Origin of the sequence: Paenibacillus sp. UNC217MF (assembly GCF_000686865.1) — a bacterium.
Taxonomy (GTDB): domain Bacteria; phylum Bacillota; class Bacilli; order Paenibacillales; family Paenibacillaceae; genus Paenibacillus_B; species Paenibacillus_B suaedae.
The window spans coordinates 1-230,686 of sequence record NZ_KK366028.1 but is presented as its reverse complement, the minus strand read 5'-3'; the positions used below and the strand labels follow the sequence as shown (position 1 = coordinate 230,686).

The 230,686-nt window shown below is 46.4% G+C and carries 202 protein-coding genes, 1 tRNA gene, 1 rRNA gene, 5 pseudogenes and 1 riboswitch (1 of these 210 cut by a window edge); of the genes and pseudogenes, 76 read left to right on the top strand and 133 right to left on the bottom strand.

The genetic code is table 11. The features are described from left to right. A protein-coding gene (locus tag BP95_RS0122685; RefSeq protein WP_028533318.1) for a carboxymuconolactone decarboxylase family protein crosses the window boundary here: on the bottom strand, window positions 1–50 show its start. 400 nt of this gene lie to the left of the window's left edge; 50 of the gene's 450 nt are visible here — the first part of the coding sequence; the start codon lies at window positions 48–50; its stop codon lies off the left edge, out of view. Between the two features lie 511 nt (window positions 51–561). On the opposite strand from BP95_RS0122685, the gene yedE reads away from it, so the two are divergent. Together yedE and yedF are read left to right on the top strand one after the other, a co-directional pair. Beyond that, window positions 562–1,764 (top strand): selenium metabolism membrane protein YedE/FdhT, encoded by a 1,203-nt coding sequence (gene yedE, locus BP95_RS0122680; protein WP_028533317.1) that lies wholly within the window; start codon window positions 562–564, stop codon window positions 1,762–1,764. Then, window positions 1,761–1,988 (top strand): sulfurtransferase-like selenium metabolism protein YedF, encoded by a 228-nt coding sequence (gene yedF / locus BP95_RS0122675; RefSeq protein WP_021257372.1) that lies wholly within the window; start codon window positions 1,761–1,763, stop codon window positions 1,986–1,988. Before yedE ends, yedF begins: the two co-directional genes overlap by 4 nt. Window positions 1,989–2,676: 688 nt before the next feature. Here yedF and BP95_RS0122665 read toward each other — a convergent pair. Then, on the bottom strand, window positions 2,677–4,461 hold the full coding sequence (locus tag BP95_RS0122665; protein WP_028533316.1) for a helix-turn-helix transcriptional regulator: 1,785 nt from the start codon (window positions 4,459–4,461) through the stop codon (window positions 2,677–2,679). Window positions 4,462–4,663: 202 nt separating this feature from the next. On the opposite strand from BP95_RS0122665, the gene BP95_RS0122660 reads away from it, so the two are divergent. The 3 genes from BP95_RS0122660 (at window position 4,664) to BP95_RS0122650 (ending at window position 7,323) form a co-directional block, all read left to right on the top strand. Continuing rightward, window positions 4,664–5,575: an ABC transporter ATP-binding protein gene (locus BP95_RS0122660; protein ID WP_021257375.1), complete on the top strand. Its 912-nt coding sequence runs from the start codon at window positions 4,664–4,666 to the stop codon at window positions 5,573–5,575. Continuing rightward, window positions 5,572–6,507, top strand: coding sequence for an ABC transporter permease (locus BP95_RS0122655; protein WP_021257376.1), 936 nt, complete (start codon window positions 5,572–5,574; stop codon window positions 6,505–6,507). The genes BP95_RS0122660 and BP95_RS0122655 overlap by 4 nt, the downstream gene beginning before the upstream one ends. A gap of 108 nt (window positions 6,508–6,615) precedes the next feature. Further along, window positions 6,616–7,323: a DUF4097 family beta strand repeat-containing protein gene (locus BP95_RS0122650; RefSeq protein ID WP_051614172.1), complete on the top strand. Its 708-nt coding sequence runs from the start codon at window positions 6,616–6,618 to the stop codon at window positions 7,321–7,323. 114 nt (window positions 7,324–7,437) lie between these two features. Here BP95_RS0122650 and BP95_RS0122645 read toward each other — a convergent pair whose 3' ends face one another. The 4 genes from BP95_RS0122645 to BP95_RS0122625 form a co-directional block, all read right to left on the bottom strand. Then, a complete protein-coding gene (locus BP95_RS0122645; protein WP_021257378.1) occupies window positions 7,438–8,817 on the bottom strand; it encodes a sugar porter family MFS transporter in 1,380 nt (459 codons plus the stop codon). Window positions 8,818–9,028: 211 nt separating this feature from the next. Further along, a complete protein-coding gene (locus BP95_RS0122635; protein WP_028533313.1) occupies window positions 9,029–10,399 on the bottom strand; it encodes an AraC family transcriptional regulator in 1,371 nt (456 codons plus the stop codon). Between the two features lie 45 nt (window positions 10,400–10,444). After that, window positions 10,445–11,920 (bottom strand): sensor histidine kinase, encoded by a 1,476-nt coding sequence (locus BP95_RS0122630; protein WP_231515175.1) that lies wholly within the window; start codon window positions 11,918–11,920, stop codon window positions 10,445–10,447. Next, window positions 11,917–12,882, bottom strand: a complete 966-nt coding sequence (locus tag BP95_RS0122625; RefSeq protein WP_021257381.1) for a substrate-binding domain-containing protein — start codon at window positions 12,880–12,882, stop codon at window positions 11,917–11,919. The genes BP95_RS0122630 and BP95_RS0122625 overlap by 4 nt, the downstream gene beginning before the upstream one ends. Before the next feature lie 287 nt (window positions 12,883–13,169). Between BP95_RS0122625 and BP95_RS0122620 the strand changes: the two genes are divergently transcribed. The 3 genes from BP95_RS0122620 to BP95_RS0122610 are packed head-to-tail and all read left to right on the top strand — an operon-like array spanning window position 13,170 to window position 16,388. Beyond that, a complete protein-coding gene (locus BP95_RS0122620; RefSeq protein WP_028533311.1) occupies window positions 13,170–14,480 on the top strand; it encodes an efflux RND transporter periplasmic adaptor subunit in 1,311 nt (436 codons plus the stop codon). Next, a complete protein-coding gene (locus BP95_RS0122615; RefSeq protein ID WP_269321459.1) occupies window positions 14,477–15,262 on the top strand; it encodes an ABC transporter ATP-binding protein in 786 nt (261 codons plus the stop codon). Before BP95_RS0122620 ends, BP95_RS0122615 begins: the two co-directional genes overlap by 4 nt. Next, the gene (locus BP95_RS0122610) at window positions 15,204–16,388 is read left to right on the top strand and encodes an ABC transporter permease (RefSeq protein ID WP_036592662.1); all 1,185 of its coding nucleotides are present in this window, start codon (window positions 15,204–15,206) and stop codon (window positions 16,386–16,388) included. The genes BP95_RS0122615 and BP95_RS0122610 overlap by 59 nt, the downstream gene beginning before the upstream one ends. 136 nt (window positions 16,389–16,524) lie before the next feature. Here BP95_RS0122610 and BP95_RS0122605 read toward each other — a convergent pair whose 3' ends face one another. After that, complete coding sequence (locus BP95_RS0122605) at window positions 16,525–17,163, bottom strand: class I SAM-dependent methyltransferase (RefSeq protein WP_231515174.1); 639 nt, start codon at window positions 17,161–17,163, stop codon at window positions 16,525–16,527. A gap of 66 nt (window positions 17,164–17,229) precedes the next feature. Next, complete coding sequence (locus BP95_RS0122600) at window positions 17,230–17,952, bottom strand: GGDEF domain-containing protein (protein ID WP_028533308.1); 723 nt, start codon at window positions 17,950–17,952, stop codon at window positions 17,230–17,232. A gap of 182 nt (window positions 17,953–18,134) precedes the next feature. Here BP95_RS0122600 and BP95_RS0122595 point away from each other — a divergent pair, with 182 nt between their 5' ends. Continuing rightward, window positions 18,135–19,160, top strand: coding sequence for a phosphotransferase (locus BP95_RS0122595; RefSeq protein WP_028533307.1), 1,026 nt, complete (start codon window positions 18,135–18,137; stop codon window positions 19,158–19,160). 75 nt (window positions 19,161–19,235) lie between these two features. Here the strand turns inward: BP95_RS0122595 and BP95_RS0122590 are convergent, their stop codons facing one another. The 5 genes from BP95_RS0122590 to wsfD all read right to left on the bottom strand — a co-directional run bounded on the left by BP95_RS0122590 (window position 19,236) and on the right by wsfD (window position 26,821). After that, window positions 19,236–20,090 carry a diguanylate cyclase domain-containing protein gene (locus tag BP95_RS0122590; protein ID WP_021257388.1) on the bottom strand — a complete coding sequence of 285 codons (855 nt, stop codon included), beginning with the start codon at window positions 20,088–20,090 and terminating at the stop codon, window positions 19,236–19,238. Continuing rightward, window positions 20,071–22,179 carry a cellulose biosynthesis cyclic di-GMP-binding regulatory protein BcsB gene (locus tag BP95_RS0122585; RefSeq protein ID WP_021257389.1) on the bottom strand — a complete coding sequence of 703 codons (2,109 nt, stop codon included), beginning with the start codon at window positions 22,177–22,179 and terminating at the stop codon, window positions 20,071–20,073. Before BP95_RS0122585 ends, BP95_RS0122590 begins: the two co-directional genes overlap by 20 nt. A 290-nt stretch (window positions 22,180–22,469) precedes the next feature. After that, window positions 22,470–23,720 carry a glycosyltransferase family 2 protein gene (locus tag BP95_RS0122580; protein WP_021257390.1) on the bottom strand — a complete coding sequence of 417 codons (1,251 nt, stop codon included), beginning with the start codon at window positions 23,718–23,720 and terminating at the stop codon, window positions 22,470–22,472. Between the two features lie 10 nt (window positions 23,721–23,730). Then, a complete protein-coding gene (locus BP95_RS0122575; protein WP_028533306.1) occupies window positions 23,731–25,275 on the bottom strand; it encodes a hypothetical protein in 1,545 nt (514 codons plus the stop codon). Between the two features lies 1 nt (window position 25,276). Then, window positions 25,277–26,821 carry a glycan biosynthesis hexose transferase WsfD gene (gene wsfD, locus BP95_RS31160; RefSeq protein ID WP_021257392.1) on the bottom strand — a complete coding sequence of 515 codons (1,545 nt, stop codon included), beginning with the start codon at window positions 26,819–26,821 and terminating at the stop codon, window positions 25,277–25,279. 460 nt (window positions 26,822–27,281) lie between these two features. Between wsfD and BP95_RS0122560 the strand changes: the two genes are divergently transcribed. Continuing rightward, on the top strand, window positions 27,282–30,209 hold the full coding sequence (locus BP95_RS0122560) for a DEAD/DEAH box helicase (RefSeq protein WP_028533305.1): 2,928 nt from the start codon (window positions 27,282–27,284) through the stop codon (window positions 30,207–30,209). A gap of 158 nt (window positions 30,210–30,367) precedes the next feature. On the opposite strand, the gene BP95_RS0122555 is transcribed toward BP95_RS0122560, so the two are convergent. The 11 genes from BP95_RS0122555 to rlmN form a co-directional block, all read right to left on the bottom strand. After that, the gene (locus tag BP95_RS0122555; RefSeq protein ID WP_028533304.1) at window positions 30,368–31,108 is read right to left on the bottom strand and encodes a MerR family transcriptional regulator; all 741 of its coding nucleotides are present in this window, start codon (window positions 31,106–31,108) and stop codon (window positions 30,368–30,370) included. Between the two features lie 339 nt (window positions 31,109–31,447). Next, entirely contained in the window at window positions 31,448–31,672 is a 225-nt protein-coding gene (locus tag BP95_RS0122550; RefSeq protein WP_021257395.1) for a sulfurtransferase TusA family protein, read from the bottom strand. A 12-nt stretch (window positions 31,673–31,684) separates the two neighbouring features. Further along, window positions 31,685–32,752, bottom strand: a complete 1,068-nt coding sequence (locus tag BP95_RS0122545; protein WP_028533303.1) for a YeeE/YedE family protein — start codon at window positions 32,750–32,752, stop codon at window positions 31,685–31,687. Window positions 32,753–32,928: 176 nt separating this feature from the next. Beyond that, window positions 32,929–33,684 (bottom strand): class I SAM-dependent methyltransferase, encoded by a 756-nt coding sequence (locus tag BP95_RS0122540; protein WP_028533302.1) that lies wholly within the window; start codon window positions 33,682–33,684, stop codon window positions 32,929–32,931. 215 nt (window positions 33,685–33,899) lie between these two features. Beyond that, entirely contained in the window at window positions 33,900–34,574 is a 675-nt protein-coding gene (locus BP95_RS0122535) for a TerC family protein (protein ID WP_021257398.1), read from the bottom strand. A gap of 364 nt (window positions 34,575–34,938) precedes the next feature. Continuing rightward, window positions 34,939–35,598 carry an ECF transporter S component gene (locus BP95_RS0122530; protein WP_051614179.1) on the bottom strand — a complete coding sequence of 220 codons (660 nt, stop codon included), beginning with the start codon at window positions 35,596–35,598 and terminating at the stop codon, window positions 34,939–34,941. Between the two features lie 23 nt (window positions 35,599–35,621). Next, the gene (locus BP95_RS0122525; protein ID WP_028533300.1) at window positions 35,622–37,295 is read right to left on the bottom strand and encodes an ABC transporter ATP-binding protein; all 1,674 of its coding nucleotides are present in this window, start codon (window positions 37,293–37,295) and stop codon (window positions 35,622–35,624) included. Next, window positions 37,268–38,155 (bottom strand): energy-coupling factor transporter transmembrane component T, encoded by an 888-nt coding sequence (locus BP95_RS0122520; protein WP_021257401.1) that lies wholly within the window; start codon window positions 38,153–38,155, stop codon window positions 37,268–37,270. Before BP95_RS0122520 ends, BP95_RS0122525 begins: the two co-directional genes overlap by 28 nt. Further along, a complete protein-coding gene (locus BP95_RS32110) occupies window positions 38,156–39,154 on the bottom strand; it encodes a DUF4430 domain-containing protein (protein WP_021257402.1) in 999 nt (332 codons plus the stop codon). Window positions 39,155–39,263: 109 nt separating this feature from the next. Then, the gene (locus BP95_RS32105) at window positions 39,264–44,675 is read right to left on the bottom strand and encodes a DUF4430 domain-containing protein (protein WP_155987343.1); all 5,412 of its coding nucleotides are present in this window, start codon (window positions 44,673–44,675) and stop codon (window positions 39,264–39,266) included. Window positions 44,676–44,834: 159 nt separating this feature from the next. Next, window positions 44,835–45,027: riboswitch (cobalamin riboswitch) on the bottom strand. Between the two features lie 134 nt (window positions 45,028–45,161). Continuing rightward, complete coding sequence (gene rlmN, locus BP95_RS0122505) at window positions 45,162–46,259, bottom strand: dual-specificity RNA methyltransferase RlmN (protein WP_028533299.1); 1,098 nt, start codon at window positions 46,257–46,259, stop codon at window positions 45,162–45,164. A gap of 320 nt (window positions 46,260–46,579) precedes the next feature. On the opposite strand from rlmN, the gene BP95_RS31145 reads away from it, so the two are divergent. The 3 genes from BP95_RS31145 (at window position 46,580) to BP95_RS0122495 (ending at window position 47,946) form a co-directional block, all read left to right on the top strand. After that, on the top strand, window positions 46,580–47,176 hold the full coding sequence (locus BP95_RS31145) for a helix-turn-helix domain-containing protein (RefSeq protein ID WP_231515173.1): 597 nt from the start codon (window positions 46,580–46,582) through the stop codon (window positions 47,174–47,176). Next, on the top strand, window positions 47,101–47,460 hold the full coding sequence (locus BP95_RS34100; RefSeq protein WP_331281229.1) for a GyrI-like domain-containing protein: 360 nt from the start codon (window positions 47,101–47,103) through the stop codon (window positions 47,458–47,460). Before BP95_RS31145 ends, BP95_RS34100 begins: the two co-directional genes overlap by 76 nt. Window positions 47,461–47,616: 156 nt before the next feature. Continuing rightward, the gene (locus BP95_RS0122495; protein WP_021257405.1) at window positions 47,617–47,946 is read left to right on the top strand and encodes a hypothetical protein; all 330 of its coding nucleotides are present in this window, start codon (window positions 47,617–47,619) and stop codon (window positions 47,944–47,946) included. Between the two features lie 48 nt (window positions 47,947–47,994). Here the strand turns inward: BP95_RS0122495 and pyrH are convergent, their stop codons facing one another. Next, the gene (gene pyrH, locus BP95_RS0122490; RefSeq protein WP_028533298.1) at window positions 47,995–48,732 is read right to left on the bottom strand and encodes a UMP kinase; all 738 of its coding nucleotides are present in this window, start codon (window positions 48,730–48,732) and stop codon (window positions 47,995–47,997) included. A 272-nt stretch (window positions 48,733–49,004) separates the two neighbouring features. Then, complete coding sequence (locus BP95_RS0122485) at window positions 49,005–49,391, bottom strand: winged helix-turn-helix transcriptional regulator (RefSeq protein ID WP_021257407.1); 387 nt, start codon at window positions 49,389–49,391, stop codon at window positions 49,005–49,007. Window positions 49,392–49,614: 223 nt separating this feature from the next. Between BP95_RS0122485 and BP95_RS0122480 the strand changes: the two genes are divergently transcribed. Beyond that, window positions 49,615–50,133, top strand: a complete 519-nt coding sequence (locus tag BP95_RS0122480; protein ID WP_028533297.1) for a DJ-1/PfpI family protein — start codon at window positions 49,615–49,617, stop codon at window positions 50,131–50,133. A 122-nt stretch (window positions 50,134–50,255) separates the two neighbouring features. Here the strand turns inward: BP95_RS0122480 and BP95_RS0122475 are convergent, their stop codons facing one another. Continuing rightward, entirely contained in the window at window positions 50,256–51,314 is a 1,059-nt protein-coding gene (locus BP95_RS0122475; RefSeq protein ID WP_021257409.1) for an NAD(P)/FAD-dependent oxidoreductase, read from the bottom strand. A 200-nt stretch (window positions 51,315–51,514) separates the two neighbouring features. Here BP95_RS0122475 and BP95_RS0122470 point away from each other — a divergent pair, with 200 nt between their 5' ends. The 4 genes from BP95_RS0122470 to BP95_RS0122455 all read left to right on the top strand — a co-directional run bounded on the left by BP95_RS0122470 (window position 51,515) and on the right by BP95_RS0122455 (window position 55,335). Further along, window positions 51,515–52,315 carry an ABC transporter ATP-binding protein gene (locus tag BP95_RS0122470; RefSeq protein WP_021257410.1) on the top strand — a complete coding sequence of 267 codons (801 nt, stop codon included), beginning with the start codon at window positions 51,515–51,517 and terminating at the stop codon, window positions 52,313–52,315. Continuing rightward, window positions 52,312–53,241: an iron-hydroxamate ABC transporter substrate-binding protein gene (locus BP95_RS0122465; protein ID WP_028533296.1), complete on the top strand. Its 930-nt coding sequence runs from the start codon at window positions 52,312–52,314 to the stop codon at window positions 53,239–53,241. Before BP95_RS0122470 ends, BP95_RS0122465 begins: the two co-directional genes overlap by 4 nt. Window positions 53,242–53,320: 79 nt before the next feature. Beyond that, window positions 53,321–54,331 carry a FecCD family ABC transporter permease gene (locus BP95_RS0122460; protein ID WP_028533295.1) on the top strand — a complete coding sequence of 337 codons (1,011 nt, stop codon included), beginning with the start codon at window positions 53,321–53,323 and terminating at the stop codon, window positions 54,329–54,331. Continuing rightward, the gene (locus tag BP95_RS0122455) at window positions 54,328–55,335 is read left to right on the top strand and encodes a FecCD family ABC transporter permease (RefSeq protein ID WP_028533294.1); all 1,008 of its coding nucleotides are present in this window, start codon (window positions 54,328–54,330) and stop codon (window positions 55,333–55,335) included. Before BP95_RS0122460 ends, BP95_RS0122455 begins: the two co-directional genes overlap by 4 nt. A 147-nt stretch (window positions 55,336–55,482) precedes the next feature. Here BP95_RS0122455 and BP95_RS0122450 read toward each other — a convergent pair whose 3' ends face one another. Beyond that, complete coding sequence (locus tag BP95_RS0122450; RefSeq protein WP_021257414.1) at window positions 55,483–56,289, bottom strand: helix-turn-helix domain-containing protein; 807 nt, start codon at window positions 56,287–56,289, stop codon at window positions 55,483–55,485. A gap of 254 nt (window positions 56,290–56,543) precedes the next feature. Here BP95_RS0122450 and BP95_RS0122445 point away from each other — a divergent pair, with 254 nt between their 5' ends. From BP95_RS0122445 to BP95_RS0122425, 5 genes are all read left to right on the top strand, one after another. Then, the gene (locus tag BP95_RS0122445; protein WP_028533293.1) at window positions 56,544–57,395 is read left to right on the top strand and encodes a transporter substrate-binding domain-containing protein; all 852 of its coding nucleotides are present in this window, start codon (window positions 56,544–56,546) and stop codon (window positions 57,393–57,395) included. A gap of 43 nt (window positions 57,396–57,438) precedes the next feature. Then, a complete protein-coding gene (locus tag BP95_RS0122440; protein ID WP_021257416.1) occupies window positions 57,439–58,191 on the top strand; it encodes an amino acid ABC transporter permease in 753 nt (250 codons plus the stop codon). Further along, a complete protein-coding gene (locus BP95_RS0122435) occupies window positions 58,154–58,906 on the top strand; it encodes an amino acid ABC transporter ATP-binding protein (RefSeq protein ID WP_028533292.1) in 753 nt (250 codons plus the stop codon). Before BP95_RS0122440 ends, BP95_RS0122435 begins: the two co-directional genes overlap by 38 nt. 35 nt (window positions 58,907–58,941) lie before the next feature. Further along, window positions 58,942–59,730 (top strand): DODA-type extradiol aromatic ring-opening family dioxygenase, encoded by a 789-nt coding sequence (locus BP95_RS0122430; RefSeq protein WP_028533291.1) that lies wholly within the window; start codon window positions 58,942–58,944, stop codon window positions 59,728–59,730. 88 nt (window positions 59,731–59,818) lie between these two features. Continuing rightward, window positions 59,819–60,142, top strand: a complete 324-nt coding sequence (locus tag BP95_RS0122425; RefSeq protein ID WP_028533290.1) for a hypothetical protein — start codon at window positions 59,819–59,821, stop codon at window positions 60,140–60,142. Window positions 60,143–60,396: 254 nt separating this feature from the next. On the opposite strand, the gene BP95_RS0122415 is transcribed toward BP95_RS0122425, so the two are convergent. The 5 genes from BP95_RS0122415 to BP95_RS31140 all read right to left on the bottom strand — a co-directional run bounded on the left by BP95_RS0122415 (window position 60,397) and on the right by BP95_RS31140 (window position 66,514). Beyond that, entirely contained in the window at window positions 60,397–61,227 is an 831-nt protein-coding gene (locus BP95_RS0122415) for a carbohydrate ABC transporter permease (protein WP_028533289.1), read from the bottom strand. Beyond that, on the bottom strand, window positions 61,227–62,114 hold the full coding sequence (locus tag BP95_RS0122410) for a carbohydrate ABC transporter permease (RefSeq protein ID WP_021257421.1): 888 nt from the start codon (window positions 62,112–62,114) through the stop codon (window positions 61,227–61,229). The genes BP95_RS0122415 and BP95_RS0122410 overlap by 1 nt, the downstream gene beginning before the upstream one ends. 231 nt (window positions 62,115–62,345) lie before the next feature. After that, window positions 62,346–63,731, bottom strand: a complete 1,386-nt coding sequence (locus BP95_RS0122405) for an extracellular solute-binding protein (protein WP_028533288.1) — start codon at window positions 63,729–63,731, stop codon at window positions 62,346–62,348. Window positions 63,732–64,429: 698 nt separating this feature from the next. Beyond that, complete coding sequence (locus BP95_RS0122400; protein WP_028533287.1) at window positions 64,430–65,170, bottom strand: Bax inhibitor-1/YccA family protein; 741 nt, start codon at window positions 65,168–65,170, stop codon at window positions 64,430–64,432. A gap of 204 nt (window positions 65,171–65,374) precedes the next feature. After that, window positions 65,375–66,514, bottom strand: a complete 1,140-nt coding sequence (locus BP95_RS31140; protein WP_036667498.1) for a DNA cytosine methyltransferase — start codon at window positions 66,512–66,514, stop codon at window positions 65,375–65,377. Between the two features lie 310 nt (window positions 66,515–66,824). Between BP95_RS31140 and BP95_RS0122390 the strand changes: the two genes are divergently transcribed. After that, entirely contained in the window at window positions 66,825–67,724 is a 900-nt protein-coding gene (locus BP95_RS0122390; RefSeq protein ID WP_028533286.1) for an SDR family oxidoreductase, read from the top strand. A 141-nt stretch (window positions 67,725–67,865) separates the two neighbouring features. Here BP95_RS0122390 and BP95_RS0122385 read toward each other — a convergent pair whose 3' ends face one another. Next, window positions 67,866–68,207, bottom strand: coding sequence for a zinc ribbon domain-containing protein YjdM (locus BP95_RS0122385; RefSeq protein WP_021257426.1), 342 nt, complete (start codon window positions 68,205–68,207; stop codon window positions 67,866–67,868). 311 nt (window positions 68,208–68,518) lie between these two features. Here BP95_RS0122385 and BP95_RS0122380 point away from each other — a divergent pair, with 311 nt between their 5' ends. The 3 genes from BP95_RS0122380 (at window position 68,519) to BP95_RS0122370 (ending at window position 72,079) form a co-directional block, all read left to right on the top strand. After that, window positions 68,519–69,598, top strand: coding sequence for a Gfo/Idh/MocA family protein (locus tag BP95_RS0122380; protein ID WP_021257427.1), 1,080 nt, complete (start codon window positions 68,519–68,521; stop codon window positions 69,596–69,598). Continuing rightward, the gene (locus BP95_RS0122375) at window positions 69,595–70,449 is read left to right on the top strand and encodes a Gfo/Idh/MocA family oxidoreductase (protein ID WP_028533285.1); all 855 of its coding nucleotides are present in this window, start codon (window positions 69,595–69,597) and stop codon (window positions 70,447–70,449) included. Before BP95_RS0122380 ends, BP95_RS0122375 begins: the two co-directional genes overlap by 4 nt. A 145-nt stretch (window positions 70,450–70,594) precedes the next feature. Then, window positions 70,595–72,079, top strand: a complete 1,485-nt coding sequence (locus BP95_RS0122370; RefSeq protein ID WP_152522002.1) for an N-acyl-D-glucosamine 2-epimerase — start codon at window positions 70,595–70,597, stop codon at window positions 72,077–72,079. 103 nt (window positions 72,080–72,182) lie between these two features. Here the strand turns inward: BP95_RS0122370 and BP95_RS0122365 are convergent, their stop codons facing one another. From BP95_RS0122365 to BP95_RS0122355, 3 genes are all read right to left on the bottom strand, one after another. After that, a complete protein-coding gene (locus tag BP95_RS0122365; RefSeq protein WP_021257430.1) occupies window positions 72,183–72,419 on the bottom strand; it encodes a helix-turn-helix domain-containing protein in 237 nt (78 codons plus the stop codon). A gap of 15 nt (window positions 72,420–72,434) precedes the next feature. Then, complete coding sequence (locus BP95_RS0122360) at window positions 72,435–72,923, bottom strand: DUF2975 domain-containing protein (RefSeq protein WP_021257431.1); 489 nt, start codon at window positions 72,921–72,923, stop codon at window positions 72,435–72,437. Between the two features lie 143 nt (window positions 72,924–73,066). Further along, window positions 73,067–73,951, bottom strand: coding sequence for a LysR family transcriptional regulator (locus tag BP95_RS0122355; RefSeq protein WP_021257432.1), 885 nt, complete (start codon window positions 73,949–73,951; stop codon window positions 73,067–73,069). 119 nt (window positions 73,952–74,070) lie between these two features. Between BP95_RS0122355 and BP95_RS0122350 the strand changes: the two genes are divergently transcribed. The 5 genes from BP95_RS0122350 to BP95_RS0122330 all read left to right on the top strand — a co-directional run bounded on the left by BP95_RS0122350 (window position 74,071) and on the right by BP95_RS0122330 (window position 79,326). Then, window positions 74,071–74,811, top strand: coding sequence for an SDR family NAD(P)-dependent oxidoreductase (locus BP95_RS0122350; RefSeq protein WP_021257433.1), 741 nt, complete (start codon window positions 74,071–74,073; stop codon window positions 74,809–74,811). Between the two features lie 182 nt (window positions 74,812–74,993). After that, the gene (locus BP95_RS0122345) at window positions 74,994–75,953 is read left to right on the top strand and encodes a helix-turn-helix domain-containing protein (RefSeq protein ID WP_036667494.1); all 960 of its coding nucleotides are present in this window, start codon (window positions 74,994–74,996) and stop codon (window positions 75,951–75,953) included. A gap of 200 nt (window positions 75,954–76,153) precedes the next feature. Next, window positions 76,154–77,452: an ABC transporter substrate-binding protein gene (locus tag BP95_RS0122340; protein ID WP_028533282.1), complete on the top strand. Its 1,299-nt coding sequence runs from the start codon at window positions 76,154–76,156 to the stop codon at window positions 77,450–77,452. 91 nt (window positions 77,453–77,543) lie between these two features. Then, window positions 77,544–78,497, top strand: coding sequence for a carbohydrate ABC transporter permease (locus tag BP95_RS0122335; protein ID WP_021257436.1), 954 nt, complete (start codon window positions 77,544–77,546; stop codon window positions 78,495–78,497). A gap of 1 nt (window position 78,498) precedes the next feature. After that, on the top strand, window positions 78,499–79,326 hold the full coding sequence (locus BP95_RS0122330) for a carbohydrate ABC transporter permease (RefSeq protein WP_021257437.1): 828 nt from the start codon (window positions 78,499–78,501) through the stop codon (window positions 79,324–79,326). A 233-nt stretch (window positions 79,327–79,559) separates the two neighbouring features. On the opposite strand, the gene BP95_RS0122320 is transcribed toward BP95_RS0122330, so the two are convergent. Then, window positions 79,560–80,120 (bottom strand): NADAR family protein, encoded by a 561-nt coding sequence (locus tag BP95_RS0122320; protein WP_028533281.1) that lies wholly within the window; start codon window positions 80,118–80,120, stop codon window positions 79,560–79,562. Window positions 80,121–80,354: 234 nt separating this feature from the next. Here BP95_RS0122320 and BP95_RS0122315 point away from each other — a divergent pair, with 234 nt between their 5' ends. After that, on the top strand, window positions 80,355–81,047 hold the full coding sequence (locus BP95_RS0122315; RefSeq protein WP_028533280.1) for a Dph6-related ATP pyrophosphatase: 693 nt from the start codon (window positions 80,355–80,357) through the stop codon (window positions 81,045–81,047). Window positions 81,048–81,118: 71 nt separating this feature from the next. On the opposite strand, the gene BP95_RS0122310 is transcribed toward BP95_RS0122315, so the two are convergent. Both BP95_RS0122310 and BP95_RS0122305 read right to left on the bottom strand, forming a co-directional pair. Further along, the gene (locus tag BP95_RS0122310; RefSeq protein ID WP_021257440.1) at window positions 81,119–81,448 is read right to left on the bottom strand and encodes a carboxymuconolactone decarboxylase family protein; all 330 of its coding nucleotides are present in this window, start codon (window positions 81,446–81,448) and stop codon (window positions 81,119–81,121) included. Beyond that, window positions 81,429–81,857, bottom strand: coding sequence for a tautomerase family protein (locus BP95_RS0122305; RefSeq protein ID WP_028533279.1), 429 nt, complete (start codon window positions 81,855–81,857; stop codon window positions 81,429–81,431). Before BP95_RS0122305 ends, BP95_RS0122310 begins: the two co-directional genes overlap by 20 nt. Window positions 81,858–81,972: 115 nt before the next feature. Between BP95_RS0122305 and BP95_RS0122300 the strand changes: the two genes are divergently transcribed. Further along, on the top strand, window positions 81,973–82,875 hold the full coding sequence (locus tag BP95_RS0122300) for a LysR family transcriptional regulator (protein ID WP_021257442.1): 903 nt from the start codon (window positions 81,973–81,975) through the stop codon (window positions 82,873–82,875). 71 nt (window positions 82,876–82,946) lie between these two features. On the opposite strand, the gene BP95_RS0122295 is transcribed toward BP95_RS0122300, so the two are convergent. Then, the gene (locus tag BP95_RS0122295; protein ID WP_021257443.1) at window positions 82,947–83,435 is read right to left on the bottom strand and encodes a cation:proton antiporter regulatory subunit; all 489 of its coding nucleotides are present in this window, start codon (window positions 83,433–83,435) and stop codon (window positions 82,947–82,949) included. Window positions 83,436–83,459: 24 nt separating this feature from the next. Further along, complete coding sequence (locus BP95_RS0122290; protein WP_021257444.1) at window positions 83,460–84,680, bottom strand: cation:proton antiporter; 1,221 nt, start codon at window positions 84,678–84,680, stop codon at window positions 83,460–83,462. A 185-nt stretch (window positions 84,681–84,865) separates the two neighbouring features. On the opposite strand from BP95_RS0122290, the gene BP95_RS0122285 reads away from it, so the two are divergent. Genes BP95_RS0122285 through BP95_RS0122275 form a run of 3 tightly spaced genes read left to right on the top strand, consistent with a single transcriptional unit; the run spans window position 84,866 to window position 87,732 of the window. Next, complete coding sequence (locus BP95_RS0122285; RefSeq protein ID WP_021257445.1) at window positions 84,866–85,999, top strand: DUF418 domain-containing protein; 1,134 nt, start codon at window positions 84,866–84,868, stop codon at window positions 85,997–85,999. 15 nt (window positions 86,000–86,014) lie between these two features. After that, window positions 86,015–87,130 carry a sensor histidine kinase gene (locus BP95_RS0122280; protein WP_021257446.1) on the top strand — a complete coding sequence of 372 codons (1,116 nt, stop codon included), beginning with the start codon at window positions 86,015–86,017 and terminating at the stop codon, window positions 87,128–87,130. After that, a complete protein-coding gene (locus tag BP95_RS0122275; protein WP_021257447.1) occupies window positions 87,127–87,732 on the top strand; it encodes a response regulator transcription factor in 606 nt (201 codons plus the stop codon). Before BP95_RS0122280 ends, BP95_RS0122275 begins: the two co-directional genes overlap by 4 nt. A 7-nt stretch (window positions 87,733–87,739) precedes the next feature. Here BP95_RS0122275 and BP95_RS0122270 read toward each other — a convergent pair whose 3' ends face one another. From BP95_RS0122270 to BP95_RS31135, 4 genes are all read right to left on the bottom strand, one after another. Beyond that, complete coding sequence (locus BP95_RS0122270; protein ID WP_021257448.1) at window positions 87,740–88,324, bottom strand: GNAT family N-acetyltransferase; 585 nt, start codon at window positions 88,322–88,324, stop codon at window positions 87,740–87,742. Between the two features lie 116 nt (window positions 88,325–88,440). Continuing rightward, window positions 88,441–90,084: a glycoside hydrolase family 13 protein gene (locus BP95_RS0122265; RefSeq protein ID WP_021257449.1), complete on the bottom strand. Its 1,644-nt coding sequence runs from the start codon at window positions 90,082–90,084 to the stop codon at window positions 88,441–88,443. A 121-nt stretch (window positions 90,085–90,205) separates the two neighbouring features. Beyond that, a complete protein-coding gene (locus BP95_RS0122260; RefSeq protein ID WP_028533277.1) occupies window positions 90,206–91,216 on the bottom strand; it encodes a LacI family DNA-binding transcriptional regulator in 1,011 nt (336 codons plus the stop codon). Window positions 91,217–91,383: 167 nt separating this feature from the next. Further along, window positions 91,384–92,337: a LysR family transcriptional regulator gene (locus BP95_RS31135; RefSeq protein ID WP_081819955.1), complete on the bottom strand. Its 954-nt coding sequence runs from the start codon at window positions 92,335–92,337 to the stop codon at window positions 91,384–91,386. Window positions 92,338–92,462: 125 nt separating this feature from the next. On the opposite strand from BP95_RS31135, the gene BP95_RS31130 reads away from it, so the two are divergent. After that, entirely contained in the window at window positions 92,463–93,668 is a 1,206-nt protein-coding gene (locus BP95_RS31130) for an MFS transporter (RefSeq protein ID WP_051614170.1), read from the top strand. A 35-nt stretch (window positions 93,669–93,703) separates the two neighbouring features. Here BP95_RS31130 and BP95_RS0122245 read toward each other — a convergent pair whose 3' ends face one another. From BP95_RS0122245 to BP95_RS0122230, 4 genes are all read right to left on the bottom strand, one after another. Further along, window positions 93,704–94,291, bottom strand: a complete 588-nt coding sequence (locus BP95_RS0122245; RefSeq protein WP_028533276.1) for a chloramphenicol phosphotransferase CPT family protein — start codon at window positions 94,289–94,291, stop codon at window positions 93,704–93,706. A gap of 390 nt (window positions 94,292–94,681) precedes the next feature. After that, a complete protein-coding gene (locus tag BP95_RS0122240; protein ID WP_021257454.1) occupies window positions 94,682–96,781 on the bottom strand; it encodes a TerD family protein in 2,100 nt (699 codons plus the stop codon). A 369-nt stretch (window positions 96,782–97,150) separates the two neighbouring features. After that, complete coding sequence (locus BP95_RS0122235) at window positions 97,151–97,903, bottom strand: suppressor of fused domain protein (RefSeq protein ID WP_021257455.1); 753 nt, start codon at window positions 97,901–97,903, stop codon at window positions 97,151–97,153. Window positions 97,904–98,047: 144 nt separating this feature from the next. Beyond that, a complete protein-coding gene (locus tag BP95_RS0122230; protein ID WP_021257456.1) occupies window positions 98,048–98,935 on the bottom strand; it encodes a LysR family transcriptional regulator in 888 nt (295 codons plus the stop codon). 126 nt (window positions 98,936–99,061) lie between these two features. Here BP95_RS0122230 and BP95_RS0122225 point away from each other — a divergent pair, with 126 nt between their 5' ends. From BP95_RS0122225 to BP95_RS0122215, 3 genes are all read left to right on the top strand, one after another. Next, a complete protein-coding gene (locus tag BP95_RS0122225) occupies window positions 99,062–100,252 on the top strand; it encodes a coenzyme F420-0:L-glutamate ligase (protein ID WP_021257457.1) in 1,191 nt (396 codons plus the stop codon). A gap of 226 nt (window positions 100,253–100,478) precedes the next feature. After that, window positions 100,479–101,234 (top strand): spr1630 family ClpXP-sensitive toxin, encoded by a 756-nt coding sequence (locus BP95_RS0122220; protein WP_021257458.1) that lies wholly within the window; start codon window positions 100,479–100,481, stop codon window positions 101,232–101,234. Window positions 101,235–101,274: 40 nt separating this feature from the next. Then, on the top strand, window positions 101,275–102,489 hold the full coding sequence (locus BP95_RS0122215) for a spr1629 family repressor/antitoxin (RefSeq protein ID WP_021257459.1): 1,215 nt from the start codon (window positions 101,275–101,277) through the stop codon (window positions 102,487–102,489). Window positions 102,490–102,630: 141 nt separating this feature from the next. On the opposite strand, the gene BP95_RS0122210 is transcribed toward BP95_RS0122215, so the two are convergent. Beyond that, entirely contained in the window at window positions 102,631–103,890 is a 1,260-nt protein-coding gene (locus BP95_RS0122210; RefSeq protein WP_155987341.1) for an MFS transporter, read from the bottom strand. A gap of 121 nt (window positions 103,891–104,011) precedes the next feature. Between BP95_RS0122210 and BP95_RS0122205 the strand changes: the two genes are divergently transcribed. Beyond that, window positions 104,012–104,590 carry a TetR/AcrR family transcriptional regulator gene (locus BP95_RS0122205; protein ID WP_021257461.1) on the top strand — a complete coding sequence of 193 codons (579 nt, stop codon included), beginning with the start codon at window positions 104,012–104,014 and terminating at the stop codon, window positions 104,588–104,590. A gap of 267 nt (window positions 104,591–104,857) precedes the next feature. Further along, the gene (locus tag BP95_RS0122200) at window positions 104,858–105,580 is read left to right on the top strand and encodes a DUF4386 domain-containing protein (protein WP_021257462.1); all 723 of its coding nucleotides are present in this window, start codon (window positions 104,858–104,860) and stop codon (window positions 105,578–105,580) included. 7 nt (window positions 105,581–105,587) lie between these two features. Here the strand turns inward: BP95_RS0122200 and BP95_RS0122195 are convergent, their stop codons facing one another. From BP95_RS0122195 to BP95_RS0122180, 4 genes are all read right to left on the bottom strand, one after another. After that, entirely contained in the window at window positions 105,588–106,172 is a 585-nt protein-coding gene (locus BP95_RS0122195) for a Crp/Fnr family transcriptional regulator (protein WP_028533274.1), read from the bottom strand. Window positions 106,173–106,273: 101 nt separating this feature from the next. Further along, the gene (locus BP95_RS0122190; protein WP_021257464.1) at window positions 106,274–107,050 is read right to left on the bottom strand and encodes a CPBP family intramembrane glutamic endopeptidase; all 777 of its coding nucleotides are present in this window, start codon (window positions 107,048–107,050) and stop codon (window positions 106,274–106,276) included. A gap of 129 nt (window positions 107,051–107,179) precedes the next feature. Further along, the gene (locus BP95_RS0122185; protein ID WP_021257465.1) at window positions 107,180–107,989 is read right to left on the bottom strand and encodes a MerR family transcriptional regulator; all 810 of its coding nucleotides are present in this window, start codon (window positions 107,987–107,989) and stop codon (window positions 107,180–107,182) included. Between the two features lie 36 nt (window positions 107,990–108,025). Then, complete coding sequence (locus tag BP95_RS0122180; RefSeq protein ID WP_021257466.1) at window positions 108,026–108,460, bottom strand: Lrp/AsnC family transcriptional regulator; 435 nt, start codon at window positions 108,458–108,460, stop codon at window positions 108,026–108,028. A 160-nt stretch (window positions 108,461–108,620) separates the two neighbouring features. Here BP95_RS0122180 and BP95_RS31125 point away from each other — a divergent pair, with 160 nt between their 5' ends. Continuing rightward, on the top strand, window positions 108,621–109,124 hold the full coding sequence (locus BP95_RS31125; protein WP_021257467.1) for a VOC family protein: 504 nt from the start codon (window positions 108,621–108,623) through the stop codon (window positions 109,122–109,124). A 43-nt stretch (window positions 109,125–109,167) separates the two neighbouring features. Here BP95_RS31125 and BP95_RS32730 read toward each other — a convergent pair. Next, window positions 109,168–109,284 (bottom strand): annotated as a pseudogene (locus BP95_RS32730) (BBE domain-containing protein); the annotation flags it as partial. Between the two features lie 2 nt (window positions 109,285–109,286). Next, entirely contained in the window at window positions 109,287–111,848 is a 2,562-nt protein-coding gene (locus BP95_RS32100; protein WP_021257468.1) for a discoidin domain-containing protein, read from the bottom strand. A 306-nt stretch (window positions 111,849–112,154) separates the two neighbouring features. Between BP95_RS32100 and BP95_RS0122165 the strand changes: the two genes are divergently transcribed. The 7 genes from BP95_RS0122165 (at window position 112,155) to BP95_RS0122135 (ending at window position 118,657) form a co-directional block, all read left to right on the top strand. Then, the gene (locus BP95_RS0122165) at window positions 112,155–112,757 is read left to right on the top strand and encodes a DUF4062 domain-containing protein (protein WP_028533272.1); all 603 of its coding nucleotides are present in this window, start codon (window positions 112,155–112,157) and stop codon (window positions 112,755–112,757) included. Window positions 112,758–112,891: 134 nt separating this feature from the next. Beyond that, window positions 112,892–113,404: a GNAT family N-acetyltransferase gene (locus BP95_RS0122160; protein ID WP_021257470.1), complete on the top strand. Its 513-nt coding sequence runs from the start codon at window positions 112,892–112,894 to the stop codon at window positions 113,402–113,404. A 16-nt stretch (window positions 113,405–113,420) separates the two neighbouring features. Further along, window positions 113,421–114,146 (top strand): response regulator transcription factor, encoded by a 726-nt coding sequence (locus BP95_RS0122155; RefSeq protein ID WP_021257471.1) that lies wholly within the window; start codon window positions 113,421–113,423, stop codon window positions 114,144–114,146. Between the two features lie 19 nt (window positions 114,147–114,165). After that, window positions 114,166–115,269 carry a sensor histidine kinase gene (locus BP95_RS0122150; protein WP_021257472.1) on the top strand — a complete coding sequence of 368 codons (1,104 nt, stop codon included), beginning with the start codon at window positions 114,166–114,168 and terminating at the stop codon, window positions 115,267–115,269. Window positions 115,270–115,416: 147 nt separating this feature from the next. Then, window positions 115,417–116,352, top strand: a complete 936-nt coding sequence (locus BP95_RS0122145; RefSeq protein WP_021257473.1) for an ABC transporter ATP-binding protein — start codon at window positions 115,417–115,419, stop codon at window positions 116,350–116,352. 27 nt (window positions 116,353–116,379) lie between these two features. Further along, window positions 116,380–117,504, top strand: a complete 1,125-nt coding sequence (locus BP95_RS0122140) for an ABC transporter permease (protein ID WP_021257474.1) — start codon at window positions 116,380–116,382, stop codon at window positions 117,502–117,504. A gap of 1 nt (window position 117,505) precedes the next feature. Further along, window positions 117,506–118,657 carry an ABC transporter permease gene (locus BP95_RS0122135; protein ID WP_028533270.1) on the top strand — a complete coding sequence of 384 codons (1,152 nt, stop codon included), beginning with the start codon at window positions 117,506–117,508 and terminating at the stop codon, window positions 118,655–118,657. Between the two features lie 3 nt (window positions 118,658–118,660). Here the strand turns inward: BP95_RS0122135 and BP95_RS34650 are convergent, their stop codons facing one another. From BP95_RS34650 to BP95_RS0122115, 5 genes are all read right to left on the bottom strand, one after another. Continuing rightward, window positions 118,661–118,804: a BBE domain-containing protein gene (locus tag BP95_RS34650; protein ID WP_139070685.1), complete on the bottom strand. Its 144-nt coding sequence runs from the start codon at window positions 118,802–118,804 to the stop codon at window positions 118,661–118,663. Window positions 118,805–118,819: 15 nt separating this feature from the next. Further along, window positions 118,820–119,446 carry a type 1 glutamine amidotransferase family protein gene (locus BP95_RS0122130; protein WP_028533269.1) on the bottom strand — a complete coding sequence of 209 codons (627 nt, stop codon included), beginning with the start codon at window positions 119,444–119,446 and terminating at the stop codon, window positions 118,820–118,822. A 110-nt stretch (window positions 119,447–119,556) separates the two neighbouring features. Next, complete coding sequence (locus BP95_RS0122125; RefSeq protein WP_028533268.1) at window positions 119,557–120,522, bottom strand: helix-turn-helix transcriptional regulator; 966 nt, start codon at window positions 120,520–120,522, stop codon at window positions 119,557–119,559. Window positions 120,523–120,558: 36 nt separating this feature from the next. Then, on the bottom strand, window positions 120,559–121,266 hold the full coding sequence (locus tag BP95_RS0122120) for a DNA alkylation repair protein (RefSeq protein WP_021257478.1): 708 nt from the start codon (window positions 121,264–121,266) through the stop codon (window positions 120,559–120,561). A 156-nt stretch (window positions 121,267–121,422) separates the two neighbouring features. Next, the gene (locus BP95_RS0122115; protein WP_021257479.1) at window positions 121,423–122,259 is read right to left on the bottom strand and encodes an AraC family transcriptional regulator; all 837 of its coding nucleotides are present in this window, start codon (window positions 122,257–122,259) and stop codon (window positions 121,423–121,425) included. Between the two features lie 131 nt (window positions 122,260–122,390). On the opposite strand from BP95_RS0122115, the gene BP95_RS0122110 reads away from it, so the two are divergent. Both BP95_RS0122110 and BP95_RS0122105 read left to right on the top strand, forming a co-directional pair. After that, window positions 122,391–123,368 (top strand): Gfo/Idh/MocA family protein, encoded by a 978-nt coding sequence (locus tag BP95_RS0122110; RefSeq protein ID WP_028533266.1) that lies wholly within the window; start codon window positions 122,391–122,393, stop codon window positions 123,366–123,368. 18 nt (window positions 123,369–123,386) lie between these two features. After that, complete coding sequence (locus BP95_RS0122105; protein WP_028533265.1) at window positions 123,387–124,169, top strand: TIM barrel protein; 783 nt, start codon at window positions 123,387–123,389, stop codon at window positions 124,167–124,169. Between the two features lie 161 nt (window positions 124,170–124,330). On the opposite strand, the gene BP95_RS0122100 is transcribed toward BP95_RS0122105, so the two are convergent. After that, on the bottom strand, window positions 124,331–125,389 hold the full coding sequence (locus tag BP95_RS0122100; RefSeq protein WP_028533264.1) for an ATP synthase beta subunit C-terminal domain-containing protein: 1,059 nt from the start codon (window positions 125,387–125,389) through the stop codon (window positions 124,331–124,333). A gap of 293 nt (window positions 125,390–125,682) precedes the next feature. Here BP95_RS0122100 and BP95_RS32725 point away from each other — a divergent pair. Continuing rightward, window positions 125,683–125,850: pseudogene (locus BP95_RS32725) on the top strand (agmatine deiminase family protein); the annotation flags it as partial. An 82-nt stretch (window positions 125,851–125,932) separates the two neighbouring features. Here BP95_RS32725 and BP95_RS0122090 read toward each other — a convergent pair. The 8 genes from BP95_RS0122090 to BP95_RS0122055 all read right to left on the bottom strand — a co-directional run bounded on the left by BP95_RS0122090 (window position 125,933) and on the right by BP95_RS0122055 (window position 134,360). Beyond that, on the bottom strand, window positions 125,933–126,247 hold the full coding sequence (locus BP95_RS0122090) for a cupin domain-containing protein (RefSeq protein ID WP_028533263.1): 315 nt from the start codon (window positions 126,245–126,247) through the stop codon (window positions 125,933–125,935). 39 nt (window positions 126,248–126,286) lie between these two features. Beyond that, window positions 126,287–127,270: an ABC transporter substrate-binding protein gene (locus BP95_RS0122085; protein ID WP_028533262.1), complete on the bottom strand. Its 984-nt coding sequence runs from the start codon at window positions 127,268–127,270 to the stop codon at window positions 126,287–126,289. A gap of 86 nt (window positions 127,271–127,356) precedes the next feature. Beyond that, window positions 127,357–128,184: a helix-turn-helix transcriptional regulator gene (locus tag BP95_RS0122080; protein WP_028533261.1), complete on the bottom strand. Its 828-nt coding sequence runs from the start codon at window positions 128,182–128,184 to the stop codon at window positions 127,357–127,359. Between the two features lie 191 nt (window positions 128,185–128,375). After that, window positions 128,376–129,932, bottom strand: coding sequence for a hypothetical protein (locus BP95_RS0122075; protein ID WP_028533260.1), 1,557 nt, complete (start codon window positions 129,930–129,932; stop codon window positions 128,376–128,378). A 238-nt stretch (window positions 129,933–130,170) separates the two neighbouring features. Beyond that, window positions 130,171–130,860, bottom strand: coding sequence for a lysoplasmalogenase (locus tag BP95_RS31115; RefSeq protein WP_036667487.1), 690 nt, complete (start codon window positions 130,858–130,860; stop codon window positions 130,171–130,173). 372 nt (window positions 130,861–131,232) lie between these two features. After that, the gene (locus BP95_RS0122065; RefSeq protein WP_028533259.1) at window positions 131,233–132,501 is read right to left on the bottom strand and encodes a cytosine deaminase; all 1,269 of its coding nucleotides are present in this window, start codon (window positions 132,499–132,501) and stop codon (window positions 131,233–131,235) included. Continuing rightward, window positions 132,476–133,756 (bottom strand): cytosine permease, encoded by a 1,281-nt coding sequence (gene codB, locus BP95_RS0122060; protein ID WP_021260738.1) that lies wholly within the window; start codon window positions 133,754–133,756, stop codon window positions 132,476–132,478. Before codB ends, BP95_RS0122065 begins: the two co-directional genes overlap by 26 nt. A 334-nt stretch (window positions 133,757–134,090) precedes the next feature. Further along, a complete protein-coding gene (locus BP95_RS0122055; protein WP_442952338.1) occupies window positions 134,091–134,360 on the bottom strand; it encodes a thioredoxin family protein in 270 nt (89 codons plus the stop codon). Window positions 134,361–134,924: 564 nt separating this feature from the next. Between BP95_RS0122055 and BP95_RS0122050 the strand changes: the two genes are divergently transcribed. After that, entirely contained in the window at window positions 134,925–135,416 is a 492-nt protein-coding gene (locus tag BP95_RS0122050; protein WP_021257490.1) for a hypothetical protein, read from the top strand. Between the two features lie 554 nt (window positions 135,417–135,970). Here the strand turns inward: BP95_RS0122050 and BP95_RS34330 are convergent. After that, window positions 135,971–136,102 carry a helix-turn-helix domain-containing protein gene (locus tag BP95_RS34330; protein WP_268631839.1) on the bottom strand — a complete coding sequence of 44 codons (132 nt, stop codon included), beginning with the start codon at window positions 136,100–136,102 and terminating at the stop codon, window positions 135,971–135,973. Between the two features lie 333 nt (window positions 136,103–136,435). Here BP95_RS34330 and BP95_RS0122035 point away from each other — a divergent pair, with 333 nt between their 5' ends. Continuing rightward, window positions 136,436–138,181, top strand: coding sequence for a methyl-accepting chemotaxis protein (locus BP95_RS0122035; protein WP_028533256.1), 1,746 nt, complete (start codon window positions 136,436–136,438; stop codon window positions 138,179–138,181). A gap of 192 nt (window positions 138,182–138,373) precedes the next feature. Here the strand turns inward: BP95_RS0122035 and BP95_RS0122030 are convergent, their stop codons facing one another. The 11 genes and pseudogenes from BP95_RS0122030 to BP95_RS31110 form a co-directional block, all read right to left on the bottom strand. Next, window positions 138,374–139,576, bottom strand: coding sequence for a hypothetical protein (locus BP95_RS0122030; protein WP_028533255.1), 1,203 nt, complete (start codon window positions 139,574–139,576; stop codon window positions 138,374–138,376). 199 nt (window positions 139,577–139,775) lie between these two features. After that, window positions 139,776–141,830, bottom strand: coding sequence for a serine hydrolase domain-containing protein (locus BP95_RS0122025; RefSeq protein ID WP_028533254.1), 2,055 nt, complete (start codon window positions 141,828–141,830; stop codon window positions 139,776–139,778). A gap of 138 nt (window positions 141,831–141,968) precedes the next feature. Next, window positions 141,969–143,240 (bottom strand): ATP-binding protein, encoded by a 1,272-nt coding sequence (locus BP95_RS0122020; RefSeq protein ID WP_028533253.1) that lies wholly within the window; start codon window positions 143,238–143,240, stop codon window positions 141,969–141,971. 1 nt (window position 143,241) lies between these two features. After that, window positions 143,242–143,982: a LytR/AlgR family response regulator transcription factor gene (locus tag BP95_RS0122015; RefSeq protein ID WP_028533252.1), complete on the bottom strand. Its 741-nt coding sequence runs from the start codon at window positions 143,980–143,982 to the stop codon at window positions 143,242–143,244. 217 nt (window positions 143,983–144,199) lie between these two features. Then, window positions 144,200–144,643 carry a cell wall hydrolase gene (locus BP95_RS0122010; RefSeq protein ID WP_021257498.1) on the bottom strand — a complete coding sequence of 148 codons (444 nt, stop codon included), beginning with the start codon at window positions 144,641–144,643 and terminating at the stop codon, window positions 144,200–144,202. 87 nt (window positions 144,644–144,730) lie between these two features. Next, window positions 144,731–144,931, bottom strand: coding sequence for a hypothetical protein (locus BP95_RS33305; RefSeq protein WP_152522003.1), 201 nt, complete (start codon window positions 144,929–144,931; stop codon window positions 144,731–144,733). Window positions 144,932–144,993: 62 nt separating this feature from the next. After that, window positions 144,994–145,251 carry a hypothetical protein gene (locus BP95_RS33300; RefSeq protein ID WP_021257500.1) on the bottom strand — a complete coding sequence of 86 codons (258 nt, stop codon included), beginning with the start codon at window positions 145,249–145,251 and terminating at the stop codon, window positions 144,994–144,996. 71 nt (window positions 145,252–145,322) lie between these two features. Continuing rightward, a complete protein-coding gene (locus BP95_RS0122000; protein WP_005545368.1) occupies window positions 145,323–145,940 on the bottom strand; it encodes a VanZ family protein in 618 nt (205 codons plus the stop codon). A 53-nt stretch (window positions 145,941–145,993) separates the two neighbouring features. After that, entirely contained in the window at window positions 145,994–146,857 is an 864-nt protein-coding gene (gene vanY / locus BP95_RS0121995) for a VanY-A/VanY-F/VanY-M family D-Ala-D-Ala carboxypeptidase (RefSeq protein WP_021257501.1), read from the bottom strand. A gap of 103 nt (window positions 146,858–146,960) precedes the next feature. Continuing rightward, window positions 146,961–147,314: pseudogene (locus BP95_RS0121990) on the bottom strand (sensor histidine kinase); the annotation flags it as partial. A gap of 112 nt (window positions 147,315–147,426) precedes the next feature. Continuing rightward, a pseudogene (locus BP95_RS31110) lies at window positions 147,427–147,822 on the bottom strand (TetR/AcrR family transcriptional regulator); the annotation flags it as partial. Between the two features lie 151 nt (window positions 147,823–147,973). Here BP95_RS31110 and BP95_RS0121980 point away from each other — a divergent pair. Both BP95_RS0121980 and BP95_RS0121975 read left to right on the top strand, forming a co-directional pair. Further along, window positions 147,974–148,927 carry a DsbA family protein gene (locus BP95_RS0121980; RefSeq protein ID WP_028533250.1) on the top strand — a complete coding sequence of 318 codons (954 nt, stop codon included), beginning with the start codon at window positions 147,974–147,976 and terminating at the stop codon, window positions 148,925–148,927. A 304-nt stretch (window positions 148,928–149,231) separates the two neighbouring features. Further along, the gene (locus tag BP95_RS0121975; RefSeq protein WP_021257505.1) at window positions 149,232–150,677 is read left to right on the top strand and encodes an alpha/beta hydrolase family protein; all 1,446 of its coding nucleotides are present in this window, start codon (window positions 149,232–149,234) and stop codon (window positions 150,675–150,677) included. 203 nt (window positions 150,678–150,880) lie between these two features. Here BP95_RS0121975 and BP95_RS0121970 read toward each other — a convergent pair whose 3' ends face one another. The 5 genes from BP95_RS0121970 to BP95_RS0121950 all read right to left on the bottom strand — a co-directional run bounded on the left by BP95_RS0121970 (window position 150,881) and on the right by BP95_RS0121950 (window position 155,533). Then, entirely contained in the window at window positions 150,881–151,237 is a 357-nt protein-coding gene (locus tag BP95_RS0121970; RefSeq protein WP_028533249.1) for a nucleotide excision repair endonuclease, read from the bottom strand. 236 nt (window positions 151,238–151,473) lie between these two features. Beyond that, window positions 151,474–153,213 carry an ABC-F family ATP-binding cassette domain-containing protein gene (locus BP95_RS0121965; RefSeq protein WP_021257507.1) on the bottom strand — a complete coding sequence of 580 codons (1,740 nt, stop codon included), beginning with the start codon at window positions 153,211–153,213 and terminating at the stop codon, window positions 151,474–151,476. A gap of 491 nt (window positions 153,214–153,704) precedes the next feature. Continuing rightward, entirely contained in the window at window positions 153,705–154,193 is a 489-nt protein-coding gene (locus tag BP95_RS0121960; RefSeq protein WP_036667482.1) for a hypothetical protein, read from the bottom strand. Window positions 154,194–154,234: 41 nt separating this feature from the next. Further along, window positions 154,235–154,687, bottom strand: coding sequence for a hypothetical protein (locus tag BP95_RS33295; RefSeq protein WP_152522004.1), 453 nt, complete (start codon window positions 154,685–154,687; stop codon window positions 154,235–154,237). 159 nt (window positions 154,688–154,846) lie between these two features. Next, window positions 154,847–155,533, bottom strand: a complete 687-nt coding sequence (locus tag BP95_RS0121950) for a hypothetical protein (protein WP_139170736.1) — start codon at window positions 155,531–155,533, stop codon at window positions 154,847–154,849. A gap of 237 nt (window positions 155,534–155,770) precedes the next feature. Between BP95_RS0121950 and BP95_RS34645 the strand changes: the two are divergent. After that, window positions 155,771–155,989: pseudogene (locus BP95_RS34645) on the top strand (helix-turn-helix domain-containing protein); the annotation flags it as partial. Between the two features lie 457 nt (window positions 155,990–156,446). Here BP95_RS34645 and rlmH read toward each other — a convergent pair. From rlmH to BP95_RS0121930, 3 genes are all read right to left on the bottom strand, one after another. After that, complete coding sequence (rlmH, locus tag BP95_RS0121940; protein WP_028533247.1) at window positions 156,447–156,926, bottom strand: 23S rRNA (pseudouridine(1915)-N(3))-methyltransferase RlmH; 480 nt, start codon at window positions 156,924–156,926, stop codon at window positions 156,447–156,449. Window positions 156,927–157,118: 192 nt separating this feature from the next. Beyond that, a complete protein-coding gene (locus BP95_RS0121935; protein ID WP_028533246.1) occupies window positions 157,119–159,479 on the bottom strand; it encodes a PEP/pyruvate-binding domain-containing protein in 2,361 nt (786 codons plus the stop codon). 108 nt (window positions 159,480–159,587) lie between these two features. Then, window positions 159,588–160,211, bottom strand: a complete 624-nt coding sequence (locus tag BP95_RS0121930) for a TetR/AcrR family transcriptional regulator (protein WP_021257513.1) — start codon at window positions 160,209–160,211, stop codon at window positions 159,588–159,590. A gap of 220 nt (window positions 160,212–160,431) precedes the next feature. Between BP95_RS0121930 and BP95_RS33290 the strand changes: the two genes are divergently transcribed. Continuing rightward, window positions 160,432–160,599: a hypothetical protein gene (locus BP95_RS33290; RefSeq protein ID WP_155987339.1), complete on the top strand. Its 168-nt coding sequence runs from the start codon at window positions 160,432–160,434 to the stop codon at window positions 160,597–160,599. Between the two features lie 94 nt (window positions 160,600–160,693). Here the strand turns inward: BP95_RS33290 and BP95_RS0121920 are convergent, their stop codons facing one another. Together BP95_RS0121920 and BP95_RS32095 are read right to left on the bottom strand one after the other, a co-directional pair. After that, a complete protein-coding gene (locus BP95_RS0121920) occupies window positions 160,694–166,870 on the bottom strand; it encodes a phosphodiester glycosidase family protein (protein WP_028533245.1) in 6,177 nt (2,058 codons plus the stop codon). A gap of 149 nt (window positions 166,871–167,019) precedes the next feature. Continuing rightward, the gene (locus BP95_RS32095) at window positions 167,020–168,021 is read right to left on the bottom strand and encodes a helix-turn-helix domain-containing protein (protein ID WP_028533244.1); all 1,002 of its coding nucleotides are present in this window, start codon (window positions 168,019–168,021) and stop codon (window positions 167,020–167,022) included. Between the two features lie 374 nt (window positions 168,022–168,395). On the opposite strand from BP95_RS32095, the gene BP95_RS0121910 reads away from it, so the two are divergent. Next, window positions 168,396–170,546, top strand: coding sequence for a YhgE/Pip domain-containing protein (locus BP95_RS0121910; protein ID WP_028533243.1), 2,151 nt, complete (start codon window positions 168,396–168,398; stop codon window positions 170,544–170,546). Between the two features lie 187 nt (window positions 170,547–170,733). Beyond that, a complete protein-coding gene (locus tag BP95_RS0121905; protein ID WP_028533242.1) occupies window positions 170,734–172,059 on the top strand; it encodes an MFS transporter in 1,326 nt (441 codons plus the stop codon). A 191-nt stretch (window positions 172,060–172,250) separates the two neighbouring features. Here BP95_RS0121905 and BP95_RS0121900 read toward each other — a convergent pair whose 3' ends face one another. The 3 genes from BP95_RS0121900 to BP95_RS0121890 form a co-directional block, all read right to left on the bottom strand. Further along, a complete protein-coding gene (locus tag BP95_RS0121900) occupies window positions 172,251–175,250 on the bottom strand; it encodes a YhgE/Pip domain-containing protein (RefSeq protein WP_028533241.1) in 3,000 nt (999 codons plus the stop codon). Between the two features lie 39 nt (window positions 175,251–175,289). Continuing rightward, window positions 175,290–175,883, bottom strand: coding sequence for a TetR/AcrR family transcriptional regulator (locus BP95_RS0121895; RefSeq protein ID WP_021257519.1), 594 nt, complete (start codon window positions 175,881–175,883; stop codon window positions 175,290–175,292). Window positions 175,884–176,190: 307 nt separating this feature from the next. Beyond that, window positions 176,191–176,934, bottom strand: a complete 744-nt coding sequence (locus tag BP95_RS0121890; protein ID WP_028533240.1) for an MBL fold metallo-hydrolase — start codon at window positions 176,932–176,934, stop codon at window positions 176,191–176,193. Window positions 176,935–177,355: 421 nt separating this feature from the next. Between BP95_RS0121890 and BP95_RS0121885 the strand changes: the two genes are divergently transcribed. Further along, window positions 177,356–177,682: a YxeA family protein gene (locus BP95_RS0121885; RefSeq protein WP_021257521.1), complete on the top strand. Its 327-nt coding sequence runs from the start codon at window positions 177,356–177,358 to the stop codon at window positions 177,680–177,682. A gap of 159 nt (window positions 177,683–177,841) precedes the next feature. Here BP95_RS0121885 and BP95_RS32715 read toward each other — a convergent pair whose 3' ends face one another. Further along, on the bottom strand, window positions 177,842–178,012 hold the full coding sequence (locus tag BP95_RS32715; protein WP_005545397.1) for a CxxH/CxxC protein: 171 nt from the start codon (window positions 178,010–178,012) through the stop codon (window positions 177,842–177,844). A 111-nt stretch (window positions 178,013–178,123) separates the two neighbouring features. Continuing rightward, complete coding sequence (locus BP95_RS0121875; RefSeq protein WP_021257523.1) at window positions 178,124–179,368, bottom strand: S1C family serine protease; 1,245 nt, start codon at window positions 179,366–179,368, stop codon at window positions 178,124–178,126. A 243-nt stretch (window positions 179,369–179,611) separates the two neighbouring features. Here BP95_RS0121875 and BP95_RS32710 point away from each other — a divergent pair, with 243 nt between their 5' ends. Then, window positions 179,612–179,836, top strand: a complete 225-nt coding sequence (locus tag BP95_RS32710; RefSeq protein WP_036592674.1) for a hypothetical protein — start codon at window positions 179,612–179,614, stop codon at window positions 179,834–179,836. Here BP95_RS32710 and BP95_RS0121870 read toward each other — a convergent pair. The 18 genes from BP95_RS0121870 to rpsF form a co-directional block, all read right to left on the bottom strand. Beyond that, the gene (locus tag BP95_RS0121870; protein WP_021257524.1) at window positions 179,790–180,611 is read right to left on the bottom strand and encodes an MBL fold metallo-hydrolase; all 822 of its coding nucleotides are present in this window, start codon (window positions 180,609–180,611) and stop codon (window positions 179,790–179,792) included. The two genes, BP95_RS32710 and BP95_RS0121870, sit on opposite strands and share 47 nt — an antisense overlap. Continuing rightward, on the bottom strand, window positions 180,608–181,357 hold the full coding sequence (gene yycI, locus BP95_RS0121865; RefSeq protein ID WP_028533239.1) for a two-component system regulatory protein YycI: 750 nt from the start codon (window positions 181,355–181,357) through the stop codon (window positions 180,608–180,610). Before yycI ends, BP95_RS0121870 begins: the two co-directional genes overlap by 4 nt. Window positions 181,358–181,390: 33 nt before the next feature. Beyond that, window positions 181,391–182,710: a YycH family regulatory protein gene (locus BP95_RS0121860; protein WP_021257525.1), complete on the bottom strand. Its 1,320-nt coding sequence runs from the start codon at window positions 182,708–182,710 to the stop codon at window positions 181,391–181,393. Continuing rightward, window positions 182,704–184,494 carry a cell wall metabolism sensor histidine kinase WalK gene (gene walK, locus BP95_RS0121855; RefSeq protein WP_414813129.1) on the bottom strand — a complete coding sequence of 597 codons (1,791 nt, stop codon included), beginning with the start codon at window positions 184,492–184,494 and terminating at the stop codon, window positions 182,704–182,706. Before walK ends, BP95_RS0121860 begins: the two co-directional genes overlap by 7 nt. A gap of 80 nt (window positions 184,495–184,574) precedes the next feature. Continuing rightward, complete coding sequence (gene yycF / locus BP95_RS0121850; protein WP_021257527.1) at window positions 184,575–185,309, bottom strand: response regulator YycF; 735 nt, start codon at window positions 185,307–185,309, stop codon at window positions 184,575–184,577. A gap of 209 nt (window positions 185,310–185,518) precedes the next feature. Then, window positions 185,519–187,054, bottom strand: coding sequence for a peptidoglycan DD-metalloendopeptidase family protein (locus tag BP95_RS0121845; RefSeq protein ID WP_028533238.1), 1,536 nt, complete (start codon window positions 187,052–187,054; stop codon window positions 185,519–185,521). Window positions 187,055–187,368: 314 nt separating this feature from the next. Beyond that, entirely contained in the window at window positions 187,369–188,163 is a 795-nt protein-coding gene (locus BP95_RS34095; protein ID WP_028533237.1) for a hypothetical protein, read from the bottom strand. 242 nt (window positions 188,164–188,405) lie between these two features. Then, window positions 188,406–189,689 carry an adenylosuccinate synthase gene (locus BP95_RS0121835; protein ID WP_028533236.1) on the bottom strand — a complete coding sequence of 428 codons (1,284 nt, stop codon included), beginning with the start codon at window positions 189,687–189,689 and terminating at the stop codon, window positions 188,406–188,408. A gap of 174 nt (window positions 189,690–189,863) precedes the next feature. Next, window positions 189,864–191,222, bottom strand: coding sequence for a replicative DNA helicase (gene dnaB, locus BP95_RS0121830; protein ID WP_021257531.1), 1,359 nt, complete (start codon window positions 191,220–191,222; stop codon window positions 189,864–189,866). A gap of 1 nt (window position 191,223) precedes the next feature. Further along, a complete protein-coding gene (gene rplI / locus BP95_RS0121825) occupies window positions 191,224–191,667 on the bottom strand; it encodes a 50S ribosomal protein L9 (protein ID WP_028533235.1) in 444 nt (147 codons plus the stop codon). Beyond that, complete coding sequence (locus tag BP95_RS0121820) at window positions 191,664–193,622, bottom strand: DHH family phosphoesterase (RefSeq protein ID WP_028533234.1); 1,959 nt, start codon at window positions 193,620–193,622, stop codon at window positions 191,664–191,666. Before BP95_RS0121820 ends, rplI begins: the two co-directional genes overlap by 4 nt. An 11-nt stretch (window positions 193,623–193,633) precedes the next feature. Further along, window positions 193,634–194,587 carry a YybS family protein gene (locus tag BP95_RS0121815; protein WP_231515172.1) on the bottom strand — a complete coding sequence of 318 codons (954 nt, stop codon included), beginning with the start codon at window positions 194,585–194,587 and terminating at the stop codon, window positions 193,634–193,636. 101 nt (window positions 194,588–194,688) lie between these two features. Next, window positions 194,689–195,111, bottom strand: coding sequence for a CBS domain-containing protein (locus BP95_RS0121810; RefSeq protein WP_021257535.1), 423 nt, complete (start codon window positions 195,109–195,111; stop codon window positions 194,689–194,691). A 135-nt stretch (window positions 195,112–195,246) separates the two neighbouring features. Continuing rightward, window positions 195,247–196,230 carry an LCP family protein gene (locus BP95_RS0121805; protein ID WP_021257536.1) on the bottom strand — a complete coding sequence of 328 codons (984 nt, stop codon included), beginning with the start codon at window positions 196,228–196,230 and terminating at the stop codon, window positions 195,247–195,249. Window positions 196,231–197,080: 850 nt separating this feature from the next. Continuing rightward, window positions 197,081–197,572, bottom strand: coding sequence for a hypothetical protein (locus BP95_RS0121800; RefSeq protein WP_021257537.1), 492 nt, complete (start codon window positions 197,570–197,572; stop codon window positions 197,081–197,083). Between the two features lie 598 nt (window positions 197,573–198,170). Next, window positions 198,171–198,446, bottom strand: coding sequence for a 30S ribosomal protein S18 (rpsR, locus tag BP95_RS0121790; RefSeq protein WP_021257538.1), 276 nt, complete (start codon window positions 198,444–198,446; stop codon window positions 198,171–198,173). A gap of 20 nt (window positions 198,447–198,466) precedes the next feature. Next, window positions 198,467–198,964 carry a single-stranded DNA-binding protein gene (gene ssb, locus BP95_RS0121785; RefSeq protein WP_021257539.1) on the bottom strand — a complete coding sequence of 166 codons (498 nt, stop codon included), beginning with the start codon at window positions 198,962–198,964 and terminating at the stop codon, window positions 198,467–198,469. A 51-nt stretch (window positions 198,965–199,015) separates the two neighbouring features. Then, entirely contained in the window at window positions 199,016–199,303 is a 288-nt protein-coding gene (gene rpsF, locus BP95_RS0121780; RefSeq protein ID WP_021257540.1) for a 30S ribosomal protein S6, read from the bottom strand. Between the two features lie 235 nt (window positions 199,304–199,538). Here rpsF and BP95_RS0121775 point away from each other — a divergent pair, with 235 nt between their 5' ends. After that, a complete protein-coding gene (locus tag BP95_RS0121775) occupies window positions 199,539–199,733 on the top strand; it encodes a YjzC family protein (RefSeq protein WP_021257541.1) in 195 nt (64 codons plus the stop codon). Window positions 199,734–200,504: 771 nt separating this feature from the next. Here the strand turns inward: BP95_RS0121775 and BP95_RS0121770 are convergent. The 3 genes from BP95_RS0121770 to BP95_RS0121760 all read right to left on the bottom strand — a co-directional run bounded on the left by BP95_RS0121770 (window position 200,505) and on the right by BP95_RS0121760 (window position 201,799). Then, window positions 200,505–200,595 (bottom strand) — tRNA-Ser (locus tag BP95_RS0121770). Between the two features lie 62 nt (window positions 200,596–200,657). Beyond that, window positions 200,658–200,864 carry a DUF951 domain-containing protein gene (locus BP95_RS0121765; protein ID WP_028533231.1) on the bottom strand — a complete coding sequence of 69 codons (207 nt, stop codon included), beginning with the start codon at window positions 200,862–200,864 and terminating at the stop codon, window positions 200,658–200,660. Continuing rightward, window positions 200,864–201,799, bottom strand: coding sequence for a mechanosensitive ion channel family protein (locus BP95_RS0121760; RefSeq protein ID WP_028533230.1), 936 nt, complete (start codon window positions 201,797–201,799; stop codon window positions 200,864–200,866). The genes BP95_RS0121765 and BP95_RS0121760 overlap by 1 nt, the downstream gene beginning before the upstream one ends. A gap of 146 nt (window positions 201,800–201,945) precedes the next feature. Between BP95_RS0121760 and yyaC the strand changes: the two genes are divergently transcribed. Next, entirely contained in the window at window positions 201,946–202,530 is a 585-nt protein-coding gene (gene yyaC / locus BP95_RS0121755) for a spore protease YyaC (protein ID WP_028533229.1), read from the top strand. A gap of 9 nt (window positions 202,531–202,539) precedes the next feature. On the opposite strand, the gene BP95_RS0121750 is transcribed toward yyaC, so the two are convergent. The 6 genes from BP95_RS0121750 to BP95_RS0121725 all read right to left on the bottom strand — a co-directional run bounded on the left by BP95_RS0121750 (window position 202,540) and on the right by BP95_RS0121725 (window position 210,419). Continuing rightward, window positions 202,540–203,040, bottom strand: a complete 501-nt coding sequence (locus BP95_RS0121750; RefSeq protein WP_021258404.1) for a DUF4446 family protein — start codon at window positions 203,038–203,040, stop codon at window positions 202,540–202,542. A gap of 561 nt (window positions 203,041–203,601) precedes the next feature. Continuing rightward, window positions 203,602–204,456: a ParB/RepB/Spo0J family partition protein gene (locus BP95_RS0121745; RefSeq protein WP_021257545.1), complete on the bottom strand. Its 855-nt coding sequence runs from the start codon at window positions 204,454–204,456 to the stop codon at window positions 203,602–203,604. Next, the gene (locus tag BP95_RS0121740; RefSeq protein ID WP_005545445.1) at window positions 204,449–205,210 is read right to left on the bottom strand and encodes a ParA family protein; all 762 of its coding nucleotides are present in this window, start codon (window positions 205,208–205,210) and stop codon (window positions 204,449–204,451) included. Before BP95_RS0121740 ends, BP95_RS0121745 begins: the two co-directional genes overlap by 8 nt. A gap of 398 nt (window positions 205,211–205,608) precedes the next feature. Continuing rightward, window positions 205,609–206,424, bottom strand: a complete 816-nt coding sequence (gene noc, locus BP95_RS0121735) for a nucleoid occlusion protein (protein ID WP_028533228.1) — start codon at window positions 206,422–206,424, stop codon at window positions 205,609–205,611. A 545-nt stretch (window positions 206,425–206,969) separates the two neighbouring features. Further along, entirely contained in the window at window positions 206,970–209,321 is a 2,352-nt protein-coding gene (locus tag BP95_RS0121730; RefSeq protein WP_028533227.1) for a S8 family serine peptidase, read from the bottom strand. Window positions 209,322–209,474: 153 nt separating this feature from the next. Further along, window positions 209,475–210,419 (bottom strand): helix-turn-helix transcriptional regulator, encoded by a 945-nt coding sequence (locus tag BP95_RS0121725; protein WP_028533226.1) that lies wholly within the window; start codon window positions 210,417–210,419, stop codon window positions 209,475–209,477. 123 nt (window positions 210,420–210,542) lie between these two features. Here BP95_RS0121725 and BP95_RS0121720 point away from each other — a divergent pair, with 123 nt between their 5' ends. Continuing rightward, window positions 210,543–210,995: a VOC family protein gene (locus BP95_RS0121720; protein WP_021257549.1), complete on the top strand. Its 453-nt coding sequence runs from the start codon at window positions 210,543–210,545 to the stop codon at window positions 210,993–210,995. A gap of 94 nt (window positions 210,996–211,089) precedes the next feature. On the opposite strand, the gene rsmG is transcribed toward BP95_RS0121720, so the two are convergent. From rsmG to rpmH, 7 genes are all read right to left on the bottom strand, one after another. Then, the gene (gene rsmG / locus BP95_RS0121715) at window positions 211,090–211,815 is read right to left on the bottom strand and encodes a 16S rRNA (guanine(527)-N(7))-methyltransferase RsmG (RefSeq protein ID WP_021257550.1); all 726 of its coding nucleotides are present in this window, start codon (window positions 211,813–211,815) and stop codon (window positions 211,090–211,092) included. Window positions 211,816–211,884: 69 nt separating this feature from the next. After that, on the bottom strand, window positions 211,885–213,783 hold the full coding sequence (gene mnmG / locus BP95_RS0121710; protein WP_021257551.1) for a tRNA uridine-5-carboxymethylaminomethyl(34) synthesis enzyme MnmG: 1,899 nt from the start codon (window positions 213,781–213,783) through the stop codon (window positions 211,885–211,887). Between the two features lie 80 nt (window positions 213,784–213,863). Continuing rightward, window positions 213,864–215,240, bottom strand: a complete 1,377-nt coding sequence (mnmE, locus tag BP95_RS0121705; RefSeq protein ID WP_028533225.1) for a tRNA uridine-5-carboxymethylaminomethyl(34) synthesis GTPase MnmE — start codon at window positions 215,238–215,240, stop codon at window positions 213,864–213,866. Window positions 215,241–215,435: 195 nt separating this feature from the next. Continuing rightward, entirely contained in the window at window positions 215,436–216,200 is a 765-nt protein-coding gene (gene jag, locus BP95_RS0121700; protein ID WP_021257553.1) for an RNA-binding cell elongation regulator Jag/EloR, read from the bottom strand. Next, window positions 216,197–216,976 (bottom strand): YidC/Oxa1 family membrane protein insertase, encoded by a 780-nt coding sequence (locus BP95_RS0121695; RefSeq protein WP_021257554.1) that lies wholly within the window; start codon window positions 216,974–216,976, stop codon window positions 216,197–216,199. Before BP95_RS0121695 ends, jag begins: the two co-directional genes overlap by 4 nt. A gap of 106 nt (window positions 216,977–217,082) precedes the next feature. After that, entirely contained in the window at window positions 217,083–217,421 is a 339-nt protein-coding gene (rnpA, locus tag BP95_RS0121690) for a ribonuclease P protein component (RefSeq protein ID WP_021257555.1), read from the bottom strand. Between the two features lie 205 nt (window positions 217,422–217,626). After that, a complete protein-coding gene (gene rpmH, locus BP95_RS0121685; RefSeq protein ID WP_009223341.1) occupies window positions 217,627–217,761 on the bottom strand; it encodes a 50S ribosomal protein L34 in 135 nt (44 codons plus the stop codon). 878 nt (window positions 217,762–218,639) lie between these two features. On the opposite strand from rpmH, the gene dnaA reads away from it, so the two are divergent. The 6 genes from dnaA to gyrB all read left to right on the top strand — a co-directional run bounded on the left by dnaA (window position 218,640) and on the right by gyrB (window position 225,090). Continuing rightward, complete coding sequence (gene dnaA, locus BP95_RS0121680; protein WP_021257556.1) at window positions 218,640–219,995, top strand: chromosomal replication initiator protein DnaA; 1,356 nt, start codon at window positions 218,640–218,642, stop codon at window positions 219,993–219,995. A 245-nt stretch (window positions 219,996–220,240) separates the two neighbouring features. Next, window positions 220,241–221,383, top strand: coding sequence for a DNA polymerase III subunit beta (dnaN, locus tag BP95_RS0121675; protein WP_021257557.1), 1,143 nt, complete (start codon window positions 220,241–220,243; stop codon window positions 221,381–221,383). A 39-nt stretch (window positions 221,384–221,422) separates the two neighbouring features. Continuing rightward, a complete protein-coding gene (gene yaaA / locus BP95_RS0121670) occupies window positions 221,423–221,647 on the top strand; it encodes a S4 domain-containing protein YaaA (protein WP_021257558.1) in 225 nt (74 codons plus the stop codon). Between the two features lie 4 nt (window positions 221,648–221,651). Further along, a complete protein-coding gene (recF, locus tag BP95_RS0121665; protein ID WP_021257559.1) occupies window positions 221,652–222,764 on the top strand; it encodes a DNA replication/repair protein RecF in 1,113 nt (370 codons plus the stop codon). A gap of 27 nt (window positions 222,765–222,791) precedes the next feature. Then, on the top strand, window positions 222,792–223,037 hold the full coding sequence (gene remB, locus BP95_RS0121660; RefSeq protein WP_021257560.1) for an extracellular matrix regulator RemB: 246 nt from the start codon (window positions 222,792–222,794) through the stop codon (window positions 223,035–223,037). Window positions 223,038–223,179: 142 nt separating this feature from the next. After that, entirely contained in the window at window positions 223,180–225,090 is a 1,911-nt protein-coding gene (gene gyrB, locus BP95_RS0121655; protein ID WP_021257561.1) for a DNA topoisomerase (ATP-hydrolyzing) subunit B, read from the top strand. Between the two features lie 143 nt (window positions 225,091–225,233). On the opposite strand, the gene BP95_RS0121650 is transcribed toward gyrB, so the two are convergent. Then, window positions 225,234–225,977 carry a YheC/YheD family protein gene (locus BP95_RS0121650; RefSeq protein ID WP_028533223.1) on the bottom strand — a complete coding sequence of 248 codons (744 nt, stop codon included), beginning with the start codon at window positions 225,975–225,977 and terminating at the stop codon, window positions 225,234–225,236. Between the two features lie 477 nt (window positions 225,978–226,454). Between BP95_RS0121650 and gyrA the strand changes: the two genes are divergently transcribed. From gyrA to BP95_RS0121635, 3 genes are all read left to right on the top strand, one after another. Further along, a complete protein-coding gene (gene gyrA / locus BP95_RS0121645) occupies window positions 226,455–228,983 on the top strand; it encodes a DNA gyrase subunit A (protein ID WP_021257563.1) in 2,529 nt (842 codons plus the stop codon). A gap of 156 nt (window positions 228,984–229,139) precedes the next feature. Next, window positions 229,140–230,273, top strand: coding sequence for an HD-GYP domain-containing protein (locus BP95_RS0121640; protein ID WP_021257564.1), 1,134 nt, complete (start codon window positions 229,140–229,142; stop codon window positions 230,271–230,273). Between the two features lie 338 nt (window positions 230,274–230,611). Beyond that, window positions 230,612–230,686 (top strand): 16S ribosomal RNA (locus BP95_RS0121635); the annotation flags it as partial.

Below are 230,686 nucleotides of genomic sequence, written 5' to 3'. Positions count from 1 at the left end.
GCCTGAAATGCCGGAGTGTTCTCTTTTCGATAATTAAAACGCAATTTCATTCCATTCACCTCATCTTGGATTTGGTTACATAAGCTAAGACAGATAAGGTGCTCATTTTGTGACACGTCATAATCAATTTCTTCAATTTCCATATGAGGTAAAAAAGTATCATCCCGAATTCCCCCCGCTAGTAAGCAGTTTGTAGTAAAATGGAGAATGGTTTTATTTGCATCTCATCTCGTGATCGGATGTGAATTGCCGCACACAAACAAATCATAGTTCGATCGTGTTCAAAAATTCGGTTTTCAACACCGAGAAGGTTATAAGAACTCGAAGCATATGCTTCCGAAGCGAGTTTTACTTCGCAAAACTTGTAAAGAGCAACGGAGTGTAGGCAGGACTACATGAGTAGCTACAATGTTTCCGTCAGGAAACATACATCGAAAGCATACGCTTTTCAAGAGTGAATATAAGATTCGATGTCGAGTTACTATCTTTATAACTTCGTGATCAAAATTGGATTTTTGAACTCCCTCTTACTAAGATTGGATTGAAGGGGTAAGGGAAAAGATGAAAGATTCGTTACGCAAGCTGTTCACCAACTACTGGAGCCCTTACGTTGCCATCGGCATCGCAGGCGTACTCAGCGCGCTGTACTTCGGCATTACCAACACGGTATGGGCCGTCACCGGCGAGTTTACGCGTTTTGGAGGACATATCCTGGAGCTGTTCGGGGTCGATATTTCCGATTGGGCTTACTTCAAATTGATACAAATGAAGGGTTCGACATTCGAGCGCACGGACGGCTGGATCGTCTGGGGCATGTTCATCGGCGCGCTCATCATGATTCTGTTCAGCAACAACTTCAAGATCCGCATGCCGAAGCAGAAGCGCCGCTTAGTACAGGGCCTGATCGGCGGCATTATCGCAGGTGCGGGCGCACGGCTCGCGCTTGGCTGCAACTTGGCTGCCTTCTTCACAGGAGTGCCGCAATTCTCGTTCCATGCTTGGATCTTCATGGTGGCAACGGCTATCGGTACCTATGTAGGGGTGAAAATTGTTAGCACCAAGTGGTGGAAAGGCAAGCCGATCCTGCAAAAAGGGAATGCCGCGCCTACGATTCAACAAACAAGAAAAGTTCAGCCTTATATCGGCGGGCTTGTTGCACTGGCTTATACAGGACTTATCGTGTACTTCTTCCTAGCAGGCAAGACGATGCTCGGCGTAGCCGCCATCTTCGGAGCTGCCTTCGGCATCTTGATCGAAAGAGGACAGATCTGCTTCACCTCCGCTTTCCGCGATCTGTGGATTAGCGGACGCGCAACAATGACCAAGGCGATTATCGGCGGGATGGCAATCAGCTCTGTCCTAACGCTCATCGTTATTCTCGTGAATGGCGTCGATCCGATTACGAAAATGGCAGCACCAAGCACATTCGTCGGCGGCATCCTGTTCGGCATTGGCATCGTGCTTGCAGGCGGCTGCGAGACAGGGATGATGTACCGCCTTATGGAAGGACAAGTGATCTTCCTGCCTGTATTCATCGGCAACATTATTGGCGCTACTGCACTTGCGTACGCTTGGGATCATCTTGGCGTATTCGACCTGCTCGTGAAGAGTGGCGCGAAAATTAATCTTATTTCTGTAATGGGCCCAGCTTGGGCGTTAATTGTCACACTTGTATTGCTTGCAATCGGTTATGCTGTAGCTAGCTACTGGCAAAAAAATTACCGCTTCGGCGTTGGATTCAAAAAAGGAGATGCAAAATCATGACGATTGATTTCACATTGGATCTTAGAGGAGAACCTTGCCCATATCCCGTTATCTACACGTTAGAGACATTGCAAGATATGGAGAAAGGACAAGTGTTGCAAGTGATTGCTGACTGTCCAGCCGCCTTCAAGAACGTACCGGAAGAAGTGGTGAAGCACGGCTATACACTGGTGCAAGAGCCTGTGAAGAATGGACAAGAGCTTATTTTCCATATTCAAAAATAATGCAGTAATAATAAGGAGCTGTCCTGCAAGTAGCTCGTCTACTCGCTGGGGCAGCTCCCTATAATTTTTTAACTCATTAGAGGATCCAACGGAACCTCAGGCTCTTAAACTAGCAACGGTTTCCGTAAAGCGGTGTCATCCCCCCATTAGCAGCTTCGGCAGCGCGACAAAGTTCCTACTTTTATAGCTTTTCAAACTCCACTCCATATTTCCCGAAAATATCTTCATATTTCTTTTCGAATATGATCCATCTATTTTCTGACCCATATTTTACTTGTAGTCCCCTCAAATAATGTTTAGCTGCTAAGATATCATTAGATTGCAATAATAGATGAAATATCTCTTCGCTCAAATGTAGCGATGACTTGGAAATATATTGATCAGCAATTGATCTAGGACTTGTCATTGTTTCAAAGAAATCTATGACCTCCCCTAAAAATTGCAGAAGTTCTTTCTTGAACTGATCCATTTTCGTATCAAGGGTTATTGAAAATCTATCTGGAGCAGCTGTAGAGATCTCTTCTATTCTGGATCTGTAACGGCACTCGTCTTCGTAAAGCCGTGACTTGAAAGAAACGGTTTTACATCTTTTTTCATCATTTCATTAAAAAGCTCCTGCAAAATGAATCCCTCCTAAGAAATCGCTGTTTCCACCAGTTCAATTCTAACTTCAAATTCTCACATACCGTTAAGTCAGACACTCAACCATTGCCTTCTCTACCGCTTCTTCACGGCCGCTTACTTGCAGCTTCAGATAAATGGATGAGATATAATTGCGTATCGTTCCTTCCGACAGATGCAGCCTCTGCGCAATTCCCTTGTTGCGCAGCCCTTCCGTCAAGCACCGGAGAACATCGATTTCCCGTTCGGTCAGCTCGTATGGATTCAGTGCCTTACCCCCAGTCTGGTATTGGAACAATTGATGAGCCACATCCTGCGATATCATTGTTCCCCCACCATATATGAGCCGAATCGTTGCGGCTAATTCCTTGGGGTGTATCGATTTCAACAGGTAGCCCTCCGCTCCAATACGCAGCGCCTCAGACGCTAGAGAGACATCCTCTATGGTCGTAATCATGATGATCCGAATGTCAGGCCACGTCTCCTTCAATGACTTTGTAGCCGCGATCCCATCCATTTCCGGCATGTTGATGTCCATTAATACAATGTCGGGACGATCCTTCTCGCATTGCTCGATCGCTTGCTTGCCGTCTCCAGCAACCGCTACTTCAAAATCCTGTTCTTCTCCTAACAACAATCTCAGACTCTCACGGATCAAAGGTTGATCGTCCGCCAATAAAATTTTGATTTTCTGTCCACCTTCATGAGATGGATTCGGGAGCGTACACGTTACCATCGTGCCCGCATCCGCTTGCGAATGGATATAGAGCTTGCCTTGCAATGGGGCCAGTCGCTCCTTCATGCCTGTCAGACCGAAACCATATTGGAGATGATCATCGCCCTTGCCGTTATCCTGCACCTGTAGCATCACCTGCGCCTGATCATATTGGAGCAGAACTTGAATCGTACTGGCCTGCCCATGCCGGCTGGCGTTGGTTAGCGCCTCCTGTAGACAGCGATACAAGGCAAGCTTGGCCTGCTTCATCACAGGGTACGGCTCGCCCATCGTACGGAATATAACTCGAGTCCCAGTGTTCGTCTTGAATTCATCCATTATCTGAAGCAGCGATCGATCCAGAGGCAGCGCCTCCTCGATTGGATCCATCTGATGAACCTGACGGCGAATGTCGTCCAGACCCGATCGTGCCAGCTTGAGCATGCCCTGCAGCTTGGCCTCTCCCTCACTCGAGTGAATATGGGACTTCAATGTCTCCATCCCCAGAATCATGGAAGTGAAGGTATGACCGATCGTATCATGCAGTTCGCGAGCCATACGGTAACGTTCCTCCAATAGTGTCATTCTTTCAATTTGCGAGGAATACTGCTCCAAAATCGTATACTGCTCTTTGATCAGCGCAAGCTTCTGCTTGATGGCATTGATCGCTTGGGCTCCTTTTTGTAGCGCATAGCTTGCCACGTAGAAGATAAGCGCATCGAATAAGCTTTGCCATATGACAGGGTGTGACAACGACGCGTTGACGGAATTCCCTGCGCTCAACGCGAACAGCGTCGCTGCGACGGGCAGCGAGCACCAGTGGAACCGGCTCTTACTATAGAACGCGATCGTAAAGAGAGCCGGTGGGAATAGTCTTGTTAAGCCAAGATCGTAAGCAAGAAATAAAGATACTCCGCCAGCAAACAAGCACTCTGCGATCAAATATCGATAGTAACGACCTTTTACCAATAAAAAGGGAACAAGATTGCACAGCAAAAGAGGAACAAACACCAGCCAAAAAGGAAAGGCAGGCTGATCCTGATACATCAATATGATAACGGCGACGACCCAGAGGCTGCGAATGGCGAGCATAGTCCAGTCCTGCCATGACCACCGATTTTTGATAAGAAAATTCATATGTACAACTCCGTTCAACCTTATTGAAATGAGTGACAAACTGCCTGAACAAGCTCGGCTTCCCTTGTCATACAAGGTTATTACCCCTTGTCACTCGGCTTTATGACAACCGTTCTGTTAGGGTGAGGTTGGCTGAGATGGATCCGCTAGATTACGGAAAATTATATCTCATTCCAATTGCTAATAAAAGGAGTGGTAGGCATTGTCGCTGCTGCAAATTCGTGATCTCACGAAAAAAATAGGAAACAAGACGATTGTCGATCAAGTGACGCTGAATATGGAAAAAGGAGAAATCTTAGGGCTTCTCGGTCCGAACGGCGCAGGGAAAACGACGACGATTCGAATGATCGTCGGTCTCATGTCCAAATCAGGAGGCCAAGTGCTGATTGACGGTATGGACGCTCATGCACACTTTGAACAAGCCATGAAGCATGTAGGCGTAATCGTGGAACATCCGGATTTGTACAACTATTTATCCGGCTATGACAATTTGGTTCACTTCTCCCGTATGACGCCCGGCGTGACAGAAGCAAGAATCCGCGAAGTCATTGCACTCGTCGGATTGGAGCACAGCATCAACGATAAAGTAGCCACCTACTCTTTGGGTATGCGGCAGCGCCTAGGTCTTGCTGTCGTGCTCGTCCACAAGCCTTCCCTACTTGTGCTCGATGAACCGACGAACGGACTCGATCCAGCTGGTATCCGCGAGCTAAGAGGCCATTTGAAGCATTTGGCGCAAAAAGAAGGCGTGGGCATTATGATCTCCAGCCACCTTATGTCCGAAATGGAGATGATGTGCGACCGCGTTGTGATCTTACAAAAAGGGAAGCTGGTAGGCATTCAAAAGATATCGGATATGGTAGATGACGAACGAACGCAGGTCAGATTTGAAATCGACCGACCGGATTTAGCGGTACAGATCCTGCAATCGATCATGTCCGGCGATGAAATCACGACCGATCAACGGCACATACAAGTTCGTATCGCCAAGACGCGTATCCCGGAGATTAGCCGCAAGCTCATGGCATCCGGAATTAATGTGTACGGCGTGCACACGGTCAAGAAGACGCTGGAAGACAAGTTCATGGAGATAACGGGAGGGGAAGAACATTGATTCCATTCATTCGCAATGAAAACATGAAGATTTATAAACGGAGACGTACGTGGGTAATGATTGCTATCGTTCTGCTGTACGTGCTCCTACAAATTGTGAATTTAAAAACTTCTGGAAGTGCTGCTGCAAACGATAACTGGAGAGCGCAGCTCGAACAAGAGAACGTGCAATTCCGCAAGGAAGCTGCCAAGCCGAACGCGCTGAAAATTGAAATCAAGCAGGCCGAGCAACATATCGTGCTGAATCAATATTATTTGGAACATGACATTCCGCCTAGCCCTAATGCATGGAGCTTTGCAGTGAGCATGGTACGAAATATCATATTTGCGGCGTCGCTCATTTCCGTCATTATCGCCGGTGAGATCGTGGCTGTCGAATTTGTATCTGGTACGATCAGGCTGCTGCTGACCCGTTCGGCCAGCCGAACCAAGATTTATTTGTCCAAGTACATCGCCGCCATCCTGTTCGGACTACTGTTATCCGCAGCCGGCATACTCGTTTCCCTCCTCCTTGGAGGCTTTATATTCGGCTTCGATGGATTAGTGGACAGCTATTTCTATGTCAAAGATCAAACCGTAGGAGAAGTTCCGATGCTGCAGGCTTTATTGGCGCAATATGTGCTCAATATTCCCTTCTTGCTGATCGCAATTACGCTTGCTTTCATGATTTCCGCCGCTTTTCGAAGCACGACCTTCTCTGTCGTGATTTCCCTGCTCGTATCGCTAACCGGATTTATTATCGCGATCGCGATGGACGGCTGGGCCTGGACGAAATACTTCATCTTCTCCCACACTGACCTTACGCCGTTCGTATATGGGAACCCTTCTGTAGATGGGGTGACGTTAGGCTTCTCCCTCGTGTTGATCGGGCTCCATCTCGCGATCATGCATTTAATCTCGTACCCCTTGTTCGTTAAGCGCGATGTGGTCTGAAATGTGAATTTCGAGAATAACCACATCATCCGATGCGGGGTTAACTCCACTTCATGATGACAAATCAATATGTTTGGAACATTTCCTATACGGAAAAGGAGGGTAACTATGAACAAAATAAAGATAATACGAAGCATTGTCCTGCTAGCGTTATTGTTAGTAATTACAGCCTGCGGAGCGAAAGAAGAAACCTCGACAAAGAAACTGGAATTGCCAGCAAGCGGTCTGGCTAAGCTTATCATTGACCACCGAAATGGGGAAATCCAGATCTCCGGGAGCACCGATTCGGATAAGATCGAAGTCGTAGCTTTAGCTATAGCCAACGGAATCAGCATGGACAAATTGGAGCTTGCGCTGGAAGCGCGCAACGAGAATGCTTACTTGGATGCGAGATTCGGGGGCCAATTCCTTGCTATGGGATCGGGAGCAGTGAACTTAGACATCAAAGTACCGAAGCAGCTTCAACTAGACATTACGGCTCATCGGGACGGCAGTATCCACATCTCAGATGTATCGTCCAGCGCCAAGATTGACAATATCAACGGTGAGATTCAAGTATCAAACCTATCCGGCTCGCTTGAAATCGACAATCGGGACGGTGACATCACGGTTCGCAACATCGGTTCGGATATATCCATAAATAATATCAATGGGCATATTGCGGTCGATCAAATAGATGGCTCAGCGGATATACATGTCGGAGACGGCAGCCTAGATATTAACTACGTGGGAAAAGATGCGTCGATTACACAGTCCGGAAACGGAGAAGTAAAAATTGGCGAGGTAAAAGGAAACGTAATCCGAAATAAGAAGTAGCAAAAGATAGACTAACGCGTCTCTTTTATACATGGACAAATAACAAATAAACCACCCTGTTGACCGCCTTAGCGGAAAACAGAGTGGTTCTATAAGATGCAACAATCTCTACGATTAAGCCTTGGACTGCGTCCACATGTTCTCGATCTCCTCCAGCGATTTCCCCTTTGTCTCGGGGACGACACGCCAACTAAAGAGGACGGTGAACACCGCCAGTATGCCGAATATCCAGAAGGTAATGGCTGGCCCTGCGGAACTAAGCAGCGGCGGGAACGACTGGGACACGATATAATCTGCTACCCACAGCATCATGGATGCAATCGCCGTAGCCTTGCCACGAATATGGTTCGGGAAGATTTCAGACATCACGACCCAGACTACTGGACCAAGCGATATCGCAAAGGCAGCAACGTACACCAGAATACAGATAAGCACCAGCATTCCAGAGGTATGACCTGTATGGAACGCAAACCCGATCACAAGCAAGCATATCGCCATCAGGGATGATCCGACGATCAATAATGCCTTACGGCCGACCTTGTCGATCAACCACAATGCCAGAATCGTGAACACGAAGTTGATGAAACCGACGAGAATCGTTTGAATCAATGCACCATTCGTTCCAGCACCTGCTTGCTTGAAGATTTCCGGTGCATAATACATAACTGCGTTAATACCTGTTACCTGCTGAAGCACGGCCAGCACGACACCAACAATGAGTGCCAAACGAAGACCTGGCTTGAATAGATCCGAGAGCGAACCCTTTTCATGCTTGAACGTTTCCTTAATGTCCAATACTTCTTTGCGTGCCAGCTCATCGCCGTGGATTTTGCATAGGATTGGCAGAGACTCGGCTGCCCGCCCCTGGGTAATCAACCATCTTGGACTCTCTGGTACGAAGAACAGGAGAACCAAGAACAGTACGCCCGGAATAACTCCTACACCGAACATCCAGCGCCATGCATTCTCCACGCCCCAAGCGTGATCACCTGCGCCAGCGATGCCCAAGTTAACAAAATAGACGAGGAAAATACCTGTTACAACCGCTAGCTGATTCAAAGCAACGAGTCGGCCTCGATACTTCGCAGGCGCGATCTCCGCATTATAGAGCGGGCAGAGTGTAGATGTAATACCAATTCCGAGACCACCAACAATGCGAGCACTGATATAACCCGAGAATGTTGCTGGAATTGCAGAACCTGCTGTACCAACAATGAACAGCAGTGCAGCTGCGATAAGCACCTTTTTTCGGCCGAACTTGTCAGCCAGTATGCCTGTGCTTGCCGCCCCGACGATACATCCTACAATTAAGCTGGATACTGCCCAGCCGACTTGAAATTCGGACAGACCGAACTTCTCTTTCATGAAACCGATTGCACCAGAGACAACAGCAGTGTCAAATCCAAACAGCAAGCCTCCGAGTGCGGCTACAATCGATACGAGCGTAACATACTTCATATTTATTTGATTGTGTTCGCCTTGTTGCGTACTCATAATTTTATACCCCTTTGAGTAAAATCAATGAAGACTGGAGCTTCATTATAACATTCAGCTTGTCCGATCATGACGATGAAACCCTTCACTTCTTTGCGGATCATCAGCATAATATCGTTCCCTGCTCGCACGGATTCCAAACATTGGCCACAAACTAGCACATTCTTGTCTTGGAGGACAAAAAAGTCCATGCCGACATATGGGCATGGACTTAGTTCTCCGTACTTCGATATTCGGTTGGCGTTACGCCCGTTACCTTCTTGAACACACGGCTGAAGTAGTTCGGATCTTTGTAGCCGACCATATAGCACACTTCCTTCAGGCTGAATTGCCCATCCAAGATGAGTGCCTTCGCTTTATCAATCCGCAGCCGCGTGACATAATCAATGAACGTTTCTCCTGTCTGCTGCTTGAATACTTTGCTGAAATAATGCGGATTCAAGTGGACATGGTCCGCTACTTCCTCCAAAGACAATTCTTCCTGATATCGCTCTACGATGTATGCAGCAGCACGATCGACTACATTCCATGTCTGCTGTTCACGTTCCTCCCGGATACGCTTAATTGCATGCTCTACATACGCTCCCTCAGCAGATGTTCCTCGTTCAACCCGATCATCAGGCAGCCAAGAAGCATTACTTGCAGGCAGTTGCAGTTCCTCGAATCGGCATAGACTCCCCCACGAACTTGGATACGTCGAGGCAAACACTGCTTCATAATAGGAACGCCGTATTCCTTCAACGTGCCGCTGAAGCGTCCCAACTCCGACCGTAACTTCAAGACCGCATTGTCTGCGCAAAGCTGCGATAAGCTCTGATCCGATGCCCTGCACTTCCTCTTGCATAGAACCAGCCTCTGCCGTTCCCTTGCCCAAAATAAAAACAGCCATATGTTCATGCACAATCGGACTGACGATCCAGCTGTGTCTCTCCTTTACCTGCTCCTTCAATATACTCTTCGATACGTCGACCGCGAGCTGCTTCTCGTCTTCGTATGATTGGCCCGCAGCAGACTTCATTCCATTCATCGCAACCACTAGCGCATACCCTCGATCGAGCGACAGCTCCAAAATATCAGCAAGCTGCAAGGCGTCTGCCTTATGAACTTGATCCGCCATTAAGGCAAGGGCAAGCTCCGTCTCAGCCATGGGAAGCAGTTGATAAAATTTATCCCGAATGGCAAGTTGCTCGTCACGCTTCCTGCACTCATCCCGAATCTCGTCAACTAGACGCTGTAGTACAGCTACAATTTGATCTCGCTTTGCGGGCTTCACCAAGTATTCCTTCACTCCAAGAGAAAGTGCCTGCTGCGCGTAATCGAAATATTCATACGCAGTAACGAGCACCATTTTGACGAGTGGATGGCGTTCCTTAATCTCCTTCAGGGCATCCAATCCCTGTATGCCTGGCATTCGGACATCCATCATGACGATATGAGGGCGATGCTCGTCAGCCTTCTGAATTGCTGTACGACCATTGTCTGCATGAATAACTTCGAAGGTATCCGGCATCATTTTCGTAATAATCCACTCCAAGCCCTCCCGCTCTAATGCCTCATCATCAGCAATTAGCAATCGATACATGTTCTCCCTCCTTTCTGATTCACATGTTAGTAAGGATACCTCCAATTATCGAGGATTCATTATCCTGCCAATATCCTGTTGCCCCTTGTGATTCTCCTTGTCCGGTATTCGAATCAATACGGTTGTGCCCCCTCCGGGCTCGCTCTGAATATCCACCAGATCGGTTCTGCCATAGTACAGTTCTAATCGTCTAAATACATTGTACGTTCCAAGTCCTGTAGATTGTCCCCCTGATCGGGAATCTGCTGGTTCTGCATCCATGCGAAGCAGGGCGCTGCGCGTCTCTTCCGTCATGCCGCTGCCATTGTCTGCAATCGAGATTCGCACCTCGCTCGGTACACGTTCAATGGACAAGGTTACAACCGCTCCTATTTCCATGCCTTCAATGCCATGAACAAATACATTTTCCAAAATCGGCTGCAGGGTAAGCACAGGAACGAGCACGTCCAAGGCTGCTTCATCAATGTGGGTAACAAACTGGATTCGATCACGGAATCTAGCCTGCTGAATCGTGAAATACTCCTTTGCTTGCTCCACTTCATCTCGGAGCGGTACAGGCTGATCCAGCTTGCGCAGATTATAGCGGAGCAAGTTAGACATCGACACAGTTAAATCGCTAGTTCGTTCCGCACCTTCTAACAAGGCAAGCTTGGCAAGCACATTAAGAGAGTTGAACAGAAAGTGCGGGTTCATTTGATTTTGCAGCGCCTTGAGCTCCAATTCCTTCACGAGCCGATCCTTCTCCAAGTTCGCCTTATCCTTCTCAATCAACTGCAGAAGATCATCCTGCATGCGCCCGAACGCTTCAGACAGCATACGAATTTCACTGCTGCCCTCCACTTGTGGAGGCTTCGTCTGCAAGTTGCCGCGGGAAATTGCTCTCGCTGCATGAACCAGCTTCTTAATTGGCTCGGTAATGCCTAGCGATAGCCAATAGGCAAGCATGATACTTAGCAGCGTATTGATAATAAAAAGTCCGATTCCCCATCGATTCATCGCTTCTGTGTGCGTGAAGATCTGCCGGTAGAAGGGCTGATAATAACGAAGCTCCGCATCAATCAATTGATGCCCTTCTTCTCGGATGAACCCTGCCGTCGCTTCCAGTTCCTCATACAGCGGCACATAACGCAGAGAGCTCGGTTCCCCCCACGCCTTTAGCACACCTGCTTCCTCTTCGATATACGTGTTCAGCAGATTGCGATAATTACGCACGTCCGCTCCGGCGGATGGAGCATTCGTTTTTTGCTCCGTCAATTGATCTCTCATCAACTTCAGACTATGAGCCTCACGAAGATACTCTTCGCGCGATCGATCGCTTTGATCTAACAAATAGATGTTCAAGGCACGCAGATTGCTGTCGGTTTGGGTTGCAATTTGCCTGTACATCAATACCCGCTCCAGCATGACATTATAGCTTTGCTGTACGGTTCTTCCACTCTGGAAGACGAAAAAGGAGACGCCATTGCTCAAGACGAGCAGCGCCGGAATGAAAATCAATAGCTTTTTCCGTATATTCATCATTGTTCCAAAACCTTAGTACTTGTATATTGAGTTGCTGCGTACGGCTCGCCCGCAAAAATTTGCTGCAGAATGGATACTGCTTCGGCGCCAATCTCCCTTGGCTGCTGCACGAGCGTTGCTACGATGTCTCCGTGAGCAATCGCACGCCTAGTTGCCTCTACATCATCGAAGCCAAATACGTTAATCTTCCCCTTATTCGCAGCTTGCAATCCCTCTACAATCCCTGCGGCATCCCACGCACTAAACCCGATAATCGTTCGTATATCCGGATGCTCGCTCAGCATAAGCTTCGTCTGCTTCGCTGCCTCGATGCGAGATATATTCGATGAACGCACGTCTACGATCTCATAGCCTGAAGCCTTATCGATGATGGATCTGAATCCCTCCAGCCGCTTCCGTTGATTGTCAGCCAGTTCGCTGCCTAAGATGATGCCTATTTTCCCTTTGTATGCTGAGCCATGAACGACCAATTCACCCATTTGTACACCAGCCGCCCGATTATCTGTTCCGACATAAGCGAACCGTCTGCTGTCCGGTGCATCGGAATCCACCGTTATAACCGGAATGCCTTGATCCATTGCTCTGCCTACGAGTTCATCGTATCGTGGCTCATTGATTCCCTGTGTCAAAATGGCATCCGGCTTGGAGGCAATGGCCTTGGCCAGCAACCTCATCTGCTCCGACGGGTTAATGCGTATGGGTCCGGTATATTCGATTTCCATATCCCGCTGTGCAGCTGCTTCCTTCGCCCCCTGCTCCACCGTGCTCCAGAAGGGATTATCCAGCTCTTGGGCAATGAGCACCACATGCTTAAGCGATTGCTGCTGCCCTGCGTCTGTACCCGTCTCCAGCTGCCCAACTAGACGTTCGATTGCAAGTGTGGAAGACAAGAATCGAACAATCACATAACCGAATATAGCTGCAAGGACGATCAGGCCTATGATCCACTTTCGTTTTGCCATGATGCCCCCTCGATGTCTGCATTGAAATATAGGCTCTATTATACTGATCTCACTGTGAAAATGAAAATGAGGCTCATCACTACATTACCCCCTGCTTTATTGGCAGCTTCTAGCCGCTCCACTTCCTCCACAATGTAGTCTGTTATTCCACTTTCAGCGTTTATTCAGCTAATGCTCAGTTTTTACTCAGTGTGCTTTAATGGACCATTCATCTATGGTAAGTACCCTAAGTTCAGCGGGCACAACGATTGAATGCCCAACAGAACCGGTAAAGGTGGATAGAGACGATGAAGAAATGGGTGTATGTGGCAGGGATTCTGCTTGTAGCAGGTGCAGCCACCGCTGTGTATTTGACCCAGCGGCCGGCAGAACAGCCTTCAGCTGCTAATTTGCCAACAAGAACCGTACAAGCAAGTAAGGGGAACATGGAAACAAAGGTATCCGGATCTGGAGCCGTTAGCGTGTCGGAGGTGAACAACGTCAAGGCTGGCTATAAAGGTACGATCAGCAAAATCAACTTCAAAGTAGGTGATCAAGTAAAAAAAGGCCAGACGCTTGTTGTATTCAAAAAGACAGACAACTCAGAGCGAATCAAGCAAACGGAGTTGTCGCTTAAAAAGCAGCAATTGCAAATGCAGCAGCTTCAGAAGCAGTACAAGGAGGCACCTGAGGAGAACCGGGAGTCCATTCAGGTGAACATGGAATCCCTCGACTTGGAAATCGAGCAAAATGAATCTACACTCGCCAGCCTCCAGGCCGAAGAAGCAGAGAATCACGATGTAGTTGCTCCAACTGCAGGGACAATTAAGGAGAGCCAGATTGAAACAGGCAATGATGTGAATGAAAATACCGTAGTCGCGGTCATCGCCGACTATACCAAACTCGAATTTATCATGTCAGCTGACGAGCTCGATATTCCATCGATTCAATCCGGACAGTCAGCGCAAGTTACACTCAATGCCTTCCCCAACCAACAATTTACTGGAAAAATCACTTCAATTGGAAAAGAGGGCAACAGCAACAATGGTGTCGCTACTTATGAGGTCGGCATCAGCCTAACCAAGCCGGATGGCGTCCTCGCCGGCATGTCCGGTCAAGCGGAAATCGTTACCCAGTCTAAGAAGGATGTCGTGCTCGTTCCCGTCGACGCTGTTATCGCGATGGGCAGCAAGCATTTTGTGCGTGTGCCTAGCGATGCTGAGAGTCCCCCCACCACGACGAACGATGGCAAGGATACTACTCGCGGACAAGACAACGCCGAAGGAGCAGATAAGCAAGATAGCAAGGCGATCAATCAGCGGAATGCAGGCAATGGGAATACAAGAAACAATGGACGTGTGGGTATGGGACAAGCAATGGGCGGCACACTTAAGGAAGTCGTCGTTGGGATTAGCAACGACACTTATGCCGAAATCACATCCGGGCTTCAAGCTGGTGATGCTGTCTTAATTGCCACCCCACAAGGCAAGGCAGGCAGCGGTAGCAGTACCACCGAGCAAAGACAGCGCCAGAATGGAATGGGCTTTGGCGGTGGTGGGTTCCCTGGGGGAGCGAGCTTCCAGGGCGGCTCGATGGGAAGCAGAGGCGGTCGCCAATGAAGCAGCTTGCCAATACTGCCAATGTCATGGCAAACATGTCTAATAATCAAAGCATCATCTCCATTTGTAACGTTAAGAAGTCATATCGAATGGGATCGGAAGAGGTCAATATTCTCCAAGGCGTCAATCTCGATATTCAGTATGGCGATTTTGTAGCCATTATTGGCCCTTCTGGATCAGGGAAGTCGACGTTGATGAACGTCATTGGCTGTCTGGATACGCCAAGTGAAGGAAGTTATACGCTGGATGGAGTAGAAGTAAGCCGCCTGAGCGACAACAAGCTTGCAGACATTCGCAATCATAAGATCGGATTTATCTTTCAAAGTTTCCACCTGCTCCCTAAGCTGACTGCCATTGAAAATGTTGAGCTGCCTCTCATCTACCGTGGATTAAGCAATAAAGAGAGACGGGAAGCAGCACTGCAGGCACTGCAGCAGGTGGGCTTGGAGGATAGGATTGGGCATCGGCCAAGCGAGCTATCCGGCGGGCAGCAGCAGCGAGTAGCCATCGCTCGCGCATTGGCCGCACACCCTCCCATCCTGCTTGCAGATGAACCAACTGGGGCATTGGATACGAAGACGGGACACGAGGTGCTCGAACTGATCGATAAGCTCAATCAAGAAGGACATACGATCGTGCTCATCACTCACGACATGGAGGTCGCTGCTCGAGCGAAGAGGGTTGTCTTCATGAATGACGGCATCCTGACCGAAGAAAGGGGGAATGGGCGTGAAGCTGTCGCAAGGATTCAAAATGTCATGGCACAGTATCCGTTCCAATAAGCTGCGCACCTTCCTATCTATGCTGGGGATATTAATTGGTGTAGCTACCGTTATTTCCTTAATGGCCATGGGCCAAGGCTCTTCCAATGCAGTCGAGCAATCCCTGCAAAGCCTGGGAACGAATCAGTTGTCCGTGAACATTATGGGTCGAGGCAGCCAAACGACATTAACTTTGGAGGATGCCATCCATCTCGCAGATGATATACCGGATATCGAGGGCTTGGCTCCTATCGTATCTGGGAGTGCGACCGTCAAGAACGGGACGACCGAATCTGCATCCGTGACTGTAGAAGGCATTACACCAGAATATGAGCAGGTGAAGGACTTCAAAAATCAGAGCGGACGCTATATCGTGCCGCTTGACGTCACAGGCTATTCCCGAGTGGCCCTGCTTGGCGTAGATACGGCAGATGAATTATTCAAGGGAGCAGATCCCATCGGGCAAACGATACTGCTCGATGGCGCTCGATTCAAAGTCGTGGGCGTGCTGGAGTCTAAGGGAAGCTCGCTCGGCGGATCGAATGACGAGAAGGTTCTCATCCCTATTACAACGGCGCAGCGAATGTTTCAATCGGCCGGCGTTCGCTCCGTCAACATTAAGGTTGCTCAGGAAGAACGCATGAGCGTGGTCGTCGACCAGCTGAATGAGAAGCTGACGAAGCTGTTCCGCGGCAATACGAACAGCTTCAATATTTTCAACCAGCAGGATGTCAAGGAGACGATGAGCTCGATCACGAAGACGCTGTCAACAATGATGGCAGGTGTCGCTGGCATCTCCCTCATTATCGGGGGAATTGGGATAATGAATATCATGCTGGTATCTGTCACGGAGCGTACGCGGGAAATCGGCATTCGCAAATCGCTCGGTGCCAAGAAACGCGATATTTTACTGCAATTTCTCATTGAATCGGTTGTTCTTAGTGGACTGGGCGGATTGACTGGGATTGGGCTCGCCTATGGCGCCTGTTTTGCCATGACCCATTTCTTGTCCGTTGCTACCGCCATCCAAGTCGATATCGTCATCTACGCATTTGCTTTCTCCGCGATCATCGGCATCGTGTTCGGCATATTCCCTGCCAACAAAGCAGCTTCCTTGAAGCCTGTAGAAGCTTTGCGGCATGATTGAATTAATACTGAAATGATGGACAGCATAGCTTGCAGTCCGATCAACAAGAAAGACAGCCTGATCCCTTTAAGGATAACAGGCTGTCTCTATTTTAAGGTTAAGAAGTATCACGAATCAAGACCACCCCTCGATGCTGCTACGGTCTCGCCCACACAACGTGCAACATATCGAGCCAGTAACTCTCTTCCCGTTCAATCTTGATGTCCGCGCCGCGAATCATATCCATGATGCTGCGTGTATGATGGCAGCCCGTAAAGCGATATAGCAGTGGATTGAGCGTCTTCTGCACCGCAGATACAGCCGCCTTCGAGCTGATCCCATGCTCCATTAGCAGCAGCTTGCCGTCGGGTTTGCACCAGCGACGCATGTTGCGCAGCACCATCATCGGATTCTGGTAGCTGCACATGGATAGCGTGGAGATAACCGTATCGAAAGATTGCTCAGGGAAATTCAATTCTTCCGTATCCGAGCATATGAAATTGACATTCAACCGGTAATGTTCCGCCGCCTTCCTCGCCTTATCCAGCATACCCTCACTGAAGTCAGTAGCGGTAATACTCACACCTGAAGGGTAGTATGGGAAGTTGGCTCCTGCTCCAACTGCAATTTCAAGCACTTCCCCTGCTGCGCTGCCGATTAGTTTCTCTCTCCATTTCCGCTGCTTCGGATCTTCGCGGCGCTTATCGTATTGAGCCGCCTGCTTATCAAAGATACGGACTAGTTTTGTCTTCTCCAACTGATTGCCCCTCCATTGCTCCGTATCGCTTGTGAACATGCTTGCCCACCAAGCGAGGTCGATGTCGTGTAGAAGACAATACGAGGAACACCGTCTGTTGTTTCACTATTTTTCCATTACACATCGGCGTGATGACGCCTCTTCGCAATGTCCATTTGATAGAGTCGCAGTTCGCTTCCGATGGGCATCCGACTTGCTCTGGCGCTTATTCCATAGCATCTGCTGATCCGCAATGTCCACCAGTTCATTCAGACTTATGCCTTGACTTGGGAATGTTGAGCAGCCTATGGAGATAGACAACGGTGTCTGCTGGTAACTCGTCGGAAGCTGAATGTGGGATAGCAAGGTATGCTGAACATTATGCACTTCCTTATCATCCTCACAAGGAACCATAATAACGAACTCATCTCCGCCCCAGCGCGCAACCCGCTTGCCGCGGATTTTCATTTGCAGCAGCTGACTGCTTACTTTCTTCAACATCGTGTCACCAACATGATGACCATAACTATCGTTAATCGTCTTAAAGTTATCGATGTCGATGAAATAGACAGCCACTTTGTGATTGGCTTTAATTGATTTCTTAGACATGGCACGGAACAGGCGCAATGCTGCTGGTCGGGTGTGTGTCCTCGTTAACGGATCCGTATCACGTTCGTATCGTAATCGATCGATGTACTTGCCAACTTGCCACGAGAATAACAGGGCCAAAGCTGACATGACCACGACCAAATAATGATTTAGACCATTTAGCGACAAATACATATGCAGCGACAATGCCGCTAGCAAAGTCACCGCAGTCAATAACATTCTGCCTTTTCGTGTCTCCATACTCCACCTCGGAATCTCATTATCCAACATTATATTCCAGCTTGCTGAACATTTACTGAACAATCTTCAAGAGAGCGCCAATCGCAAGGCACACTCGCCTGTGTCCACTCCTATTTCCTTGAATACACTGACGATAGACATTCCTTGCGTGAAATGTATAAGGACAGGGGGACATCGAAGAAGTGGCTCGTCGGTTATCTAAGTTTCAATTTCATACGATTACGAGGCAGTATGGGTTGCATCTAAGGAGAGTTAAACCATATCGTTCCCTGTATAAATCCACGGCAGCATACCGGGCTTCTACAGAGGAAGGGATATTCGCCATTAAACCCTTTTATAAATCCAAGGTGATAACCAAGCTGACGACGAAGCAGCAAATGATCCGAATTTCGGCTTATGTGAAGATGCTTCAGGAACAGAGCTATCCTCATCTCCCCCGTTGGCTGTACACATCGACCGGGAGAATGTGGGTGAGCCGCCGTGGCAGGCCGTACTACATGATGGAATGGGTAGAGGGGAATCGACCACAGCATGCTCAGGACTTCGAGCAGTTGGGCAGGGCCTTAGCTGTACTTCATACTTGCTGCCAAGGAATTCTCCCTCCAACACCTCTAGTTACGCATAAGGTAATTCAGCATCTATTCCAGCAAGACGCTGCATTTCGCCGCCAGCTTCCGGCACTGCGCAGGAGCAGAAACAGAGCATCCTGGTTCAGGACATACGGCACGCAATGTACAGAGCTTGCTGCTGAAGCGCAAGGCATCATCAACAACATGGAAGTACAACAGCTCCTTAACGAGGAAACCTATCATCCCACATTAATTCATGGTGATATCACTTCGCCGAATGTCATTATGAGCCCGAACGGACTTTATCTCATCGACTGGGATCAAGTAAGAATCGATTCTGCTTATTATGAGATTACGAAAACATTGTTCAACACCACTCATTTCAACCTTGCCCACATAGAGGCCCTATTGCAGGGATATGGGCAAGTGAAGCCTTGGACACCACCTGAACGATTGTTACTGAGCGCCCTATACCGTTGCCCGCTTGAAGCATGGATCGCAGCAAGGACAGTATCGGCAAGCCGTTCAATTCTTTTGCAGCGCATATTGACGCGAACCTGGAAGGAGCGGATGGCTGCCATTCAATGGATAGATGAATGGGCTAGAAACACTGACAACGAGGGACAGAACGGAGAATAATAAAAAATCCATCCACCTGACTACGGTGGATGGATTTGATCCAAGGCCGGATGCCCCTATGGCTTTCTGATCCCTTTATACATCGTACTCCATCTGCTTTCTTGCTTGCGTTATGAATTCCAGCGGCGTGGATACCGTCTCAGGAGAATATTCCAAGGCTCCCACGGTAAGATTCAGCTCGATCTTGTATTTGCCAGCCAATTCTACGTCATTGAAGGAGGCAACTTTCTCCTTCAACCGCTCGATGACCACATTGGCGCCGTCACGGTCGGTAAACAACAGCAGGCCCCATGTCGGATTATCCGTATTCAGCATGTATAGCGAGTCATTCATACGTATGCTTGTCTCACTAAGCTTGGACACACCATAGATCATTTCCGACATTTGCTCCTCGCTTACCATTCGCTTCAGCTCGTCCCAATATCTCACTTGCACGACAAGCAGCGTCAGCGGAATATGATAACGCGTAGAGAGAGCCATAAATACCTTGGCATCTTTTTGGAACGAGCGGCTATTTTTCAAGTCCGTGCTTTCGTCCATCGTCGCCAGAGATGCATTTATCCGTTTCAGCTGTTCGTTCTCCGTCTGCAATCTTCGATTGCCGAGTGTAAGCATGGCACTAACTACGGTAAAGGCTGGCGTCATGATAAGCCAGAAATAATTATGAGCCCCAACGACCCCACCTTCCACGACAGTCTGATACAACGTAAACGTCCCGTATCCGAACAGGAACACAATATTCAGAACTAACCCCGTTGTCACACTCGTAAAGTACGTAACGATCGCGATAAGAAAGGCCACATTCAGCAAAATTATGTTCAGGATGTAGCGATTCGGCTCACCCACCGTAAATGCAATGCATACGAAGCTCAGCAAAAACCATAGCAAGAAGGCGCCGTCCGACAGGAGACTACTTTGATTCCGTTTCATCGCCAGCCCCCCGTTTCTTGCGGTATTTGCGAATCATGAAAATGAGGGATACGAGCACGAGCAAGCCGATAAGCATTGCGGCCACCATGAAGCCCAGAACGTCCCCACGCTGCAGAACCTGCTCCACAATCGAGGAAGATTGCTGTTCCGCCTGCTTCTTGAAGCGGAAGGCGTGGATGTCGCCGTCCTTGTTCGTGGCTACGCCATCTCCATATATTCTCCACTTCGCATTATCACTGGCGAGCAGTTTGGAGGCCAAATAATCATATTCGGTGCTCGGTCCACTAATAGCAAGCAAGCCTCGGCCTGCTTCAAACGGAGATTCGATGATCTGAAGCGTACCTAAACGTTTGCCGTAATCCGCGTCCACGCTCATCTTTTCATTGGAGGTAAACCCTTCTCCGTTTGCTCCATATTTAAAATACAATTTATCATTATTATCCCGAATGACTTTATTATTGTTATAGCTGCCAATTGCGATCACGTTATGGGCCTTCAAGTCAGAAGCAGCTGCGCTATCCTCAAAGAACCGGACTTCGCCTGCATTGCCCTCCGCATATTGGCCAAGAAGATTGAACACATTCGCCAGCGACTGATACGTATACATATCTGGATTTTTCGGCATCACAACCGCAACTTGATTGAAGCTGCCGTCACGAAGGAATGGGTTCGGATAGCTGTCGAACAGCAGCTCTGTCTTATCTTTCGTTTTCAGCTGCAGTACCGAATCCTTCGTAATGAATGCCCAGGGCATCTCATCCTGCGGCTCCATGCACACAACATTCCGAAGCTCCAAATCAAATGCAACCGTGACTGTAAAGTTACCCGTTACATCTAAATTTTTCGGAATCGGCAGGGTTAATGTATCCTTGTTGGCTAAATCCATATTCAGCTTCTTGCTGCCGATTGGCGTGTTGTTAATGAGCACCGTAACCATGGAGCGATCAAAATCAAGATTGGTCGCATACCGCATGTCCAGGTGGATTTTGCTCGCCTCGGCAATCGTGCGGTTGGCCGGAAGCGATATGAAGTATGATTTCTCTTGATGCATCCAGCCTTTCAGCTTATCGCCATTGTCCGTAAGCTTCATGTCCCTGCTAATGGTGACTTCAGGTGTCGTAACATCCGTATCGCCCGATACCATTTTCGTATCCCCGTCCAACTGCTTGACCAGCTCTTGATTTGCCAGCAATCGTCCTGCCTTCACCAGCATGGCAGGATCCTGAGAAGTAACGACAAGAGTAGGCTGTGTACCCGTCCGAATCACGCGGATCACCGCAGCTTGCGCGACATCTACATTGCCCAGCTCACTCTTCCAAGCCTCCGGCAGTTGATCGTACAATGCCACAGCCACAACTGCTGTTTTCCCCTTCAAGGCATCAGCATCGAATGCATACATCGGAATTTGTTTTTGCTTCAGTCGATTTTGCTTCGCGAATCCTGATAATGCATATACGGCAGCCTCCAGTTCAGCTGGCTTGCTATTCTTCGGGATCGCTATCGCGTTACGTTCATCACTAACCGTATCCATGCCTATAAAATGACGGTTAAAATCGCGAATGCTCGGCTTAATCGCCTCACTCGTATATCGAATGGAGGCGCCTGACGTCGCAAACAGCTGCAGCCAGTTGTCACGCTTCTCCGACGGCATACAAATTTGATTTGCATCCGTAGTGACAATATAACCTTCGATCGTCAGCGTGTTATTCCCTTTCACCAGCAGTTCCTTCGGAACGGATACCGTAAGGCGACGCTTTGGATCATTGCTGACGTCAGGACGAAAGGAATGAAACTTTTTCCCGTTCAATGACAGCGTCACGCTTGACCGTTCTCTTTTCGTCAAAGGCGACGCCTTATAATCTACATGAATCTTAACTTCATCAACCTTCCAATACTCCTCAGTCTGGAAGTTGAACTGTCTGGAGGACATAATCCCGGACAAAGATGTGTCCGCACTTGAAAATGTCTCTTCATACGTACTCAGTTGAGCAGAGCCCAATGCGGGAGCCACAGCTGCCGAGGCCTGTCCAAGCTGTCCGAATAACAAGGACAAGCAAGTCATGCCGACTACGATCCACCGTTTATTCACAAGCTTCTCTCCTGTCTTTTCTTATAAATGAGTATTCCGTAATCGAACGAGTTCCTATATAAATGCCTGATCAAATGGTCGAAATACTGCGTGATCAAAATGGTCGATTTTCAGCACCGAGAAGGTTGCTTGAACTCGAAGCCGATGCTTCCGAAGAGAGTTTTGCTTTGCAAAACTTGTAAGGAGCAGCGGAATGTAGGGCGAACTACATGAGCAGCGGACTTCGAGAGTGAATGCAAGATTCGATGCCGAGTTACTTCCTGAGATACTGCGTGATCAAAATCGACCTTCTAAAAACGTTCAGTTTTGTACCATTTGACTTCTCGCTTGAATAATAAATCCTTCACATAGTTATAGAGCCCATAAGCGGCTACGACCATCCACATCTGGCAATACGATACATACATCAGCATAATGATCCACAGATTGGAGAGCACCATCTCCCCTTTTTCCGTGATCAACGTAATATAGGTACCTAAGATGAACAGCGTGATGGCCAGCAGCCATAAGAAGGAACTGAAGCCAGCTATCGTCGTATGTACGTAGCCTAAAGCATGTAAGATGAGCAAGATGTCGGACATGACCAATGAGGTAAGCAGCAAAAAGTAAATCGATAAAAAATATAGGATATCAAAACGGATATTTCTTGCCTTGCGGTCAAAAAGCAGCGGGATGTTTTTGATGATGACGTAAATATTCCCCTTCGCCCAGCGTGTTCGCTGCTTGAACCATACCTTTACCGTCTGCGGCTCTTGCTCCCATGTTACAGATTTCGGCTGGAACTTAATTCGATAACCCATCATGTAAATGCGAAAGCTAATTTCCGTATCCTCCGCAATCGCCTTCACGTCCCAGCCGCCTATGCTCTCCACGATACTCCGCCGCATAATGAAGTTCGTCCCCGGAATCGTGCACAGCTTGAATAGCTTCCATCGTCCTGCCTGAGCCATCCATTGGAATGACAGCGTCTCGATGTTAATAAAGCGCGTAAGCAGGTTCGTGTTGCGGTTGCGGGTACGGAACTTGCCGATAACCGCACCGAGTGTATCGTCGTTCGTAATCTCTGCTACCAGATAGCGTAGAGCCGTCTTCTCTGGCGTATTGTCTGCGTCGTAGATGGCAATCAATTCGCCTCGGCTCTGCTTGAATCCGATATTAAGCGCGTTAGATTTGCCTTTCCCACCTGTCACCGCATCCGTGTTGATGATAATCAGATTGCGGCCGTCATGCTTGCGCTGCAAATTGCCCAGCAGCTCGCTGCTGTTATCCGATGAATTATCATTGATAACGATAATCTCGTATCGATCATGAGGATAATCCAGCGCCAATAGCGACTCCACCGTCTTCGTGATGACCTTCCCTTCATTATGGGCGGGCACCATGATGGAGACGAATGGCGCCTCGCCCTTAATTTCCGGCACTTCCTCGTTCTCGATCTTGATGTAGTACAAGTATCCTGCAATGATCAGGACGACGTTGACGAGCAAGAGCGACCAAATACAGATAACCGCTATGAGCATTAAAATATCTGCAGTCGTCATGGCTATCTCCTTATTTGTAATATTTGCGCTTGTACAGTCGTTTACCCACGATGAGAAACCCTGTGAATGCAATAAGCGTCAGTACGATAATGACAATAAAAATTTTGTTCTGTACATTGAACAACGTCTCGAAGCTCTTCACTTCTTTTTCCTTATATACATAATCCGAGCTTACCTTCTTGATCACGACATCCAAGTTTACACCCTGTCCGTTAATGGTCACACTACCGCTCCGAGACATAATGATGCTGTTGGGGGTACGAACGGTATGGGAGGCGTGTTTATAATCAGAAAATGTTATCCAGCTGCTCTGCAATTGCTCTATGATGTCGTCCAGCTTCTCTTCTGTATCGGGAAAGTCAAAGGTTAATGCGGTATTCATAGGCATTGCAGGCATGAAAGTTCCGGAATGACCGAATTGCTCTAAAAATCCAGGCTGCATGCTGAATGCGGAGAACGGGAATGCCTTGGACTCATTCGTCTGAATTCTGTACTTCAACGTCTTATTTGGAAACAACACGACCGAGTCCGTAAAGCTCATGCCCTCTTCCGCATATCTTTGGTCATAGGTCCAATAGAAGTCCGCTCCAAGTCCCAATGGTGCAATCCCATAGTCTGCAAGCACGTCAATGAACCCTTCCATCTTCCCCTTTAATGTCGTATCGCTTAGATTGACCGTTGAGGCTACGACTGGAGCATTTGCAATAATGCTTCCATTGCGGGATTGAACATATTTCAGTGTTTCCATATATCGCTTCATTGCCGGATAATCGGTATTCATGAATACCGGCTGCACACTTGCGATGAACGGAATTCCCGCCTCGTACATCCGGTCGGCAAGCCGCTCCAGCAGCTGCAGGTCGGAGAACGGATATACTTCCTTGAAAATAACGTAGCTGCGCGCCTCTTCTGCATTGCCCAGCCAGTCCTTCAACAAATGCGACATTGCCAGTTCACTGATATTGCCCCGCTCGAAATAAGCTGCATAACCGTAGCGGCCGTTTCGCACTCCATAAGGGAACTCGGACGGAGCGCCTGCTGGGCTCAGGCTCCCGTAATGAGTACCCGCTGCATGCTCGATAATGGTCACTTGCTCGGTACGAATTGCATCTTGAACCAGGCGATTAATAGCGATTCGAATTGGGCCAGGCACTCCACTGTGAACGCGAAGCTCTAAGCTTGCGGTCACCGCTGCAGGGACTCTCGTACCAATGTGCAAGTAGTCCCCTCGATACTGTTCGACATCCTGAAGAAAATCCTGATTCGATTCATTCAGATCAGTCAGATTGTGAATCCCTATCACCTTCGCATAAGCGTCCATCTGCCCCCGCTGATAATGGTCAGAACGAACGAGCGTAACCTGCACGCCATAGGATGCCAGCAGGCGCTGCATTGCCTCGACATTTCCCTCTCTCGTTGTCCCTTTGTCCAAGCTATCGTAGATGAGCAGCACCTTAGAGGCCGCTTGCTCTGCTGCGTGAATGGTCATAGGCATCCCACACCCAAGCAGTAGCAGCAATGCAAGCATGTATACAAATAATTTCCTTTGGATCACGTTACATCACCACCTTGGCCCCCTCATGTGCATGAGTGCCGGTATCAGAAGTAAGCAGTGCAGAATCTTCATCCTGCCTGCTCCATAAGCGTCTGCGTATGGCGTCAGACACCGTTACAAACGTGACAAGGTCGAACACCGCCGTAAACACAAATTCATGCTTCGCCAAATCGGCATCCCCCGCACCAATAATGGACACCGCAATTCCCGACAATCCCATCAAAATCATGATAAAGATAAAGGAGAATCGGATCATGCGCCGTATTTGCTTGGCCCTTGCAGCCGCAACAAAGGAAGGCATGTACAATCCGGCAATAAGCACAATCCACAAAATCACAAAGCCGAATGTTTTCGGTGCCATTTTTGCCTTCAGGATACTGTAGCCGGAGAAAAACGTCGTCTGCGCACGGAATGGCTTTCCAACCGATATTTCATAATTCCCCATTGCCGGAGGACGAATTTTGAATGCGCTCTTGGCCGCCAAATCCAGCATGTCGATAGCTTTAGAAGGATGAGTTACATAATAGCCAAGAATCGATACAAATCCGTATTTGTTGTAGAACTGATTCTCTAGAATTTCAGAATCTACATCTACTGTTGTGTACAGCTCGTAATAAATACTTTTGTTCAGTATGGCGTACTGCTTGTCCATATTGAATTGTTCCAATGTAGATTCCGGATCATCGGATCCCATCAATATCCCCCGCGTCATCGCATGATATTGGTTGATGTTCACGAACTCCTTCGGTATAAGCGTGTAGGTGCCAATACCAGCCAGAAGCAAAAGCACGAGCGTTGAAGACATCAATACCCGGAATGTTCTTCCTTTCCGAATAAAGATGAGGAAGATGCCAAATATGCCGAGAATGATGCCGAGAGGCGCATTCTGTTGTTTACTTGTCGTCAACAGCAGTCCGCTGGCCAACAGCACACCCATCATGACATAGTCATTGTATCGATTGCGATAGATGAGCAGCCCTGAGGCGAACACAAAGATCAGCATAATAAACACGATGCTCTCCCCAAAGAAGGAGTTAAAGTAAGCGGTATATGCGGTATCACCGAATAGAAATATCGCGATTATCGAAATCGGGTATGCGTACTTGGAAGGAACCTTCCACGTTAAGCTCTCCACGAGCAAATATACGGCAACGATATACAGCACCACGAATATGGCAGCTTGGAAGCGGATATCGAATACATCTGGATTAAATAATTGATTGAGCCAAATAGCTGCTTTGATAAATATGGACTGGGAAGAGAATAAGGTTGCCGCATTCTCGTTGTAGTATTGGAATATTCCATATTCCTTAATAAAATATCCAAAATACTGACTGTAGTAATCGGGTGCGTTGAAGTACAGGCCATTGCTGTAGAGAATTCGGAAATAGTCGCCGTTATCTGCCATTCCGATATAAGGGGGAACAAATAATGCAATACAAGTAATGATGAATACTCCCGCGGCAGCAAGCAGTGCCGGCGAGACATATCGGCGCAGGGACTCGAGCCTCTGACCGATTTTCAGCTTCAACCATGTGCCCGCCATCGGGTCGGCCTCCTTTTCCTATATTCAACTCAAAAAAATGAGTCTATAGCCTTATAATTAAACTGCGTGAGATGAGTCTCAAGAAAGTATAATCGCTATTACATTCGACAGGTGACATCCATATCCCTAGGTGATTTGAGGGATATTTTGTATTTTCTGAAAACAATATTTTCACCGTAGCCCCTATTATACATGCCTACAGACATCCTGTCAGTGGTGTCAACTTTCCATAATTGGCTCTATTACGCCTTTAACGTAATTACTGACCATAATATATACCCTAACTCCCATCTTACCAATCGGCACTGAATATATTCTTAATTTCGACTACAATCGCATAGTTCCAAAGTCCTGTTGTTTCTTTTTTATTGCTTTCTGTTATCATATAGCTATCGACATACACGAACATGCGTTCACTTTATATATACTCATCTCACATATAGAAAGGAGAGCAGTGACTATGAATATGGAGTCGGGGAATGATCAGCTAGCCCAGCGAATACTCGGTTTATTTGACGATACTCCACTGAAATCAAGCCGTGTCCGCCCCTTATTCGATACCAGACAGCCGCTTGACGTAGAAATCACCTGCTTCCCGGTTTCATCAGGCAACGAGCAAGCCTTTTTGGCCGTTGAAATGAGGGTCGGGCCGCAGCGACGATATATCGTAAAGCATATTCGCGAATTGCTGCGGTGCATCGACCGCGGAGAATGCTATGTATTTTCAAGGCATTTCTCCTATGATCCGTCACTGCACTGCTTTCGTCCCGAGCATTTTGCCGTTATCCAACAGTTGATCGCGATTTACCGCAACGAAAATGTCTACCGGCACATGCCGCATTCCGCCATTCTTGCCAGGCAGGGCAACGATGAACGGATGCTGCTCATCCCCCCTTATTCGTGGGACGCCCTACTACCTGCCCTTCAACAAGCTCCTTCTGTGCTCCTTGCGCATGACGGATCAACATTTGAGGGACTTTCAGTTATAGATGAGCCTCTTCCAATACAGTTCAGGCTAGATGAGGCGGAAAAAGATGCCTACTGCATTGATGTACAAGGATTAGAACAAGTGACAGTGCTGGAGAGCTACGGAGCTGTCATCGCCAACGGGGCCTTTATTCCAACCCCGATTGAGCAATGCAAGCGGCTCTCCGACCTTAAGAAGACATTGGGCAGCGGTCGCCAGCAACGGATTCTTATATCACCTAATCAGATCGGTCCAATTATGGACAAGGTGGTTCCGGGCTTGCAAAAGCTCGGCAGCGTACGCGTAGCGCAAGCGATAGCAGATCGAGTCGTGCAGCCGGAACTGCAGGCGAAGCTGTATCTTGATCGCATTCGAGATCGCCTGCTTGCGGGGTTGGAATTCCACTACGGAGATATCTCCATTAATCCACTGGATCCGAATCGACACAAGCATACAGAGAATCGGATTCTGATGCGGAATACGGAAAAAGAGCAGCGAATACTAGAAATTATGGAGCAATCGCCCTTTGTAAAGACGGAAGGCGGATACTTCTTGGATGATGAGGATGCCGAATATAATTTCATGTATCATGTCGTTCCCCAACTGCAGCGAATCCTGCACATCTATGCAACATCAGCCGTAAAGGAGAGATTGTTCATCCCGAACGCTCCTCCCAAAATCTCAGTCAATGTGGACGAACGTATCGATTGGCTTGAATTCAAGTTTGAGATGGATGGAATATCAGAAGCAGAAATACGAAGGCTGCTCAAAGCAATCGAGGAAAAACGGCGCTACTATCGAATGGCAAACGGCGCGCTCATGCCGCTTGAAAGCGAACAGTTCCAAGAGATCATTCGCTTCATGAATGAGGTGGGCCTTCGTCAGGGGGAGGCTTCAGGAGCAGAGTTCCGTATCCCTGTTATGCGCGGGCTGCATCTTATCGACTCTCAGGGAGAGCGGCAAGCCGTACGATTCGGCAGATCCTTCCGAAAGCTGCTGGAGAATTTGCGCAACCCGGATCATTTGGAATTCCCCGTCCCGGACAGTCTGGTTCATGTGCTTCGGGAATATCAGGCATATGGGTTCCAGTGGCTGAAGACACTTGCCCACTATCACTTCGGCGGTATTCTGGCGGATGATATGGGCCTTGGCAAGACCTTGCAAAGCATCGCCTTCATGGTGTCTGTTCTACCGGACATTCAAAAGCGGCAGCTTCCTGCGCTCGTCGTCTGCCCAGCGTCGCTCATGTATAATTGGCGCAACGAATTCACGCGCTTCGCGCCATCGGTTCGCACCATCATTGCTGACGGGAACAGGGCGGAACGCATTCGCAAGCTGAATCATCTTGAGCGAGTCGATGTTATCATTACGTCCTACCCGCTGCTGCGCAGAGATATTGAATGGTATGCTAAGCACTCTTTCCACACGCTCATTCTGGATGAAGCGCAAGCGTTCAAAAATTACGCGACTCAGACGGCCCAGTCTGTTAAGGCTCTCCAGGCCGAGTACTGCTTCGCGCTTACCGGAACGCCAGTAGAGAATTCGCTAGAGGAGCTATGGTCCATTTACGATACTGTGTTTCCCGGATTGTTCCCTGGGAGAAAGGAGTTCACCGACCTTCCGCGTGACGTCGTAGCGAAGCGCTCCCGCCCATTCCTGCTGCGGAGATTGAAGACAGATGTATTGCAGGAACTGCCAGAGAAGATCGAATCCCTTCAGGCATCAGAGCTGCTGCCTGAGCAGAAGAAGTTGTATATCGCTTACTTAGCCAAGCTGCAGAAGGATGCCTTGAAGCATCTGGATGAAGATGGGTTCCAGAAGAGTCGAATCAAGATTTTGGCTGGGATTACACGGCTTCGCCAGCTCTGCTGCCACCCTGGCTTGTTCATGGAAGACTATACTGGAAGCTCTGCAAAGTTCGAACAGCTGCTGGAGATTATCGCAGAAGCAAGAGAGGCAGGCAGAAGACCGCTTATCTTCTCCCAGTTCACAGAGATGCTCGCACTGATCAAGCGAGAGCTGGCGGAACAAGGAGTGTCCTACTTCTACTTGGACGGACAGACGCCGAGCGCTGAGCGAGTGGAGCTGTGCAGCCGATTCAATGCAGGTGAGCGCGACTTATTCTTGGCTTCCTTGAAGGCAGGAGGCACAGGATTGAACTTGACCGGGGCAGATACCGTTATTCTGTATGATCTCTGGTGGAATCCTGCCGTGGAGCAGCAAGCAGCCGATCGCGCCCATCGGATTGGGCAGAAGCAGGTTGTGCAGGTCATCCGCCTTGTTGCACAAGGAACGGTTGAGGACAAGATGTATGAGATTCAACAGCGGAAGAAGAACTTAATCGAAGAGGTCATCCAGCCGGGAGAAGAAGCGATATCTGCCCTAACCGAGCAGGATATCCGTGATATCTTGAATCTATAGAGGCAGCTGCTCAAAAATCTATAGAGCCATCAGTTCGATTATATAAAAGCACCCGCTACTGATATAAACGAATTAGCCCCTAGCTGCGTACAGCAACTAGGGGCAATCTTTCGCTCATTCTTGCTCTTTCCCTCGTATTTCGTACAAAGCTGCAATGACTATTCGTTTATTCGATCTGCGAAGATTGCCATTGCATCGCGCATGAACACGGCAAGGCCCTCACCGAACTTGTCGATATTTTTGGTGAATCGAGCGTCATCTACATACATTTGCCCCAGTCCCTTGAAGGCTTCAGGAGAGTAGTTGCTCATTGTATTCAAGAAGTCATACCATTGTTTGATCCCTGCCTGCGCTTCTTCTGAATCCGGCGCAGTTCCATGCAGTTCTGCCAGATGGAAGTATATCGCATTCATCTTCTCTCCCATGGAGGTCTGCTCCTCTTTCGTCATATTCCCAACCTTGGCATTGGACGCGTCAACAGTCTTATCTCCCCACCGCTTGCGTGCTTCTTGCTCATATGGATTATGACTGAAGTCGAAGCCTTGAAACTTCTCTTTGTTCGTCATGTGAATTTCTCCTTTTCGATGTAGTATCGTCTTATCCAGCGTCTCCAGCATGACATCCAGGCGCTTGCGCTTCTCTTGCAGCATACTGCGGTGCAGTTCGAGCGCTTCTGTCTGATCGAATGTTGGGCTGTGAATAATGTCTTTAATCTTTTTCAATGGGAAGCCCAGCTCTCGAAAGAACAAGATTTGCTGAAGCATAGCCAGCTCCTCATCTGAATACTGTCTGTAACCCGCATCCGTAACTTGAGCTGGGGACAGAAGTCCGATTTCGTCATAATGGTGCAAGGTACGCACGCTAATGCCGACAATGTCCGCCACTTCTTTTACTCTCATGATTGCCATGTAACCTCCCTTCAACAACTACTATAAAGTATCACGTAACGTGAGAGTCAATTTATATTTATTGTTTTTCAAGCTTAATTTCCTCCTATTTTTCGTTCCAACCATGGATCTGGAAGTTTAGAGTGCTTGAAGTGGATACATACCCAAAATGCCCAGATTAAGATATGTACAAGCTTTCCTAGAGCCATCAAAAATCGGGAATCAATAAAAGGTCGAGTCAGGACTCTCTTTGTCCCCAACTCGACCTTTTTGCTTTATGTCAACTCTCTTTAGTTCGCTGCATGAAGCGGCATCGTAAAGCTCTCCGCTACGGTTCGTCGATGTTCCCGGTTATTTTTTACGTACCGTAATCGTCCATGATGCATCGTCAATTTGTTCGTAGTTCGTTATCGTATGCCCGGCTTCGGCGGCCCAACGAGGAATGCTCTCCGTAGCTTGCGTGCAGTCGAAATCAATGACCAGCTCATCGCCACTGTTCAGTGATTGGATCGCCTCCTTCGCCTCGATTAACGGAAATGGACATACCATGCCCAGTACGGCTAATTTCGTTTTCATGTCATTCTCCTCCTATACGGTCTTTGCATGATAAGAAGCGCCTTGCTTACGACTTGCCTTGGTACGCGGCCGTACATATACGAAATACGAAGCCGTCCATGTACCCAAAATCATGAAAATGAGCGATATCCATCCTTGCCAAGTCATCATAGCCGTCATAACGAGCCCATTGCCAATTGAGCATCCTCCTGCCCAACTCGCTCCAAAGCCCATGAGAAGTCCCCCGCCGAAGCTGGATATAGCCGTCTTTGCATCCGGTGCCCGGAAGCGAAACTCGCGGCTTCCCTTCGCTGCCAGGAAAGAACCTGCAAAGATGCCAAGCACCAAGAAAACGCCCCAATTCACATACTTGGTACTATCGCCCGTCACCAGGTATTGCAACAGATTGGCTGATGGAGTCGTTATGCCAAGACCTGACATCCGTCCTGTCGCTTCGCTCAGCGGCCATGCGAGCAGCGCAATGATTCCTACAAGAGCAGCTGTAGCAAACGGATGCCAGCGCTTTTCGAACAATAGATGATTGATTCCTTTCCGTTTCGCTGGCAAGGTTGGAATCGCAACAGCAGGTTTACGCAGCTGCTTGCTAACAAGCCATAATGTCACGAGAGCGAGCACGACGATGAACGGCCATACGGACAATCCGAATGTATCCGGGATAGAATTATTCGGGGCGGCATACGCCTTTAGGCCATTGTTGACAGGCAGCAGCGCACCTGACTTCATAATGGCGCTCATCGCCATATATCCGAATAAGGCAATCCAACTTCCGATCAAGCCTTCCCCGGCACGATACCATGTTCCTGTCGCACAGCCTCCCGCCAAAATAATGCCGATGCCGAATATGAATGAGCCTACGATCGTGCTCAGCCATTGTAACGAGCCTGCCTTGAACTCCACCAAGCCAAGCTGGATGAGCGCAAATACGCCGATGCTCTGAACCGTGATGGCAATGAGCAGCGCATAGAACATCCGATTATCCTTCGCTAAATACATATCACGAAATCCACCTGTCAGGCAGAATCGGCCGCGCTGCATGACAAACCCGAGCAGTATCCCGCATAACAATCCAGTAATGATCATTTGTGCCAAATCGTATATCCCCCTTATTTATACCTAGTAATACAATAGGATTTATAAGTGATAATGATTCTATCATAATGTATGGCAGAGTCAATACCAAATATGACACAGACGCAAAAAAAGAGAGGTATTTCTCCTCTCTTATCTGAAGCAATATGCTATTCTTGGCTATTTCTCTACACTTCGCCCCAGAAGATTTCCGTCTCATAATCAAAGGATACAACGCCATTCTGCTGATTGCGTTCGAATATGCGGGCGAGCTCAGCCTTCATGGGTTCATAGTTCGGGTGGCCAGGCTCTGGTGCATACGAGGAGGACAGCAGTCTACCGGCGAGCTCCTCTTCGTTGAGCAATTGACTCATCGTGTACCTTGCCACCGTCATTTGATTCGGAGCGAAGAAGGCTGACAGCGCTTCTTCTGAAATGTTCTTGTGCTGCACCTTCTCATAATCCGTGCCATACCGCTGCAGCAGCTGCTCGTATTCCTCCAGAAATGGAGTCCCTTGTTGCAATCGTGAATTCCAAATCAGGACAACCTTACCGCCAGGCTTCAGGATGCGATGAAATTCAGCCCTGGCTGCGGCGCGATCGAACCAGTGAAATGCCTGCGCACATACGATATGATCGACGGAGTGATCGGGCAGTCCGGTCTCCTCTGCTGCCCCATCGGCTGCACGATAGTTCGCGATGCCGCCAAGCTCCTGCACAGCTGCCTCCCGCATCGGCTCATTCGGCTCAACTGCTACAACGCGACTTCCTTGGGCGAGCAGCAGCTTCGAAAACTTCCCTGTTCCTGCCCCAATATCCGCAATCTCGTCACCCGCTTGGAACCCCACTGTATCATACAAATACGACACAGCCTCCGCTGGATAACTTGGTCGGTATTTCACATACGCATCGACTCGAGTTGAAAATCGTTCCTTATTATCCATAACGATCACTCTCCTGTAGATATGAAATAAGAACATAAGCAAAGTCCATTGCGTTCCATCCAGTGGAATTAAGTTCCATTTTATTGTGTGGTTTTATTATACCGCAAAAGGTATCAGTCTGCATCACCCATTTACATCTGATTCCAGTAATAAGAAGAGCACCCCTGCTAGGGTGCTCAGATCGTCGTTTTCAGCTATGCAGTTGTTCGTTTTTATTAAGCGGCCTGCTTCACTTGCTTCTGCTTCTTCATTCTTCCTGCAGCCAATACACCGCCAATGATGACAACGATGAGGCCCCATTTCAGAACGGGGTTTTCTGTAAAGAATCCCTTCACTAATGGCTCATCTACAATCATTTTCGCTGCTGTCCAAGCCAAGACGCCTGCGCCGATATAGATGATAATCGGGAATCGCTCCACCCATTTAATAATAAGCGTGCTCCCCCATACCACGATAGGAACACTAATGAGCAAACCGAGTACGACAAGAATAAAATCACCATGCGCAGCACCCGCTACCGCGAGCACGTTATCCAGTCCCATAACCGTGTCTGCAATAATGATCGTCTTAATGGCTGCCCACAAGCTTCCAGCAGACCCGACATCATGGCTCTTCTCTTCCACAAGCAGCTTATACGCAATCCAGACGAGCAACACGCCGCCGGCTAAGAGCAGACCTGGTATTTTCAACAGCCATACTACAGCAAGCGTCAACAAGGAACGAAGCGCAATCGCTCCAAAAGTACCCCAGAATATGACCTTCTTCTGCTGTTCCTTCGGCAAGTTCCGAGCGGTTAACCCAATAACAATTGCATTATCCCCGGCCAGTACTAAATCAATAACCACAATCGCCATCAACGCGGACCAAAACTCTGGCGTAAAGAAATCCATAGTACCCTCTCCTCTTATCATGTCATGTATATCTTTTCTTCAATTGCGCACAATTATGAGAAATTTCCCTGGACAACCCCCCTAAAAAACAAAAATGGCCTTTACCGATCACGGTAAAGGCCATAAATAAAGACCTTTACCCTGTCGGTAAAGGTCTCGCTAACAATCGAAGTTGCCAACAAAGCCGGAGGATTATCCTCGTAATGACGACTTTATTGTAACAGCTACTCCCCTTTATAGATCCTATGTTAATCGAAGAAGGTGCAAGGGGTCAAGGTGTAAAATTACTAAATTTATGTATCGAACTGACTCTCAAAACATTGATTTAGGCTATAAGATGTGGATATCTCTGATCGCTCCCCATTTACTTGTCGTTCGAGGGCAATAATCCGTATTTCGTTTTCACCCGCAGCAGTATCTTGATCCATATCGCTGAGAAAATCGTAATGAAAAATACATTCGACAGCGCATGTGCTAAATCAAAATAAAAGCTAGCGACATAAGCGGATACGAATACCTTCCAGTTCAAATGATCATACATGCCGATCAAAAACCATAGATTCATAATCCAACCGAACAGGAATCCCCATGAGAACCCGAATATGTTCTTGCCCCACAAGCTCTTCATGAATCGTGTATTTCGCAGCAGGCCTGCCGTAAATCCAATCATCCCCCAACAGAACATCTGCCAAGGCGTCCAAGGCCCTTGTCCAAGGAACATGTTCGATACCACTGCGGCGATACTGCCTACGAGGAACCCTACCTCCGGTCCAAATACGAGCGCAGACATCATAATGACGAAGGATGTCGGCTGCACACTAGGCAGTGGCGCGAACGGCACGCGGCTCACAGCCGCAATCGCACCAAGCATCGCAATCAGCAGAATCTCTTCCGCCTTCATTGTCTTTCGCTCGAAGCGAATGAAGAAGGGCAGCATCGCGAGCCCGATCATCATAAAGCTCAGGGGCAAGTAGTACTTGTCCATCCATAAGACAACTGCCATTACGGCTACGGCCGCTGCCATACTTCCCACGTAGATCGTTCTTTTTAATTTCCCCATTGTTCCCATACATCCTTCACCGTGATCGCTTCGGGCAGAACATCTCCCACTGTGCGATGAATCGTTGTTGTATAGAAGTAGTTGCTCTGCAAGAAGGAGCGTGTGTCTTCTACTGCGACCATGGCGCCGTTGAATAACAAGCCACATCTTGATGCATAGCTGGCCGCGAACTCGATGTCATGACTGACCATGACAATTGTGGTGCCTCCCGCCCGTATCATTTCAAGCAATTCAGCCAACCGGTGCTTGGAAATAGGATCGAGTCCCTTCGTCGGCTCATCCAGCAGCAGCAGCTTCGGATCGGCCAATAAGACAAGCATGAGCGCTATTTTCTGCTGCTGCCCCCCGCTTATATCGAACGGATGCTTATCCATAATAGACTCGACGTCAAAGCGTGCTACGAGTTCATTCAGCTTCTCGATGCTGCTATGCTCGCTTAACCGCCTTAGCCGATCCATCAATTGCTCCCTCACCGTGTCTCTAGTGAAATAGAGCATCGGATTCTGTGCGACATACCCAATCATCCGACTTCGCTCTACTGTAGATTTCCGCAGCAAGGACTTGCCCGCATACAAGATGTCTCCTCGTTGAGGCTTATGTGCGCCCGCAATTTGCTGCAGCAAGGTGGACTTCCCAGATCCGTTGGCGCCAAGCAGGGCGAAGAATTCACCCTCATGAATCGATAGGGACAATCGCTTCAGGACGAGGGGAGCATTTTTGTCATAGGTAAAATACAGCTCTTTGCATGTTAACAATGGCTCTACTTGCTCCCAATCAACCTTCACAGATTCAGACAGGCTCTTCCCAGCAGCTTGCCGTTGTTCTTGCTTGCCAGCAAGCCATCTCCTTCCCTCTTTCACACTCATAGGTACAGCTCGGGCATCGCTGGCTTTCTCTATTTCCAAATAAAGCCGACCGATAGATGGAAGATACGGCAAAAATAATGCATCTTCATCCTTCCATATTTGCTTCATCACCTGATCAGGAGTGCCAAGATATGCAATTTGCCCCTGATTCAGCATGACAAGCTGCGTCGCATGGGGAACAACTTCTTCAATTCGGTGCTCACTGATTATAATCGTAAGGGAGAATTCTTCATTAATTCGGGAGAGCAATTGGATGAACTCTTTGGCTGCGATCGGATCAAGTTGAGCAGTAGGCTCATCCAGCAGCAGTACCCTCGGTCTTAATGTCATTACGGACGCCAAATTGACCAGCTGCTTTTGCCCGCCAGATAGCTCATGTATCGGTAGATGAAGCCATTCCTCCATACCAAAGAACTGTACGAGTTCCCCTACTCTTCGTTGCATTTGCGCGGTAGAATAGCCGAGATTCTCCATGCCAAAGGTCAATTCCTGCCACACCGTATTCATGACAATCTGATTGTCTGGATCTTGAAATACCATCCCGATTTCTTCAATGGATCGTCGCTCATCAAGTTGATCTAGACCAATTCCTCTATAATAAATACTGCCACTCCGATTGCCTTCCGGCCGTACTTCCCGCTTAAGCTGGCGAAGCAGTGTAGTTTTTCCTGATCCTGATGGGCCGCACAGCAGCACGAATTCTCCCTCTTCTATGGTGATGGTGATATGATCAAGCGTCTTCTCTGAACAATTGGGATACTGAAAACTTACATCTTCGATCTGATAGTGCGCCATAACAGCTCTTCCTTTCCGTTCATCACGATCGGGATGAAGATAAATACCAAGTAACATGCTGCATGCAGCCAAATCTGTGGCGACCACTCCAACGACTGCAGCCGTGGATACACTTGGAACCGATTAACGCCGAACAAGCCGCCAATCACAATATTGGCTCCTGTCACGACCATGATCCATGATACAAGGACATCCCTTTTGTCCATCTTGTAGGATACTGCACTCGTCCTCTTCCCAACGCCATATCCTCTCGCACGCATAGAGCTAGCTGTCTGAAGCGCTTCTTCCAGCGACCAGCTAATTAACGTATGCAGGGTCTCCATGCCTTCGCGCATAAAGTGCTTCTTGCTGGCTTTCGGATGCAGGTAACCAAGAACACGTTGAACCGTCATAATATGCTTCAGCCGTCTCGTCAACAGCGGCACAAAACGGAGGGTTACCGTAATGATAAAGGCCGTTCGCGGGGCGATTGGCGTTAATAGGTACAATAATTTCTCCGGCGTGATGACGAGATTGTAAGCGACAAATGCCAGCAGTATATTGAGCAGTGATAATGCGAATAGAGCACCATATATGATCGATTCCAATGTAATCGGACGGTCGAATACATACCATAGAATCGTAGCTCCACGACTAGAGAAGAAGGGATTGAGCAAGAAAATAATTATAGCCATAATTAAGTATCCCTTAATCCCCTTCTTGAGCAATCTCCCTCCATCCAAGGATAGATTCAATAGAACGATACTAAGTAAAGTAAGGACTGAATATACAGGATGCGTGAACATCATGCATGAGAGCAGCAGTACGGCAAAATATGCGAAACATAATCGCGGATGTAATGTGGAGAAGCCGTGTATCATTTAACTTTCCCCATCCCATAGTCCGTCGTCAGTACCCGCTCCTAAATCCTTGCCTAGATCCTCCGTATACAGCCATTGAATATGGTCTCCAGGATGAATCGGCCATACGCCTGCGCTGCGGTTGGGAAATTTACTATTAATGCTGTACATCCAGCCGCTCCCTGATCCCTTGTCGAACTCATATAAATTATCAATACCTTTTACATAAGCAGTTGCACCGGAACCGCTGAAGTCCATTTGAATCTTCTTAGCACGCGTCGCTTTTTTCAATACATCCATTACGGTTTCCGAATCGCCAATTTCGATTTCCTCTGTGCCCATGATCGTACCGACATCCGAGGATCCCACAATCGTAAGCTGCACGGTAGTAGTCTGTGGAGGCTTTGCATCTGGCTGAGAAGCAACTCCTTTGTTCGGTGTAGACTGTCCATCTTGCTTATTGCTGCCCTTGCTCTCCTTTTCGCCTGCATTCCCCTTGCTCTCTTTTGCAGAAGGAGACGTGCCAGAAGGTTTTTTATCCTTTGGAGTTACATCCGATTTCACAGAAGACTCCGTTGCTTTACTTACGATGCTTTTTCCCTGCGTTGTTTCAGTAACCTGATTTTTCTGTTGGCCTTTCTCCTTCGCCGATTCTTTACTTGTAGTAGACGGATCAGAGCGTGTGTCCTTGTGATCTGGGTTATCCGTGTCTCCTGTTTTGCTTCCTATGCCCTGCACTGTATCAGACTTGGGATCAGCTGTTGCTTGAGGCAACGATTCTGGATTCCCTTGATCCTGCTTCTGTTCGGATAGATTAGCAGTCTCACTTGCCAGATCCTTAGAGGCTTGGCTCGGGTGCTCTTGCTCTTGTGCCGTTGTATGACCAGCCAGCCTCTCATCCTTCGGCTGACTGCCATTTCCGCCATATATCCATACCGTGGCAATTACAATGGCCAGTACTGCCAGTCCAGCTATCCATCTCTGTTTGTTGCGCTTTATCCACGCAAACCATTCGGACATGTCCTCACCTCTATGCCATGCATACTCGTTGATGATGCAAGCTTGCTATCATGTAGTTCCGCTCATACGGAAAGAAGGAGATTGCTCTCCTTCTTTCTGATCGTGCAAATTATTGAATGCCGTGCAGTCTTACCATGACAACAGCAGCCATTTCCCGTGTCACATGAAGCTGTGGTTTAAAGTAACCGTCCTCACCCGACATCAGACCTGCTTGATAGGCATATTTGACGTAGGGCAATGCCCACTCAGCTACTTGCTGTTGATCTTTCGGTCCTGCCAATGAATCTGCATCCTTCGGAAGACCCTTCATTCGTACGAGCATAGCTGCCATCTCTTGTCTCGAAATCGCCTGGTTCGGTGCAAATTTATTTGCCGAAACACCCGAAATCAGACCTTTTTCTTTCGCAGTGGCAACATATCCTGCATACCAAGACGAAGCACTTACATCGGTAAATCCTGAATCTGTGCCTTGTGGCTGTAAACCAGCAAATTTCACGATCAATGCCGCGAACTCAGCCCGACTTAATTCCCGCTTCGGTTCAAATTGGGATGCGTCCTTATCTTTACCCGTACCCTGCATAAACCCGAGTTCCGTCGCTTTATGGACTGCTTCTTTTGCCCAAGCAGAAATGGAGGCATCGTCTGTGTACGTTATTTTCTCATCCTTTGGCTTCTGCGTGCCCGTTGATGCGGCGTCCGTCATCACATACAGGCTTGTTCGATTCGTCAACACGCGATCATAGGCTGTCAGCGCAAGCAATGCTTGCTGTGTTGCCATATAATTGCTCGCTTCGCCTCGTGAATGCGCAAATCCGCCGTCTGTATTGAAATACGTGCGCAGTGCTTTCAGCAAATCCCCATCCTTCTTCACGAATCGCTTGTCTTCCAAGTCAATTCCAAGACCAGACAGCGCAATAATCACCTGCGAGATGCTCTCACTCGTTTCAACACCCCATGCTTTAAATCCGCCGTTAGCGAGTTGTTGCGAAGACAACCAAGACAATGCCTTATCTGTGGCTGCTTTGACCTCTTTGCGATCTTGATATTTCGCCAATGCTTGCAGTGACATAGCAGTCATATCGATGTCGCTCACAGCATTAGACTCTTTGCTAAGCGGGAACCCGCCGTCTGAATTTTGTTGAGCAAGTAATTGCTGAATCAGCTTATCCCTTGTCCAGAGTGCATCGTTTGGAACAACTGTTTTGTTCGCATCCAAGGCTAATAAAGCAAACACAAGACCGTTCGTTCCTTGATTTGTCATGCGCCCATTATTATAGATTTTCTCTAAGAGGTTGAAGCCTGCTACATTACTTGGATCCTTGCCGATTGCCGTAACAGCCAAAGCCATGCGTTCATAGTCAGTAACTAATCGGAATTCTCCTTTTTTCTCTTTTACATAGTTTTCTAGAATCGCGTAATACGTAGAAGGAACTTTCTTACCTGAACGAGCCAGCGCCATGACGTCCCAATCATTAAAGTTGTCTTGAACGGTGAATTTGCGGTTGCTTAGTATCCATGCTGAAGCACCGTCAATAAGGCTCTTAAGCTTAGCAGACTCTTCTACCTGCTTCGGTGTAAGCGCGCCACCGCCCGTTCCTGCCCCCCCTGGGTGAACTGGCAATCCAGGTTTTCCTGGGGTTTCTGTACCTCCATCAAATTTATTGCCGACGTCTTTACCCAAGTTCGTCGTATACTGCCAACGAAGGACATCGCCCTTCTTCAGGTTATAGATACCAGCGCTATAGTTCGGGAACTTGCCGTTTACAGAGTACACCCAACCGCTTTCGGGACCTTTATCGAACTCTCCCAAGTCGTCGATAGCTTTAACATAAAGCGTAGGCCCCGAACCTGTGTAATCGATAGAAATGCCTTTTTGGTCGACTGCTCTCTTCATTGCTGTAAAGGCCGTTTCTCCATCCTGAAGTTCTACGCGCACTGGTGCTATAATATCGCCTTCGCCAATTGTGCGCTTTTCAACTGATAGCGTAATTGTGTTAGTGGTTGGAGGGTTGTCAACGCCCCCATTGCCCGCATCATCTTTGACCTTAGTACGATAAGTTACGAACTCAGTAAAGTGCGTCGTTTTAACAATTAAATTTCCGTCTTGAACGTATGAATAAACCTCGTCTTTTCGTGCCGATGAATCACTATATTTCGGGATTGGGGTAAATACCCCACTTGCATTAACAAATCCTGCTTCTTGATTCGTCTGACCCTTAAATGTAAGAGTGACATGCTTACTGAATTGAATATGCTGATCACCGCCGACTTTTACACGGGAATCAATTTGAGAAGTCTCTTTGTTATTCAATGACAGTTCAGCATTGATTTTAGCTAGCAGCGTACTCTCGTTCGTTTCCAAACTCCGTGGCATTTCCAATTCATTATTCCAAGGAGAGGTAATTTCAGTGCCGCTATCAATATTCAAGTTGGCAATTGTATGATTCGCCAGAATTTTAGGAAGTTCTGCCGCTCTGAATTCTAATGTCAACTTTTGTGAGGAAAGCATGTTTTGCTCCGTTCCCACAAGAACTTCCTTGGTATGTTCATTTAACTGAAAATGAGAATCCCCTGATGGTAATCCACCAATATCAAGCCCTAAATTACAGGTGAAACTCCATTGAAGGACATCCCCATCAACCAGCTTATGCTTGTTTGCACTGTGAGCATAGAACTTTTGATTAACGGAGTACATCCACCCACTGTTAGATCCTTTATCGGACACACCTAGGTCAGCTATAGACAGTACAGAAAGCGAGTCCCCTGACCCCGCATATTGTAAAGATATCCCCTTCTCCTTTAGCAGTCTCTCCAATACGGTAAACGCTGTATCATCCTTGAATAGGGGTACAGAAATAGGAGTAATAATGTCCCCTTCCCCAATAGAATGTTTCTCGACAGAGAGTGTTACTGAGCCAGTTACCGGTGGATCAACGACTCCTCCATTGCCGTTATCTCCGCCGGGTGTATCTTTTATTTTTGCGATATATGCTAGAAACTCACCCAATTGCTTAGTCTTAATGACTAGGTCGCCTACACTATTGGCATATGAATAGAACTCATCATATCTAAGCAACTCATCATCATATTTAGGAATGATTACGATTGATCCGTTGGCATCCATGAGCGCTGCTTCTTTATTGCCTTGCCCCTTCAAAGTAAGGGTTGCATGCTTATCAACATGAATATCTTGATCGCCGCCAAGCTTAATACGGGAATCAATTTCTGTTGCCTCTTTGTTATAAGGGGACAAGCCTTCATTCAGCCTAGAAAGTAAAATATCACCGCTTCCACTTAAAATTCTAGGCAATTCGAGCTTTCGATCCCATGAAGAAATTACAAATGTACTCGGTTGGATTTCTAAATATGTACTGCTCGTAACGGAAGCTACATGGGGCAGCTCATCCTTTGAAAATACAAGTGTCACTTTATTTTCTGAAAGAGGTTCCTGTTCCGACCCCACATTTACCGTGGTTTCGTTCTCACCTACTACAATTGTCTTGTCTCCAGACGGGCTTGGATCGTTTATCGAACCAATATCCTTACCCATATCTGTCGTGTACTGCCAACGGAGAACGTCCCCGTCCTTCAATGTATATATCCCCGCGCTATAATTCGGAAATACCCCATTTACGGAATACATCCAGCCGCTTAACGGCCCCTCATCAAATTCCCAAAGTGGATCAATGCCTTTGATATAAACCGATTTGCCTGAACCACTATAGTCAAAGTCAATGTTTCGATCCTCGAGTTCTCTTTTTAAAGCTGTGAAGGCTGTATCTCCTTCATACAATGGTATTGCTACAGGTGCAATGATATCTCCTTGACCGACGGTTCTAATCTCTACGGACAATGTGGCAGTCCCAATCGATTTAGGAATTTCCAAGCTAACTACCAATCCATTGCTTTCCTCTTGTCCCGTTACGGCAGCTCCAAGAGCTTGAACCGTTAGGTCGCCAGTAACAGCACGGCCTTCAAATACAAGCTTTGCTTTTTGACTATTAAGAAGTGAAACTGATTTTAGTTTCAGTCCAGTCGTTCCTGGCTTTACGAGCCAACTGTCAATCTGCGACGCTTGGAGCGTAAAGGTATCCCCCGCGAGCTGCACTTCGACCGTCGGATTTACGGCACCCTGTTGAATAGAAGAGACTGTAGAAATCATTGGTTGGCGACCATAGTAGAAGTAGAGATTATCGCCATCTTTTATCTCGTATGCGCCTGCCCCTACAGATGAAACATTCCCATTCACCTTGTATTTCCAACTATCGCTGCCGCCTAGCTTTCCTTCATTTTGTCCAGCAACAGAAGTTAGTCTTGCTTGATCCCCATTCCCCGAAGTGAGGTAGGGAATTGGTGGATTAACTTGATCCAGCGCTAACTTTAATACATCCAACGCAGTGTGCTTTTTAATGGTCGCATCCAAGGAAATTAGGTTAGGTTGATAAATGACATCTTCAATCCCCTTGACACTTACCTGCACATTAATCTGTGATTGATCCGGTGGAAGTTTCACTTCCGCGAGGCGACTCCATACCGATTTTCCATGCTTGATATCGAGCAATGCAACAAGAGCCTGCTCGGTGGACATCCGGTTTGTAGCGTTATCCGTTACTTTCCATTTAAATGATCCACTATTTTGTTGAAAACGTGCATATGCATCAATAACTGTGTTGCCGGAATTTTGCCACTTTGCTGACAAGACATCATCGCCTGCAGCAACCAATCCCGATACGGATGTAGATAAGCTATTGGAATTATCTCCGGATCCCCATGTACCAACGGAATCAAACCCTCCGTTGTCCAATTGGCGGTTTTTCAACAATTCCTTAGCTCGTTCAATTGCCGCATCTACCGCGCTCTGTCCTTGGTATTGACCAAGTGCAAGCAGCGCCATACCAGTAATGTCAGTATCACCCGAGCTTCCAGTAGCTGACAGTCCATAACCTCCGTCAGCATATTGTGCTTTAAGCAGATAATCGAGTGCTTTTTGCTTGGATGCGGCATTCCATGATCCCATATCCTGACCAAGCTTTTCACCGGCGCTTAAGGCAATCATTGCCCAAATGTGTTTATTGACTCCACCGATAGCACCCGTTGCTGGATCTTGCTGAGCTGCCAGCTCCGCCCACAGATTCCGGTTCGTTTCCCAAGCGTGAGCCGGATTCTTTCCTAACGCAAGTAAGCCATAAATATATCGAATATGATCGGTGCCTCCTGCATTTGGACGAAGTCTTGGCTCTTTTGTTTCCCATTTAGGTAATCTCCAAGTCCCATCATGCAAATCTTGACCCGCGCTCCACAGAGCAACAAGCTCCCACCATGAATCACTTACAGCATCTTGATTAGAAGCATCATTATAATAATCTTTATAGTATTGAACTGTATGTTCAATCATGTTATTTAGTTGTGTATTACCCTGCCCACTAGCCGCTCTTATGACTTGTGGCTGTACAAGAGATAACAACAACACGATACTTAGTAATGCAGACAAGCTCTTCTTCAACATTCTGTTCGTAATCATCTTCAATGTCTGATCTCCTTAATATGTCGATATGAAGGCAATAAAAAAACACCTTTCCATGTTAGAAAGATGTTAGGTAACCACTTCGGTGCAGCTAAATACACTAGTAATCTCCTACTAGCAGCACGAATAAACATCCCCCTCCCATCCTCGTGAGAAATATAGAGCACTTATATGGCAGGTCTCCTGGCTTCGCATCATCGCTCGACAATCTACCTTCCCGTTAACTCAGTTAACAGTGGATAAAAGCCTTGATTGTCAGCTCTGCGTTACAGTGGCGGGACCGCGTCGAACTCGCATCGACTTCCCTATTAAGCTGCGCGTGCACAGCACCATATAAACTATTTCTATGTAATTGCGATAAGAATACGTGGTTTTATTGTAGCAAAATTTAGCATGACGGACAAAGAACTTTCTCATAGACAGCACGAAAAAAAGCGCCCTACCCATTGGTAGGTACGCCTTTTGTTGACTACAAAATGTTATTTAGCTCATAGCTGCCTGATCGGCACCAGCACCGCTTTCTTTCTTAATCTGCTTGCTGCGAAGCTGGCCACAAGCTGCATCAATGTCTGTACCATGCTCCAACCGTACACTGCAGCTAATGTCCTTTTTCTTCATGACATCATAGAAGCCACGAATCGACTCCTGCTCGCTGCGCTGATACTGGCTGTGCTCATCAACAGGGTTGTACGGAATCAGGTTCACATTGACCTCGTCCTGCATCTTCCACTCTTGAATCAGCTGCACCAACTCAAGTGCGTGCTCCTGCTGATCGTTCACGTCCTTCAGCAAAATATATTCCAGCGTCACCCGTTGGTTTGTCGTGTTGATGAAGTACCGAATCGCCTCCATCACCTTTGCAATCGGAATGGCGCGGTTAATCTTCATAATGCGCGTGCGAAGCTCATCATTCGGCGCATGCAAGGACAGGGCCAAGTTCACCCGCAGATTAATATCTGCGAAGTCTTTAATCTTATTCGCCAATCCGCTCGTCGATACCGTAATTCGTCTCGCTCCAATTGCCAGACCTTTATGGTCGGTAACAACCCGCAAGAAGTCTACGATATTCTCAAAGTTATCGAATGGCTCTCCGATACCCATTACGACGATATGGCTGACCAGATCACCCTCACCCACTGCATCCAAATGGTGCTGAACCTTCATAATCTGCTCCACAATCTCGCCGCTCGACAAGTCGCGGCTCTTCGCCAGCAGTCCGCTCGCACAGAAGCTGCAGCCGATGTTGCAGCCAACCTGAGTCGTCACACATACCGACAGCCCGAATTTGTGTCTCATCAACACGGTCTCAATCAAGTTGCCATCCTGCAGCTTGAACAAGAACTTGATTGTGCCGTCAGCCGATTGCTGCTTCACATGCTCGTTAAGCGTATGAATAACGAAGTGTTCGGACAGCAGTGCTACGCTGGCTTCATTTACTTCTGTCATATCAGCGAAATCCTTGACCCGCTTGCGATATAGATAATCCCATATTTGGGATGCCCGTGACTTCTTATGTCCCCGCTCCTCTAACCAAGCGGCCAACTGATCCAATGTTAATCCATAGATGGATTGCTTATTCATCTAGTGCCCTCTTTTCAACACGTCAAGATTCTGTCTTACTTGCTTATAAGTGCTTTTAAAAATAGTTCAAAAAGGTCGCAGCGGACTTTTTGAACTTCCTCTATAATCTGATTATTATTGTCCCAGAACTTTTGAAATATAACAAGAGTCTTTCCCGTTATAGGCAATAAGCAATTGTTTTCATAGAGCACGGCGAACGCCAACAGGTATAATTAGCGCTATCATGTACCACTAAGAATGGCCGACATATCCGGCACACAAAGACAGGACATACATGCGTCACAACGATACACTGAATGCAGGAAAGGAGGCGAAGGAATATGGAGGCACTCATCATGCTGCGCAACGCAATTGATTATATAGAGGAGCATCTGCACACCGAGCTTGATATCGATGCTATTGCCCGTTCGGCGCTGTCATCCCGGTATCATTTCCAACGGATGTTCCATGCCCTAACGAGCTTTACCGTTACAGAGTATATTCGCAATCGGCGGTTAACACTTGCAGCAGAAGAATTGGCGGGATCGGATAGTAAAGTAATTGATGTTGCATTCAAATACGGGTATGAATCACCCGAAGCCTTCTCCAAGGCATTTCAACGTTTACATGGGGTAACGCCTTCTGCAGCCAAGAAAACGGATGTAAAGCTGAAGTCCTTCGCTCCAATCTCCTTTCACATTCAAATCAAAGGGGAGTCTGCATTGAACTATCGCATGATGGAAGAAGTCGAATCTACGGTCATTGGGAAAAGTATCACCATCCATAACGATCCCTACAAAGAAATTCCTGAATTCGTTCAACGAATTTGGAATGATGGCACGCATGATCGAATAAACGAGATATTGGGTCACCCGCACACAATCTGCTCTACGGGTATTTTTATGACTTTGAAGAGGATGGAACGAAGCGCTATCTGATGGGATATGACCTTCCCGAGGGACAAGGAGTTCCTTCAGAATATGATGTGCTGCATATCCCTGCTATCACTTACGCCGTATTTGAAAGTCGGGAAACGTTAACGGACGAGCCGGACTCCGGTCAGGAAATTCAGAATGTATGGCGACGGATCTATTCTGAGTGGTTCCCTTCCACAAATTTCGAGCAGGTAGAGGGTCCTTGTATTGAAAAATTTTACTGGGTGGATGATCATAGAGTTGAGTCGATTTGTGAGGTGTGGATCCCGGTAAGGAGAAAGAAATAAACCTATCTCTCAAGCGCATACGGTCTATTTCTAAGGATGATTGATATTTATCCTGAAATTTACATTTATAATTAATTCGAGAAAATAAATAAATATAAGATAATAAAGGAATATAAATGAATCTACCTAATATGATGAATATTGGGAGGTGAAAATATGAAAAAGGTAATTGTAACGCTCACAGCACTAGCAAGCATTTTCTCGTTTAGTGTATTTGCAAATGATGCATCTGCCGCTAACGTACAAGAAAGCAAATTCACAAATATCGAGACCAAATCCACCATTTATTCCTCTATTTCAATGAGAGTTGGAGAAGGCAGAAAAATTGCAGGTGATTATGTTTCTATCTCCTCCGCTAACCCAACAGACTGTTTAGGTTTGGATGGATACGGGAATTTAACCGCTTTTAAAGAGGGATATGGCACCGTAGTAGCTGAGTGGAATAGTGGCACAAGAGTAGTCTATTATGTTACGGTGACAAAATAATAGGTAACTGAAATGAAAAGGATCCACACTTGTGGATCCTTTTCTGTATTAATCAAACTGTAGAATTGATTCTTCGCTAATTAATGTGCCCTTATTTTGCCCTTCACATATGTCGCGCATCGTCCCCGGTCGATCGAAGTTGAACACATGGATGGGCAGGCGGAAGTCCCTCGCCAAAATAAATGCGGATTGATCCATTACCCTCAAATTATGCTGGATCACATCGTTATAATGGAGAGAAGCGAACTTCCTCGCATCCTTGTTCGTTCTCGGATCTGCCTCAAGCACACCGTCAACACCTTGCTTCGCCACGAGCAGAGCGTCACAATTGACCTCGATTGCCCGCTGTACGGAGGGATAATCGGTGGTGACATACGGCTGACCGTTGCCCCCGGCAAATATGACAATATACCCCTTCTCCAAATGGTGAATTGCTCGCAAGCGAATATACGGCTCTGCAACAGAAGTAACCGGCACGGCGGTCATGACGCGCACCTCCTTATCGGTCTTCGCCTTCAGAACGCCTCGCAGCATGAGACTGTTGATGACGGTCGCCAGCGTCCCAATATTATCGGCTTCTGCACGCTCAATCCCCCAACTTTCCGCCATATTTCCACGAAATATATTTCCTCCCCCAATGACGATCGACACCTCGACACCCAGCTCCACGACGGACATCACTTCACTAGCAATATGCTCTAGTCTGTCAGGAGCAAAGCCAAATTCACTGCTTCCTGCAACAGCACCGCCGCTAAGTTTAATCATGACCCGCTTGTATCTCGTCATCCCCACACCTCCGTAGAAATTGGCAAAATAAAAAAACACTAAAGCAGCGGATGCCTTAGTGTTCTTATGGAATGAAAATATGAAAATGAAATATCGAATGAACGGTTCGTCTTCGGCTTCCAATTCATACTCCCACTCCTTCTCTTCTTGATTTCCACCTATTGTAAAGAAACCATGTAGAAAAATCAACATGATCTAGATCACACTCACTGCCTCATAGCGACAAGACCGCTATCCTGCTCAGCTATGCCGTTCCTTACACGGCTGAGATGTCAGTCTTCGCCCTCGATCCCCAGTCCCTGCTTAATCTGATCCATTCGCATTTTTCCCCACTCATACATCATTTCCACAAGAGGCAGGAGCGTCATGCCAAGCTCCGTCATCGAATACTCAACCTTGGGTGGCACCTCGGGATACACCTCCCGATGCACAATTCCATCCTCCATCAGCTCGCGCAGCTGGTTGGTCAATATTTTATGAGATACTTTCGGGAATAAGCGCTGGAGATCACTGAAGCGATGAGGGCCTTCGACGCCCAAGTGCCAGAGAATGACGACCTTCCACTTTCCACTAATAATGGACAGCGTCAGTTCCTTCTCACAGTTAAAATCACCATTCACGATTTTTTTCTTTATTTCTTCTCGCAAATTATCAGACATCGATTCCATAACTCCTTAATTCTTCAATAAGTAACCTATAGGTAACCTCCGCACAAAAAAGTGCATTCTTCACAGGATGGGAGAGCGTCGGTACAATAAGACACATCTTACAGCGATGATCGCAACATCAAGTCCACTTCATATTCAGAAGTGATTCAGCACGTGCTGCAGCACGAACCTGACACCAACTTAATTGTGTACCACGAATAGGAGGCCATATTTTATGAATAAAAAAGCTTTATTTATTATACCACCTGAACGATTTAATGAAGACGAGCTGTTCCAGCCAAAAGCTGCCTTGGAGCAGGCAGGAGTGAACGTCACCATTGCCAGCACCACAACCGGCGAGATCATAGGCGACTTCCAAGGCAAAGCCACGGCAGAAGTCATTTTCTCCGATGTGTCCGCTGCTGACTATGACGTCGTAGCCGTTATCGGCGGTTCTGGCACGAATGATTATCTGTGGGATAACAAGGATCTTCAGCAATACTTGAAGCAGGCACATCAAGAACGCGTGCTTGTATCCGGCATTTGCGCAGGCGCTGTTACGGTTGCCCGTACTGGACTGCTTACAGACAGAGAAGCGACATGTTATCCGCTTGATATCCAAATTGACCAATTGAAAGCGAACAATGTCACGTATATCGCACAGCATGTGGTTGTTCATGATGATATTATTACCGCCGACGGCCCGGATGGCGCCGCACAATTCGGTGCAAGCTTGGTACAAGCGCTCGACTAATCTAATACCTGCATGCAATAATAAGAAGCCTTCGGATCAGCTTGAGCTGCCGAAGGCTTCTCTAAACAAAAGACGCCCCTCGCCTTGTCATAACAGCAAGCCGCGGGCGTCTTCCTATTTATTTATGAATTCATCATCTGCTTCACAAGCTCACGGTTGCGTTCCTTGAACACATCGTTGTGGGAAGATACCATTCCCCAGCTATTTGCATCCGGCTGAATGAATTGCTTCGCCTTATTCACCGCGTTGGCCGCATCCTGGAAGGCGCCTGCTATTAAGTGCAGCTTCCCGTCATGATGCAAAATATCCCCTGCTGCGTACAGCCCTGGAATCGAAGATTCACTGCTGGCATTGCCCGCCACATAGAAATCTTCTACCTGCTCAATCTTCAATGCACTGTTGCCAATAAGGCTCGAATCCCGCTCATAGCCGTGATTAATAATCACTTCGTCAATCGGCAATACTGCCATCTCGCCCGTCGCTTGATTCGTCAGTTCTACTCGCTCAATCGTCTCATGGTTGTCCGCTGCAATCAGCTTCGTAATGGAAGTATTGAAGAAGCACTCAATAGAGCTGTTCATCAGCTGCGTAATCGTTGCCTCATGACCGGACAGAGACTCCTTATCCTTCCGGTACGTCAAATACACTTTCTTCGCAACCGGCTCCAGTTCGTTCGCCCAATCAATGGCTGAATTGCCGCCGCCTGAAATAACCACGACCTTATCCTTAAACTTCCGGAGCGATTTCACCGTATAATTCAAATTCGTTACTTCGAAGCGCTCCGCACCTTCAATATCAAGCTTAGTCGGGTTCAAAATTCCGCCGCCAACTGCCACGATGACCGTCTTGGAGTAATGCTTCTGACCGGAGGCTGCCTCCAGTACGAAAATACCATCCTCATTGCGAGCAATCGATTCGACCTTCTCATTAAGTACAACCTCAGGGTCGAACGTCAAACCCTGCGCCACCATTTGCTTAATTAACTGTGCCCCTGTGAGAGGTGTTAGTCCACCAACATCCCAGATCATTTTCTCTGGATATACATGCACCTTGCCGCCAAGCTGTGGCTGATACTCGATCAGCTTTGTTTTCATTTCACGAAGTCCACTATAAAAAGCAGAGTACAGCCCTGCTGGGCCTCCTCCAATGACTGTCACATCAAATAATTGTTCCTGATCCATTTCCCTTTCACTCCTCAGAAACTTGTTGGTATTGATTATCATTATCAATGATATCCGATTCATCACCCTTTTACAACAAAAATTACTATTGACAACCGATATGCAGGAATTTATATTATGGAAAGAAATGATCTTGATAATCATTATCAATTAATGTCGATAACGCTCGTTCTTTTCCATAAATAAATGGAGGTTGAAGCATGGCTCGCCTATATACAGATGATTTAAGCATTGGTTACGGTGAACGCTTAATTGTCAAAAATCTAAGTGTACCTATTCCCGATAAAAAGATCACAACGATCATTGGCTCCAATGGCTGCGGTAAATCTACACTGCTCAAAGCAATTACACGCATTATTCCCCACCAATCCGGGAATGTCATCCTCGACGGTGAGAACATTGCCAGAGAAAATACGAAGCTGCTGGCCAAGAAGATGGCCATTCTGCCTCAAACCCCGGAAAGTGCTAGCGGGTTAACGGTTGGCGAGCTTGTCTCCTATGGCCGATTCCCTTATCAGCGCGGCTTCGGACGCTTAACGAAGAAGGATATCGAAGTTATCGACTGGGCATTGGAAGTGACCGGAACGATTGATTTCAAATATCGCCCTGTAGACGCCCTCTCCGGCGGCCAGCGCCAGCGCGTCTGGATTGCAATGGCCCTCGCCCAAGAGACGGAGATCATCTTCCTCGATGAACCGACAACGTATTTGGACATGGCTCATCAGCTTGAAGTATTGGAGCTGCTGCAGCGCTTGAATGATGAGCAGGAGCGTACCATTGTCATGGTTCTCCATGATCTCAATCAAGCAGCACGATTCGCCGACTACATCATCGCAATGAAGAACGGCGAAATCGTTAAGGCTGGCGATTGTGAAGAGGTTATGACCTCAGATGTACTGAAAAAGGTGTTTCAAATCGATGCTGAAATCGGACGGGATCCTCGAACGAACAAGCCGATGTGTATCACATATAACTTAATTAAAGGAGCAACAGCATCATGAAGAAGTGGTTCATCCCCTTTATGCTCATATTCGTGCTCGCGATTAGCGCCTGCACAAGCCCTGCTGCCGAGCCGAAGAAAGATGCAGCAGAGAACAAAGAAAGCAAATCTGACACAATTACATATCAGTCAGAAAATGGGCCTGTGTCAGTTCCTGTTGATCCGAAGCGCGTTGTTGTATTGGCATCCTTCGCTGGTAATGTCATGGCGCTGAACGTAAATGTAGTCGGAGTAGATGCATGGGCGAAGCAGAACCCTCGCTTTGAGTCAAAATTGAAAGATGTTGCAGAAGTGTCTGATGAGAACCTGGAGAAAATTATTGAACTGAATCCGGATCTGATCATCGGATTGTCGGGAATAAAAAATGCAGATAAGCTGAACCAAATTGCCCCTACCGTTACTTTCACTTACGGCAAGGTCGATTATCTAACACAGCATCTGGAGATCGGCAAGCTTTTGAACAAAGAAGCTGAAGCTAAGGCTTGGATCGACGACTTCAAGAAGCGCGCTGAACAAGCTGGCAAAGACATTAAAGCCAAAATCGGTGAAAATGCTACTGTTTCGGTTATTGAAAACTTCAATAAGCAATTGTATGTGTACGGCAACAACTGGGGCCGTGGAACGGAAATTCTGTACCAAGAGATGAAGCTGAACATGCCGGAAAAAGTCAAAGAAAAGGCATTGGGACCTGGCTACTTCGCACTCTCTACTGAGGTTCTTCCGCAATTCGCAGGCGACTATGTCATTCTCAGTAGAAACAAAGCTGGCGATAACTCATTCCAAGAAACGGAATCGTATAAAAATATCCCTGCCGTGAAGAACAATCGCGTGTTCGAGGTTAATATGAATGAATTCTATTTCAATGACCCGCTCACATTGGACTTCCAATTGGAGACATTCAGTAAAGATTTCGCGGCAAGCAAGTAACGTCTGGAAAAGGAATTCTTAAATTTAAGAATTCCTTTTCCTGTATTCTAAGCACCATTATGAGAAAGGGACATTATGCATGGTGAACTCGAATCAACGTACGATTCCGTTTATAGGCAAGCTAATTGTTGGAATTCTCTTATGTGCAGGAATGTTCGTCGTGGCAATGGTATTCGGCGCGGCTGACACTTCACTGCGCGATGTGTGGCTTGCCCTTACGTCGAATGCTACAAGTGACAACATTTCCGTTTTACGAGATATCCGTCTTCCACGCGAAATAGGCGCGATGGTCGTCGGTGCCGCCCTAGCTGTAGCAGGTGCGATCATGCAGGGCATGACACGCAACCCGCTTGCTGATCCTGGCCTGCTCGGGCTTACTGCTGGGGCCAATGCAGCGCTGGCCATTACACTGGCATTGATTCCTGGCGCCAACTATTATGCGATTACAATTGCTTGCTTCATTGGTGCAGCGGTTGGTGCATTCATCGTATTCGGCATCGGTGCAATGAAGCGGGGAGGCTTCTCCCCGCTTCGTATCGTTCTAGCTGGCGCTGCCGTCACCGCTTTCCTCATCGCGGTAGCGGAAGGAACAGGTCTTTATTTTAAGATATCTCGGGAAATTTCCTTGTGGACTGCAGGTGGCCTTATCGGTACCAATTGGAGTCAGCTTCAAATTATCGTTCCCGTAGTCCTCGTTGGTATCTTGATTGCAATTGGCTTCTCCAGGCAGCTGACCATCCTAAGCCTGAATGAAGAGGTCGCTGTGGGTTTAGGTCAGAAAACACTCATGGTGAAGATCATTCTATTTATCGTCATCGTTCTGCTCGCTGGCGCATCTGTAGCACTTGTTGGCAATATGGCCTTTATCGGACTCATGATTCCTCATATTGTACGAGCTATGGTCGGCACGGACTATCGATTTATATTGCCAATGTCCATTTTTACGGGCGCTACCTTCATGCTGCTTGCCGACACGCTCGGACGAACAATCAATAGCCCGTACGAGACACCTGTAGCAGCCATCGTTGCCATGCTGGGTCTGCCCTTCTTCCTGTTCATTGTACATAAAGGAGGCAAAGCATTCTCATGATCTTACCCTCTCTGTTGAGAAAGCAGCGGCTTATTCTCGTATTGCTGCTCGGGCTTATTCTGCTAACTGTCATCGTCGGAATGGGTCTCGGATACTCATCATTATCCTATGATCGGCTGCTCCCTACCCTGCTTGGGCAGGGGACGTTCAAGGAGGACTTCGTGCTGTTTTCTATCCGAATGCCGCGCATCCTGATTACACTCCTATCCGGCATGGCTCTGGCTTTATCAGGAGCCATCCTGCAGGGCGTAACACGCAATGATCTCGCCGATCCCGGAATACTTGGTATTAATGCTGGGGCCGGTGTATCTATTTCGGTGTTCTTCCTGTTCGTTCCCATAGACATGGGCTCATTCGCATATATGCTGCCTCTTGTCGCCTTTATCGGGGCTGTGCTTACAGCAGCTCTTATCTATCTATTTTCGTATCAACGGACATCAGGGCTGCAGCCTGTACGGCTGGTGCTAACTGGTGTCGGTTTCTCCATGGCATTATCAGGAACGATGATCGTGCTTATCTCCTCTTCGGAAAGGGCTAAGGTTGATTTCATCTCGAAGTGGCTTGCGGGGAATGTATGGGGTACAGATTGGCCATTTATCTGGGCGATACTGCCTTGGCTGGTTGTATTGATCCCCTATACCTTATATAAAGCGAATCGTCTGAATCTGCTGGCACTCAATGAGCCTGTCGCAATCGGGGTAGGCGTATCCATCGAGAAGGAACGACTGACATTGCTGATTGCTGCCGTTGCACTAGCTGCCGCAGCCGTCTCCGTGACTGGCGGAATCGCCTTCATTGGATTGATGGCGCCGCATATTGCCAGAGCATTGGTCGGCCCAAGGCACCAGCTGTTCCTTCCAGTAGCGATACTGCTAGGCGGCTGGATGCTGCTGGTGGCGGATACGATTGGACGCAACGTGTTGGAACCTGATGGTATTCCGGTCGGCATCGTCGTCGCACTGATTGGTGCACCATATTTCGTCTATTTATTATTGAAAAAGTAATATAGATGTTATGCCCCTCCTACTCCTTCAACGAGTTAGAGGGGCTTTTTATATGTCCATCTTCCGTGCAAGAAGAACAGAATATCTAATCTTCCGTCTTGGCTTATTGCTACTTGAACTATCGGGTGATTGATGCGGCGGATGAACTCATAGCTGTTCCATGTACTTTTTAGGCGTAAACGTACTGAATTCCTTGAACTCTTTAATGAAATGATTCTGGTCGTAATACCCCAGCTCCATCATCTCCTCCAATACCCCCTCATAATTCAAACGCAGCAGGGCGTCCAATACATGCTGAAAACGCACGATACGGCTGAACAGCTTCGGGGACATCCCTACATACTCATGAAATACCTTCGCAATATATCGTGACGAATACCCTGTATGCTGCGATAAATCAGACATACTTCGCGATCCGCTGCTGCTAATGATTTGCTCCGTTACATGCTTCAGCCAGGACGGTGTCTCGTCCTCTTCTTGGATAAGCTGGCGATAGAACGATTCGAATATCGCGATTCTTGCCGGCATATTGTTCGCTGCCGCAATTTGCTCCAGCAATATGGAGGAATTGCGGATCACATCCGCTAGTGGGATTTCGCGATCAGTGAACTCATGGGCGGGATAGCGAAGCACATGCCTGCCATAGCCGGGGAAGAAGCGAATCGCAAACACATCACAGTTCCCTTGGCGGAATCCGCCTTGCTTGCCTGAAGTCACCGTTCCGCATACGTTAGCGCTTGGGCGATCCTGATCACAGCAAATCATAATATCAATACTTCCATCAGGCAGTATCATCATCGGATGGCTGCTTGCTTCGTTCAAGGAAAACGTATAATACTGAATCCCCATCGGCTTGGGATAAGCCGACAGCCGATTGTCGAAGTAGTTCATCTGCTTCCGTTCAAAGGATGGCTGATGAGGGAAATATCCCAGGTTGTCAGGCTGTGCATTCATGACACGATCACCCCCACATTAATTGTATTTATCCTATCGGATTAATTATATTAAAATCAAATCTTCTGTGTGCTGTCAATCCTCCTCGACCCTCATTTCCTCTGGATCCCTCATAGCTGAAGTAGCTGTCCTTATCAACAAATTTAGCGCTGTTCCGATTTTTACTATATTTACACCCCGATATCCCGTAAGATGGCAAACAAATAACCGTATAGGATTACTCGGATATAGAAGTCGAGGGAGGAACGCCGAATATGAACAAGAAGAAAAGAATACTCTGGTCATTGACCGTAACAGCTGCAGTGGCACTCACCGTAATCGCCACAGGATGCAGCAAGGCAGCCGATCAAGCATCATCTACCGGCGAGCAGAAGGTCAAGACCTTGCTAGTCGGCACGAGCGGCGGGCCGAAGCCTTATGTGTATGTGGATCCGAACAACAACCTCGATGGCTACGACATTGCTGTCTTGAAGGAAATTGACAAGCTGCTCCCGCAATATGACATTCAGTTTGAGAAGACCGAGTTCCCAAGCATATTCGCTGGCATCGACTCTGGACGATATCAAATTGGCGCCAATAACATCACCAAGAAGCCGGAACGCGAAGAGAAATATCTATTCGGCAACGAATACTACTACTTCAATCGCACCGTGGTAGTGGTGAAGAAAGGCCGTACGGACATTGCATCCATTCATGATCTTTCAGGAAAAACGATCCCAATCAGTCCTGGCGGTGGATTCGAGCAGCTGTTCGTCGAACAATTCAACAAGGAGCATCCGGACAAAGAGATTAAGCCTGCTTATACCGAACAAGATCAGATCAAAACCTATCAAGACATTTCCAATGGAGCAGCCGATTTCACCTTTGCTGAAAAAGTCATGCTGAGAGACATTGAGAAGGAATACGGCATTGCGCTTGATACCGTAGAGCTTCCTAAGGAAGAAATCGAAAAGATTCAAAACCCGAAAGCCTATTTCATATTCAGCAAAACAGGCGACGGCCCTGCCATTCGCGATGCATTCGATGGTGCGCTGCGCACACTGCTGGACAATGGCAAGCTGAAGGAACTGTCCATTCAATATTTAGGAGCCGACTATACGAGATAATCAAGCCTGCTCCATTCCAAATATCCATAAAGAAGTGATGTGCATGCCCAATTTATTTGATGTAGAACTCGTGTTCAGTCAAATTCCTGAACTGCTTGCGTACTTGCCGATCACGCTAGGAATTGCCTTTGCATCCATGCTTCTTAGCCTACTGATCGGCCTTGCGACGGCACTAATCAAGATTAAGCAAATTCCCGTGCTCCGCTCTCTGTCGGCATTCTATGTCTCCTTCATGAGAGGGACACCGATTATCGTTCAGCTCTATCTGGCCTTCTATGCGGTTCCGATGGCTATGCAGTATATCAATTATTATTACGGGACGGACTACAATACGAACCATATTCCGCCGATGATCTTCGTGCTCATCACCTTTGCCTTGAATGAAGGAGCCTACAACTCAGAGAGTATTCGGGCTGCTATCCAATCTGTCGATAAGGGTGGCATTGAAGCCGGATATTCTATGGGTATGACAACAACGCAGGTTCTGCGCCGCATCATTTTGCCCGAAGCGCTCGTCGTTGCACTGCCAACCCTCGGCAATTCTCTAATCGGGCTGATTAAGGGCACTTCACTTGCCTTTGTATGCTCGGTTGTGGAGATGACAGCCGCAGGCAAGCTGATGGCTTCCCGCAATTTCCGCTTCTTCGAAGTGTATGTGTCGCTTGCGATCATTTACTGGCTCGTGACAATTGTGATAGAGCGCCTAATTGCGCGTTGGGAAAAGCGGCTGAAGGTCAACGAGAGGAGGGTGGCAGCTGATGATCCGAATCCAGGGCTTACACAAAACATTCGGTAAACATGTCGTGCTGCACCATGTGGATCTGACGGTTGAGGAAGGTCAGGTTGTCGCCATCATCGGCCCTTCGGGCTCAGGCAAGTCTACACTGCTTCGCTGCCTGAACTTCCTGGAGACACCGCAAGCGGGCTCAATTGCACTGGGCGACTATGAGCTTAATATGTCCAAGGCGACGAAGCGCGATATTCTGTACTTGCGCCGCAATACCGCAATGGTATTTCAGCAGTTCCATTTACTGAAGTACAAGACAGCTCTTGAGAATGTTATGGAAGGTCTCGTGACGGTACAAGGAATGACGACACAGCAAGCCCATGACATCGCAAGCAGCTACTTGGATCGAGTCGGACTTCAGGATCGGAAAGACTACTACCCTCGCGAGCTATCAGGCGGTCAGCAGCAGCGTGTGGGCATTGCCCGGGCACTCGCCCTTCAACCGAAGGTAATTCTGCTCGATGAGCCAACCTCTGCACTTGATCCGGAGATGGTTGGCGAAGTGCTTGCCGTTATTCGGGCAGCTGCCAAGGAAGGACGGACGATGATTATCGTATCTCATGAGATGGGGTTTGTTCAGGAAATTGCAGATAAAGTGATCTTCTTCGATCAGGGTTCGGTCGTGGAAGAAGGAACACCGAAAGAAATCTTCAGAGCTGCGAAGCACGAGCGGACGAAGCAGTTCCTCTCCCGTGTCAGCCGACCTGCTGATTATGTGATTTAACGCTAAGAGCTATAAAAAAGGAAGGTGTGTGAATCATGTCCACCGCTACAACGACTTCGGCGCCTGTATTATTTCTTGCACATGGATCGCCGCTCATCGCCATTCAGGAGAATGACTATACTCAATTTTTAGCTCAATTTGCCAAGGATCTGCCTGTAAAGCCAACTGCCTTCGTCGTATTCACTGCACATTGGGAAGTGGAATCCAGCACGCGAATAACGTACACGGACGATACCTACCACACCATTCATGACTTCGGCCCGTGGTGGATGGATGAGATGTTCGCCGTACAATATCCTGCTAAAGGAAATAAAGAGCTGGCTCTCCGTATCCACAATCTATTCAACCAACACGATATCCAGAGTGAGCTGGACGCCGAGCGAGGGCTTGACCATGGCACATGGTCCTTGCTCAAGCAGTTCGATCCGAACGCTTCCACTCCTGTCGTACAGTTGTCAGTGAATCCGAATCTGAGCGCCAGGGATCAATTCTTGATTGGCCGTGCCATTCGGGAGCTGCAGCATGAAGGTGTGCTCATTATCGGAAGCGGTGTGACCGTTCACAATCTGAGCCTGCATAGCGACGTAACTGAATCATGGGCGCTGGAATTCGACGATTGGCTGATTGACAACATTGAACGCAAGAACTATGATGCTCTATTCAACTATGCCGAAGACGCTCCCTACGCGAAGCTTGCTGTGCCTACACCGGAGCATTTCGTTCCGATCCTGATCGCACTAGGAAGCGGAGAACCAGAACGCGAGGCTAAGGTCATCTACCGAGATTATGCAGGTCTGCTTAGCTATTTGTGCTATCAATTCTGATCTAGGCCTGAGGGTATCTGCGGACAGTCTTGTTTACACGCCATATTGACCATATTGAATAATTTAAAACGAAATGGAGGCGATGAAGATGGCGGATTGGTCGCGAGTACTGCCATTTACCCCTGAATCAGCGGAGCTTATCCCTGAAGCGGCCGGAATCTTCGTGTTCCTGACGAAGCAGCTGGACAATCGGATGTACAAAGTCATCTATGTGGAACAGACTGCGAATTTGAGTGCACGCTATCTCGATTACGTGAATGGAGAAGAGCCGTATCTGCTTGAACATGCAGTAAACTATCGATACGTTGTCGAGCCCCAGCAAGAAGCGCGTGATGCGGAAGAGAGGCTTGTGCTTACTGAAGGTTCCCCCACATTGAACTTGATTAGAAGCGGTTCTCTATCCATCATCTAATCACGCCCATTCACCCTCGTATCATCCTCCGTCGAACAAAGGCCTGCTCTCATGGGTAGGCCTTCTCGCGTAATGGGAAGAGGGCATCCTCCTTCCCCAAAGCATCCCTTTCAAGGTACTGAAACCGATATGAGATAACGAACATGCACAATTGCATGCAACCCACTTCCTCTATCCAACATGACAAAGGCTGTCCTCTATGACGAGAAGACAGCCCCATTCCCCAATTCTAGCTATTTGCTAAATCGATTAGATTACCCCTTAACACTTCCTGCTGTCACACCTTCAATAATTTGCTTTTGCAGAACACCATAAATGACAATGACAGGCACGACGCTGATCGTAATTGCCGCAGTGAGTGCCCCATAGTTCATATTGAACTTGTCGGCAAAGGATACGACTGCAACCGGCAGCGTACGCAGCTCCTGATCGGACAAGAACAGGTTCGCCATAATGTACTCGTTCCAGTGGCTGATGAAGTTCAAAATAAAGACTGTGACAAGAGTTGGCATCGTCAATGGGATAATGATACGGCGCAGCAATCCATAAGTGGATAGTCCATCCATAACCCCTGCTTCTTCAAGCTCTGTCGGAATCGACTTGAGGAAGGCAGCGATGACGAACGTCGTTAACGGGATGCCGAATGCCGCATACGGAATCATCAGGGCGAACGGCGTGTTGTAGATGCCGAAGTCCTTAATCATCATATACAACGGTATAAGCAGCGATGCGGGTGGAATGAGGATCGACAGTAGCAGAAGCCCCATTACGAGCTTGCTTAGAGACGGGAACCTCATCCGTGTAACTGCATAAGCAATCGCTGTAGAGAGAAGTATGGTCGCAGTCGTCGCGATCACGCTAATGTATAAGCTGTTCACGAAGTACCGGCCTATATGTGCACTCGACAAGGCATTATCATAATTGTCCCAACTTAACTTCGCTGGCAATCCCCAAGGATTATTGAAAATCTCTGTATTGTCCTTAAAGGAAGAGAGCACAACGAACAATATAGGGAAAATAACGATGACTACGTAGATGAGAAGCACGGCATGAGACAGAATACGCTTGGATCGATAAGCCCTCATTAGTATTCCGCCTCCTTCGACGTCTTCTTATTAATGATATGGTAAATGAGCGAGAGAATTGCGGTAAATACCGTAATGATGATCGCAATGGCATTCGCATAACCGAAGTCGCCAAGCGCATATGCCTGCTGATACATGTACGTCGCCATAACTTCAGAGCTGCCGAATGGCCCGCCATTCGTCATGATGAGTACAATATCCAGCGCCTTCATGGCACCTGTGATGGAGAGCAGCATCGTTACTACAATGACAGGGCGAATGAGCGGAATGGTTAGCAGCCATGCCTTGCGCCAGCCGACCGCACCGTCTATTTCTCCGGCCTCCAACATCTCCTTCGGAATCGCGAATATGCCCGCCAACACAAGGACAATGTAGAATCCTGTCCACTGCCAAGCATTGGTCACGAGTACGGACAGCATTGCGGTATTCTCATCGCCCAGCCACAATCTTGTCCATGTATCGAGGCCGACTGCCTTCAAGATTTGATTGAGCAGACCTGCATCGGGTGAATAAATGAACTGCCAAATAACCGCAATCGAAGCGGTCGAGAGGATACTCGGCATAAATACAGTCAGCTTGTAGAAATCAAGCATCCGTCTTACACCGCTGACCAATATGGAGACGAACACAATAATGGGTACCTGAATGAATACGGAGAAAGACACAAAATAAATATTGTTCTTGAACGCGATCCAAAACTTCTCATCAGACAACGCCTTGGCGAAGTTATCGAATCCGTTAAAGACTGGCTCCGTAATGCCGTCCCAACTCGTTACGGAATATTGAAGCGACTTGAATAGAGGCACTAAATAGAACGTAATGTAAAGTGCCAGTGCCGGAACTACAAACAGAAAGAAAGCGACACGATTCCGGAGTATCTTGTTCATGATTCACATCTCCCATTATCCGGTGAGCGTGGGGCCATAACCGGGACAAAATGATAGGAAAACACCTGCTGGAGTCCGTTCATAGATGAAGACTGCCTGATCAGCTGCTATTTCTTCCTGGTCAGAGCTGTAATAGCTGTAATGCCTAACGAACCAGCCGTACGCATCAACCCTGATAAGAAAGGGGAACCACAGCGCTGCTGCGGCCCCCAACTATGCAATACGACGAGATTATTTCCCTTCCTTATTGCCCTTATCTTGTGCTTGCTGCATACGCTCAGCTGCCTTCTCAGGCGTGAGCTTGCCGCCAAGAACCTCTTGTACCGTTTGCTCCAGCGTAACCTTCACACTCTTCTGCACAAGCGCATCGAATGCTGGGAATGCACCTTTTGCAGAGCCTTGCGATTCGCCGAGCGCCTTCACTAATTCCGTACCACCCTCGACACCGCTCACACCCTTCATTGCAGGAATACGGCTGGATTCAACGAGACTGCGTTTTTGTTCCTCGATCGTGTATAGATTTTTAATGAATGCTTTAACGGCCTTCAGCTCATTGTCCTTCAGCGTAGCGGAGAAGCCATATCCGTTCGACCAACCGCCATTGATCAAGCCATCACCAGGCCCGCCAACATCAGGCATGCGGAAGAATCCAGCTACATCCTTCACTGTAGAAGTATCTCCTGTAATTGCATTCGCTGCCCAGCTGCCATCGAACAGCATCGCAGCCTTGCCTGTGTAGAAATTCGCTTGACCTTGCGGATACTTGAGACCAAGTACGTTCGGGTCAATATAGCCTTTATTTTTGAAATCTTGAATGCGCTTAAATGTCTCAATGATTGCTGGATCTGTCCACTTTGTCTTTCCGGAAGCAAAGCCTTCTTGCAGCTCTGGTCCGCCCAAGCCGACGAATAGGGAGTTCACAAGCATGTTGGCTGCCCAGCCATCCCCTGCGCCTGAGCCCAATGCGATTGGTGTAATACCTTTTGCTTTCAAGGCTTCACACACTTTGATCAATTCATCCCATGTCTTAGGCACTTCTACGCCCGCATCCTTGAACAGTTTTTGGTTGTAGAAGAAGCCTTCGATATAACCAGCCTCAGGGAGTCCATAAATTTTGCCGTCCACTGTAAATTCCCTTAAGTTGAAGAATGCATCCTTCAAGCCCAGTTCATCCAAAATCCCAGTCAAATCAAGCAAACGTCCAGCCTTAGAGTACTTCACCGTGTCATCGCCACCGAACAGGTTGAAGATCGGAGGCTGCGTGCCAGCGGACATTTCCGCCTTCAGCTTCACGTCACGGTTAACTGTATCCTCTACCCCGTCCAACTTGAACTTCAAGCCGGGAACATCCTGTTCTGTCTTCGCTACAACATCCTCCAGTTGCTTCAGCGTCGCCTTCGCAGTGTCACGGACGTTGATGTGACGAATGACCATGGAGAATTCTTCAACCTTCTCCTCTTTAGCAGGTTCTTGCTTCGCAGGCTCCTGCGGCGTTGTCGTTGTTGTCTGCTCCTTCGCTGGTTCAGCCGGTTTTCCCGCATCTTTACTACCGCAACCAGACAAAGCCATCATGCCCATCAAGGCGATAATCATTAACAACATCAAGCTTTTTTTCATCTCATAACACTCCCGCATGTTCAAATTTGTCCAAGCCTAAAAAAATGGCACTATCCTACCATTCAAGCTTCTGCGTATCTTGGAGTTAGCGAAATGAGGCTGTATCTTGTTGACTGTTGTTGGTATAACCCTCTTTTGAATTGTTACGGTGGATATTACAAAGTCATTGTGGCAGCGATCACCTCCTTGCCAGAATCAAAAGCGGAATGAAATATGATCATGATGTAGGCGAATGCTACCGAGAAATTGTAAAAGTGTGGTCTGGCAATAATTAAAGCGCTTTCGAAAGGAGTGAGGACTCGATTAATTAAAGCGCTTACGAAACTGGGTAAGAAGATATTGCCCTATACGGTGATGAGGATAAGATGAATGTCTATTCGGGAAAAAGTAAATTTGGATGTGAATATAAGAATGGATATGCGGTAGTACCGGAACTACTCGTGGCTGGTGATGCAGGCTCGATGACTATTAGGTCTAATTGCTTACATTGTAGAGGGATACAAGATGCTACTACAAGGATGAATTCCTCTACTCGAGGGATAAATTTAACGAAAACGGAGCCTATATTAGCTGTAAATGAGCAAAGCACTTCCCATATGCCTAAGAGTGAACAGCTTATGTCAGCCTTCTCTATCTACAGAAGTACACGAAATAAGCCATCCCTAGAGAGGAATGGCTTAAAAATACATGCAGTTCTATTAATCTCGGTTAGCGATCTTGGCAAGCAAACGAATAATCTCAATGTACAGCCATACAAGCGTCACGAGCAATCCGAATGCACCATACCACTCCATATACTTTGGAGCGCCCTGTTCCGCACCTTCTTCAATCAAATTAAAGTCAAGAATGAAGTTCAATGCTGCAATGATGATGATAACGACAGATATTCCAATGCCTATAAGCGAGCTCTCGTGCAAATAAGGAATGGTAATACCGAAAAATCCCAAAATAAAGCTGAACAAGTAGACAAGGGCAACTCCTGCTGTCGCCGTAATGACACCTTTACGGAATCCGTCTGTCGCCTTGATTAGTCCAAGTCTGTACACCAGCAGCATGCCCATGAATACGCACATTGTCAGCAATACTGCCTGAAGGGTGATTCCTCCTTGCCATGCTTCGAACCTTGCAGATATAGCACCTAAGAAAAGTCCCTTGGCTATCGCATAAATCGGCGTAAGGAACGGGGCCGTTGTCGGAACAAAGCTGATAATAAGTGCTAGAATCGCGCCGCCTATTACTCCACCTATTAAATATGGATTCATATTGTATCCATTCGCGAACATAGTCCACGATATGACTGCCGCTCCAACAAGCAGCGCCAGCGCCATGAACGATTTATTGACGGTACCGCCGATCGTCATTCGTTCTTGATTCTCATAGTTACCCTGATTTGCAAACGTTTCTTCATTAAGCGTTGGATTTCCGCTACGTCCGATCAATGAGTATACCTCCTAATTATTGGTTCCATCTATTGTATCATATGCATGTCATTCAGCCTATATGGTTAATTAAATGATTCATGTAAACCTCTTAAAGTCCTAACCGCGAAAGGTGATTCTACTTATTTTTTTACACATATGGATGCACAAAAAAAGTGCAGCAATGATCTCTGCACCTTTTGTATTCCTTATAAGCAACCTATGTTACCTGCTTGCTGTTGCTTCCATTGGATTCTTTTCTTGTATCTCTGTAATGCGCTCAAGCAGCTGCATAATCGAACTGCCCAGCACTCTTGCAAGACGGACGGGAACTGCATTTCCAATCTGCGTATATTGCTGAGATAATGTGCCTGCTACATGATATTCCTTCGGGAATTCTTGCAGGGCAATGTATTCCTCAATGCTTATCGGACGATCCTCATACGGGTGTCCGAGATTCGTACTCTTCTGAATGGGCGAGGTCAGCAGCGTTGGGGCTGGCCGATCGACCCATAGGCGCCGATAGAAGCCTACCTTGCCTCCGCCTGATTCATAGGCGCCGCCCATAGCCAGTTCTACGAACTCCTCGGGCAAGCTTCGCCAGTTGCCTCCACCCTGCGGAATCATGTGCATGTAATACAATCTCTCCGGTGAATACCGAGGGTAATGATGCTCTTCTACGTTCAAGTCGCGCAAAACATCTCCAAGCTTCACCCATCTCGCCAGCCCTTCGCCGCCCTCAGCGTCATGTGTCTTGGCGGGAAACGCATATGTTGTACTCAAGTCCTTGCGTACGCCGACAAAGAATACCCGCTCCCTCGACTGAGGAACCCCGTAATCAGCTGCTTTCAGCAGTTCAAAGGTCACATTGTATTCATGGAAATGCTGGAGCAAATGTGTGAGCGCACTGCCGGGCATCTCCTCCGGTTCAAGCGGAGCATGCTCCTCTCCCCGCTGGCGCAGTGGTCTATGTTTCAATGAAGCAGACAGCAGTCCGCGCACATTTTCCAATAGAAATACCTTGGGGCGTGTCTCCTCCACCAGCTGCGCGAACTTCAACATCGCATTGCCGCGCGGATCTTCAAATGCCTGCCTTTTGCCCGCCGTGCTGAATGATTGACAAGGACTGCCGCCGAACATGAGATCAATGTCCTGCCCCTCATCCAAGCCTGCCTCTCGATAGATGCGCTCCCGAGAATAGTCCGAAATATCGCCTTCGACCACATTCATATCCGGATAGTTTGCCCGAAGCGTCTCGCAAAATATAGGTTCTATTTCAAGTGATAGTTTAATATCGAAGCCTGCCTGGTGAATGCCTGTATCGAGTCCACCAGCACCTGCAAAAAAAGAAATTGCCGTTGCCATAATTGCCACCTCAACCTGTTGTTCTACCTCGTATTATACCATCTCCCTTCTGACAGGTCCATGAGCGTAACCGACTTGTGCTTGTTTATTATTTGCCAAACTCGCACAGGTACAAACTATTCCTACGTTAATTATAGAACTAGGAAGATGTGTTCGATGGGACAAGTCTCTTGTTTGTATAACATGTTCGCATTCCGTTTGCACAATAAAGTCTCCGCCATGTGTCACGATCGTACTTCCGAAGCACCAATTTAGGAGTAGGCGAATATCCTGCCTGTAAGTTTATGAAGCTACAGGAGGATGTCTTGCCATGATTCCGATGATTCCTTATTACAGCTATGAAACGCAATGTCGCCAAGTCCCCCTTACCTTCCCGCCGCAGCATCAGAATGTGCAGCCAGGACTTGAATATTTGATGCACCCTCTGCCAATATCCGATAATCCAGGCTACAAGGGCAGCGGCAAACTGGCGGGCAAGGTAGCGATTATTACTGGTGGTGACAGCGGCATCGGACGTGCTGTTGCCATCGGCTTTGCCAAAGAAGGGGCAGACGTTGCGATCGCCTATCTATATGAGCGTGTGGATGCAGAGGCAACCCGCCAAATGGTCGAAAGCTATGGAGCTCGATGCTTGCTGCTTGAAGTCGATCTCCGTCAGCCAGCACACTGCCAAGAGGTCGTCCGCAGAACAATCGAACACTATGGTCGGCTCGATGTGCTTGTGCTGAACCAGGGCGTTCAGTTCCCTCAGGAAAGTCTGCTCTGCATTTCTGACGAACAGCTGGAAAATACGTTCCGCACGAACATCTTCCCAATGTTTTATTTGACCAGAGCCGCCCTCCATCATCTACAGCCGGGAAGCTCCATCATCTCAACCGCTTCTGTAACCGCATATGCAGGCGCTCCACTGCTAGTTGATTATTCCTCTACCAAAGGAGCCGTCGTATCCTTTACACGTTCATTGTCACTACAGCTTGTTGATAAAGGCATACGCGTCAACGCTGTCGCCCCAGGTCCCATATGGACGCCGCTTACCGTATCCAGTTACTCAGCTGACTATGTCTCAACCTTTGGACGTGACACCCCAATGAGACGTGCCGGACAGCCATTTGAACTCGCACCGACTTATATTTATTTAGCTTCCGATGATTCCTCCTATGTCACAGGTCAGGTGCTTCATGTAAATGGCGGTATCATGTCCGAAAGCTGAGCATACGATGAACAACGTTGTCAGTGTGACCCCCTCGTCGCTCAGCGATGCCCAATTTCAATCTTGCAATTGAATAGCGGATACAATAAAACCCACCTGTGACAGTTGTCTAGGTGGGTTTTACATTTTCGCATAGCTCGCTTATATCTTTTTTACAAATTCAGACTTCAGCTTCATTGCGCCAAAGCCATCGATTTTGCAATCAATATCATGATCGCCGTCAACAAGGCGAATATTTTTCACCTTTGTTCCGATTTTGATCACGGAAGAGCTTCCCTTTACCTTCAAATCCTTAATGACAGATACCGTATCTCCGTCGTTCAATATATTGCCGTTCGAATCGCGAATGACCTTGTCATCTTCCGAATGGCTAGCATCTGCATTCGCAGACCACTCGTGCCCGCATTCCGGGCATACCAGCATATTGCGATCCTCATACGTATATTCCGATTGGCAGGAAGGGCAGTTAGGCAAATTAGACATGTTTCATAACTCCATTCATTCTATATTTTCAAATCAGTAAGCTCTAAGTATATGGGATTGATGGCAAGGATTCCACTATATATGGGATTTGTCCGGAATCTGTAAAATATGCACGCCCATTGCAGTAGCTATGTAGAAGACGTAGATTGAGGCGATCCCTACTCGAAAATCGAACAATAATCCCAATTTTATATACGAAAGTCAAATTAATTAAAGCGCATACATGCTACCATGGGAGTACTTATTTCGCAAGTCACTAGAACTAATTCGGCCTAGTTCCTTACTGGCCCCATACCTTGGAGGGATTCGATATGAGTAAAACGATTGTTGCCATTATCGGCTGCGGGACGATTGCGAACAGTGCCCACATCCCGTCTTATATGGCGAATTCAGAGGTAGAGATTAAGTATTTCTGCGATATTCGTAAGGAACGGGCAGAGCAAGCTGTCGAGAAGTACGAGTGTGGGGAAGCAATTGAGGATTATCATATCATTCTGGATGATCCGGAAGTCGTAGCTGTGTCCATCTGTACACCGAACTATTGCCATGCCTCCATCGCGATTGATTGCATGCGCGCAGGCAAGCATGTGCTGTGCGAGAAGCCAGCTGCCAGAACGTATGCAGAGGCACTGGAGATGCAGAAGGTGCAGCATGAAACAGGCATGACGCTGAACATCGGGGTCGTAAATCGATTCAATACTGGCGTGAATATTATTAAAAAGATGATTGCCGACGGCGATTTGGGCGAACTGTACCATGTTTACGTCAGCTTCCGCTCCCAGCGTTCGATCCCTGGTCTTGGCGGGGACTTCACGAACAAGGCTGTTGCCGGCGGCGGCGCACTCATTGATTGGGGCGTACATTTCCTCGATATCGTGATGTACTGCACGGGCGATCCAGATCCGCAGACCGTGACCGGTCAGGCTTATAGCAAGCTGGGCACGGATATGGAGAACTACTCCTACATCAACATGTGGGCAGGGCCTCCGAATTATGCAGGCACGTACGATGTAGATGACTTTGTAACGGCAATGATCCGCACTTCCGGTCCTTCCATTACAGTCAATGGCGCTTGGGCTCAAAACATTGGCGTGGATGAAATGTACATCGACTTCCTAGGCGATAAGGCTGGCATCCGCCTGCAGTACGGCGCAGACTTCACGATCTACAGCGCGAAGCATGGGGCTCTGATGGAGAGCACGCCGAAGTTCAATAAGACAGATATGTTCCAGAACGAGATTGACAGCTTCATCTCCTGTATTAAATCCGGCGAGAAGCTGCCTTCCCATATTGATACGGTTATTCTGACTGCCAAGATGCTGCAAGCTATTTACGATTCATCCGAACAAAGAAGGGAAATCTCGTTCGCGAAGGAAGGTTCGTTCGCATGAAGAAGATCGGGTTTATCGATTATTACTTAGACGAATGGCATGCCAATAATTATCCAGCATGGATTCGCAATGCTTCTGAAGGAACCATGGAGGTCGCCTATGCCTATGGCCTGAAGGATTCGGAACATGGGCTCAGCAATGCTGCATGGGCGGAGAAGCATGGTGTTCAGCTATTGGACAGCATTGAGCAAGTTGTCGCGCAGAGTGATTACCTAATCGTGCTCGCCCCTGACCATCCAGAGCAGCACGAAATCCTTGCTGAGCTGCCGCTGGCTTCTGGCAAGCCGACGTATATCGATAAGACGTTCGCCCCTGATCGGGCTGCGGCCATTCGCTTGTTCGAACATGCTGCTAAGCACGGCACGCCGCTATACTCCTCATCGGCCCTGCGATATTCAGCGGAATATACCGAAGCAGACCGTGATGGGATTGAGGTTATATCCAGCTTGGGGCCTGGTGCATTTCATAACTACTCCATTCATCAGATCGAACCGATTGTTTCGCTGATGGGAGCAGACGCGAAGCGAGTAATGTCTATTGGAACGAAGACAGCCCCTGCGCTGCTGATTGAATTCGGGGATGGCAGGCAAGCGACAGTTCGCCATCTTGGCGACGAATGCCCATTTACGATGGCAGTAAAATATCACTCAGGCAGCAGCCGCATCTTGAAGGTGGAATCGGACTTCTTCCAGCTGTTCGCCCGCGATTTGGTTGCTTTCTTCGAGTCTGGTCATGCGACCGTTCCGCCTGAGCAGACAATTATGATTATTTCCATTATTGAAAATGGAATGAAAGCATTGCAGCAGCCGTATGAATGGATTGAGCTCCCTTGCGCTGCTGTCCATTCGTAATGCAAGTGAAAAGTGAAATGGACAATTTGCATTTCATGAACCAATTCGTTATAAAGGAACAATAATAATTGAGCCACAGTAGGCTCTGGTTCAACATGAGGCAGAGGTAATGCAGCAAGAAGCTGGCATAAGAGGAGGTATTGTGATGTTTTCATTTCGTTCGTTTCGCAATTTCGGATTAACCGGTTCCCATACGGATCGCTTACCTCCTCCCATCTTACTGTCATCGATCACGAATACATCGCCCAAGCAGAAGCTGCATCCCTGCTCACCACTTGCGAAACAACATTCCCCTGCCCTTGTAGGGCCTACGATCCAGGTAGATCCGACTTTCCGCTATTATCAAGATCGCTCGGCAGCCAGCATTGCTGATGAGATTATCCAAAATGGCTTTGTGGGCGTCCATTATTTCGTCGTCAACGAAAACAACGTCAATCGTGAACTCATTGAGGCATTCAAGCAGAGAGGGTTGTACGTATGGGCGCTTGTACTCGGCAACGGATCTTACTCCGTAGAGGGATTCCCTCCGGAATGGCCTAGCTGGCAAATGGAACTGCTGAAGCCTGTGAATGACGGTTACTATCGCTTCTCCCCGCATAGTAAGGACTATGTCCAATGGAAGAAGCAGAAGCTCGCCCAATTGGTACGCGATTATCCTTTTGACGGGATCGAGGTAGCAGAACCGTATTTCCCTGAATGGGACGGAATTAAGCGTGGTGTATACGGCGATGTTGGCCCCCTTGCCCAAGCGGCATTCAAGGAACAGTACGGGCACCCACGCATACCGAACTTCACCAATCCACGCGATCCAGACTATTATCTGACCAATAAGGCGCTATATCAGGATTGGATCGATTTTCGCGTCAAAGCGGTGAACAGCTTCCTGAATGAGGTCATGAACGGAGAAGGCGGAGTACGAGAAGCCCGATGCGACATCCTAGTGGCTACTTGGTCGCTGGCGATAGACGCCGGACCTGACTCTGTTGCCAAGCTCCGCGAGCTGCAAGGGCTCGATGCTGCGGCGATGATCTCGGCCGTTCAGCCTGACCTTCACTTCCTGCAAACGCATTGGCCAGATTGGATGAAGCCGCAGAGCAAGCTGCCGCCACAGTATATTCGCAGCTACCAGAACTTCGTGGATCAGATACGTGCCGTCCATCCGAACATCCCGCTAGGTGTGCAGGCCGATATTGGCTCTACCCTGTCAATGGTGAAGGATCGCAGCTGGCTTCAAGAATTCGGCGAGGTAGCACAGGACATGGGGTTCTCTACTTGGACTGCCTATGAATATCATCTCGGCAAGTATATGTACGACGAAGCCCCTGTTCCGACTGCGGTCGCCAGACCACAGCGAGACAAGGTCGTGATATCGTTTCAAAAGCGGATTGATGAAGCTTCCGCCAAGCGTCCCGGCAGTGTGAGCATTGTAACGGGCAAGGCAGAGCTCCCCCTTCCACCAGAACTTATTTCTGTCGACGGCAATATGCTTATCATTCAATCCGATCAACTGCCGCAGTCAGCATTCTTCCTGCGAATTCAACAGATTGCGGATACACCTTCCTATTGGCTGTATAACAAGGATAAGCCCGCCAATGTGATGAAAGGCGTTACGATTGTGACGGTACAATAACAGACAACAAACAAAAAAAGCAATCCACTTGCCCCGAGGCCATTCGGACGGCTGTTGATTGCTTTTTGTGGTGTTCAGCTTATTGACGGATATCCCGCACTTCTTAGGTGTCCGAGCTGTCTCCCTGCTCTTCTTCATCCTCAACATATTCGAGAATATCGCCGGGCTGACAGTCTAAAATTTTGCATAGTGCATCGAGTGTAGAGAAGCGTACCGCCTTCGCTTTATTCGTCTTCAATATCGACAGGTTAGCCATCGTGATGCCCAATTGCTTCGAGAGCTCGGTTGAACTCATCTTCCGCTTGGCCATCATTACATCCAGATTCACGATAATTGCCACAACTATAACCTCGCTTTATATCGTTTGATCGTTTTCCTCCTTGATTCTCGCAGCCTCCTCAAACAACTGAGCCAAGGTTAAGCTCAATAACCCACCTGTTAGCGCAATGAACGTTACGACTACCATCGGGACGATAGTCGCCGCATACAAGAATAGATCGTAAGCGTATATCAAAAATACGGAACAACCATTGAACAAGATAATCTCAATAAATGCACAGACTGCAATGACTTTCAATGCCTTTGCGGTATGATAGGTGAACGGATTGCCGCCTACCGCTATTTTACTAAGTTTCTTGAGCTGAAATAAAGCCATCACAAACGGCACCGCGCATAAATAGATACTGCTCGTAATCACCGTCACCATGTCCTGATCTAGAATCGAATAGGCACTCTTCAAAAAGGCGGTCAGCAGTAAAGGAGTCGCCAAAAGCGCGAGCAAGGTTAACACAATACCGCATGCCACAATGATGTTCACAACTCTTGAACTCATGGATGTTTTCATTTCCCCAGCCTCAACTTCCGTTTTCTATGGATTTGAGACCCATTGTAGATCAGTATTTATTGTTAGTCAATAAATATTAACTCCTTAACAATAATTTCAACGTTTTGCAGACTTGTTACAGATAAGCTAAACATTCGTCCACATCAGTTCTGGCGAAGTTCCCTCTCCAAAAACCGATATATATTTGCGGCTGCACACTTTAACGGATGTTCCCCTGATCTACTAAGCATGCCGGACAGCATGTCCACTTCGACTCCGTCTATCGCTCGTACAGTTGTCCCTTCTGGTATCGGGTTCACCATTATTTTTGGGACTAAGGCAATTCCTAGCCCCCTTTGTACGTAATGCTGCAGTGCCGTCATGCTGCCAATCTCCATGGTGTCCATAGATAACTGTCCGGCTTCCCGCAGGATGAAATCAAGCTTTTTGCGATACGGACAAGTCGCTGCTGTGATCAATAAGCGATGCCCCTCGATATCTGCCAGTTGAATGGTATTGCGTGCAGTGAGCGAATGATTTTCTGGCAATAACAGAACAAACTTCTCTACGAATAGCGGTTCAAAGTGAAGATCGGTGCCTACCTCTGGAGACGAGCAAATCGCAAAATCAATTTCGCCGCGAAGCAGCTTCTCCGCCAATACAGGCGTGCTCGCAATTTCTACAGCAATACGAATCCTCGGATAGTTGTTCATGAATTGTGCGATCTGAATAGGCAGCCGATGGCTAGCCGTCGGTTCCGTTACGCCAATGCGGACTGATCCTGCTTCCCCGTTGCTCATATCCGCAATATTGATCTGCAGCTGTTCCATGCGATGTACAATATCCAGGCTCTGTTCGTAGAACATTCTGCCTGCCTCTGTTAGTTGAATCGTTTTTCCTCGGTCAAAAAGCTGTGCGCCCATCTCCTTCTCCAACTTCTGTATTTGCATCGTAATGGTAGATTGTGCGTAGTTCATTTCCTCTGCTGCACGGTTAAAGCTGCCGTATTTAACGATACACTGGAATGTTTTTAAGGTTTTGATATCCATTAGCGTACTCCTGCTCATAAGTTCAATATTATTGAATCATCTCTTCATATCATTCAATTATACAGATAGATAGGCATCCGATACAATGGACATAGGATGAACAGGAGAGGAGAATACGTATGAATTTGAAGCATAAAGTGGCAGTCGTAACGGGTGGAGGCACCGGAATTGGCAGGGCGGTCGCTCTTACTCTATCAAAGCGTGGAGCAGCGGTTGCCATTAACTACTCGCGTTCCGAGGCCGATGCAGAAGAAACCGTACAACTCATTCGTGCAAGTGGCGGGCGCGCCATAGCGGTTCAAGCTGATATTTCGCAAGATGATGAAGTTAGAGCAATGGTTGATAAGATTGTGCAGGCCTTCGGGACGATTGATGTACTGGTAAACAACGCAGGCATTACGAAGCATATTCCGATGGAGAATCTCGACGCTGCAACGGAGGACATATGGGATGAGATGTTCGGTGTGAATGTGAAGGGGATGTTCTACTGTGCGCGGGCCGCCGCACCTTATATGAAGGAGAAGCAGTGTGGTGCGATCGTCAACGTCGGCAGTATAGCTGGACAGACGGGACTCGGCTCTTCCCTTCCCTATGCGGTATCCAAGGCGGCAGTTCATGGCTTGACCAAATCCTTAGCACGAGCGCTTGCACCCAGCATTCGGGTCAATTGCGTCGTTCCGGGGGCGGTAGCAACAAGATGGTGGCTTGGTCAGGAAGAACGGATGCAGCGTCTGGCTCCGAATCTGTTGCTGCAGCGCATCTCCACACCAGAAGATATAGCTCAGTTCATCTGCTCCGCCTTGGAGCAAGAAGCGATGACGGGGCAAATCATCACGGTAGACAGCGGACAAACCCTGTAATCTGTGAAACGCAGTCAAGGTTACGAGGGGCACGCGAATATACTTGCAATAAGATAAATATCCTCCTGCACTTCTTCTGCGGGAGGATATTTGCATCTTACAGCTAACTGACTAGCATGCTTGATGGAATGGCATTCTCTTCAGACGATCCCCATTTACAAGATGCAAAGGAGTGAACGGCATTGGATATTCAGTGGAAAGCAGCCGACATTGGGAAATGGACTCATTCAGGCATTATCTACTTCACATCCAAAATGGAAATGCTCGAAGACTTGCCCTGCAAAATGTACAGGCTGTACAGGCAGCATAGTCTGACCTATCACTGCCACGACTATTTTCAAATTTGGTATGTGGCAAAAGGGGCTTTCCGGCATACCGTCAGCAATCGGCAATTCGAGATTGAACAGGGTGATATTTTTGTCATCCCCCCATATACCTTGCACAGTATTGATATTCCCCCTGATCAGAACATCGAGATCTACGGCTGTGAGTTTATGCCTTCTTTTATTAACGAGCGCTTCGAGGAGAAACCGATGGAACCCCTCTTTTTCGATGTTGCCTATCTGGAATACTTCCTCAGCGGCGATGATAGCATACAATCAAAAATTACACTCGAACACATTACGGAAATGCGCGTCCGTCATGTGCTTAAAGAAATGCTTGCCGAATATGAGCGGCGATCCCCTTTCTTCCAAATCGTACTGAAATCCAACCTGCTTCTCCTCCTCTCGATGCTCATCCGGGAAATTAACAAGGATCTTGTGCAGGAGGGATACGAGAAAACCGAGAAATATCGCTCGATTATGACAGGGGTCATCGATTATATCCATGCAGCCTATCATGAGGACCTTCATTTGGACACGCTCTGCTCGCTAGCGAAATTGTCCCGCTCCACCTTCTGCAGCATATTCAAAGCATGGACAGGCAAGACATTCAATCGTTACCTAGCGGATCTTCGCATGTTTCATGCCCTTACGATGTTGAAGCAGCCCGAACTGTCCGTTACCGATGTCTGCTATGCGATCGGATTCAACGAACTTTCTTATTTCTGCCGCATCTTCAAGAAATACACCGGCATTTCCCCTACCTCCTACCGCAAGCAAGCGATCCAGCAGGAGCCAGGCACGCCACGCATACGATAATCCCACTTTTGCACACGAAAATGAAATCAAAATAAAGCGCATACATGCTACCATGGGAATACTCCAAGCCCAGAAGGGAGGGAAATTGACGACGATATTTGAACACTTCCAGGTGCTTCAGGCAGCATTCCCTACGCGCACACTCTGTGTAATAGGAAGAGCGGAAGTATACATTTTTGAATGATGGAGGGGGAAAAGTCATGAAAAGAAAGCCGTTGATGTGGTGTCTTGCATTCATTCTCGCGTTCTCCATGCTTGCAGGTTGTTCTGGGGGGGACACCTCCAGCGAAGAAGGAGCGTCTGGCAATTCATCCTCCAAGGACAAGGTAGAACTAAGCTTCTGGTATGGATGGACTGGGCCGGAGGCAGCAGCGCTGGAGAAGCTGATTGCCAAGTGGAACTCTGCCAATCCGGATATTCAGGTGAAGGGGTTGTCCCAGAGTGATTATCAGAAGCAGTTGACCGCCATCACGGGAGGCAATCCTCCCGATATCGCGTCCCAATTCGGGCAAAATGTAGTGCCCTGGGGACTTCGCGGGGCCATGATGCCGCTTGATGATTACATCACTAAAGACGGCGTTGATATGAAAGACTTCGTGCCCGCTGCGATCAGCACTTCCCAGCACGACGGTAACACATATGCCATACCGATTGCCATGCACGTAACGATGCTGTTTTATAACAAAGATATTTTGAAGGAGGCTGGCTTCAACGGGCCGCCGGAGACGATCAGTCAACTTAAGGAGTACATCAAGGCACTTAGCATTGTGGAGAATGGAGGCCGCCTGCAACGGCTCGGATTATGGCCGGGAATGGATACGTACACCTTCGCGAATGCGTACAATGGCTCGTTCTACGATGTGGCTGCGAAGCAGGTAACACCCGACAATGCTGGGGTCAAAGCTGCGCTCGAACTATCCAAGGGCATCTGGGATCAGTACGGCTCAGCTAATCTAGATCGTTTCTCTTCCGGTCTCGGGCAATATATGTCCGCTCAGAATCCGTTCTTCTCCGGCAAGTATGCCATGACGATTGACGGCGAGTGGCTGCCAACCTTTATTAAGCAGTTCGCTCCTACTCTCAACTACGGCATCGCCCCTATTCCTTACGACGAGAATCACCCAGAGCTGAAGAACCCAGGCAATGTAACGACAAGCGTATTCTACATCCCGAAGGGTGTAAAGCATCCGGATGCTTCTTGGAAGTTCCTGAAGTGGATGACAGAGCCGCAGCAGATGGCCGAATTCACGGCAGCGATTGGGAATTTGCCGACGAAGCTGTCTGCATTGAAGAATCCCGCCTATAATGATGTGCCAGGGTTCAAGGAGTTCTTGGATTACTCCACGAGCCAGAACTTGCGCTCTTTCCCAGCCACTTCCTTCGCCAACGAGTATATTGCGGAGTTCGCCGTACAGGTTGATGCCATTCTGAGGGGTACCGTAAGCATGGAAGAAGGCTTGAAGAAGGTGAAAGACAAGATTCAGCCGCTTGTGAAATAAAAGTTGTGTAGATTATGGCCTTCGCATCCGGCTACTTGCAGCAAAGCCAGAGCCGATTTACGTATTTGTTGACGAAAGGAGGGCACTCAAGATGAACGTCTCCTCATCCATTGCCCCACCTAAGCAGAAGAGAGGCTGGTCGAAGAAGGAGCGGCATACTTTCCTCCTCGGTCTAGCGTTCGCTGCCCCATGGATTATCGGGTTTCTAGCCTTTACGGTATATCCGTTCTTCAGTTCCTTATATTTCAGCCTGACAGAGTATGATCTGTTCAGCTCGCCCAAGTGGGTTGGATTGAATAACTATAAGCAAATATTTGAGGACGAGAGCTTCTATCGTTCACTTCGCAACACCTTGTTCATGACCTTCATTGCTGTGCCTATTACGCTTATTGTCTCCCTGTTGATTGCCCTGCTGTTGAATACGAAGGTGAAGGGAATCAACTATTATCGGACGATTTTCTATTTGCCTTCCGTCATTCCGATCGTCGCCAGCGCCCTCTTATGGACGTGGATGCTGAACCCGGATTTTGGCTTAATCAATACCCTACTACGCTCCTTAGGACTCCCCGATCCCGCTTGGCTGCTGGATCCCCAGTATACGAAGCCCTCATTAATTCTCATGAGCTTATGGGGAACCGGTGCAGGAGCTCTCATCTTCCTCGCTGCCTTGCAGGGCGTGCCGATGCAATATTACGAAGCGGCTCAAGTTGATGGGGCGAACTGGTGGCATCGATTTTGGAACATCACCATTCCCGGACTGTCACCTATTATCCTCTTCCAGCTCATTATGGGCTTGATCGGATCATTTCAGATTTTCACGGAATCGTACATCCTGGCTGGCGGGAAAGTAGACGGGGGCAAATCACTCGGCGGGCCGGATCAATCCCTGCTGTTCTATGCAGTTAATCTGTATCAAGAAGCATTCGTGTACTTGAAAATGGGCTATGCCTCTGCTCTTGCCTGGATTTTATTCATCCTTGTCCTGTTCATTACATTCGTGCTCATGAAGACCTCGGCACGCTGGGTCTATTACGGAGGTGACTGACGTGGCCGCGAAGCTTCGAAAATCGATTTTGCCGCATGCTGTGCTTATTCTATTCTCGTTTCTGTTTCTATTTCCGTTTCTATGGCTGGTCATGACCTCCCTAAAGACACCGGATGAGATCTTCCAGCTTCCGCCTAACCTACTGCCGGACACTTTCCAATGGTCCAACTATGCAGCCGCCCTAGAAACCATCCCCTTCGCCCGGTATATGACCAACACGCTCATCATCTGTACCGTCAATATTATCGGACAATTATTCGCAGCGCCGCTTGTTGCGTATTCCATATCAAGAATACCGTGGAAAGGGCGCGGCATCATCTTCTCGATCGTTGTTGCCACGATGATTTTACCCGCACAGGTTCAGTTGATCCCGCAATATATCATCTTCACAAAGCTTGGGTGGGTGAATACGATTTTGCCGTTAACGATCGGAGCTTTCTTCGGGGCGCCCTTCTTTATCTTCCTGTTGCGGCAATTTCTAATGGGTATACCGACAGAACTGTCTGAGGCGGCTAAGATAGATGGGGCTTCTGAGATTCGAATTTATATCCGAATTATTCTGCCAATCCTGAAGCCCGCCCTCGTTACCGTAGCATTGTTCTCTTTCGTATGGGCGTACGTGGATTTTATGGGGCCGCTAATTTATTTGAACGATTCAGCCAAATGGACAATCACGCTTGGCCTGCAAGGCTTCCAGCAGGATCATGGGGCACAGTGGGAGAAGCTCATGGCCGCCTCCACCATTATGACACTGCCGATGATCGTCCTCTACTTCTTTGGGCAGAAATATTTCATGCAGTCTGGCTCAGCATTAACCGGGTTTAAATAAGTGAGGAGGGAATTCGAATGAATCGCGCCGCAACGATGCATAAGCCGCATACGAACTACATGGCAGGGATATATGCGCTCGCCTTACCGGTACTACGATAAAAATGGAGCTCCGCATGTATGTATCGTGGGCAATCTATCGTTATGGTTGACAAGGAGAATCACTAACGGTTAAGTAAATAGGCTGCCCCCTGCCTTCTAACATTAGGGGCAGCCTATTTGGCTGTGGCGGCGTCACTCCGTTCCATTCGCCAATAACTGATCTCGCACTTCGGTTAGAGCGAATCCCAACAAATTATCGCCACGCCATTTCATCGGATTCTCCACATCTGGATGATCCTTAGCCATTCCAATACCCCAGATGCGGTCAACTGGGCTTGCCTCCACTAAAATCCGCTGCTTGCTCGCCTTGAGAAACGCACACAGTTCCTCATTTTGCGAAAATTTCGCGAAGTTGCCTCGCTTCACGATATCATAGCATTCGCGGCTCCACACCTCGTTGTCAAAACGTTTCACAGCACGTCCGAACGCCTTCATTTGCTTCGGGTGCTTCGCGTTCATAATGGCTTCCAACATCTCATCATCACCGAACAGCCTTGCCTTTTCTGCCATCATATACTGTTCCGTGCAGCTATATTTATGGCCATCTACTGTAAAGCTAGCTGTCCACCATTGGCTGAAGCAGCTCTGATTGATGCTTCCGTCAGCAGGAGGCGTATGCCCCCAGAAGAATAAGTACTTGAGCTTCTTCCCCGCTTGGTGCGCTTTCTGTAACGCTTCAAGATTATATATCATCTCTATCACCTCAACTTGGTTCATCCTACCATTTTACTATAATTGCAACCACAAGGCGTTCTCCATCGAAGGTTCTCATGCCTAAAATCAGAAACGCCTACTATTGCATTGCGCATATTTCTTTACATGTAATAGTGTTAAAATAAAGTATCCAAATATAAAACACATGTCGTGCGACATTCTTTTAACAACCGAGCCATATCTACCATGCATATAACAAAGGAGCGTACAACCATGACAGACGCAACAACTTGGAAAAACGGTGCTCACGGACATAAATTTATTGCTTCCTTCAGCGGAGGAAAAGATAGTACATTGGCACTTTATAAGGCCATGCAGGGCGGAGAAGCAGTCGGCTTAATTGTCATGCTTGAAGAAGAGGGCAAGCGTTCCCGCTCCCACGGCATGCCGCCTGAGCTTATCCGTGCACAAGCCGAGGCCATCGGGCTGCCTATATTTGCAGGTGCAGCAAGCTGGACAGACTATGAGTCCGTATTTATGGGGCTGTTGGCGCATGCGAAGGAGCAAGGCGCCGAAGTATTAGTAACGGGAGACTTGGATGTACCCGAACACGGCTGCTGGCATGATCGAGTGACGAAGAATGCAGGGCTAGGCTTAGGAATGCCGCTCTGGGAAATGGATCATCTGGGGGCAGTTCAGGAATTCATCAATCTTGGATTTGTTACGATGCTGGTGACAGTCAATCTGTCGAAGGGCATGAAGGAAGAAGATTTAGGACGTGTGCTGACTCCCGAGTTCGTGGAGGAGCTCCTCGCACGCGGAATTGATCCATGTGGTGAAGGCGGAGAGTTCCATACGACCGTGATCGACGGCCCTCTATTTAAGCACCCGATTCCGGTTCGCAAATGCGAAATCGTAAGAGACGGAGATTATGCATTTTTGCCTTTGGAGTTACAGAATTCGTAAGTCAGCACTATTGAACGCTAAAAAGCACAGTACTTAGCTATCCCTAGGTACTGTGCTTTCTCTATCCATGATTACGCCATTTTCCCGAAGATCGCCTCTACCACCTGCAGCGCCGAAGCTGCACGCGGCCAGCCTGCATAATACGCAAGGTGTGTTATCACTTCCACGATTTCTTCCTGCTGCAGTCCATTCTCTACCGAGAGTCGTAAATGATAAGGGAGCTGTTCCATCAATCCGCCCGCAACTAGCGCAGAAATCGTAATCAGACTCCGATCCCGCAGCGATAATTGCTCCCGTTGCCACAGGTCTCCGAACAACACATTCTCCGAATAATCAACAAATGCCGGAGCTAATTCTCTTAACGACTCGCTTACATGCGGTTTAATTGCTCGATGTGCCATGCCATTCACCCCTCTTTGTCTGACGATCCAGCATTTGAGCAATGCCATTGCCGAACGACCAATCATCGAATTCATTATCAACAAGCACAACAAATACATCTTCTTTTCTTATACTCACCGTGTTCGACAACTCCTCAGCCAGCATCGCATAAAAGCTTGTTTTCTGCTGTTCCGTCCTCCCCGATTTAAGTGTGATATGGATATAGAGCAAGCCATCGCTCCGTTCAACATTCAAGTAATTCTTGCTGTAGAAAAATTCCCCCGCCCTATGGGCATGAAAGACTTGAAAATAATCATCTTCCGGCACATTGAAATGCCTTATTAAAGCGCACATGATTGACTTACTGATTTGTTCAAGTTGGTGGGTGTCATATTGCTCCTCCATGTAACTAACTCGAATGAATGGCATTTCCGATCGACTCCTTCTCTGAGATGCCTCCATTGTACGCCCGCTAATTTCATTTGTATAATTGAATAAAATCATGATCTTATTCGATTATTTCGATAGAGGTGACAACAAGCAAATGGATCTCAAAGAACTAACCGCATTCAAAACCATACTTGAAGAAGGGACTTTCTCCCGAGCAGCCGAGAAGCTGAATTACGCACAATCTACCATTACGAGTCAAATTCAACGCTTGGAAAAAGAGCTGGGCATACCCTTGTTCAACAGAGGCTGGGATGCGGAATTGACCCGTGCCGGCCACATGCTGGCAGCGGAGATTGACAGTCTCATTCAGCATTGGAACTATATCTCTGAACAGGCGAAGGCATTGCAGCAGGACGAAATTGGGTCTGTACGGATTGGAGGAATTGAATCCATGATGGAGACGGTATTACCGAACGCATTGCGGAAGTTCCGAGCGCATAAGCCGAACATGCAATGTCACGTTGTGGCGGGAAACACCGATTTCCTTTCCCAATCCATCCTGCAAAAGGAGCTGGACTTTGCCATCTGCGGCGAGCCTTCCGACGCGTCTCCCTTCTATTTTCAGCCGCTGTATCAAGAGAGGATCACGTTCATTGCAGATCAGGCGCATCCTTTGTGTAGACAGGAGAATATCCCATTGGAAGAGCTTCTCCATTACCCGATCATAGCTGGCGGGCCAAACTGCTTATATTCGCTGCGTTTATCAAAGCATTTCGCCAGATTCGAATTATCGCCTAACTTGAGCACCGTAAGTCAAATATCCTCGATTCCACACTTTGTGAAGAATACTTCTGCCGTGGGCGTCGTATTGGATACCACACCACTGATGAAGGAAGTCGCAGCAATTGACGTCAACATCGCCGATCCCTTGATTCAAATCGGCTTCTTGCAGAGGCGAGGCGGCCAGGAATATATGCAGTCGTCCTCTGCTAATCTGCTCATGCAAATCATTAGAGGAGAAATGGAGGGAGGCAGCAAACACGGCAAACACAGCTAGTCTTATCTCAGCAAAACAAAAAAGAGCACCTGCTATTATCCAAGCAGATGCTCTCCGACTACAATTATCCGTTATCCTTGTGCGAGCAGCTCTTTGAGCTGCTTGATTTGTTTGCGCTCTCCTGCAATGACGAGTGTCATATTGGGCGTAAGCTGTACCTCAGGATCGGGATTGATATACTGCTTTCCTTTTTCAATAGCAGCCAGGATTGTTGCTCCCGTGCGCTGGCGAATTTGCAGCTCGGCAATGGATTTATTGATGCATGGAAAGGACGGCCCTACCTTGCACCATTCAATGACGAGTTCATCAAGTTCCACTTGGATAGTATCCAATGCCTTCGGCTTATAGCTCATGCCGCCGATAATAGACGCAAGCTGTCTTGCTTCTTCATCCTCCAGTGTCACTTGGGAAATGCTCTGCTCTGGATCGTCATCTTCGAAATGGTATACTTCTCTTCTGCCATCATCATGGATAACGACGACGACTTTATCCCCCGACGCAGCTTCCATCTGATACTTTTTCCCGATACCCGGTAGTTCCGTTTCCCTTATCGTTGCCATATGGCCTGACATCTCCCTTCAATCCTATTTATTTGGTACGTTTGCTTTTTCTTTGGTATTGCTCCATTTGAATATGCGGTTCAGACCGCTATACACATATTTCGACTCTTTCGCCAGCAGTGGGCCAACTATAGCCAGCACGAGTACATACAGCGCGGAGAAAGGTTTAAGTAAAGGCATCAAACCGGCTGATATACCTAAGTTCGCCACTATAATGGTGAATTCCCCCCGCGCCATAATAGTAAGTCCAATATTCGTCGAAGCCTTATAGGATAATCCTGCCTTACGTCCTGCCATCCAGCCTGCAACCATATTGGACACCACCGTGAGCAGCACAGCCCCTAGAGCCATCCATGCAGCATCACCCAGCGTCAGCGGATCTATGCTTAGACCGAAACTGAAGAAGAATATCGCACCGAAGAAATCCCGGAAAGGAACAACCAGATGCTCTATTCGCTTGCTGTGCTCTGTTTCTGACAAAGCAAGTCCAAATAAGAGCGCACCGATAGCCTCAGCTACATGCAGGGTTTCCGAGAACCCGGCAATAAAGAATAGCAGGGAAAACACGACTATAATAAAGATTTCGTTCGATGTGATATTTAACAGCTTGTTCAATACTGGCGGCCCCACTCTTGCGATGATGAAGAATACGAGCATATACCCCATGGAAATCCCTACGGAGAGCAGAACTCCGCCAATAGATGTGGCCCCCCCAAGCAGAAGGCCGGACATAACGGATAAGAACACGGCCAGAAAGAGATCATCGAACAAAATCATGCCCAATATCAGCTCTGTTTCGGAGTTGCCTGTACGTCTAAGATCGACCAAAACCTTGGCTACGATGGCAGTGGAGGATACAGACATCAGCCCTGCAATGATTAACGTTTCATACAGCGGAAAATTAACTAAAAATCCGTAAGCCATTGCCAGCACAAAGTTCAGTACGACATATACGGTACCACCAAATACTATATTGCGCCCAGACTTAATTAACTTCGAAACCGAGAACTCTAGACCAATGTAGAAGAGCAGGAATAGTACTCCCATCCGCCCGAGAAAAGCTATTATGTACTGACTCTCTATAAAGGTTAAGTCGAACAAGCCGATCACTGGAGCATGCGGTCCGACCAACATTCCGAGAACGATGAGGAAAGGAATGATCGAAAACTTTAGTTTCCCAGCGATTAGCGAGGCGGCGGTAACTAACAGCAAGGCGGTTCCAACCTGAAAAATCATATGATCCATATGGCGGCTATCTCCTTCTTTCAAAATCCTGTAGCCTTATCCTGCGCAACAATATTCCTTGCTATCCAAATTCGAACAATATGACACCTGTCATCCTAATTCCTTTACAGCTGTGAATATTCCACCGCCCCTCTTCCCCACTACAATAAAGCTGCATGATGAATATGAGGGAAGGATGAGTACATGTGGAACAACGTCAGGAGAGAATCCGTCTGCTCGATATTTTGCGGGGATTTGCAATTCTAGGCACATTGGGGACAAATATTTGGATATTTGCACATCTAGGAGATTTATCTTATCTCACCACGTACGCGTATACGGGCTGGTGGAAGCTCGATGATCTGCTCCGCATGATCGTATTATTTTTCGTAAATGGCAAGATGCTCGGCTTATTAACGATCATGTTCGGAGTAGGCATGGAAATGAAGTATCAGCAGGCGAAGCGTGTGGGCAAGGCCTGGCCGGGCGTCTATATGTGGGTGCTTCTTGTTTTGCTATTGGAGGGCTTGCTTCATTTTATTCTCGTAATGGAGTATGACATCTTAATGAGCTACGGCATAACAGGCATGATTGCCGCCTTAATTATTCGTGGTGGCGATCGCGCCATATCTATCACGATGAGAGTGATTGGCAGCGTACATGTCATCGCAATTTTGAGTATCCTTATGCTTGGGTTAATGGGCGCCAATATGTCACTAGGGAACTTTGATCAGGTGGTCACTCTCTACAAGGACGGTTCATGGCTGGAGCAAGTCCAATATCGACTATCTCATTTCGTACAGCTTCGTTTTGAGCCCATTTTTGTCATTCCGTTGAATGTGTTTCTGTTTTTACTCGGCGTTCGCCTTATGCGCTCCGGAGTGTTCGCTCCAGATGAGAATGGGCAGCGACAACGCAGCAAGCTTTTGAAGCTGGGCATCTACGTCGGGGTGCCGTTGAACCTGCTTATCTTCATACCCGGCGGCATTTTCGACATGCCCGTCCGCTATTTATTTGCTCCCTTTCTGTCGATTGGGTATATAGCACTCATTGGTAAAATGGTACAATATAACAAACTAGATCGACTGTGGCGCCTGCTTGAAAACACAGGGAAGATGTCGTTAAGCTGCTATGTTATGCAAAATGTGATTGCTTCCGTGCTCTGTTATAGCTGGGGCTTAGCATTAGGCGGCAAGTTGAATTCGTTAACCATTATCGCAATCTGGGTTGAGATCTCCGTGTTCCAGCTATGGTTCGCTTCAAGATGGCTGCGGATCTTCAAGCTTGGCCCTATGGAGTCTGTCCGCAAGCGTGCGGTAGGCATTTTTCAGTCTAGGTGAATCTGGAGGCTATCGATGAAGATCTACCCAAGAGATCAGATGAAACAGTTTCTGCTCATAGATGTAATTGCGATCGTATATTTGTGCTATTTTGTCCTGAGCACGCGTTCCGATCTTGGTCTCTTGGGATCCCTTATGATCCTAAGCTTATTTTTGATTTCCTTCTATATTGCATTATGGCATCGGAATATCTATCTGCTGGCAGCTGTTGTATCTGGTCTCGGCACGATTGCGGTACTCAGTATCTTTATTGACCCCAATCTTCTCATGTTCGGATTTATATTCGCCGATCTGCTCGGCAGATCGAAGACCAAATGGCAAATCGGCGTCGGAACTGCAGCCATAGCCCTTATGTACGCGGTAGTCGCAAGATGGGGAGTAAGTGATTTCTATGCCAGGTATATGATGCATCTCCCCATTATCATTATCCAGATACTCCTGCCTTCTATCCTATACATAAGAGCGCGAGCGGCCAGCCTGCAAGGCCAGCTGGACTCTGCCAATGAACAGCTTGAACAATATGCCCTGCAGGAGGAAAGACACCGCATCGCACGCGATCTCCATGATACGCTGGGACAAACATTGACGATGATCAAACTGAAAAGCGAGCTGGCTGCTAGATGGGTAGATAAAGACCCTAAGCAGGCCAAAGAAGAGCTGAACGACATCCTCAACACCTCGCGAATTGCCCTTAAGCAAGTACGGGAACTCGTTTCCGAGATGAAGTTCATTTCACTGACAAGTGAGCTGACACATTCGCGCAAGCTGCTGCATACGGCTGGCATTGAGCTTGAAATTATAGAGCATGGACCTCCCCCACTGCTATCCAGTGTCGAGGAAACGATGATTGCTCTCTCTGTGCGGGAAGCAATTACAAATACGATTAAGCATAGTCAGGCGCAGCACTGCATAATACAGCTTCAAGTGATAGATAACAGGTACATCATATACATAACTGATGATGGTGTCGGGCTAAGCCACAAAGAAGGCGGAAATGGCATTCCGTCAATGAAGGAACGAATGCACGCGCTGAACGGCACTCTTACAGTGAAATGCTCGCCTGCCGGAGGGACTGCGGTTGCAATGATGCTCCCCCTCCATCATCTCGGAAAGGAGAATGCAGCTACATGATTCGCGTTGTGATTGCTGAAGACCAGCAGATGCTGCGAGGTGCCTTTGCCTCATTGCTGAAGTTCGAAGATGATATTGAAGTATTGGCGGAAGTGGCGGATGGGAAGCAGGCATGGGAAGCCATACAGCAGCATAAGCCTGACGTATGCGTGGTAGATATTGAAATGCCGCACATGAACGGCTTAGAGTTGGCAATGCAAATTAGAGATGCCGGCCTTCCCTGCAAAATTGTGATCGTTACCACCTTTGCCCGACCTGGTTATTTGCAAAAGGCAATGAATGCCCAAGTGAATGCCTATCTGCTTAAGGATGAACCGATCGACTATCTCATTGAATCCATTCGTAGGGTCATGGCTGGAGAAAGGGTGATCAGCACCGATCTGGCTGCAGTGCTCTTTATGAACAATGAGAATCCATTAAGCGAGAGAGAAGCTGAGATGCTGCGGCTAACGAAGGAAGGCTTGACGACAAGCGAAATCAGCAAATCCCTCTTCCTGACGATTGGCACGGTGCGGAATTATCTATCTTCTGCCATTCAAAAGCTGGATGCTGAATCGAGACAGCAGGCCGCATCCATTGCCGAGGAGAAGGGATGGCTTTGAACCATCCCTACAAAAACTCTCCGACAGGGAGATCAAGATTGATCGTCGTGTTGCGAAGTACCTTCTTATGGGCAATAGCCTTTGCCGAAAACAGGCGCATCAGCACAGCGACCTGCAGCGAGTCGCTCGTCAACGCCCCTTCATCACGACTGCCAATAAGGCATACATCGGGCACAGCCGGCCAGGAGCCGGCTTGATAGTAGAAACCAGCCAGATCTGGATGGCATGTAAATAAGCCAAGATCCACGCCGCTCTGCTCCATCCATCGGGTAGCGGCAGCGACTGTTTTTACCCCATAGCCTAAACCACGATAATCAGGGTCAGTCGCTACACAGCTAAGTCCTGATAGCCTGAACCTCTCTCCCTCATGCTCGATCGTTTTGGTGACAATTCCCGTATAGCTGACTAATTTTCCATCTGCATAGGCATAGAAGGAACGCGCATTCAGCGCTTCATCGTGGGCAGCCGGTATCGTATCCTCTGGCAATCCACCCTCCTCTGGCCATACGCGATGCAGCAAGACAGCAATCTTCCGCCGTACGGTGTCGGGCATTTGATTGTAATAAACCGATTGTATGATATCATCCGCCAATAGTAGCTCATCCTTAACGTGAAAGGTCTGGAGGCGACAAATCCCCACTCCTACTCTATTATCCACAAAACAGAAGACCCACACAAAGGATGTGTGAGCCTCCATCACATATACGATTATAATTTTACCGCGAACACCTCGTATGGCTTCATCGAGAATGTAGTAACATCGATTTCAGCGCGGTCATAGTTGCTCATAATGATCTCTGATACTTTCTCGTCAACAGCAAAACGCTGCTCTTGTTCAGAAATGTTCGCTGCTACGAGCCATTTCTCGCCTTCATAGATGCGGTAGTATGCAAATACCTCTTCAGGCGTATGCTCAATCAGTTCGAAGTCGCCCCATACGATAATCGGATTCTCTTGGCGCAGCTTGATTAAGCGCTGGTACGTATAGAAGATCGAATTCGGGTTGTCGAGATTACGCTGCACGTTAATTGTCTTGTAGTTGTCGTTCACATGCAGCCAAGGCGTACCCGTTGTAAAGCCTCCGTTCGCGCTGTCATCCCATTGGATTGGCGTACGAGCATTGTCTCTTCCTTTGGCATTGATCGAGGCGATAATGTCCTCTGCCGCGTATCCCTTGGACAAACGGTCATGATACATATTGATGGATTCAATATCCTCTACCTCATCAATGCTCGACACAGGGCGATTCGTCATCCCTATCTCTTCACCTTGATAAATGTACGGCGTCCCCTTCATCATATGCAGAAGTACAGCGAACATTTTTGCGCTTTGTTCATGGTATTCCTTATCATTTCCCCATCTGGACACGATGCGCGGCAAGTCATGATTGTTCCAGAACAAGCTGTTCCAGCCCTGATCCCCCAGCGAAGTCTGCCACTTCGCCAGCACTCGCTTCAATTCCGCAATTTCCAGTGGCTTCAGATCCCACTTATCCTTGCCCTCCTGTTGATCCAATCCGACATGCTCGAATTGGAACACCATCGACATCTCCTTGCGTGCCGGATCGGAGTACAGCTTCGCGATTTCCGGTGTCGCGCCCCAGGTCTCGCCAACCGTCAAGACGTCGTGGGAGCCAAATGTCTTTTCATGCATTTCCTGCAAATACTCATGCAGCTTCGGCCCGTTGCCCGTAATTTCTTGATCCGGAATTTTGCCGATGAGATCGATGACGTCCATGCGGAAGCCGCCGACACCTTTATTCAGCCAGAAGTTCATCATGTCATACACTTCTTGGCGAACCTTCGGATTCTCCCAGTTCAGGTCTGGTTGGCGCTTGCTGAATAGGTGCAAGAAATACTGGCCGCTCGCTTCATCGAACTCCCAAGCCGGGCCGCTAAATATAGAGCCAAGGCCGTTCGGAACGCCTCCGTTCACCGGATCACGCCAAATGTAGTAATCGCGGTACTCATTGTCCTTGCCTTTTTTCGCTTCAATGAACCATTTATGCTCGTCAGAGGTATGGTTTACGACAAGGTCCATAATGATCTTGATGCCCGCCTCATTCGCCTTCGCAATCAACTCATCCATATCTTCCATTGTACCGAACTCATCCATAATATCTTGATAATCGCTAATGTCATAGCCATTGTCATCGTTCGGCGATTTATATACAGGGGACAGCCAGATTGCAGTAATGCCTAGCAGCTTCAAATAATCGATTCGATTGATGATCCCTCTCAAATCACCGATGCCATCTCCATCGCTGTCTTGGAAGCTGCGCGGATAAATTTGATATACGACGGCGGTTTGCCACCATTTCACGTCTTTTGCTTGTTTCATTGTTTCACTCATCGGACACCAATCCTCTCGGGTTGAAATATGAAGCTATCTGAACTAAACGTAAACGTTTACGTAATACGTAAAAATCATCTCTATTTCATTGACGTGCAATTGCACATGGATATACTCGTCATTACTTTGCATTTAATGATTTGACCGACTTGCGTACCACTAATTCATGGGGTATCACTTCGGACTCAATCTTTATCCTATGCTGAATCGCATCAATTAATTTCCGGCAGCCTTCTCTTCCCATCTCATACAAGGGCTGCGCAACTGTCGTTAGTGGAGGAATCGACATACGCGACACCATGGAGTTATCGTAGCCGACCACGGACAACTCCTCTGGCACCCTAATGCCGTGCTCAAAGCATGTCGATATAATGCCGAGTGCAGCCTCATCGCTTGCGCAGAATACTGCGGTAATATCGGCTTCCTCTTCAAGGAACTCCTGCATGGTCTGTTTGCCGGATTCGAAGCTGAAGTCCCCGGGCTTAATCAGGTTCAAATCTACCTTGATCCCCAGATCACGCAATGCATGCGTATATCCATCGATTCTCGGGGCACCAGATATCGGATCTCTTGGATTGGCTCCGGCCATCCCTATCTTCCGGTGACCATGCTGGGTGAGATACTGAACTGCGGTATATGCAGCACGGAAATCATCCACTTTGAGATAAGGTACATCTTCCCTATCCGACTTGGTAGATAGCAAAATAAAGGGAATACCCAGTGATGACATAGCGTCGATTGCAACCTCTTGCAGCTCGATGGACACGATAATGAGTCCATCTACTCTGCGCTCTCCCATCAACTTCAGGCAGTCCTGAATGCGGGAGCCATGGCTGCCGGCATGAGTCAGAATCACGCTGTAACCATGCGCATACGAAGTGTCCTCAATCCCTCTAATAATATCGCCATAAAAGGAAGTCGCCACATCCGGCATAATGACACCTATCGTATTGGTCGACTTCTGCACCAAGCTTCTTGCATTTTCATTTTTTCGATATCCCAATTCCTTGGCAACGGCGATAACCTTCTTCTCCGTCTCTTCGTTATATCCGCCAAGATTATTGATAACTCTCGATACGGTTGCGGTAGAGACACCGGCAACTCGTGCGATGTCCTTGATCGTAGCTGCCATCTAACCACCTCTCGTAGGTAAACATTCTCGCAATAATTCGAAACTGAATAAGATCAGCGAACATCCTTTTTGTTAGTTAAACGTTTACGTAACCAATACTAGTTCCCTCTCGCTATTATGTCAATGCTTTTTTAAAGCGTTTTCAGTCTATACATTCTGTGTTCCTCTCACCCTTTTGCCAAGAAACCGGACATCTCTGTGTAGGCACATTCGTCATCTATCGATCCCGATCCTTGAGCTTGCTCTCCCGTGCGCGCAAACATTGTCTTTGCGACAGTGAAGAAGGCTTGTACGGCTGGCGACGTGCATTGGAGAGGAGGACTGGCTAGGGCCACTTTACGCCAGCTCGATTGCTTCAGATTACCAATACCGATGTTGGGCTGATTTTTGAACGACAGCTCAGGACCGATGGTAACGCCAAGCCCTTCCTGCACCATACTGGAGATGGTATTACAATCCTGCACCTCAAAGCGTATGCGGGGAGTAACTTGAGCTTGCTCGAAAATTTCCTCTACATTTGCGCGATAAAGCCCTTTCGGCATAATAAAATCTTCTTCCTGCAGATCATGCACATCAATTACATCTTCACGTTGAAAGCGATGATCTGCAGGGAAAGCGACAACCATCTTATCCTTAACTAAGGGTACAATATGCAAATTCAGTTCTTTGTTCTGCTGAATGACGAAGCCGATATCAATGACCCCTGTCTCGAACCATTCCAAAATCTCCTCATAGGTTCCTTCATAAAATGTAAAGGCAATGTTGGGATGCTTTTGATTGAACTTCGAAATGATGCTTGGCAAAATATTAGCTGATGCGCTGGGAAAACTGCCGATCCGGATCGTGCCTGCCTCCAGATTGGAAGCCAAGGCGGCTTCTTGCTTGATGATTTCCATTTGGTTCAATATTTCTCGCATCGGTATCAGCATCTTCTGGCCAACCTCTGTCAGCAGAAGACCTCTTCGACGATCACGAATTAATAGTGCAACGCCCCACTCCGATTCCAGACTAGCTACTGCGTGACTTACGGCAGACTGGGTCATATTCAGCTTTCCCGCTGCTTTCGTAAAGCTTCCCTGCTCCACTACATGGGAGAAAACTTCAAACCTGGCTATTGTCATAAGTAAAACCTCATGTCATATATGAATAGGATTCGTTTGATTCATGCTAACACGGGATATATACTGATGCAAGAAATCGATATTCATACTTGGCGCGCGCCCTGACAGTAAAGGAGACCAAGTTGATGAATCGTGTAGGCATCTATTTATTGGCGTTAGGCGCTTTTATTATCGGAACAGTGGATTTTATCACGGTGGGGATTTTGAATATGATAGCTGCGGACATGAATGTGTCCATTGGGATGGCAGGCCAGCTTGTCACTATTTTTTCTATTTCATTTGTTATCGGATCATTGATCCTCGTAGCGTTGACGATCCGATTTGAACGCAAAAAAGTATTGTTATATTCCCTTGCCATCTTTTTGGTTGGCAATCTTACAGCGTTTCTAAGCACCCGATTTGAAATTCTTATGGTTTCACGCGTTCTATTGGCTGCGAGCGGCGGTCTGTTCACCGTGATCGCTACCGTGTTCGCTGCTAAGCTGGCCCCGACTGGCAAGCAAGGTGCTGCAATTGCTACAGTGACTACAGGCTTTAGCGCTGCGCTAGTGTTCGGAATGCCCATTGGCACGCTGCTAACATCATACATGGATTGGCACTTCATTTTCCTTATCATGGGTGCAATCACGGTGCTTCTCATTATCATGCTTGCACGGATGATCCCAACCGTTCCAGGACAAACGCCAATACCGTTAAAAGAACAGCTGCTGATCATCAAGGATAAACGAGTATTCAGCGGTTTATTGACGACATTATTTTGGATCATCGGCTATACGATTACGTTTACTTACATTTCACCGCTTTTACAGGAGATAGGGCATTTTTCCGTTGAAATGATTAGTACGGCACTCCTTATTTTAGGGATATTTGCCTTTATTGGCTCCCGCTTCGGCGGCTATGCATCTGACAAATGGAACACAGCCGTAACGATTCGATCCAGCCTCGTCCTGCACGTACTGGCGCTAATTGCTTTGCCTGTGGCGCTTGGTTCGACTTGGGGGGCTATGGTCACGATCATGGTATGGGGATTCTCTTCTTGGACGACAACCACGGCCAATCAAATCTATCTCATTTCCTTGAAATCATCCGCTTCCGAAATCATATTAAGCTATCAGACAGCCGTATTGAACATTGGCATTTCCTTAGGCGCGGCCGTAGGAGGCGTACTAGTTGAACGAGTGCCGATTTTCCACTTCGGTTGGATTAGCAGTGTAATGGTGCTTATTGCTTTCGTTACAGCGTCCTATTCCTTCCTGTTAAGCGGGCGTATGAAGAATCGAATGGAGAAACTCGACTTATGCTGTGAATGTCCAAACAAAATAAAGTATTAAACTGCCGCTGTTTTGTTAACTGAAGGATACGGCTTTTATGAAACACCAACACTTCTTTTATTTAACTTCTTAAAAGCAGAGTATTCACGATTTGATCTAATAAAATTTAATATCAAATTGGCGCATTCATCTGGACTCAAGGTTTCAGTATTTAGTTCAAGGTCATACTCATTAAGGCAATAAACTTTATCATACTGAGAGATTGCTAAACCAATCTCTCTATCTCCCCTTAGTTTTTCTCTCCTAATAAGCTCCTCTTTCGAGCATGTTACTCCTACAAGCAGTACAGGATGATCCATTAATAAACCTAGAAATGTATTAAATCGATCTTCAGTATCATTTACTGTATCTACAACGATATTCGTCCCCATTACCGACATAAATTTAATTGTTGAATAAAACAAAGTAATCAATGGTTCAATAATGATATGGGTTGGGCCTTGCGCATCTTCTGCATATTTGGTGTTAATGAAATCAATGTAGTCATGAAACAATCCATTAAAAAAATCATCAATTGATAAATGATAAAACGAGATTTCATTTTGGTTTAATAGTTCAGTCGCTATGGAAGTCTTTCCGGAACTTGAGGTTCCATTTAGAAAAACGATTATCCCTTGCTTCAATTTAATCGCCCCTTCAAAAAATAATCATTGCGTTTGCGCATCTTCTCTTCCAGATAACGTCTTTTTTGTAAACATAGTAAAATCCGTCATATCTAAGGTATTCGTGTAGTGATTAAGCAAACCTGCCCGTTAGCTTAGCCATCGGGCGCCAGACTACAATTTTATTTTCTTAGTCTAATACTTTATTTTCCCCTGACAGTGAAATCAAATAAAAACATACAGAAGCCCACATAAGCTGTGTTCAGCATATGGTGGGCTTCATGACCTTTTATAACCTATATATGCATGGACTGCCGAAATCGCCTCACTATTAAAAACAAGGGCGGCAAGCCAAGATTGGATAACCGATGTCCTGACTCGCCGCCATCTATAGAGCCTAAGCATGTGCACTCATATAAGGTATTCCGCCATAATCTGCTCGATATCGTAAGGAGTAACTCCTTCGTCTACCGAGAAGATCGAACTTGCTTGATCTGCCGTTGCAACAACTTCCCCTCTTGCTTGGGCATGGAGCATGAACAGATCGTACAGATCCGGCTTTTGCAGAGTAGTCATCGCCTTGCCGATCAAGACCATCCCTTTTTGATTCCCTTCTACATTGTTGCAGTAGTCTGGATGTCTTGTCAGCGAGAGATCGGTCCAAATTACAGTTCGCTCTACCAAATCCAAAATAACAGGAATTGCAATCCTCGTATCAGCTGTGACATCAATTTTATTTGCGACCGTTGCAGGCTCGAATATCTCGCCGGAACCCGGCTTCTTGCGCATCATCCAACCTGCGAAGCACTCCGGCAATTCGCAATACGGCTGCATCGTAAAGGAATGAAGCGAAGCGACAATATAACGACCGCCATAATCCACAATGGATGGAATGTGCAGATCAATAAATTCACAGGCTCCTTTTGGTGCGGACACGATGTCGCCGCTATGCACAGCCCGGTACTTCGAGGATCGCAAATTCGTGTATGAGATATGCTCAACATACTGCCAATTGTGATCGTACATGACAGCGGACAGATCGATATCCACACGGCCGGTAGGAATGCTGTTCACCGTACCTTCCTTCCACCAAGTGAAGAAGCGAACCGTGTCCCCTTCCTCCATCGGCACGCGGCTTCCCCGAACGATCGTGTGCAGCGCCTTACTCGCCGAACGCTGGGAGAACGGAACATTATACCGCTTCATACGTTCATCGACATACACCTTTCCGAGCGATGGAAGCGCCGAGAACCGCTCCATAAGCGTCTGTTCACACAACTGCACAATATCTTGGCATACCGCTGTATCGAGCGTTGGGAGCGTATTGGGAATTGCTACAGCCTTGGCGACATTCCCTTTCGGGAAGAAGGTACGAAGCTCCTTGGGCTCGTTACGATAGGTAAAATGGGACTTCACTTGCATGAGTACAGGGGTCGACACCTGATTCGCGATTTCGCCGAATGCCAATACCACGTACTCCGCTTGTTCCGCGATGCGCAGCAAGTGATCGAGCCTTCTGGCAAACTCGCCTGGGCGCTTCGTCAACAGATCAATTAGCGTCCACACATTCTGATATTGGAAAGCAAGCTCCACACTGCTGTTATAAGTCGTAAAGGGCTTCTTATTGCGCAATATATCAAAGGCTTCCTTACTTCTCCCAAATTGCTGCTTATATTCCGATGGATGCAAAATCTCGCCTAACCGAATCCAGCGCTGCTTATATCTCAGCATATCCTCGGTAATCGCTCCGCATTGTTCAAGCAGACCAAGCAGCAGTCGTCTCTCCGGTCGCTTGAACTTGCGGAAGCGCGTAGGCTCAGCCAGACTAACGTCGCCAGACGACCAAGCGACAGCGAGACGCAGGACATCGGTAGCCGTCTTGAAGTACGGCCTGATCACATTCAGGTTCGCCTTGTCATGCTTCAATAAGGAACCGGCTACGAAGCCAACGTTCTCCTTGAACGGAATCTCGGCAGGCAGTATGTCCTTCAACTCGTCTGCATCCGCATCTTCGATAGCGGCGTCGATATCGTTCTGATCTGTCTCGGAAATGGATCCCTTAGCCTGAATAAGCTGGCGAATCATCCAATGGAATTCTGCTCTGCTGCCCAGGTCAATAACCTTCAGGTCGATCTGATCCAGCAGTGGCGGTCGATCTGCTGCCTCGTAGCATGGTACATCCAAGGTCAAATAATGATAAATCGCATTCAGGTACAGCTCCACGTCATCTTCCTGCATCACCTGCTCCGGGAAATCCGGATACATCGGTGTGTATGCCACATGGGCACCTACCATTACCTTAAGATCCGCGACCAGCTCCTGATAGAATACAGTGAACTGATCCCTGGACAAGGTACGGACAACATTTATTAATGGCTTGGAGAACGTATACCCAAGCTGCTCTATGTTCTTCAACGCCGTAGCCAAATGGGCTGTAGAGATTCGATGATCTTCTTGCCCTTGGTTCACAATCAATTTATTCGCTCTTCGCAGATAGATGGTATTCATCATCATAAAAAGACTCCAGGAAAGCCATATCCCTAATTTCAATGGAAGATTCAATAGAAGGAAGGAATATGATAGCCTGGATGCCCCCTTTCCTAATTAACATCTTCAGGAGAGCTGCGACCCTAATTCGCCAATGAGTTAGAAGGAAGGATCGCAATAGCCTGAAGGTCAAAAGCTCAAAGCCGAGTGGCCTCAACCTCTGATGCATCCATCTTCACATACTTCACACCGCGCGAACAGGGTGAAAGTATTACGACTGCCGCGATTTGGTCATACAAAATGGAAGGTACTTAACCTAAAAAAGTCGCCAGCTCTCTCAATGATGTGAAAGAGCTGGCGTTTTAGATTCTAGACAAGAACTAGAATTATTTATTATGACTTGCACGTATTGATTCGTTTTGGATTTAACTCGAACAAATCATCTTCCAACTCTGATAATTTGTCTATTAATGCATCCATACCATGCTCTAACTTATAATCCATTTCCTCTTTGTACAGAGGGATCAGGAAATATGTATGAACTTGATTGCCATCCTTGGTCGGAATGACGCTGACTTCCTCTGTTAATTGATAAAATACAACCCCATTCAAGCCTGTCCCATCGGCATAAGGTTCATAGTCTTGAAAATTCGGGATCGTATGTCCATATCCCAGCCACGTGTTATATTCATGTGGAAAACGAGCCATCTGCTTCATAAGCCGGATCGGCCAGTAATTGTTGTCATCCTTAAAGGCATTTTCGGTCAGCTCCCACGAAGCCGGCAGGAACATCATCACTTCCGCCCGATCGTAATTTCCATCCATTTCTGCTCGTATCTCATCTGGAATCGTCATCGGCAAATCACTCATGCCGGTCGTGTACAGTACCCAGAACGGTTCTTCTTCCGTAGGCTCCATTATATTAACATCAATATGTACAATATCGGATATAAGCTCATGAAAGACACCACTGTTCCTCCCCGGAAATACCTCTTCGAAATGGGCAACGATTTCTTCCATGTATTCCATCGGTGCAGGCGGCTCATAACCATCATTGGCGCTTTCGCCATATGTGTAAATTGTAGTGCCGTCATTCGCTTTCTCCCCATTATTCTTGCCGCCGAATACCTTCTTCAGAAACCCCATCTTATCCCCTCGCCTCATTAGTAATTGGTAAATATTAATAACACAAGTCTACCATAGGACAGGCCTCTCCTCCATTCATCTACTCTCTTATTGCAGCTTCATTTTGGAGTTTTGTAACAATTTCGCCGCATATAGAGCATATAATCAAAGTCTCTTACTTTCGATAATCTCAACGAACTTCGTTGACGCTGGAGACAACGATACACTTTTCAAAAAACATATGCCAATGCTTCTCTTCGGGATCTCCTCCACCAATTGAACCTCCTGCAAAATCCCCTTGTCCAAATACTCCTGCGAGAATTCCCTCGTCACACAGGCAACACCTAAATTAATTTTGGCAAACTCTAATAGCAAATGGTGTGAACCCAGCTCAAAGTCCGGCGAAATCTGTATGCCTTTTGACAAGATATAATCCTCAACATACTTTCTGGAATTGGACTTCGACTCAAGGAAAATGAGCGGCAGCTTGGCGATTGTATCTAGACTGATTGGGCCAGTTAACAGATGCTTGAACTTTTCCCCGTATACAAAAATATCTTGGATGTCCGCACACGGTCTTAGCTCCAATGCAGGATCCTCCAGCGGAAAATTGCATATGCCAATATCCACCCCGCCTGACTTGATCAGCGCACATATTTCAAGGGTGGTGCCGTTAATAATCTTGAACTTAATATTGGGATACCGATTATGGAACTCCTCCAGATAGGGAAGCAAGAAGTATCTTGAAATCGTATCACCAACCCCTATTTTTAACTCACCTGTCGTTAAATTTTTTAACTCCAGCATTTTTTCCTCGCCGACATGAATTAGATTCATCGCCGAATTCGCATATTCGAATAGGAGCCGACCTTCGTTCGTCAAAAATACACCCTTCGATGTCCGCGTGAATAGACGAGTATCCAACTCCCGTTCCAGCTGCATGATCGCTTGGCTGACAGCTGGCTGCGTCATATACATATCCTGTGCCGCTTTAGAGAAGCTTTCACGTTTTGCAACCGTACAAAATACCTTATATAAATCTAACTTACTCACTACATAAGCACTCCTTATACCTAATATTCGATATATTAATTTCACTTATACCATTAGACGGGTGTATAGTACAAATAGGAACGCCATGTCATGTATTCACTATAAGCGATCTAAGGAGCGATTATATTGGAAAGAGTCGTTGGAACTGTAGTAAGAGGCCTTCGTTGCCCCATCATCAATCAAGGTGACAGCATCGAGGATATTGTAGTAGATAGTGTGTTGAAGGCATCCGAAGCGGAAGGCTTCCACATTCAAGATAGAGATATCGTTACGGTTACGGAATCCATCGTTGCTCGTGCGCAAGGCAACTATGCGACAATCGATCACATTGCGCAGGATGTACGTGCTAAATTTGGAGATGCAACAGTTGGGGTCATTTTCCCAATCTTGAGCCGCAATCGCTTCGCGATCTGCCTTCGCGGTATTGCGAAGGGAGCTAAAAAAGTTGTTCTTATGCTCAGCTATCCATCGGATGAAGTAGGCAACCACTTGGTGGATCTCGACCTGCTCGATGAAAAAGGGATCAACCCTTGGACAGATGTGCTGACAGAGCAGCAATTCCGTGATCTGTTCGGCTATAACAAGCATACCTTTACCGGTGTCGATTATATCGATTACTATAAATCGTTGATCGAAGAGTACGGCGTGGAATGCGAAGTTATTTTCTCCAACCATCCAAAGACAATCTTGGAGTACACGAAAAACGTGCTGACTTGCGACATTCATACGCGTTTTAGAACGAAGAAGATTTTGAAGGCCAATGGCGGGGAAAACGTATATGGTCTCGACGACATCCTGACTGCCTCGATTGACGGCAGCGGATGCAATGAATCATATGGCCTGTTAGGCTCCAACAAATCTACAGAGAATAGCGTGAAGCTGTTCCCGCGCAATTCTCAGCCTATCGTTGACAATATCCAGCGCGTGCTCAAGGAAAAGACGGGCAAGCAGGTTGAAGTCATGATTTACGGGGATGGAGCGTTCAAGGATCCTGTGGGCAAGATCTGGGAGCTTGCTGACCCAGTTGTATCGCCAGCCTACACAGCAGGACTGGACGGTACTCCGAATGAAGTGAAGCTGAAATACCTTGCCGATAACAACTTCGCTCATCTAAAAGGCGAAGAGCTGAAGCAAGCGATCTCCGAATACATTACCAATAAAGGTGCAGATCTCGTCGGTGCGATGGAAGCGCAAGGCACAACTCCTCGTAGATTGACCGATCTCATCGGCTCTCTGTCCGATTTGACTTCCGGCAGCGGAGATAAGGGCACACCGATTATCTTTATTCAAGGGTATTTCGATAACTATACGAATTAATGTGGAATGAACAGCCTCTCCGCCAAAATGGTGGAGGGGTTTTTGTTTTTCATAGACTAATTCAGGAATACTATTTATAGAAAGTGAGAATAATTGAATCATTAACTATAAAAATGAATAAAGATATGCAACTTAACTTTAAAAATAATAAAAAAAATCATTTCTTTACACTCCTATTTCGTTTAAACTATAACTGTCTTCATAACATTGAATTGGAGTGTTTAAGATGGATCAATACAAATTCAGTCCCGAACATAATCAAATGATTGTTGATGCTATTGTCGTTGGTTACCGTGACTATATTGAACATCGTAAAGAACGCAAATCGAAAATGAGGATCAGCTCGGCCTTTTCTTGGACGAAGGGGAATTTTATTGAAAGTAAACTTGCTGAAGAGTGCCTTGATCACGGCTTTACATACAAGAAGTCGAAGGCAGGTTTAACATGGGACTACCTACAATTTGTCCATGGCGATTCTAAGATTCTCTTCCTTATTAAAAACGCTGCTTATTTCAATGATGATTGCTTTTCGCAAGCAATGCTGCCCAACCAAAGCGGAAAAAGAGGCCCGCGGCGCACCTACCTTCACGAACTCTCTAAAATCAATACAAGCCTAACATTTCCATCCACACAACAAGCCTCAATAGGTGGAAAAATTACAAAAAGGTATGAGCAGATTTCTTGGTTCATTGCGGAAAATGAAGTGAAAGACGAACTAGAAAAATTCACATCATCCTACAATCAATTTCATATACTCACATACAGACTTGATGATGCATTTCAAATATCTGAAATCATGCATTACTTGCCTAATCCGAATGATAACGTTGCTTACCTCGTAGAGGATCTATCCGACCTTATCTCTGGAGCTGAATTGACGGAAGAGGATCGGGACGTAGTAGCACCTGATATGAACGATGAGGTCATGGATCCAGCAGCATTCGATATCGGGATATTTGACGAAGAACAGCAAAAGCTATAAACAAACAGAAATGTGTTAGGAAATTTAAGGAGGGACAGGCATGTTCATTGGCGATAATCTAGCCAATTTACGGATCATGCACGGATATTCGCGCAAACAGCTCTCCGACATGTTAGGTGTTACCGAACAAGCAGTCTGGCAATACGAGAACGCGTATACTACACCGAAGATGCAGATCGTGAATGAATTGAAACGAATCTTTAACGTAAAAAGCAAATACTTTTATTCGAAAGACATGCTTGCAAAATATAAGTCACCTGCGAATGTCGACGTCATGAATATTGCGTACCGTTCCAAGGTGTTGAATGTCATCTCTAAGACACAGGCGGAAGCCATGCATCTCGAGTATTTAGATTCATTTGTAAACTATATAACGGCTAATGTAAGCCATCCGACCCTCAAAATCATCAAACTTCGGGACGAAGTGATGGAGTATGTAAAGCATACAGATGATGATAGAACTGCCCAAATCAACCGTGTTGCTCATTTAGCGAGGAAACGGCTCGATTTGTCGACATCTAACAATGATGATCTCTTGTTCCAAATCGAGAAAAGCGGCGTGTTCGTGTTTGAGAAGGCCATTGGCGAGGAAATTGATGCTTATAGCCTGTGGACCCGAAATGAACGCCCCTATATTATGTTAGGAAATATGAAGCGATCCGCCGCTAGGCGAAACTTTGATCTTGCCCATGAACTCGGGCATTTGCTACTTCATTACCAGCTCGAGTTCGCTAACTTAGACCGAAAAGAGCACAAAAATATTGAAAATGAAGCAAACATGTTTGCCGGAGCTTTGTTATTGCCGGAGGAAGAGTTCTCACTAGACATGAAGGATATCTTCCGTCCTACCAATCCAGATGGCTATGTAGATTTAAAGAAGAAATGGAAAACCTCCCTGCAAGTGTTAGGCTATAGAGCCGCAAACCTTGGAATCATTGAGGCCAAAGAACATCGGAATTTCTACGCGTCATTGCACCGCAAAGGTTATTTGAAAATGGAGCCGCTTGATGATATCATTCCGATCCAGAAACCAATGAAAATCAAAACAATCATTGATTTCGTTTCAAAAAAGGGAATAGTGGATATTGGATACATGATCGAACACGATTGGAAGGTTGAAGTATCCTTCTTTCATCATTTGACAGGAATTGACCCAAGCTTTTTCGAGAAGTATATGGCTAGAAACTTGGACTTTGGTCTGCAAAATGTTACTGAAATTGCAGAGCGTATTTCTGCTAATAAAATAAAAGCATAGATATGAATCAGCATCCCCTTTACGCACTCAACGTGAGATCAGGCCGCCCTGAGCTACGAGTGAACGGAAAGGGGATTTTTTTATGGGACAGAATGTAAAATGTTTACCCTCCCCCCACTGATCGAATGAGTCATCGTCCCCCTACTTCTTCTCTGTAACAAAATAAAGGATGGCAGCAATCGGGAATGCCATTCCGATCCATAACGCGGCACTCCATCCTCCCGTGGCGTATATCCATCCTCCAATTGCGGATCCGATAGCACCGCCAAAGAAGAAAATGGCCATAAAGAGCCCATTCAGACGACCACGAATTTCCGGGTTCAACGAGAAGATTGCGCGTTGTCCGAGTACCAGATTTGCAGATACACCGGCATCCAATAATATGGCTGAAACGACGAGAACAGCTACTCCGATTGGTGAACCCGTATGGATCATAAGCGGCAACAGAACCGAAATGATGACAGTAACAAGTGCAATCCCTGTCGCGGGTTTAGTCCAGCCGCGGTCGGCCAAACGCCCTGCCACAGGCGCAGCTACTGCACCCGCAACTCCGACAAGCGCGAACAATGCGATTTCTTTCTGAGAAAAACCAAAGATCGGGCTGGATAGAAGCAACGGAACTGTTGTCCAAAATAAGCAAAAAGTCGCAAACACACATGCATGATATGCAGCCCGACGGCGTAAGATCGGGGTTGTTCGCAGTAAATGCCACATCGAACCAAGCAGTTCTGTATAGGGAGTGTCTAACGAAGGCTTTCTTGCAGGCAACACCTTCGACAGCACGATCGCCAAAATAAGAATAGCTGCAGCGGACAAAGCGAATACGGCATGCCAGCCAAAGAAGTCAGCTACCAGGCTAGACACAGGGCGCGCGAGCATGATTCCAAGCAACAATCCGCTCATGACATTGCCGACAACACGACCGCGTGAAGATTCGGGTGCAAGGTATGACGCAAAAGGTACGAGCACTTGTGCAGCGACTGATCCTACACCGATTACAAACGAAGCGGCTAAAAACGGCAAAGCTTGCTTTGACAATGCCGTAATGGCAAGGGCAACCGCTGTAAGAAGTAAGGATACGACAATCAGCCTTTTATTTTCAACAATATCTCCCATAGGTACGACAAATAGCAGCCCGACTACGTAACCAATCTGCGTTAACGTCACGATAAATCCGGAACTGTTTGCAGACAACCCGATTGAAGAACTAATTACCCCAACTAAGGGCTGCGCATAATAAAGATTAGCTACAATGATACCGCATGCGGCAGCCAGAAACATGATTAACCATGTCGGGATATGCTTCTCGACTGTTTGTTTTTTTGAAGCAGACAATTTAGATTCCTCCCCTTTTTTTAAATACTGAACGTATAGTTTATAAATTTGATAACCAAATAATATACTGAACGTTTAGTTTTGTAAATAGGTGACCTCAACTTTATTTTTTATTCATAATTGGTATACTGAACGTATAGTTTATTTTTCTCGGACAAGATATGTATGGATGAAAGGTGATGATTAGATGAATGGAAAAAGAGGTAGGCCGCGTAATGTAGAAGCGCAAATGTCTATCCTTTCCGCATCTTACGATTTATTGTTGGAGAATGGCTTTCAAGCCGTAACAGTCGATAAAATTGCCGATCGTGCCCAAGTCAGCAAGGCCACAATTTATAAATGGTGGCCTAACAAGGCTGCCGTGATAATGGATGGCTTCCTGCACGCCGCCACGGCCAGATTGCCTGTGCCTGATACGGGTTCGACATTTCAAGATATTCAAATTCACGCTACAAATTTAACCCGGTTTTTGACAAGTCGGGAGGGTATCATCATTACGGAGTTATTAGGCGAAGGTCAGTTTGATTCAGGGTTGGCGGAGGCCTATCGAGCTCGGTTTTTCCGTCCCCGTCGACTTGAAGCAAGGGGTATTTTGGAGAAAGGGGTTCAACGCGGAGAATTGAAAAAAAATCTCGACATTGGTATATGCATTGATCTCATTTATGGTCCAATTTTCTATCGCTTGCTTGTAACAGGCGAAGCGTTGGACGAGCCCTATGTGCAACAATTGGTGATCAACGCATTTGAAGGAATCCGATCAATCTGAATCGAATTTGCTACAACATCCAATTAGTAGCGATCGAACAACATTCTATGATCGTTTCTTTCATGCTTTCCATGAACAGCCCTAAGCCTGTGGTGGATCAGTGCGGGGCAAGGACATTAAGCGCCTAAGCCGAAGACTTCTTTCCTTGGCTTAGGCGCTTAAACGTTCTCTTAGGTACTTTTCATTTCCTCTTGATTTAAGTCAATGCTCCATCATCACCCTCTGCTTACAATAGGATTCATAAAGAACACCTGGAGGGATTTGATGATGGTTACGACACACATGCAACGAACCGATCAGCGTACAGCTGCCCTGACTGCTGGCATAGCGCTGATCATCATGACGCTAGCTTCCTTTTTCTCATATGGCTATGTCCATGCTGGCCTTGTGGTACAAGGAGATGCCAGCGCCACCTTTCATAACATTCTGTCATCCACCATGCTATTCAAGGCTGAAATCTTTGGTTGGCTGTTGATCCTGATAGCCGATATCGTGGTTGCCTGGGCTTTCTATATGGTTCTAAAGCCTATCCATCAAGGACTTTCCTTGCTCGGCGCATGGTTCCGACTCATCTATACAGGAATACTTGCGATCGCTATTCTAAACTTACTATTCGTGCTGTTGCTCACGGGCAGTCCAGATCATTCTGCAATCTCCGATCAGCTTCAGACGCAAGCGATGTTGTATGTACGAGCTTTTGACGCCATCTGGTCGATTGGGCTAATTATTTTTGGCGGGCATCTGTTGATTGTCGGTTGTGTGGCCCTGAGATCTGCCAACATATCGAAAATCATCAGTATCTTGCTGCTGCTTGCCGGTACAGGCTACATCCTCGTTCACCTATGCAACGTGTTTTTTCCACAATATGAGGCGATCAAAACCATACTTACCTATGTATTTACGGTACCGATGATCGTCGGCGAATTGGGCTTAGGTTTATGGATGCTGTTCAAAGGTGGAAAGGACGGAAAGACCCCTATTGCGGCCTGACTATTGATTATTCCTTGTCTTGATGGACGCGCTTCTTGATTCTGCTTAAAGACTCTGGCGTAATGCCCAGATAACTCGCCAGCTGGTGCTGCGGCACACGATCGATTAGTCCGGGCCGGTTTTGCAGCAATGCCTTGAAGCGCTCTTCCGGCGTCGAGGCGATAAACGCAGCATATTCATCTTGGACTTGGCTAAACTTTTCTTCCACCATCTGACGCGTTAAGGATTCCAATTGACCATATTTTCGAAACATGTCCTTTTCAACAGCCAGCTCGCCAACAACTAACACGGTATCTTCCAGACAGGTAAAGGTATATTCGGACGACTTATCTTGTTTGTGAGCATTGATGCTGGTGATGGCTTGCTCCTCGGTATAGAAGTTGATCGTGACCTCTTTGCCCGATTCATGAATCAGGTATTGCCTTACACATCCCTGTAATACAAAATAGCAATTCGTAGGGACATCTCCTTGTCTAAGGAGCACTGTTCCTTTTTTATATTCCTCTAAATAAATATCTTCAAGAACAGCCCGCTGTTCCTCTTCAGTAAGGGATGTATATTTCGCCATGTACTTCACCAATAATTCCTTCATGCTTCTCCCACCTCGTAGAAAAGGTCATCTCCATTTCACTTTACCATTTCTTACAAAAAGGTTCACCCTTCAAGTCATGACGGAACCTGTATGTCCCTCACTTATTTGTACAAGCACTTTCTATCATTCACTACAACCAAACCTACAGCAACGATCAAATAGAATGGGGCCGTAACGACAATAATACGCAAAGGTTCCCCCAATTGAATCGCCATAAAGTAGTTAAAAAGCTGATGAATGAGAATAGGGATCATGAGATTATGATTCAAATTATAGAATACCGTTATCATGATCGAGACAGAGATAATGGAGACCAAGAAGCAGACAATATACAGCACTAAATCCATTCCTGAAAAGCCTGTCATCAGCCATAGCGGCGCATGCCAGAATCCCCAAGTGACCCCAACGATCAACGCAGATGTTAACGGACTGAACTTTTTTTGCAATTCATCGAGTACAAATGCACTCCACCCCAACTCCTCCCCTAGTGGCCCCAGAATCAGATTATAGCCAAATACGAGAAGCAGTGTCGTCCAGGAATCAGCTAATTGCTCGCGTATGGGCACATTCCAAACTGCAGTTACTACGGAGAGACTCCCTATTAAAACAAATAATTGGAGCAAAACAACGCTCAGTACCGTTGATAGGCGTATCCTTGCACGAAATTGACCTTTTATAAAATCCATCAGGTTTTCTTGAGGCTTGATTTTACGGAACATCGCGATGAACACAAAGGTAGCCGTCCAAGCTGATAGCACTTTTACCACTTCGGCTAATGGTTGAGATTTGATAACCAACATGGATAACCCGATGAGAAGAAGAAACACATAGAATATGCCATAGGTCCATAGAATATATCTTTTTAGTATGCCATTCATATTAATCCCCGCCTGTAACTAGTTTATAAAACAAAAAACCAATAGAACAATTTGCGCGCTCATGCTCCACTGGTTTCCAAATATAAACTATGGTGTTACACCCAGGTCAATAGATCGATCATAAAGTCCCTATTTTCCCTCGACAGGAATATAAATTTCTAAAAATACGCGCTCCATGTTATCCAGATACGTGATCAGACGGGTATTCACAAAAGCGACTCCTTTGGGTGCAAGCCCCTGTTCCCGTCCCCATGCTAACGTATGTTCAAAAACCTGATGCTTAATATCCCCGCTCCCGTTTTGGAACCTGCCATCCTCCACAATCGTGTAGATGCATGTGGGGAACTCCAAATAGCATCCTTCTTCTGTTGGCTTCGCTTCAAGCTTCTCCACAATGTACATCTTCGTATCCAGAAATCCCGTTTCATCAAACGTAAACTGCCTCATAATTTTACTGAGAATATCGTCCTTCATTGAGTCCATATGCTCCAATATAACTGGATACTCCTGAAAGGCTGTGAAATCAGAAATCTCCCCCATTACTTCACAAGCGGGGAATTCCCTAATAGAATATTGGTTGAGATGTTGTTTGATATCCTTACAGAATTGTTGGGTTTCCTTTATTTTTTGAAGCATGTATGCATTCAGCCGTATCGTTTCTTCTAATTCGCTGGCTTTATCCCCTAATATAGCTCCAAGCTCTTCGATTTCGCTGCCTACCTGCAGCCTTTTTACTTCTTTTATCGATAAATTTCTCTTTTTATAAAAGTCAGCCACCATCAAGGTATAGATATCATAATAGTCATATTGCCTATAGTGATTGGATTCATTTTGCCTCGGATTCACAATCCCTTGTTCCTCATAGTATCTCAGGGCATCCCTAGTCACTCCAAGGATATCTGATAACTGGCTTGTTCGGTATGTGTTTCGTTCCTCCATTTCAAGTAGGCCTCCTGATGTCCGTACTTTCCTCTATCAGAGCAATACCCTGTTCTCTAGAATGTTTTTCATACTAATATGAGATTTTGAAACTCCGATTTTTGCAAGAGCATCTTGAAACTGGGCAAGCTCCTCGATGGATGCTGTTTGTACCTTGATCAGATAATTGTATTCACCGCTAATGCGATATAAATCCGTTACTTCCTTGGCATGTTCACAAAAATCAACGACTTCTTGGCACCGTTCCGTTTTTAACAAAATAAACGTGGTCGTCCCTCTGTTCAAATTCCGCAAATTAAATTCAGCCGTATATCCGGAAATGATATTTTTTTCTTCCAGCTTAATCATTCTTTCTTTCACGGATGGCTGCGACATGGCCACTTCTTTACTGATTTGGGAAATCGACATTCGTGCATTCCGCTGAAGTAATTGCATGATCTTTTGATCAATATCATCGAACCCATTTTCCATACGATGCACACCTCAAATACGAGATTTTAATAAAATAAACTCCTCAGCCTGCATAACCTTATATTCACATGCATTCTACTACATGTTCCTCACTTTTCGCATTCATTTTACGAATTCATCCCCCTATAATTAGAACCATCTCTGAAGAGGAGGCTTATAAATGAGTATACAAGGTCTTGCCCATGTGGCAATCCAAGCCAAAGATTATCAAGCAACCATTGCGTTCTATACGGAAGTATTAGGGTTCAAGATCGGCCATCACTGGAGTCTGCCATCCTTTCAAATTAAAGAAGCCTCCATGCTGATTTCACCTGACCAAAGAACTTGTATTGAGGTCTTTGATAACGACGCGGTCATTCCTGCTCAAGGCAAGAAAGCACAGTCTGATGATGAGGTGGCTCATGGGGCATTATTACATCTCGCCTTCTATGTCCAAGATGTTGAGGATATGTACCAGAGAGCACTCGCATATGGAGCCAAGCCATTTATAGAACCGGCGAGTCTTTCCCTTGGCGAACCGCCACTTGTAGTCAGAAACGCTCTCATTCACAGTCCCAATGGGGAGGTTATCGAATTTATTGAAGATGTAGATTTTGATATGTCCACAAAAAAAACACCTCCAAGGTTATCTCCCCTATCTTACGATATAGGGGCATTCCCTTGAGGGTGCTTTCTTCTGTTTTCTAGTATAGGGAAAATTCCCCTCCCTAACGGTGAGGCGGCTTCCCCACCGGAATACTTTGGGCAAAGCGAAACACTATATCGGGATCATACTTGCGTTTTACCTGCTTCAGTCTAGGAAAGTTCACACCATATGGCCAGTGGATCAGTTGCCGTAGACTTCGAGCTCATAAAGCGAATACCAGTAGCCGGTACCCTGGTTCGTTGCATACATGCGGACATACCTCGCATTTACTGGTTCAAAATAGATATCGTCAATGCCGCCATCGCCCGTTGATGTCGTATACATATCCGCCCAATTGAGGGCATCGTTCGACACCTGAATCCTGTAGCCCTTCGCATAGGCAAACTCCCAGTTCAATTTGACCTGATTGACGCGATATTGTTGTCCAAGGTCTACGTAGATCCATTGCGGGTTGGAATATAGACTGGACCATCTCGTCGTCGGATTGCCATCTACCGCTTTATCAGCCGTGTATGCGGCTGTCTCGTTGGAGGAAGCTGTTGCCGATTTATTTAGCGCTAGATTTGGCTTGCTGCCATAAACCTGGAATTCATACAAGGAGTATCCGTAGAAGGTGTAAGCCCTTTGCGTCCCGTACATTCTTACATACCTTGCATTCACCGGTGTAAAGAATATATCGTTGATGCCCCCATTACCCGTTGTCGTGGTATATACATCCGTCCAGTTGGCCGCATCATTGGACACTTGGATTTTGTAGCCTTTTCCATAAGCAAGCTCCCAATTCAATATGACTCGATTAATGTTATACGACTGACCGAGGTCAATCGCTACCCATTCTGAATCTGTAAACTGACTAGACCATCTTGTCGCCGTATTTCCATCCACCGCATTGCTCGGCGTAAGGGTTGCGTCTTGGTTGGAAGACGACGAAGCTGTCTTATTTAACGCTAGATTCGCTGTGGTGGCGGACCCAACGCTATCCCCATATACCTGAAACTCGTAAAGGGAGTACCCGTAGATGGTCCCTCGTTCCGTCGCGTACATTCTTACATACCTTGCCGTTGTTGGCACAAAGCCAATATCGTCGACTCCGCCAACGCCAGTTGTGGTCGCATAGACATCCGTCCAATTGGTTGCATCGTTCGATACTTGTATTTTGTAACTCTTGCCATATGCGGTCTCCCAGTTCAGCCTAACTCGGTTAACGTTATAGGCTTGCCCGAGATCGACGTAAATCCACTCCGTAGTTGTATATTGCTGGCTTGACCATCTGGTGCCGAACTTATTGTCGACCGCCTTATCGGCGGATACAGAAGAACTTTGGCTGGAAGAGGCTACAGCCGTCTTGCCGCTTGCCAGGTTTCCTGGAATCGTGTACGTTCCTTTGGTGAATTTGTAGATGTCTTCGTACATTTGTCTACCGTCATAAATGCCGCTTACGCCGTTGTTGTTCTTGTTCTTATAGAGGTTATATATTCCGAAGATATCTTGGTACCAGCCTTTGATCGCTCCTGTCATGTACCCGTATTCTGCGCCAGCCTTTAAGTAATTATCGAACCGGTTCTTAAAATCGGGGTCAGACATCGCTCTCTCGTCAAATTCCATTTCGATGCCTTGATTGTAGGTTTGAGCTTGGGTAGTAACAGCGGTCATTCTCGAATAGTCTGAACTCGGGACGAAGTAGTGGTTGGGCTGCTGGATACTGAAATCAAAGGTATAGTTATGCGCGTTTTTGCTTTGCCCGGCACCAAAGTATGGAATCCAGCAATATTTCAAGCCAAGCGAGTGCAGATAGTTTCCAGTGTTATTGATCGCATTAACCTCACCCTGATTGCCGGTGTCGATATCTTCGTGGAACCAATAGAAACCCTTTAATTCAAGGTTGCTGTAATTGGCTTGGCTCCATTTGCTTCGTACAGTGTCGATATACCATTTGGTCACCTTGGTCAAGTTGCTGGGATTGGTTTTTAAATTTTCACTGATGCCGTCGTTATCGACATCCCCGAAATTGGTTATTCTACTGTTGGGATAAGGTATCATAATATATACCTTGGATTTGTAGTTTGGTTGGTTTAGCGTGGCTGCAACCTGCTGGGTAGCTTGATTCAGGGCGTCCAGCTGTTGATTGGCAGTGAAAATACGGTTGATGTACCACTCCCAATCCGTCTTGTAGGTAAACTTGGCAGGATCCGCCGAATCGCCGAAATCCCGATAATCAGGCGTATTGATTCCTAGGAAGAGGAACGAGTCAAAAAAGGTGTCGTCCATCACATTATTGCTGTTGTAGTGCGCCACATAAGGCAACAATGTATTTTTGTCATACGTGCCGATTTCTTTTCCCTCGTATGTCGTTCGTCCGCCGTAATACCCGGTGTACAGCAAGGCCATATTTTTCACGTTTCCAGATGCCGCGGTGTTGGGTGGAAAATATCCCGTCGCAGTGGCAAGGTCAAGAGGCTGCTCTATGGCAGGCTGTGGCTGTTGCTCGAGATCAGATTGGGGCTGTTGATTGAAATCAGGCTGTGGCTGTGGATCGGGATCAGGCTGAGGGATTCCCCCTTGCTCCGGCTGAGTAGGAGTTTCAGGCAAAGGCTGTTGATCTCCCTGCCCCTGCGTAACCTCCGGCGGTATATCCCCCTCTGCATTCAGTAGCGATGGATGGACAGAAAAAACAATCGAGAAGATTAGCACAAGTGACAACAACAACGAACTTTGTCTTGGATACCTTTGACTCTGCTTCATTTTTCATCCCCATTTCTTAGATTGAAATGACAATTACGTTTGTACAAGTCTGGTACATGAGCCTGACCCTGACGCCCAATTATTCCAAGTAGCCTCTTCACCATAGATTTTATGAGACATTTTTATGCGCAGTAATAGATAGTTGTTTACTTTGATATACACTTCTTTACATCCCAAAATCACGATGACGATGTACCCCTCTCTCTCGTATCCTTCGCATGTAACCTACACAGTATCGTTAAATATTGACACATAAAGTAATGTGACGGTATGATCCATATTAATTTCAATTCATAAAGGTGGCCTATGAAAAAAAAACTACAAATCTACATATCGTCTACTTTTTCTGATTTGGTTGAGGAAAGATACACCGCTGTAGAAGCCGTGCGTAAAGCTGGGCATATTCCTGCAGGAGTTGAGCTATTCTTCAAGGAAACTCCGATGAGCATTAGGAAAAGATGGATCGATGAATCCGATATATATATTCTAATTCTCGGAGGATTCTATGGTTTAACGCTTCCTGATGATGAATCAAAGAGTTATACGCATTGGGAATATGATTATGCGGGGGAAGTTGGTAAACCCAGATTTGCTTTCGTTGTCACAGATGAAGCATTAAGACAAAAGCCATACGACTTTGTCGTAGGGGAGTATTATGAGAGGCTCCAAGAGTTTAAACAATCCGTATTTGAGGAAGTACCTACCTATTATGTTGAAGACATACGGCACATTAAGATGGTTATGCGCGATCAATTGCCAGAGTATGAAAGAAGAGATGATCTGCACGGCTGGATTTCTGCCAAGGATGTCCCAGACGTACAAAAGTTATTGGAAGAGAATGCGAGTTTATTGAGAGAGAATGCTAAATTACAAGCTGAGCTGGAGAAAAATAAAAGAGAAAATCAGTGATAGGGAAGTACAGTGCTTCATCGTCAGATGGGGGCTGTACTTTTTTTCTTCCCATAAAAATATCCTTTGAGTACAATAAATATCAAAAGATCTGGGGATAGGCCCATGGAATTCCATTAAAAAGGAGATAAAACATGAAATCCGCATATGAAATTGAAACCGAGCGTCTTGCTCTGCGCGTTTTTGAAGAAGAGGATGTTGAGGCTGCTAAGCGGTTTTGGGGCGATGAGGAAGTGATGCGATACTGTCTTGGTGCCGCCGCCCATGAGAAGCTGCCTTTGAGTCTTACAGCTTACCGCGAATGTCATCAGGCAAAAGGATTGTCCGTCTATGCGGTGGTGGAAAAAGAAACGGGCATGGTCATAGGAGCCGGCGGTTTTAATATATCGGGAGAAGTCCATGAGGTTGAACTCATTTATCATTTTGCCAAGTCAAGCTGGGGAAAAGGATATGCGACAGAAGCGGCAAAGGCTTGCTTAGAGCTTGCCAAAAATCATGGCGGCGTGAAGCGAATCCATGCTTCTGTTGACCCTCAAAATGCGGATTCCAGCAGGATTCTTGAAAAAATAGGTTTTACATACGCCGGCACGGAATGGTTCGAAGATACACAGCAGGAAGAAGCCGTTTATGAAATCACGCTGAAATAAAGCAAGGAGGCGTATGATGAAAATTCGCGTACTAATCGCCGATGACAACTCATTCATCCGCGAAGGTATGAAGATTATTTTAACCACATTCGGGGAATTCGACGTGCTTGCCACAGTGGAGGACGGCCGGGAGGCCGTTGAATACTGCCAGGCTCATGAAGTAGATGTTGCCTTGCTGGATGTACGGATGCCGAATATGAACGGGGTTGAGGCCACCAAGCTGATTAGCGAGCAGACGGCGACCAAACCGCTCATTTTAACGACGTTTGATGACGATGAATATATTCTGGATGCCATCCGCTTCGGCGCAAAGGGATATCTGCTGAAAAACACCGACCCGGAGCGGATCCGCGATGCGATCAAAAGCATACACAACGGGCAGAGCGTCCTGCAGGATGTGGTGCTGGAAAAGCTCAAATCCCAGATGTCAGGGAGCCGGGAGTCGACGGAGAGTAAAATGTCCGCCCCGACTGCATCCATCGGAATGCAGAAAGCAGGAATCAGTCCTGAAAGGGAGCAGAGTTCCCCCAATGACGGGCCTTTCGACCGCAGTTTGTTTACGGAACGAGAGCTGGATGTCATGTCGCTCATCGCGCAGGGCCTATCGAACAAGGAAATTTCTAAGGAAATATTTATTTCCGAAGGAACGACGGCAAATTATATCACAGCAATTTTGAATAAGACCGGGCTATCGCACCGGACACAGATTGCGATTTATTATCTGACGGGCAAAACCCGTTAGAGAAGGGAAAGGCTATCGCATGGAAGTTTGGACGGTTGGCAATAAAATGATCATGCTGCTGTTTGTTGTCATCGCTTCTTATTTTACGGCGGCAGCGGCGGATCCATGGTTTGTATTCTATTTTCTAATTTTTTTGGCGCTGAATCTAGTCTTGCATATCGTGAAGAAGAGCGTCACCAAGCAGATAATTATTTTGGGAATTATCATCTATTTGGTCGGTTGCACGGTTCACTATCCGTATTTTGCACTGCTGCTTCCGTTTAGCATGAATGAGCTGGCGTCCTTTCATCCACGAAAAAACGGTTATTTGCTGATCGCCGTATTTCTTCCGATACTGCTTTTGCGCGGTGAAATGATGATTTTGTATGTCTTTGTAGCTGCTTGGAGTTTCTTCGGTTATGTGATGGTCCGTCATTATATGGGGAGAGCCATCAAACAGGAGGATGAGCTTGAACGGATGCGCAAGGACGTGCAGAAGCTGGCGAAAAGCCTCAACGAAAACCGGGAATACGCCAGAGCCTCGGAATATATGGTCAAGCTGGAGGAGCGCAACCGACTGGCTCAGGAAATCCATGATGGCATCGGGCATGCAATGACCGGCGCCCTAATTCAGATGGAAGCGGCCAAACGCCTTCTGGGCAGCGATGCGGCAACGGCGGAGACGCTGCTGCAAAACGCGATCGGCATCTCCAAGGAAGCGATTGAAGAAATCCGGATTACGCTGAAACATAACAAGCCCCCCATGGAGCAGCTTGGGTTTAGCCGCTTGAAGACTGCGGTTGAAGCTTTTGCAGGCCAAACGGGACTTATGACCTCGGTCGTCCATGAAGGAAACATCGATCAGATCACACCGCTTCATTGGAAAATTATTTATGAAAATGTCACGGAGGCTTTGACCAACAGTGCCAAATATTCCGGCGCTTCGGCCGTTCATGTGGAAGTCCGGGTATTGAACCGTTTTATTAAAGCCGTCGTCGCCGATAACGGCAAAGGTGCCTCCAAAATCGTCAAGGGCCTTGGCTTGATCGGGATGGAAGAGCGGACTGCACACGTCAACGGGACGGTCGTCGCCGACGGTACCCGCGGTTTTAGCATCACGACCCTGATTCCGTACGGTGACTAATGAAATTTCTCATTTGCCGTTAATCCCTCTCCTAACAAAATATGAATTTTCTCATGTAAAAAGGATGAACTTATGCACTGATATAAGAGCATCCTTTTTTATTATGATAAAGACATCAAAAGCACAACGAAACGGAGTGAATGATAGATGAACGTATTGGAAATCCGGGGGCTTACAAAGAAATTTGGCGATTTTATCGCTGTTGATAATATGTCGCTGTCCATTCGGGAAGGCGAGATTTTTGGTTTTCTCGGATCCAACGGAGCTGGCAAGAGCACAACGATCAATATGGTTTCGTCGCTGCTGCGTCCAACTGGTGGGGAAATCCGGATTCTGGAGAAGGACATCATGAAGCATAGCCGCTTTGCCAAAATGAACCTCGGCGTTGTCCCCCAGGATTTAGCGATTTATGAGGATATGACTGCGTATGAGAATGTAAGCTTTTTTGCAGGGCTGTACGGTTTACGGGGGACCGAGCTGAAGGAGCGGACAGAGGAAGCGCTGACGTTTGTCGGTCTCGGCGACAAGGCCAAAAGTTTCCCGAAAAATTTCTCCGGCGGGATGAAACGTCGCCTTAACATCGCCTGTGCCATTGCGCATAAACCAAAACTGATTATTATGGATGAACCGACCGTGGGGATCGATCCCCAATCGCGCAATTATATTTTAACCTCGGTGCGAAAGCTGAACGAATCCGGCTGCACCATTATTTACACAAGCCATTACATGGAGGAAGTCGAGGAGATTTGCTCCCGTATCGCTATTGTGGATCACGGAAAAATCATCGCTGAGGGAACCAATGAGCAGCTGAAATCGACGGTCACCGACGTCAAGGATATTCGCATTGAATTGAAATCGTCCCAAGGCGGGGAAAGCGAAGGTTTAAAGACCATTCCGGGGGTGCGTAATGTACTTCAGGATGAACAGGTAATTCGAATTCAGAGTGATGCCGCGGTGGATAACCTGAACCGGATATTGAAGCAGCTTATGGATAATGGCAAAGAAATCCGCGCGGTTGAAGAACAGGAGCCTAATTTAGAAACGGTATTCCTTACATTAACCGGGCGCAATTTACGGGATTAATAGATCGCGGAAAAGGAGGTTGCCACGGTGAATATATTATCGATTGCATTAAAAGAAATAAAGCAGGATCTCCGCGATCGGCGTACGCTGGTGTTCATGCTGGGTTTCCCGATCGTTCTCATGTTAATCCTGGGTATGGCGCTGAGCAATGCATTCAGTTCCGATGTCAAAATCGGAGATCTGAAGGTTTTGATAAAGGATTCAACCGGCGGCGGAGAGTTGTCTCAAGCGTTTAACGCTTTTACGAAGGAAGTAAGCAAAACGGGAGTGAGATTTGAGTCTCTTCAGCCTGGGATGGATGGACGGACGGAAGTTGAAAATAACCGTTATGTGGATTATGTCGAGTTGACTCCGCAAGGAATTTCCCTCTACGGCAGCAGTCGCGATACGATCGCAAGCAATATTGTGCAGGGGATGCTGGCGTCTTTTACGGATAAATATAATGCGGCTGTGGCGGTAGCCAAGATCGATCCGGACCAAACCGAGGCGGTGTTCGCAAGCAGCGGAACAGACTACATCAAAGAAATGTCCATAACGCCGAACCGAACGCCAAGCTCCGTCGATTATTATGCGCTCGCCATGACCGTGATGGTCGGTATGTGGGCGGCCATGTCGGCAGGCGGGCTAATCCAGAGCGAGATCAGTCGCGGCACAGGGAATCGACTTATTATAGCTCCGGTAAGTAAAAGCGAGATTTTTACGGGCAAGATTTTGGGCGGAATGATGACGAATGTATTGTGCGTGGCAGCGATGATCCTGTTCAGCAAATATGTGTTTAAAGCTTATTGGGGCAGCCATATGGGGATCGTTGCCATCGTTCTGCTGTCAGAGGTCATCATGGCGATGGGCCTTGGCCTTGCCTGCGGCTATATGATAAAAGGCAGGGCGGGCCGCAATGTCGTCAGCTTGATCGTTCAGCTCATGTCTTTTTTCGGAGGAGCCTATTTCCCCATCGGCAATGATTCTGGCAGCGGCTTGATGGGATTCCTCATCAATTTGTCACCCATCCGCTGGGCTAACCATGGTCTGACGCAAGTGATTTACGGAAATGACGTATCGGCAGCCTGGCCGGTTGTTTGCATAAACATCGGCTTCGCCGTATTGTTTCTAGGTGCATCAATTATCGTGATGAGACGCCGGGAGGGATTGTAAGATGTGGAGTGAGATCTGGTTTCTAGCTACCAAAACGCTGATTGCGACATTTCGCAAACGCAGTGCGCTGTTAATATACTTCGGTCTGCCGATTATCGGTATTTTGGGTTCCATACTGTTGTATGGCCAACAAGGGCAGACACAATTACGGGTTGGCGTGGTAAACGATGATCAGGGTCAACAGATTGCGGTGGATACGATCGGTTTTGTGCAGCGTCTCGATCATGTGCAAATCGTAAATGTCACGGCAAGCGAGCTCAAGGAACAGCTGGCTGCGAGCAAGTTGGACAGCGGCTTGATTATCGACTCGGGTTATTCGGAGAGCGTGCTGAACGGGAATCCGGGCCATATTTCCATCGAATCCGTGAAAGGGGCTCAAGTAACGGCGTACATGAAATCGATGCTGCACGGATATATCGATAATGTCGCGGCAATGGCGAAAATATCTGGAGGCGACCAAGCCAAATTCCGGCAGCTGTATGATGCTTACCATTCCTCGGACTTTAAGCTGACGTCCCAATCCGTAAATGATACATCTGTAACCAAAGCAATGTCGTTTCAATCCATCGGGTTTCTGCTCTTGTTTATGATGAACTCTGCGACCGGGCTATCGGAGCTGATTTTGAAATACCGGGAGAACCGAACCTATTACCGCATTCTTTCTTCTCCGATCAATGCGAGGACCTATGTGCTGGCGAATGTTTTGGTGAATATTATCGTCATGATCGCGCAAGTTATCGTCGCTTTGTTCTTCATGCGGGTCGTGTTTAACCTGGATTCAGGAATCTCAATGGGGGAATTGCTTCTCATTCTAACGCTTTTTGCGCTTGTATCCGTCAGTGTGTCGCTGGTGATCGTAGCTTTCTCCAAGAACTCGGCGATGGCCGGAGCACTTCAAAATCTGATTGTGACTCCAACCTGTCTGCTCGCGGGCTGCTTCTTCCCGAGAAGCATTATGCCTGAAATGCTGCGCCGCATTTCCGACTTCATGCCACAGAGTTGGGCGCTGCAGTCGATCGACAAACTACAGTCCGGAGAAGCGATGGGCAATATCTGGTTTCATCTGACGATTTTATTCGCCTTTGCGGTTGTTTTCTTCCTGATTGCAACGTACAAATTCGGACGTAACAATGATACGAGAAACTTCGTTTAGCTTTCATGGTTTGCAGTGAAATATATTGGGGCATAAAAATAGCAAAAGAGGTTGTACCTGGGTAAGCCAGCGTGCAGCCTCTTTGTCTTGGGCAAAACGAAACATATTATGCGGATCATACTTTCGTTTCACCCGAAGCCGATTTATTTCATGCTGATACCTTTATTGGATTGAGTTCATCAACTCAAAGAAATATTGGGGTTTATGGGTCTTATTTAGACTATACCAAGCATCTAATGTTGTTTCTGAAAACACATCTAATGCTCTCAAGATGTGTGCAGAAAATTCCAATGGTGCTACTCCAGATGCGGTAATCAATTTCCCATCCGTTACAACTGACTCCCTCCTGTAATGCTGTTCGCCTGCATAAGTGGGACAGACCATCTTCAGGTATTCCAGATCATTGCTTGTGTGCTCGCGAGAATTCAACAATCCTGTCTGGGCCAATCCTATCGTAGCACCGCAAATCGCGGCAACCAGTATACCTTCCTCTACACATCTCTGGGCAACTTGTAAGATCGGTTGGTGAATGGGTGCTGTCCATGTATCTCCACCAGGCAAAATCAATGCATCGGTACTTGCCATGCTGCACTCCTCCAGACAGATTTCAGGGAGTATCTTCAATCCACCCATCGTCGTCACAGGAGTCTTTTCATTCCCTACAGTAACTATTTTTGAGGGGGACATCCCCTTTTTATAAAATCTTCCCGAATTCAATTCGGCAGTTACATAACCGATCTCCCAGTCTGACATTGTGTCAAATACATACAGATATACCGTATTACTCATGTGTACGTTCTCCTTCTCTACCAAATATTCAACGGATTCCCATCATCTATCGGTAATCCATGATTGTCTTCATCATAAAATAACTTCACTGACAACTGCTGTCAGTGAAGTTATTTTCGTTGATAATATTCCATTAATTCCGATGCAACAGCAATAAGTTTATCCTTCAACAGCTGTGGCTCGATAACTTGAATCGATTTCCCATAGGATAAGAGAAGATGAGGAACATAAGTATCCATTGATTCTTCCTCAAGTACAAAGATTGCTTGATTTGCCGTCCTCTCTTGCAAATAGTGCCCCAAGAACCCGTGCAGACATAAGTCGTCCAATGCCTCTGCTCTGCCCTCGATAATTACAGAAAACGCTCTGTCATTGCCCACCAAATCAGGCAGCAAGTTTTGCTTAACAAACTCACGAGCTGAAAAGGCTTCGGGACGCTTAAATCGGATGGACGTACGCTTGATTTGTACAATCCGTTCTGCCCGGAAGATGCGGAGCTCATTCCTTAGGTGGCAAAATGCAACGGTATACCATTTATTATTCCAGTTCACTGTCCCATAGGGGTCTATGACCCTATGCTTGGGTTGCTCCTCCCGGACTGTGCGGTAATCGATTTCTAGAGAGCATTCCTGTTCTACAGCCTGCTCCAATTCCAGCAATACCGGCTGAATAGAAGGAGCTCCCCCTTCGTTGATTACTTCAAACCCTGCTAACTGACGATTAAGTGTGCGTTCCTGCTCCTGGTTCGAATACTTTTTCAACTTCGATGTCGCATTGTCTAATACTTCGCTCAGAGGATATCCCGCTTCTTTTGCAAAGATGGCAGCATGAAGGAGTGCCTTTTTCTCCTCCATATCAAATAGCAGAGGGGCTCTGATAAAATGATTGAGCAAGCTATATCCGCCATAATGACCTGAATCAGATACGATAGGCACTCCACTGGCACATAGTGCATCAATATATCGATAGACAGTCCTAATATTTATTTCTAACTTTTCGGATATTTGTTTGGCAGTCATTTTGGCGCCCGAATTCAGCAACCACAATATTGCCAGCATATTATCGTTTTTTGGCATCGCATAACCCTTCGTAATTCACTCAAGATTTAAGAACTAACACCGTACATATTTCCGTTTGAAGCCGATCTGCCCCTTCTCTACCGCCTTTTGAATATTCACGGATGCATTTAAGAACTTGCTCTTTCCAGAATCGCGATTGACCTCCACCGGGCCTACTTCCTTTGCGATCTCGACTGCCTTATCATGAAGCGGCTGATAGGATACGCCCACGGTGTAGATAAAATTATTCATCGCGTACTTCGCACGTTCAGGAGCATCATGAATCGTATTTTTCACAAGTTCCAGCATTTCCGCAATTTTGGCTTCAGAGAATTCACTGTCCGGGCGATTCCCAAGCATCCAGCAATAACAGCTCCAGCCTGCTGACATTTTAAGCTCTATATCGCTTGCAATCCATTTATCGGAGACTTCCTGCGCAATATCTGTCTCGGCCAGCGTTACGGCCACCACATAATCCGATAGCATATAGAAATAGGCTTGATCAATCCACCGCTCGAAGTCCGCCGCAGTCATTGCCTCAGGATCCGCGATTACCCCTGCAAAGTACATCGCATCATAATTTCCTGTAGCATAGAGCTCCTCCGCTAATGGCTGATTGCGTTTTATTTTCCGGTAGATAGGCTTCATCTGACCTGTAGCTACTCCAAAAAGTGGCTCGTGCGCGCCATTGGATAGGTATATTTTCTTGGTGCGTTCCTTGCCGAGAGCTTCAAGCTCTTGCATGACCGTCTCTAGATTCATGATTCATACTTCCTTTGCAATGGGTTGTCTTACGGAATAAGCTCTTATTCACTTCAATATATCATAAAGCAGCCTGAATCCAATGAAATCAGAAAGAGAACTATCTCATCCGTTATCACTGGGACTTGTACAGTATTCCCCATTATTTGGCTCCACCTATTCCCCATATTGCGCTCGAAACTGTAGCGGTGTCATGCCGGTCACTCGACGGAACGTATGGACGAAGTGACTATCGCTTTGGAAGCCCACAGATGCAGCAATCTCCTTCACAGTAGGGCATCTCCAAGAGAGGAGCATATCCTTCGATTTCTGAATGCGGAATTGCAGTAAATATTGATAGGGACTTATTCCCCAGCTCTTGCGGAATAGCGTATTCAAGTATTGCGGACTGACCTGCAGCGTATTCGCCATCCGTTCCAGCCCGAGATCAGGGCTCCCGTAAGCTTCTTCAATGAGCAAATAAATAGGAGCGAGCCTCTCATGACCTTCAGATAAGGAGGGTTCACTGCCAGCTTGTCCGAACTGCTTGATAAGCGTCAGGAAGGTATATACCTCTAGCGAACCGTTAACCCCGGCCAGATCGAAGCTATGATTGCATTTATGATCGTATTGCTGGTGGATTTCTGCAAGCGGCGAGTCGGAACCCCAGCTCAGCGGCTGCATGTGTTGTAGATCAAGTGACGCTGTGATGGGATTGGCGAGCGCCCCGTCGAAGGTCATAAACCATGTCGACCAGATGCTAGTTTCCGCACGATAACTGTGGCTTACGTTCGGCTTGAGCAAGATGCCCTGATTCGGATACAACTTCACCGTTGTGCCGTTCACCGAGAATTCACCGACTCCCTCTACCGTATGCAGCCAGTGGAAAGCGTGATAGCCGTGTTCCCGATAAATGGATCCCTGGTGCGTCATCAAGCCGACACTGCCCAGGTGAAGCGGCAGCCCCCGGTCACGCTCCGTTGTTATGAAATGCCTGCCATAGCTGATATCCATAACCGCTCCTCCAGTTTCATTTTTCGATATTGAAAGCGTTATATCTGATATTTTATTACGGATTGGGTTCGATTAGAATAACTTACAAAGTTGATATTTGTTATATCCTTGTAACGGGAGTGATCACGATTATGACGGTGAAGCTTGGATTTATCGGAACCGGGGGAATCGCCAATCATCATATCCGCAGCTTAGCTCAAATCGAAGGCGTATCCTTGACTGCATTCTACGATGTTGACCTTGGCCGTGCACAGAAAGCGGCTTCAGAGCACAATGATGCGAAAGCGTACGCGAAGCTGGACGACATGTTGGACGACAGTAAGCTCGATGGCGTCTACATTTGCGTTCCACCGCTGGCCCACGGGGATGCCGAACAGCAATTGATCGAACGATCAATCCCTTTTCTTGTAGAGAAGCCGATCGGCATCAACCGCGACACCCCCGCCGCCATCAGTCAGGCGATCAAGGACAAAAAGCTGATCACGTCCGTCGGGTATCACTGGCGATACAGCGAAACGGCACACTTAGCTAAGAAGCTGTTGGCTGAGAGGACTCCCGGCATGGCACTCGGATACTGGATGGGCGGAATGCCGATGGTGCCTTGGTGGAGAGTGATGACAGGATCAGGCGGACAGTTCGTCGAACAGACTACGCATATCGTCGACATGCTTCGCTTTTTGTGCGGCGAAGTGAACGAAGTATATGCCGCATACGCGCTTCAAGCCATGGGCAAGAAAGTCGAAGGAACCGATGTTCCCGATGTCGGGACGGTTACGATGAAGCTTGCGAACGGCATGGTTGCCACCATTTCCAACACCTGTATGATGCCCGTCAGCCACCACGTCGGACTCGATATCTACACGGACGAAGGTGTGCTTGAGGTGCGTGACACCTCATTGAAGGTGATCGAGACTGAGGACGTTCAGACCCACTCCAATGGGATTGATCTCACAATCGCTGAAGATGAAGCGTTCATCCATGCGATCCGTACTGGCGATACCTCCCGCATTAAGTCCAATTATGAAGATGCCCTCCGAACTCACGAAATTACGATTGCAGCCACTGAATCTGCCGTCTCGGGAAAACCTGTATTGCTTGGTTCATACTAGTGATTGGAGGGATCGACTGTGAAGTTCTCATTGTGCATCGGCGCTTATAGCGGGAAAGATGTCATTTATCATTTGGAGAAAATTAAGGAGCATGGCCTGCACGGATTGGAGTATTATTCGTGGTGGAATCTTGATGATCTGAAACAAATCGCGAAGGAGCAAGAGCGCATCGGGGTTGGCATCAGCGCAACATGCACGAAGTTCTTCAATCTAGTTGATGAATCATTCAGAGACGATTATATCGCTGGGATACGCGATACGATTGAAGCGTGCAAGATTCTGAATGTCACTTCAATTATTTCTCAGACAGGCAACGAGCTGGAAGGCGTGCCTCGCGAGATTCAGCGATCCGCAATGGTGGAGACGCTCAAACGCTGCGCGCCACTGCTCGAAGAAGCCGGAATCGTCTTGGAGGTGGAACCGCTCAACGGACTTGTGGACCATTACGGACATTTCCTTCAGCGTTCGGATGAATCGGTGGAAGTGATTGATCGGGTAGACAGCCCGAACGTCAAGCTCGTCTTCGACGTCTATCATCAGCAGGTCACGGAAGGCAATGTCATTCGCAACGCCACCCATTATATCGACCGAATCAATCATTTCCACATTGCAGACAATCCAGGCCGCAATCAGCCAGGCACGGGCGAGCTAAATTACGTAAATATTTTGCGTGCAATTAAAGAAACCGGCTTCTCCGGATTTGTCGGACTGGAAGGCGGCTATACGATCGACACCGATGATGCGATTGGGCAATTTAAGCGGGATATTGTTACGCCAGTGTTCGGAAGCTTGCAGTCATAAGCATATCGGAATCGGCACGAACCTTCCCCACACTTTAATTTTCGACGTCATTTATGGTACAGCTCTCCGCGCTGTCTGAAACGGCAAGTTTTTTCACTTCAAAATGAGAGCAAAGTGGGCCAGTCAAAAATGACTGGCCCACTGTCCTACCCTAATCAAGATTACTGCCTAACCTCCAAACGACCTCTAAAAAATAACTCCGATGTTCCAACCTGATCCAATTCACCATCTAATATCCGTTTAACATCTTCCAATGTTTCATAAAGAGTCAACCATTCACCTGTCTTCTTAGTGAACGGTTCGGAGACAAAAAAGGGTTGTGCAAGAAAAGATTCAAGCCTCTCCCCCCGATTGTAAAGTTGCAGATCTAATTCAGAAATTTTGTCAAACCCTTGTGTTGTCACAAGTGATCTCAATTCTCGGTAACGGCGAAGTAGTTTTCGAGCACGTTGTTGAGTCGAAAGGTGAACAGCGTCTAAATGTGCTCCTTCCAGGACTGTAGATGTTGACGCAATGGGATCAATCGGTGGGTAAATGTTGCGGCTAATTAATTCTGCGTCAAATTTCCAGAGTGTGTCCAAAGGACCGTACGCACCTTCATCGTCGACAACCTCACATTTTGTGTCGACAAGAGCAATTGTAATTGGTCTAGCCCCAACCTCTTTAAGACTCTCTCGCAAAGACAACAACTCACCGGATAATACCTTGCTCCGATCAGCCCCGAGGAGAATATCCTTTTCTTCACGAAGATTCACAATGCGTTGATATACTTCATCTTTTGTTGTGTGATTAAATTCGGATTGTGCTTGCACATGGTTGATGCCAGGAGTATCAGAGCCCGGGTCCCAAAAGACAGTTGCAAATCCCCGTCTCTTCATTCGAAGCATAAATTCCGCTAATAACACCAACTGACCCATGTTTGGTTTTGCCACAAAGCCAACCGTTCCTCCACGCGCGACCGGAGCAAGTAAATCCAAGGCTTTGATCCCCGTCTCAATCATTCGCACTCCACTCCCCCTGATAATGAGTTCATCAAGACTACATCCTGCTAAAGAAGCAAGGGCTACCAAAGTTCTAACTTCAGCTCGACCAACTGGTATTTTCCCCGTACAAAGATTGGAAACAGTCGCAGCTCTAAGCCCAGCTTCCCGTGCCGCAGAAGTAAGATTGGGAACTCGACGTCGCAACAGCGGAACGTTAAGCTGTAACTCTCCATCCATATTTTAACACCCCCTTACTCTGTATAGTAAATTAAATTACTCTATAAAGCAATAGCGTGTAACTTGAAAATGTGAAAAAAATTTTCCCACCCGCAGACTCAAATTGAACAATGAGCTTTTCAGATATTTATTATTTTTTTGAAATCTAAGACAGCCTTTTCTAGGGGGTGTGCATTTTGAGATTAATTAAGATTCAGCAGGACATTGACACGCTGCACCGCGCGGAAGAACTGCCTACTGCGCTCCTCGTCCAAGTAGAGAACTACTTCAACCAGGTTATATGACTATGGAGCATCGTATTAGTACCAAATTATCATGATCCGAATGACAAAATCGCAAACGCTGCAATTCAGAAACTATACCCTGACCGTAAAGTTATTGGAATTGACGTGAGAGAACTTTATAAAGATGGTGGAATGATCCATTGTGTGACACAACAACAACCCGCTGATGTAAAATAATTGAGCTTGTCTGTAACGACAAGTTTTAGGGCCAACCTTAGCGGATGGCCCTTTACTCTGTTTATTTCTTGTGACTCAAAACTTATCCAGCCGCCTTAGGTTCTATCAACATGATATGGCATTCCTTTTCGGTGAAAGGCTTATGCTCGGCTCCCCCCGGGACAATAAACATCTCACCCTTAGAGATTTTCACCTGGCCATCACGAAAAGCAATGAACATTTCCCCTTCGAGCACCATAAATACCTTATCGGCACCTTGATGCTCGTGCCATATAAAATCCCCATCAATCTTAACGAGCTTGAATTGATGGTCATTTATTTCACCAACGAGTTTAGGAGACCAGAGATCGTTGAGTGTGGATAGCTGCTCCTTCAGATTAATAGCTTGGTAATGCATATGAATCCCTCCTTGATTTCAATGATATGCTCTCGACTTTTAGAGTTTATGTAAGGCAGTTGTTATATTTCGCAAAGCGTATTCGATAGCTAATGGGCCACCAGTAATAGCGGAACTATCCATTAAATAGACATTGCCCTTCTCTACGGCATTCAGTTTATTCCATACATTACTTTGTTTTAAGTCATTCATTAATGTTTCCTTTTTTGTAATGTCACCTATAAGGAAGATATGGTCTGCTTGAACCGTTGAAATTCCTTCAAATGTATTAAATTTATTAATAGAACCTTTAAATGTATCATCTGGTGTAAGTCCCAGTCCCTTTTCTTTATCGAACGCAAGTGTATAGACAGGATTCCCTTCACCTAGAACATTGAAAGTTTTCCCATCCCAAGACAATATAAGTGCTACTGACTCTCCTTGAATCGACTTTAATGCTTCGCGCCCCGTTGTAATTTTTTTCATCATTTTATCAATAACGTTTTCCGCTTCATCTTCTTTACCAATAATCTCGGCCACTGTACGGAGTCCATATTGCCAGTTTTCATAGATGTCCTTGTATTTTAACGTAATGACAGGCGCGATTTTTTCTAGTGAAACATAAATTTGTTCATGTTGTTCGGTTGCTAAAATATAATCAGGCTCAAGTGCTAAAATTTTCTCAATACTAGGAGACACCTTATCCCCTAACTCCTCTGCTGCATCGAGCTTCCCTTGTAAATAAGTTAAAGTCGATAGATACTCTTTCTCCGTAGTAGCAACAGGCGGCTCACCTAATGCAACTAATATTTCAGGGTAAAAGTACCACAACGAGGCTATTTTTTCTGGTTTTTTCTCGATAACAATTTCTTTGCCTAAGGCATCTTTAAATGTTCTTGGCCAATCCTTTGCAGCTGACTCAACAGCTGTTGTAGATGCACCTTCTGCAGTCGCTCCTTTATTTTCAGCAGGTGTTGCATTACAAGCCGCAAGTATGACTACTACTAATAGCATGGAGAGTAATAGTCCTATCCTCTTTTGCATACGTAAAGCCTCCAACATTATGTAATCTTTCGTTTGCCATTAGTATAGTAAAGTCAGTTGTAGATTAGAATGGATGCCTGTTGAAATTAGCATAGATTATTGATGAACTTCGCTCGATATTCAGTAGGAGAAACACCAAATTGCTTCTTGAACACTCTACTAAAATAAAAGGGATCAGCAATCCCAACCGTTTGCGCAATTTGTTGTATAGGCACATCACTTGTAAATAGCATTTCTTGCGCCATGTTTATCCGATATTTTAATATATATTCTGCCGGCCCCATACCTGCATGTCTTCTAAATACGTAAGAAAGTCGATTTCGATTAACATTACTAAGCTCTGCAAGTGATTCTATGGTAAGACTTTGATCATAGTATTCATGAATATAATTCGATACCCGTTCGAATAAAGTTTGTGATTCACAGCTATTCTGCCTATTAGCCACACATAATAAAGCTTCATTCAGTACATCGCGAAACAGCATTTCGGTCTGAAACATCGGAATGCCTCCGCGCTGATTATACACATGCCACAGGCGCATAATTAATTCGATAAGACGAGGGGATTGTCCCGTTGATAATTCAAAATGCTGATGGGAAAAGCTTGACTCTTCTAGTTCTGAGTGACATATCCGGTATTGAACAAGGATATACTCCCAGTTGGTGTTGCCAAACAACTTTTGAGCTAGTTTCATGTTGGCACCCCCATGCACAACTTTCCCTGGCGACAGGATATAAGGCGTGTCATTAAAATGAAACTGCACCTTCCCGGTAAGTGGAAACACGAATCCAGGAAAAGAATCTGTATAGTCAGCGTGAGGCATACCTGGATTTTTAGCATATCGATATACGCCTTCTACTTGAAAAGGAGTGTGAGCAAGATGCTCTGCTAACTGATTAACGTCGATTTTCACATTGCATCCCTCATTTCAAATAGTAGTTTTTTCAGTAAATAGGGGGGTATCATTTCTATCTCCACATTATTGATAACGATTATCATTGTCAACATGTTTGGGCAATAAAAATGCCGCTACCCGGCAAATGTTCAAACAGCCGGGTAACGGCATCCAATTGTGATGCTCTCACAAACAGGGGGGCGTGAGAATTAAAAATCGCGGAGCTGGTCGGTATATCCCCACAGTGCATGTTCATCAATTTCGAGCTGATTCGCCCGCAATTCCTCAACAATCCCGGATACAAGTGGAGTCACAGCATCAAAAATCTCCTCCCGTTCCTCGGTATAAATAAACACCTTGCGCTTGTCGAGTTTGTTAAAACCCTCAATATAGGTAGAAAAGATGTGTTCGAGTTGCAACTGCACTTCCTGGGATGACATATCACCTGTTTGTGCCTGAGCTGCAAGCTCCCGTAGTTGCCCGCGTATTTGTTTGTACAGCGAAGCAGCCTTTTTCGCTTGCGCAGGTGTAATTCCTTCCCGACCGTCCCACGCCCGAAATGGATTATCGAGATTGTCGGCGAGCCATTCTGGCTTGCGCGGTTGACGAATGTACAAATCCAGACCTTGCTTGGCTGCTTGCTTGTAAGCTTGCTTGATCGTCTTAGCAGCATCATCCGGTAAGCTGGTCATCCATAACGTGTGCAGCTGCGGCAACTGATCCGGGCGTGGGAATTGATCTCCTGAAAAGCCAAACATGTCTATCGTCGTGAACATTTGAAGCTGTTCGAGCTTGTACAACTGCTCAATCCCACGGATATAGCCTGGGTTGCCGCCCACACGTAGCCTCTGTAGCGAAGGAAACCTATCGATGACGTCTCCTAAATCGATGTCATCGACAGCATACAGAACCAGATCAGACAAATGCGCTAGTCCCGATAAGCAACGATAGGACTTCACCGCCTCGCCATTCAATTGAAGCATGATGCCGTGCCCTTCCTGCTCGTGCTTGATATGGACATCATGCTGCAAACTTCCCTCAAGTATGATCTGGTTCATGTCGTTAGGCAAAAGCAGCTCATGTATTATGGGTGGCTTTATTGTAATATCAGTGATGAGCGTGTGCTGCAAATCGATCCTTTCTACTTCTGCCTCGAGATTTATTTCCAGCTTATAAATAAAATCATGCGTCCTTACATAGTCCTCCAGTGCAGAACTCCAATCGAAAACCTTCAAGGATGTCAGACAAGGCAGACGATCCAATTCTGTGTAGTCAGTTAGATCCGGAACCTCATCCAGAGAAATGGATCGAAGACCCCATGGCACCTTGACTCCAGCAATTTCTACCTGCTGGCTTCCGTCCGCCTTACTGGCCGCTTTGAAATTATGCCGTTTGTTCTCTGGAATGCGTTCCCACTGCAGTTGACGATACTGCCTGTTCTCGCGATCCCAGTCTCCGTAACTTCTCGGCTGCTCCTGCACAAGGACTTCGAAATTCCCAATATAGGTATAGTTCGGAGGAATCGGACCTTCACTAATGAGATGATCCAGCTCATTCCAGAAATAATAGTTTAATTCAAATGGCTTTACCTGTTTCAACTGATCGATGGAAGGAAGCTCCACTCCGGTCCAATGCAGCATCAATGCGGCATAACTGTCTTCCTCATCTGGTTGATTTGCTGGAACAATATGCGTAATCTGGCATGCAACATAAGCGTTCAATAATGAATTCCAGAATCCGAATACGTCCCCTGGTTGTATCGTCATGTATTGCTCCTTTCCGTGTTCATGCGATCAAGGGCAAGTTCAATCCAAAGTAGTGCAGAGTCCCCGTCCCTCTCCATTTCTCATAACAAATCATTGTAATAGTCCTCAGCCTTCAACATCATTATACAATGGAAATGGGAAATATTATCTTCTCGCTGCAAACCTCTATACCTTCCCCACACTTCTTCGACGTCATTTATGATACGGTTCCCCGCATGCGATGTTTAAAGTGTGCCACCTACATCCTCAGGGCGCGGCCCTTCGACAACTGCTTGCCACCGAATACATTCGCAATGCTGCCTGCAATAAACAACTGCGCGGCGAAGTACGTCAGCATAATCCAAATACCTGATGCCGGCACGTTACTGACGAACTTATTCCAGGCCAGAATCGAGTCCGACACGGCGAACAAAATCGCCCCGACCGTAGCATGCCAGTTCCTACTCATGATGGCAGTCCAGCACATGACGGAGATAACGCTTACATAAATGGCGACTGACAGCCATAATGCGCTATTATTGCTATTAGTCATGATACCATTGTGCAACTGCCAACCGATAAGCCAAGAATACAAGCTGATCGGTACCACGCACACCAACGTTAACAACGAAAATTCCCAACGCCTTATCATGGCCGCTACATAAAACAGATGCCCTACCAAAAAAGACAGCAATCCGAACATAAACCACTCATTTCTGTTGTTCAGTAGCAACGCATCCCCAGCTATGCTAAAAACCAATCCAATCACGACCAAAACCTTATACATCTTCAACTTACCCGCAAACGGCGAACTAACTGCGAGCACGATGATCAGCACCATCGGCAGAAGCTTGAAGATCCAGTTTAGTACGCTACTGTTCAAGGACAGCGTTGCCAAGTGAATCATACCCGTTACGATAATTGCAAAAACCAGCCATTTCCGAAGCATAAATCAAGTTCCTCCCCATCATTTTGGGTATTTGCTTGCTTGAACTTCCGATTCTGACTGATACGTATGCCTATTTCTACGCCCACATTACTCAATTAGCCGTTTAGTGCAATTTCAATGCTATTGGATACAATTACATGGAAAGCCCTGCAAGGCAAAACTCACATGGGGCTTTTAAGGCTAGTAAACCTTTATCGAGTCTACAAGATGCGCTTGATATACATAGCGAAGCGAAAATTGATGCCTAAATTAGGCTCAAATGCTATTTCAATGAAACAGAATTGCCACTAGGCAGATCATACCATGAATTGGAAAACATTGTGCCTCTTGCATATATAAAAAAGAAGCAGACCCTAAGGCCTGCCTCTTATTTTACTTTTGAAACGTAACTATCTCACTTATACTGCCCAGCTTCACGCTCGTCTCGCTCGGTTTTGTCTCGGCAATGATCTTACCGTTACGGAAAGAATATCGTACCGCAGCCTGCTTGCGAATGGCCTCATACTCATTTTCCGCATTCAATACGATAAAATTGGCTGGCTTGCCTGCCTCAATCCCGTATTTATCCTCAATTTGCAGCGTCGTCGCGCTGTTCTTCGTAATCATATCGATACTGTTCACGATCTGCTCATAGCCCATAAGCTGTGAAGCATGAATACCCATATGCAGAACTTGAAGCATATTGCCTGTCCCAAGTGGATACCATGGGTCAAAAATATCATCATGACCAAAGCACACATTAAGTCCTGCTTCTTGAAGTTCTTTGACCCGTGTTAAGCCTCTGCGCTTCGGATACGTATCAAAACGTCCTTGCAAATGAATGTTCACAAGTGGATTGGATACAAAATTGATCCCCGACATCTTCAGCAGCCGGAACAGCTTGTACGCATATGCATCATTATAGGAGCCCATCGCCGTGGTATGGCTGGCCGTTGTACGTGCGCCGATGCCGCGTTCGTAAGCTTCCTTGGCTACTACCTCAACGAATCTGGACTGCTCATCGTCAATCTCATCGCAGTGGATATCGACGAGGCAATCATATTTTTCGGCGAGATCAAATGCGATTCTCATCGAATCTACGCCATATTCGCGTGTAAACTCGAAATGCGGAATGCCGCCAACCACATCGGCCCCCATTTTCATCGCTTCTTCAAGCAGTTCTACTCCATTTGGATAGGAGAGAATCCCTTCCTGTGGAAAAGCAACGAGCTGAAGATCCACATAAGGCGACATCTCCTCCTTCACTTCCAGCATCGCCTTAAGCGCTACTAGAGTAGGGTCTGTCACATCCACATGAGTTCTCACATGCTGAATGCCCTGAGCGATTTGCCATTTAAGCGCAGTTTTCGCTCTCGTTTTGACGTCCTCTACAGAAAGAGTTTCCTTCCGCTGCGACCAGCGCTGGATGCCTTCAAATAGCGTACCGCTCTGATTCCACTCTGGCTCCCCTGCTGTTAAGGTTGTGTCTAAATGAATATGCGGCTCAATAAAAGGAGGAAGCACCAAGCTCCCTTTCACATCAATGACCTCATGTCCTTCTGTAGGAAGCGAACTTTGGGTAATCGTCTTGAATGCTCCATCTACAATCTCGATATCCCATAAACCTTCGCGACCTCTAAGCTTCGCTTGTTGAATAATCACTGCTCATTCCCCTTTTCTCGTTTACGTTAAACTGTTTTTCCGGGAAACACTTCATACCTATAACATACAGCACAGCTGTACCAATCAAGCCATTAATAGGCGGGATGCCAGGGACGAACTGAGCAATCAGAATACCACCGATCCATGCCAATATCGCAATCCAGTTCACGGATTTGAAGCTCATTTCTTCGAATTTCTTATAGGATCCGCGATGCAGGATATAGAAGTCCGCTAGCAGAATTGCGCCAATCGACGGCAAAATCGAGCCAAGTACCGTCAAGAAGCCTACGAAGTTATTGTACAGCCACATCGCCATGATCGTACCTACTGCTCCATTAAAGACAACAATGATATTCTTAGGCAGCTTCGTAATATTGGCGAAGCCCAGACTGGATGCATACAGCGCATTTTCATTTGTCGTCCAAATATTTAACCCTAGCACGATGATAGCCGGCATAATCAAGCCTTGCAAAAACATAACATCTGAGATATCCGCTTTACCATATACAATCGCGCCTACTGCTCCAAATAGAAACATCAACGAATTTCCAAGGAAGAAGGCAATGACCGTCGATACAACCGCTGAACGAGTCGTTTTAGCAAAGCGTGCAAAATCCGGTGTTAGCGTACCACCACTAATGAAGGATCCGATACAGACGGTCAATGCTGTAGCAAGACCCATCATTTCCTTCGGCTGATAATTCATTAATCCTTGCAATCCGCCTGCTGTTGAAGTCGCTTCGAAGACTGAATAGCTTCCTAATATCGCAATCGACGGTACAGCTACGATGCCGAGTATCGCCAATGCTTTAATTCCATAGATCGCGGTCACCGTCATTAGGATTCCTGCAATCGCAATCAAGACGTACACGTTCATTCCTGTTACTTTCTGAACTGGGACTGCGAACATCGCTACCCCTACACCAAACCAGCCTACCTGCGTAAAACCTAGCAATCCTGAAGATAGATAGGAACCTTTCGTGCCAAACGCATATTTCGTCAGCAAGTGAGTCGATAAACCCGTCTTGGCCGCAATATACGCAAGCGCTCCTGTATAAATGCCCAAGATCAGATTCCCTGCCAGTACAATTCCGATAAAAGCACTGAACGTTAAGCCATTTCCTAACGCTCCGCCTGACCACATGCTTGCCGAGAAGAACGTAAATCCAAGCATCACGGCGAGTATTTTCCAAAATCCATTCCGATGTGCTTGTGGTACAGGTTGCAATGAGAATTCCAAATCCACTTTTTCCATTATCCATCCTCCAGATCGTCTAGATACCGAGTATGCTCAAGCAGATGGAACAGGCGGGAATGATCGATGGCTTTCAGGAGCAATAAAAAAGGCTTATTGCCCAGTTGCCCTGACAATAAGCCGTTTACGATCGCAGTAAAACAATAGGTACACGTGCATATACACACGTATCCCTATAAAGATCATACATTCCGCTGTCCTTGTCAGCCTCACGGGACTGAATTAAAGGTATCTTATTAAATTGTCACTATTATAAATAAATATATCAGTATCAACAAGTGTAAATATTGGAATTTACGTGAGCTGCGACGGGCAGGACATCGATGATTGGCTGTCATTCCCCTTCAGAAGATGGTTCCGTCACTAAGTCATAGATTTTACGAATTTTTTCGTCCAGCAGATCCAGATGCACGATTCTCGCTTCACGTATATATTCTTTCCCCTCCACGTAAAGCAATAAAACGGGCGCGGTGAAGACAGAAAAACTCCCGGCAACCGCCGGAACTTCTTGTGCATTGATCGTCGCCAGTTGGATATCCGGGTATTTCGTCAATAATTTCTGTACCTGCGGCCGCAATCCATGACACACACTGCAGCCTGTCATGGTGATATAGAGAAACGCTAATCGATGGCTCCTTATAAATTCATTTGCCGATTCGACACTCGTTAATTGCCGAATTCTCTCATGGCTACCTCCAAGTGTAAGAATCTATTATGTTCCGTAAGAGGTAAAGTGTATTGGCATTGAAATACAAATATTCCTACTTAATCATACGGTTCATTGACCGTATTCCGGAAGCGCCGGTTCGGCGCGATCGGCACGCTGGCAGCGGCTAGCTACAAGTTGGCTTGCCAGTCTAATACTTTATTTCCTTTTGACATTAGGGTTTATCCTTCGCCTGTTTTTATTTTCCCTTCCGGAAAAGTGTGACATGGTTGTCAGTTAAGTGGGCTTGCCCCTGCCGGTATGGTGCCTGGATACTGGTGCCGTTTACGGGATTTGCGGATCCGGTGGCCCGTATGTCCGTTTGTAACTCTTTTCGGAAAATTTTGCTCAATACGCGACAAACTCTCTTCCAATCCCCTTAGATTCTCTTATTTTTAGTATTTACAAAGATAGAAGTACCCCATATAATAGATTACATATCATGGAAATGTAGGAAATTACATGTTTAACATGAAAAGGTTTCTTGTTACAATGCTTGTAGTATGCTTAATGTCTACGAGTTTTTCAGCTTTAGCTAGCGCAGCACCTGACCCAAAAAAGGAAACTGTTGATTATGGATATGGGGTTAAGGCACATAATACTTATATGTATTTTGACAGTAAATACGAGGCCACTAGGTTTATTGATGGAGCTGCACTTGCAACTCACTCTGCATACAGAGACTTTCTAATAGGGCTTGGGATCAGTGTTGGAAGTGGAGTATCATCGATCATATATGGAGTATTCTCCGCAATGACTCAGGCCGGGTACACGGCAATGTTAGAACGTGCTAAAAATGACATTGATAATGTAACTGGTGAACAGGTGTCTATAAAAGTAACAAAATGGGAAAATCCTAGAGGTGGGGGCATGGAGTATACGTATACATACTCAGTAGGCGCTTGGATGCCTGGGGCTTTGCCTTGGAGTAGCAAACCACCTGAATTAAGATAATCATAAAAAATCCCCTTTTGAGGTATCTCAAGGGGATTTTTTCTTTATTAGGCAGTAAAGAGCAAACGAAGTTTTCATAAGAAGCACAGAGCACCCAAACATTACAAATATTAAAACGAATCCGTTGTTTAGATATCCTCTTGTTATTCCAAATGAGAGAAAAAATATAATAAGAGCAAGGTTGATGACAAGATTTGCAATATTATGTGATCGTTTTCTTTGTGATACTACTTGTAAGTAATTTCTGAAAAATTTTTTCATATTCCCCTCCTATTAATTTCCAGTTTAGTGCCTGTCGCTTAGTGGTCTTCAATGACCATCCTTCTTGGATCGCTCGGCGCAGGAAGTTCCCTGGCGTTCGGATTGGCTTCCCATACTGACGCATCAAAAGAAGCACTTTTCAAGCGTGCGGTTAAAAGAAAGGGCCGCTAGCAGCTCCACAACTTCGTCTGTCGGTTCATTGAGTGTTGCGATTCTTATGCTTGCAAAATGGTTTCTATCGTGGTCATTTTCATTGCTCCTGATTCTGTATTCGGCTGGTCACGTTCCAGCACCTACGTTTTTCCGATACGTTTGGCTATCACTTTTTCATCCCAGCACGGACGTTTTATATGGTATTGGCTCAATCCCCAACGATCAGAAGCTTCTTCTGTGCCCATTACTTTGTCAATTGCTCTGATTCTCATTTCTTCGATCTCCTGTTGCGGACTATCGTCCGTTTCGGCGGCGGCTTACTCGTTTCTTCCGCTTTATGTAGCGTTTGAATCGGGTAGGCCGCTTTTGCTTTTTCCCACTTCTCCTTGACTTGTTCCTCAAGCAGATACATCTACATGAGCAAGAACAGGATTTGTAGGATCTGCAGCAATCGCCTCATCCCAACAATTACCATTCTACCATGCCCGTTGACGGGAGTCACTTGTACACAAAAAAATTAAATAAAGGACTTCTATGTCGCATCTATTGTACTATACTCTGTTTAATAGGCCATTTACTAAACATAAAAAGGGGGAGCCGAGATCATGGGGAAGGGAAAAAAGAAAACAGCATTAACCTTCTTTTCGAAAAACTTGCTATTCTCTATTTCGGGAATCGTTCTAGCCTGTATGATCATGTCAGTGATTAGTTACGCGATTATGAGTCGTGCACTTACTGGCAGTTTGGAAGAGCAGGCAACAGGGGTTGCGACATTATGGAAGAATAGATTTGAAGTAGAAGACTTGAAAAGAGGGAAGACAAGTCTTTCTTCAGATTCAACAATTCAGAAAAAGCTTGTGTCCTTACTGGATGAATTGTCAAATGGAAATGCGAATGTAGCGCAAGGGTTCATATTCGAGCCGGATCTCGTGGATGGGACAAAGACGAGGATCATATCTAACCCTACTCATTTATTAAAAGTGGGACTTAAACCTGGAGAATTATTTGATCAGCCGACTGATATGGTTAAGGCATTCCAAACATTGAAGCAAACGAAGTCGATAGTAATCCCCCCTATTTACAATGATGATATTGGATCATGGCTCACTGTATTAGTTCCAGTCCTCGATCAACAGCAACAGCTCGTGGCCGTATTTGGGATTGACGTGAATGCATCGGTAATTTCAGAACAACAGCAAAATTTGATTTGGTCTTTAGCGATCGCTTCACTGTTGTTTTTGGCTGTTGGGGTCATCATACAAATTTTTGGTCTAAAAAGGCTGTTACGTCCTATCAAAGAGTTAATTCGTGGTATTGGAAAGATCAGCAAAGGTGACCTCACACAGAAGGTGGTTGTCCACTCCAATGATGAACTAGGACAATTATGTGAGAGCTTCAATGAGATGGTTCAATCGTTACATAGTACCTTGGAGCAAGTACAAGTCACTGTCGAACAAGTGGCGAGTTCCTCAGAACAATTATCAGTTAGCGCCGAAGATTCAACCAAGGCGTCTACGGAAACAGCTACTATCGTCCAGGATCTGGCGACCGGAACGGAAGTACAGGCAGGGAATATTAATCAAACGAATCGTTCTATAAACGATATATCGACAAAAGTAGGACAAATTGAATCCAATTCCCGAGCTGTCATGGATAAGGTGTTTATTGCGACTAACCTTGCAACGGAAGGAAATCAAGCGATTGATATGGCTGTTAGACAGATGAATTCTATCAGTTCTACAGTGAACCAATCTGCTGAGTCCATGAAATACTTAGTAGATAATGCCCTTCACATAGGGCGAATCGTAGAAGTCATCAATACAATCGCTAATCAGACGAATTTGTTAGCCCTGAATGCTTCTATAGAAGCTGCCCGCGCTGGAGAACATGGACGTGGCTTTGCTGTGGTTGCAGGTGAAGTGAGGAAGTTAGCTGAACAGTCTTCCAACTCGGCGCAGCAGATTACGTCCTATGTGGAGAGTATCCAAGAAGGAATTGAAAATGCTGTCCAGTCTATGGAGCATGGTACAAGAGAGGTTAATGAAGGACTTCATTTGGTGAACCAAGCCGGAACATCGTTTAATGAAATTCGCGATGCGGTTGATGAAGTGTCGCTGAATATCCAAGTTGTGCCTACTGCTCTAGAACAAATGACATCTCGTATTTCCGAAGTTCTATCATCGATGAATCAAATTTTGGCCGTCACCAATGAGGCCGTAGGCGGAACACAGAATATTGCTGCCTCAACGGAGCAACAGTTAGCTTCTATGCAGGAGGTTACTTCTTCTGCAAATGTACTGTCTAGCATGGCAGAAGAACTCCAAGAGAAAATAAGGCAGTTTAAGTTGTAACAGGAGCAGAATGCTTGATTAGCGGTCTGACTTGAACAGACAAAAGGAGGCTGTCCCAAAAGTAGATCAATCTACTTGAGGGATGGCCTCTTTGATTAGCATAATCTGCCGAATTGAACAAATTACCATTCATAAAAATTCTCTTCGATCATTTCCTCGAATGAATTGGCTAATAACTTGATCTCCTTTCAATCAATAATCGCGCGCTGCATCGAACCAGCGCCCGGCCATCTCCTCCGTTATAGGCTGGCCAATCTGGTGATCGGACTGGCTGAGTTGCCATACTGCTTCGCCAAGGTCTTCTCTTTCGGTGGTTTCGATACCTTTGAGGGTATTGAAGCGCACGGTGAAAGCAGTAATGGCTGCCTCGGCATCCGCAAGGCTGTGGGCCTGCGCCAAGGATGCCTGTGCAGCATTGTAAGCTTCGTTAGCCAGTTTGGCCAGACGTTTAGGCCAAGACGAGAACGGGCGGCCATATTCACTCTCCCACCACTCAGGCTTTCGCAATTGGCTCACTGAAGAATAGCCGGCCCATGGGTGTGTCTTGGCGCGTGTTTTCACTTGCTGCCTTAAGCGCTTGCCCGCGGCCTCTTCCACATTGTAGGCGATAAATCCTTCAAGCAACGGCCACGTGTCCAAGGAGGGCATGTCCTCTAAATCAGGCATGAAGCGCAGCTCCAGATTCGTTAACCGGGCATGACGAGCCAACAAGTCCATGTCACAGAAGTTCCCCCACAAACTCAGTGAGTCAAGGTTGGGGAACCGGTCTAGACAGTCCAGCGAGATGGGCTGTCCCAGCGGCGTGTTTTGCAGCGTCAGGCTCGTCACCTGGTGCAGTTCACCGAGGTTGGGGAGTATGAAAGGAGGATCATTCCTTCGACGGCTGGTGCGCGGTGCTAGTGTCAGAGAATACGGCATATTTCCAGTGGCCGATAATCGTAATAGATTGCCGGACACGTTCAGGCGGAAAGATCCCTTCGGAAGCTTCAAGCTCAAGCACCCTCCGGACTGGCCTAGCGCGATATGCAAGCTATGCAAAATGGACTGGCTGGCGTCTACCACCGTATCGGTAGACAGGATCGGAGCCCACGTCATCTCTTCAATGGGACGTGTCTGCGCCCAATCCAAGAAGCCCGTGTCACTGCCTGAATAGTACAGAAATCGCGGCCAGGGCGAGCCCGCCGGCGTAGAAAAGGCATCGAATACGGTCCAATCGATTCTCGCGTCTGGCGCGACATGAAGGTCCCTTTTTCCCAATTCCGGCGATCCGATAGATAGGCTGCCCACACCGGGCCGAATGACAAGCGTGTGGCTGCGAGGACCTGTCAGGTCAATGGGATAACTACCGTCTTCTCTAACAGAATCAGAAGGGTGAGCTTGGTTATGAATTGGCACTTCCGTCATCCTCTCTTCTACCCTTGATTACAGGACAATTTTGGTTTCTTGAGTTCATTTTTACCTTGTATCTTAATTTCATTATAATGATCGCTTGTCCTGAATCTACCTACTTTTTACCTGGATTCTGGAAATAAGGGGGGGGCAGAATAGGCAAATCAAAAAGTCCGCTGGTTATGCGGACTTTTATGCTAGAAATCTATTTATTCTTCAATTCAATTTTAAATACATCGCCCGCTTTCCCGCCAAAAACGATCATCCCGCTTTCAGGCAGTACTACTGAATGATTATTAGTTACCTTTGAGACGTTTACAGACATTCCATTCTTGTCGTAAACGGCAAATCCCCCACTTACCGGAGTCTTAACGTTCATAACTCGATTGGCTGATTTATCATCAATTTTATACCATCTAACCTGACCATTAGCTGGTATGCTGCTGGTTGAATCCTTCCCTTCATAAATGGGTTGAATAGCATCTTCATCGATATAAGAGAATCCATCAATCTTTAAATACTCCGTATGTCCTTCTTTATAAAAGTTGAGATCAAATACATCTCTTCCGGCCATAATCGGAATTTGGATAGCATTTACTGCTTGATTCTCATTAACAATTTTAGTCCCATTTGCGTATCCATGATCCATATCAACGGATATTGTCTTTGATATCATTGGCGTGGCCAGATAAAATACAGAAGTTATCTTTTCATCCACCCTATAATAACTTTTTCCGTTTCTATTTTCCCATACCTTTTTAGTTGTTTGTTGGAGTGGATTGGAGTCCAGCTTTTGATAAGCATAGAGCACCATCATGGACTGACCTAATCCTTGGTTATTCGTATAGGCGTTAAGCTTCACATATGTTCTTCCATTTGTTTGTTTGTCAAAGCTTACTGTTGCACTGCCATCTTTGCTTTTGAATTGTCCATCGCCCGTATACACATATGTTTGTGCGGGTATCAACCCTCCGTTTTGTGCAGGTAAATCAATCTCTCCGTTCTTAATCTCCACATTTATGGTTGAATCCCTTGTACCATACAATCCAGCATAAGAAAGCATTTCAGATGGCATGTTCACCTTCAAGGAAGGTTTAAATGTTTTCTCGGGTAGAATTTCCTTAATATGCCCCTTGTCTTTTAAGTATTCTAATAAAACTTTCGTTTCAAATGCAAGATTGAATACGGAAGACCCTCCTGAAGAAAGCACAGCCATAGAAATATTATGTTCTGGTATTGTAATCAAGGAACCGTGATAAGTAGCAACGTCTCCACCTTTGGATAATGCCGTTATTCCGTAATCATCAAACTCTGTCAAGCGAACAGTGTCCCAACCAAGACCATAGTTAAAGGCGTTCGCTTTTTCAGAAACCCATATTCCTCTTTTATATTCAGGACTTTGCATGGCTTTGGCTGATTGTTTAGATAGAACATCCGCTCGATTACCTATTAACATATCTGCAAACTTAGTTAAGTCTTCTGCAGTTGAGTAGAGCCCGCCTGACCCAAGGGTGTTAGCATTCTCAATGGGTAAAGCCTGATCCATCGTAGGGAAGTAAGCTTTGGCTACCCTTTCTCTATCAAATTGATCAAGTGGTGTTTTCGTTGAGCTTAAATTCAGAGGCGTGCTCACATATTTCGCAAGGAATTCGGTATAGCTCATACCGCTCACTCGTTCAATCATGATTTCAAGCAGATCAAACCCATCGTTTACATAAACGGAGAATTCACCTGGATTTGAATTTAAATGTTCCGATTGTAACTTGTTCAATAATTCATCGTGGACTATTGTATCATTGTCATCGAATAAAGAACTATTCGGAAGGTGAGTACCGTAAAGCCCTGACGAATGATTCATTAACATACGAGGTGTAATTTTTTTATATCTTTCATCTGCCATTTTGAAGTCTTTGATATACGTTGTAAGTGGCTTATCAATATCAATTTTATTCGCATCAGCTAGTATCATCGCTGCAGCAGACACATGCATTTTACTTATCGAACCTATACCAAACATGGTGTCTTTGGTGATCGGAGTTTTGGAAGCTTTATCGTTTATACCGACGTTATCTGATAAAACAATGGATCCCTTATCCATAATGGCATACTGCACACCACTTGCACCAGAGACGGAAAGAAGCTTCGAAGCCAGCACCTGTGCCCTATCTTTTACAGTAGCCGGATTCGTGTGAGCAAAAGCAGGGGTGACCGGAATGGCAATAAGCAAAGCGGCCATTCCTATAGAAACCATTCTCTTCATTATTCATTCCTCCTCGTAGTATCCTTCCAGATTGTACATACTGAATTCATCATACACGGAAGAAGGCTGCTGTAATAAAAAACGCCCTGAAACGAAAAAAACAATCCCTAAACAACATATTGTCTAAGGATTGTTCGTTTAAAACGGCAGGAGGACCATATTATTAAATACTTTATTTTCCGTTTCAATGGTCATATGACCACCGTACTTGTCGCAGATTCTAGCGATATTCGTTAATCCAATACCATGAAATTCAGGAGATGGTTTTTGGCTATGTAAGTGGGCAACTTCATTCTCCATATGATTCAAGATGTGAATGAGTAAGCTAGACTCGGTAGAATGTATTTTTATAAGAATGTACCTATCTTCTGCAATCGTTAACTTTTTAGAAGCTTCTATTGCGTTATCTAGCATATTTCCAATGACAACACATAAGTCATAACGGTCTATATGGATTTCTTGCGACCATAAATTAAGCTTTGTATCTATTCTAATGCCATTGGCTTGTCCAATATTAAGCGTATTTGTGATAAGAGCATCTATCACCAGATTCCCCGTATTAACCCGCTGATACGCCCCTTCGACTTTATTTAAGGTTGTCTTAATATGTTCCATTGCAGCTGCTAACTCATTTCGCTTAATACATTCTTCAATATATAAAAATTGTTGATTCGTATCATGAATGATTCTTTTAATGGACTTGAAGCTGTGAACGACCTTTTCGTAATTCGCATCTTGATAATCCATTTGATGTTGCAGTTGAGTATGCTCTTGCATGAATTTATATTTATCAATAATCGAATCAAAAATATATATAATCATAACGTTTAAGAAAAGAAAACCAATAGCGGAAATGAAATAATAGACGGTCTTATAATTTAGAATATATAGGTGATATATACTCATGAGTGGAATAGCCGAAATTAATACGTAGTAACGATAATGCAAAGAGTAACTTCTATGTCTTGCAAATGGTCGTATGATCTGAATGATGGCAAACATGATGATGAAAGAGAGCAAAATAGCTTTCATGTAGACAATTTTATTAGTTTCATTTACAGGATCAAAGCTAAACTCAATTGAATCTAGGGTATAAAAAATATAAAGGGATATACCAGTAACGAGAGACATTAAAACACTGTAAAGCATAGAGAAAATGATCTTCGTTTTCATCTCTACTTGATAAGATTGTACGATACTAAATATCATAAGCAAGGCTAGAATCGAAGATATAATTGGTGAGACGGGAATAACAAGATATAGGAAATCGAGTAGCCCAAAGATAATAAAGTAAATAAATCGGTTATGTTTTTTAGCTGATTTACCAAAAACCGAGTTGAAGAAAAAATTAAGTTGAACGCCCATCACAAGTACAATGATAAAGACAACAAGTAAATTATTTTGAATCATATTATTCGATCTTCCTAATCATATATTTGGTATAAACATCTTTAACCTCTTTAATTTTAGAACGGCCTATGGGTAATTCCAACCCATTGGACATGAGGACAACTCCGCTAGCAAACTTCCTCACATGAAGTAGATTAATGATAATGGAGCGATGGATTTGCAGGAAGTTACTGTCTTTTAAAGCTAAAGCATAATCTGTAATAATTCCTTTGCTTTCATAGGTTTGATCAGCAGTAATAAAATGTAGTTTGCTCTTTATCGTTAAGCTTTTGGCAGCTTCAATGCTAATGAGGTCGTCATATTTAATAATGATTGATTCATAGGCTGACTTGATGACCATAAACTTTTTATCAAGTGTTCGAAAGTATTGGCATAGTTTGATGATTTTCTCCTCCAAGATCGAGGGGGCGATAGGTTTTATTAAATACTGGAATGTCATAACGTCAAAACTTTCTACCATATATTCAGGGTAGCTTGTCAGAAATATAATTTGTTCATCCAAGTTATGTAACGCTCTTATTCTACGAGCTGTCTGAATCCCGTTCAGCCCACCCATTTCGATATCCAAAATTAAAATATGGAACGGGGGTCCTTTGGACTCATAATGAGATACCAATTGCTCTCCCGAGCCGAATAATTCGATTTCAAATTCTATATTTGTCTTTATCGACAAAGTAATCAGGAGGCTTTTAACAAGCTCTCTTTGTTTTTCCTCATCATCGCAAATAGCCACTCTATACATAAATGATACACTCCTCGACCATTTGAATTTATATTAATAGATTTAGACGAAATGCAGATTTGAATCCCTTAAATCACTTCTAACCCGGCAACAACTTTATTCCACTAAACCAAAAAAAGCCGCGATTTACGCGGCCCTTAAGGAGATAAAGTTTAGACAACCGATATGACTTTGACAAGTCAGGATAAGAGATTCTGAGCTCTTTTCGTTGATGCAATTAAAACGTATTGTATACTTCTTCACATTCTTCCGCAGTCGGTTCATAGAAACAGTGCTTCTTCCATCGTCCTGCGAGCGGCTGATTATACCAAGTGTCCGGACATGGGCCGGGATTTTCGAACGTTCCTGGACGGAAATACCACAGGGAGAATTTGGCTGGCCAACTCCGTTCCCCATTCACAGCCCGTCGCGCCAGACGGCGTTCCCTCTCTCTTGCGTTTTGATAGTACAAACCATGTTGCAACGCTTCGAACGCATGCGGCTGGTTGATCATTTGAGGAATTGTCCGAATGCCTTTAAAATCAGAGCAATTCGCTCTTACTCGGTTAATGCCAACATTTCCAACAAGGAGCATGCCCTGCTCGCCTTCAGTCTCAGCTTCAGCTCTAAGCAACCTTGCCAACATATCAATATCCTGTTGCCTGGCTTTTACGACTGCCATTTGCTCACCTCTTTAGATTTCTCTAGACTCATCATATTGTAGGCGAAGCGGAAGTGTTACTCTGGCAAAAATAAAGAGCGATAATTATCAAACATCATTGCACAATACAAATTTGCTTAAGTCATTCTGCAATTGCTGTGACATATCCCTTAATTCTTTAGCAGAAATTTGGATTTTCTCCGCGGAAACTAGTTGTTCTGCTGTACCTGTAGCCATTAACTCAGCTTCATTCGATGTACGATGAGAAATATCGGATACATCAGCAATAGAAGCCGCCACTTCCTCCATTCCAGCTGACATTTCCTCAGTGGTTGCGGATACCGTTTCTCCAACAAGAGATCGAATATCAATCAATAGGTCAGAAATGGATTTCCCAGAACTTGATGTTTCTTCAGCAAGCTCTTCGCTAACAGGCCCATCATGGCGAGATCCCACTGTTTGAACAACTCAAAGGGAACAGCCTTGGCTTTCTTCGAAAATGTTGAATAATTAGCTTGGGTTAATCCGCAGGTAACTGCACGGTCAGCGCCATCTCGGTAACCATCCCACTGTTCGAAAGCCGCTTGTGTCCAGTATTGCAGCAAGGTGTAGACCGTAAACTTACGCACGGTCTCATGGTAGCCTACCAGTTCGGCCAAATGTATTTTTGTATTTTATTGGATAATAGACAGGCGTGCATTTAGAAAATTTTTCGAAATAAAATTGGATAATGAAGTAGTATCATACCTGTAAATGAACAAACTAAATAAAAAACAGCCTCGTATTTTACGACTAGAGAGGAAATATCAGGTTTTATTTCACCTCTTTTATATATCATTTTAAATAAAGCTCTATATATTAAATACCCAATAATCGCGCCTAGGGTGTTCATAAGTAAATCATCAATATCTGTAATCCTATGATTTAGCAATTGACTTAGCTCAATGGCCAATGAGAAAAATAATCCAGTATATGCAACATTTTTGATTGTTCTAAACTGCGGCCAAATAGTTGGCAATAAAAATCCTAACGGCATAAATAAAATAATGTTCAAAATATATGTAGTAATGCCTTCAGAAGCAAAGGGGAGTAAGTTGATTTCACTTATACGAATTAATGTTTCATATTTTCCTATCACCCATATATTTCCTACCCCCGTCACCATATACACTAGCGCAAGGTAGAAAAGAAAAACATACACCCATAGAAAATGCTTAATAGATAATTTTTTTTGCGCCTTTAATAAAAATCCAGTTTGAAACACAATACAAAAAATAATAGTACAAAAATAAGTATACAAAACTGTAGCTGCAAGCATATTAGAATACGTCTCCTAACTTTACATTTAAACCAATGATTTTAGAACCTAATTCAAGAAAATGAGGTCACAATCACTCCATCTATATTATTACCGGATATTTCATGATGTTCATTCGCTGGTACTTCAACTTCAATTGTCTCATTTTGAGAAATGGGATAATATGAAATTGTATATTTTGTCCCATCAACACTAACAGAAATGCTCTTTTCTTCTTTTAAATAATCCAAATATTCTTCCAAAGCTAAATTCATTTCCTGCATAATCACACTGTGAGGCAAGCCGACATAACGAATATGCCAAGGTTCATAATGAATTCCTGTAACAACCGTTTTATCCAAGGGATAGCGTAATATAAATCCGTATTCCCAAGAATTTTTTTCTATCCACCTTCCTTCAGGTGCTTTATCCATCTTCATTTGAGTAGATCCCACATCAAGCGATAACCCCAAATTGTGTTCGCTATGACCTGCTGGCAAAGCAAAATCAGAACCCATTTCTTCGTAAAGTCTGCTTTGCTCATCTAAGTCTCGAAAACCACTGCTAATTAAAAAGTGCCAAACCCCATCTTTTTTAGCATCAGCTATCATCTTGGAAAATTTTTTAGCTATTTCTTCTGACAATTTAATTTCGTTATCAAGTAACCCATACCCCTCTGTCAATTCTTTGTGCGTAAATAAATTTATGACATCTGATTTTATACTCTTTTGGCGAACAGGATGTTCATTGTTGACCAAGAGTAGATTCCCATGATAGATCTGTTCTTCCGTAAGCTCAATCTTTTGGATATTTTCAGTAGCTGTATTATCATTTTGTTCATATTTTTGAATATCTACTTTATCTTTGGATATCGGTAATATATTAAAAATAAAAACTAGAAATAATGCAAAAACCAATAAAAAACCCCACTTTTTCATTTTTAGTCTCCTCCTTGATGTAACTTGTTTATAGGATAGGAAAAACTTTTAAAATAAAAAGTGGGATAAATTTTAAATTTTCCTTAAATTTTTTCATTTGGATTTAACACCTAATTTCTTTGGGAATCCTGGAATCCTCCATTGGTAATCGGACTTCAAATATAGTGCGTATTAAATCACTTTCGGCAGTTATTGTCCCATTGTGTTGCTCTACTATATTCTTCGCAATGAATAAACCGAGACCTGTGCTATTTTCTTGATGAGTTCGTGCTTTGTCACCAGTAAAAAGCATATCGAAAATATGAGGCAGTTCATCTGGAGGAATGGCGTCCCCATAATTGATAACTTGAATAACTACTTCCTTTGAATCAATAGAGCCGTTGATATCTACATACTGCCCATCATATCCATAACGGTTTGCATTAATTAGAAGATTTTCAAACACACGCACCAACAACCTTTTCTAGCAGATAAATAGGATGAAGCCATTTCTCTTGAAACGCTGGATGACGCTCACCCAGACATCTTTATGAAGTTGGTTTTCATTCAAGAATCAACGCCATCGTCAGTTGTTTTCGCAGCATTTTATAGAAGATAATCTCGAGCTGCTCTCGAATAATACGAGCAATGGTCTCATCGTATCCTCGATGACACCGATTGGATAGCGCGCTCTGGAAATCTGTTATAGCTACGAAAATATCAATAATCGATGCTTCATTCAGCACGCTATTCCCAAAGTCTATCGCATTCAAATTAATCAAAAGCACTTCGGATAAAACCTTGTCGAGCAGATCATATATGTCTTCAAAGTGATAGTAGAACGTTGCCCGATTAATCATCGCCTCTGTCGTAATATCCTTCACGGTAATATCCTTGAATTCTTTTTTACCTGAAAGTTCAATAAAAGAGTCCATGATTAACTTACGCGTTCGTAAAATTCGGGGGTCTGTCTTGGATTTCGTCATTCCTGTCCCTCCAACATTTTAAACAGATGCGCCCATGTGTTGTATAAACGACAAATCACATGATCTATTGGTGTTCCGGTACATTTATTATGGCTAAAATGGGATTGTAAAAGCAAAGTGATCTTTCGGAAACTTCAAGGAGGAAACCATCATGGCAAATGACGATAAACGAATAGTCAGCGATAATCATATGATTTGTGATCTAGAGACCGGTGTCTGCGGCGTAGCTGGGGAAGAAGAAGTGGAGATGATTGCTTTCAATCCACCTCATAAATCCATTACAGTTTATTATGTAACGGATCCAATCTGCTCACACTGCTGGGCGCTTGACCCTGTCCTACGACGATTTAAAACGCAGTATGGACATGTTTTTAACTTCCAAACGGTAATGGGCGGGCTGCTCGAAAAATGGGGGGATGAGCCGGTTGATCCACGCAACGGTATATCTGGACCTGCTCATGTCTTCGACCACTGGCGAGAGGTTGGGGAATACTCGCGGATGCCAATTGACGGTTCGCTTATGCTAAGCGATCCCGTTCAATCCTCTTACCCACCCTCTCGTGTATTTAAAGTGATTCAGCAACATCATGGCAATGCAGTAGCCTATGATTACTTAAGACGATCACGAGAAGCTTTATTCGCATTTAATCGAAATATCGCGGAGGAATCCGTCATGATTGACATCGTAAATCAGCTTGGACTGGATGGAGAAGCGATCGTTCAAGATGCTGAACATCAATCCGGCCAATCCTTATTGAATGAGGATTTTGGACTCGCTAGAAGCCTTGGGGTTCGAGGTTTCCCAACGATCGTTATGATCAATGAAGAGAATAAAGGAGTCAAAATCGTAGGTAGTCGACCGTTGGAGTCTTATGTTGAGGGACTTCAGCAAGTGTTAAATACGGGAGAACTTAAGCCAAGGCAACAACCATCGCTTTCGAACTTACTTTCGCAAGAAAAGCTATTATTTTCTAAAGAAATTGAAGTGATGTATGAGATCGACAAGTCAGAGGTCAACGCTTTTGTTGAAAAAGAACTTGCACCAGGGAGTTACGAAATAGGGCATCTCTTAGGGGAGTTCTACTATACAACAAAGAGTTCTTGATGGGGAACGTTGAAAATGAGCGAAAATAAATTCAAGGACAAAGAGCCGGCTAATGGGCTGCTCTTTGTCTTTTTACATAGAAATGGATAAATTTCATGCATAGTCTGATCATTAAACTGCAAATTATCCGTTTGTGAGATCCTCCACCCAAAAACCTACGTTTGCCATTCCTCTTAATTTCGGTGCGTTTTCCATGTCAGCCCACGACATTCATAAAAAATTTATAATATTCCCCCTTTCATCTTTATAATTTTTTTGTAATCTGGAGCAAGTTCGTATTTGTGGTAAAGGGAGGGAGATCGACATGAGGTTTTGGGAAATAGGCTTGATCGTGGTTAATTTTGGCCTGTTGTACTGGGCGGTAATCGCGAACAAGAAAGGCGGCTGGAGATGGTTCATCCCTTTAGGGATCGCCTTCGCTCTGGTAATTGTGCAGATTGTCGTGGAAGGTGGACGGTGGGAGATGGTTCCGGCCTACTTGACGCCACTCTTATTGATGGCTTATTTCTTCATTATCAAGCGGAAGGAAGCCAGTAGAAGCCGGATTGCTGTTACCGTTCAAGCGATGCTATTGACCGTATATTTGTTGGTCTCGGTTACGCCACCTGCGGTGCTGCCGGTATTCTCGTTTGAAGAACCAACGGGATCCTATGCGGTCGGAACGACGGTTTATCATTGGGTTGACGATGAGCGGCGAGAAACATATTCGGATAACACTGCTGATAAGCGCGAGCTGATGGCGCAGATTTGGTATCCGGCCGCCAAAGGCGTCGGAGAAGAGAGAAGCCCATATCTCCGGAACGCATCTAAGATGACGACAGCCATATCAAGCAAAATGATGGGGCTTCCGGATTTTGTGCTAAGCCATCTAGGGTTGATCAAGACGCATGCTTTGGTGGAGGCTAGGCTCTCGGACTCGGAGAGCCGGTATCCGGTTCTGATTTTCTCCCATGGGATGAACGGGTATCGCAATCAGAATATGTACCAGCTAGAGGAGCTGGCCAGCCACGGCTATATTGTAATCGCTATCGATTATGCCTACGAAGCTGCTGCCTCCGTTTACCCTGACGGAAGAGTCGCCGTGAGTAAGACCGACCCTAACTTGACTTCGATTGCTCAGTATAGGGGGCATATCCCGCTTTGGACCAGCGACGCTGCGTTTGTGCTCAATCAAGTAGAGAAGCTCAATCAGAAGGATACTGCGGGTCGATTTACAGGCAGAATCGATCTCGAACGAATCGGCATGCTTGGACATTCATTCGGTGGAGCCGTGACGGTGCAAATGTTACAGAATGATTCGCGTGTGAAGGCTGCCCTTAGTATGGATGGAGGGTTTTATGATCCGCCGGTTTCGGTCAAAGGATTCGGAAAGCCTTTCTTCATGATGTATTCAGACGAGACGTACAGCAATGTAATGATTTCTTACGATGATGTCGCCAAACAGTTAGGCGGGGTAAGCCGCGAAGCGTTCGAAGCCCCGAGGAACGAATATATCCAAAAATCAGGCTATGCTCTGGCAGGCGGAGGGATGTCGATCCTTATTCCGGGTTCAAAGCATGCAAGCTACACCGATCTTGCGTTATTCTCTCCGCTACTAGGTCTCAGCGGCACAAACCCGCGGCGGGATCACCGCATCGTGAACGAATTCAGTGTTGCCTTCTTCGATCGGTATTTAAAAGGGAAAGACGATTCTGCGGTACAAGATCTGGCCGCCAAGTACCCAGAAGTGAATTTCAAGGTGAACAACTGATCCATAGCATCGATTCGAACGTCACATGCTCTCCACATTGACCATGTTCTTTGGCGATGGGTTGAAGTTCTGCCCCCGCAACCAACTTACACATGTAGCTCGGCACATATATAAAATGCCTTTAATCCACGTTAAGCGGGTTAAAGGCATTTTTGCGTTATCTTATCATTTCATGGCTCCTTGTGCGATAGGAGCTCTGTCTATTATTTGTATAACACCTTATCTACATTGTACTTAGCCTTGTATTCGTTAATAATGTACGTCTCGTATATTTCTCTATGGACGGGATCCTCGACCAAACAAACCTCGATCTTGGTCACTTCCTCCCGATTCTCTTTGATGACCGACACTGTATCCTCGAAATGCTTCTTGATCCGAGGTCTTAGTTTCCGCGCCTTGCCGACGAATAGGAGTTCATCCTTATCATTGTAGAACATAAAGATTCCCGCTTTATCTCTAGGAATCAGAATGAAATCCGTAAACCCGTAGATATGGCTTAATTTAGGAGCAATCTGTTTGTAAATCGTGACATCCGGTGTTGGAATCGTAATTTGTATCATGAGCATTCACTCTCTCTTCTGCGTCATTTGTTATTTCCGGTTCGCCTCATGTTCTCGAGTCTAGGTTATATTCTATCTATTATGGACATACCTGTCTATTCCATGCAGGAAGTTCGATGGTAAGGTACTTAGTTTCAAGGAAGAAAAAGGCGCTGGGCTTATCGCGCCATATATTCTTGACCTAGTACAAAGACCCCTTTTTCGAGGGGTCTTCTTTTCAATAAGAGGGGTGTATTTTAAAGCAACTTAATCAGCTCTTCTAGCTCATCAACCAATACTTTTGCAGATTCAAAATCAGCATTTTTTAAAGCCAATTCTATTTTTATTTCAACTGCTTTTTTATTTTGTTCAGCTTCTAAATAGTCTTTATTAAAATGACTAGCATAAATCATCTGTCTAAATTTACGCATACTCATTTTTCTTATTGTCTTATCGTCGATGATTAAAACATAATCCATACCATTTACAACAGAATAGAAATCATGAGAAATCATGAGAATCGCACCTTTATAGTCTTCAATGGCTTTCTCCAAAGCGATTTGAGAATAGGTGTCTAAATGGCTTGTCGGTTCATCTAGAAGCAATACGTTTGCTTTACTGGCAGCAACTTTGGCCAATTGAAGCGTATTCTTTTCTCCACCAGATAGAGATTCTATCTTCTGATTAACGATTTCTCCTTCAAACCCATAGCCAGAAATATACGATCTAATCTCATCATACGTATTAAATCCAGCATCGATGAATTCTTCGAGTATTGTATTAGAATCCTTTAGCATTTCGCCTTGAATCTGAGATAAATAAGCCACTTTAACATCAGCATTAATTTCAATTGAATCCTGATTATTTTTATAGATATCTCGGAGTAAAGTCGTTTTCCCGGTACCGTTTGGACCAATAATGGCTACTTTATCCGTAGATTTTATCTCAAAGTTAACATTGTCTAGCAGCAACTCATCATAGGCAACACGATAATTATTAACATTTACAACAACGGTATCTTCCAGTTCATGATCCATATCAAAACGAATATTCGGTTGCTTTATATCAACAAATGGCGCTTTAATTCTACGTGCTTCCAATCTTTCTTGAAACTTAACTCTGGCTTTTAGTGCTCTCCCTCTAGATGCATCTGCATTAACAGTCGCGATAGCTCTAAGATTATCAATGATGTTATCGTATCTCTCAATTTCTTCTTGTTCAGCGACTGCGATTTCTTGCAACTCAATTTTAGTCTGAAGTAATGAGAAGTTATAATCAATATATCGCCCATCAAACTCTTGGATCTCTTTATTTTCAAGGTGTATAATTTTGTTGAAGCAATGATTCAATAGATATCGGTTGTGCGTAACAACTAGCAGCATTCCTTTGTGAGAATTAATAAGATTTCTGAGCGCATTTAGGTTTTCCAAATCTAAAAATACATCGGGTTCGTCCATAATCATTAAGTCTGGACTACTAAGCATTTCCTTCATCACTTGAATAAGTTTGAATTCCCCACCACTCAGATCGGATACCCTAACATCTTTTAGCTTCATGAGGTTTGCTAGATTTAGTTTCTTATTAATTTTGCTCTCAAAATCATCCCCACCGATTGAATCAAATGCATCTAAAGCTAATTGATACTTTTCTAATAATGAATCAATATCCGATGATGTCTCCATCTCTGTACAAATAGCTGTTATTTCATTTTGTATCTTAATAAATTCTTCCGCTATATATTCAAAAACTGTTGTTTCTTTCGTTTTGTCTTGTTGAGAGAATTGACTTACATGCCCAATTTTGCAAGTCGGGTCAACTTCTAATTTACCCTCGAACAAATATCTTTCTGGATCCATCAGTATATCTATTAATGTACTTTTCCCATTGCCACTCGTTCCTATAAAAGCGCAATGTTGTGCCTCTTCAAGCGTGAATGAAATGTTTTTATATAGTTCTTTTTGCGGGAATGAGAAGGATAAGTTATCAACTTTTATCACAATATTACCTTCCTTTATAACTAAAATAGTGACTATTCTTAGGTGTATTACAAAATATAGATTTTGAGTGTAACACTGTTTACAACCAACTTCAAACCATTTGAATCCCATCGCTTGGTGGGGTAAAAATTTCCGTGCTGCCTCCTGACGAATAGCCTAGCTGTTCCATTTCATTCGAGTTGTACAATAAAAACTTGCCGTTACTTGTGATACGGTTCACCATATCATCTATAAGGCGAAATCGAAAGGCACCCGAGTTGGGTGCCTTTCATGCTGCTGCATGCTCCGATCCGTTTACCTCTGAGCCTCCAATACTTCCCTCATGATTTTTGCCTTCAGTAAATGGAGTGTAGCCGATTAACATGTTGCCCTATCAAATCCGAATCATTTCTACTCTTCAATTGTTGACCATGCGAATTTGTTCCAAAATCAACTCGGCAAAACTGTCGAGTACTCTATATTAGGAAATTTCGTGCTTGGTATTTGTTTCATCAATTAGTTGGCTTGTTTTTGGGTTTTATGGAAGTCATTTTAATTTGGGTGAGGTTTTCTAAATTGATTTCAATTTGTAATTCGGTATGCTCATTAATAGCGATTAGGATTTTATCTTTAATTTCTAAGCTTTTTATAGGGTTTGAATTTTCAAAAAATATTCCCCATACCAAACGGTCTTCAGCATCCGTACAAGCAATAAATCCTTCATTTCCCATTTGACCATCACCGCCACAGATTTTCCCGTCTTGATAATCAATACTGACCCATTCATCAACGATCGTCCAACATTCAACATTATACTTTGATATGCTTTCAATGGTTGTGTCACACAAGGGAGAGCAATAAAATTTACTTTCATTTGTGTTGGGGTTATATACGCTGTAACAACTTAAGATTGTTACAGTGCCATTTGGAAAGATGATGCTATTAACGCCGGGCAGTTCATGCTTTTCAAGATTCCAATGTTCCGCAACAACAATATTCATAATAAATCCCCCTTTATATCTTAAGTTACTAATATATACAGCTACTTGTTGAGGACTAATAAGCTATTTAATCTAGTAATCGTTTCCTTAGAAACTTTTTCACTGTATAGGCCTTCATTTTGCTTCCAGTGTTGCAATGCCTTTTTCATAGAGATGGCGAACTGAGGATAAGCAAGATTGTATTGAACTCCAATGCCAACTGTAGATAGTAAGCGTTGGGTGTACATACTTACAATTTGAGTAACTTCGGAACCCCGATTGTACTGCTCATAGAAATATTCCTTGATCTCACACGAGGTGTCATTACCAAAAACCTCAGCACTCCATGTTCCCATACGCTCTTCATAAGGGAAAGCACGTTCTATTGGCCCATCTGGATGAAATAGTAGAGGGATTGTTTGAAAGCAAGAATGAATTTTATCGGAACGGGGGAGCAGCAAAGGTTTCGGCTGCGTCCAATTGTCCCATCTCCGGCGAAAATTTTTCGTCGTCACTTATGGTACGGTTCACCGTAATGTATCTAAACACAAAGTACAGTTCGACCACAAAATATACATCATTATATAAATGACAAAAGCCACTCCTGACATACATTGGAGTGGTTTCTTTATGGAAGCAACCTTTTATTCGGAAATCTTCCCTTTAAGAAGTTACTACTTGCTTGCACTAACAATATCATTAAAAATTTGCTCATGTTCAAGTATTTTATTTTTATTGCAATTTGGGCAGAGTAACCCATTTCGTGTGACACCAGCCAGTCTAACTTTATTTGAACCGCATTTTTTGCATTGAGAATAACTCACTTCATGATAAGACTTAAAATACTTACAATCCACATCTCCTAATTGTGAAGACAACCAAGCGAAGTCGTACATTGAAAATGTATTGTCTGTTTCAAACTTCTGTAATTTCTTCAATTGACCTAATGGCTTTAGCCCATGCTCCTTAACAATGCCTTTCATTATTACTAGCTTTTTAAGATTGGACAGCTGACCAATTGGGATAAAGTTATCGAATACCAATGTTTTCCCTGAGGAGTCCCAGCTAGGAAGAGATTCTAAGGACAACTCCACTAAATTTGTTAATAAAGCTAGTTCATCTAATTTGTTTACTTTTGGCATATGTATCAACCTTAACTTCGATAAATTCATAAGATTGCATATGTCACTTAATGTTCCCTCGAAACTAAAGATTTCTAATTCCTCTAATCTTGTTAAAGAATTGAGTTTCGAGTAATCTTTTATCTTACAATTCCAAATTTTAAGTACTTCTATATCTTTATCCTTTATCGCTTCATCAAATTCAAGTTGTGTTTTGTGCATTAATTCCAATCTCTTCAAGGTAATTCTCACCTCTTCTCATGACTTATGTTAAACTTCCACCTTAAATATTATACCATAAGTTGGAATCCCTTTTTTTTCGTATCGTCCAAATTTAATACATGGTCGCTGGCTGGAAGTGCATACCCCATATCTAAAATCAACAAACATTGAAAAGGTGTAAACTCCCCACCACTCATACAACATCATCAGAAGCCTAAGATGCCCTTCTAAGGGCATTAATACGTTCAATATGTAATTTGTACACCAACCCCAAACAAGGCTTACAGATGCCAGGGGGTTGATAAAATTGAACGGAATAGAATTTGGAAAAGAGTTGAAAAAATACGAACCAACGCTGGTGTTTCTTCAAAAGTTTTATCTTCAAAGGTAGGAAAAGCTGTTACCTATGTCTCACAGCTTGAAAATGGAAAAATAAAAAGTCCAGACTTTGAGACTTGCTTTAAGTTGTTGGAGGAATTAGGGGGTGAACATGGCAAAATTGAAGGCATCCTTGACTATTTTGGGATTATCTCACCACAACGTGAAAAGGCAGATTTAGAATTGAGCATCAAATTAATGGAGCAGGAAGAAGAAAAATGGCGTTTAGGATGGTATGAGAAAAAATTCAATGAATTGCACAACAAGCATGAGATATTCACTCATACGATGGAGAAATTCATACAATTTGATTTCTCTAGGGCTGAGTCGGAACTAAGTAAGCCAACTATAAAAGAAGTTTCATTTGAACAGGTTTATACTATTTTACAAGAATTTTCAAAATTCATTAGCAAAGTTGCACCTGAGAAGCAAAAAGACTTATTACATTCCATTATCAATAAGATTACAGTAAACGCTGGAAATAAGCCTGATGAAAGAATCGTCAAGGACATTGAACTGTTCTTTGACGATTCTTTCAGAGAAGACTTTGTGCTTACTTGTGATACGGTTCACCGCGATTTATCTTCACGGCACGGTAAATTTGCTCCACGAGTACCAAGCGCATCAGCTGGTGCGGCAACGTCATACGGCCGAAGGACAGCTTCGAATTGGCACGACGGAGAACAGCATCGGATAGCCCGTTGGAGCCGCCGATCACAAAGGCTACATTGCTTGTCCCGTACGTCGCCAATCGATCGAGCTGCGAAGACAAGTCCTCACTCGACCAGAGCTGACCATCTATCGCCAGCGCCACGACATGGGCATCCTGCTTAATGTGACCAAGAATGCGCTCTCCCTCACGATCCTTGACCTGCTCCAGCTCAGCATCGCTCATTTTCTCAGGTGCCTGCTCATCTGGTACCTCGGACACTTGGAATTTCACATACGGCGCGAGCCGCTTGCTGTACTCCGCAATGCCCTGCACCAAGTATTTCTCCTTCAGCTTCCCTACGCATATCAATTGAATGTTCATTGTTGTCGTTTACCCCGTTTCCTGATTTTCGTGCAATTTATATAAGTATCTGTTCAAAAGCGGACTATTGAACAACCTTAAAAAGGAGAGCAGCGCACGCCCTCCTTTGTTTCAGCATGTATAACTTTAGTGTACCCGACATCTGCTTCCTTCGTCCATGTCGATGCTCACGCTGCTTGATAGCAACGTCCACTACCCCTTTAATATGTGTACGATGCCATGGCCCCCATCCACGATGACCCGATCCCCTGTCTTCAATCTCGTTGTTGCATTGCCGCAGCCTACGACAGCGGGGATACCCAATTCCCGTGCCACGATAGCCGCGTGAGAGAGGGGTGCCCCGACATCCGTTATAATGGCAGCCGCTCTTGGGAACAATGGCGTCCAGCCAACATTTGTCGTAGATGCCACTAGAATCTCGCCCGCTTGCAATTGATTGCCTTCCTCGGGGCGGTTCAGAATACGGACAATTCCTTCTACCCTGCCGGAAGCGCCCGCAAAACCCGTGAGCCCATTCCCATCTTCCACAACTGGCGGCATAGATGCATCGAAGACATCGACTCTTCGCTCTGGATTGCTCGCCCACTGAAACGGATCGAACCGCCCACGAATCAACGTAGGCAGCGGCGGCAGTGCCAAGTATTTCTCGTATGTCTCCTTACGTGCAGCAACATGCTTCATGCCTGCGCCATCTCCAGCAAGCAGCCGCTGCACTTCCTCCTTATACAGAAAGAACACGTCGCTACTCACCTCGCTGATCTCCCCCGCCCGCAATGCAAATGCACGAATGACGCGGTACACACGCACAAATTCGGATCGCGTCTCCTCTCTCAGATGGGCATACTCCGAAGCCTTAGCAATCTGCTTCTTTATGCGCTTCACCTTTTGCGGATGTTGCCGTTCAAACCGTTCCCAAGCAGCTTCATATTGCGACCGCTGACGGTTCAGAAGCTGCTCCACATTTGTGTCCGATCTCTCATATTCTTCGATTTGAATCTCTAGCCACTTCGGATCCTCTCCTGGGTGAGGAAGAGATAGTTCAAATTCATGCGGGCCGCGATGACCGTATTGCTTCAGGTATTCTTCTCGACTCATCGCCCCCTGGAGTACCTGTGATATGCCGATAACCGGCCCAAGGCTGGCCAATCCGGAATTTCCCCGCAAATTTGACATTAATGCATTCGCAGTCTCCGTATCGGAGAGCTTGGTAAGCTCTTTGTTCAACTTATAACTGGTATCCCCAAATTTCCGTCCGCCTGCTATTAAGCCCCACCATGACTTGCATGTATAAGGCCATAGCTCGTCACGCCATATGTTGCGCAGTTCCTCACTCGAGCTTGTTGCATGAATACGATTTGTCATCTGCGTACACCAATCGGGATTGTCAGCAAGGTACTGCTCGATATCCTCAAGCGTAGTCTTGACCTTCTTCGCAAAACGAAAAATAGACGGAGCAATCTTTGTCAACACATGCCAGCGAGAATAAGGATATATGGGAAATGCCATTCCCTCTGGAATCTTGCCAAGTGTTTGGGACAATTTATCCAGACTCTCGGCTAGCGGTATTCCCAATGCCGGGAATATAGACACTGGCAAACTTATATTTGTATATGCCCTCCCACATATATTGCCCGACATAATGCGGAAGCCTGATATCATATTCGATTCCTCATCAAGTGCCCTTAATACGGACCATGTCAACGGCGTCATGACGTCTGGAGTGGCTTCGCCGATATTCGTATTCGTCCATAGAAAATCGCCAGAGTGCGTTTCATTCCATTCATACGTATCCAGATTCCCCAGCACTAGCGTCGTGATTGGTCTCGTCTGGAGAATATATAGTTTACCTTCCGCTACAGCCCACTCGATATCCTGTGGACTTCCCAGTTCTTCTTCCAGCTTAGACGCTAGTCGATACAGCTTGGATGCATGCCGTTTACACTCATCTGGGCCTTCGTACCTTCCCTTTGGTCTTTGGAGCGCAAATGACAAAGCATTCGCCTCGCCCGATACGAGCTGTTCACCCAATCCATGCACATAATTGCCTACCATAGCTGCATAGCTGCCTGTAATCGGATCAGCGGTGAAAAGGACACCCGATAGCTCGGAACGAACCATGATTTGAATGACGACCGCGATTTCATGCGCCTGCTCCATTCCTTTTACGGCACTATAAGCCTCTACCCGTTCTGAGCTTTTTGAGTCGTATACCCTCATAATTGCTTCACGGATTTGCCCATCCGTCGTTACGTTCAATACCGTTTCGAACTCCCCTGCATAAGAAGCTTGCGCAGAATCTTCACTGAGCGCCGAAGATCTTACCGCGAACGCCACCTCTCCATGGTGGCTGCGATATCGCTGCACATATGCTTGCACGGCTGACCAAGCCTGTGCATTCAGTTTCCCGTCCTGAAAAGCCGGCGTTAAGATGACGATGCCCTCTGGTACAGGATATTTATGCTGATACATCCTAGCCAGCATGCTTCCTTTGCCTCCGGCGCTTGCTTGCAATGCTGATGTTAACTCCTCGAAATGCACAACCATTTTTCCCATGAGCAGCTGCTCCTCCCATATGCTTTCCTCGAATACATACGGATGCTGATTGAACCTCATGATGGCGATCGATTGATAATTGTTATTCGAGAAACTCCACATTCTCCTTTATTTGTAAAAGCTCTGTCTAAACATGTCGATATATTCGTCCGCTTCCTTCACCATTTGCACATAATCATCAGAACTTATCTGCATTGCATTTGCACGTTTCATCTTATCCTTTAGAAATCCATGGAACGTCCAAACGATGATATTGATCGCTTTGTCGATATCCAAGTCCTCTTTAAACTTAGTACGATCGATCCCCGCAAGTATTTTGCCGAGCGCATCCTGCGTTAGCCCCTTATTCCGCAGCTCGACGCACGGCCTGATGTCGCTAGCCGTCTCTGTATATGCGGCATTTAGAAACTCAAACAATTCCGGATATTGGATTAGAATCTCCCATCTCACCTGCTGAGCCTGCCTGAAACGGGTAAAAAAATCCCTCTCCTCTAGGTTGATCTTGGCATAAAAATGGCTTATGGCCTTCTCTACACCATAATCATATAAAGAGAGAAACAACTCTTGCTTGTTATTGAAGTAGTGGAACAATAGGCCTTTTGATATCCCAGCCTCCTTCACTATCTCATTGGTCGATGCATGCTCATACCCTTTTCGTACAAATTCCTTCATGGCTGCGTTTATGATTCGATTCTGCTTTTCTGTAGATAGGCTCATAAACTTCGAATTCATCGCGACTGTCACCCTTTAGTTGTTCACTTCGAATATTTGGTAATTATTATCATAATTATATTGACCACTTTGGTCAATATACAAATTGAAAAGCTTTGCCCTTCATTCACAAAAAAATAAAAAACTTTTGTACCAAAACGCGTAAAAGCATGATAGAATACGTCTATGCCAATATTTACATTGGTATTTATCAACAACTACAACCTTGGAGGTGTTAAGAATGGCGACGATCATTCTGTACATGGCTTACCTGCTTATTCCCGTACTCAGCTTTTTGTTTCTGTTCAACCTGCTCGACAACAATAAGAAGAGAACACAATACTCCGTCACCTACGCATCCGTGATGTCGGCATTCTGCTTCATCGTGTTCTTGTCGGGCCAACTGTAACCTAGTAACTATAAATTTTTAAAATTGACATGCAAAAGGGGCTGGATATCCAGCCCCTTTATTTGTGCTTTCCTATTAGGTTTTTTGCTATTTCTTACTCAGATACACGGTTCATGATTCGCTCCAGGAAGACAGCACCCTCTGCTCTCGTAGCATGTCCCTGCGGAGCAAGCCTCTGCCCGTTACCTTGGATCAATCCTTCACGAAGCAGACTTGCCAAGCTTTCCTTCGCATAATCCTGAATTTCACGGTAATCTGTAAACGCCAGAAGCGCATCTGCATCCCCTGTCGCGCTCAACTTGCTGAATTGCACAAGTGCACGTGCCGTAATCGTGAACATTTCCTGCCGTGTAATCTTATCGTTCGGGCCAAATGTCCGTGTGTCCCTGCCTTGTACAATTCCCTGCTCCTTCGCAGCAGCAACAGCATCTGCGTAATAGGCATTCGCAAGGACATCCTCAAAGCCGCTCATCGACTGCACAGATTGCAGATTCAACACGCGTGTCAGCAGAACGATGAAGTCTGCACGTGTAACTTGCGTATTCGGAGCAAAGCGATCCGCTCCAAGACCCTGAATGATTCCTCTGGCAGCTAATGACTCAATAGCTGTTTTCGCCCATTCCAGCTTATTGATGTCATGGAACGTTACCGCAGAGAAGCCAACTGCATACGTACCAAGCTGCTTCACTGCAAATTGTACCGTTCCTGTCTTTGCATCATACTTTGCATTTGGAATGATAGTAGGACGTCCTTGCTCATCTACACCCCATACAACGATTGCATGTGGACGAGCCAACTCGTCTGCGCTTGGCTGATACGGAATTGCTACCTGCACAGCTGTTCCGACTGCGATGTCTTTCAGCGCTTTTCCATCTACGCGCAGTTCCAACTGAACGGCCGGACGATTTGCAGTATACTCTGTTCCCCATGCACTGCGGTCTGGTTGAACGACAGCGACATCAATCGTCTTCGCTCCTTGTGGAGTTTTCCCATTCGCCACATTCGAAGGAAGTATCACACTCGCATGAGGTGTAACGATCTCATATTGCTGCTTCAACGCTGTATCCGTCAATGCCGATGTTGGCATGGATACGAGAATATCCCGTACCTCTTTGTCAGCCGATACTTCAATCCGAACCTTCTTCACACCATTCGAATCTGACTTTAAGCTATCTTCGGCCTTCTTAAGCACATCAGCAGGAATGACTGCCGTGGCTGTTGTACTGCCTGCATCCCGCTTCGCTTGTACCACAATCTTGCCATTCTCCAGCTTCGCTGCTCCTGGATCTGGCTTCGGCGGCTCTGGACGCTTGTTCTCTTCCTTGGAACTGTTCGAACTCGAATTGTCCGTTGACGGATCCGGAATATTTGGCTTATCTTCTAATTCTACCTTCAGTTGGAAGTCTGCATACTTCGTTGCATCTGCCGCACTCATCGCCCGAATGACGGCTGTGCCCGGCTTCAATGCCTTCACAAGCCCATTCAGCGTTACACTTGCAACTCCTTCTGAAGAAGAACCATACACAGACCATACAACAGATTTATTGCTTGCGCTGTCCGGTAATACCGTTGCATTCAATTGCAAGGTATCTCCTATTTTCAGCGTTCCCTCGTTACGGTCAATTCGAACTTCCTCAATACGAACCTCTGGCAAACGATCGACCGTAATAAGACTATCTGCATACACCGATTCTACGACGCTCGTCGCCCGTACGATTGCAGTCCCCAGCTTAAGTCCGGTTACCACTCCATCTGCGCTTACCGCCGCAACGCCATCCTCTGACGATCCATAGACCGACCACGTAACAGAACGATCATACGCTTGGTCTGGCAGAACCGTTGCATTCAGCTTAACGCTTTCGTTCACAGCCAAGTTTACACTCGGCTGATCAAGCACTACCGAAGTAGGAGGCTTACGCTCCAGCTTCCGAATCGAGAACTCATCAATGACTACATCATTAATATTCTTCACGAGGAACTTCATCTCGTTGTCAACTATCTCGACGGCTACATAAATTTGCGCCTTCGTTCCATCTATTTTGTACTGCCAATCTTGTGGGACAACTTCATAGAACTTCGGCCCGGAAGAGCCTGCGACGATGTAAGTGGTGCCCTCTCCCTCCCCGGCGGGCTTGCCACCGCGGAGTGGATACGTACGCAGGTAAACATGATCATGGCCATTCAAGGCTACGTCCACATTCAGTTCATCAAATGCGGATGTCCAAGCTTCGCGAATCCGCTTCTCATTATTCTTGCTGCCATATGGACCACGATGGAACGTGACGATTTTCCACGTTTTATCCGTTGCAGCCAAGTCACGGCGCAGCCATTCCTTCTGCTCCTCGAAGTCGTACTCACTATTCAGCACTGCAATATGAGCGTTATGATAATCAAACGAATAATTACTGCCCTTCAAGCTGTCTATTCCATTCTGAGGATTGTTGAAATGGGCAAGGAAATCATCATTTTTCCGAGTACCCGTTACCTCGTGGTTGCCGACCACCGATACAACTGTCGTCTTCAAGAACGTATCCTGTACGGCCTTGAACCACATATTCCACTCGGCCTCTTTAAATCCGTTCTCTACCATATCGCCAGCCTGAAGGATAAAGTCATAATCATGTTGATCGGTCACTGCTTTTCGTACAATATTGCCCCATAGTTTGAATCCTGCCTCATCTTCGGATTGGGAATCGCCGAAGAAGAGGAATTTCGTACGTGTACCGTCCAGCTCAGCCGTCTTGAATGCGCCCTGCTCACTCACCTTATCGCTGCCGTTGCCAACACGGTATACATATTCCGTTCCCGGCTCAAGTCCTTGCACAACTGCCTTGTGTACACGAACCGTACCGATATCCCACGTATGGAGCATATTGCTCGTACCGTTCACACGAATGACATTCGCATTGTTAAAATCGACGAAGTCCTTCTTCTTCACGATCTCTACTACTGAAGCATCCACGTTAATCTTCGAATGCCATGTAAAGCCGCGAGAAGTTGCAGGATCTTCTCCCATCGACACACTGATGTTGTAAGGCAATTCGCTGCCCGCTAGTGGAGATACCTTGAACTTTACAACCGGGCTGAAGCGTACTCCCTCGTTCGCTTGCAGCTCGTATTCGCGTACCGTCGCCGTCAGTTTATTCGTGGTAAGCTTGCCGTCAGCGCCCGTTACACCTAACTCTATTCCATCACGTGTCACGATACGCGCTCCCTGCACCGGAGCACCAGCCTCATCTACAACCCCAAGCACAGTGTCTTGCCCCTCAGCTATACCGTCTGCATTCCAATTCAAGCGTAAATGATACTGAATAGCTGCGTGCATAGGCAGGCCGAAGAAGCTAAAATCGGTATTTCCCTTATCTGCCAATGCAATGCTTCCGGATTGAAATTCAACCTTAAATGTGCCCGACACATCCGATTTCAGGTGATATTCAATCCGCGCAAGCGCTTCGTCATCCTTCAAGTTCAACTGATTCACATCAGACAGCTTCAGGTTCACTTTCCCATCCGGGGCAATATGATGCTCGATATTAGCGGGAGCAAGTTTATCGCCTGCAACTACTTCTATTTTTTCTATCAAATTCGGGTCAACCTTAAATCCGACTTCAGCACGTTTAATATTGGAAGGCTTATATCCTTTGACCTCCACCTTATAAACATTGCCTGCATATGCATTGTCTGCTCCCTTATATACCAGCCTCGATGCCCCAGTATCGACTGTGAACATCCATTCTTTCTCTGCTCGATTCCCGTTTAGGTCACGAATTTTGACCATTACGACATGAACCCCGTCTGCCAAAGGTACACTTGGTGTGTAGTGAATTTCGCCCTTAGGTGGATAAAATCCATGCTGCACCAGCTGTCCGTCCACATACATGCGTACCTTATCAGGATCAATTAATGTTGTTCCCGGATGCTTAATCGGATCATATCCGAAATCTTCCCCGTACACATGAATTCTTGGAGTCGAGGTATGAATCGTGCTGCCGTCAACTGGAGAGAAGTCCTTTAGCACTGGAGGATCCATGTCATCCGTGTTCGGGCCATACAGCGCTCGGATTTGATCGATATAGAGAGTCCCATCGTTCTTGTTTGTATTTTTCGTCTCCATATATCGAATCGGCATGGAAATTTGAAGCGGAAGAGGTCTTCCCTTTGGAACCGCTGCCTCGATATACTTCCATCCTTTGAAATCAAGACCCGTCTTCTCATCCGTATAATCAATATCTACTGCAGCCCCATTGCCGTCTCGCAGCTGACCGCGCAACCAGTGCTTTTGACCGTCACCATACACCCATACGCTGATTTTTTCCGGATAGCCAGGAATATCGATATACTGATCCTTGCCTTTTGTATTGATATAAGCTCCGGATATCCCTACCGTATCCGTGAAGTCATACTCCAGCTTTGCGGCCTTGCTGCCGAACCGAACGAATTCCTCATCCGTCGTCTCGCCGAGATTCACGCGCTTGTATCTTGCACCACTTTCTACAAAGTAACGATCCAGACCATTCTCGAAATCTTCCAACAAGACGGGCTTCAGCCCTATATTTACTTCCATTGATGCCTCGACATTACCGTACTTGACGATAATCCTACCGTTCTTATCCGTTTCCGACGTCGCGGTAAATACACCGTTAGCATCAATAGAACCAATCGGGCCCTCTAAACTCCACTCAAACTGGCGATTATCAGAAACAACGACTTGCCCATCTCGAACAGCCGTGACCTGCATATTCACTTGTTCACCAGAAGAAAAAGCCTTTACCTTGTCAGGCAGTATGAGGTCTGTCAAATCCTTCACAACCTCGACTTGACCTTGCCCCCTCACGTTACCTGTTGCTGCTTCCACATTGGCGATCCCTGCAGTAGATCCAGCAGTAAACTTGCCATCCCCTGCTATCACTCCAAGTGAAGGATCGACTGTCCACTGCAATGCACCTGCATATGGAGCAGGATGTCCATTTGCATCTACCCCAGCTGCTGTGAATTTGAACGTTGAACCAACGAGCACTCGCTCCATATTCGGCTGTACGACCAGCTTCGATGCAATACCTTGCTCTGGTGCCTTATTTACGAGCAGCAATCCGTTTGCTGTCTTGCGCTCACTGCCGTCAGATGGACGATTTAGCACCTTGCGAGTTAGTTCACCCGGCAGCTTCGCCACGAACGTAGACGAACCGCCGCCATCAAGGCATAGCGCATTGACGACACCCATGTCCTTCAGCACCTTGCCGAAATCATCATAGGATACACCCTCACTAAATCCTGGTGCACGACCGTCGATTACCATCATGATAATGGAGCCGTCAGCCTTCGTTCCGATTGCTACTCGTGGATAGAGTGCCTTATCTGGATGCTCTTGCGCCACGCCATCCTTGACCAGCATGAACACACCGCCGACTGCCATTTTAACGTCCTTCCACTCATCCTCCAGCTCGAAGCTTGCTGAAATTTCATCTCCTACCTTCAGTTGACCGAGAATTTTGCGGTTCTCTGTTCCGGAAGCAGACAACACAACCTTACCCGGGGCAAGCGGCGAGTCCCCTTTGTCTTTGCGTATTTCCGCGACCTTGAGTTTTAAAGTGCTGCCACTCTTCACTTCTCCTGACAACACATCGAGAATAACTTCGTCACCTATATCATTTGTTTTGGTCGAAGTATGGAATGCGGATGTGAATAAGGACAGCTTGTCCGCATTTTCCCGCATCCGATTAATTTCTGATATTTCATAGTCTTTGCCGCCAATGTGGAGGGTACGCTTCAACTCAGGACTCAGTCCATATATGGACGTTCCGTCCTTCTTCAATCCATAAGCATACCAATCCCATTTAGGCGGTGGGCTCACTAATATTTCACCGTCTCCCATGAATAATCCAAGAGGCACGCCTGTCGTCATATCATAGAAGTCGCCGTTAATGGCTGCGATGACCCGATTGCCTGCCTTGTCGGCATTATCGGCCATCTTCGTAACACCCGTCATACCGTACACTTTTCCGTCCGTCATTCCAGGCTGCAAATCCAAGGAGGGATTCTTCGGATCGAATTCCACGTAATGAACCTTCTCTTGCCCTTGTGGGAGCTCCATATTGTTCCAAATATAATTCGCTCCTGGCGCAAGTTCCATCTTGCGCTCATCCGTAACTTTGGCGAAGCTTCCTGGAGCAGCACTTGACGCCATTGCCATACTAGTCCCTGTCGATGCAATCGTGGACCAGATCATACACAGTGATAGAACAACCGCCAACCGTTGTCGAATTTGTTTCATACGTAATGCGTTCCTCCTACCATCGAAATGTTCGAGAGGCCTTGTCCTCTCTATAACATGACCTAGTATAGTCGGCTGTCTCTGCAAAGTAATGAAACACATTTATCATTTCTTCGCCGATTCTACTCTTTACGGAATATCAAAAATTGCTAGATACCGAACTGTTTCCGATACTCAAGCGGCGTCATATTTACGATCTGCTTAAATACCCGATTGAAATACTGCAGTGTTGTATATCCAGCAGCATGTGCAACCTCATAGACCTTGAGATGTGGGTTCAATAGAAGTTCCTTCGACTTCTGTATACGAACCCGATTCACATAATCAACGAAGGAATAGCCATATCCGCGCTTGAACTGAGCACTGAAATAAGAGATGCTCATCCCGTACCGCTCACTCAATTCAGATAGTGTCAGTTCCTTATAGTAATAGCTTTGAATATATTCGCCTGCCCGTTGGATAAGCAGCCCCGCATTGTTCCTCCGCAACATATTCGTACGAGCCGCCCAATGCTCAGCCATACGCTGAAAATGGGGACCAATATCCGCTTCCCGCTCTGGCAGCAGATCCGAGTAAGTGATTTCATGCTTGCGGAACAAGCGCCGCCACTGGGCATCCAGTTCCCGCAAACATTGGAATCCGGCCTCATCTGCGGTACGAGCATTTCGCATTAAACCCTGCACCAGTTGTTGCTGCTCCTGCAGCATGTCGACAGCTGTGAGGCTTCCGAGTCGGTGGAAGAACCGATAGATGTGCCCATATTGGGTGTGATATACACGATAATATCCTGCCAGCTTGCTGGCTCTTCTGAGCGCATCACTAACCTCATCACGCTTCCAAGGCTTCGGCAAGAACGCAATGGCGCCATATCGCATCGCTTGAAGCAAGAGCTGGTGATCCGATGAGCGCCCTGTGAGCACCACCACAATCGGATGCTCCCTCTCAGATAACCCTCTAGCAAGAGTCAGACCGTCTATCCCGTTTCCTGACGTATCAGCGATTACGACTTCAGGCCATAATTTCTCAACCTGTTCCCACGCTTCCGGCTGGCTCCCCGCTTGTCCGACGACTGTATATCCTCCCTCTTCCACCATCTGCACGGCTTGCCTGCGCTCAATAACATCTTGATCCGCCAGCATGACCCGCAACATCAATATCAATGTCCCTCCTTCGCTACTTCTACTTGGTAATCAACGTTAGCATAGTCAGTTGCAATCTGGTCATGTTCACCCCAATCTTATCCAAATCTTAATAGTTAGGCGCAAACCCGACCCCTTTCATTCCCCCCCTCTCAATTGGCTTACGAAAATTTAATGATATCCTTCACCTCCCGTTTGCAAGCGCTTACCAAATGGTTTAAGCATAATCCATCTGCTCGCTTCGGCCTTGATACATCAACGCATCATCAGTTCATCCTGTCCTTAATTTTGGGGCATCACCTCCTTTATCGCATGTTTCCTGCCCGAACTACGCACAATGATAGCAATGCTGTCAATTTTAGAAATGAACGGGAGAACAGCCTTCTATGAAATCCATCATCAACCTGTATGTAACTGATTTGAAACGCATTACGAGCAACTGGGCTGCCGCCATTGTCATCACTGGCCTTATCGCCCTGCCATCCCTATATGCATGGTTCAATATCCTGGCATCCTGGGATCCGTACAGCAACACCAAGGGGATATCCATTGCTGTCGCCAATAACGATACCGGCGATACACTCCTCGATAAGCCTATTAACATTGGCAAACAAATCATCGAATCGTTAAAGACAAACGAGGCTATCGGCTGGACATTCATGGATGAAAAAGAAGCACTGCGCCGTGCCGAGCGCGGACAAGTGTATGCCGCCATCATCATTCCAGCCGATTTCTCTGCGCGTATCGGTACCGTACTAACAGACAATCCTCAGAAGGCCGAGATCATCTATTATGTAAATGAGAAAATCAATGCCATCTCGCCTAAAATTACGGGCAAGGGAGCCTCGGGCGTCATCCAGCAAGTCAGCTCCAACTTCGTTCGTGAAGCGAACCGCACCATTTTCAAAATATTTAACGAAGTAGGCATAGAGCTAAAGAATGAGCTGCCCACTATTGAGAAGGTCAAGAACCTTGTCTTCAAGCTGGAAAAAGGTTTCCCAGAACTTGTACATGTGGTTGATGTGGCACTGCGCGATACGGCGAAAGCAAATGACATTGTCGCTTCAGCCCAGCGCAATCTTCCACTGGTGTCCCAAGTTGCTGAGGAAGGCGCCCGCTTCTCTCGAAGTGTCGGCGATCTGCTCAATTACAGCGAGCAAGGGATTGATACGATTTCTCCCTTTATCAAGCAGGATCTTAACTCCATCCATCAGACAGCACTGGCTATCCAAGACCTGACCTCCATTCTGCAGGATGCGGGCAGTGATCCTTCTATCGTGAAGGAGGCACTTAACCGTGCAGAAGGACGGTTGGATACGGCCGTCACCCTTGTGAATGGTCTGAACAACTGGTTCAATCGGCTCAACGGGCTTGTCCCAGGCGATCGCTTCGGCAGCACCATAGACCGTCTGCAATCCATACGTGACATGCTGGAGCGACAGTTAGCGATTGTTCGACAGATCTCAGGCGCGGTGGAGCGCGGTGAACAAGTATCGGCAGACCTGATTAATCAATTGAGTCGGATTTCCAAGGAAACAGCAGATGCCACCGGCAGCATACTGAATCGATATGATGATGAGATTAAGCCAAATATCGTTCAGGGCATCCAGACAGCCAAGCGTACCGTAGGCAATGCCCAAACCGTCCTTCAGGATGCGGTGAAGCATATGCCTGACGTGAAGACGATCCTGAACGATGCAGCTAAGCTGATTACAGTCGGCAGTGAAGAAATTAAGAAGATACAGCAAAGTCTGCCTGAAGCGCAGTCCAAACTAACTAACATTGCAGATCGGATTCGCGAACTGGAGGCACGCGGTGATATCAACGAGATTATTGATTTGCTGAGAAATAACTTCGAGAAAGAGAGTGAGTTCTTCGCCGAGCCCGTCGTGTTGAAAGAACATAAACTGTTTCCAATACCGAACTATGGTTCGGCCATGTCACCATTCTTCACTACATTATCTTTATGGGTCGGCGCCCTGCTCCTGGTGTCGCTTCTGACGGTGGAGGTACATGAGGAAGGCGCAGCGTATAAGGATTATCAAGTATATTTCGGCCGCTATCTCACCTTTGTAACGATTGCCCTGCTGCAGTCTTTACTTGTGACCTTAGGCGATTGTTACCTGCTGAAGGCATATGTGTTGAATCCATTCTGGTTCGTCATCTTCGGCATGCTGCTTAGCGGCGTATTTATGCTAATAGTATATACGCTCGTATCTGTTTTCGGCAACGTGGGCAAGGCGCTGGCCATCGTGCTGCTTGTCCTCCAGTTGGCGGGATCTGGGGGTACCTTCCCGATTCAAGTAACGCCGCCGTTTTTCCAAGCGATTCATCCGTATTTGCCTTTTACCTACGGCATTAGCATGATGCGTGAGGCAGTTGGTGGGATTCTGTGGGATGTGGTGCAGCGCGACCTGCTCATGATGTGTGTCTATATTGCGATCACGCTCGTCATTGGTTTGTTGTTAAAAACACCACTGAATCGCTCTAGTGCCAAGTTCGTGCGCAAGGCGAAAGAGAGCAAGCTGATCCACTAGTGCATATCCAACTGCAATCCAACGATCAGTACAATCAGAATGGTCGCCAATAACCCTTTAACCATATTAGCGGTAGCAGTATAATTAAGCTCCCCGTGAGTCCTAAATCGAACATTTCACCCCCTTCCTTGTTCATCGAACCATGATACAATGGAAGATGCCAACATGGACAATCGGGGGAACGCTCATGCGCTTATATCAACAAGTATGGACAGACGTGAAGCAATGGGATAGGAACATTAAGCTGTTTTTTGTCGCCAACTTATGCTTCCAAGTGGGCGGTGGCATGTTCATGGTGCTTTATAATTTGTATATTCAATCACTCGGGTATAACGATGATATGAACGGGACGCTCATCAGCCTGCAATCTCTTGCAACGGCTTTAATGTTTGTCCCGATCGGCTTTTTAGGGGATCGCACGAGCCGGAAGAAGGTTCTCATTCTAGGCGCGCTGCTAACTGGAGTAGGATTCATTGGACGCGCCTATGTCGAATCTGTAATGAGCTTGAACATGCTCGCGATCTTCTCAGGACTTGTCGCTTCGGCATTCCAAGTCATCGCCGTCCCATTCCTTGCGGAAAATGCGCAGAAAGAACAGCGACTACAGCTCTTCAGCTACCACTTTGCTCTAGGCTTAGCCGCTCAGGTGCTTGGCAGCATGGGGGGCGGCGCATTGGCCGACATACTTCAATCCGTCGGATGGAGCAAGGTTGCTAGCTTGCAGACGGTGTTGATGCTAGGGGGAACGGCTACATTAGCCGCCTTTCTGCCGTTGCTCGCCGTTAAGGAGGTTCGCAAGCAGGACGTTCTTAGGGTAGAAATAGAGGCTGAGGATAGGAAACCAGCACAGGCAGCGGCTTCAGTAGAAGCTCCTGTACAAGCTGAGACATCCCCGATGCCTCAACCGGCTGCAGAATGGCGCGATATCCGCCGCCTCACCTTCTGTCAGCTGCTTGTAGGCTTAGGCTCAGGACTCGTTGTGCCTTACTTGAATTTATATTTCACGAATCGATTTAACGCTTCTATTACCGCTGTCGGCTTCCTGATCTCACTTGGGCAGATCATGACGATTATCTCCATGCTCATTGGACCAACACTGGTGAAGCGGATCGGACAGGTGCCTGCAATCGTCGTGTTCCAGATGCTGTCCCTCCCCTTCTTGCTGCTTACTGGATTTACAAATGCAATCTCCATTGCCATCGTGAGCTTCCTGTTCCGGCAAGCGCTTATGAATGCGGCGAATCCGATTCAATCAGCAGTCATGGTTGACCGTATCTCGGATTCACGTCGTGGAATTGCCAACTCCTTAACACAGACCGCCTTCATGCTTGGCTGGGCGAGTATGGGAACCGTACAATCGTATCTGGTCACCACATACGGTTACTATTGGGGCTATGCGCTAACCTTCAGCATTACCGGTGTCCTGTACGTAACCTCATCCATCTGTTACTTCACGATGTTCCGAGAAAAACGGATTCCAAAGGGTCTTCAGGCAGAGGAAGTCACTATATAAAGCAGGATCAACAGCCTCCTCGCTCTGGACAACATCCGTAACAATAACAAAATCGCTGCCTGATAACCCAGGCAGCGATTTTTATATAATCTATATGATGATTGCATAATACGACTATTTACCATTTACCCTAATAAAACCTCTTACTGTTCTACTACAAGACTATCCGCCTGCAAATCTACAATCTACACCTACAGCAGCTTACTTTCCTTCGCTTTCTTCAAGAACTTATCGCTGTTCTTATTAATTGTCTTCTTCAAGCCTATACCAAGTACAAAAGCAATTCCGATATAGATCAATAGGATAAGTACATGCTTCGTCACAACATCCCATAGAATTCCCCCGACTGCCTCACGCATAATGCCTATCGCATGTGTGAACGGCAGGAACGGATTCAGCTTCTGGAAGAACTTCGGCGTCATTTGAATCGGGAATGTACCACCAGAGGCCGCCAATTGGAACACAAGCAATACAATGGACAACGCCTTACCTACATTACCGAATACCGATACCAACGTATAGACGATGCTGACGAATATGATACTGATGAAAATCCCGAACGCGAAGAACCAGAACTTGTGCACGACATAGGTTTTGAGCAGGAACATGTCCCCCAGTGTCACGATCATACTCTGACATATACCGATCGTCACGAAGGTCAGCCAGCGTCCAAAGTACACTTGGTAGCTCTTATAGTCATGCTTATTCTCGATGTCTACAATCAGCATGGAAATGAGCAGCAAGCCGCCGACCCACAATGCCAATGTCGAGAAGAACGGTGACATCGCTGAACCGTAATTCGGTACAGGGAACAGTTCATGCTGATTAAGCAATACCGGCTCCGCAAAGAACTGGCTTTCCTTAGCCGCATCCTTACGAAGCAAGTCAATGACTTGATCCAGATCACCTTTTTCTTCGAATTCACGGATTTTGGATGCAATATCTTTTACTTTCTTTTTGATTTCTGGGAATTTGTCACTGAATTCATCCAGTCCATCTTCCCCCGTGTGAATCTTGCCCTTCATATCAGCCAGTTGGGTCTCGACCTCTGGAATCATTGAGAACATTTCTTTTTTCACGTTCTTGATGAAATCCAAGCCTTTGCGAGAATCTTTGACACCCTTGTCGAAGGCAGGTACAACATCCGAATCGATCTTCCCGATTACTTTATCAATGGACGCACTCGTATCCTTCGAGGAATCATATATCTTCTGCAGCGCATCCTTCGTCGGTTGATTCGCTTTGCCAGCTGCTTCACTCGCACGCTTCAGCATATCCGACAAATCTCCCAGTTTCCCTTTTACCTTATACATACTATCGACGATGTCTGTAATGGCACCATCATCCACAGTCTGCTTCATTTTCTCTGTTGAGGCGATAATTTTATCCGCCAGGTTCTGCCCGTTACTGATGTGGTTCTTTGCATTATTGATTTGATCGATTACCTTATCCGCCGTATTGCGGTTCATGATCTTATCTGTCATTTCAATGACATTGCGAGTGCTGTTCTGCATCTTATCGATCATCTTCAGAGCATCGCGATTCAATGCTTGCATATCCCCGCGGATCGTTTGGAATCGCGGTTTAATACCATTATCATAATCGCTAACGAGCTGAGCAACGAGCTCACTTGCTCTTGCTGCCGCTTCTGCGCCAATCTGCTTGCCGCCAGCCAAGCGATCCTGCAGCAGTGTGAGCTTCGTCTCCATGCCCTTCAATTGAGCAATCAACAGATCAGTGTCTATGCCTGTCACTTGAGCCAGCTTGTTCAGCTGATCCTTGTACTTCTCTAAGGAGCCTAATGTGAGCTTCAACTGATTCGTCATATCCTCGACAGCTGCATTCAGCTTGTCGGTTAATGATGCATCCGTCTCACTGCCCTGAATAAGCTTGTTGACGCGATCAACTTTCTCCTGCAGCTGGCCGAGATGCTCTCGATACATCTTTCCTAATCGTTCTGCATCATCGAATGCCTTCGATACCGTCGGCGCAACCTGTGAATTCAAGGTTGTTCTCGCTTTATCCAAAATCGAGTTGACTTCGATTGCCTTATTGCGAATATCCCTCAGCTTATCATCTGCAATCGACTTCGCAGACTCTACGGTTTTTTGTGCTTCATCCAGACGCGTCTTCAGATCCTCCGCGCCCCGCTTCGCGTCATTCAAGGACGTGAGGACATTATCAAATAGACCATTATTCTTCAGATTCCGATCTACATCTTCAACCGTCGTAATGAGGCGCTGCAAGGAATTCATCCCAGACTCCACTTCGACACTCTTCTTGGCCAGCTCTGTCTCTACCTTGCCAAGATCGAAGTCGGAGTTCATGATATTCTCCACGACCTTCGATGTATCCGTTGCGACACCCTGAAGCTTCCGCAGATTGTCTTTGACAACCGGCACTTCCTTATGGAAGGAATCACTGCCCTTATCGAGCATATTCTCCGCATCTGTAATTACCGAATCCGGTCGGTTCTCGTAGCGCTTGATGACACGAATGGCAGACTCTGCCTTGCTAATGAAGTCCTTCGCCTTGATGATATCAACTTGGCCTGTCTTCATCAGCTTCTCGATCTCCGGCAGCTTCTCCTCCAATTTGAAGATGTTATCTCTAAGCTTCTTAATGTCCGGCTCATTCGTTTCAAGCTTAAGGCCAACATCATTGAAAATATCGAATATCGCTTTGTTCGCTGTCTCTACGAAGTTGCTGCTAATGTTCGACACCAGCGTCGAGGCTCCTGCCCCCGCAACCTTCGGCGAGATCGCATTTATCTTTTCATTAATATAATAATCAAGCTGTGCCTTCTCTGGATGATCCGAGATGACGGATGAGATCTTCTCAGAGAAATCCTCTGGGATAACAATGGCTGCATAATAATCGCCATGATTGACCCCATTGATTGCCTCATCCTTCGTAACAAATCTCCAACCTAACTTCTCATTTTCCTTTAACTGTTCAATAACCTTTGCCCCAACATCAAGATCCTTTCCTTCAACCTTGGCACCCTTATCCAAGTTCGCAACCGCAACCGATACATCCTTCGTATTGGAGTACGGATCCCATGACGGGAGAATGTTGAACCATGCATATAGGGAGGGCAGGATCACTACTGCTAAAATAACAATAATTGCAGCAGGATTTGTAATAATGTTGCGAAGATCCGTTTTATAAATGTGTAAGATGTTCTTCATCCCACTGCCACCACCGTTCTACTTATAATATGTAATGCGTTATCCAATTCGAGCAATCCCCTTCTGAGCTGCCCCATTCAGCAAATAAAATTCAAGCAAATGAGGAATTTGATCCTGATGGATAGCCTTCGCACGCTTCGGCCATTCCACTACAAGCGCTGCATAAGTCTTAATAAATAGGAATGCAGTCAGCTCAGCATCACAACTCTGCAGCTCGCCTGAATCAATAGCTAGTTCTACCTGCTCTTTCACAAAGTGCTGAAGCGCGTCTTCCACCTTGCTCATCTCAGACATCACAATCTCGGTCCCCATCTCCCGCATCTCGTATGAGAGAATAACCATCATCTCATGCTTTGAGCGGAATTCCAACACATTGTGCAGAGTACGGTGCAAGTTCTCTGTGAAGGTTCTCTCTGGATGAACGGATGACTGTGCAACTTCCAGTATGTCTTGAATGAATCTATTCATAATGGCTTCCAACAGCTCTTCTTTTGTTGGGAAAAAACGATAAATCGTCCCCTTGCCCACATGTGCAAGTCTCGCTATCTGATCCATTGTACTGCCTTTATAACCATATAATGAAAATGACTGTGTTGCTGCCTCTATAATCCTCGTTCTTCGATCTACGATCATACGGATTCCTCCTTTCTGCAAAGAGGCGATTACGAACAGGTTCTAGAACTACAGAACTAAATGTGAATTTCGGTCACTCATTCTTGCTATTATACTTCCAGTAAAATGAATTTGCAAGAAACGACACCTTTTAGACACAAAAAAGCGCCCTATCTCATTGACAGAACGCTTGTAACCGTTTTCTTATGGGTGAATTGCATCCGTTTGTAAGTAGTTCGATAAAACACCACTACCAATCGAAACTTTATTTTCATCTATGTTTCTTCTCTCAACATCGTGCTTCATTGGCCACTTCACTTCGTCCATTCTACTTCACAGCTTTGCCGCTCATAGATACCGCTCCCCACTTCCGTTCTGCTTCCTGAATGGCACAATCCATTTGAGATGTCGGCTTCATAAGCATCACCCCATGTCCTACTGCGAGCAGAGTAGGCTGTAACGCCCTTAACTTGATTGCGCTTGCCAGCGCAGCCTCGTTATTCCAAGTCGCCATAGCTGGGAATGGGAACAGCGGCTTAATCATCCCCGATACTGCGATTCCTCCTCGAATTTGAAAAGCATCGCCAGCAATCAGCGCACCATCTCTCGTATCATAGAAGGCCATCATGCCTGGTGTGTGCCCTGGTGCAAGCACGGCACGCAGAGATCCCACCATCTGACCGTCTTGAAGTAGAACATCCGGCTTCGTACGAATTGCCCCTTCCTTCGGCACATCTCCACGAATAGGCGTTGCTGCCTCACCAGCTTCTAATGAGCAGTTCCCCTGCAGCAGCTTGGCATCACGCGCTGAAATCATCACCTTCGCATGAGGAAGCTCCTGCTTCAAGGCATCCAATGCTCCGATATGATCACCATGTGCATGAGTAAGCAAGATACGTGTAATTGGCTTTCCAATTTGCTTAGCCGCCTTCAAGATACGAGCAGCACTATAAGGAAGAGCAGCATCGACTAGTGTCAGCTCATTCTCCTCTTCAACGAAATAACAATTCACAGGAAACAAGCGTGGCAGGAAAGACAGTTGAATAATATGACCTTGCTTACGCATACGCATGGATGACCATCCCTCTCTAACTAATGTTAATTACATAATAACTAATGATATTAGTTTTTGCAAGAAGGAATTTCCTCATCGTGTTAAAAATCATACCTGATTATGTATAAAGCTTACCGTGCATATTCGATTTACGATAGACGAATCTGTCGGTATCCCGATTATTTATCGTTTTCCACTATCCACATGTGGATAATTGTATTTTGCTACCCAAACGCCCCTTATCCACATATTCATCCACGTTATCACCAACCCTGCGCAGCATGTTCATAAGTTGTTCAATGCTCCCCTATTCACTCGCTTTTCCTTCACTTGCCACATGACAGAACTGTAAGGCTGTGTTGGGTAAATCGATTTGTCCTGTTCTTTGTTGCTGTTATGATAAATGCTAGAACTACGTAAACTCGGAGGTATCTGCATCATGAAGAGACTAATTGCTTTATTCGCAGTCATCACATTGTTTGCAAGCATTCTTGTCGGCTGTGACTACAATCGAAACGGCAAGCAGCAATATTATGTCCAAACCGTTGGCGATCCTAATGACAATGGGGAATATACCCTACCCGCATTCGATGAGAAAGGTAATGAGCTGAAGCTCACCTTTATGAAAACAGGGGAAAACCGCAAATTTAAAGAGCATGCGTTTTTACGCGTATATGTAAAAGATACGGATCGTGTAACCGCCTACGAAGAAGTAAGCAAGGACGAGCTTCCTACTAAGGTGAAGGATAAGCTGAATATCAAATAATAACGAGCTTCATTTGATTCCATATGGAACAACGCAAAAAAACAAGGGCGCATCCCCACCTCGGGGGTGTGCCCTTGTTCTATACACGCAATTGAAGTGTATGAACGATTGTGCCCGAACCTTCATGAAACGGACAGGATCATTCATCCTACGACAAGATTACACGACTAGAAACTTCGCCTCTTGCTCGCAATCCATACAGCACTTGATTGGCCGTTCCCAATCACTGAATTCAACGCCATCCAGATCGACAACGTCGGGGGCATCTTCGAACTCATCTACAAAATTGTCAATTGCCAATTCTACATGCTCTTTACAGACTACGTACATGTCGTTCCCTCTTTCTCGCTTATCTTGCTGTCTTATTACGTCCATCATAACATAAATAGGCCCTGTAGGGGTGAAGACATTTGATTTTCCCATCTTTGGATATCACTTAGTTTATCCGGCCTGCTGCGGCTTATCCTCAAGCTGCACAGTCGTCATCATCAGCTTGCCCTCGCGATAGAAGTGAACTTCCATCGTCTCGCCGACCTTCTTCTTCTCATATAAATATTTGCGCAGATCTCGGGTCTGACCGATCGTTTCATTGTCGAAGCGGACAATCACATCATTCAGCTTCAGTCCTGCCTTCTTCGCCGGCCCCGTAGCCTCCAGTACAATAACTCCGTTCTTCACGTCTTGAGGAAGCTTCAGATCATTGCGCTGCTCCTCGGTAATCGGAGCATAAGGATTCGTCAGATCGACCGTATATACACCTAGGTAAGGCCGAATAACCTTGCCAGTCTTCATAATCTCGTCTACTACCGTCATCACTTCATTCGTAGGAATCGCAAATCCAAGGCCCTCAACGCCAGTCGTCGCGATCTTCATCGTATTGATGCCAATAACCTGCCCCTGCAAGTTCACGAGTGCGCCGCCGCTGTTGCCCTCATTAATTGCCGCATCCGTCTGAATGACCCTCTGCTCCCAGTCATATACACCATCCTGGTTCAAGGATACCGGGATAAGTCGATTCGTATAACTAACGATGCCAGCTGTCAGTGAACCGCCTAAGCCAAGTGGATTGCCGATTGCGACGACGGTTTCCCCGAGACGCAGACGGCGTGAATCGCCAATCTCTGCCACCGTGGATACACCTGCATCATCAATAAGAAGAACGGCAATATCCATTACCCGATCCTTGCCAATGAGTTCTGCATTTTTGCGCTGCCCGTTCGAGAGCACCACCTCTAGCTTATCCGCCCCCTGTACGACATGTTCATTCGTCAGGATGAACGCCTTGCCGTCATCGCGCTTAATAATGACACCTGATCCTAGATTTGTGTCCTTCTCATCATCAGTCTCTGCTGCCACTCGCTTCTGCTCATTGACGATGCTGACCACCGCAGGCCCAACCTTATCGGCTACAGTCACAATACGATCATAGGGATCAACCGTACCTGTGCGATTAATGGTCACAGGCTGTGTGACTGAACCTGTTCCCACAATCCAGCTATATAAAATAACGGCTGACAAGGCACTAATCACCGAGCTCACAATAGCCACTTGGACGGTGGACCACCTGCGGCCGGATTGAGTTGTCTTGCCCAGTGTCCATCCCGTTCCTGTCTCTCGCTCCTGCCATCTGCGCTTTACCTTGCCAGATACCTTTGTCGAGAAAAAATCATCATCAAACAAGCTCATCCGAACAACTCCCCTCAACCCTCCAACCGGGATCGATCCACGGGTTGAACCACTGCCTTCGCAGCATCATTACACCACGGAATGATATGGCTGAAAATCGTCAACACTATATATTAATGCACACTATGAGCTTGTCATGTAAAAGAAATGTAATAGATTTGCAAGCTTGTACATATTCTATCATACAAACAGGGAATTGAGAGAAACAATCTCCCTCCCCTAATAGAAAGGAGAACTAGATTTATGACGACTTCAAGCACAATCTGGTCGGACATCGACCTAGTCGGACAACTAGCTGATATGAAGGAAGATCAATACCGTCTCACCTTGGCTTTATCCACCCTCATGGAGCTTCTCGTGGAGAAAGGCCTGATTACGCAGGAGGATATATCACGGAAAGCCAATGATCTCGACAGATGGCTTACAGACGAACCACAGACTTCGCATGAACCGTATCCCATGCCGTAGGCTTGTCATAATACGTATCTTTTAATTGCAGTTCACTCTCTTTGTAAAAATGGCCGTTGTCCTCCATAACTCCCTTTACCGTCATGCGGGCGAGATCCATCATATTATGATCCCGGCTTAAATGCGCCAAGTATACGCGGCGGGTATTACCCGTAGCAATCTCGCACAGCGCCTCGCCTGCCGCATCATTGGACAAGTGCCCCATATCTCCTAGAATCCGTCGCTTAATATTCCATGGATACCGCCCCATACGAAGCATCTCCGTATCATGGTTCGATTCCAGCACAAGCACATCCGAATCGATAATCTCATCCCGAACCTTATCGCTCATATAACCTAAATCCGTTGTCACACTCAGCTTTGTCTCGCCTTCATAGAACTTATAACCCACCGGCTCGGCAGCATCATGAGAGATACCGTATGATTCTATGCGTAGATCCCCGAAATCGCGCGCTTCCCCCGTTTGCATGACAATCCGATTTTCGTCTGCAATTTCACCCACATGCTTCTCTAGTGCTTCCCATGTGTTCTCGTTGGCATAGATCGGCACGTTGTGCTTGCGTGAGAAGGCTCCAAGACCTTTGATGTGATCAGAATGCTCATGCGTGACGAATATGGCGTCAATCTGCTTGCCCGAGAGCCCCTGTTCCTCCAGGAGCTGCTCTGTCCGCTTGCAGCTTAGACCAACATCGATCATCACAGTTGCGTCTTCATTCTGAATGACCGTTGCATTGCCTGTTGATCCACTCGACAGTACTGAAAATCGCATACTCATCTATCGTTCTCCTTCTTTCCTTCTTGCGGAGTATCAATTGCTCCACTTATCGCATTCACATAATACACTTCATCATTTTCCAAGAGGATGCGCCAAGACGGCGCTGCCACCTGTGTATTGGCCGCATCGAATATTTGACCATGGTAGCCAAGCTGTACATCCTTGACGACGGCCCCTGACATTAAGGCGCTCAAGATCACATGCTCCAATGCTTGAGAAGCCGGCAAGATCTTCTGCTCCTTGCTCTCCTTAGCTTCAATCAACTCTACATACTGCTGCCGGAACCCCTTAATCTTCTGCTGGCTGTGTGCCAGCTCCAATGTCACTTCGAATATCGGCAGGCCATTTGGCAGTCGCTGATACAAGACGAATGTTCCATTTCTACCCGTCAACGGGTCATATCGGTACATCTCAATATGAGGAATATCCCCTTGCAGGGACTTGATCAAATCATTCTCCATAAATACGATCTTCGTATCCTGCGGCTGCTTGAGCGGTTCCATCTGATCGCCCCGCTTCACGAATCGGTACGTGATTTCACGTAAGGCGGGTGTCTCTGAAGGAATCTTGGCTGTAACTTGAATCTTTTTTACTTCCATCATCTTCTTCGCCGCATCAGACAGGGAGGTCCAATCCAGCTCGGAATGCATTTGGTCGCGTACCTCTTGCCAGAGCTGATAGCCCAGCACAATATTGAGCAGCAGAAAAGCATAGATCAATATATTCTTCGCCCGACCCCAATCCATTTGACTCCTCCCTTCTGAGATACGATCTTACGTTCATTTCTTAACAGATCCATCGAGCAATGCGGTCGACCCATCCTTGTACTTTACCTGCCATGCAGGCAGCAGCCGAACCGTCTCCTTCCCTAGCTCAGGGATATATACCGGGTCAACTCCTACGATTTGCTTCTTCTGACTGAGAGCACTCAATTTTTGAAGCAACGCGTCCCCAACCACCAGTTGGCGCATTTCCTTCTTCTCTGCACGCTGATGAAGTTGTACAAGAGACCGCTCATAACTCGTAACCGTGCCCTCTTGCATCGTTACCTGCATATACCCGAAGCGGAAGCGACTTGTATTGACAATCGGGTAAGAGCCCCAATATTGCTGGAATCGAAAGGCTGTCCCTAATCCACTGGTTGCTCCGTTCAGCACATCCTTCTTCTCATTGTCCGGCAAGGTGACACGATATCTGCCATTCCAGCCTCCATGCTGGTTAATGAAGCGGACTGCTGCCGTGACATCAGAAGCAATATCCTGCTGCCCTTCCGTCTGCACAACAGGATCGGAGTAGATAAGCCATTGCAGGCCCCTATTCACTTCCAAGCCGCGCTTAACGTCGGTATAAATTTCCGAATTCCCAGTCTCTATATTTTTCGTAACGGTAGGATCATTGAACAGGCTGCGCTGCATCTGCTCTGCCGTAATTCGATCATAGGGAAGCGTAACCTCAAGCAGTTCAATCGGCTGTTCTGGAACATAATATGACCCGTTAACCAACTTATAAGGCGTCCAAGACCGTCCGAATTCGACCTGCTGCTTCACATCCTGCTCGGTCAAGTCTGCTCGGGTCGACTCATAGACAGCGTCCCCCTTCGCATTGAAGAAGAAGACGCGGACTTCCTTCGTATCCTTCGTCGTATACAGCCATATTCGACGAATACTCTCATCCATAAGCGCAGAATCGTCACCAATCGGAAACACCTTCTGCAGCAGTTTCAATGGGATAGGCGCGTGGAAAAGCAGTTCCACTCCCTCATTCTCCTCGCGTATTCGATTCCAATCCACCGCAGAAAGCGAGCGGTATTGGAACCCATCATACGAGCGTCCCTGCAGCCGCTTCACAATAATGTTATAGAACGTCATGCCTGGATATAGAATGGTATGCTTATTTCCTCCGAGATGAAGAACCAGCTGTTCCGGGAAGATTAGATTCTCTACCTTCTCCTCAGGCCCGAGCGGATCGGTCGTAATGTAGTCGCTGGTCGACTTTTTGCGTACATCGAAGTTCGGCATGCTATAAGCAAGGAAGAAGCTCTGCAGCAAGCTTAACAGCACAAGAAATGTTAGCAGCATCGTCTTAAATCGCTCTACCATTCGCTTGCCTCACTCCCTTCCGCCTTCATCGATGTCAACGGAAGCGAGAAGGTAATTTGTGTACCTTCGCCCCATTCCGACTCAATCCATATATCCCCACCATGCGTTCTCACAATTTCCCGGGCAATGGACAAGCCTAGTCCTGTACCGCCCATATTGCGCGAACGAGCCTTATCTACCCGATAGAATCGTTCAAATATTCGTTCCAAATCCTTCTGTGGAATGCCCAGCCCATTATCCTGCACTGATACATGAAGCATGCTGCGAGAAGAATCCAGAACCGCAACCAGCTTCACCTCGCCGCCGTCTGGCGTATACTTCACCGCATTGGACACAAGGTTATCCAGCAATTGATCGATCTGATCCCGATCGATCATCACTAAGCCTCCCTTGCCAATGTCCGGATCAATGACAACTGATGCAGCAATTCCCTTATTGCGGAACTGGAAGGAGAATCGGTCGATGACATCCTCCAGCATCTCCGTCATATCCGTCACCTGCTTGCGCAGCTTCGCCTGCTTCGAATCAAGGCGCGACAGATGCAGCAAATCCGTAACGAGACGAATCATGCGCTCCGTCTCGTTCTGTATAACGCCAACGAAGCGCCCTGCAAGCTGCGGCTCTTCCAGCGCGCCGTCGCCTAATGCCTCAACATAACTCTTAATCGTCGTCAGTGGCGTCCGCAGCTCATGCGACACGTTGGCTACGAACTCGCGGCGAGACTGCTCCAGCTTCTCCTGCTCCGTCACATCCTGCAGCACGACAATTGATCCTGTCATACCTTCCCCACGGCGATGAACCGGGGTGAAGGATATGCGCAGGATTGTCTCGCTATCTTCATCACCCTCATGTTCTTCTGTTCGAGGAAGCAGCATCCAGTTCAGCTTGCCGTTCACCATCTCATCGATCTGTTCCTGCGGCACACGAAGCACCTCGGACATGGGACTGCCCTCTACCTCGCCTTGCTTGATGCTTAGCAGCTTGCACGCTCGTCTGTTGACGAGAATAACCTGACCTTGTTCATCGGTCGCGACAACGCCGTCACTCATATTTGTCAAGATGGATGCCAGCTTCTCCTTCTCTTCCTCATTCGCATTCAGCGCTTCCTGCAAGCGCCTCGTCATATAATTGAATGCCTCACTCAACTGGCCGATCTCATCGGTGCCCATCACAGGAACTTGTCCTGCGAAGTTCCCTTCCGCCACCTTCGTTGCTTGCTTCGTTATCTCCTTGATCGGTTGTGTAATGGTATGGGCCAGAATGACACCCAGTACGGCCGTTAACCCAAGTGCAATCGCCATCCCCGAGAGGAAAATCCGATTGATCCCCTCAATTGTCGCGTACAGCTCCTTCATTGATGCGACAATGTATAGGGCCCCGACGAGCTTCCCATTGGAGTAGACGGGCTTCGCCAGCACCTGCTTGCGCACATTGTCCTCATCAATGATAACTTCCTGGTTGTCACGCATGCCCTGCAGGGCCCGATTCACTACTGTCTCTGTATTTTTGCGTCCTACATATTCCATATGGGTAGGCACAGATGTCGTCAATACCTTCCCGGTTACGTCCAATACCTGTATTTCCACACCATTCATATTGATGAAGCTGCGCACGAACTTATTGAGCGCCTCCAGCGTCTGCTCATCGTCCAGCGTCTCATCACCCTTCAGCGTCTGACCCGCGTAAATAGACATGAGCTCTGCTGTGTTCTGCAGCTCCTTCGTAAAGTTGGTCGTCTGCGTATGCTTCATCGAACTGACGAAGTAGACACCGATGAGCTGCATCGCAATTAAGATAAGCAGAACATAAATAATAATCAGCTTCGCCTGAATGGTGCGAAAAAATCGACCTAGCCCCCGCTTCACTAGAATCCTCCACTCCGCGGATTGCGCATCATATATCCCAATCCGCGCCGTGTAATGATATATTCCGGCTTGCTCGGATCATCCTCAATCTTCTCGCGCAGGCGGCGTATCGTTACATCCACCGTGCGCACATCTCCGAAATACTCATATCCCCACACTGCCTGCAGCAGGTGCTCGCGTGTCATGACCTTGCCAGCATTGCGCACCAAGTAGAACAGCAGTTCATACTCCCGATGCGTCAAATCCAGCATAGCTCCGTTCTTATAGACTACATACATATCCGTATCAATGAGCAGCTCATGCAGCTTCATACCCTGCTTCTCTGCGGCAGATGTCTCAGCATCCTCTTCTGGATCTGGAGTAGAGATTTTGTTTTGGCGCCGCAAGTGAGCCTTAACCCGAGCCAGCAGCTCTCTCGTGCTGAACGGCTTCGTCACATAGTCATCGGCCCCCAATTCCAAGCCTAATACCTTATCAAGCTCTGTGTCCTTCGCCGTCAGCATAATAATAGGCATATGCAAATGCTGACGTACCTCACGGCACACATCCATCCCGTCCTTCACGGGTAGCATCAAGTCAAGAAGCATAAGATCCGGCTTCTCCGATATTGCCAAATCAACGGCAGCTCCCCCATCGAAGGCGCAGATGACCTCGTAGCCTTCCTTCTCCAAATTAAACTTTAAAATATCTGCAATCGGTTGTTCATCATCTACAACGAGAATTTTGCCGTACACGAATCCGCACCTCTCCCTCTACCTTCACATTTCCTGCCACGTACTAATACAGTCACAAATTCCGTTCTGCATGCAGCCAGTCCTTATGTCACTCTATTTTACCATAATTGTCTCTACATCCCGAACCCAAACGTTGGAGAAGACGGCATAACGCGGCAATCTAAATATAAAAAAGACGGGACATCCGATTCGTCCCGTCTAGCTTGCGTTTATAAGTATTTAAGAGGATTCTGCACTTCGTCATTTTTAATAATTTCGAAATGCAAATGTGTACCTGTGGAATCGCCCGTATTGCCCATTACGCCAATATCTTGACCCTTCTCCACAATATCGCCGGCATTGATATTAATTTTGCTTAGGTGGCCGTACAAGGTTTTGTACCCATTGCGATGGTTGACGATGATGCAATTGCCATACCCGTTCTTCACACCCGCAAACAGTACGACGCCTTCATCAGCAGCCATAATCGAACGATCCGAGGATACCATGTCGATCCCCTTGTGCATGCGGCCCCAGCGCTTGCCGAATCCGCTTGTCAAGGTTGCACTGTTCACAGGCCAATCGAAGGAGCCTGTCCCTTCGCCGCGCACGACCTTCGTACCGCGAATGACAATCTCCGGAATGGCAGGCTCGACAACCTCTTGCTCAATCCATTCCTCGTGGGACAGCTTGCCGTTGTCCTTCACCAGGCGATAAGACATGCGCTTTAATCCCTGTTTGCCCTTGCGCACGACCTTGGACTCCCCCGAGCGCATATTCGGATCTTCCTTAATCATCTTCTGCGGCTCAGTCACCAAATACTCGCTATAAGCTTCAACCGTCTTCACGGTAATAAGCGGCTTCGTATCCGTCAAATTAAGAATTTGTCCATCCTGCAGACGTTCCTCCCCGACAGTCGGGTTGTTATGGTAGATCGCATCCATAGAGACATTCATCTTATTTGCAATTGAAGAAACGGTATCTCCTGCCCTCACAATATATTGGAGCTTATTCGTGAGGCCTGTCGTCAGCTTGCTAATCGCCTCATCCTGCGTCATCAGTTGGTCTGGGCTAATATTGGCATTTTCCGTGCTGACACGCTCGCGGAAACTGACAGATTCCAAGCGTGATACGGCTTTCGTGGCCTTCGCAGAGCGCATAGGCGCAGCTAATACGCGCACTTCCTTCGCATTCCCTTTGTTCGATGCAGATGGAGTGTACTTCGCCTTTACCTGCTTCAATATTTTCTCGGCCGTAGCCTCGTCATTCACATATCCGACTGTCGCGCCGTTGATCTTCAGCTCTACACCCTCTGCATATGCAGGCGTCAATTGATCGAGCTTCGCTAACGTTGCTTCCGTTGTCGGCTTCGCCTTGAATCCGGAATCCTCAATCGTTCGAATTCCCTCTCGATTTATCTTCATATGGGCGTTCGGATACTTAGCCTGTTCCTTCTGGAGCCGAGCTGCATAATATTGCTCTACTTCTTCTAGAGCAGACACCGTGCCCACCAGTTCATTCTTATGGTATACATGATAAAAAGGTATCGTATTGGCTTGTACATAGGTAATGCCTCCCCATACTGCAGATGCAGCCAATGCCATGCCACTCATTGCGAATACAATCGTTCTTTTCCTCTTTGTCATCCATCGGGTTGCAGGATTCCTCGTCAACCGTTCCCGCCATGCAGCCGTCCATTGTTGCCATCGGTTGCGATCATTCATTTGTTCCTTTTCCTCCCGACGATTTCCGTTGAAACGTTCCATGATGGTCTCCTTTGCGAATACAATGCCTATATTCTCATACGTAATGTGATCTTTTTCTATGAAAATTTACAAAAGTTAACGTTTTGTCATCTTTTTTTAATGTACCATAGGTCGAAAGTACATTGCAACTTGACCGAATTCGTCATTTTTTGGACGTTGTTCATCCTTACACCCCTTACTTTTCCAAAACAAAAACGCGAAAATGTGCTCTCCGTAGGAGATGGCCACTTTCGCGTTTATTATGCAATCCTTTTAATCGGTTTATTCAGCATATGTTCTCACAAAGATGTTCATCGTGAAGCCTATGAATCAGACTACGGTGTTCCCGAGCTTTCTGTCTTGCTTTCCTTCGCATTTGAACCATCTGTAGTGCTTGTAGTATCCTTCGTCTTCGATTCTCCCACCATCCACTCCCGCATCTCCTTATATTCCTCGTCATTCAGATGCTTCGCGAGAATCTGTTCGACTTCCATAACCTCACTGGAAGTCAATCCTCCCTCCATTAAGGTAGAGATGCGCTGCCAATCCTCTTGCGGGAGCTTCTTCATCAAGGTTGCAAAGATTTGATCCTTCTTCTCCTTCGACAACTCTTCCTTGCTCTTCGCTATCGCGTCAGGCGGCACTATTATTGCCTCCCGCCCCTTCGATTCCTGACCGGATGTTATGCCCCCCATTACCGGAAAAGCGCCATCAGGCGTTGGAGTTGATCCGCTCTTGCCTTCATTTCCTCCAGCAGATGGGGATCCTGTCGTTCCGCCGCCATTCGTCTCAGTCGCTCCCTGCCCATTCCGATTCGATCCCGATTCCTGACTATTAGTAGTGGTTCGTTCTGTATGGTTTCCGCTATTTCCCGTTATCCCATCCTGACTCGTACCTGTAGACTTATTATTTGATTGACTAGCCGTTTGTACATCGGAGCCAAGCAGAACACCCCACATAGAGGTAAGTGTCAGCGGCTTCCGTTCTATTGGGATATGGAAACTATCCAAGGCAGTCTGAATATATCGATCGACTACGATCGCTGTCGTTCCAACCGTTAATAAGCTAGATAATATACCTACGACCAAAATCGTCATTGCTAACCGCATCACACGCCACACTAAGCGCATCTATACTACCTCCTAGCCAGCTCTTGCTGTCACGCGAGGGCAATAGCCCTCCCTCGTGCCCGAGTGTGTATAATAGAGTACTAGCAGCCTCTAGCAGCCTCTAATATGACTCTTCTTCCTCTATCTTGTATTCGGGATCCGTGCCGGCCCACAGTCATTTACTGTTTAGTATGCCCAATTATATACAAAAAAAACGACTCTTCCCGAAGGAAAAGCCGTTTCGTTTCTATATTATGCTGCAATTAGCGGTAGATAGAACGCACTTGGTTCGTCTGCTCGCGGTTGCGGCCAACGGAGAAGATCGAGATCGGAATGCCTGTCAGCTCCGATACGCGCTTCACATAGTTGCGTGTTGATTCAGGCAGTTCATCAAGCGTCTTGCAGCCTGTGATGTCTTCCGACCAGCCTGGCATTTCTTCATAGATTGCTTCGCACTTCGCAAGCATATCCAAGCTTGCTGGATAGTGCTCGATAATCTCATCGCCGCACTTGTAAGCCGTACAGATTTTAACTGTCTCCAGTCCAGTCAATACATCAAGCGAGTTCAGGGACAAGCCTGTAATCCCGCTCACACGGCGGGCATGGCGTACGACGACACTGTCGAACCAGCCTACGCGACGTGCGCGACCTGTTACTGTACCATACTCATGGCCAGCTTCGCGGATGAAGTCGCCTGTCTCATTGTTCAGCTCTGTTGGGAACGGACCATCACCAACGCGAGTCGTATAAGCCTTCGCTACGCCGATAACCTCTTCAATCTTGGATGGGCCAACACCAGAACCGATGCAGACACCGCCAGCTGTTGGGTTCGAAGAAGTAACGAACGGATACGTACCTTGGTCGATATCAAGCATAACGCCCTGCGCACCTTCGAACAATACCTTCTTGCCGTCATCGATTGCATCATTAAGTACAACCGAGGTATCAACCACATACTTGCGAATGAATTCTGCATATTCGAAGTATTCCTGCAACGTAGCTTCGATATCCAGCTCTTCGCCGCCATACATTCTGATTAACTCGTTCTTCTCATTTGCCAAGTGGCGGAATTTCTTCTCGAATACATCCTTGTCGAGCAAGTCGACAATACGAATGCCGTTGCGAGCTGCTTTATCCATATAACAAGGTCCGATCCCTTTGCGGGTCGTTCCAATCTTGTTCGGGCCTTTGCGCTCTTCCTCCAGACCGTCCAGCACCATGTGATACGGCATGATGACATGCGCACGATCACTAATGCGAAGATTATCGGTAGAGAAACCATTTTCGTGAATATATTCAATCTCTTGGATTAGTGCCTTTGGATTGATGACCATACCATTACCGATTACACAAATTTTGTTTGTGTAGAAAATACCGGATGGAATCAGGCTCAGCTTATATTTCTTATTATCAATCAAGATCGTGTGTCCCGCATTGTTACCACCCTGATAACGCGCAACCACGTCGGCGCTTTCGGCGAGGAAGTCAGTGATTTTCCCTTTCCCCTCGTCTCCCCATTGGGTTCCTACGACGACTACTGTAGACATATTCATACCCCCGGCGGGTGTTTACACACCGTTATTCACTGCTTTTTTAAGCTTTTGCTCCAAGCAGCATACCTAGTTTATCAGTCAAATAGTGCAAAGTCAACGAAAAGCGAACGTTGATATCCGACCTTAACCAAATGTTCGGAAAACAACGTTCGCTTTCTTTTACGCTTATTATCCCGCAGAAGCGTCCTGATGATTCCTTTCGTAGCTGACGAATTTGTTGAAGTTCTTCAAGAACACCAACTCCACCGTACCTACTGGACCATTACGCTGCTTAGCGATAATAATTTCGATAATATTCTTTTTCTCCGTATCCTGATTGTAGTAATCATCACGGTACAAAAATGCAACGATATCAGCATCCTGCTCAATGGAACCCGATTCCCGAAGATCGGACATCATCGGACGCTTATCCTGCCGCTGCTCTACGCCCCGGCTTAACTGGGACAAGGCAATAACGGGAACCTCAAGCTCACGGGCTATCTGCTTCAGCGTACGTGATATCTCGGAGACCTCCTGCTGACGGTTCTCGCCTGGCTTGCCGCGTCCTTGAATCAGCTGCAAGTAATCGATCAAGATCATGCCAAGACCATGTTCCTTCTTCAGGCGTCTGCACTTGGCTCGGATATCCGCCACCGTTATCCCTGGTGTATCATCAATGTAGACCTCTGCCTCGGACAAGGCTGCGATGGACATCGTCAGCTTCTCCCAGTCATCATCCTCAAGCGCACCTGTACGAAGCCGTCCTGCATCAACATTCGACTCGGCGCAGACCATACGTTGTACAAGCTGTGCCGCGGACATCTCGAGACTGAATATCGCTACCGTCTCCTTCGCGCGAACCCCAACATTCTGGGCTACGTTCAAGGCGAAGGCTGTCTTGCCGACGGACGGACGAGCAGCCACAATAACAAGGTCACTGCGCTGGAAACCCGATGTCATCTTATCCAAATCAGGGAAGCCTGATGGAATTCCTGTCGTCCCTCCGCCAGTCTGCTGGCTTAATGTCTCAACCTTATCATAGACTTCCATCAACACATCTTTAATCGCGATAAAGCCGCTCGAAGAGCGGCGATTCGAAATTTCTAAGATACGTCGTTCCGCATCGCTAAGCAATCCAGAGACATCCTCGCCGCCTGTATAGCCTTCACTTGCGATTTGCGTGGCAGTCCGAATGAGACGTCGCATCATTGACTTTTCTTCAATAATTTGCGCGTAATAATCGACGTTGGCTGCGGTAGGTACCGCATTGGCCAGTTTCGTCAAATAAGACACACTGCCGACGTCTTCCAACTGCTGCTTATCCTTCAGCTTCGCTGTAAGCGTTACAAGGTCTATCGGCTGGTTGTCTTCGCCCAGCTCGATCATCGCCTCATAGATCATCTGATGGGCCGGATTGTAGAAGTCCTCGGACTGAATCCGCTCCATCGCCGTGATCATCGCTTCGGAGTGGAGCAATATAGCGCCGAGAACGGCCTGCTCAGCCTCCAGGTTCTGCGGCGGAACACGATCGACATACATCTCGTTCATTCTATTCCTCCGTTACGTGCACCTTCATCGTCGCCTTGACTTCAGGATGCAGCTTCACGGCTACATTCGTATATCCCAGCGTACGAATCGGGTCATGCAGTTCGATTTTACGCTTATCTATTTTGATCTTCATGCCTGCAAGAGCTTCTGCAATTTGCTTCGATGTGATGGCACCGAACAGACGGCCGCCTTCACCAGCCTTTGCCTTCAACTCAACTGTTGTTTCTCCCAGCTTCGCTGCAAGCATTTCCGCATCTATCTTTTCTTGTTCCTTGCGTTTATCTTCTGACTTCTTCTGTTGATCCAGGGTCTTAAGATTGCCGTCCGTCGCCGGACGAGCCAGTCCCTGCTTGATGAGGAAATTTTGAGCGTACCCTTCGGAAACCTCTTTGACTTGTCCTTTCTTGCCTTGTCCTTTTACATCCTGCAACAAGATGACTTTCATTCGAACAACCCCTCTTCTGCGTCGATTTCTTCCAGCACGCGCTTCAGCTTCGCTTCTGCCTCAACAAGCGTTCCTTGCAATTGAGCTGCGGCATTCGTTAGATGTCCGCCGCCGCCCAGCCGTTCCATAACGACCTGTACATTCATCTGGCCCAGCGAACGCGCGCTAATCCCGATGAGTCCGTCATTTCGCTCGCTAATAACGAACGAAGCGAGAACATCGGTCATATTTAATAGCGTATCAGCTACCTGTGCAATGAGCAACTGAGAAAATTTTCGTCCTGGCTCTGTAACCGCAATCGCAATATGTCCATACAGCATCTGTGCATGGCGGATGACTTCCGCCTTCTGAATATACTCATCCAGGTCTTCCTTCAAGATGCGCTGGATAAGCAATGGGTCTGCACCTTGTCTGCGAAGGAAGCTTGCCGCATCGAATGTACGCGAGCCTGTTCGCAGCGTGAAATACTTCGTGTCTACCGTGATTCCTGCCAGCAATGCCGTTGCCTCCAGCATGCTGAGATTTATCCGATTATGGATATATTGCAGCAGTTCCGTAACAAGCTCAGCCGTAGAAGATGCATAGGGCTCCAAATAAACGAGAACCGCATCATTAATGAACTCTTCGCCTCGGCGATGATGATCGATAATGACAATCCGATCCGATTGAAGCAAACGCGGCTCTTCTACCATAGAGGCTTTGTGTGTATCACATACAACCAGAAGGCTTGCTTCCGTAATCATTTCGATAGCTTCCGCTCGAGAGATAAACCTTGACCATAGAATTTCATCCTTCTTCAAATAGTCCACTAGACGATCGATCGAAGGATTGCTCTCTTCCAGCACGATATAGGCTTCAATTCCAAGCATTCGGCATGCGTTCAGCACGCCAATCGACGATCCAATCGAATCCGTATCCGGATTTTTGTGCCCCATAATGAACACAGCGTCGCTCTGCTTAATGAAATCTCGAAGCGCGTGCGCGATAACCCGTGCGCGAACCCGAGTCCGTTTCTCTACCGCATTCGATTTACCGCCATAGAACGATAATCGTTGTCCCATGCGAACCGCTACCTGATCTCCACCACGGCCAAGTGCAATATCCAAGCTTGACTGTGCCAGCTGACCCAGTTCTGGGATACTGTCTGCGCCAGCTGCAATGCCCATGCTGAGTGTTACTGGAAGCTTATTATCAAGCGTCGTCTCCCGAACCTCGTCAAGAATAACGAATCTCGTCTGCTCCAGTGCCTTCAGTGTCTGCACATCCATAATCATGAAGTGTCGATCAGAGGACAGCCGCTTCATCAATACACCATGCTCGCCTGCCCAGGACGTAATCTGTCCATTTACACGCGCGAGCAGGGCAGCCCGCTGCTGGTCGTCCAGCCCTTGGGTCGATTCCTCCAAGTTATCCATAATGACGACTCCGACTGCTATCCGTTCTTCGTCATAACGTTTACGTAAGCTCCACAGGTCAGTAATGTCCGTAAAGTAGACAACCCGCTCCTCTGGCACAATATCCGCATGTACGATACGCCCACCGATGAACAATTCAGCGGAGCGATCCTTTTCTTTTCCCATATGAAGCTGTGGGAAGATATCCGTCAATTCCTCTCCAACTAACCCATCCTGTCCGGTTAGCTGAGATACATAAGGATTATGCCATTCTATGACACGATCCTCACGATACAAAAGGATGCCATACGGCAAGTCGATGATGGCCTCTTCCCCAGCCCGCTTTACTCGTAATCCAAGCGTTGATAAATACGACTCCGTCTCTTCCCGGAATTTACGTTCTGCCGTGAACGATGCCATAGCGAGCGCTGCAATACTGATCCATGCCAATACCCCGACTCCCCAGTTATACCAGGTCAGCACTAAGCTCATGGCGATCAATACAACGAATGTCCAGCTTGTATGCTTCGTATACCAACGTTGGAACAATAGTTTAGGCATGCCTTCTCACCCTATACTTTTGGTTTGGACAGGTACTTCCGCATCGGAAGGACGAGATCCACCAATCCTACAATTCGAAGTAGTGAATAGAGCAGTGGAATGAACAATGCAGCTACTGTAATGACAATCGGCAGCACCTTGCCCCATTTCTTCATGTGCGCAAAGAAGAAGAGAAAGGCAATCCCCTGCACTACGAATGCCAACTGCAAGAGCGGCGCCAAGTTCAATACAATCATCGTTAAGAAGCTGTCCGTTGACTTCGGGCCAACAAGGTCAAGAATCACAACGATGAAATAGTACACGACAAGAGACTTCGGAAGCATCCATTGGTGTACAGGTTTCATCTTCTGCACATCATGTCCTTGCGCGGTTAATAGACGACGGCTGATAGCGTACGTAATCGTACCCATATACAGCGCACTCACAATCATCATAAATGGAACCATCTTGCTCATGAGAAGCGCAAATTGTTGTTTCATTTCTGCTGTCACTTGCGTCGGGAATAGTGCAGACTGCTCAACACCGACCATCCCGTAGTTCAGCATCTCAATCACAAATTCATACACATTGAAGTCTAGTACCCACTTCGCTATGACGAAGAGGACAAGGGACTCAACGAGAAAGGTCACGGTTCCAGCAACGAACACGTTGAGTGCAGGCTTTCTGCTTTTAAACATGTGGCCAATGACAATGCCCGGAATAATAAAGTACAAGGCGGTTACAGCAACAATCATGCCTGCCTTCCCCATTAACAAGTAGACGACGGCAAGCACGGCAGCAGTGATAAGAGCGAATCTCTGCTTTGATTGCGTTGCATACAGCATCACAAATGGAACCGCCATAAAACTCATCGTCAACACCTGTATCGGCTGCAATATGGATAATAACAATACGAGCGCTACAATCGCCCATAATAAAGACGATGACCAGCGGTTTTTCAATACGTTCACCTCTTGCGCATTCAATCTTTTTCCCCCGGAAAGAAACCCCGAGACCGCTTATTCCGCGGGTATATCCCTATATCTTCCATATTTCTGAAAAGGGCGTCATTTTCATTATACCATAATTACTTCACGTCCATAGCTTTGGTGACGAACTGCTCGCAATATTCGATAATTTGACTGCGCCTCACGATGCCAATAAAACGGTTCATATCATCAACCACCGGGACAAAGTTCTGCACCTTAGCCAAATTAATAAGATCCTCCATATTGGAGTCAATTCGTACTGATTTATTATGCATATTCAGCGAAACTTCTTTCAGCAAGGATTTTGAAGCGTTCTCAAACGTAATCGCGCCATTGGAATTTTTCATGTGCCATAACAGGTCTCCTTCGGTAACCGTTCCTACATATTCCCCTTCATCATTCAAAATCGGAACAGCCGTGTACCGATGATATTCCATTCGTTCGAGTGTTTGTCTCAATGTTGTATTCAATGTAAGACTAACAACCTCATGTTTCGGTGTTAAGAAAAAAGCAATGTTCATCCGTTAGGTCTCCTCCTCAAACGACTCCAGCGAGATGATCGCTGTAACTCCCTAACAATAAATTAACACATTTAGGCATACAAAAACAAAAAGTCAGCCGTAATAAATACGACTGACTTTCCGGTTTCTATACCATTAATCTTCTTTCACTTGGCGTGGTTCCATTAGATTCTCTTTGCTCGTCTTCGGATCCAGCCAGTTGTCCAGCAGAGTCTTAATATAATCCAGATCCTCATCCTTCACCATATAATACCAGCCGTTGCCAATCATCTTGCCGTCACCATGCAGCATATAGCTGCTAATGCTCGGTACTCCGTCATTTGTGAACATCGTCTTGGCCAAATCAATCATATACTTCGGTCGCATATCCGTTGTAAAATTCTCACCCATAATTTCAATAAGCTCTGGAATGCGTCCGATTTTATCCATTTCGATGGTACGCTGCATAACCGCGTTCAAGAATATGCGGTGACGCATCGTACGGTTCATATCCGAATCCTCACGGTAACGTACGAAGTACAATGCTTCTTGACCATCATAGATCGGCTTGTTCGGCTCTATGCGGAACTTCTCATGATCGGGATCTTTGTTGACGATCGCCTTCGTAATTGGGAGTTTAACGCCATCTAATGCATTGACGACATCCTTCAATCCCTCGAAGTTAATTGTCGCATAATGGTCAACCTTATGCTTGAGCAGATTATCTACCGACTCCATGCTCATCTTCGCACCGCCATAGGCATAAGCGTGATTGAGCTTCGTTTCAAATCCCTTGCCGATGATTTCCGTATACGTATCACGTGGAATCGATAACAGCAATACTTTGTTATCTTGTGGTCTTACAACCGAATATATAATGGTATCAGAACGTCCAATTTCCTTACCTCGCTGGTCAACCCCCAGCAGTAGTACTGAGAATGGCTCCGTCACTTTGCGAATTACTTCTTCTTTGCCTTCAATTGGCTTATAAGACTTATCAAGCGTCTCTTCTACATGCCCGGATAAGAACATATCGAAGGCCAGAACCGCTAGCTGCTTGCGGAATATAAATCCGCTAAGACCAACAATCGCGATGATTGCCAGGGCGATTCCCCATTTTTTATATTTATTTTTTTTCATTCGTAATCCTCTTCTTCCTTTATGTGATGCGATCATATCCAAAATCCATTTACTAACCGATAGTTCTTATTTCATACATATAAGAAGCATTTTTGTTGCCTTCCATACCTGTTTCAGTATAGCTCTTAGGCATTTTCCGCATTGACCAGATGAAAAACATTATGCTGCGCATAGCTATCCGCGTCAATCTGATTTCCCTATCCGCGTACGGTGTTTCATTTTTCCTCATGTGTGTAAGCTTCGGTTCGCTCTAATTCGAAATTGGCAGCACATCACACCTGCTTCACTTCTCAAAGATACCCGCCCCAGTGCGAACGACACGAATTTCCTATACTAGCAGTACCTATTCCCCTAGAAAGTGTCGCATGGTGATTTTTCAAAAAAGACCAGCCACGCTAGCTGCTCATCGTTTTACTTCTCATTTATTCGAATCGTAATAATTGCGGCTTTGATCATGCGATCGTGCACTTACTCTATTCGTTGAACATGAGCTTCATACCGCTTAGTACCTGCCTAGAACAGTATGTGACGATGAATGTAAAAGACATGCTCACATTCTACACTGACAGCTTCATAACCCAATATTGGAATATCCACGTTCCCTTATGGTTAAGCTGTATCAGATATAGGATGAGCATGCTCGGTCGATTTTATCTGTTTGTAACGACCGGTAATCAGAACCCTCTTTGACAAATTTCTTTGATGATTATGCATGAAACAATATTTTTATTTTACATGCAAACGATCAAAAAGGAAAATACAGATTTCATGATCCGGATCACTATTTTGACAGAAGTACCAAAAAACCGCCCATTTTTGGGCGGTTTTCACACAGGATATGGAATAATGATCATCCGAACCAGCTCTTTACCCAGCGTACAACATCTAACGTTAATGGAATGAGTCCAAACCCATGATTGCCTATAGCGACGACACCATACGCATATTGACCGATAGCAACGACTCCTAATGCCACGTTGCTAATTACAACAGCACCGATGGATAAGACACTACTCACGGCCACAGCGCCAATGGACAGCCAATCACTAACCGCAATCGCCCCTACCGAAAATAAATCACTGAATGCAATGGCACCCACTGCTGCCAGCAGTCCTAAGGATATGGCACCAAATGCAAACAGACCAACACTTATCATTCCTCCAGCGATGAGACCGATTGCGATATCCCCAATCGCGATAAGGCCAATTGCGACCTTACTGTGTCGGCCTACTCGGCTAGCGCCACTGCTCCGGATGCTAATAATCGGAAGCTGTGGGGATGGCCATTGATAGTCGATTTCTTGTCCCTGCCAACGTTTACTGAATCGTTCGTGCCATCTCATGATCTAAACCTCCGTACCGAAACCATTTTCATCCTTCTCCTGCTATCCATTGTATCACTGCAGCCATATGAAGGAATCCGCCTCGAGACGGAACCCCCCATCCAACTGGAGCAGCATTTATTCATTTGCGAAATCAAGATTGAATGGGATACAGGCATGGTAAATTAGAAAAAAGGATGGGTTACTGTATTAGCCGCACAAGTAAAGATATGGTATGTTCTATACTTGTACATGATGAATCCTATGCAACAGGAGGAGGTCAAGCTCAGACTCCGCTTCCATTGTCGCGGAGAATTCGCTCCTCCTGCGAATGGAACAGCGTTACCAGGCTCGATTGTAGCCCCTGCTTCCCTTCAATCCGTAGAGGAGCTTCATCCCTCTCTAGGCCATGTCAACCGCACGGGTATCATTCCACTGTATTGGTCATGTGGCAGAAGGAATTATTCCAGTTATGATTACATATTTGATCAGAAATCCATAAGATCAGCAATTCAAAAATCGAACACGATGTGAGATAACGAAAAGCCCTCTGTCGATAAATTAAAAAAGACAATAAAAAAGACAGCTGATATCATATCAGCTGTCTTCTGCACCATCATTACTCCGTAGTGTACGGAAGCAATGCTACTTGGCGAGCGCGTTTTACAGCGATCGTCAAAGCACGTTGGTACTTCGCGCTTGTACCTGTTACACGGCGTGGCAAGATTTTGCCGCGCTCGCTGATGAATTTCTTCAACAGGTCGATGTCTTTATAATCAATGTGAGTGATTTTGTTCACTGTGAAGAAGCACACTTTACGGCGCTTGTTACGACCTCTACGGCCACCGAATTTACGGCCTTCGCGTTCGCCGCCTTCATTTTGCTTAAAGCTCATTCATGTCAGTCCTTTCCGTTCTAGAATGGCAAATCATCATCGGAAATGTCGATAGGTCTACCGTCATCAGAGAAAGGATCTGCTGCTGCTTGTCCGCGAGAATTGGAATTCCCACCACGTGCTGGAGCATTGTTGTATTGCGGTGCTGGTGCACCGTAATTGCCGCCGCCCATATCATCACGTGTTCCCCCGTTATCACGGTTCGATTCCAAGAAACGCACATTATCAGCAATAATTTCAGTCACGTATACACGTTTACCTTCGTTATTGTCATAGTTGCGCACTTGAATGCGTCCTTCTACTGCTGTAAGCCGACCCTTGCGCAAATAATTTGCACATGTCTCAGCTAGCTGCCGCCAAGTAACGACTGGAATAAAGTCCGCTTCACGCTCCCCACCTTGACTCGAGAACGGTCGATCAACCGCTAACGTGAACTGCGTTACTGCCACTCCAGATGAAGTGTAGCGCAATTCAGGGTCCCGTGTAAGACGTCCTATCAATATCACGCGATTCAACATGCTATCCCCTCCTTCGACGTATCCTTTACGAACTTACGATAGTTTTGGCTATTAAGCCACGTCGCTAACAACAAGATGACGGATGATTTCGTCAGAAATCTTAAGTTGACGATCCAACTCCGCTACTACTGCAGGTTCTGCAGTAAAGTTCACGAGAACGTACACGCCATCGCGGAACTTCTTGATTTCGTAAGCAAGACGACGCTTACCCATCACATCGTGCTTCGTAATTTCTCCACCGCCGTTAGAGATAACGCCTTGGAATTTGTCGACTGTTGTTTGAACAGCTTCTTGCTCTACGTCAGGACGAATGATGTACATCAATTCGTATTTGCGCATTTCACGTTCACCTCCTTATGGACTTCAGGCTTCTGATCTTGTCAGAAGCAAGGAGCGAGAAAACTCGCACTAAACTAGTGTACCAAAATGAAGGATGACATGCAAGTGCATCTTCGTGTCCGCATACAAGCACTTTTCTCCATTCATTAAGGGATACCCCTGCGCACACACTACATAGGCAAGCGATCTCGTTACGCTTCTGCATCTATACAACATCCTTTCAGGAGGTTACACAATGGGCGAGAAAACAGAATTCGAACCGGGAGACAAAGCACCCAATGATGCCATTTATATGGAAGTCGGTGAAAGAAGCTTCCATACCGAAATTCAAGATCCAAAACAAATTAAGTTGAAGAAGGGTGATACATTCCCTGAAACAACGAACAAAGACCGAAAGTGGAAGAAAAAGCGCCATGCTTTGACGCACTGATTCGATCGTTTCACTTTTTTTATTATCCGTGTATAGAAACGTGATAATGAGCCATAATAACAACTGACGGTGCGAAGCGAGGTGTGGTTCCGTTGAACAATGGAGCGAAGAAGCCTAGTGGAGACATTTAACTTTACGACATAAGAGAAGCGAGGGGTTGTGCTAAAGACCATTTGTCTGCAACACACTTATCGTAATATGGATACCGTAAAGGTTCCATGTGATGTAGGAAGCCTAAGCCATCTGAACATTGTGAAGATAGAAGTCGAATAAGCACCGTCAACCAGGAAGGGATTTCGCGCATGCGAGATCCCTTCTCTCATTTGCTGCACCCTTTTTATTTTTTTCTCGGATGTATGTATAATTCCGCAATAACGATCCATAATAACAACTGACGGTGCGAAGCGAGGTGGGTTCCGTTGAACAATGGAGCAAAGAAGCCTAGTGGAGACATTTAACTTTACGAAATAAAGGGAAGCGAGGGGTTGTGCTGTAGAGCATTTATCTGTAACACACTTATCGTAATGGAATTTTTATATGGTTCCATATGATGAAGAAAACCTAAGCCATCTGAATTGTGAAGATAGAAGTCGAATAAGCACCGTCAACCAGGAAGGGATTTCGCGCATGCGAAGTCCCTTCTCTATTTATTTCAGCATTTGTTACAACAACACATACATCGTCATCGACAGCTCCAGAGGCAGCAAAAACTTGCCTATAACATGCAAAAAACTCCGAAGCCTAAGCTCCGGAGTTATCATATCCAATAAGTGGCGGAAAGGGTGGGATTCGAACCCACGCACGCCTTGCGACGCCTAGCTGATTTCGAGTCAGCCCCCTTGGACCTCTTGGGTACCTTTCCATAGCAAGAGTTATCTTACCATAGTCCACACTATATTGCAACATATTTTTTACAAAATTATCTTACTCAGAATCAGGATGAGCAGAACGAAGCACCTTCTTCATGCTCTTCTCGAACTTCGCGCGCGGGACAAGCACACTATGCTTGCATCCAACGCACTTAATGCGGATATCCATGCCCATTCGAATGATCTCCATCTCATTTGTACCACAAGGATGAGGCTTTTTCATTTGAACGATATCACCCAGTGCGAAGACTTTACGATCCATTACATATTCCCTCCTTGTTCTGCTCGTTGATACGTAACGAGGCGCGGGTATGGAATCTCAATTCCCTCTCGCTCTAGAGCCCGCTTCATATCTGCATTAATCATACGAACAACACCTGCTTGGGTGAATGGACGGCATTCGGCAATAACCCGAATCGTCACTTCTGAAGGCCCAAGCGTTTGAACGCCCAAAACTTGCGGCGTCTTGACTACATTCTCATTGTGCTCTGGCAATGCTTCAAGCGCTTTATTCATGACTTGAATAGCCTTCTCTACATTCTCCTCATAAGCAATCGATACATCCACAACAGCAATCGAGTTGTTTAGTGAATAGTTGGTTACCTCGGTAATGCTACCGTTTGGAATGACGTGAACCTCTCCAGTCCAGCTATGGATCCGAGTCGACCGCAAACCAATCATCTCTACCGTACCTTGGAAGGATCCAACCTTAATGACATCGCCTACCGCGAAATGATCCTCCAATATTATGAAAAATCCGGTCATAACATCCTTCACCAAGCTTTGAGCACCAAAACCAATGGCCAAGCCGACTACCCCTGCCCCCGCTAACAGCGGTGCCAAATTCACATTGAACTCCGATAAAACTACAAGGATCATAATAAAATTCATTGCAAGCGAGGTCATATTTTTAAGCAGCTTTCCTACCGTAACAAGCCGCCTCGGTTGTCCGTTCAGGCGGGATTTCTCCTGCTTGGCAATCGTATGATTAATCATTCGATGAACAATGCGAATCACGATTCTGGTTACTAATATAATCAGTACAATTTTAATGGTTTTTACTAAGAGCATTTCCCAAGTTGCCATATCGGTTACCCAGTTCCATATCCCTTGCTGCCATTTCTCGAATACCGACAGCGTCTGTTCAATATTGTCGGTTACTTCTTCTGGCTTATCTGCCGCTGCGGCCCATAACATCTTCATTCCCCCTCTATTACTATCTAGCGTTATCAATGTTAGGACACTTTATTATAAAATAGGAACTTATTCTCGTCGAAGTATAAAAGTTTTCTTGCTTCCATATACTAGATAGTACCTTTAGTAGAAAACGGAGGCTGCTTGTGATGACATTTTCTTTGTTCAAACGCCCGTCAACCCATGAATGCCATCCATGTAAAGTGGTTTATGATGCACCTAACGCACTATCTTCCCTAATTCATTCCTGCCAACACCATTTGCAAATGCGAGCTTCTCACCAGTCGACAACGGTTATCTGCATTGGAACCGATCGTTCAACGGGCGACTGTCTCGGCCCTCTCGTCGGGACACGGCTGTCGAAGTCCACTTCCCGTCACTTTCAAGTTCTCGGGACACTACAGCAGCCTGTTCATGCCATGAATTTGCAAGAGACGATAGATTCACTGCAAGCGAGCGATCCTCATACCTTCATTATTGCAGTTGACGCTTGTCTTGGCCAGAGCAGCAGTGTGGGTTCCGTTCAAGTCGTTGAAGGGCCGGTCCGTCCTGGGGCTGGGGTAAATAAACAATTGCCCCCGATCGGAGATATGCACATTACAGGCATTGTCAACGTCGGAGGCTTCATGGAATATTTCGTATTGCAAAATACTAGGCTTCATTTGGTCATGGGTATGGCCGAGGTGATCGCGGATACAATCGAACAGTCACTCACTTCCTTAGCCCATCGATAAGTACACGGATTAGGAGCCCTTCTTTGCCTCTGCAAGCTCCATTGCTTGCTTCTCTTCCGGGGACAAGGAATAGGAAGACTGTCCATTCTCTATGGGCTTCGCATATACATATGAGTGATCCCGTCCGTGGATGCCTGTAATGACAACCCCATCCTGCTCCTCATTTAACCATGCAATCGAGAAGCTTAAATCACTCCCGCGCTCTGCAAATGCATTGTAACGCTGTATGCCGACGTGGGATTTCATCTTTTTCAGAGCTTTTTTCGTTTGCTCCATGTCAGCATGATGCTGTTCCGTCTTCCCTTGCAGATGTGCAATATCCTCATGCATGCTGGACAATACAACATCCAAATTTTCAATACCACTTTCCCCCATAATCGCCTCATATTTGCGGCGAAGCTTACGGAGCTGTGACCCTTGGAGAAGAACAATAATAAGTAACAACAATAACAATATGCCGATGCCAGCGGCAATGAGCGGCAACCAATCATTCTGCAATTCATTCATCATAAGTCTTTGTTCTCTCCTGCCTATAACGTGTCCCGTACCTCAAATGCACGGACTTCCTCATCCTTGCGTTTCCCCATTAGTTCGCTTGCTGTCTATCAATATTTATTATCTATAATGGGCAGCTATGATGCGAGCTGGCCGAATGATGAGTCATATTTTCTGTATGTATTTCGTCCATTCTTAGTATAAATTTTTTCATCGGACTCATACAATACTTTTTCCCCACCATTAACTTGAAAAATCTGCGTTTTTCTGCCCTATATCAACTTCCAAAGGCTGCGATGAAGCTGAACCTGTTTATGGTCATTGATGATATTCGGAAATATGCCCTTTTAACGGATCTCTACATTTAGTTATAACACGATCTAACCAAATGAAGAGACAACAAAGTTGTAACCTTTTGCTTCAATATTTTGTAAATAATAAACTGTTTATCGTTGCCTTGTCCTTCTGGCTGATTGTTCTGTCCCAACACAAAACTGGCATGCTTAGTGTAATCCCCTCTTGCTTCGGATAACAACCAAGAATGCCAGTTCATGTACAAGAATCCCAACTAAGGCTTTATTGAGCCGACAACGATTGAAGCAATTCTAATAATCGCTCCAGATCCTGCTTGTTAAAGTACGATATCTCAATTTTCCCTTTATCTTTGCTCTGTTTAATTTTAACTGTCGTACGGAATCGTTCACGCAAACTTTCTTCCAATTCGTCTAAGTAAGGATCTTTGCGGATAAGCTTCGTTTTATCAATTGACTTCCCTTTTTTGTTCATCTGCTGGATTGCTTCCTCCAACTGACGAACGCTCCACCCTTGTTCGATGGAAGCTTTAGCCAACTGCTTCACCTTTGCCTCGTCCTTTACCCCTACAATGGCACGCGCATGTCCCATTGATAGTGTTCCACGTGAAACACATTCCTTTACTTCTTCTGGGAGCTGCAACAGACGCAGAAAATTAGCGATATGTGAGCGCGACTTACCTACTTTAACAGATAGTTCTTCTTGCGTTAACGTGAACTGATCCATTAAAGCTTGATAAGCAACGGCCAATTCAATGGCGTTTAAATTTTCACGTTGTAAATTTTCAATCAGGGCAATTTCCATGACTTGTTGATCGGAGAAGTTGCGAACAACTGCTGGAATATGCTGCAAACCAAGCTGCTGAGAGGCTCGATAGCGGCGTTCTCCAGCAATAATCTCATATCCCTTTAAAACACTCCGCACAATAATGGGCTGAATGACACCATGCTGCTTAATTGATTCTGCAAGCTCCTGAATAGACTGCTCATCAAAATGTTTTCGCGGCTGATATGGATTGGGACGCAGCTGTTGTAGAGATACCTCTACTACCTTATCGTCATCATTGACGGATAGTGACGGAATGAGCGCGTCTAATCCACGTCCTAATCGCTTACTCATACGAAATCACTTCCTTCGCAAGTTCCAAATATACTTCCGCACCCTTAGATTTCGGATCGTAGGTCATGATCGACTGACCATGTGACGGTGCCTCACTAAGGCGTATGTTACGGGGAATAATCGTTGTATACACCTTCTGTTGAAAATACTTCTTAACTTCATCAATGACTTGTATACCCAAGTTCGTACGTGCATCAAGCATCGTAAGAAGAACACCCTCAATTTGCAGAGAGGTATTCAAATGCTTCTGAACAAGTCTGACCGTATTCAACAATTGGCTGAGTCCCTCTAACGCATAGTACTCACATTGAATCGGTATAATGACCGAATGGGATGCTGTTAAGGAATTGATCGTCAATATCCCAAGTGAAGGTGGGCAATCAATTAATATGTAATCGTACAAATGTGCTACAAGCTGAAGCGATTTCTTTAATCGTACTTCACGTGATATCGTCGGAACCAATTCAATCTCAGCACCCGCCAATTGTATCGTTGCCGGAATAATGTGCAGACCTTCGACCATAGTCGGAATCGTTGCGTCCTTCGGATGAACATCATTAATTATCACGTCATAAATGCAATTCGTTACATCTGCTTTGTTAATCCCGATACCACTCGTGGTGTTGCCTTGTGGATCAATATCGACAAGCAGCACCCGCTTCCCTAATAACGCCAAACCTGCACCCAAATTTACCGTCGTCGTTGTCTTGCCGACGCCGCCCTTCTGGTTGGTAATGGCAATAACCTTAGCCATTCCTCTTCACCTCAATGTTGTTTCTTTTGCGTTTCTAGCTGTAACGATAACCGCTAACGACCACAAAAACAGAAAAGAGCGGCCTCTTGCCTGCCGCTGCACATATTTGAGCACTACGCATGACAACAATATCGTCGTACGATAGGAAACATACAACGATTAGGCTGGTATCAACCGATAATTAGGTGAATCTGATATATAGGTTACTAAAAAGGTCAGGATGTGAGTGCAAATGTATATGCGGAGCAGCTAGCTTTACGTCCCCTCTGCCAGTAGGATTTTTACTTTCATCAATTCCCTAGCTATAGCCATAAATCCCTCTTCTTATTGATTAAGGCTGCTGCACCCTTGTAAGAAATATCTGTCGACCTCTTTAAACAACACACGTTTATAATAATCTACCTTTTCGGTATTTTGATGACAATCTCATAATGATCATCATGATCATGTTCATCCGTTTTAATTTTTAAGCCTGATCCAGTCACAAGATCGATTGACTGTCGAATCGTATTCAGCGCAAGACGTACATCCTTTGTATATGAGATACGCTTCGATTTCTTCGCCTTGTGAACCTCTTTATAAAACGCGACTCGTGCCTCTGTCTGCTTAACATTCAATTCTTTCGCGATAATCTCCTCAAGCAGTTTGAGTTGCAAACTCTCTGAATCGAGACCAAGCAATGCTCTTGCATGTCGCTCTGTAATCTTGCGTTCCATTAAGGCCTGCTTCACTACATCCGGTAGATTCAGCAAGCGAATTTTATTGGCTATTGTAGACTGGCTCTTGCCAAGCCGTTGCGCCAAGCTTTCTTGCGTCAAATTGTGCAAATCAATGAGTTTCTGATAAGCATATGCTTCTTCAATCGCTGTAAGCCCTTCACGCTGCAAATTCTCGATCAAGGCAATGGATGCCGCCTGAGCGTCATTAATTTCTCTTACGATGCCCGGGATCGTATCCAAGCCCAACTTCTTGACAGCACGCCAACGGCGCTCTCCGGCAATGATTTCAAATTGCCCGTTTCGCTGGCGGACAACGATCGGCTGAATAACGCCGTGCGTTTTGATCGTCTGACACAGTTCATCAATACGCTCATCATCGAATATAGTTCGAGGCTGATAGGGACTGCTGACAATCTCATTCACCGGAAGCTGTTTCACTTCATCCAGCGATTGACGCTCCGCAAAACCGAATAACCGAGACAGTTGTTCTTTCATTTCCGTATAATACCACCTAACTTCAAAATAATGCCAGGCACATGAAGAAGCGGCAGTGCTCTGCTCCATCCTTGATCTTCTGCCCTACGTCGCTCAAGGAGGCAATTGGGCTGCGATTCCCGCTACTCCTCGCAATTTTCCATTCCCTTTACGTCCTTCGCGACAATGATAGAGTAGGACATCTGACTTGAACCATTTCTTTCCTTCGACAAAATTATACGCTCTGCCTTTATGTATTCTCCAAGCTTGTGCCTTTTTCCTGCCTTTTCTTGTACACGATAAAAGAAAAACTTCGAATGATATCTTTTGCCGTCGTTACACTTCTATTCTAATCACTTTCTTGATAACACCTTATCTATCATGAACATGTTTCACGTGAAACATTTCCCCACATTCTATCACGTTAGCTTCTTTATCCTATCATAAATAATTGCAAAAGATTAGGTTGCCTCCTTAACATTCTATGAACTCTTACCACCTCTATAAATATGAAAATTATTCCATGTAAATAGAATAAAGCGGAGGATGCCCCCCGCTCCAAGCTGCTATATGTTTACTTGTGTTTTTTGAATTTGTACGTTGCCAGCGGCATCTTCCATCCGGATAAATATATTGTGCTTGCCCTTTTTAAGCCCTGACCCTACAAGAGACACGTGGAACATCCTCTTGTCTTCATTGAATCTCACACTCTTCCAATCTCCTGTGTTCGAAGTACTCCACTTCACATCAATCAGGGCCGGCTGCTTATTTCCCGAGGCAATACGAAACATAGGTCGTACCGCATAATCAAGGGTTAGCATCATGTCTTGAACCGTCCCTTGCACAACTCCACGTTCCGCCTTTGCCTTCATAAAGGTTGCCCTAGGGGCTTCACGATCGATATAGATAATTTGATCGTCCTTCATCTCCGAACGTCCATCCGCGAACACTTTACTCTTCAAGTTATACAACCCATCTGGCAGTTTGCGGCCCGTCACATCTGTACCATTCCATTCGTACGTATGCAATCCATTGATAGGATTCGGCTTATTGAACAATAAATATTCACCTTCAGCCTTCTTCCCTAAGTCAATACGACTCGCTGTAATAATCATTCGATCGACGTCGCCTGGCAAATAATAATGGAATCGGATTGACTTATGTTTGTCCCCGTTCGGCGTGAGCAGTTGATCGTCTGCAAACCATCCCGTCAGCAGCGGATAATGACCGGAACCATGTATCAATTGGAAAGGGATTCGTAGCAATTCTGTTCCGTTCGTAAGCTGGAGGCTCCCAGTAAGGATTCCCGTCTCCATAAGAGTGGCTAGATCCCATACAACAGGAACACGGACTGTCTCGCCAGGCTGCAACGTAATGGAAGCAGGATAGGAGATGTCCCATTTCCTTGCTTCGGATGACAATGTAACCTGATAGGTTATTTCCTGCGCGGTGCGATTCGTCACTTGGAACGTCTGCTCCTTCTTTGCACCGCAAGACTCTGATCCAACTACTCCATACGTTAACGCCGTGGGCTGTAGGAAGGTATGTGCATCCAGCGCTTTATCTATATTTACGAGTCCTGATCCCTGTGCGTGATACGGATATTCCGATCCATTGATATCCGTAAGCTTATCCGCTGAAGTCATCAGCGCCGACTTCACCATTGCAGGCGTCCACTCCGGATGTGCCTCTAGAATGATCGCGGCTGCGGCCGACACATAAGGGACGGCCATGCTCGATCCGCTCATATTCCCATAACCCTGCTCATATAGATCACGCGGCATCGAGCTGCGTACATCAATCCCCGGAGCTACAAGATCCGGCTTCATAAGCCAAGTGCCTACAGCGGGACCGCGAGAACTCATCGCTGACATTCGGCTTCTCTGCTCTTCTCCCCACTGCCAGACTGCCGACTTGCCTTGCTTCAACATCGTCGCTCCTTGTGGAGAAATCGTAGCCGCGGGAATAAGTCGATGATCTTGCTCATTATGAATATTAATATTAATCTCCGGTTCCCACTCTACCTTCCCATCTTGATAGAACAGAATACCGCTTGCCTTCGCTCGGCATGCCGCTTCATAATAAGATGTTACCGAGGAACTGGGAGTCCTCACTACGATCCATTTCCCTTGGTGCTGCTTCTGTGTAATTACTCTAGGACTGTACCCACTAACGAAGACAACATCAGCGGAGCCCTGCTTCGGAAAAGCAGGTGTATTTCTATCTGAAATTAGGCGTATGCTGCGATCGTTCTTCGAGAGCATTGGTTCATAAGTAGGTAAGGTAGATGCCCCAACGGTGATGACATCCTCCACCAGTCCTGGCGCTGTAATACTCCATAGCTTCTCCCCTGCGTTGCCGCTGGAGTTGACCACAACCACCCCTTTGCTTGCTGCATCCGCAATTGCCTGGGACAGTGGTTCATCTGGAGCATCGATATCTGAATGCAGGGATAAATTAATGACTCTCGCTCCATCTTCAATCGCACGCTGCATTGCCTCTGCAATCGTAGACGTGAATTCATGACCTTCAGAGGCGACCGCACGGTAAATGAGCAGCGAGGCGCCAGGCGCTTGCTGTGCCACAATACCAGCAACATGCGTGCCGTGTCCCTTCTCATCTTGTGGAAACTCATCACCTTCCACAAAGTCATATGCCTTCACAATTCGATCCTTCAATAAGGGATGCTCCATATCTACACCAGAATCGATGACGGCGACTTTAATCCCTTTTCCTGTGTATGGATCATCTGTCTTCGCTGCTGTATGAGATGGAACGATCATTGGCCCACCTACAGGCAGTAGCGGCGCTTGAGCAGAAGCCGTCCCCACTCCAAGAGGAGCAGCCAATACCCCAGCAGCAACAATCAAAGCACATGAGACCTTCCATATCGGTTTGTACCAGCAATCTATGTTCATTCTATATTTCCTTCTCTCTAAGCCATTCATGATGTCTCTTAAATCGTAACATAGGATAGAGAGGGAAAGATTTACGCCACTGTAATCTAGCTGCCCCAATTTTCCCCAGTTAGTCCTGCTTGCTCCGCTGATAGATTCATAGCCTTCTCCAACTCAAGTAATTGAGGTTTGATAATGCTGTAAGAGCTGCTCTACCTTCGATTGAATCATTGTTCGTAATGATCCAGGCTTTACTGCTACCACATGACTGCCATACCTCATGAAATATTCGGCGATAAATGATTCTTCTCCTGGATTGTAGAATCCTGTAATGACGGTCTGTTCACCGATATCTAGTTTCATAGAAGGATAAGATTCTTTATAGAAGATGTCCTTGGCCTGCTCTTCAATTTCTACCTCAAAACGAATATGGCACACCGACTGGTATAGTTCTAAAGAGCGGCTAACTAGTTCATCAAGTGAAAAGCGGGATTCTTCTGCTTCCACCTGCATGGAGGTAACTTTATCGCATCGGAACACTCGTTGTTGATTTGTATTTACCTCTATCCCTGTTGCGTACCATTGACCGAACTTAGCAGAAATTTTGAAAAATTGAACCCGATAACTCTTGCTGCCCTTATTCCGTGTATATTGAATGGTGCAGATGTTTTCATGAAGAATGCTCTTCAAGATTTGTTCCAAATAAAGACTTACATGATGATGCTGATTGCTTTCCAATTGCAGAACCTTTTTCATGCTACGAATCTTCTTGATTTGTTCTTGCGAAAGGCACTTTTCAAACTTCTCTTGCAGCTGATTGACATGCATATGAAATGGAGTAGATTGATAAGATTGCAGCGTCAGCATGGCGAAATACAGAGCGTAAACTTCATCAAGCGTAAAGATAATCGGCGATAGCAATCGATTCTGCAAAATACCATATCGCCCATGACATCCATATTCCGAATAGATAGGCATGCCTAATTGTTCTAACGAGCGAATATCACGCAAAGCTGTACTTTTTGAAATCTGGTACTTATCCATGAGGTCTTTTAAATTAAAAAACTCTCGACTATTTAAGTATCTGAGCATGTCTTGTAATCGTTCTAATTTATTCATGCGAATCTCCTTATTAAAGGTGTCATGATTTGATACCTTTAGCAATTATGATAAAACCAAGGTCAAATATCAAATGCTAAAAGATATCTGCCAACCACGATGATCCACAAGGAGACTGATACGATGAGCGCAACACTAGAAGTCGCTATTTTCCTGTCCATGAACGGACAAGCACGGGAAGCCATTCATTTTTACAAACAACATTTGAACGCGAAGGAATTGCTGGTTGTGACCTATCAAGACATGGCGAAGCGTGACAGCTCCATAACGCTTACGGAGGACAACAAGAATCAGATTACTCACTCTGTCTTATCGATTGGCAGAACGAAAATAATGATTGCAGAAGATACAATGAACCCTGGGGAAGCCTATACTGTTGGCAATAACACGTCACTGTGCATTCAGAGCCCTGATTTAGAGGAAGTGGAACGATTTTATGCCAGCTTGATTACGGATAAACGGGTACGCATTATTGTCCCATTATCGAGCAATATATTCAGCAAAGCCTACGGTATAATCGAAGATCCGTTCGGTATTCACATCCAATTGATGTTTGATTCCAGATTGCAATCATAGCCGAATATTAGTTCCATCCACATCGACTGACACAAAAAAAGAGGCCTAACGTTTTCGGCCTCTTTTCCCTATTCCTAACTTGCCTTATATTCCTCTACACAATTGGTGTCTTCAGCGGCGTGCCGGGCTTACGTGGGTAAGCCTTCGGTGTTGGCCCCTTCTTCGACATCACTATAATGTGACGCTCGGACTGCTCCACCGGAAGCTTCAATGCATGGTCAGCTGTAAATGTGGCCTGCAGCACTTGTAGGCTTCGCTTCGCCTCCACAATCTCTTCCTGTGGATCTGTCCCCTTCATCGCTGCGAATGTGCCGCCTGGACGCACGAACGGCAGGCAGAACTCATTCAGCACGTTCAATCTGGCAACAGCACGTGCTGTCACAAGATCATACTGATCGCGGTGCTCCGGCTTGCGAGCAACCTCCTCAGCACGCCCATGAATACAGCTAACCCCCGTCAATCCAAGCTCCTGCACCAGATGATTCAGAAATACAATTCGCTTATTAAGGGAATCAACAATCGTCAACTGAAAATGCGGGAACATAATCGCCAGTGGAATCCCTGGGAATCCTGCCCCTGAACCGATATCAGCCATACGCTTGACTTCCTTCATATTGACATGGAAGCCTAGTGTCAGTGAATCGTAGAAGTGCTTCTCGTATACGAGCTCACGCTCGGTGATGCCGGTCAAGTTCATCCGCTCATTCCAATCCACCAACACCCGATAATACGTCTCTAATTGATTCCACTGTGTATCTGTAATCGGTGGCCATCCATGTCCGGATAGCCAGCCTTGGAACTGTTCTTGCAATGCATCCATCACTGGCAATCTCCTCTTCTGCAGTTAATGTCCCCAACCTGCATACTTGGCACTGCCCGCTCACCCGAATTACGACTGAGCGTGCTTCTCGGCTGTTACGCGGTTGTAATGCTCCAAATATACAAGCAGGATTGAAATATCTGCAGGAGTTACACCAGAAATACGCGATGCTTGCCCGATCGACAACGGGCGAATCTTCGCTAGCTTCTGCTTCGCTTCCGACGCAATGCCATGAACCGCACTATAATCGATATCCTGCGGGATCAGCTTCTTCTCCATCTTCGCCAGACGCTCTACTTGTAGCAGCTGCTTCTCAATATATCCTGCATACTTAATCTGAATCTCAACCTGTTCCTTCATTTCTTCATCCAACTCAAGCGGCGACGGGAATAACTTTTCCACATGTGCATAAGATATTTCTGGACGTCGCAGCAAGGTAACGGCGTCACAACCGTTCGTCAGTGGAGCAGAACCCGCTTCTGCTAGCATTGCCTGCACGGCTTCATCCGGTTTCACCTTTGTTGCCTTCAAGCGCTCCAGCTCTTGACCGACCAAGTCAAGTTTGTGCTGGAATGAAGCGTACCGCTCATCGGTAATAAGACCAATCTCATGCCCGATATCCGTCAAGCGCATATCCGCATTATCATGGCGAAGCAGCAGTCTATATTCCGCTCGGGACGTAAGCAGACGATACGGCTCATTCGTCCCCTTCGTTACGAGATCATCAATCAACACGCCAATGTAAGCTTGCGAGCGATTCAGGATGACAGCAGGCTTGCCCTGCACCTTGCGTGCAGCATTGATGCCGGCCATAACCCCCTGCGCAGCAGCTTCTTCATAACCCGATGTTCCGTTAATTTGTCCAGCTGTGAATAAGCCATCTACCTGTTTTGTCTCCAGCGTTGGCCACAGCTGTGTCGGCACGACTGCATCATACTCAATCGCATATCCAGTTCGCATCATTTCCGCGTTCTCGAGTCCCGGTACAGAGCGCAGGATTTGCAACTGAACATCTTCAGGCATACTCGTGGACAGTCCTTGTACATAATACTCAGCTGTATCCTTGCCTTCCGGCTCCAGGAAGATTTGATGCTTCGGTTTATCCGCAAAGCGAACGATCTTATCTTCAATGGACGGGCAATAACGAGGACCTGTACCTTCAATGACACCAGAGAACATCGGTGCACGATGCAAGTTATCATTGATAATGCGATGCGTATTCTCCGACGTATACGTTAGCCAGCAAGGAAGCTGCTCATTATCGGAAGACTTCGTTTCATAAGAGAAGAACTTCGGATGATCGTCTCCAGGCTGGATTTCTGTTTTGGAAAAGTCGATTGTCCCTCCATTCACCCGCGGAGGAGTACCTGTCTTGAAGCGAACGAGATCAAATCCGAGATTGCGCAAGCATTCGGACAGCTTCAAAGACGGTTGTTGGTTGTTCGGGCCGCTCTCATACATCAATTCACCGATAATGATTTTGCCTCGCAAGTACGTACCTGTCGTTAAGACAACCGTTTTCGAGCGGAAGATAGCACCTGATTTAGTGATGGCACCTACACATTTACCGTCTTCCACGATCAATTCCTCGACCATGCCTTGACGCAGCGTCAAGTTCGGCGTTGTTTCTACTGTTTCCTTCATTTTTGCCTGATACAATACCTTGTCGGCCTGAGCACGCAGCGCGTGGACTGCTGGCCCTTTCCCTGTATTGAGCATCCGCATTTGGATGAAGGTTTTATCGATATTGCGGCCCATTTCTCCGCCTAATGCATCGATTTCGCGTACAACATGGCCCTTAGCTGGGCCGCCAATCGAAGGGTTGCACGGCATGAAAGCAACCATATCTAAGTTAATCGTCAACAGCAACGTATTGCAGCCCATCCGTGCAGAAGCAAGTGCCGCTTCACAGCCCGCATGGCCCGCTCCGATAACTATTACATCATATTGTCCCGCCTCAAATGGCATGGGGCTCCCTCCTTTAACAACTTTCTCTATAAATAAACAGCACTCACGGCAGCAAGACCTTTCACCGTGATCACAACTCTCTATTTTCCAAGACAGAACTGGGAGAAGATCTGGTCAATCAGCGAATCGCCTACAGAGTCTCCAATGATTTCGCCGAGCAGCTCCCAAGCGGTGCGCACGTCGATTTGAATCATATCAATTGGTATTCCCTGCTGTGATGCCTCCACAGCGTCTTCTAGTGCCCGCAGCGTCTTCTTGAGCAGCGCAATATGCCGTACGTTGCTGACATACGTCATATCCCCCGCTTCAATTCCACCGCTGAAGAACAACTCGGAGATCACCTTCTCCAGCGCGTCCACGCCTTCCTGCTCTTTCGCGGACATACGCACGATTTGGCTCTCGCCAAATGCTTCCTTCAACGGAGTATCATCCAACACCGTAGGCAGATCCATTTTATTCACAATGACAATCACTTGTCTACCCGTAATTTGCTCCATCCATTCCCGTTCATCCGGATGAAGCTCATCATTGTTACTCACAACGAAAAGAATAAGGTCTGCTTCTTGGAGTGCACTGCGTGAACGCTCTACCCCAATTCGTTCCACCACATCCGTCGTCTCCCGAATGCCAGCCGTATCCAAGAGACGCAGCGGAATCCCGTTAATGGTTACGAATTGCTCGACCACATCGCGAGTTGTTCCCGGAATATCGGTGACAATCGCTTTATTATCTTGGGCAAGCGTATTGAGCAGCGATGATTTGCCGACATTTGGTCGCCCAATAATCGCAGTGACAATACCCTCCCTCAATATTTTCCCCTCAGATGCGGTCTTCAATAGCCGCGTCACTTCTTCCATGACTTGCCCGCATTTATCTTGAATAAAGTTGCTCGTCAGCTCTTCAACATCATGCTCTGGATAGTCGATATTCACTTCGATATGAGCAAGTGTCTCAATGAGTGTATGACGGAGCGACTTAATTCGCGTAGACAGTTGACCTTGTGCCTGCTTCATAGCGATGCTGAAGGCACGATCCGACTTCGAGCGAATGAGATCAATAACTGCCTCCGCTTGTGACAAATCAATTCTGCCATTGAGGAATGCACGCTTTGTGAACTCTCCCGGCTCCGCCAGACGAATTCCCTGCTGAAGCAGAATATCCATCACCTTCCGTACCGAAATAATTCCGCCATGCGTATTGATTTCGACAACATCCTCCGTTGTGAATGAACGAGGGCCTCGCATCACACTTACGAGCACCTCTTCTACTCGCTCCCCTGACTGTGGATCAACAATATGTCCATAATGTATCGTATGACTGTCCGCCTCTGTTAGCTTCGTTTTTGAACGGAATATGCGATCCACTTCAGCGAAAGATCCTTCTCCGCTTACTCGGATAATCGCTATACCGCCTTCGCCAAGCGGTGTAGATACCGCTGCGATTGGTTCGTAATTCATCCTAATAATGACCTCCGCACATATAGGGTACATTTATATTATCTCATTTTACGTCAAACGCCTAATCATGAAATCCCGTTCAATGAGTCAAATAACGAAAAAATGCAATGAGAGCACCCTGAACCAGGCGCAATCATTGCATTTTCTATCTGTCTATGCGTTCTGAATAGAGGTTATTCATAAGTGCAGCCATGCCTATTTAATCATAATGACTACGCGTCGATTAGGCTCCTCGCCTTTACTGCAAGTTTTTACCTTCGGATGATCCTGCAGCTTCGCATGAATAATCTTGCGATCCTGCGCCGTCATCGGCTCCAGTACAACCTCTTGCCGGGAACGAATCACTTTGTTCGCGAGCCGCTCAGACAACGATTCGAGCGTTTTCTTACGCCGTTCGCGGAACTGCTCTGCATCAAGAATAATACGGAGATGATGCTTGGAATAACGATTGGCTACCAGGTTCGCCAAGTATTGAAGCGAATCAAGCGTTTGACCGCGGCGCCCAATAATAAGACCCAAGTCCGAGCCGCTAATATCAAGCGTTACCGTGTCCTTCCTCTTATGTACTCCAACTTCCACATCAAGCCCCATCGAGCGGGCAACGTCCATAATGAATTGCTTCGCTTCTTCAATCGGATCAATATCGTCTGTAGAATCAGCATCCATCTCCTGATCTCTATCCTTCGATACTGCTGCTGCCTGCATGCCGGCCACAGCAGATGCTGTCTGAACTGGCTTCGATGACGATGATTGTGTTGTAGGTTCAGAGAGCGGGACATCCTTGTCCGGCAGAAGAGTCAACTCGACCTTCGCTGGACGAACGCCGATAAGTCCAAACAGCCCGCGTGATGGCTTTTCCAGCACGCGAACAGATACGCGATCCTCGGTTACGTTCATTCGTTCCAAACCGTTCTTTATTGCATCTTCGATCGTCTTTCCCGATACAACGAGCGTATTCATTTCGCCGGACGAACCTCCTTATCCTTATCGCGATAAAGGAAATAGTTCTGAACAATAGTAAAGACGTTGCTGTATACCCAGTACAACGGAAGTGCCGCTGGGAAGTTGATCGACATGACGAAGATCAACACTGGGAAGATTAGCATCATGAATTGCATAGGGCCTTGCATTGGGTTTTGACTTGCCATCATCTTCGACTGCACGAATGTCGTCAATGCAGCAACGACCGGCAATACATAAAACGGATCCGCCTCACCCAGTTTGAGCCACAAGAATGTATGCTCACGAATGGCAGAGTTCATGTAGATCGAATTATACAAAGCGATAAAAACTGGCATTTGAATGAAGATTGGCAAGCATCCCGCCAGCGGATTTACGTTGTGCTGTTGGAACAGCTTCATCGTTTCTTCCTGCTGCTTTTGCGGATTATCCTTATGTTTCTTCTTTATTTCAGCGAGCTGAGGTTGCAGCTTCTGCATTTCCTTCGAGCTGCGCATTTGCTTAACTGTAAGCGGCAAGATACACAGACGAACAATAACGGTTAGCAGCAAGATGGCGAATCCATACTCCCCGCTGAACCAGCCTGCGAATGTATCAAGTGCTAGTGAAAAATAATAGACCACGTTACGCTCCCAGAAGTTACCCTGCAGCAAATCCTCCGTCTTCAGCGTAGTGGTCGTGGACGTACATCCCGACAATACAACGATCAACAGCACAGAAACCGCTACCAAGAGCCATTTGCGGTTCGAGAACAACTTGTTCAGCGACAATAGCATAACCCCTCTCTTAACCTTCCGATTCCAACAGTAAATATATCACATTTCCCCTGTTAAAGGAAACGATTCAACAGGTGTATCGTGCGATCTTGCTGACAAATTACATTCATTTATATATAGAAGCTTTTCGCATGACATGATGGACGCTCTTGGCAAGCTTGTCATAGTCCATTTCCGTCGCGCCTTTACGCACAATGAACACCAAATCGACATGATCCATAATGCGATCTGCCTGAAGTCTGACAATTTCCTTGATCATGCGGCGCATTCGATTGCGCACAACCGCATTGCCAATCTTTTTGCTCGCCGATATCCCAACGCGGAACCGTTCAACCTTCGGCTGGGCATAAACATACAGTACAAGCTGATGATTGGCAAAGGAACGACCATTGCGATAAACACGAGTAAAATCTGCGCGATCCTGCAGCCGATACTCTTTTTGCATCGGATCTTTCTCCTATCTCTCCGGATGAACTCCGCTCGTCCCTACTCTAAAATGCTTGATTGGTATGATCAAAGTATGGGCACCTGCGTAACGGAATAAACATTTCTTCTACTACATTTTATGTGACGCCTTTATGACGAAAAACGTATGATTTTCGAGTAAAAAGAAAAAAAGACCACCGAGGTGGTCTTGTATTCACGCGATCTTATGCGCTCAATACTTTTCTGCCTTTTAGGCGACGAGCAGCCAACACCTTACGGCCGTTTTTCGTGCTCATTCTTTTACGGAAACCGTGAACTTTCTTACGTTTGCTCACGTTAGGTTTAAATGTCGGTTTCAACGTATTGCACCTCCTCGAACGAGATATGTCATGATGAACCATTCATTGCTACGTTTATCTGTCTGCGCAAAATTCCTTTTTACATTTAACCAGAATACGCGGGAAAAGTCAATCCTCACCGTTTCTCCTATCATCTCTTTTCGATTCCGAATTCACATCATAATGAAAAATAACATTCTTATTATGTATAGAAAAGATTATCCACACTTCGAACTTCGATCATGCTCGACACATTTTGTTATACACATGTGCAAAACTAAAAAATATCGACAATTCCGTCCCCTTGCCTGTGTATAAAAAATAGCGGACCTTTGTCTGGTCATGTCGAAAAGAAACAAGTTATGAACAATATCTAGTGGTGTAGATAACATTTATGCACAAGTTATTGAATTTGTGGATAAAATAAGCCCGATTATTGAAATATAAGGCCCCATCTGCTATGATTATATTGCTTTTCGGTTGTGAATAGCGATTGTGGATATTTACTTATCAACAGTCTGTGGATAAGGTTGTGAACAATTTATACTCACATGTTTAGAACTTGTTCGACATGATCTGCATATTGTGGATAAATAGTTGTAAGAAACGGTATACTTCGACAGCAACATGTCTGATGTTTCGTGGAAAACGCGAGAAATTTTCTCTGGAGCACAAGCATATCGACATGTAAGCATAGACCCCGACAATACGCTCTTTTCGAGGACAGGCTAGTTCATGATGATTTTACGTCTTGTGAACCTTCTTCCTCATTAAGAGGGCTTTCTGCGCCTTGCGGAGCCTTTTTGCGTCTTGTCGGGGCAATTGTCCTTTTTTCAGGCGTAATTGCCGGTAAGCGCGTCATATGAAGACGCAGCAGGCTTGAAGGAGTGAAACAATCTGTGGAGCGCCAAGCAAATGAACATTGGCAGGAAATATTGTCCGTCATCCAGACGAAGCTAAGCAAACCTAGCTTTGATACCTGGTTCAAGGCCACGAAAGCTGTAAAGTTTACAGACTCACAGCTGCTCATTACTGCACCGAATACATTTTCGGTGGAATGGCTTGAGAGCCGGTATACGAAGCTTGTCAGCTCAACAGTGATGGAAGAAACGGGCAAGCAAGTGGACGTCAAGTTCATTATTGAGGAAGCAGCTCAAGCGGAAGCAGAAGTCGTACAGCCACAGGCTTCACCGGCTCGAGTCGCTGTCTATGATGAACCGGCTTCCAATATGCTTAACCCAAAATACACGTTCGATACATTCGTCATTGGCTCGAACAATCGCTTCGCGCATGCTGCATCGCTCGCCGTCGCTGAAGCGCCGGCTAAAGCTTATAACCCGCTCTTTTTATACGGAGGAGTAGGTCTCGGCAAAACGCATCTCATGCATGCGATCGGTCATTATATTTTGGAGCATAATCCCGCAAGCCGCGTCGTCTATACGACGTCGGAGAAATTTATGAATGAATTCATTAATGCCATTCGGGATAACCGCGGAGAAAGCTTCCGCAACAAATACCGCAATATTGACATTTTGCTTATTGACGACATTCAGTTCTTGGCAGGGAAGGAACAGACCCAGGAGGAGTTCTTCCATACATTCAATGCACTGCATAACGAGAACAAGCACATCGTCCTCTCCAGCGATCGCCCTCCTAAGGAGATCGAAACATTAGAGGAACGGCTGCGTTCTCGCTTCGAATGGGGTCTTATTACGGATATTCAGCCGCCGGATCTCGAGACGCGAATTGCGATTCTGCGCAAGAAGGCTAAGGCCGAGAACTTGGATATACCGAATGAAGCCATGGTGTACATCGCCAACCAGATCAATACGAACATTCGTGAGTTGGAAGGTGCGCTTACGCGCGTTGTCGCATTTTCCACGATGACAAATCAGGATATCACGACTCACTTGGCTGCAGAGGCACTCAAGGATCTCATCCCGTCCAGCCGTCCGAAGATGATTACGATCCAGGACATTCAGCATAAGGTCGGGGAGTTCTATGGACTTAAGATGGAGGATTTCAAGGCACGCAAGAGAACGAAAGCCGTCGCTTTTCCCCGTCAAATTGCCATGTATTTATCGCGGGAGCTCACTGATTATTCCTTGCCGAAAATTGGTGAAGCCTTTGGCGGACGAGATCATACAACCGTCATTCATGCCCACGAGAAAATCACCCAAAATCTGCAGCAAGATCAGGAACTTTATAAGGTTGTACAGAACCTGATCGACAAAATTAAAAATCCAACGCTGTGAACAACATAACAAGCCTATACACAATCTATACACATGTGGATAGGCTTTACTTTATGCCTGTTCAAGAGGGTTATCCACATATTCAGTGCCCCTACTATTACTACTATTATTAAAAAAGATTATATAGATCATCATAAGAAGAGCACATATTCGGCATATCTCGACTCAGAGCAACCGGATATAACAAGATTCGTAACAGATAGCAACAGTAGAATGAACGCAAATTGGCGTTAGGGAGTGAACGTATGAAACTTTCGATATTGAAAAATGAACTAAATGAAGCGATACAGAACGTATCTAAAGCGATTTCCAGCAGAACGACGATCCCCATTTTAAGCGGGATTAAGGTTGACGTTACGTTCCAAGGGGTTACCCTTACTGCTAGTGATACGGATATCTCTATTCAAACCTTTATTCCAGTTGAGGATGATCGCCAGACGATTGTTCAAGTAGAACGTCCGGGTAGCGTTGTTTTGCCGGCTAAGTTTTTCGTAGAAATCATTAAGAAATTGCCTTCCCAAGATGTAGAGATCGAAGTGAAGGAGCAATTCCAGACATTCCTTCGTTCTGGTACAACAGATATCCAGATGGTCGGACTTGATCCAGAAGAGTATCCTGTTCTGCCTAGCATCGAAGAAAACCAAGTGATTACAGTCAATGGCGATTTGCTGAGAACTATGATTAAGCAAACCGCATTCGCTATTTCTTCTAACGAAACAACGCCAATTTTGACGGGTGTATTGTGGAATCTGAGCGAAGGTAATTTGAAATTCGTATCCACAGACCGTCACCGCTTGGCAAGCCGTACAGCTGATATCCAAGCAGACCCAGAGATTCGTTTTACGAATGTTGTCATTTCCGGTAAGACGCTGAATGAATTGAGCAAAATCATCCCTGATCAGAACACAATGGTGGATATTGTCGTTGCCGACAACCAAGTGTTGTTCAAAATCGATCGAGTTCTATTCTATTCGCGTATTTTGGATGGGACGTATCCAGATACTTCTAAAATTATTCCGCAAAACTACAAAACAGAACTTATTTTGGACACAAAAAAGCTCATCGATGCAATTGACCGTGCTTATTTGCTGTCCCGTGAAGATAAAACGAACATTGTCCGTCTGCAGACGAAGGAAGATGGTACGATAGAAATTTCCTCCAGCTCATCTGAGCTAGGCCGTGTTACAGAGCAATTGGATGTGAAGGAATTCAAAGGGGATCCGCTTCGGATTGCTTTCAACTCGAAATATATGCTGGATGTGTTGAAGGTTGTCGAATGTGAAAACATCTTCATTGGATTTACAGGGGCAATGAGCCCAATCATCATTAAGCCGACTGAACACGTCAGCAGCTTGCATCTCATTTTGCCATACCGCACCACAAATTAAGATAGGGTTGGTGCATCTGCATCACAAGGAGGATACGACATGAATGACATCCAAATTCGAACGGAATTCATTACGCTAGGGCAGTTTCTGAAGTTGGCTAATTGCGCTTCAACAGGCGGTCACGCCAAAATTATGCTGGCAGAGAACATGGTGAAAGTAAACGGTGAAGATGAAGCGCGGCGCGGCCGGAAGCTGTATCCGGGCAACGTTGTCTCAGTAGATGGATGCGGTGAGTTCCTCATCGTTTCATCTCAGGAGGCTTAATCGAGTGTTCGTCAAATCGATCGCTCTGCAAAATTATCGCAATTATGGCGCGCTCGAATTGAATACAGACAATCGAGTTAATATTTTTGTCGGCAATAATGCGCAGGGGAAGACCAATTTGCTCGAATCCATATTTGTGCTTGCCCTGACGAAATCACATCGGACACCACGAGATAAAGAACTCATCGGATGGGAAGCAGAGCATGCACAGCTTCGAGCATCTGTAGAACGGAAGTACGGAACAGTTCAGCTGGAGCTAAACATTTCTCGGCAGGGGAAAAAGGCAAAGCTGAATGGTTTAGAGCAGCGTAAGCTGAGCGGCTTCATTGGTGCGCTTAATGTTGTCATGTTCGCCCCAGAGGATTTGGAGATCGTAAAGGGATCGCCAGGCATTCGCCGGAGATTTCTGGATATGGAGATTGGCCAAGTTCAGCCAAGCTATCTATACCATCTGCAGCAGTATCAGAAGGTGCTCTTGCAGCGCAACAATCTGCTCAAGCAAATGTGGAGCAGCCCAAGCGGACAAGCGAATACGATGCTCGATATATTCAATGAGCAGCTTGTTACGAATGGTGTTAAAGTTGTAAAGAAAAGGAAACAATATTTAAAGAAACTCCAATCATGGGCGGAGCAAATTCATGCCGGTATCACGAATGGCAAGGAAGCTCTTACCGTTGAATATAGTCCATCGTTTGCGATGCCAGACGAAGATGAAGCTGTCTTATTCGAGCAATTTATGTTAAAGTTAACACAGATGAAAGACCAGGAGGTGCGGCGCGGCATGACACTTGTCGGACCGCACCGGGACGATCTTGCCTTCTACATTAACGGCAAAGAAGTGCAAACCTATGGATCGCAAGGTCAGCAGAGGACGACAGCGCTGTCGTTGAAGCTGGCTGAGATCGAACTGATGCACGAGGAAATAGGAGAATATCCTATCCTACTGCTCGACGATGTTCTGTCTGAGCTTGATTCGATGCGCCAGACGCAGCTGATTGAGACGTTTCAGAGCAAGGTACAAACGTTCATTACGACGACAGGCATTGAAGGCATTAATACGAGCAAGTTGCATGATGCAAATATGTTCCACGTGGAAAATGGGCAAGTCATGCGGTAAGAGGTTGTTCTAAGGGGAGTGAGCGCTATGTATATTCACTTGGGCGGAGAAAGAGTCATTCGTTCCTCGGAACTGGTCGCCATTTTTGATGTATCGATAGAGAAATCATCTAAGCTGTCTAAGCAGTTCGTGGCGAATGCGCACAAAGTGAAAAATGTTGAGGCGATAGGCGAGGAAGAAGCAAAGTCCATCGTCGTGACGAAGGGAAAAGTATTTTACTCTCCGATATCATCTACAACATTGAAGAAGCGTGCGCATCATTTTAACGAGTAAGCGAACATTGCATATGGCCTTGTTGACAGCGTCATCTCTATATTCCACTGCCTAGCAGTTGGGATTGCTTGGGATGATGCTCTTGCAATTACATGCGATTGGCATAATGAACGGTACTGAAATTAGAGAAGTAGGTGAAGGCATGTCTGTGAATCATAACACGTATGATGAGAGCCAGATTCAGGTGTTGGAGGGCTTGGAAGCCGTACGCAAACGGCCGGGGATGTATATCGGTTCAACGAGTGCCAAAGGTCTGCACCATTTGGTATGGGAAGTCGTCGATAACAGTATTGACGAGGCGTTGGCTGGGTATTGCACGAAAATCGAAGTAACCGTACATGAAGACAACAGCATCACGGTCGTGGATAACGGTCGCGGTATTCCAGTCGGGATACAAGAGAAGATGAAGCGCCCGGCTGTTGAAGTTGTTATGACCGTGCTTCATGCGGGCGGTAAATTCGGCGGCGAAGGATACAAAGTATCCGGCGGCTTGCACGGTGTTGGTGTCTCGGTCGTAAATGCCTTGTCTTCGAGCTTAATCGTTACCGTGAAACGAGACGGACATATCCACCAGCAGGAATATCATCGCGGGGTTCCTCAAGCCGATTTGGAGATAATCGGAGACACGGAGGAGACCGGCACAACGATTCGGTTCCAGCCCGATCCTGAAGTGTTTACAGAGACGACGGTATACGAATACGACACACTTTTGTCCCGTATTCGCGAGCTCGCATTTTTGAACAAAGGCATCCAAATGGTGCTTACCGATGAGCGTACTGGACATTCAGAAACATTTAAGTACGACGGCGGTATCAAGGAATTCGTTGAGTACCTGAACCGCAATCGTGAGAAGATGCATGAGCAGCCCATTTACGTGGAAGGCTCCAAAGATAACATTACGTGCGAAATCGCACTCCAATATAACGATAGTTACACCGAGAATATTTACTCTTTTGCCAACAACATTCATACGCACGAAGGTGGTACGCATGAATCTGGTTTTAAGAGTGCCCTTACGCGAATCATTAACGATTATGCTCGGAAGATGAATCTCATGAAGGACAATAACTCCAATTTAAGTGGGGACGATGTTCGCGAGGGTCTGACCGCGATTATTTCCGTGAAGATTCCAGAGCCGCAATTCGAAGGACAGACGAAGACGAAGCTCGGCAACAGTGAAGTACGCAGCATAGTGGAATCCGTATTTTCTGAGAAGTTCATGGAGTTCTTGAACGAGAACCCGATGGTTTCGAAGAAGGTCGTTGAGAAGGGGATGCAGGCATCCCGAGCTCGAGAAGCAGCTCGCCGAGCACGTGAGTTGACGCGCCGCAAGAGTGCGCTTGAAGTGAGCTCCCTTCCAGGTAAGCTGGCGGATTGCTCTTCCAAGGATGCTGCACATTGCGAATTGTTCATTGTCGAAGGTGACTCTGCGGGCGGTTCTGCGAAGCAAGGCCGTGATCGCCATTTCCAGGCGATATTGCCGCTGAAGGGTAAAATCTTGAACGTTGAGAAGTCTCGCTTGGATAAGATCTTATCCAACGCAGAGATTCGTGCGATTATTACGGCGCTTGGCACAGGGATTGGCGAAGACTTTGATCTTGAGAAAGCTCGCTATCACAAAATCGTCATCATGACCGATGCCGACGTCGACGGTGCTCACATTCGAACACTTCTATTGACCTTCTTTTATCGTTACATGCGCAAGCTTATCGAAGCGGGATACGTGTACATTGCACAGCCGCCGCTCTATAAAATTGAGCGCAACAAAATTGTTCGATATGCAGATAGCGACAAGCAGAAGGACGAAATTATCGCGGAATTTGGTGAAGGCGTGAAGATCAATGTTCAGCGTTATAAAGGTCTTGGTGAGATGAATGCAGAGCAGCTGTGGGAGACGACAATGGATCCTGAGAGCCGGAAAATGCTCCAAGTTTCGTTCGATGATGCCAAGATGGCAGATGATGTGTTTGATACGCTAATGGGTGATAACGTTGAACCACGACGTGATTTCATTCAGCGCCATGCCAAGTTCGTTAAAAATCTTGATTTCTAATCGAATCCTACCACTTGGGATCGTGCACTCCATCGCGAAGCACGGAGGTTCGATATAACAATAGAGCCCCAGTTCCACATCAGGACTGGGGCTTTGGTGTGGCAGCGGGCTTCAGTTGATGCAGTAGGTGAGAGGAATCCTTGTTACTTCAATCGTCCATAAGCTTTGGCATTTCGGACGATGCGGCGATAAGCAGCAGGGTTGAATGTGCGGTACACGTAGATAGCGGGCTTCGTATTGACCTCTAAGATCCAAGGGTGCATGCTTTTGTCAATCGCAATATCGAGCCCAAGCTCCTTGAGACCCTTGTGCCCCTTGCTCAGTCGTGCCCCGACGGACAGCCCGATTCGTTCCAACTCGCTGCGGAGCTGCTGAGTGGAGCTTGCATTTAAGTGGGGCTTCAAGAGAGTCCGCAGTGATTCCATTTTTCCTCCGTTGCTGACGTTCGTCACAATCTTGTGAGCAGCCGCCTTTCGACCGAAGATAGACATAACCTCCCACTTGTTGTTCACATTTTTTTGCACGAACACACGGAGATCGAACTTCCTTCCCCGGTGAGACAGCATGTGGACTCCTTGTTGAATCAAGTACTTTCGTTTTCCGATTCTGGTTTTGATTTTGGCCAGGAGAGAGTCTATTTCGGTGAAGGTAACCGTGGAAGTTCCTTCTCTCAACTCGAATGAGTCATTGGCGTGCTGCTTAACACGCATAACGCCTTTGCCATGAGTACCTAGGTCAGGTTTCACATACACCATTTGAAATTGATTCAGCATCTCCTTCAACCGGAGACCACTATAGATGGACGTCTTAGGAATATACGAACGTAGTGAGGAGTCCTGCAAAATTTTCGTCTTTTTCCATTTGCTAAATATACGCCGGCTGGACAAACATCATCACCCTTTTCCAAATCAATCATTTTATTTTTTGAACGGGTAGGGAGCAGAGGGATATGAAGTTGATATCAATGTATGATCAATCGGGCAAATAGAAATAGTACAATCAACTATATGTCGTGGAAAATGTTCGGATTTTGGGCGGTTTCATGGAACGTTTAATTGTATCTCTTTTGTGAAAGTAATATAATATAAATAGTGCAGTTAAGGAATTGATGAGTATGATTTTATCCGCATGATCAAGCTAGAGTAGAAATTATCCCTTGTGAACATGGCGCCTTTTTAGTCCATAATGGTTTGTGTTGCCATGTGGGGAGTTTCGATATGGACTAGATAAAAGATTATTCGTCCGTGGAAATGGTTCGACTCCATTAATGGGGGGGAAGGGCCGTTTTCGCTTGTAGAGAGCAAATATTGCATTTTGCTAGATGATGATGACGCTGTTAAATACGAATTTTAAGGAGGTCCAGCATGGCGGAAGAACAACAACCGCAAATCAGGGATCGCGACATCGGCACGGAGATGCGGGAATCATTCCTGGATTACGCGATGAGTATCATCGTAAGCCGCGCTCTGCCGGACGTGCGTGACGGATTGAAGCCGGTTCACCGACGTATTTTGTATGCGATGTCAGACCTCGGCATGTCACCGGACAAACCGTATAAGAAATCAGCGAGGATCGTTGGTGAAGTTATCGGTAAGTATCACCCGCATGGTGACTCTGCCGTATATGAGACCATGGTGCGTATGGCCCAGGATTTCTCGCTTCGTTACATGCTCGTGGATGGTCACGGGAACTTTGGTTCCATTGACGGAGACTCAGCCGCGGCGATGCGTTATACAGAAGCGCGACTCTCCAAGATTGCCATGGAACTGCTTCGTGATATTAACAAAGAAACGATCGACTTTGCTCCGAACTATGACGGCGAAGAGCAAGAGCCTGTTGTATTGCCGGCTCGCTTCCCGAATTTGCTCGTGAACGGGGTATCAGGTATCGCAGTAGGTATGGCAACGAACATCCCACCGCACAACCTGACGGAAGTCATTGACGGTCTGCAGGCGCTGATTCAGAATCCAGAGTTAACGCCAATGGACTTGATGGAATACATCAAGGGACCAGACTTCCCAACATCTGGATTGATTATGGGTCGGGAAGGTATTCGCCAAGCGTATGCGACTGGCCGCGGATCTGTTACGATGCGGGCACGTGCGACAATCGAGGACAATAATGGCAAGGCTCGTATCGTTGTTCACGAATTGCCTTATCAAGTCATTAAGGCTCGTCTCGTTGAGAAGATTGCTGAATTGGTACGCGAGAAGCGCATTGACGGCATTACTGACCTTCGTGATGAATCTGACCGCAACGGAATGCGCGTTGTTATCGAACTGCGCCGTGATGTGAACCCGAATGTCGTTCTGAATAACTTGTACAAGCATACAGCGATGCAGAGCAACTTCGGCATCAATATGCTGGCGCTTGTGAATCAAGAGCCTCGCGTTCTTAATTTGCGTGAGATGCTCCATTATTATTTGGAGCACCAGATCGAAGTGATTCGTCGCCGTACCGAGTACGATTTGAAGAAAGCCGAGGCACGTGCACATATTCTCGAGGGCCTGCGCATTGCGCTTGATCATATCGACGAGATTATTGCGCTTATCCGCGGCTCGAAGAATGACGAAGAGGCTCGTGAAGGGTTAATCACTCGATTCGGTCTAAGCTTCGACCAAGCACAGGCGATTCTCGATATGCGTCTGCGCCGTCTGACAGGCTTGGAGCGCGAGAAGATCGAAGCTGAATATAACGAATTGCTGATGAAGATCGCGGAATACCGTGAAATCTTGGCGAACGAACATCTTGTGCTGACCATCATCAACGATGAGCTTGAAGAAGTGAAGCAGAAGTATGGGGATGAGCGCCGTACAGAAATCACGATTGGCGAGGATAGCATACTTGATGAGGATCTGATCCCTCAAGAAGATGTTATCATCACCATTTCGCATAGCGGATATATTAAGCGTCTTCCGGTAACGACATATCGTAGCCAGAAGCGTGGAGGCCGTGGTGTAGTTGGTATGGATACGAAGGATAATGATTTCGTAGAGCATTTATTCGTGTCCAACTCTCACCATTACCTGATGTTCTTCACGGACAAGGGTAAGGTTTACCGCATCAAGGCGTATGAGATTCCAGACTTGAGCCGCACGGCGAGAGGGACGCCAATTATCAATTTGATTCAAATTGAACAGGGTGAGTCCATTAGTGCGGTGATTCCAGTTGTGGAATTTGAATCTGACAAGTACCTGTTCTTTGCAACCCGCCAAGGGATCGTGAAGAAGACTCCGCTTGACGATTATGTCAACATTCGCAAAGGCGGCTTGATTGCCATCAACCTTCGTGATGATGATGCGTTGATTGGGGTTCGCCTGACGGACGGCGAGCAGGAGATCATTATGGGTACGAAGATGGGAATGTCGATCCGATTCTCTGAGAACGACGTTCGCTCCATGGGACGTTCGGCTACAGGCGTCAAAGGCATTACGCTTGATAGTGAAGATGTCGTAATTGACATGGATGTAGTCAATAAGGAGAACGATGTGCTTATTGTTACAGCCAAAGGCTACGGCAAACGTACCCCTATGGAAGACTATCGAATTCAGAGCCGTGGCGGTAAAGGGATTAAGACGATCAATGTAACGGACAAGAACGGTGCAGTAGTCGGCTTGAAGGTTGTACAGGATGGAGAGGACTTGATGATTATCACTGCATCAGGAACGATTATTCGTACAAGCATGTCGGGCATTTCCCAAATGGGTCGATACACGCAAGGTGTGAAGCTCATCAATATCCGCGACGACGATTCCGTATCTACGGTTAGCCGCTGCGATAAGACTGAGGATGATCCTGAGGAATCCTCTGAAGAATCGTCTGAAGAAGCAGAACAAAATCCGGGCATGACAGAGAGCGAAGCACCTTCTGCCTCCGAACCGGAATTAGAATAGAATGATGAACGTGAAGATGCAGCAGCAGTGTGAGCATTGACAACAGGTAGGGCGTATTCTTTTATAGAGTGCGCCCTTTTCCTTGATATAAGCAGATACATAACGATAACCGAGTCAAATCCATATGAAGAGGCCAACAGGAGAGTGTAAGAACCTATGGTATTCATCCCCGTCTCGCAAGCTAAGCCAGGAGATCAATTGGAGCAGGACGTGATAACAGGGCTTGGCGGCGTAATTATGAATAAAGGAAGAACGCTCAGTATACGTGATTTGGATGTGCTCGATGCTTTTATGATCAAATCAGTTGCAGTGGCAAGTTCAAATCCTTCGCCGGTTATGGACAGTGCAGGGACACGTGCGGATGCGCCGGATCGCAAAAACTGTGAACCGACCATTCCTCAAGCATCACGCCAGACGAGCCATTTTCAACATGATGCCGGCTTTGTAGAATCATGGCTTCAGATGGTGAACCTACTCAAGAATGTATATAAGACAGCAGGGGCTACCAAGCTTCCTATATTAGAACTGCGCCAGCAAATGGAATGGCTGCTCGGACAGAGCGAACATTACTCTCCAGTCTGCTTCCATCCACAAATTAAAGAAATGCTGCAAGGAAATGAAGAAGACTATGTGTATCATAAATCCGCTGCTGTTGCACTCACGTCATATCTTATCGGACAATGGAGCGGGTATCCTTCCAAAGAAGGGATGCAGATCGCTTTATCTGGGCTGCTGCACGATATTGGGAAGACTAAGGTCGATAGCGATATCTGGTCTAAAAAAGGCACCCTGACGGAAAACGAGAAGATTGAGATGCGCAGACATACCCATTATGGTTATGAGTTGCTTCGAAATGTGCCAGCCATTAATGATGGTGTTAAACTTGCCGCATTGCAGCATCATGAGCGTATCGATGGGAGTGGGTACCCTCTAGGAGTAACGGGGGAGCGAATACACCCGTATGCCAAGATCGTAGCGATCGCTGATATCTTCCATGCGATGACACAGAATCGAATATATAAGAGAGCTTCTTCTCCTTATATTGCACTTGAGAGATTGAAGGAAGAATCATTCGGCCAGCTCGATCCCCAACTTGTACGCATATTCATCCATAAGGTGGCCCAGATGCATCAGAACGCATTTGTTAAACTGAATGATGGACGGGTGGGACGCATCGTATTTACGGAGGATTCCCACATGACTCGTCCGTGGGTGTCGGTAGATGGCAGCATCGTTCAACTTACGCAGGAAAGACAGATATGGATAGAGGAAGTACTCGCCGTACATTGATCCTATTGGGCGGTGCGAGTATAGCAGCAACCCTGTTATGGGCTGGTATCGATAGAGTCTGCTATAAGGCTATATGCAGGTGTTAGAATGGCTCTGCAATTAGCTTTATAGCAGACTTATATTCTTTTTAAAGTTTTTTTAAAAAAGTGCTTGCGTTATTATTGTGGGCGTGATATATTATATGAGTCGCCGCTGAGAGACGCGGTGAACGAAAGCGAAAGAGGCAATAAGCCGAAGCGCTGGATTGAAGATTGTTCTTTGAAAACTGAACAACGAGCAACGTTTGTGAATGAGGTAGCAATACCTCGTCAAAAGATATGAGCAGTTCAAACTTAACTTTAACGGAGAGTTTGATCCTGGCTCAGGACGAACGCTGGCGGCGTGCCTAATACATGCAAGTCGAGCGGACTTGA

Excerpts from the sequence above, each read along its gene's own strand:
- yedE (WP_028533317.1), top strand. The coding sequence starts at position 562 with ATGAAAGATTCGTTACGCAAGCTGTTCACCAACTACTGGAGCCCTTAC.
- yedF (WP_021257372.1), top strand. The coding sequence starts at position 1,761 with ATGACGATTGATTTCACATTGGATCTTAGAGGAGAACCTTGCCCATAT.
- BP95_RS0122665 (WP_028533316.1), bottom strand. The coding sequence starts at position 4,461 with ATGAATTTTCTTATCAAAAATCGGTGGTCATGGCAGGACTGGACTATG.
- BP95_RS0122650 (WP_051614172.1), top strand. The coding sequence starts at position 6,616 with ATGAACAAAATAAAGATAATACGAAGCATTGTCCTGCTAGCGTTATTG.
- BP95_RS0122645 (WP_021257378.1), bottom strand. The coding sequence starts at position 8,817 with ATGAGTACGCAACAAGGCGAACACAATCAAATAAATATGAAGTATGTT.
- BP95_RS0122635 (WP_028533313.1), bottom strand. The coding sequence starts at position 10,399 with ATGTATCGATTGCTAATTGCTGATGATGAGGCATTAGAGCGGGAGGGC.
- BP95_RS0122630 (WP_231515175.1), bottom strand. The coding sequence starts at position 11,920 with ATGATGAATATACGGAAAAAGCTATTGATTTTCATTCCGGCGCTGCTC.
- BP95_RS0122625 (WP_021257381.1), bottom strand. The coding sequence starts at position 12,882 with ATGGCAAAACGAAAGTGGATCATAGGCCTGATCGTCCTTGCAGCTATA.
- BP95_RS0122620 (WP_028533311.1), top strand. The coding sequence starts at position 13,170 with ATGAAGAAATGGGTGTATGTGGCAGGGATTCTGCTTGTAGCAGGTGCA.
- BP95_RS0122615 (WP_269321459.1), top strand. The coding sequence starts at position 14,477 with ATGAAGCAGCTTGCCAATACTGCCAATGTCATGGCAAACATGTCTAAT.
- BP95_RS0122610 (WP_036592662.1), top strand. The coding sequence starts at position 15,204 with ATGGGCGTGAAGCTGTCGCAAGGATTCAAAATGTCATGGCACAGTATC.
- BP95_RS0122605 (WP_231515174.1), bottom strand. The coding sequence starts at position 17,163 with ATGTTCACAAGCGATACGGAGCAATGGAGGGGCAATCAGTTGGAGAAG.
- BP95_RS0122600 (WP_028533308.1), bottom strand. The coding sequence starts at position 17,952 with ATGGAGACACGAAAAGGCAGAATGTTATTGACTGCGGTGACTTTGCTA.
- BP95_RS0122590 (WP_021257388.1), bottom strand. The coding sequence starts at position 20,090 with ATGAAACGGAATCAAAGTAGTCTCCTGTCGGACGGCGCCTTCTTGCTA.
- BP95_RS0122580 (WP_021257390.1), bottom strand. The coding sequence starts at position 23,720 with ATGACGACTGCAGATATTTTAATGCTCATAGCGGTTATCTGTATTTGG.
- wsfD (WP_021257392.1), bottom strand. The coding sequence starts at position 26,821 with ATGGCGGGCACATGGTTGAAGCTGAAAATCGGTCAGAGGCTCGAGTCC.
- BP95_RS0122560 (WP_028533305.1), top strand. The coding sequence starts at position 27,282 with ATGAATATGGAGTCGGGGAATGATCAGCTAGCCCAGCGAATACTCGGT.
- BP95_RS0122555 (WP_028533304.1), bottom strand. The coding sequence starts at position 31,108 with ATGAGAGTAAAAGAAGTGGCGGACATTGTCGGCATTAGCGTGCGTACC.
- BP95_RS0122550 (WP_021257395.1), bottom strand. The coding sequence starts at position 31,672 with ATGAAAACGAAATTAGCCGTACTGGGCATGGTATGTCCATTTCCGTTA.
- BP95_RS0122545 (WP_028533303.1), bottom strand. The coding sequence starts at position 32,752 with ATGATCATTACTGGATTGTTATGCGGGATACTGCTCGGGTTTGTCATG.
- BP95_RS0122540 (WP_028533302.1), bottom strand. The coding sequence starts at position 33,684 with ATGGATAATAAGGAACGATTTTCAACTCGAGTCGATGCGTATGTGAAA.
- BP95_RS0122535 (WP_021257398.1), bottom strand. The coding sequence starts at position 34,574 with ATGGATTTCTTTACGCCAGAGTTTTGGTCCGCGTTGATGGCGATTGTG.
- BP95_RS0122530 (WP_051614179.1), bottom strand. The coding sequence starts at position 35,598 with ATGGCAGCGGCCGTAGCCGTAATGGCAGTTGTCTTATGGATGGACAAG.
- BP95_RS0122525 (WP_028533300.1), bottom strand. The coding sequence starts at position 37,295 with ATGGCGCACTATCAGATCGAAGATGTAAGTTTTCAGTATCCCAATTGT.
- BP95_RS0122520 (WP_021257401.1), bottom strand. The coding sequence starts at position 38,155 with ATGATACACGGCTTCTCCACATTACATCCGCGATTATGTTTCGCATAT.
- BP95_RS32110 (WP_021257402.1), bottom strand. The coding sequence starts at position 39,154 with ATGTCCGAATGGTTTGCGTGGATAAAGCGCAACAAACAGAGATGGATA.
- BP95_RS32105 (WP_155987343.1), bottom strand. The coding sequence starts at position 44,675 with ATGATTACGAACAGAATGTTGAAGAAGAGCTTGTCTGCATTACTAAGT.
- rlmN (WP_028533299.1), bottom strand. The coding sequence starts at position 46,259 with ATGAATAAGCAATCCATCTATGGATTAACATTGGATCAGTTGGCCGCT.
- BP95_RS31145 (WP_231515173.1), top strand. The coding sequence starts at position 46,580 with ATGGAGGCACTCATCATGCTGCGCAACGCAATTGATTATATAGAGGAG.
- BP95_RS0122495 (WP_021257405.1), top strand. The coding sequence starts at position 47,617 with ATGAAAAAGGTAATTGTAACGCTCACAGCACTAGCAAGCATTTTCTCG.
- pyrH (WP_028533298.1), bottom strand. The coding sequence starts at position 48,732 with ATGACGAGATACAAGCGGGTCATGATTAAACTTAGCGGCGGTGCTGTT.
- BP95_RS0122485 (WP_021257407.1), bottom strand. The coding sequence starts at position 49,391 with ATGTCTGATAATTTGCGAGAAGAAATAAAGAAAAAAATCGTGAATGGT.
- BP95_RS0122480 (WP_028533297.1), top strand. The coding sequence starts at position 49,615 with ATGAATAAAAAAGCTTTATTTATTATACCACCTGAACGATTTAATGAA.
- BP95_RS0122475 (WP_021257409.1), bottom strand. The coding sequence starts at position 51,314 with ATGGATCAGGAACAATTATTTGATGTGACAGTCATTGGAGGAGGCCCA.
- BP95_RS0122470 (WP_021257410.1), top strand. The coding sequence starts at position 51,515 with ATGGCTCGCCTATATACAGATGATTTAAGCATTGGTTACGGTGAACGC.
- BP95_RS0122465 (WP_028533296.1), top strand. The coding sequence starts at position 52,312 with ATGAAGAAGTGGTTCATCCCCTTTATGCTCATATTCGTGCTCGCGATT.
- BP95_RS0122460 (WP_028533295.1), top strand. The coding sequence starts at position 53,321 with ATGGTGAACTCGAATCAACGTACGATTCCGTTTATAGGCAAGCTAATT.
- BP95_RS0122455 (WP_028533294.1), top strand. The coding sequence starts at position 54,328 with ATGATCTTACCCTCTCTGTTGAGAAAGCAGCGGCTTATTCTCGTATTG.
- BP95_RS0122450 (WP_021257414.1), bottom strand. The coding sequence starts at position 56,289 with ATGAATGCACAGCCTGACAACCTGGGATATTTCCCTCATCAGCCATCC.
- BP95_RS0122445 (WP_028533293.1), top strand. The coding sequence starts at position 56,544 with ATGAACAAGAAGAAAAGAATACTCTGGTCATTGACCGTAACAGCTGCA.
- BP95_RS0122440 (WP_021257416.1), top strand. The coding sequence starts at position 57,439 with ATGCCCAATTTATTTGATGTAGAACTCGTGTTCAGTCAAATTCCTGAA.
- BP95_RS0122435 (WP_028533292.1), top strand. The coding sequence starts at position 58,154 with ATGATCCGAATCCAGGGCTTACACAAAACATTCGGTAAACATGTCGTG.
- BP95_RS0122430 (WP_028533291.1), top strand. The coding sequence starts at position 58,942 with ATGTCCACCGCTACAACGACTTCGGCGCCTGTATTATTTCTTGCACAT.
- BP95_RS0122425 (WP_028533290.1), top strand. The coding sequence starts at position 59,819 with ATGGCGGATTGGTCGCGAGTACTGCCATTTACCCCTGAATCAGCGGAG.
- BP95_RS0122415 (WP_028533289.1), bottom strand. The coding sequence starts at position 61,227 with ATGAGGGCTTATCGATCCAAGCGTATTCTGTCTCATGCCGTGCTTCTC.
- BP95_RS0122410 (WP_021257421.1), bottom strand. The coding sequence starts at position 62,114 with ATGAACAAGATACTCCGGAATCGTGTCGCTTTCTTTCTGTTTGTAGTT.
- BP95_RS0122405 (WP_028533288.1), bottom strand. The coding sequence starts at position 63,731 with ATGAAAAAAAGCTTGATGTTGTTAATGATTATCGCCTTGATGGGCATG.
- BP95_RS31140 (WP_036667498.1), bottom strand. The coding sequence starts at position 66,514 with ATGGCAACGGCAATTTCTTTTTTTGCAGGTGCTGGTGGACTCGATACA.
- BP95_RS0122390 (WP_028533286.1), top strand. The coding sequence starts at position 66,825 with ATGATTCCGATGATTCCTTATTACAGCTATGAAACGCAATGTCGCCAA.
- BP95_RS0122385 (WP_021257426.1), bottom strand. The coding sequence starts at position 68,207 with ATGTCTAATTTGCCTAACTGCCCTTCCTGCCAATCGGAATATACGTAT.
- BP95_RS0122380 (WP_021257427.1), top strand. The coding sequence starts at position 68,519 with ATGAGTAAAACGATTGTTGCCATTATCGGCTGCGGGACGATTGCGAAC.
- BP95_RS0122375 (WP_028533285.1), top strand. The coding sequence starts at position 69,595 with ATGAAGAAGATCGGGTTTATCGATTATTACTTAGACGAATGGCATGCC.
- BP95_RS0122370 (WP_152522002.1), top strand. The coding sequence starts at position 70,595 with ATGTTTTCATTTCGTTCGTTTCGCAATTTCGGATTAACCGGTTCCCAT.
- BP95_RS0122360 (WP_021257431.1), bottom strand. The coding sequence starts at position 72,923 with ATGAAAACATCCATGAGTTCAAGAGTTGTGAACATCATTGTGGCATGC.
- BP95_RS0122355 (WP_021257432.1), bottom strand. The coding sequence starts at position 73,951 with ATGGATATCAAAACCTTAAAAACATTCCAGTGTATCGTTAAATACGGC.
- BP95_RS0122350 (WP_021257433.1), top strand. The coding sequence starts at position 74,071 with ATGAATTTGAAGCATAAAGTGGCAGTCGTAACGGGTGGAGGCACCGGA.
- BP95_RS0122340 (WP_028533282.1), top strand. The coding sequence starts at position 76,154 with ATGAAAAGAAAGCCGTTGATGTGGTGTCTTGCATTCATTCTCGCGTTC.
- BP95_RS0122335 (WP_021257436.1), top strand. The coding sequence starts at position 77,544 with ATGAACGTCTCCTCATCCATTGCCCCACCTAAGCAGAAGAGAGGCTGG.
- BP95_RS0122320 (WP_028533281.1), bottom strand. The coding sequence starts at position 80,120 with ATGATATATAATCTTGAAGCGTTACAGAAAGCGCACCAAGCGGGGAAG.
- BP95_RS0122315 (WP_028533280.1), top strand. The coding sequence starts at position 80,355 with ATGACAGACGCAACAACTTGGAAAAACGGTGCTCACGGACATAAATTT.
- BP95_RS0122310 (WP_021257440.1), bottom strand. The coding sequence starts at position 81,448 with ATGGCACATCGAGCAATTAAACCGCATGTAAGCGAGTCGTTAAGAGAA.
- BP95_RS0122305 (WP_028533279.1), bottom strand. The coding sequence starts at position 81,857 with ATGCCATTCATTCGAGTTAGTTACATGGAGGAGCAATATGACACCCAC.
- BP95_RS0122300 (WP_021257442.1), top strand. The coding sequence starts at position 81,973 with ATGGATCTCAAAGAACTAACCGCATTCAAAACCATACTTGAAGAAGGG.
- BP95_RS0122295 (WP_021257443.1), bottom strand. The coding sequence starts at position 83,435 with ATGGCAACGATAAGGGAAACGGAACTACCGGGTATCGGGAAAAAGTAT.
- BP95_RS0122290 (WP_021257444.1), bottom strand. The coding sequence starts at position 84,680 with ATGGATCATATGATTTTTCAGGTTGGAACCGCCTTGCTGTTAGTTACC.
- BP95_RS0122280 (WP_021257446.1), top strand. The coding sequence starts at position 86,015 with ATGAAGATCTACCCAAGAGATCAGATGAAACAGTTTCTGCTCATAGAT.
- BP95_RS0122275 (WP_021257447.1), top strand. The coding sequence starts at position 87,127 with ATGATTCGCGTTGTGATTGCTGAAGACCAGCAGATGCTGCGAGGTGCC.
- BP95_RS0122265 (WP_021257449.1), bottom strand. The coding sequence starts at position 90,084 with ATGAGTGAAACAATGAAACAAGCAAAAGACGTGAAATGGTGGCAAACC.
- BP95_RS0122260 (WP_028533277.1), bottom strand. The coding sequence starts at position 91,216 with ATGGCAGCTACGATCAAGGACATCGCACGAGTTGCCGGTGTCTCTACC.
- BP95_RS31135 (WP_081819955.1), bottom strand. The coding sequence starts at position 92,337 with ATGACAATAGCCAGGTTTGAAGTTTTCTCCCATGTAGTGGAGCAGGGA.
- BP95_RS31130 (WP_051614170.1), top strand. The coding sequence starts at position 92,463 with ATGAATCGTGTAGGCATCTATTTATTGGCGTTAGGCGCTTTTATTATC.
- BP95_RS0122240 (WP_021257454.1), bottom strand. The coding sequence starts at position 96,781 with ATGATGAATACCATCTATCTGCGAAGAGCGAATAAATTGATTGTGAAC.
- BP95_RS0122235 (WP_021257455.1), bottom strand. The coding sequence starts at position 97,903 with ATGGGGTTTCTGAAGAAGGTATTCGGCGGCAAGAATAATGGGGAGAAA.
- BP95_RS0122220 (WP_021257458.1), top strand. The coding sequence starts at position 100,479 with ATGGATCAATACAAATTCAGTCCCGAACATAATCAAATGATTGTTGAT.
- BP95_RS0122215 (WP_021257459.1), top strand. The coding sequence starts at position 101,275 with ATGTTCATTGGCGATAATCTAGCCAATTTACGGATCATGCACGGATAT.
- BP95_RS0122205 (WP_021257461.1), top strand. The coding sequence starts at position 104,012 with ATGAATGGAAAAAGAGGTAGGCCGCGTAATGTAGAAGCGCAAATGTCT.
- BP95_RS0122200 (WP_021257462.1), top strand. The coding sequence starts at position 104,858 with ATGGTTACGACACACATGCAACGAACCGATCAGCGTACAGCTGCCCTG.
- BP95_RS0122195 (WP_028533274.1), bottom strand. The coding sequence starts at position 106,172 with ATGAAGGAATTATTGGTGAAGTACATGGCGAAATATACATCCCTTACT.
- BP95_RS0122190 (WP_021257464.1), bottom strand. The coding sequence starts at position 107,050 with ATGAATGGCATACTAAAAAGATATATTCTATGGACCTATGGCATATTC.
- BP95_RS0122185 (WP_021257465.1), bottom strand. The coding sequence starts at position 107,989 with ATGGAGGAACGAAACACATACCGAACAAGCCAGTTATCAGATATCCTT.
- BP95_RS0122180 (WP_021257466.1), bottom strand. The coding sequence starts at position 108,460 with ATGGAAAATGGGTTCGATGATATTGATCAAAAGATCATGCAATTACTT.
- BP95_RS31125 (WP_021257467.1), top strand. The coding sequence starts at position 108,621 with ATGAGTATACAAGGTCTTGCCCATGTGGCAATCCAAGCCAAAGATTAT.
- BP95_RS32100 (WP_021257468.1), bottom strand. The coding sequence starts at position 111,848 with ATGAAGCAGAGTCAAAGGTATCCAAGACAAAGTTCGTTGTTGTTGTCA.
- BP95_RS0122165 (WP_028533272.1), top strand. The coding sequence starts at position 112,155 with ATGAAAAAAAAACTACAAATCTACATATCGTCTACTTTTTCTGATTTG.
- BP95_RS0122160 (WP_021257470.1), top strand. The coding sequence starts at position 112,892 with ATGAAATCCGCATATGAAATTGAAACCGAGCGTCTTGCTCTGCGCGTT.
- BP95_RS0122155 (WP_021257471.1), top strand. The coding sequence starts at position 113,421 with ATGAAAATTCGCGTACTAATCGCCGATGACAACTCATTCATCCGCGAA.
- BP95_RS0122150 (WP_021257472.1), top strand. The coding sequence starts at position 114,166 with ATGGAAGTTTGGACGGTTGGCAATAAAATGATCATGCTGCTGTTTGTT.
- BP95_RS0122145 (WP_021257473.1), top strand. The coding sequence starts at position 115,417 with ATGAACGTATTGGAAATCCGGGGGCTTACAAAGAAATTTGGCGATTTT.
- BP95_RS0122135 (WP_028533270.1), top strand. The coding sequence starts at position 117,506 with ATGTGGAGTGAGATCTGGTTTCTAGCTACCAAAACGCTGATTGCGACA.
- BP95_RS0122130 (WP_028533269.1), bottom strand. The coding sequence starts at position 119,446 with ATGAGTAATACGGTATATCTGTATGTATTTGACACAATGTCAGACTGG.
- BP95_RS0122125 (WP_028533268.1), bottom strand. The coding sequence starts at position 120,522 with ATGCCAAAAAACGATAATATGCTGGCAATATTGTGGTTGCTGAATTCG.
- BP95_RS0122120 (WP_021257478.1), bottom strand. The coding sequence starts at position 121,266 with ATGAATCTAGAGACGGTCATGCAAGAGCTTGAAGCTCTCGGCAAGGAA.
- BP95_RS0122115 (WP_021257479.1), bottom strand. The coding sequence starts at position 122,259 with ATGGATATCAGCTATGGCAGGCATTTCATAACAACGGAGCGTGACCGG.
- BP95_RS0122110 (WP_028533266.1), top strand. The coding sequence starts at position 122,391 with ATGACGGTGAAGCTTGGATTTATCGGAACCGGGGGAATCGCCAATCAT.
- BP95_RS0122100 (WP_028533264.1), bottom strand. The coding sequence starts at position 125,389 with ATGGATGGAGAGTTACAGCTTAACGTTCCGCTGTTGCGACGTCGAGTT.
- BP95_RS0122090 (WP_028533263.1), bottom strand. The coding sequence starts at position 126,247 with ATGCATTACCAAGCTATTAATCTGAAGGAGCAGCTATCCACACTCAAC.
- BP95_RS0122085 (WP_028533262.1), bottom strand. The coding sequence starts at position 127,270 with ATGCAAAAGAGGATAGGACTATTACTCTCCATGCTATTAGTAGTAGTC.
- BP95_RS0122075 (WP_028533260.1), bottom strand. The coding sequence starts at position 129,932 with ATGACGATACAACCAGGGGACGTATTCGGATTCTGGAATTCATTATTG.
- BP95_RS31115 (WP_036667487.1), bottom strand. The coding sequence starts at position 130,860 with ATGCTTCGGAAATGGCTGGTTTTTGCAATTATCGTAACGGGTATGATT.
- codB (WP_021260738.1), bottom strand. The coding sequence starts at position 133,756 with ATGGAAAAAGTGGATTTGGAATTCTCATTGCAACCTGTACCACAAGCA.
- BP95_RS0122055 (WP_442952338.1), bottom strand. The coding sequence starts at position 134,360 with ATGACAGGCTGCAGTGTGTGTCATGGATTGCGGCCGCAGGTACAGAAA.
- BP95_RS0122050 (WP_021257490.1), top strand. The coding sequence starts at position 134,925 with ATGTTTAACATGAAAAGGTTTCTTGTTACAATGCTTGTAGTATGCTTA.
- BP95_RS34330 (WP_268631839.1), bottom strand. The coding sequence starts at position 136,102 with ATGAGAATCAGAGCAATTGACAAAGTAATGGGCACAGAAGAAGCTTCT.
- BP95_RS0122035 (WP_028533256.1), top strand. The coding sequence starts at position 136,436 with ATGGGGAAGGGAAAAAAGAAAACAGCATTAACCTTCTTTTCGAAAAAC.
- BP95_RS0122025 (WP_028533254.1), bottom strand. The coding sequence starts at position 141,830 with ATGAAGAGAATGGTTTCTATAGGAATGGCCGCTTTGCTTATTGCCATT.
- BP95_RS0122020 (WP_028533253.1), bottom strand. The coding sequence starts at position 143,240 with ATGATTCAAAATAATTTACTTGTTGTCTTTATCATTGTACTTGTGATG.
- BP95_RS0122015 (WP_028533252.1), bottom strand. The coding sequence starts at position 143,982 with ATGTATAGAGTGGCTATTTGCGATGATGAGGAAAAACAAAGAGAGCTT.
- BP95_RS0122010 (WP_021257498.1), bottom strand. The coding sequence starts at position 144,643 with ATGGCAGTCGTAAAAGCCAGGCAACAGGATATTGATATGTTGGCAAGG.
- BP95_RS33305 (WP_152522003.1), bottom strand. The coding sequence starts at position 144,931 with ATGGAGGAAGTGGCGGCTTCTATTGCTGATGTATCCGATATTTCTCAT.
- BP95_RS0122000 (WP_005545368.1), bottom strand. The coding sequence starts at position 145,940 with ATGCTTGCAGCTACAGTTTTGTATACTTATTTTTGTACTATTATTTTT.
- vanY (WP_021257501.1), bottom strand. The coding sequence starts at position 146,857 with ATGAAAAAGTGGGGTTTTTTATTGGTTTTTGCATTATTTCTAGTTTTT.
- BP95_RS0121980 (WP_028533250.1), top strand. The coding sequence starts at position 147,974 with ATGGCAAATGACGATAAACGAATAGTCAGCGATAATCATATGATTTGT.
- BP95_RS0121975 (WP_021257505.1), top strand. The coding sequence starts at position 149,232 with ATGAGGTTTTGGGAAATAGGCTTGATCGTGGTTAATTTTGGCCTGTTG.
- BP95_RS0121970 (WP_028533249.1), bottom strand. The coding sequence starts at position 151,237 with ATGATACAAATTACGATTCCAACACCGGATGTCACGATTTACAAACAG.
- BP95_RS0121960 (WP_036667482.1), bottom strand. The coding sequence starts at position 154,193 with ATGAATATTGTTGTTGCGGAACATTGGAATCTTGAAAAGCATGAACTG.
- rlmH (WP_028533247.1), bottom strand. The coding sequence starts at position 156,926 with ATGAACATTCAATTGATATGCGTAGGGAAGCTGAAGGAGAAATACTTG.
- BP95_RS0121935 (WP_028533246.1), bottom strand. The coding sequence starts at position 159,479 with ATGGGAAAAATGGTTGTGCATTTCGAGGAGTTAACATCAGCATTGCAA.
- BP95_RS0121930 (WP_021257513.1), bottom strand. The coding sequence starts at position 160,211 with ATGAATTCGAAGTTTATGAGCCTATCTACAGAAAAGCAGAATCGAATC.
- BP95_RS33290 (WP_155987339.1), top strand. The coding sequence starts at position 160,432 with ATGGCGACGATCATTCTGTACATGGCTTACCTGCTTATTCCCGTACTC.
- BP95_RS0121920 (WP_028533245.1), bottom strand. The coding sequence starts at position 166,870 with ATGAAACAAATTCGACAACGGTTGGCGGTTGTTCTATCACTGTGTATG.
- BP95_RS32095 (WP_028533244.1), bottom strand. The coding sequence starts at position 168,021 with ATGTTGCGGGTCATGCTGGCGGATCAAGATGTTATTGAGCGCAGGCAA.
- BP95_RS0121910 (WP_028533243.1), top strand. The coding sequence starts at position 168,396 with ATGAAATCCATCATCAACCTGTATGTAACTGATTTGAAACGCATTACG.
- BP95_RS0121905 (WP_028533242.1), top strand. The coding sequence starts at position 170,734 with ATGCGCTTATATCAACAAGTATGGACAGACGTGAAGCAATGGGATAGG.
- BP95_RS0121900 (WP_028533241.1), bottom strand. The coding sequence starts at position 175,250 with ATGAAGAACATCTTACACATTTATAAAACGGATCTTCGCAACATTATT.
- BP95_RS0121895 (WP_021257519.1), bottom strand. The coding sequence starts at position 175,883 with ATGATCGTAGATCGAAGAACGAGGATTATAGAGGCAGCAACACAGTCA.
- BP95_RS0121890 (WP_028533240.1), bottom strand. The coding sequence starts at position 176,934 with ATGCGTATGCGTAAGCAAGGTCATATTATTCAACTGTCTTTCCTGCCA.
- BP95_RS0121885 (WP_021257521.1), top strand. The coding sequence starts at position 177,356 with ATGAAGAGACTAATTGCTTTATTCGCAGTCATCACATTGTTTGCAAGC.
- BP95_RS32715 (WP_005545397.1), bottom strand. The coding sequence starts at position 178,012 with ATGTACGTAGTCTGTAAAGAGCATGTAGAATTGGCAATTGACAATTTT.
- BP95_RS0121875 (WP_021257523.1), bottom strand. The coding sequence starts at position 179,368 with ATGAGCTTGTTTGATGATGATTTTTTCTCGACAAAGGTATCTGGCAAG.
- BP95_RS32710 (WP_036592674.1), top strand. The coding sequence starts at position 179,612 with ATGACGACTTCAAGCACAATCTGGTCGGACATCGACCTAGTCGGACAA.
- BP95_RS0121870 (WP_021257524.1), bottom strand. The coding sequence starts at position 180,611 with ATGAGTATGCGATTTTCAGTACTGTCGAGTGGATCAACAGGCAATGCA.
- yycI (WP_028533239.1), bottom strand. The coding sequence starts at position 181,357 with ATGGATTGGGGTCGGGCGAAGAATATATTGATCTATGCTTTTCTGCTG.
- BP95_RS0121860 (WP_021257525.1), bottom strand. The coding sequence starts at position 182,710 with ATGGTAGAGCGATTTAAGACGATGCTGCTAACATTTCTTGTGCTGTTA.
- walK (WP_414813129.1), bottom strand. The coding sequence starts at position 184,494 with ATGCAGCTCATCGGTGTCTACTTCGTCAGTTCGATGAAGCATACGCAG.
- BP95_RS0121845 (WP_028533238.1), bottom strand. The coding sequence starts at position 187,054 with ATGGAACGTTTCAACGGAAATCGTCGGGAGGAAAAGGAACAAATGAAT.
- BP95_RS34095 (WP_028533237.1), bottom strand. The coding sequence starts at position 188,163 with ATGCGCTTAGTGTGGCGTGTGATGCGGTTAGCAATGACGATTTTGGTC.
- BP95_RS0121835 (WP_028533236.1), bottom strand. The coding sequence starts at position 189,689 with ATGTCTACAGTAGTCGTCGTAGGAACCCAATGGGGAGACGAGGGGAAA.
- dnaB (WP_021257531.1), bottom strand. The coding sequence starts at position 191,222 with ATGAACGAGATGTATGTCGATCGTGTTCCGCCGCAGAACCTGGAGGCT.
- rplI (WP_028533235.1), bottom strand. The coding sequence starts at position 191,667 with ATGAAAGTCATCTTGTTGCAGGATGTAAAAGGACAAGGCAAGAAAGGA.
- BP95_RS0121820 (WP_028533234.1), bottom strand. The coding sequence starts at position 193,622 with ATGCCTAAACTATTGTTCCAACGTTGGTATACGAAGCATACAAGCTGG.
- BP95_RS0121810 (WP_021257535.1), bottom strand. The coding sequence starts at position 195,111 with ATGAACATTGCTTTTTTCTTAACACCGAAACATGAGGTTGTTAGTCTT.
- BP95_RS0121805 (WP_021257536.1), bottom strand. The coding sequence starts at position 196,230 with ATGAAAAAAAATAAATATAAAAAATGGGGAATCGCCCTGGCAATCATC.
- BP95_RS0121800 (WP_021257537.1), bottom strand. The coding sequence starts at position 197,572 with ATGAGATGGCACGAACGATTCAGTAAACGTTGGCAGGGACAAGAAATC.
- rpsR (WP_021257538.1), bottom strand. The coding sequence starts at position 198,446 with ATGAGCTTTAAGCAAAATGAAGGCGGCGAACGCGAAGGCCGTAAATTC.
- ssb (WP_021257539.1), bottom strand. The coding sequence starts at position 198,964 with ATGTTGAATCGCGTGATATTGATAGGACGTCTTACACGGGACCCTGAA.
- rpsF (WP_021257540.1), bottom strand. The coding sequence starts at position 199,303 with ATGCGCAAATACGAATTGATGTACATCATTCGTCCTGACGTAGAGCAA.
- BP95_RS0121775 (WP_021257541.1), top strand. The coding sequence starts at position 199,539 with ATGGGCGAGAAAACAGAATTCGAACCGGGAGACAAAGCACCCAATGAT.
- BP95_RS0121765 (WP_028533231.1), bottom strand. The coding sequence starts at position 200,864 with ATGGATCGTAAAGTCTTCGCACTGGGTGATATCGTTCAAATGAAAAAG.
- BP95_RS0121760 (WP_028533230.1), bottom strand. The coding sequence starts at position 201,799 with ATGTTATGGGCCGCAGCGGCAGATAAGCCAGAAGAAGTAACCGACAAT.
- yyaC (WP_028533229.1), top strand. The coding sequence starts at position 201,946 with ATGACATTTTCTTTGTTCAAACGCCCGTCAACCCATGAATGCCATCCA.
- BP95_RS0121750 (WP_021258404.1), bottom strand. The coding sequence starts at position 203,040 with ATGATGAATGAATTGCAGAATGATTGGTTGCCGCTCATTGCCGCTGGC.
- BP95_RS0121745 (WP_021257545.1), bottom strand. The coding sequence starts at position 204,456 with ATGAGTAAGCGATTAGGACGTGGATTAGACGCGCTCATTCCGTCACTA.
- BP95_RS0121740 (WP_005545445.1), bottom strand. The coding sequence starts at position 205,210 with ATGGCTAAGGTTATTGCCATTACCAACCAGAAGGGCGGCGTCGGCAAG.
- noc (WP_028533228.1), bottom strand. The coding sequence starts at position 206,424 with ATGAAAGAACAACTGTCTCGGTTATTCGGTTTTGCGGAGCGTCAATCG.
- BP95_RS0121730 (WP_028533227.1), bottom strand. The coding sequence starts at position 209,321 with ATGAACATAGATTGCTGGTACAAACCGATATGGAAGGTCTCATGTGCT.
- BP95_RS0121725 (WP_028533226.1), bottom strand. The coding sequence starts at position 210,419 with ATGAATAAATTAGAACGATTACAAGACATGCTCAGATACTTAAATAGT.
- BP95_RS0121720 (WP_021257549.1), top strand. The coding sequence starts at position 210,543 with ATGAGCGCAACACTAGAAGTCGCTATTTTCCTGTCCATGAACGGACAA.
- rsmG (WP_021257550.1), bottom strand. The coding sequence starts at position 211,815 with ATGGATGCATTGCAAGAACAGTTCCAAGGCTGGCTATCCGGACATGGA.
- mnmG (WP_021257551.1), bottom strand. The coding sequence starts at position 213,783 with ATGCCATTTGAGGCGGGACAATATGATGTAATAGTTATCGGAGCGGGC.
- mnmE (WP_028533225.1), bottom strand. The coding sequence starts at position 215,240 with ATGAATTACGAACCAATCGCAGCGGTATCTACACCGCTTGGCGAAGGC.
- jag (WP_021257553.1), bottom strand. The coding sequence starts at position 216,200 with ATGAATACGCTCGTTGTATCGGGAAAGACGATCGAAGATGCAATAAAG.
- BP95_RS0121695 (WP_021257554.1), bottom strand. The coding sequence starts at position 216,976 with ATGCTATTGTCGCTGAACAAGTTGTTCTCGAACCGCAAATGGCTCTTG.
- rnpA (WP_021257555.1), bottom strand. The coding sequence starts at position 217,421 with ATGCAAAAAGAGTATCGGCTGCAGGATCGCGCAGATTTTACTCGTGTT.
- dnaN (WP_021257557.1), top strand. The coding sequence starts at position 220,241 with ATGAAACTTTCGATATTGAAAAATGAACTAAATGAAGCGATACAGAAC.
- yaaA (WP_021257558.1), top strand. The coding sequence starts at position 221,423 with ATGAATGACATCCAAATTCGAACGGAATTCATTACGCTAGGGCAGTTT.
- remB (WP_021257560.1), top strand. The coding sequence starts at position 222,792 with ATGTATATTCACTTGGGCGGAGAAAGAGTCATTCGTTCCTCGGAACTG.
- gyrB (WP_021257561.1), top strand. The coding sequence starts at position 223,180 with ATGTCTGTGAATCATAACACGTATGATGAGAGCCAGATTCAGGTGTTG.
- gyrA (WP_021257563.1), top strand. The coding sequence starts at position 226,455 with ATGGCGGAAGAACAACAACCGCAAATCAGGGATCGCGACATCGGCACG.
- BP95_RS0121640 (WP_021257564.1), top strand. The coding sequence starts at position 229,140 with ATGGTATTCATCCCCGTCTCGCAAGCTAAGCCAGGAGATCAATTGGAG.